Annotated in this window: 193 protein-coding genes and 1 pseudogene (1 of these 194 only partly in view); 97 read left to right on the top strand and 97 right to left on the bottom strand. The window is 70.2% G+C overall.

Annotated features, from left to right (window positions below):
* The 4 genes in view from ACH34W_RS10120 to ACH34W_RS10105 are tightly spaced (at most 50 nt apart) and all read left to right on the top strand, a layout consistent with a single transcriptional unit that may run on beyond the window.
* Window positions 1-12932: the 3' portion of an amino acid adenylation domain-containing protein gene (locus tag ACH34W_RS10120; RefSeq protein ID WP_395960504.1), read on the top strand. The gene continues 2374 nt to the left of window position 1, outside the view; 12932 of the gene's 15306 nt are visible here — the last part of the coding sequence; the start codon falls outside the window, past its left edge; it ends in the stop codon at window positions 12930-12932.
* Window positions 12929-13141, top strand: coding sequence for an MbtH family protein (locus ACH34W_RS10115; RefSeq protein ID WP_395960503.1), 213 nt, complete (start codon window positions 12929-12931; stop codon window positions 13139-13141). The genes ACH34W_RS10120 and ACH34W_RS10115 overlap by 4 nt, the downstream gene beginning before the upstream one ends.
* Before the next feature lie 50 nt (window positions 13142-13191).
* On the top strand, window positions 13192-13755 hold the full coding sequence (locus ACH34W_RS10110) for an RNA polymerase sigma factor (RefSeq protein WP_395960502.1): 564 nt from the start codon (window positions 13192-13194) through the stop codon (window positions 13753-13755).
* Complete coding sequence (locus ACH34W_RS10105) at window positions 13752-14978, top strand: hypothetical protein (RefSeq protein ID WP_395960501.1); 1227 nt, start codon at window positions 13752-13754, stop codon at window positions 14976-14978. Before ACH34W_RS10110 ends, ACH34W_RS10105 begins: the two co-directional genes overlap by 4 nt.
* An 84-nt stretch (window positions 14979-15062) precedes the next feature.
* Here ACH34W_RS10105 and ACH34W_RS10100 read toward each other — a convergent pair whose 3' ends face one another.
* From ACH34W_RS10100 to ACH34W_RS10080, 5 genes are all read right to left on the bottom strand, one after another.
* Window positions 15063-16874, bottom strand: coding sequence for an ABC transporter ATP-binding protein (locus tag ACH34W_RS10100; RefSeq protein WP_395960500.1), 1812 nt, complete (start codon window positions 16872-16874; stop codon window positions 15063-15065).
* A gap of 10 nt (window positions 16875-16884) precedes the next feature.
* Window positions 16885-18552, bottom strand: coding sequence for an ABC transporter ATP-binding protein (locus ACH34W_RS10095; RefSeq protein WP_395960499.1), 1668 nt, complete (start codon window positions 18550-18552; stop codon window positions 16885-16887).
* Window positions 18553-18560: 8 nt separating this feature from the next.
* A complete protein-coding gene (locus ACH34W_RS10090; RefSeq protein WP_395960498.1) occupies window positions 18561-19286 on the bottom strand; it encodes a hypothetical protein in 726 nt (241 codons plus the stop codon).
* 74 nt (window positions 19287-19360) lie between these two features.
* On the bottom strand, window positions 19361-21232 hold the full coding sequence (locus ACH34W_RS10085) for a potassium transporter TrkA (protein ID WP_395960497.1): 1872 nt from the start codon (window positions 21230-21232) through the stop codon (window positions 19361-19363).
* Between the two features lie 159 nt (window positions 21233-21391).
* A complete protein-coding gene (locus tag ACH34W_RS10080) occupies window positions 21392-21811 on the bottom strand; it encodes a VOC family protein (protein ID WP_395960496.1) in 420 nt (139 codons plus the stop codon).
* Window positions 21812-21933: 122 nt separating this feature from the next.
* On the opposite strand from ACH34W_RS10080, the gene ACH34W_RS10075 reads away from it, so the two are divergent.
* Complete coding sequence (locus ACH34W_RS10075) at window positions 21934-22674, top strand: alpha/beta hydrolase (RefSeq protein WP_395960495.1); 741 nt, start codon at window positions 21934-21936, stop codon at window positions 22672-22674.
* Here ACH34W_RS10075 and ACH34W_RS10070 read toward each other — a convergent pair.
* Window positions 22671-23945, bottom strand: a complete 1275-nt coding sequence (locus ACH34W_RS10070) for an MFS transporter (protein ID WP_395960494.1) — start codon at window positions 23943-23945, stop codon at window positions 22671-22673. The two genes, ACH34W_RS10075 and ACH34W_RS10070, sit on opposite strands and share 4 nt — an antisense overlap.
* A gap of 68 nt (window positions 23946-24013) precedes the next feature.
* On the opposite strand from ACH34W_RS10070, the pseudogene ACH34W_RS10065 reads away from it, so the two are divergent.
* The 3 genes and pseudogenes from ACH34W_RS10065 to ACH34W_RS10055 all read left to right on the top strand — a co-directional run.
* A pseudogene (locus ACH34W_RS10065) lies at window positions 24014-24229 on the top strand (GntR family transcriptional regulator); the annotation flags it as partial.
* A 93-nt stretch (window positions 24230-24322) separates the two neighbouring features.
* The gene (locus ACH34W_RS10060; protein ID WP_395960626.1) at window positions 24323-25444 is read left to right on the top strand and encodes a PLP-dependent aminotransferase family protein; all 1122 of its coding nucleotides are present in this window, start codon (window positions 24323-24325) and stop codon (window positions 25442-25444) included.
* A gap of 114 nt (window positions 25445-25558) precedes the next feature.
* Entirely contained in the window at window positions 25559-26773 is a 1215-nt protein-coding gene (locus tag ACH34W_RS10055) for an MFS transporter (protein ID WP_395960493.1), read from the top strand.
* Between the two features lie 50 nt (window positions 26774-26823).
* Here the strand turns inward: ACH34W_RS10055 and ACH34W_RS10050 are convergent, their stop codons facing one another.
* The 4 genes from ACH34W_RS10050 to ACH34W_RS10035 form a co-directional block, all read right to left on the bottom strand.
* Entirely contained in the window at window positions 26824-27051 is a 228-nt protein-coding gene (locus ACH34W_RS10050) for a helix-turn-helix domain-containing protein (protein ID WP_395960492.1), read from the bottom strand.
* Window positions 27051-27671 carry a DUF2975 domain-containing protein gene (locus tag ACH34W_RS10045; protein ID WP_395960490.1) on the bottom strand — a complete coding sequence of 207 codons (621 nt, stop codon included), beginning with the start codon at window positions 27669-27671 and terminating at the stop codon, window positions 27051-27053. Before ACH34W_RS10045 ends, ACH34W_RS10050 begins: the two co-directional genes overlap by 1 nt.
* Window positions 27672-27776: 105 nt before the next feature.
* Window positions 27777-28370, bottom strand: a complete 594-nt coding sequence (locus ACH34W_RS10040) for a gamma carbonic anhydrase family protein (RefSeq protein ID WP_395960489.1) — start codon at window positions 28368-28370, stop codon at window positions 27777-27779.
* A gap of 4 nt (window positions 28371-28374) precedes the next feature.
* On the bottom strand, window positions 28375-29268 hold the full coding sequence (locus tag ACH34W_RS10035) for a type IV toxin-antitoxin system AbiEi family antitoxin (RefSeq protein WP_395960488.1): 894 nt from the start codon (window positions 29266-29268) through the stop codon (window positions 28375-28377).
* Window positions 29269-29377: 109 nt separating this feature from the next.
* On the opposite strand from ACH34W_RS10035, the gene ACH34W_RS10030 reads away from it, so the two are divergent.
* The 3 genes from ACH34W_RS10030 to ACH34W_RS10020 all read left to right on the top strand — a co-directional run bounded on the left by ACH34W_RS10030 (window position 29378) and on the right by ACH34W_RS10020 (window position 31998).
* Window positions 29378-29947, top strand: a complete 570-nt coding sequence (locus ACH34W_RS10030; protein WP_395960487.1) for a TetR/AcrR family transcriptional regulator — start codon at window positions 29378-29380, stop codon at window positions 29945-29947.
* A complete protein-coding gene (locus ACH34W_RS10025; protein WP_395960486.1) occupies window positions 29944-30753 on the top strand; it encodes an amidohydrolase family protein in 810 nt (269 codons plus the stop codon). Before ACH34W_RS10030 ends, ACH34W_RS10025 begins: the two co-directional genes overlap by 4 nt.
* Window positions 30754-30840: 87 nt before the next feature.
* Window positions 30841-31998, top strand: coding sequence for a hypothetical protein (locus tag ACH34W_RS10020; protein ID WP_395960485.1), 1158 nt, complete (start codon window positions 30841-30843; stop codon window positions 31996-31998).
* Here the strand turns inward: ACH34W_RS10020 and ACH34W_RS10015 are convergent.
* The 3 genes from ACH34W_RS10015 to ACH34W_RS10005 all read right to left on the bottom strand — a co-directional run bounded on the left by ACH34W_RS10015 (window position 31952) and on the right by ACH34W_RS10005 (window position 34951).
* Window positions 31952-33055 (bottom strand): YbhN family protein, encoded by a 1104-nt coding sequence (locus ACH34W_RS10015; protein WP_395960484.1) that lies wholly within the window; start codon window positions 33053-33055, stop codon window positions 31952-31954. The genes ACH34W_RS10020 and ACH34W_RS10015 overlap by 47 nt on opposite strands.
* Window positions 33056-33328: 273 nt before the next feature.
* Entirely contained in the window at window positions 33329-34231 is a 903-nt protein-coding gene (locus ACH34W_RS10010) for an oxygenase MpaB family protein (RefSeq protein ID WP_395960483.1), read from the bottom strand.
* 105 nt (window positions 34232-34336) lie between these two features.
* On the bottom strand, window positions 34337-34951 hold the full coding sequence (locus ACH34W_RS10005) for a TetR family transcriptional regulator (RefSeq protein WP_395960482.1): 615 nt from the start codon (window positions 34949-34951) through the stop codon (window positions 34337-34339).
* Between the two features lie 100 nt (window positions 34952-35051).
* Between ACH34W_RS10005 and ACH34W_RS10000 the strand changes: the two genes are divergently transcribed.
* Window positions 35052-35549 (top strand): pyridoxamine 5'-phosphate oxidase family protein, encoded by a 498-nt coding sequence (locus ACH34W_RS10000; protein ID WP_395960481.1) that lies wholly within the window; start codon window positions 35052-35054, stop codon window positions 35547-35549.
* A gap of 375 nt (window positions 35550-35924) precedes the next feature.
* On the opposite strand, the gene ACH34W_RS09995 is transcribed toward ACH34W_RS10000, so the two are convergent.
* From ACH34W_RS09995 to ACH34W_RS09975, 5 genes are all read right to left on the bottom strand, one after another.
* The gene (locus ACH34W_RS09995; RefSeq protein ID WP_395960480.1) at window positions 35925-37118 is read right to left on the bottom strand and encodes a thiolase C-terminal domain-containing protein; all 1194 of its coding nucleotides are present in this window, start codon (window positions 37116-37118) and stop codon (window positions 35925-35927) included.
* Window positions 37119-37193: 75 nt separating this feature from the next.
* Window positions 37194-38273, bottom strand: a complete 1080-nt coding sequence (locus ACH34W_RS09990; RefSeq protein WP_395960479.1) for a threonine aldolase family protein — start codon at window positions 38271-38273, stop codon at window positions 37194-37196.
* Entirely contained in the window at window positions 38254-38967 is a 714-nt protein-coding gene (locus ACH34W_RS09985; protein ID WP_395960478.1) for an SDR family NAD(P)-dependent oxidoreductase, read from the bottom strand. Before ACH34W_RS09985 ends, ACH34W_RS09990 begins: the two co-directional genes overlap by 20 nt.
* 24 nt (window positions 38968-38991) lie before the next feature.
* Window positions 38992-39570 carry a hypothetical protein gene (locus tag ACH34W_RS09980; protein ID WP_395960477.1) on the bottom strand — a complete coding sequence of 193 codons (579 nt, stop codon included), beginning with the start codon at window positions 39568-39570 and terminating at the stop codon, window positions 38992-38994.
* Window positions 39571-39697: 127 nt separating this feature from the next.
* Window positions 39698-40408 carry a histidine phosphatase family protein gene (locus tag ACH34W_RS09975; RefSeq protein ID WP_395960476.1) on the bottom strand — a complete coding sequence of 237 codons (711 nt, stop codon included), beginning with the start codon at window positions 40406-40408 and terminating at the stop codon, window positions 39698-39700.
* A gap of 77 nt (window positions 40409-40485) precedes the next feature.
* Here ACH34W_RS09975 and ACH34W_RS09970 point away from each other — a divergent pair, with 77 nt between their 5' ends.
* The gene (locus ACH34W_RS09970; protein ID WP_395960475.1) at window positions 40486-40848 is read left to right on the top strand and encodes a hypothetical protein; all 363 of its coding nucleotides are present in this window, start codon (window positions 40486-40488) and stop codon (window positions 40846-40848) included.
* Entirely contained in the window at window positions 40841-41281 is a 441-nt protein-coding gene (locus ACH34W_RS09965; protein WP_395960474.1) for a hypothetical protein, read from the top strand. The genes ACH34W_RS09970 and ACH34W_RS09965 overlap by 8 nt, the downstream gene beginning before the upstream one ends.
* 33 nt (window positions 41282-41314) lie before the next feature.
* Here ACH34W_RS09965 and ACH34W_RS09960 read toward each other — a convergent pair whose 3' ends face one another.
* On the bottom strand, window positions 41315-42079 hold the full coding sequence (locus ACH34W_RS09960) for a nuclease-related domain-containing protein (protein ID WP_395960473.1): 765 nt from the start codon (window positions 42077-42079) through the stop codon (window positions 41315-41317).
* A gap of 224 nt (window positions 42080-42303) precedes the next feature.
* Here ACH34W_RS09960 and hrpB point away from each other — a divergent pair, with 224 nt between their 5' ends.
* Window positions 42304-44820, top strand: coding sequence for an ATP-dependent helicase HrpB (hrpB, locus tag ACH34W_RS09955; protein WP_395960472.1), 2517 nt, complete (start codon window positions 42304-42306; stop codon window positions 44818-44820).
* A gap of 2 nt (window positions 44821-44822) precedes the next feature.
* Here the strand turns inward: hrpB and ACH34W_RS09950 are convergent, their stop codons facing one another.
* Window positions 44823-45599 (bottom strand): TetR/AcrR family transcriptional regulator, encoded by a 777-nt coding sequence (locus ACH34W_RS09950; RefSeq protein ID WP_395960471.1) that lies wholly within the window; start codon window positions 45597-45599, stop codon window positions 44823-44825.
* Window positions 45600-45678: 79 nt separating this feature from the next.
* Between ACH34W_RS09950 and ACH34W_RS09945 the strand changes: the two genes are divergently transcribed.
* The 3 genes from ACH34W_RS09945 to ACH34W_RS09935 all read left to right on the top strand — a co-directional run bounded on the left by ACH34W_RS09945 (window position 45679) and on the right by ACH34W_RS09935 (window position 48229).
* Window positions 45679-46638 carry an ATP-binding cassette domain-containing protein gene (locus tag ACH34W_RS09945; RefSeq protein ID WP_395960470.1) on the top strand — a complete coding sequence of 320 codons (960 nt, stop codon included), beginning with the start codon at window positions 45679-45681 and terminating at the stop codon, window positions 46636-46638.
* Window positions 46635-47465, top strand: a complete 831-nt coding sequence (locus ACH34W_RS09940) for an ABC transporter permease (RefSeq protein ID WP_395960469.1) — start codon at window positions 46635-46637, stop codon at window positions 47463-47465. The genes ACH34W_RS09945 and ACH34W_RS09940 overlap by 4 nt, the downstream gene beginning before the upstream one ends.
* 71 nt (window positions 47466-47536) lie before the next feature.
* On the top strand, window positions 47537-48229 hold the full coding sequence (locus ACH34W_RS09935; RefSeq protein WP_395960468.1) for a hypothetical protein: 693 nt from the start codon (window positions 47537-47539) through the stop codon (window positions 48227-48229).
* Window positions 48230-48278: 49 nt separating this feature from the next.
* Here the strand turns inward: ACH34W_RS09935 and ACH34W_RS09930 are convergent, their stop codons facing one another.
* The 3 genes from ACH34W_RS09930 to ACH34W_RS09920 form a co-directional block, all read right to left on the bottom strand.
* Window positions 48279-48998 carry a zf-HC2 domain-containing protein gene (locus ACH34W_RS09930; RefSeq protein ID WP_395960467.1) on the bottom strand — a complete coding sequence of 240 codons (720 nt, stop codon included), beginning with the start codon at window positions 48996-48998 and terminating at the stop codon, window positions 48279-48281.
* Window positions 48995-49483: a sigma-70 family RNA polymerase sigma factor gene (locus ACH34W_RS09925; RefSeq protein ID WP_395960625.1), complete on the bottom strand. Its 489-nt coding sequence runs from the start codon at window positions 49481-49483 to the stop codon at window positions 48995-48997. Before ACH34W_RS09925 ends, ACH34W_RS09930 begins: the two co-directional genes overlap by 4 nt.
* A gap of 167 nt (window positions 49484-49650) precedes the next feature.
* Window positions 49651-50553, bottom strand: a complete 903-nt coding sequence (locus ACH34W_RS09920; protein WP_395960466.1) for a hypothetical protein — start codon at window positions 50551-50553, stop codon at window positions 49651-49653.
* A 340-nt stretch (window positions 50554-50893) separates the two neighbouring features.
* Here ACH34W_RS09920 and ACH34W_RS09915 point away from each other — a divergent pair, with 340 nt between their 5' ends.
* From ACH34W_RS09915 to ACH34W_RS09905, 3 genes are all read left to right on the top strand, one after another.
* Window positions 50894-51592: a hypothetical protein gene (locus ACH34W_RS09915; RefSeq protein ID WP_395960465.1), complete on the top strand. Its 699-nt coding sequence runs from the start codon at window positions 50894-50896 to the stop codon at window positions 51590-51592.
* 69 nt (window positions 51593-51661) lie between these two features.
* Window positions 51662-52096, top strand: coding sequence for a PPOX class F420-dependent oxidoreductase (locus tag ACH34W_RS09910; protein WP_395960464.1), 435 nt, complete (start codon window positions 51662-51664; stop codon window positions 52094-52096).
* A 133-nt stretch (window positions 52097-52229) separates the two neighbouring features.
* Window positions 52230-52775, top strand: a complete 546-nt coding sequence (locus ACH34W_RS09905) for a hypothetical protein (protein WP_395960463.1) — start codon at window positions 52230-52232, stop codon at window positions 52773-52775.
* A gap of 27 nt (window positions 52776-52802) precedes the next feature.
* Here ACH34W_RS09905 and ACH34W_RS09900 read toward each other — a convergent pair whose 3' ends face one another.
* Window positions 52803-53582 (bottom strand): class I SAM-dependent methyltransferase, encoded by a 780-nt coding sequence (locus tag ACH34W_RS09900; protein WP_395960462.1) that lies wholly within the window; start codon window positions 53580-53582, stop codon window positions 52803-52805.
* A gap of 71 nt (window positions 53583-53653) precedes the next feature.
* On the opposite strand from ACH34W_RS09900, the gene ACH34W_RS09895 reads away from it, so the two are divergent.
* Both ACH34W_RS09895 and ACH34W_RS09890 read left to right on the top strand, forming a co-directional pair.
* Window positions 53654-54205 (top strand): CGNR zinc finger domain-containing protein, encoded by a 552-nt coding sequence (locus ACH34W_RS09895; protein ID WP_395960461.1) that lies wholly within the window; start codon window positions 53654-53656, stop codon window positions 54203-54205.
* 121 nt (window positions 54206-54326) lie between these two features.
* The gene (locus ACH34W_RS09890; protein ID WP_395960460.1) at window positions 54327-56360 is read left to right on the top strand and encodes a CehA/McbA family metallohydrolase; all 2034 of its coding nucleotides are present in this window, start codon (window positions 54327-54329) and stop codon (window positions 56358-56360) included.
* A 35-nt stretch (window positions 56361-56395) separates the two neighbouring features.
* Here ACH34W_RS09890 and ACH34W_RS09885 read toward each other — a convergent pair whose 3' ends face one another.
* The 9 genes from ACH34W_RS09885 to ACH34W_RS09845 form a co-directional block, all read right to left on the bottom strand.
* Window positions 56396-56866, bottom strand: coding sequence for an SRPBCC family protein (locus tag ACH34W_RS09885; protein WP_395960459.1), 471 nt, complete (start codon window positions 56864-56866; stop codon window positions 56396-56398).
* A 101-nt stretch (window positions 56867-56967) separates the two neighbouring features.
* Window positions 56968-59391 carry a GMC oxidoreductase gene (locus ACH34W_RS09880; protein ID WP_395960458.1) on the bottom strand — a complete coding sequence of 808 codons (2424 nt, stop codon included), beginning with the start codon at window positions 59389-59391 and terminating at the stop codon, window positions 56968-56970.
* Window position 59392: 1 nt separating this feature from the next.
* Window positions 59393-60496, bottom strand: a complete 1104-nt coding sequence (locus ACH34W_RS09875; protein WP_395960457.1) for an alpha/beta fold hydrolase — start codon at window positions 60494-60496, stop codon at window positions 59393-59395.
* 138 nt (window positions 60497-60634) lie between these two features.
* On the bottom strand, window positions 60635-62191 hold the full coding sequence (locus ACH34W_RS09870) for a LuxR C-terminal-related transcriptional regulator (RefSeq protein ID WP_395960456.1): 1557 nt from the start codon (window positions 62189-62191) through the stop codon (window positions 60635-60637).
* Between the two features lie 129 nt (window positions 62192-62320).
* Entirely contained in the window at window positions 62321-63625 is a 1305-nt protein-coding gene (locus ACH34W_RS09865) for an ATP-binding protein (RefSeq protein WP_395960455.1), read from the bottom strand.
* A gap of 341 nt (window positions 63626-63966) precedes the next feature.
* Window positions 63967-66942 (bottom strand): helix-turn-helix transcriptional regulator, encoded by a 2976-nt coding sequence (locus ACH34W_RS09860; protein WP_395960454.1) that lies wholly within the window; start codon window positions 66940-66942, stop codon window positions 63967-63969.
* A 93-nt stretch (window positions 66943-67035) separates the two neighbouring features.
* On the bottom strand, window positions 67036-67767 hold the full coding sequence (locus ACH34W_RS09855; protein WP_395960453.1) for a BTAD domain-containing putative transcriptional regulator: 732 nt from the start codon (window positions 67765-67767) through the stop codon (window positions 67036-67038).
* A 242-nt stretch (window positions 67768-68009) separates the two neighbouring features.
* On the bottom strand, window positions 68010-68690 hold the full coding sequence (locus tag ACH34W_RS09850; RefSeq protein ID WP_395960452.1) for a dual specificity protein phosphatase family protein: 681 nt from the start codon (window positions 68688-68690) through the stop codon (window positions 68010-68012).
* Between the two features lie 92 nt (window positions 68691-68782).
* Entirely contained in the window at window positions 68783-69571 is a 789-nt protein-coding gene (locus tag ACH34W_RS09845; protein WP_395960451.1) for an SAM-dependent methyltransferase, read from the bottom strand.
* Between the two features lie 241 nt (window positions 69572-69812).
* On the opposite strand from ACH34W_RS09845, the gene ACH34W_RS09840 reads away from it, so the two are divergent.
* Window positions 69813-70982 (top strand): glycerophosphodiester phosphodiesterase, encoded by a 1170-nt coding sequence (locus tag ACH34W_RS09840; RefSeq protein WP_395960450.1) that lies wholly within the window; start codon window positions 69813-69815, stop codon window positions 70980-70982.
* Between the two features lie 14 nt (window positions 70983-70996).
* Here the strand turns inward: ACH34W_RS09840 and ACH34W_RS09835 are convergent, their stop codons facing one another.
* Window positions 70997-72052, bottom strand: coding sequence for a DUF2293 domain-containing protein (locus tag ACH34W_RS09835; protein ID WP_395960449.1), 1056 nt, complete (start codon window positions 72050-72052; stop codon window positions 70997-70999).
* 120 nt (window positions 72053-72172) lie between these two features.
* Between ACH34W_RS09835 and ACH34W_RS09830 the strand changes: the two genes are divergently transcribed.
* The 5 genes from ACH34W_RS09830 (at window position 72173) to ACH34W_RS09810 (ending at window position 77856) form a co-directional block, all read left to right on the top strand.
* The gene (locus ACH34W_RS09830) at window positions 72173-72352 is read left to right on the top strand and encodes a hypothetical protein (RefSeq protein WP_395960448.1); all 180 of its coding nucleotides are present in this window, start codon (window positions 72173-72175) and stop codon (window positions 72350-72352) included.
* A 105-nt stretch (window positions 72353-72457) separates the two neighbouring features.
* Window positions 72458-73477 carry a LacI family DNA-binding transcriptional regulator gene (locus ACH34W_RS09825; RefSeq protein WP_395960447.1) on the top strand — a complete coding sequence of 340 codons (1020 nt, stop codon included), beginning with the start codon at window positions 72458-72460 and terminating at the stop codon, window positions 73475-73477.
* Window positions 73474-75030 (top strand): sugar ABC transporter ATP-binding protein, encoded by a 1557-nt coding sequence (locus ACH34W_RS09820; protein ID WP_395960446.1) that lies wholly within the window; start codon window positions 73474-73476, stop codon window positions 75028-75030. The genes ACH34W_RS09825 and ACH34W_RS09820 overlap by 4 nt, the downstream gene beginning before the upstream one ends.
* Window positions 75020-76951: a substrate-binding domain-containing protein gene (locus tag ACH34W_RS09815; protein ID WP_395960445.1), complete on the top strand. Its 1932-nt coding sequence runs from the start codon at window positions 75020-75022 to the stop codon at window positions 76949-76951. The genes ACH34W_RS09820 and ACH34W_RS09815 overlap by 11 nt, the downstream gene beginning before the upstream one ends.
* A gap of 20 nt (window positions 76952-76971) precedes the next feature.
* Entirely contained in the window at window positions 76972-77856 is an 885-nt protein-coding gene (locus ACH34W_RS09810; protein ID WP_395960444.1) for a ribokinase, read from the top strand.
* Between the two features lie 84 nt (window positions 77857-77940).
* On the opposite strand, the gene ACH34W_RS09805 is transcribed toward ACH34W_RS09810, so the two are convergent.
* The gene (locus ACH34W_RS09805; protein ID WP_395960443.1) at window positions 77941-78357 is read right to left on the bottom strand and encodes a hypothetical protein; all 417 of its coding nucleotides are present in this window, start codon (window positions 78355-78357) and stop codon (window positions 77941-77943) included.
* A gap of 39 nt (window positions 78358-78396) precedes the next feature.
* Entirely contained in the window at window positions 78397-78975 is a 579-nt protein-coding gene (locus ACH34W_RS09800; RefSeq protein ID WP_395960442.1) for a TetR/AcrR family transcriptional regulator, read from the bottom strand.
* A 78-nt stretch (window positions 78976-79053) separates the two neighbouring features.
* Between ACH34W_RS09800 and ACH34W_RS09795 the strand changes: the two genes are divergently transcribed.
* The gene (locus ACH34W_RS09795; protein ID WP_395960441.1) at window positions 79054-79470 is read left to right on the top strand and encodes a VOC family protein; all 417 of its coding nucleotides are present in this window, start codon (window positions 79054-79056) and stop codon (window positions 79468-79470) included.
* A gap of 7 nt (window positions 79471-79477) precedes the next feature.
* Here the strand turns inward: ACH34W_RS09795 and ACH34W_RS09790 are convergent, their stop codons facing one another.
* The 4 genes from ACH34W_RS09790 to ACH34W_RS09775 form a co-directional block, all read right to left on the bottom strand.
* Window positions 79478-80248, bottom strand: coding sequence for a PIG-L deacetylase family protein (locus tag ACH34W_RS09790; RefSeq protein ID WP_395960440.1), 771 nt, complete (start codon window positions 80246-80248; stop codon window positions 79478-79480).
* The gene (locus tag ACH34W_RS09785; RefSeq protein ID WP_395960439.1) at window positions 80235-80744 is read right to left on the bottom strand and encodes a DedA family protein; all 510 of its coding nucleotides are present in this window, start codon (window positions 80742-80744) and stop codon (window positions 80235-80237) included. Before ACH34W_RS09785 ends, ACH34W_RS09790 begins: the two co-directional genes overlap by 14 nt.
* 135 nt (window positions 80745-80879) lie before the next feature.
* The gene (locus tag ACH34W_RS09780; protein ID WP_395960438.1) at window positions 80880-82049 is read right to left on the bottom strand and encodes an RNA-guided endonuclease InsQ/TnpB family protein; all 1170 of its coding nucleotides are present in this window, start codon (window positions 82047-82049) and stop codon (window positions 80880-80882) included.
* Window positions 82050-82285: 236 nt separating this feature from the next.
* Entirely contained in the window at window positions 82286-83431 is a 1146-nt protein-coding gene (locus tag ACH34W_RS09775; protein ID WP_395960437.1) for an epoxide hydrolase family protein, read from the bottom strand.
* A 62-nt stretch (window positions 83432-83493) separates the two neighbouring features.
* Here ACH34W_RS09775 and ACH34W_RS09770 point away from each other — a divergent pair, with 62 nt between their 5' ends.
* Complete coding sequence (locus tag ACH34W_RS09770) at window positions 83494-84462, top strand: helix-turn-helix transcriptional regulator (RefSeq protein WP_395960436.1); 969 nt, start codon at window positions 83494-83496, stop codon at window positions 84460-84462.
* A gap of 17 nt (window positions 84463-84479) precedes the next feature.
* Here the strand turns inward: ACH34W_RS09770 and ACH34W_RS09765 are convergent, their stop codons facing one another.
* Window positions 84480-84896 carry a PH domain-containing protein gene (locus ACH34W_RS09765; protein WP_395960435.1) on the bottom strand — a complete coding sequence of 139 codons (417 nt, stop codon included), beginning with the start codon at window positions 84894-84896 and terminating at the stop codon, window positions 84480-84482.
* Window positions 84897-84982: 86 nt separating this feature from the next.
* Between ACH34W_RS09765 and ACH34W_RS09760 the strand changes: the two genes are divergently transcribed.
* Complete coding sequence (locus ACH34W_RS09760; protein ID WP_395960434.1) at window positions 84983-85912, top strand: Ppx/GppA family phosphatase; 930 nt, start codon at window positions 84983-84985, stop codon at window positions 85910-85912.
* Here ACH34W_RS09760 and ACH34W_RS09755 read toward each other — a convergent pair.
* A complete protein-coding gene (locus ACH34W_RS09755) occupies window positions 85902-87314 on the bottom strand; it encodes a polysaccharide deacetylase family protein (RefSeq protein ID WP_395960433.1) in 1413 nt (470 codons plus the stop codon). The two genes, ACH34W_RS09760 and ACH34W_RS09755, sit on opposite strands and share 11 nt — an antisense overlap.
* Before the next feature lie 287 nt (window positions 87315-87601).
* On the opposite strand from ACH34W_RS09755, the gene ACH34W_RS09750 reads away from it, so the two are divergent.
* Complete coding sequence (locus ACH34W_RS09750) at window positions 87602-90319, top strand: protein kinase (protein ID WP_395960432.1); 2718 nt, start codon at window positions 87602-87604, stop codon at window positions 90317-90319.
* A 137-nt stretch (window positions 90320-90456) separates the two neighbouring features.
* On the opposite strand, the gene ACH34W_RS09745 is transcribed toward ACH34W_RS09750, so the two are convergent.
* The 5 genes from ACH34W_RS09745 to ACH34W_RS09725 form a co-directional block, all read right to left on the bottom strand.
* Window positions 90457-92610, bottom strand: coding sequence for an MMPL family transporter (locus ACH34W_RS09745; RefSeq protein WP_395960431.1), 2154 nt, complete (start codon window positions 92608-92610; stop codon window positions 90457-90459).
* Window positions 92611-92765: 155 nt separating this feature from the next.
* Window positions 92766-96359, bottom strand: coding sequence for an error-prone DNA polymerase (locus ACH34W_RS09740; protein ID WP_395960430.1), 3594 nt, complete (start codon window positions 96357-96359; stop codon window positions 92766-92768).
* Window positions 96360-96370: 11 nt separating this feature from the next.
* Window positions 96371-97933, bottom strand: coding sequence for a DNA polymerase Y family protein (locus ACH34W_RS09735; RefSeq protein WP_395960429.1), 1563 nt, complete (start codon window positions 97931-97933; stop codon window positions 96371-96373).
* Window positions 97930-98772, bottom strand: coding sequence for a hypothetical protein (locus ACH34W_RS09730; RefSeq protein WP_395960428.1), 843 nt, complete (start codon window positions 98770-98772; stop codon window positions 97930-97932). Before ACH34W_RS09730 ends, ACH34W_RS09735 begins: the two co-directional genes overlap by 4 nt.
* 303 nt (window positions 98773-99075) lie before the next feature.
* On the bottom strand, window positions 99076-99633 hold the full coding sequence (locus ACH34W_RS09725; protein ID WP_395960427.1) for a hypothetical protein: 558 nt from the start codon (window positions 99631-99633) through the stop codon (window positions 99076-99078).
* Between the two features lie 297 nt (window positions 99634-99930).
* Between ACH34W_RS09725 and mtnA the strand changes: the two genes are divergently transcribed.
* A complete protein-coding gene (gene mtnA / locus ACH34W_RS09720; RefSeq protein WP_395960426.1) occupies window positions 99931-100953 on the top strand; it encodes an S-methyl-5-thioribose-1-phosphate isomerase in 1023 nt (340 codons plus the stop codon).
* Window positions 100954-101031: 78 nt separating this feature from the next.
* The gene (locus tag ACH34W_RS09715) at window positions 101032-102021 is read left to right on the top strand and encodes an NAD-dependent epimerase/dehydratase family protein (protein WP_395960425.1); all 990 of its coding nucleotides are present in this window, start codon (window positions 101032-101034) and stop codon (window positions 102019-102021) included.
* Window positions 102022-102029: 8 nt separating this feature from the next.
* Here ACH34W_RS09715 and ACH34W_RS09710 read toward each other — a convergent pair whose 3' ends face one another.
* On the bottom strand, window positions 102030-103085 hold the full coding sequence (locus ACH34W_RS09710) for a glycosyltransferase family 2 protein (RefSeq protein WP_395960424.1): 1056 nt from the start codon (window positions 103083-103085) through the stop codon (window positions 102030-102032).
* A gap of 260 nt (window positions 103086-103345) precedes the next feature.
* On the opposite strand from ACH34W_RS09710, the gene ACH34W_RS09705 reads away from it, so the two are divergent.
* Complete coding sequence (locus tag ACH34W_RS09705; RefSeq protein WP_395960423.1) at window positions 103346-105922, top strand: AAA family ATPase; 2577 nt, start codon at window positions 103346-103348, stop codon at window positions 105920-105922.
* On the opposite strand, the gene ACH34W_RS09700 is transcribed toward ACH34W_RS09705, so the two are convergent.
* Entirely contained in the window at window positions 105910-106467 is a 558-nt protein-coding gene (locus ACH34W_RS09700; protein WP_395960422.1) for a TetR/AcrR family transcriptional regulator, read from the bottom strand. The genes ACH34W_RS09705 and ACH34W_RS09700 overlap by 13 nt on opposite strands.
* A 42-nt stretch (window positions 106468-106509) precedes the next feature.
* Between ACH34W_RS09700 and ACH34W_RS09695 the strand changes: the two genes are divergently transcribed.
* Window positions 106510-107892, top strand: coding sequence for an MFS transporter (locus ACH34W_RS09695; RefSeq protein ID WP_395960421.1), 1383 nt, complete (start codon window positions 106510-106512; stop codon window positions 107890-107892).
* Between the two features lie 39 nt (window positions 107893-107931).
* On the opposite strand, the gene ACH34W_RS09690 is transcribed toward ACH34W_RS09695, so the two are convergent.
* Window positions 107932-109455, bottom strand: coding sequence for an ABC transporter substrate-binding protein (locus ACH34W_RS09690; RefSeq protein ID WP_395960420.1), 1524 nt, complete (start codon window positions 109453-109455; stop codon window positions 107932-107934).
* A 287-nt stretch (window positions 109456-109742) separates the two neighbouring features.
* Between ACH34W_RS09690 and ACH34W_RS09685 the strand changes: the two genes are divergently transcribed.
* Entirely contained in the window at window positions 109743-111191 is a 1449-nt protein-coding gene (locus ACH34W_RS09685; protein WP_395960419.1) for an LVIVD repeat-containing protein, read from the top strand.
* 177 nt (window positions 111192-111368) lie between these two features.
* On the top strand, window positions 111369-112448 hold the full coding sequence (locus ACH34W_RS09680) for a M14 family zinc carboxypeptidase (protein ID WP_395960418.1): 1080 nt from the start codon (window positions 111369-111371) through the stop codon (window positions 112446-112448).
* 152 nt (window positions 112449-112600) lie between these two features.
* On the opposite strand, the gene ACH34W_RS09675 is transcribed toward ACH34W_RS09680, so the two are convergent.
* Entirely contained in the window at window positions 112601-113158 is a 558-nt protein-coding gene (locus tag ACH34W_RS09675; protein ID WP_395960417.1) for a CGNR zinc finger domain-containing protein, read from the bottom strand.
* A 355-nt stretch (window positions 113159-113513) separates the two neighbouring features.
* On the opposite strand from ACH34W_RS09675, the gene ACH34W_RS09670 reads away from it, so the two are divergent.
* On the top strand, window positions 113514-115028 hold the full coding sequence (locus ACH34W_RS09670; RefSeq protein WP_395960416.1) for an Nramp family divalent metal transporter: 1515 nt from the start codon (window positions 113514-113516) through the stop codon (window positions 115026-115028).
* A 9-nt stretch (window positions 115029-115037) separates the two neighbouring features.
* On the opposite strand, the gene ACH34W_RS09665 is transcribed toward ACH34W_RS09670, so the two are convergent.
* Window positions 115038-116498, bottom strand: coding sequence for a glutamine synthetase (locus tag ACH34W_RS09665; protein WP_395960415.1), 1461 nt, complete (start codon window positions 116496-116498; stop codon window positions 115038-115040).
* Between the two features lie 169 nt (window positions 116499-116667).
* On the opposite strand from ACH34W_RS09665, the gene ACH34W_RS09660 reads away from it, so the two are divergent.
* From ACH34W_RS09660 to ACH34W_RS09605, 12 genes are all read left to right on the top strand, one after another.
* The gene (locus tag ACH34W_RS09660) at window positions 116668-117837 is read left to right on the top strand and encodes an amidohydrolase family protein (protein ID WP_395960414.1); all 1170 of its coding nucleotides are present in this window, start codon (window positions 116668-116670) and stop codon (window positions 117835-117837) included.
* A 24-nt stretch (window positions 117838-117861) separates the two neighbouring features.
* Window positions 117862-118860, top strand: a complete 999-nt coding sequence (locus ACH34W_RS09655; RefSeq protein WP_395960413.1) for a pirin family protein — start codon at window positions 117862-117864, stop codon at window positions 118858-118860.
* Complete coding sequence (locus ACH34W_RS09650) at window positions 118850-120247, top strand: FAD-dependent oxidoreductase (RefSeq protein ID WP_395960412.1); 1398 nt, start codon at window positions 118850-118852, stop codon at window positions 120245-120247. The genes ACH34W_RS09655 and ACH34W_RS09650 overlap by 11 nt, the downstream gene beginning before the upstream one ends.
* A gap of 101 nt (window positions 120248-120348) precedes the next feature.
* Window positions 120349-121032 carry a PadR family transcriptional regulator gene (locus ACH34W_RS09645; protein ID WP_395960411.1) on the top strand — a complete coding sequence of 228 codons (684 nt, stop codon included), beginning with the start codon at window positions 120349-120351 and terminating at the stop codon, window positions 121030-121032.
* A gap of 179 nt (window positions 121033-121211) precedes the next feature.
* Complete coding sequence (locus ACH34W_RS09640) at window positions 121212-122210, top strand: ATP-binding cassette domain-containing protein (RefSeq protein ID WP_395960410.1); 999 nt, start codon at window positions 121212-121214, stop codon at window positions 122208-122210.
* 11 nt (window positions 122211-122221) lie between these two features.
* Window positions 122222-122998, top strand: a complete 777-nt coding sequence (locus tag ACH34W_RS09635) for an ABC transporter permease (protein ID WP_395960409.1) — start codon at window positions 122222-122224, stop codon at window positions 122996-122998.
* A gap of 158 nt (window positions 122999-123156) precedes the next feature.
* Complete coding sequence (locus tag ACH34W_RS09630) at window positions 123157-126528, top strand: DUF4132 domain-containing protein (protein WP_395960408.1); 3372 nt, start codon at window positions 123157-123159, stop codon at window positions 126526-126528.
* Window position 126529: 1 nt separating this feature from the next.
* Entirely contained in the window at window positions 126530-129841 is a 3312-nt protein-coding gene (locus tag ACH34W_RS09625; RefSeq protein WP_395960407.1) for a DUF4132 domain-containing protein, read from the top strand.
* Complete coding sequence (locus ACH34W_RS09620; protein WP_395960406.1) at window positions 129838-130941, top strand: AAA family ATPase; 1104 nt, start codon at window positions 129838-129840, stop codon at window positions 130939-130941. Before ACH34W_RS09625 ends, ACH34W_RS09620 begins: the two co-directional genes overlap by 4 nt.
* Entirely contained in the window at window positions 130941-133211 is a 2271-nt protein-coding gene (locus ACH34W_RS09615; protein ID WP_395960405.1) for a DUF5682 family protein, read from the top strand. The genes ACH34W_RS09620 and ACH34W_RS09615 overlap by 1 nt, the downstream gene beginning before the upstream one ends.
* Entirely contained in the window at window positions 133208-134383 is a 1176-nt protein-coding gene (locus ACH34W_RS09610; RefSeq protein WP_395960404.1) for a VWA domain-containing protein, read from the top strand. The genes ACH34W_RS09615 and ACH34W_RS09610 overlap by 4 nt, the downstream gene beginning before the upstream one ends.
* Entirely contained in the window at window positions 134380-136677 is a 2298-nt protein-coding gene (locus ACH34W_RS09605; RefSeq protein ID WP_395960403.1) for a hypothetical protein, read from the top strand. Before ACH34W_RS09610 ends, ACH34W_RS09605 begins: the two co-directional genes overlap by 4 nt.
* A 78-nt stretch (window positions 136678-136755) precedes the next feature.
* Here the strand turns inward: ACH34W_RS09605 and ACH34W_RS09600 are convergent, their stop codons facing one another.
* Together ACH34W_RS09600 and ACH34W_RS09595 are read right to left on the bottom strand one after the other, a co-directional pair.
* Window positions 136756-137679 carry a HEAT repeat domain-containing protein gene (locus tag ACH34W_RS09600; RefSeq protein WP_395960402.1) on the bottom strand — a complete coding sequence of 308 codons (924 nt, stop codon included), beginning with the start codon at window positions 137677-137679 and terminating at the stop codon, window positions 136756-136758.
* 94 nt (window positions 137680-137773) lie between these two features.
* Window positions 137774-138805: a LacI family DNA-binding transcriptional regulator gene (locus tag ACH34W_RS09595; RefSeq protein WP_395960401.1), complete on the bottom strand. Its 1032-nt coding sequence runs from the start codon at window positions 138803-138805 to the stop codon at window positions 137774-137776.
* Between the two features lie 167 nt (window positions 138806-138972).
* On the opposite strand from ACH34W_RS09595, the gene ACH34W_RS09590 reads away from it, so the two are divergent.
* The 9 genes from ACH34W_RS09590 (at window position 138973) to ACH34W_RS09550 (ending at window position 147282) form a co-directional block, all read left to right on the top strand.
* Window positions 138973-139833 (top strand): ABC transporter permease, encoded by an 861-nt coding sequence (locus ACH34W_RS09590; protein WP_395960400.1) that lies wholly within the window; start codon window positions 138973-138975, stop codon window positions 139831-139833.
* A 79-nt stretch (window positions 139834-139912) separates the two neighbouring features.
* Window positions 139913-140935, top strand: a complete 1023-nt coding sequence (locus tag ACH34W_RS09585; protein ID WP_395960399.1) for an ABC transporter substrate-binding protein — start codon at window positions 139913-139915, stop codon at window positions 140933-140935.
* 9 nt (window positions 140936-140944) lie between these two features.
* On the top strand, window positions 140945-141775 hold the full coding sequence (locus ACH34W_RS09580) for an ABC transporter ATP-binding protein (RefSeq protein WP_395960398.1): 831 nt from the start codon (window positions 140945-140947) through the stop codon (window positions 141773-141775).
* A 71-nt stretch (window positions 141776-141846) separates the two neighbouring features.
* Window positions 141847-143001 (top strand): Gfo/Idh/MocA family protein, encoded by a 1155-nt coding sequence (locus ACH34W_RS09575; protein ID WP_395960397.1) that lies wholly within the window; start codon window positions 141847-141849, stop codon window positions 142999-143001.
* 102 nt (window positions 143002-143103) lie between these two features.
* Complete coding sequence (locus tag ACH34W_RS09570) at window positions 143104-145221, top strand: PQQ-dependent sugar dehydrogenase (protein WP_395960396.1); 2118 nt, start codon at window positions 143104-143106, stop codon at window positions 145219-145221.
* Window positions 145218-146150 (top strand): LamG-like jellyroll fold domain-containing protein, encoded by a 933-nt coding sequence (locus ACH34W_RS09565; RefSeq protein WP_395960395.1) that lies wholly within the window; start codon window positions 145218-145220, stop codon window positions 146148-146150. Before ACH34W_RS09570 ends, ACH34W_RS09565 begins: the two co-directional genes overlap by 4 nt.
* Before the next feature lie 51 nt (window positions 146151-146201).
* On the top strand, window positions 146202-146591 hold the full coding sequence (locus ACH34W_RS09560; RefSeq protein ID WP_395960394.1) for a DUF6325 family protein: 390 nt from the start codon (window positions 146202-146204) through the stop codon (window positions 146589-146591).
* Window positions 146588-146773 (top strand): SHOCT domain-containing protein, encoded by a 186-nt coding sequence (locus ACH34W_RS09555; protein WP_395960393.1) that lies wholly within the window; start codon window positions 146588-146590, stop codon window positions 146771-146773. Before ACH34W_RS09560 ends, ACH34W_RS09555 begins: the two co-directional genes overlap by 4 nt.
* Window positions 146774-146808: 35 nt before the next feature.
* The gene (locus ACH34W_RS09550) at window positions 146809-147282 is read left to right on the top strand and encodes a macro domain-containing protein (RefSeq protein ID WP_395960392.1); all 474 of its coding nucleotides are present in this window, start codon (window positions 146809-146811) and stop codon (window positions 147280-147282) included.
* Here the strand turns inward: ACH34W_RS09550 and ACH34W_RS09545 are convergent.
* Both ACH34W_RS09545 and ACH34W_RS09540 read right to left on the bottom strand, forming a co-directional pair.
* Window positions 147270-147620: a hypothetical protein gene (locus ACH34W_RS09545; RefSeq protein ID WP_395960391.1), complete on the bottom strand. Its 351-nt coding sequence runs from the start codon at window positions 147618-147620 to the stop codon at window positions 147270-147272. The genes ACH34W_RS09550 and ACH34W_RS09545 overlap by 13 nt on opposite strands.
* Before the next feature lies 1 nt (window position 147621).
* Window positions 147622-148185 carry a hypothetical protein gene (locus tag ACH34W_RS09540; RefSeq protein ID WP_395960390.1) on the bottom strand — a complete coding sequence of 188 codons (564 nt, stop codon included), beginning with the start codon at window positions 148183-148185 and terminating at the stop codon, window positions 147622-147624.
* A 155-nt stretch (window positions 148186-148340) separates the two neighbouring features.
* Between ACH34W_RS09540 and ACH34W_RS09535 the strand changes: the two genes are divergently transcribed.
* From ACH34W_RS09535 to ACH34W_RS09525, 3 genes are read left to right on the top strand one after another with little or no spacing between them, the layout of a single operon-like run.
* On the top strand, window positions 148341-149516 hold the full coding sequence (locus ACH34W_RS09535; RefSeq protein WP_395960389.1) for a hypothetical protein: 1176 nt from the start codon (window positions 148341-148343) through the stop codon (window positions 149514-149516).
* Window positions 149513-151009, top strand: coding sequence for a substrate-binding domain-containing protein (locus tag ACH34W_RS09530; RefSeq protein WP_395960388.1), 1497 nt, complete (start codon window positions 149513-149515; stop codon window positions 151007-151009). Before ACH34W_RS09535 ends, ACH34W_RS09530 begins: the two co-directional genes overlap by 4 nt.
* Entirely contained in the window at window positions 150996-151775 is a 780-nt protein-coding gene (locus ACH34W_RS09525; RefSeq protein WP_395960387.1) for a hypothetical protein, read from the top strand. Before ACH34W_RS09530 ends, ACH34W_RS09525 begins: the two co-directional genes overlap by 14 nt.
* Window positions 151776-151777: 2 nt before the next feature.
* Here ACH34W_RS09525 and ACH34W_RS09520 read toward each other — a convergent pair whose 3' ends face one another.
* From ACH34W_RS09520 to ACH34W_RS09510, 3 genes are all read right to left on the bottom strand, one after another.
* Window positions 151778-152719 (bottom strand): MBL fold metallo-hydrolase, encoded by a 942-nt coding sequence (locus ACH34W_RS09520; RefSeq protein ID WP_395960386.1) that lies wholly within the window; start codon window positions 152717-152719, stop codon window positions 151778-151780.
* A 61-nt stretch (window positions 152720-152780) separates the two neighbouring features.
* Window positions 152781-153914, bottom strand: a complete 1134-nt coding sequence (locus ACH34W_RS09515) for a winged helix DNA-binding domain-containing protein (RefSeq protein WP_395960385.1) — start codon at window positions 153912-153914, stop codon at window positions 152781-152783.
* Between the two features lie 21 nt (window positions 153915-153935).
* Entirely contained in the window at window positions 153936-154814 is an 879-nt protein-coding gene (locus ACH34W_RS09510; RefSeq protein WP_395960384.1) for an alpha/beta fold hydrolase, read from the bottom strand.
* A 116-nt stretch (window positions 154815-154930) separates the two neighbouring features.
* Here ACH34W_RS09510 and ACH34W_RS09505 point away from each other — a divergent pair, with 116 nt between their 5' ends.
* Entirely contained in the window at window positions 154931-158089 is a 3159-nt protein-coding gene (locus ACH34W_RS09505; protein WP_395960383.1) for a BTAD domain-containing putative transcriptional regulator, read from the top strand.
* A 79-nt stretch (window positions 158090-158168) separates the two neighbouring features.
* Window positions 158169-160148, top strand: coding sequence for a hypothetical protein (locus tag ACH34W_RS09500; RefSeq protein WP_395960382.1), 1980 nt, complete (start codon window positions 158169-158171; stop codon window positions 160146-160148).
* A gap of 50 nt (window positions 160149-160198) precedes the next feature.
* Here the strand turns inward: ACH34W_RS09500 and ACH34W_RS09495 are convergent, their stop codons facing one another.
* Window positions 160199-160591 carry a nuclear transport factor 2 family protein gene (locus ACH34W_RS09495; protein ID WP_395960381.1) on the bottom strand — a complete coding sequence of 131 codons (393 nt, stop codon included), beginning with the start codon at window positions 160589-160591 and terminating at the stop codon, window positions 160199-160201.
* A gap of 86 nt (window positions 160592-160677) precedes the next feature.
* The gene (locus tag ACH34W_RS09490) at window positions 160678-161628 is read right to left on the bottom strand and encodes a LysR family transcriptional regulator (RefSeq protein ID WP_395960380.1); all 951 of its coding nucleotides are present in this window, start codon (window positions 161626-161628) and stop codon (window positions 160678-160680) included.
* Window positions 161629-161763: 135 nt separating this feature from the next.
* Here ACH34W_RS09490 and ACH34W_RS09485 point away from each other — a divergent pair, with 135 nt between their 5' ends.
* Genes ACH34W_RS09485 through ACH34W_RS09470 form a run of 4 tightly spaced genes read left to right on the top strand, consistent with a single transcriptional unit; the run spans window position 161764 to window position 164911 of the window.
* Window positions 161764-162459, top strand: coding sequence for a type 1 glutamine amidotransferase domain-containing protein (locus ACH34W_RS09485; protein WP_395960379.1), 696 nt, complete (start codon window positions 161764-161766; stop codon window positions 162457-162459).
* A 3-nt stretch (window positions 162460-162462) separates the two neighbouring features.
* On the top strand, window positions 162463-163011 hold the full coding sequence (locus tag ACH34W_RS09480; RefSeq protein WP_395960378.1) for a TetR/AcrR family transcriptional regulator: 549 nt from the start codon (window positions 162463-162465) through the stop codon (window positions 163009-163011).
* A 44-nt stretch (window positions 163012-163055) separates the two neighbouring features.
* On the top strand, window positions 163056-164060 hold the full coding sequence (locus tag ACH34W_RS09475; protein ID WP_395960377.1) for an NADP-dependent oxidoreductase: 1005 nt from the start codon (window positions 163056-163058) through the stop codon (window positions 164058-164060).
* A gap of 23 nt (window positions 164061-164083) precedes the next feature.
* On the top strand, window positions 164084-164911 hold the full coding sequence (locus ACH34W_RS09470; protein WP_395960376.1) for an aldo/keto reductase: 828 nt from the start codon (window positions 164084-164086) through the stop codon (window positions 164909-164911).
* A gap of 4 nt (window positions 164912-164915) precedes the next feature.
* Here ACH34W_RS09470 and ACH34W_RS09465 read toward each other — a convergent pair whose 3' ends face one another.
* The 8 genes from ACH34W_RS09465 to ACH34W_RS09430 all read right to left on the bottom strand — a co-directional run bounded on the left by ACH34W_RS09465 (window position 164916) and on the right by ACH34W_RS09430 (window position 174829).
* Window positions 164916-167069 carry a glycoside hydrolase family 15 protein gene (locus ACH34W_RS09465; protein ID WP_395960375.1) on the bottom strand — a complete coding sequence of 718 codons (2154 nt, stop codon included), beginning with the start codon at window positions 167067-167069 and terminating at the stop codon, window positions 164916-164918.
* A 125-nt stretch (window positions 167070-167194) separates the two neighbouring features.
* Window positions 167195-169015: a choline/carnitine O-acyltransferase gene (locus tag ACH34W_RS09460; protein WP_395960374.1), complete on the bottom strand. Its 1821-nt coding sequence runs from the start codon at window positions 169013-169015 to the stop codon at window positions 167195-167197.
* Window positions 169012-169833, bottom strand: a complete 822-nt coding sequence (locus ACH34W_RS09455) for a class I SAM-dependent methyltransferase (RefSeq protein ID WP_395960373.1) — start codon at window positions 169831-169833, stop codon at window positions 169012-169014. The genes ACH34W_RS09460 and ACH34W_RS09455 overlap by 4 nt, the downstream gene beginning before the upstream one ends.
* Window positions 169834-169843: 10 nt before the next feature.
* Window positions 169844-170689 (bottom strand): arpA protein, encoded by an 846-nt coding sequence (locus ACH34W_RS09450; protein ID WP_395960372.1) that lies wholly within the window; start codon window positions 170687-170689, stop codon window positions 169844-169846.
* A 175-nt stretch (window positions 170690-170864) separates the two neighbouring features.
* Window positions 170865-171446, bottom strand: coding sequence for an SAM-dependent methyltransferase (locus ACH34W_RS09445; RefSeq protein WP_395960371.1), 582 nt, complete (start codon window positions 171444-171446; stop codon window positions 170865-170867).
* 27 nt (window positions 171447-171473) lie between these two features.
* Window positions 171474-172133 (bottom strand): ATP-dependent Clp protease proteolytic subunit, encoded by a 660-nt coding sequence (locus ACH34W_RS09440; protein WP_395960370.1) that lies wholly within the window; start codon window positions 172131-172133, stop codon window positions 171474-171476.
* 270 nt (window positions 172134-172403) lie between these two features.
* Complete coding sequence (gene glpK, locus ACH34W_RS09435) at window positions 172404-173921, bottom strand: glycerol kinase GlpK (RefSeq protein ID WP_395960369.1); 1518 nt, start codon at window positions 173919-173921, stop codon at window positions 172404-172406.
* A 71-nt stretch (window positions 173922-173992) separates the two neighbouring features.
* Complete coding sequence (locus ACH34W_RS09430) at window positions 173993-174829, bottom strand: MIP/aquaporin family protein (RefSeq protein ID WP_395960368.1); 837 nt, start codon at window positions 174827-174829, stop codon at window positions 173993-173995.
* A gap of 284 nt (window positions 174830-175113) precedes the next feature.
* On the opposite strand from ACH34W_RS09430, the gene ACH34W_RS09425 reads away from it, so the two are divergent.
* Together ACH34W_RS09425 and glpK (ACH34W_RS09420) are read left to right on the top strand one after the other, a co-directional pair.
* Window positions 175114-175884: an IclR family transcriptional regulator gene (locus tag ACH34W_RS09425; RefSeq protein ID WP_395960367.1), complete on the top strand. Its 771-nt coding sequence runs from the start codon at window positions 175114-175116 to the stop codon at window positions 175882-175884.
* Window positions 175885-175916: 32 nt separating this feature from the next.
* Entirely contained in the window at window positions 175917-177428 is a 1512-nt protein-coding gene (gene glpK / locus ACH34W_RS09420) for a glycerol kinase GlpK (RefSeq protein WP_395960366.1), read from the top strand.
* A 121-nt stretch (window positions 177429-177549) separates the two neighbouring features.
* Here glpK (ACH34W_RS09420) and ACH34W_RS09415 read toward each other — a convergent pair whose 3' ends face one another.
* Window positions 177550-179202, bottom strand: a complete 1653-nt coding sequence (locus ACH34W_RS09415; RefSeq protein ID WP_395960624.1) for a glycerol-3-phosphate dehydrogenase/oxidase — start codon at window positions 179200-179202, stop codon at window positions 177550-177552.
* A gap of 155 nt (window positions 179203-179357) precedes the next feature.
* Between ACH34W_RS09415 and ACH34W_RS09410 the strand changes: the two genes are divergently transcribed.
* Complete coding sequence (locus ACH34W_RS09410) at window positions 179358-180125, top strand: IclR family transcriptional regulator (protein ID WP_395960365.1); 768 nt, start codon at window positions 179358-179360, stop codon at window positions 180123-180125.
* Window positions 180126-180220: 95 nt separating this feature from the next.
* Here ACH34W_RS09410 and ACH34W_RS09405 read toward each other — a convergent pair whose 3' ends face one another.
* Entirely contained in the window at window positions 180221-180625 is a 405-nt protein-coding gene (locus ACH34W_RS09405; RefSeq protein WP_395960364.1) for an STAS domain-containing protein, read from the bottom strand.
* Window positions 180626-180826: 201 nt separating this feature from the next.
* Here ACH34W_RS09405 and ACH34W_RS09400 point away from each other — a divergent pair, with 201 nt between their 5' ends.
* The 4 genes from ACH34W_RS09400 (at window position 180827) to ACH34W_RS09385 (ending at window position 185010) form a co-directional block, all read left to right on the top strand.
* Window positions 180827-182113: a lipase family protein gene (locus ACH34W_RS09400; RefSeq protein WP_395960363.1), complete on the top strand. Its 1287-nt coding sequence runs from the start codon at window positions 180827-180829 to the stop codon at window positions 182111-182113.
* Window positions 182114-182210: 97 nt separating this feature from the next.
* Window positions 182211-183794, top strand: coding sequence for a serine/threonine-protein kinase (locus tag ACH34W_RS09395; protein WP_395960362.1), 1584 nt, complete (start codon window positions 182211-182213; stop codon window positions 183792-183794).
* 123 nt (window positions 183795-183917) lie between these two features.
* Complete coding sequence (locus ACH34W_RS09390; RefSeq protein ID WP_395960361.1) at window positions 183918-184394, top strand: hypothetical protein; 477 nt, start codon at window positions 183918-183920, stop codon at window positions 184392-184394.
* A 205-nt stretch (window positions 184395-184599) separates the two neighbouring features.
* Window positions 184600-185010 (top strand): hypothetical protein, encoded by a 411-nt coding sequence (locus ACH34W_RS09385; protein ID WP_395960360.1) that lies wholly within the window; start codon window positions 184600-184602, stop codon window positions 185008-185010.
* A 318-nt stretch (window positions 185011-185328) separates the two neighbouring features.
* On the opposite strand, the gene ACH34W_RS09380 is transcribed toward ACH34W_RS09385, so the two are convergent.
* Both ACH34W_RS09380 and ACH34W_RS09375 read right to left on the bottom strand, forming a co-directional pair.
* Window positions 185329-185571 carry a DUF6411 family protein gene (locus ACH34W_RS09380; RefSeq protein ID WP_395960359.1) on the bottom strand — a complete coding sequence of 81 codons (243 nt, stop codon included), beginning with the start codon at window positions 185569-185571 and terminating at the stop codon, window positions 185329-185331.
* A gap of 69 nt (window positions 185572-185640) precedes the next feature.
* Window positions 185641-186681, bottom strand: coding sequence for an LLM class F420-dependent oxidoreductase (locus ACH34W_RS09375; protein WP_395960358.1), 1041 nt, complete (start codon window positions 186679-186681; stop codon window positions 185641-185643).
* A gap of 124 nt (window positions 186682-186805) precedes the next feature.
* Here ACH34W_RS09375 and ACH34W_RS09370 point away from each other — a divergent pair, with 124 nt between their 5' ends.
* From ACH34W_RS09370 to ACH34W_RS09335, 8 genes are all read left to right on the top strand, one after another.
* Window positions 186806-187612, top strand: a complete 807-nt coding sequence (locus ACH34W_RS09370; protein ID WP_395960357.1) for an ABC transporter ATP-binding protein — start codon at window positions 186806-186808, stop codon at window positions 187610-187612.
* The gene (locus tag ACH34W_RS09365) at window positions 187609-188451 is read left to right on the top strand and encodes an ABC transporter ATP-binding protein (protein WP_395960356.1); all 843 of its coding nucleotides are present in this window, start codon (window positions 187609-187611) and stop codon (window positions 188449-188451) included. The genes ACH34W_RS09370 and ACH34W_RS09365 overlap by 4 nt, the downstream gene beginning before the upstream one ends.
* A complete protein-coding gene (locus ACH34W_RS09360; protein WP_395960355.1) occupies window positions 188448-189338 on the top strand; it encodes a branched-chain amino acid ABC transporter permease in 891 nt (296 codons plus the stop codon). Before ACH34W_RS09365 ends, ACH34W_RS09360 begins: the two co-directional genes overlap by 4 nt.
* Window positions 189331-190479, top strand: coding sequence for a branched-chain amino acid ABC transporter permease (locus ACH34W_RS09355; protein ID WP_395960354.1), 1149 nt, complete (start codon window positions 189331-189333; stop codon window positions 190477-190479). The genes ACH34W_RS09360 and ACH34W_RS09355 overlap by 8 nt, the downstream gene beginning before the upstream one ends.
* Before the next feature lie 61 nt (window positions 190480-190540).
* Window positions 190541-191776 (top strand): ABC transporter substrate-binding protein, encoded by a 1236-nt coding sequence (locus ACH34W_RS09350; protein ID WP_395960353.1) that lies wholly within the window; start codon window positions 190541-190543, stop codon window positions 191774-191776.
* A gap of 48 nt (window positions 191777-191824) precedes the next feature.
* Window positions 191825-192487: a TetR/AcrR family transcriptional regulator gene (locus ACH34W_RS09345; protein WP_395960352.1), complete on the top strand. Its 663-nt coding sequence runs from the start codon at window positions 191825-191827 to the stop codon at window positions 192485-192487.
* Window positions 192488-192562: 75 nt separating this feature from the next.
* Window positions 192563-193711, top strand: coding sequence for an acyl-CoA dehydrogenase family protein (locus ACH34W_RS09340; RefSeq protein WP_395960351.1), 1149 nt, complete (start codon window positions 192563-192565; stop codon window positions 193709-193711).
* Between the two features lie 11 nt (window positions 193712-193722).
* Window positions 193723-194484, top strand: coding sequence for a crotonase/enoyl-CoA hydratase family protein (locus tag ACH34W_RS09335; RefSeq protein WP_395960350.1), 762 nt, complete (start codon window positions 193723-193725; stop codon window positions 194482-194484).
* Window positions 194485-194516: 32 nt separating this feature from the next.
* On the opposite strand, the gene ACH34W_RS09330 is transcribed toward ACH34W_RS09335, so the two are convergent.
* From ACH34W_RS09330 to ACH34W_RS09285, 10 genes are all read right to left on the bottom strand, one after another.
* Window positions 194517-194975 (bottom strand): MaoC family dehydratase, encoded by a 459-nt coding sequence (locus tag ACH34W_RS09330; RefSeq protein ID WP_395960349.1) that lies wholly within the window; start codon window positions 194973-194975, stop codon window positions 194517-194519.
* A complete protein-coding gene (locus tag ACH34W_RS09325; RefSeq protein WP_395960348.1) occupies window positions 194972-196183 on the bottom strand; it encodes an acetyl-CoA C-acetyltransferase in 1212 nt (403 codons plus the stop codon). The genes ACH34W_RS09330 and ACH34W_RS09325 overlap by 4 nt, the downstream gene beginning before the upstream one ends.
* Window positions 196176-197027, bottom strand: a complete 852-nt coding sequence (locus tag ACH34W_RS09320; RefSeq protein ID WP_395960347.1) for a MaoC family dehydratase N-terminal domain-containing protein — start codon at window positions 197025-197027, stop codon at window positions 196176-196178. The genes ACH34W_RS09325 and ACH34W_RS09320 overlap by 8 nt, the downstream gene beginning before the upstream one ends.
* 92 nt (window positions 197028-197119) lie before the next feature.
* Window positions 197120-197860, bottom strand: coding sequence for a 3-oxoacyl-ACP reductase FabG (fabG, locus tag ACH34W_RS09315; RefSeq protein ID WP_395960346.1), 741 nt, complete (start codon window positions 197858-197860; stop codon window positions 197120-197122).
* Window positions 197861-197880: 20 nt separating this feature from the next.
* Window positions 197881-199035 carry an acyl-CoA dehydrogenase family protein gene (locus tag ACH34W_RS09310; RefSeq protein WP_395960345.1) on the bottom strand — a complete coding sequence of 385 codons (1155 nt, stop codon included), beginning with the start codon at window positions 199033-199035 and terminating at the stop codon, window positions 197881-197883.
* 58 nt (window positions 199036-199093) lie between these two features.
* Window positions 199094-200374, bottom strand: coding sequence for a CoA transferase (locus ACH34W_RS09305; protein WP_395960344.1), 1281 nt, complete (start codon window positions 200372-200374; stop codon window positions 199094-199096).
* Entirely contained in the window at window positions 200371-201519 is a 1149-nt protein-coding gene (locus ACH34W_RS09300) for an acyl-CoA dehydrogenase family protein (RefSeq protein ID WP_395960343.1), read from the bottom strand. Before ACH34W_RS09300 ends, ACH34W_RS09305 begins: the two co-directional genes overlap by 4 nt.
* Before the next feature lie 11 nt (window positions 201520-201530).
* Window positions 201531-203270 carry a class I adenylate-forming enzyme family protein gene (locus ACH34W_RS09295; protein WP_395960342.1) on the bottom strand — a complete coding sequence of 580 codons (1740 nt, stop codon included), beginning with the start codon at window positions 203268-203270 and terminating at the stop codon, window positions 201531-201533.
* Window positions 203267-204442 carry a CaiB/BaiF CoA transferase family protein gene (locus ACH34W_RS09290; RefSeq protein ID WP_395960341.1) on the bottom strand — a complete coding sequence of 392 codons (1176 nt, stop codon included), beginning with the start codon at window positions 204440-204442 and terminating at the stop codon, window positions 203267-203269. The genes ACH34W_RS09295 and ACH34W_RS09290 overlap by 4 nt, the downstream gene beginning before the upstream one ends.
* Window positions 204439-205230 (bottom strand): crotonase/enoyl-CoA hydratase family protein, encoded by a 792-nt coding sequence (locus ACH34W_RS09285; protein ID WP_395960340.1) that lies wholly within the window; start codon window positions 205228-205230, stop codon window positions 204439-204441. Before ACH34W_RS09285 ends, ACH34W_RS09290 begins: the two co-directional genes overlap by 4 nt.
* A 125-nt stretch (window positions 205231-205355) precedes the next feature.
* Between ACH34W_RS09285 and ACH34W_RS09280 the strand changes: the two genes are divergently transcribed.
* Window positions 205356-206246, top strand: a complete 891-nt coding sequence (locus ACH34W_RS09280; protein WP_395960339.1) for a LysR family transcriptional regulator — start codon at window positions 205356-205358, stop codon at window positions 206244-206246.
* A gap of 138 nt (window positions 206247-206384) precedes the next feature.
* Window positions 206385-208010, top strand: coding sequence for a long-chain-fatty-acid--CoA ligase (locus tag ACH34W_RS09275; protein WP_395960338.1), 1626 nt, complete (start codon window positions 206385-206387; stop codon window positions 208008-208010).
* Window positions 208011-208046: 36 nt separating this feature from the next.
* Here ACH34W_RS09275 and ACH34W_RS09270 read toward each other — a convergent pair whose 3' ends face one another.
* From ACH34W_RS09270 to ACH34W_RS09260, 3 genes are all read right to left on the bottom strand, one after another.
* Window positions 208047-208934 (bottom strand): LysR family transcriptional regulator, encoded by an 888-nt coding sequence (locus ACH34W_RS09270; protein WP_395960337.1) that lies wholly within the window; start codon window positions 208932-208934, stop codon window positions 208047-208049.
* Between the two features lie 74 nt (window positions 208935-209008).
* The gene (locus tag ACH34W_RS09265; RefSeq protein ID WP_395960336.1) at window positions 209009-209773 is read right to left on the bottom strand and encodes an SDR family NAD(P)-dependent oxidoreductase; all 765 of its coding nucleotides are present in this window, start codon (window positions 209771-209773) and stop codon (window positions 209009-209011) included.
* A 14-nt stretch (window positions 209774-209787) separates the two neighbouring features.
* Window positions 209788-210918 carry a thiolase family protein gene (locus ACH34W_RS09260; RefSeq protein WP_395960335.1) on the bottom strand — a complete coding sequence of 377 codons (1131 nt, stop codon included), beginning with the start codon at window positions 210916-210918 and terminating at the stop codon, window positions 209788-209790.
* A 181-nt stretch (window positions 210919-211099) separates the two neighbouring features.
* On the opposite strand from ACH34W_RS09260, the gene ACH34W_RS09255 reads away from it, so the two are divergent.
* On the top strand, window positions 211100-212137 hold the full coding sequence (locus tag ACH34W_RS09255) for a helix-turn-helix domain-containing protein (protein WP_395960334.1): 1038 nt from the start codon (window positions 211100-211102) through the stop codon (window positions 212135-212137).
* A 12-nt stretch (window positions 212138-212149) separates the two neighbouring features.
* Here ACH34W_RS09255 and ACH34W_RS09250 read toward each other — a convergent pair whose 3' ends face one another.
* The 3 genes from ACH34W_RS09250 to ACH34W_RS09240 form a co-directional block, all read right to left on the bottom strand.
* Window positions 212150-212611, bottom strand: a complete 462-nt coding sequence (locus tag ACH34W_RS09250; protein ID WP_395960333.1) for a hypothetical protein — start codon at window positions 212609-212611, stop codon at window positions 212150-212152.
* Between the two features lie 126 nt (window positions 212612-212737).
* Window positions 212738-214153, bottom strand: a complete 1416-nt coding sequence (locus tag ACH34W_RS09245) for an MFS transporter (RefSeq protein ID WP_395960332.1) — start codon at window positions 214151-214153, stop codon at window positions 212738-212740.
* Window positions 214154-214164: 11 nt separating this feature from the next.
* On the bottom strand, window positions 214165-214656 hold the full coding sequence (locus tag ACH34W_RS09240; RefSeq protein WP_395960331.1) for a nuclear transport factor 2 family protein: 492 nt from the start codon (window positions 214654-214656) through the stop codon (window positions 214165-214167).
* A gap of 289 nt (window positions 214657-214945) precedes the next feature.
* On the opposite strand from ACH34W_RS09240, the gene ACH34W_RS09235 reads away from it, so the two are divergent.
* A complete protein-coding gene (locus ACH34W_RS09235) occupies window positions 214946-215584 on the top strand; it encodes a cutinase family protein (protein WP_395960330.1) in 639 nt (212 codons plus the stop codon).
* A gap of 51 nt (window positions 215585-215635) precedes the next feature.
* Here the strand turns inward: ACH34W_RS09235 and ACH34W_RS09230 are convergent, their stop codons facing one another.
* The 3 genes from ACH34W_RS09230 to ACH34W_RS09220 all read right to left on the bottom strand — a co-directional run bounded on the left by ACH34W_RS09230 (window position 215636) and on the right by ACH34W_RS09220 (window position 218709).
* The gene (locus ACH34W_RS09230) at window positions 215636-216376 is read right to left on the bottom strand and encodes a BTAD domain-containing putative transcriptional regulator (RefSeq protein WP_395960329.1); all 741 of its coding nucleotides are present in this window, start codon (window positions 216374-216376) and stop codon (window positions 215636-215638) included.
* Window positions 216377-216578: 202 nt separating this feature from the next.
* Window positions 216579-218141, bottom strand: coding sequence for an alpha/beta hydrolase (locus tag ACH34W_RS09225; RefSeq protein WP_395960328.1), 1563 nt, complete (start codon window positions 218139-218141; stop codon window positions 216579-216581).
* A gap of 175 nt (window positions 218142-218316) precedes the next feature.
* Entirely contained in the window at window positions 218317-218709 is a 393-nt protein-coding gene (locus ACH34W_RS09220; protein ID WP_395960327.1) for a hypothetical protein, read from the bottom strand.
* Window positions 218710-218977: 268 nt separating this feature from the next.
* On the opposite strand from ACH34W_RS09220, the gene ACH34W_RS09215 reads away from it, so the two are divergent.
* Entirely contained in the window at window positions 218978-219292 is a 315-nt protein-coding gene (locus tag ACH34W_RS09215; RefSeq protein WP_395960326.1) for a peptidase inhibitor family I36 protein, read from the top strand.
* 130 nt (window positions 219293-219422) lie between these two features.
* Here the strand turns inward: ACH34W_RS09215 and ACH34W_RS09210 are convergent, their stop codons facing one another.
* Complete coding sequence (locus ACH34W_RS09210; protein ID WP_395960325.1) at window positions 219423-220652, bottom strand: RNA polymerase sigma factor; 1230 nt, start codon at window positions 220650-220652, stop codon at window positions 219423-219425.
* Window positions 220649-220984, bottom strand: a complete 336-nt coding sequence (locus ACH34W_RS09205; protein WP_395960324.1) for a YciI family protein — start codon at window positions 220982-220984, stop codon at window positions 220649-220651. The genes ACH34W_RS09210 and ACH34W_RS09205 overlap by 4 nt, the downstream gene beginning before the upstream one ends.
* Window positions 220985-221208: 224 nt before the next feature.
* On the opposite strand from ACH34W_RS09205, the gene ACH34W_RS09200 reads away from it, so the two are divergent.
* The 3 genes from ACH34W_RS09200 (at window position 221209) to ACH34W_RS09190 (ending at window position 223936) form a co-directional block, all read left to right on the top strand.
* Complete coding sequence (locus tag ACH34W_RS09200) at window positions 221209-222156, top strand: ABC transporter ATP-binding protein (RefSeq protein WP_395960323.1); 948 nt, start codon at window positions 221209-221211, stop codon at window positions 222154-222156.
* Window positions 222153-222974: an ABC transporter permease subunit gene (locus tag ACH34W_RS09195; protein WP_395960322.1), complete on the top strand. Its 822-nt coding sequence runs from the start codon at window positions 222153-222155 to the stop codon at window positions 222972-222974. Before ACH34W_RS09200 ends, ACH34W_RS09195 begins: the two co-directional genes overlap by 4 nt.
* Window positions 222975-223090: 116 nt before the next feature.
* Window positions 223091-223936 carry a hypothetical protein gene (locus ACH34W_RS09190; RefSeq protein ID WP_395960321.1) on the top strand — a complete coding sequence of 282 codons (846 nt, stop codon included), beginning with the start codon at window positions 223091-223093 and terminating at the stop codon, window positions 223934-223936.
* Between the two features lie 8 nt (window positions 223937-223944).
* Here the strand turns inward: ACH34W_RS09190 and ACH34W_RS09185 are convergent, their stop codons facing one another.
* Both ACH34W_RS09185 and ACH34W_RS09180 read right to left on the bottom strand, forming a co-directional pair.
* On the bottom strand, window positions 223945-224769 hold the full coding sequence (locus tag ACH34W_RS09185; RefSeq protein WP_395960320.1) for a class I SAM-dependent methyltransferase: 825 nt from the start codon (window positions 224767-224769) through the stop codon (window positions 223945-223947).
* 53 nt (window positions 224770-224822) lie between these two features.
* Window positions 224823-225005 (bottom strand): hypothetical protein, encoded by a 183-nt coding sequence (locus ACH34W_RS09180; protein WP_395960319.1) that lies wholly within the window; start codon window positions 225003-225005, stop codon window positions 224823-224825.
* Between ACH34W_RS09180 and ACH34W_RS09175 the strand changes: the two genes are divergently transcribed.
* From ACH34W_RS09175 to ACH34W_RS09160, 4 genes are all read left to right on the top strand, one after another.
* Window positions 224997-225230, top strand: coding sequence for a class II fructose-bisphosphate aldolase (locus ACH34W_RS09175; protein ID WP_395960623.1), 234 nt, complete (start codon window positions 224997-224999; stop codon window positions 225228-225230). The genes ACH34W_RS09180 and ACH34W_RS09175 overlap by 9 nt on opposite strands.
* Before the next feature lie 136 nt (window positions 225231-225366).
* The gene (locus ACH34W_RS09170) at window positions 225367-225939 is read left to right on the top strand and encodes a hypothetical protein (protein WP_395960318.1); all 573 of its coding nucleotides are present in this window, start codon (window positions 225367-225369) and stop codon (window positions 225937-225939) included.
* A complete protein-coding gene (locus ACH34W_RS09165; protein WP_395960317.1) occupies window positions 225936-226493 on the top strand; it encodes a hypothetical protein in 558 nt (185 codons plus the stop codon). Before ACH34W_RS09170 ends, ACH34W_RS09165 begins: the two co-directional genes overlap by 4 nt.
* Window positions 226494-226625: 132 nt before the next feature.
* On the top strand, window positions 226626-227690 hold the full coding sequence (locus tag ACH34W_RS09160; protein WP_395960316.1) for a class I SAM-dependent methyltransferase: 1065 nt from the start codon (window positions 226626-226628) through the stop codon (window positions 227688-227690).
* Here ACH34W_RS09160 and ACH34W_RS09155 read toward each other — a convergent pair.
* On the bottom strand, window positions 227658-230654 hold the full coding sequence (locus tag ACH34W_RS09155; RefSeq protein WP_395960315.1) for an AfsR/SARP family transcriptional regulator: 2997 nt from the start codon (window positions 230652-230654) through the stop codon (window positions 227658-227660). The genes ACH34W_RS09160 and ACH34W_RS09155 overlap by 33 nt on opposite strands.
* Window positions 230655-230686: the final 32 nt, after the last annotated feature.

Raw genomic sequence — 230686 nt, 5'->3', positions numbered from 1 at the left:
CCGTCCCGCCCGGCGTCGCGGGTGAGCTGTACGTTGCCGGTCGCGGACTGGCCCGCGGCTATCTCGGCAGGCCCGGCCTGACCTCCGAACGGTTCGTCGCCGACCCGTTCGGCGGCCCCGGCGACCGCATGTACCGCACCGGCGACCGCGCACGCTGGCGCGCCGACGGGAACATCGACTTCCTCGGCCGCGGCGACGGCCAGATCAAGATCCGTGGCTTCCGCATCGAGCCGGGTGAGATCGAGAGCGCCCTCATGGGACACGACGCCGTGGCCCAGGCCGCCGTCGTCGCCCGCGAGGACCACCGCGGAGCCAAGCGCCTCGTCGCCTACGTGACCAGCGCCGACGCGACTGATGGCGGGCTTGACGTCGCGGAGTTGCGGAGCTTCGCGGCCGCCGAACTGCCCGACTACATGGTGCCCGGCACGATCGTCGTGCTGCCCGGGACGCTGCCGCTGACACCCAATGGCAAGCTCGACAAGGACGCCCTGCCGGAGCCGGAGTGGACGGCGAGCGCGGGTGACGCCCCGCCGGAGACGCCCGCCGAGCACACCCTCGCCGCGCTGTTCGCCGAGGTGCTGGGCCTGCCCGCCGTCGGTGTGCATGACAGTTTCTTCGAGCTGGGCGGTGACAGTATTGTCGCCATTCAGCTGGTCAACCGGGCGCGCCGGGCCGGGCTCGCCATCACCCCGCGTGACGTCTTCCGCCTGCGCACGGTCTCCGGCCTCGCCGCCGTCGCCTCCGAGGCCGGTCACGCCGTGGCTGAACGGCCACACGACCCCGGCGTCGGTATCGTCCAGCCGACGCCGATCATCCAGTGGCTGCGCAAGCTGGATGGGCCCATCGACGCGTTCTACCAGTCCGTGGTGGTGCGGGTCCCGAACGACCTCGACGCCGACGCGCTCACCGCGACCCTGCAGGCGGTCATCGACCACCACGGCATGCTGCGCGCCCGGCTCGACCGGACCGGCTGGACACTGGAGGTCCCGCCGCCCGGCGCCGTCCAGGCCGCGGACCTCATCGAACGTGTGGAGGGCGGTGCCGACCTCACCGCGCACCGCGAGTACGCCGCCGCACGCCTGGCACCGGAGCAGGGCGTCATGCTCCAAGCCGTGTGGTCGCCCGAGGACGGGCGGCTGCTCCTGGTGGGCCACCATCTCGTCGTGGACGGCGTCTCCTGGCGCGTCCTGCTCTCCGACCTGGAGCAGGCGGCGGCGGGTGAGGAGCTTGCGCCGGTCGCCACCTCGTTCGCCGAATGGTCCAGGCTGCTGGCCGCCGACACCCGCATGGCCGACCCGAGCACGTGGCGCGACGTGGTGGACGGGCCCGTCGCCCCGCTGGGTGCCCGCCCGCTCGACCGGCAGACCGATGTCGCGGCCACCGAACGTTCCCTGACGGTGACGTTGCCCGCCGATGTGACGGCGCAGTTCCTCACCGGCGTGCCCGCCGCCTACCACGGCTCGGTCGACGACGTGCTGCTCACCGCGCTCGCCGTCGCCGTCGCCGTGGCCGCATGGCGCACCGAGCACCAGGGGCGCACCGAGCACCAAGGACCAACTGAGCACCAGGATCTGCTGGTGCACCTCGAACGGCACGGTCGCGAGCAGGACGAGGTCGCGGGAGACGCCGACCTGTCGCGGACGGTGGGCTGGTTCACCAGTTTCCTCCCGGCACGGCTGGCGCCAGGGACCGTCGACTGGGCCGACTTCACAGCGGGCGGTCCGTCCGTCGGCCGCACCCTCAAACGAGTCAAGGAGCAGCTCCGCGCCGCTCCCGCGTCCAGCCTGGGCTATGCCGCGGACGCCTCCACAGCACAGGTTCTCTTCAACTACCTGGGACGTTTCCGTGCGGGCGGCGACGGCGACTGGCAGCTCGCGGGCGACACCGAGCCTCTCTCGGCCGGCCGGGACCCGGGCATGCCGCTGGGCCACCCGCTCGAAGTGAACGCGATCGTCCGCGACGACGCCGCGACCGGGCCGGAGCTCAGTGCGACGTGGTCATGGCCCGATGGCGTGTTCGGGTTCTCCGATGTCGCCGATCTGGCCGGGGCCTGGCTCGACGCGCTGCGCGGCCTGGTCGCCCACCTGAGCTGCCTGAACGCGGGAGGGCACACGCCATCCGACTTCCCGCTCGTGGCGATCGCCCAGGACGAGATCGACGAACTGGAGCTTGCTGTCGGCGACCTGGCGGACGTCCTGCCGATCACGCCGCTCCAGGAAGGCCTGCTCTTCCACGCGCTCTTCGACGAGGACGCGGACGACGTCTACACCGTTCAGCAGATCATCGAGCTGGCGGGCGACGTGGATCCGGCGGCGCTGCGCCGCGCCGTTCAGGGGTTGCTGGACCGGCATGCGCCGTTGCGGGCCGGGTTCCTGCAGTTGGCGAACGGACAGATCGTGCAGTTCATCCCCGGTTCGTCGACCGTGCCGTGGCGCGAGGTCGACGGGGCCGACGGGGCCGACGTTGAGGCCATCGCGGCCGAGGAGTTCGCCCACCGCTTCGATCTCTCGGCACCGCCGCTGCTACGCGCCGCGTTCGTCCGGGGCGAGGCTGCGGACGGGCCGCACACGCTCATCCTCACCCTGCACCACCTGACCTCCGACGGCTGGTCCGTGCCGATCATGTTGCGCGACCTGGTGTCGGGGGAGGCGCAGGCGGCCAGGGCACCGGAAAACAGGGCTCCCTCGTACCGCGACTACTTCGCGTGGCTCGCGGGTCGTGATCGGGAGGCGGCGCGTACGGCCTGGCGCGAGGCGCTGGGCGGGCTGGACGAGCCGACTCTGCTCGCCGGAGCCCGGCGCGAGGACGCGGCGCCCGGCCCGATGGGACAGGTGCGCACCTCACTGGACGCGGCGGCCACCAACGGCCTCTCCGCATGGGCGCGGGCGCGGGGCCTGACGCTGAGCACCGTCGTGCAGGGTGCCTGGGGGCTCCTGCTCGGCCGCCTCACCGGGAGCCGCGACGTCGTCTTCGGGTCGACCGTGTCGGGCCGCCAGGCCGAGGTCGACGGCATCGAGTCGATGGTCGGGCTGCTGGTCAACACGCTGCCGGTGCGGGTGACGTGGAGGCCGGACGAGCCGCTCGCGAGTCTGTTCGCGCGGCTGCAGGACCGGCAGACCGAGCTTCTCGACCACCAGCACCTCGGGCTGGCCGAGATCCAGCGGCTAGCCGGACATCCCGAAGCCCTTTTCGACACGCTCGTGGCGGTCGAGAACTACCCGATGAGCGACGAGCTGCGTGCGCCGGGCGCCGCGTTCTCGATCTCGGACGTGGACATCCGCGACGCCTCGCACTACCCGCTCTCGCTGACCGTCGTGCCCGGGGAACGCCTGGAGCTCAGGCTTGTCCACGACACCGCGCGCCTTACCCCGGAGACGGTCCGGCGGCTGTCCGACGGCCTCACACGGTTGCTGGAATCGGTCCTCGCCGACGCGGAGCGTCCAGTGGGGCGGCTTGATCTGCTGTCCGCCGCCGAACGTGCGGAGGCGCGGCTCGTCGGCGAGGCCCGGGAGATTCCGGCGGGGACGCTCGCGTCCGCCATCGCGGCACAGACCACCCGCACGCCCGACGCCACCGCCGTGATCTTCGACGCCGAGGAGATCTCGTACGCGGAACTGGACCGGCGTGCGGAGCGGCTCGCACGTCGTCTGGCGGCGCGGGGTGCCGGGCCGGGCGAGTACGTCGCGGTCGCGATCCCGCGTTCGGTCGAGCTGATGGTCGCGCTGCTGGGCGTCCTGAAGTCGGGCGCCGCGTACGTGCCGCTCGACGTCGACTACCCGGCCGACCGGCTGGCGTTCATGCTCGCCGACTCCGGTGCCCGCATGGTCGTGACCCGGAACGGCGAGCTTTCCGGGATCAGCGGGGTGGAGTTCGTTGCCGTCGGGGAGGCCGATGACGAGCACGACGATGAACACGACGCCGAACCGCGCCCGGCTCGTCCCGGCGATCCCGCGTACCTGATCTACACCTCGGGCTCCACTGGGCGTCCGAAGGGCGTCGTGGTCAGCCACCGCGCCATCGTCGGGCACCTTGCGTGGGCGCAGGGCGAGCTGGGGATGGGCGCCGAGGACCGCATGCTCCAGCAGGCGTCGGCGAGCTTCGACGCCTCGGTGTGGCAGCTCTTCTGGCCGCTCTGCTCAGGCGGGGCGACCGTCCTGGCCGAGCCCGGCGGGCACGTCGACCCTGTCTACCTCGCCGGTCTCATCCAGGAACGTCGCGTCACGGTCGTGAACTTCGTGCCCTCGATGATCCAGGCGATCCTGGGCGCCGATGAGCTCACCGCCGATCCGGCGTGGGCCGCGAGCCTGCGGAAGGTCATCAGCGCCGCCGAGCCCCTCAGCACCGGAATGGCGCGCCGCTGGCTGGAGCTGACCGGTACGCCCGTCGACAACTGTTACGGGCCGACCGAGGCGACCATCCAGGTCACGTGGGCGGACGGGTCCATCGCCCCCGAGGGCGAGGCCGTGCCGATCGGCGGGCCGGTCTGGAACACCCGCCTGTACGTCCTCGACACCTGTCTGCGCCACGTGCCCGAGGGCATGCCCGGCGAGCTCTACATCGCGGGTGATCAGCTCGCCGTCGGCTATCACGCCCGGTCCGGGCTGACCGCCGAGCGCTTCGTGGCCGACCCGTACGGGCCGGCGGGCTCGCGCATGTACCGCACGGGCGACCTGGTCCGCCGGCGTGCGGACGGCGCCCTGGTCTACGCCGGCCGGACCGACCACCAGATCAAGATCCGCGGCAATCGGGTCGAGCTGGGCGAGGTCGAGGCGCAGCTCAGCCGTGAGGTTGGGGTCGCGAGGGCGGTCGCCATAGTTCGCGGCGAGGGCACCGCCATGCGGTTGATCGCGTACGCCGTCGCCGCTCCAGGAGCCACACTCGACGGGACCGACCTGCAATCCAGCCTGGCCGCCGCGCTCCCGGCGCCGATGGTGCCGAGCGCGGTCGTCGTGCTGGACGAGCTGCCGCTGACGCCCAACGGCAAGATCGATCGCGAGGCCCTGCCCGTTCCGGAGGCCGCACCGCGTGAGGTGCGGGCCGCGCGGAACGACACCGAACGGCTGCTCTGCGAGATCTTCGGCTCAGTGCTCGGCACCGAGGTCGGTGTCGATGACGACTTCTTCGTCCTCGGTGGCGACAGCATCGCCTCGATCACCGTGTCGAGCCGCGCCCGCAAGGCCGGGCTGCAGCTTAGCCCCCGCGACGTTTTCGCTCATCGCACACCCGCCGCGCTGGCCGTCGCCGTGGCCGACGGCCCGGCCTCGGAGGGGTTCGACGACGCGGAGCTGGTCGAGCTCACGGATGAGGAGCTCGAACGGGTGCGCGCGACCAGCCCCGTCCCGGTCGAGGACGTCTGGCCGCTCTCCCCTTTGCAAGAGGGCATCTACTTCCACGCCACCTACGACACCGACGCGATCGACGTCTACACCTCGCAGGACGTCTTCTCGTTCGACGAGCGCCTCGACGCGGGCCGGCTCAGGGCGGCTTGCGCGGCGCTGCTGGCACGCAACCCGAGCCTGCGGGTCGGTTTCACAGGGGAGGGCCTGCCGCGGCCGGTGCAGTTCGTCGGGGCCGACGTGCCGCCGCCGCTGCGTGAGGTCGACCTGTCGTCGTTGTCCGTCGCGGAGCAGGAAGAGAAGGTGGCCGCGCTGCTGGCCGCCGACCGGACCGAGCGGTTCGACCTGGCGAGCCCGCCGGCGATGCGGCTCCTGCTCATCCGGCTCGGCGGCGGCCGTGACCGGCTGGTGCTCACCCACCACCTGATCCTGTGGGACGGCTGGTCGGCGTGGTTGGTCCTGGAGCAGCTGTTCGCCCTGTACGCGCAGGCCGGCGACGACAGCGGCATGCCGCGTCCCGGCAACTACCGCGACTACCTCGGCTGGCTGGCAGGCCAGGACGCGGACGCGGCCCTCGGGGCCTGGAGCGACGCCCTGGCCGGGCTCGACGAGCCGACGCTGGTGCGGCCCGCCGACGACGGCCTGCAGCCCGTGATCCCGCGCAACCTCGACATCGAGCTCCCGGCCGAGCTGGGCGACCGGCTGCGCGGCACCGCCCGGGAGCAGGGCCTGACGCTCAACACCATGCTCAACGCCGCTTGGGGGCTCGTGCTGGCCGCCGCCGTCGGCCGTGACGACGTGGTCTTCGGCACTGCGGTCGCCGGGCGCCCGGTGGCGGTGCCCGAGGTCGAGAACATCATCGGGATGTTCCTCAACACGGTGCCGGTCCGGATCACGCTGAAGCCGCGCGAGTCCGTGCTCGGCATGCTGCGCCGCGTTCAGGACGAGCGAGTGGCGCTGATGCCGTACGAACATCTCGGGCTCGGTGACCTGCAGCGTGAGACCGGGCACCGGCGGCTGTTCGACACGTTGTTCGTGCTGCGCGACGCCGGTGGCGAGGAGCGGATGCTGGAGTTCACGCGCCGCAACGGCATCGTGGACGTGGCCAACGCCGACGCGACGCACTACCCGGTCACCCTCATCGTGACGCAGGGCAGGCGCCTGCGCGTGACCCTGTCCTACCGTCCCGACGCGTTCGAGGACCATGAGGCGAGCGCGCTGCTCGACCGCTTCACCATGCTGCTCGACCAGCTGTCGGCCGGTCTCGCGGACCAGGTCGGCGGACTCGACATGCTGCTGCCCGCGGAGCGGCGGAGTCTCGGGGAGGAATGGGACGCGTCGCAGCGGCCCTTGCCGTCCGTGACCGTGGCCGAGCTGCTGTCCGAACGCGCGGCACGTATCCCGGAGGAGACCGCGCTCGTCTTCGGGGCGGAGAGGCTGACCTACGGCGAACTCGACGCGCGCATCAACCGCATGGCGCGGCTGCTGCTGGCGCGCGGTGCGGCGCCGGAACGCGTGGTGGCGCTGGCCCTGCCGCGTTCGGTCGAGATGGTCGTCGCGCTGTTCGCGGTCCTCCAGACGGGAGCGGCCTACCTGCCGCTGGACCTGGAGTACCCGGCCGAACGGCTGGAGTTCATGCTGGGCGACACCGCGCCCGCGTGCGTCCTCACGACCACGTCCGTCGCGGCGACGTTGCCGGACGTGGACGTTGACCGGATCCTGGTCGACGACGACGCGACCGTTGCCGAGCTGGCCGGACTGCCGGGCGGGGCGCTGGACGACGCGGAACGGCCCGCGTTCGCCCGTGACCTGCCGCACCGGCTGGAGCACCCGGCGTACGTTATCTACACCTCAGGCTCGACCGGGCGTCCCAAGGGCGTCGTCACGCCTTACCGAGGCCTGACGAACATGCAGTTCAACCACCGCGAGGCCATCTTCGAGCCGACGATCGCGGCCGTGGGCGGGCGGCGGTTGCGGATCGCGCACACGGTGTCGTTCGCGTTCGACATGTCGTGGGAAGAGCTGCTGTGGCTGATCGAGGGCCACGAGGTCCACGTCTCCGACGAGAACCTGCGGCGTGACGCCGAGGAGCTGGTGGCCTACTGCGACCGAGAGTTGATCGACGTCGTCAACGTGACGCCCACGTACGCCCACCACCTCATCGACGAGGGCCTGCTGGACGGCCACCGGCCGCCGCTGGTGCTCCTCGGCGGCGAGGCGGTGTCGGAGACCGTGTGGTCCACGCTGCGCGAGACGCCGGGGACCTTCGGCTACAACCTGTACGGGCCGACCGAGTACACGATCAACACCCTCGGTGCCTCCACGGACGACAGCGCGACCTCCACCGTCGGGCGCCCGATCTGGAACACCCGCGCGTACATCCTGGACGCCGCGCTGCGCCCGGTGCCGCCCGGCACCCCCGGCGAGCTCTACATCAGCGGCGTGGGGCTGGCCCGTGGCTACCACCTGCGTCCGGGGCTGACCGCCGCGAGCTTCGTCGCCGACCCGTTCAGCGACAAGCCCGGTGCGCGGATGTACCGGACGGGTGACCTGGTGCGGCGGCGGCCCGACGGCAACCTGGACTTCCTCGGGCGGACCGACGACCAGGTGAAGATCCGGGGTTACCGCGTCGAGCTGGGCGAGATCGGCGCCGCGCTGGAGGACCACCCGCTGGTCGCCCACGCGGCCGTCATCGCCGACGGCTCCGGACCCGGCGGCGTCAAGCGGCTCGTCGGCTATGTCGTCCCGGCGGGTCCGGTCGACGCGCAGGATGAGCTGGTCACGGTGCTGCGCGAGGCACTGAAGGCGCGGTTGCCGGGCTACATGGTCCCGGCTGTGCTGATGCTCGTGGACCGGCTGCCGATCACCGTGAACGGCAAGCTCGACGTGCGGGCCCTGCCCAAGCCCGAGGTGAGCAGCGGAGCCGACAGCCGTCCGCCGCGGACACCGCGCGAGCAGGTGCTGTGCGAGATCTTCGCTGAGCTGCTCGGGGTTGAGCGGGTCGGCATCGACGATGACTTCTTCGACCTGGGCGGGCACTCGCTGCTGGCGACGCGGCTGGTCAGCCGTGCGCGGGCGGCGCTCGGCGCCGAGCTTGCGATCCGTGATCTCTTCGAGGCGCCGACGGTCGCCGAGCTGGCGGAACGGGCGGCCGCCTCGACTGCGGGGCGCCGTCCCGAGCTGGTCGCCGTGCCGGAACGGCCCGCCGAGCCACCGCTGTCGTTCGCGCAGCAGCGGCTATGGCTGATCGAGCAATTGTCGGGGGCGGTGGGGCGTAGCCATGGGGGCGAAACGCAGCATTCGTCCGCCGCTTACAACTTCCCGCTGGTCATGCGGCTGCGCGGCGCGCTGGACGTGGACGCTCTGCGCGACGGGCTGGGCGATGTGATGGCGCGGCACGAGGCACTGCGCACGCTGATCGTTGAGCGTGAAGGCCGTCCGTTCCAGCAGGTGCTGCCTGTCGAGGACGCGCGGCCGGAGTTCGCGGTGCTGGAGTCGGCCGAGGGGCAGCTCGACGCGGTGCTAGCGATGGCGCTGGGCCGGCCGTTCGACCTGGCCGTGGAGCCTCCTCTGCGCGCGACGGTCGTCCGGCTCGCGCCCGACGAGCACGTGGTGGCGTTGCTGCTGCACCACATCACGACCGACGAATGGTCGGACGGGCCGTTCCTGCGCGATCTGTCCACCGCGTATGCCGCTCGCACAGCGGGAGCGGCGCCCGAGTGGGAGCCGCTGCCGGTGCAGTATGTGGACTACACGCTCTGGCAGCGCGAGCTGCTGGAGACGGACGGCCTGGCCGAGCGGCAGTTGGCGTACTGGCGGGAGAACCTGCGCGGTGCGCCCGAGCAGCTCGAACTGCCCACCGACCGGCCCCACCCGGCCCGGCCGACCATGTCGGGCGGCGAGCTGACCATCGAGCTCGACCCGGCGGCCTGCGACGGGCTGCGGCGGATCGCCCAGCGGAGCGGCGCGAGCATGTTCATGGTGTGCCACGCGGCCGTCGCCGCGTTGCTGCACCGGCTCGGCGCCGGTGACGACCTCCCGCTCGGCGCGCCGATCTCCGGGCGGACGGACGAGGCGCTGGACGAGCTGGTCGGCTTCTTCGTCAACACCCTCGTGCTGCGGACGGACGTCTCGGGCGACCCGACGTTCGCCGAGCTGGTGGACCGGGTGCGCGAGACCGACCTGGCGGCCTTCTCCCACCAGGATGTGCCGTTCGAGGCCGTCGTGGAGGAGGTCAATCCGGTGCGGTCACCCGACCGCAACCCGCTCTTCCAGGTCATGGTCGGATACCGCAACCGTGCCGGCGACGACGTCGCGCTGCCGGGGCTGACGGCGGTGCCGCAAACCGTGGAGGCGCGGACGGCGAAGTTCGATCTCGTCTTCAGCTTCGCCGAGGACGTCGCGAGCGGCCGGATCGGCTGCGTGCTGGAGTTCCGTTCCGACATCTTCGACCGGTCGTCGGTCGCCGTCCTCGGGGAGCGCCTGTCACGGCTCGTCGAGACCGTGGCCGCCGAGCCGGAGCTGACGGTGGGCCGGATCGACGTGCTCACCGACGAGGAACGCGAGCAGGTCCTTGCCGGCTTCAACCAGACCAACCGGGTCGTGGAGGAGCTGACCATCCCCGGCCTCTTCGGGCGGCTCGTGACCGAACAGCCGGAAGCGATGGCCGTCGTGGACGGCCCGCGTTCGGTGACCTATGCCGAGCTGGACGCGCTGTCGGATCGCATGGCGGTCCTGCTGGCGCGCCATGGCGTCCGCGCTGAGGGCGTCGTCGGCGTGGCCGTCCCGCGTTCCGTGGAGATGGTCGCCGTCATGCTCGGGATCAACAAGCTGGGCGCCGCGTTCCTGCCGATGGACCTCGCCCACCCCGGCGACCGTCTCGCCTACATGCTCGACGACGCTCGGGCCGCCGTCGTGGTCGTCACCGAGCAGGTCGCGGGCAAGGTCCCGGAGGTCGAGGGCGTCGAGGTGGTGTCCCTCGACTCCCCGGAGACCGCCGGCGAGCTCGCCGGTCTCGCCGGTCTCGCGCCGGGCGCCGTATTCGCACCGATCGCCCTCGACCAGGCCGCCTACGTCATCTACACGTCGGGCTCGACCGGCCGCCCCAAGGGCGTCGTCGTCCCCCACGAAGGCATCGGCAGCCTGGTCGCCACGGCCGTGGACCGGATGGGGCTGAGGCCGGACAGCCGGGTGCTGCAGTTCGCGTCGATCGGCTTCGACGTCACGATCTTCGAGCTGTCGATGGCGCTGTGCCACGGCGGCACCCTTGTGCTGGTGCCCGACGAAGCGCGGGTGCCGGGCCGTGAGCTGACCGACTTCATGAACGAGCAGCAGATCACGCACGCGATCCTGCCGCCCTCCCTGGTGGCCGCGCTGCCGCCCGGCTGCGACATCCCTGAGGGCGCCACCGTCCTCGTCGGCACCGAGACCGTGCCGCCGGACGTCATCGCCCGATGGGCTGGTCACCTGCGCCTCCTTGCCGCGTACGGCCTGACCGAGGCCACGGTCAACTCGACGTTGTGGCTCGCCGAACAGGGCTGGGCGGGCGCCGTCCCGATCGGTGTGCCAGATCCCAACACGCGCGTCTACGTCCTGGACGAACGGCTCCAGCCGGTCCCGCCCGGCGTCGTCGGCGAGCTCTACGTCGCCGGTCGTGGCCTGGCTCGCGGTTATCTGGGCCGTCCCGGCTTGTCGTCCGAACGTTTCGTGGCCTGCCCGTTCGGCCCGCCCGGCACGCGGATGTACCGGACCGGCGACCGGGCCCGCTGGCGGGCCGACGGGAACGTGGACTTCCTCGGCCGCGCCGACGACCAGGTGAAGATCCGCGGCTACCGCATCGAACCCGGCGAGATCGCAGGCGCCATGACCCGGCACCCCGGCGTCACGCAGGCGGCCGTCGTGGCGGACCGCAGCGGCCGGGAGACCCGGCTGGTCGGATACGCCGTCGGGCAGGCCGGCCCGGCGGAGATCCGCGCCCATGTGGCGGCCCTTCTGCCGGACTACATGGTCCCCGCCGCCGTCGTCGTGCTCGACGGTCCGCTGCCGCTCACCCCGAACGGCAAGCTCGACCGCCGTGCCCTCCCGGCCCCCGACTGGACGGCCCGTGTCGGGACCGCGCGTGCCGTCACCGGCCGCGAGAAGGCCCTCGCCGGGCTCTTCGCCGAGATCCTCGAACTCCCCGAAGTGGGCATCCACGACAACTTCTTCGAGCTTGGCGGCCACTCCATGTCCGCCATGCGCCTGCTGGGTCGCGTCCGTACCGTTCTGGACGCCGACTTGGCTCTCCGTGACGTCTTCGACGCCCCGACGGTGGCCGATCTCGCCGACCGCCTGGACGCGACGACCGCCCGCGCCGGCACGGACACGACGGCTGCCCGGCCCCGCCTGGCCCCGGTCGAACGACCGTCCGTCCTGCCCGCCGCTCCATCCCAGGAATGGCAGTGGACGCGCCACAGCACCGGGACGTTGTACGACATGGCCTTCGCACTCCGTTCACCCGACGGGCTCGACGTGGCCGCCCTTGCAGCGGCCTTGGACGACCTCGCTGCTCGCCATGAGCCTCTCCGCACGGCCTTCGCTGAGCGCGACGGCCGCCTCGTTCAGCACGACGCGGGCTTCACCCTCGAACGCCTCCAGGTCGCCGACGTGGAAGCCGGAATCCGCACCCTCGCGGCAGAACGAGCCGATCTGACCCGCCCGCCCCTCCGTGCCCGCCTGCTCACCGACGCCACCGGTGCCCAGGCGCTGCTCCTGACCATGCACTACATCGGCGTGGACGAGTGGTCCGTAGTGCCGCTGGCCAATGATCTGGCCATCGCCTACACGGCTCGCTGCGAAGGCAAGGCCCCTGCGTGGCAATCACTCCCGGTCTCCTACGCCGACTACACCGTCTGGGCTCACTCACTCCCGGCCGAACGGCAGATCGCCTACTGGCGTGAGCATCTCTCTGATGCGCCACGGGAGCTGACTCTCCCGTACGACCTGCCCAACACCCGGGAGTCCCAAGGCGAATACGTTCACATCGTCCTTGACCCGGACCTGCACGAGGCGATCGACAACCTCGCCGCGCAGACTGGGACGAGCATGTTCATGGTGCTCCAGGCCGCCCTCGCGACACTCCTCACCCGCAACGGCGCCGGCACCGACCTTCCCATCGCGTCGTTCGTCGCGGGCCGCACCGAGGAAGCCCTGACCGACCTGATCGGCTGCTTCTTCAACACGGTGATCCTCCGCACGGACACCAGCGGGGATCCGGCGTTCCGGGAGCTCCTGGCCCGCATCCGGGAGACCAACCTGAACGCCCTGGACCGCCAGGACGTCCCGTTCGACCGCGTCGCGAAGGCACTCAGCCTGCCCGCGCCGCAGGTGATGCTCATCCACCACGAGAAGGCCCGGATGGCCCACATCGACGGGATCGTCCTCGAGCACGTCCCGACCGGAGCCCGCAACGCCCACCTCACGGTGAGCTTCTTCGAACCCCAGGGGGACGGCCCGGTCGACTGCTACCTGGAGTACGACAGCGCCCTGTTCGAACGCGCGACCGTCCAGCGCCTGGCCGGCGAACTACGCACCATCCTCACCAAGGAGACCCGATGAGCACCAACCCCTTCGAAGACGCCGAAGGCCGCTACTACGTCCTCGTCAACCACGAGGGCCAGCACTCCCTCTGGCCCACGTTCGCCGAGATCCCCAACGGCTGGACGGTCGCGTTCGGTGAGGACTCCCGCGACGCCTGCCTGGCCTATGTCGAGGAGAACTGGACCGACCTCCGGCCCACGAGTCTCATCGAGGCCATGAACGCCTGAAACCATGAACGCCTGAAACCTCTGCGGCGGGGCGAGCAACAATCTGGGCCATGGCGCGTCTTTATGGCATGGATCAAGAGGGCTTGACCGTGATCGACCCGCCTGGCGCCGAGCCGGAGCCCGAGTCCGGGCCCGCGCCGGTGGGCGCGCTGTTCGCCGAACACCGGCTCAAGCTGTTCCGGCTCGCGGTGCTGCTGGTCGGAGACGAGAACACCGCCGAGGACGTCGTGCAGGACGCGTTCCTGGGGCTGCACCGCCGATGGGGGACGCTGGACGGTGAGGAGAAGGCGCTCGCGTACGCCCGGGCGTCCGTCGTGAACGCCTGCCGGTCGGTCATCCGGCGCCGCGTGGTGGCGCGGCGGTTCGGTGTGCACCATGAGCCGCCGATGTGGTCGGCGGAGTCAGAGGTGCTCGTCGGCGAGGACCGCCGCCGCGTCATGGAGGCCGTGCAGCGGCTGCCACGCAGGCGGCGCGAGGTGCTCGTCATGCGCTACTACCTCGACCTGAGCGATGCGGAGATCGCCGCCGCCCTGGGCGTCAGCCAGGTCACCGTCCGTACGACCGCCGCCCGGGGTCTCAAGGCCCTGGCCCGCCTCCTGGGGAACGACGAATGACCAAGACCGAAGAGCAGCTGCGCGACGCCCTGCACGGCATCGCGGCCGTCACCCGTACCCCTGAGATCCAGGTCGCCGAGTCGCGGTCACCGCGGGCCGTGTCCTGGCTGATCCCCGCCGCCGTGGCCGTCGGCGTCCTGCTGGTCATGGCGATCGGCGTGGTCAGCGCGTCGTTCGTCAGTTCGCCGGAACGAGCGGCTGCGCCGCCGAGCACGCCGGGACGGTTCTTCGTGGCCGGTGCCGCGTACGGGCAGGGGGCGGACGGCAACGGCGTGACCGTGCGCGACGCCGCCACAGGTGCGATCACCGCCACCGTTCCGCCGCCGAAGGGCGTTGTGGAATGGATCGCCATCACCGCCACCAACGACGAGACACTCTTCTACCTCGCGGGGGCGAAGCCCGGGCCGGACGGGGGGAGGCTCTATCGTCTGAGTCTCACCTCAGCGGGACGCCTTCGAGGTCTGGATCCGGTCAAGGGCGGCAAGAACGACGGACTCATCCGTTACATCGCGGCCAGCCCGGATGGACGCCGCATTGCGTACCCGGTGGATGCCCCGCTCAAGAGCAGGGCACCGATCGACCCGAAGACCCCCGTGCTGCCGGTCGACCCACGGAAGAATGCGCCAGGCCACAAGTGGGGCTCTCCTCTGCCACTCAAGAGAAGCGGCCGGACGTGGGGCTTGCAAGGACCCGTTGAGATCGTGGTGGTGGACGTCGTCACAGGGCGCCGGGAGGTCTTCAAGTCGAAGGAGACGGGCCTGCCGGAGTCGCTGAGCTGGTCCGCGGACGGGCGTCGTCTCGCGTACTCCATCGGAGGTTCGCGCGGAATGGACGGCGTCTGGGTCCTGGACACCGGCACGGGAGGCGACCTGCTCAAGGCGTCCCGCCGCGTGCCGGTCCGCGGTGAGCTGACCTCGCCGGTCCTCAGCTCCGACGGCAGGAAGCTGTACGTGATCGCGGCGCAGGGCAAGGACCCGTCGTGGACGCGCGTCATTGAAGTGGACGTCGCGACAGGGCGCCAGTCGCGCGTGCTCTTCGAGCAGAAGTACGCGGACAACCCCAGGAACGCCACCTGGATGTTCACCCAGCTCGACCGCGACGCGACCGGCCGCTATCTGATGGCCGTCACCGACCGCTACGCCCACCGCATCGATCTCTCCAACGGGCAGACCTCGCGTATCCCGTTCCCCGGCGGCGCCGAACCGTACTCGTTCGCCTGGTAGCTAGCGGCGTACCAGGGGCTTCCGCTGCGCATGCCATTGCGGCGGAAGCCCCTTGGTGTCCTCGTGGGTGACTGTGCCTTGCGTTCAGGAGCGGCTGTTGTCGGACCAGGCCTCCCAGAGGGCGGCGTAACGGCCGTTGGCGTGGACGAGGTCGGAGTGCGTGCCGGTCTCGACGACGCGGCCCTTGTCGAGCACCACGATGCGGTCGGCTTCGGCGGCCTGGGTGAGGCGGTGGGCGACGATGAGGGCGGTGCGGCCCTCGATCGCGGCTGCGGCGGCGGCCTCCAGGGTGCGGGCTCCGGCGCTGCCTGCCTCGGCGGTGGCCTCGTCCAGGACGACGACCGGGGGATCGGCAAGAACGAGCCGGGCCAGGGCTAGTTGCTGTGCTTGCGCGGTGGTCAGGCGGTGCCCGCTCTCTCCCACGACGGTGTCGAGGCCGTCGGGCAGCGCCTCGGCCCAGGACAGGGCCCCTACCTGGTCGAGCGCGGTGAGGAGATCGTCGTCCTCCGCGTCCGGGCGGGCCAGGCGGAGGTCATCGGCGAGGGTACCGGCGAAGACGTGCACCTCTTGGGTGACCAGGGCCACGGTACGGCCGGTCGTGGCGGGACCGGCGTCGCCGATGCTGATCGTGCCGCGATCGGGGTGGTGGATGCCCGCGATGAGCTTGGCGAGAGTCGTCTTTCCGGCGCCGCTCGCGCCGACCAGTGCGACGCGTTCCTTGGCCGCGATGTCCAGGTTGATGCCGCGCAGCACCGGGTGGCCAGGGCGGTAGGCGTACTCGACCCCGGAGATCTGGACGGACGCGTCGTCTGGGCGGGCGGTCTGTCCTGTCTGAGCCGGTGCCATGTCGGCGACGCCCACGAGCCGGGCGAGCCCGGCGGTCGCCGCTTGGGCGTCGTCGACGAGCCCGAGCGCGATGTTGATCGGGGTGAAGAGGCTGTGGAAGTAGAGCGCGGCGGCACTGGCCGTTCCGATGCTGACGCTGCCGTTCCGGACCAGGAAGAAGCCGGCCACCAGGACGGCGGACAATCCCACGAACTCGGCGAGGTTGAGGCGCGAATAGAACCGCGTCACCAGCCGGATGCCGCGCAGCGCCAGGTCGACGGCCTTGTTGGAGGAGGTGGCGACCTGCTTCACGTGTTCGTCGGCGAGCCGGAACGCGCGGACGGTGGACGCCCCGCCGATGGTGCCCAGCAGTTGTTGTTGCTGGCCGCCGACGGCGACGCGCTGCGCCGCATAGAGCGGGACCGCTCGCTGTACGTACCACCGCACCGTCCACGCCTGGATGGGGACCGCGAGCAGCGCCACGAGCAGGAACCGCCAGTCGAGGATCGCCAGCGCCACCAGGGTGAGGCCGAGCGTCAGCACGGAACGTGCGAGAGCGGGCAACGCGTCCCGGAACACATTGGTGATCACGGAGACGTCGTTGGTGACGCGGGACGTGAGGTCGCCCGACCCGGCCCGTTCGACGCGTTCGAGCGGAAGCCCCAGGGCGCGCTCGACGAAGAGTTCGCGCAGCGTCGCCAGCATGCCTTCGCCGACCCGGGCCACGAGGATGACGCCGAACGAGGTCGCGACGCCCTGGACGGCCGCGATGAGCGCCAGCCAGGTGACCGGCGTCGTGATCGCGCTCGCCGGACGCCCGTCGGCGACCAGGTCGATGATGTGCCCGAGTACCGGAGCCGTGAGGAGCCCGATCCCGGTCGCGGCGGCCAGCACGAGGAAACCCGCCCATGCTGCGCGCCGATGGGGGCGCGCGAGCTCTCGCAACGCCGAACGGGTCCGCGGGCCGGTCGCCGTCGGCAGCAACTCGCGTTCGTGCGGATCGCCGGCGCTCACGTCGGCCTGCGGGCCGGTGGCGTGGGGGAGCGCCGGGGCCGTGTCGTCGTTCGTCATGCGCTCTCCTTCAGGCCAGAACCGTGGCGCGGTACGCGTCGTCGCCGTGCACGAGGTCGGCGTGGGTGCCCTCGGTGACGACGGTGCCGTCCGCGACGTGCACCACGCGGTCGGCAGCGGCGAGGAGCGCGGGGCTGGTGGCCACGATGATCGTCGTACGTCCCGCGCGGGCCTCCCGGATCCCCGCTGCGATGCGTGCCTCGGTGACCGCGTCCACGGCCGTGGTCGGGTCGTGCAGGACCAGCACGGGCGGGACCGCGGCGAGCGCGCGGGCCAGGGCCACACGCTGGCGCTGCCCGCCGGAGAGTGAACGGCCGCGTTCGGTGAGCGTCGTCCCGGAACCCTCGGGGAGGCTGTCCGCGACCTCGTCGGCCGACGCGGCGGACATCGCCGGGACGATCCCGTCCGGGGCGGCCGCAGCCCCGACGTTGTCCAGGAGCGTTCCCTCGAAGAGATCGGCGTCGTGCTCGGCGACCAGCACGGCGGTACGGATCGCGGCGGGGTCGAGCTCGGAGAAGGGCAAACCGTCGAGCGCGATCACCCCCTCGTCAGGGTCAGCGGCACGGCCGAGCACTCGGAGCAGCGCCGTGGCGGCGGTGGGCTCGGCCACGATGCCGAGCATCTCGCCGGGCGCGACGTCCAGGCTCAGGTCGTTCAACGCGCCGTGAGAGACGTTCCTCAACCGGACTTCACCGCGGACCTGAGCCGGCAGGTCACCCGTTCCGTCGGCGACTGCCGGGGGAGTGGCGAGGACGGCGGCGATGCGCGCGGCGGAGGCACGGCCCTGGGCGAGCTCGCCGTTCGCCCACGCGAGGATCGACAGCGGGGTCAGCAGGAACTGAGCGAGGCCGACCGCGGCGACCAGCTGCCCGACCGTGATGTCGCCCGAGGCGGCGAGCCGGCCGCCGACGAGGGCGACGACGGCGATGAAGATGCCGGTCAGGGCGAGCATCCCGCCGTCATGCCAGGCCTGGGCTCGCGCCGCCCGCAAGGTCGCGGCGAGCGAATCGCGGCTCGTTCTGCGGTAACGGCTCACGGCCGTGGCCTCCGCTCCGAGTCCCTTGAGAACGCGGAGCCCTGAGATCAGGTCAGCGGCGACGCCGGAAGCGTGCGCGGCGCGTTCCTGCTCGGTACCGCTGCGGCGTTCAAGCGGCCTGCCCAGCAGGTGAGCCAGCAGCAACAGCGGAGGAATGCCCAGCAGGACGACCAACCCCAACGGCACCGAGACCCACAGCAGCGCGACCCCACCCGCGATGAGCCCGGCCAGTGCCGCGACACCCGCGGTCAACGCGATGTGGACCGCCCCGACCCGCTTGGCGTCGCCGCTGGCGATGTTGACCAGCTCTCCCGGCAGCCGTCCTTTCTCAGCGCCACCCCGGGGATGCAGGACGCGTTCGGTGAGCTCGATCCTCAGGCCGTGCGCGGCCTGCTCCGACGCCCGTTCGGCGGCCCGGAAGCTGAACCGGTAGCTGAACGACAACACGGCGAACACCACGGCGAGCACCCCGACCCAGCGAAGCAGGGCGCCACCGTTCCCGGTGGAGACCGCCTTGTCGATCACCACGCCGATCACCACGGGCACCAGCGCCTCGCCCACCTGGTGCCCGGCGGCCAGCAACGACCCGCCCGCCGCATGCCGCCACTGACCGGTGATCGCGCGCTTCAGCACGTCGGACACTCTGGCTCCTATTCGCAGGTGTTCACACAGCAGGTGGGGCAGGGGTCGCTCCCCGGCAGCGTCACCCACAGGCAACATGTTCGCCGTCGCAGCGAGGGCATCTCCACCAGTCCGGCCACCGGCCCGCCGATAGCGGCCAAGAGGCCCTCCGCCGCATCGGGCCCCATCCCGAGCATCTCGAACGGCTCGACGAGCGCTTCCGCGACGGACCCCCACAGCCCCCGCCGCCCGGTCCGCGTCAGGTCATGAAGCGCCTCGATGACGGGCGCGTGGAGGCCTTCGATCAGGATGTCCCGGATGACCGGGCCGAGGCCGCCCGGCTCTCCGGAGGCGACCCGCGCCTCGTTCAGCCCTACGAGCATGAACGGCTCGCCCTCCAGCGGCAGCACCGCGGTGCTCTCGGCGGTCATCAGGGGAACGTGTCCGCCCAGAGCCCAGCCCACGACGACGGGCAGGGTCGTCCAGTAGGAGAACTGCTTCCACCACAAGGCCGCCGCGACGTGCGGCGGAGCCGACCACCGTTCCGCGGCCTGCTCGACCATCGCCGCCAAAGTCGTATGGTCCTCTGTCAGCTCACCGACCGAGGACCATCCGTCTCCGGCCCGGAGCCCTGGCGCCAGGCCAAGCGTGATCCCGGCGGCCTCGGCACCGCGGAGCGTCTCCAGAAGCGGCTGCAACGCCACCTCGGCATCTGGCCCAGCGCTGACCGCCGCCCCGGACAACGTAGCCTCCACCGCACCTCCGACCCATAAATAAGGCAAGCCTAACCTAAAGCCCAAGTCAAAGATCCAGTCCCGTCCGTGCGGGATCAGTCTTTGGCGATGACGACGACGTGGTCCTCGGTGCCGAGCTCCAAGGGTGCTCTTTTGTCGGGGTTGAGAACGACGCCGTAGTCGGGGGGCTGGTGGAAGCGTTCTTGCAACCGGTAGCCGATCGCGGTCTCGCCGCGGCGGCGGGCGGCCTCGATCACGGTGGCGAAGTTCGCGCTGACTCCCGGATGCAGATAGTCGGGGGCGGGCTTGAGGTAGATCTCCGAGCCCGCCGGGTCGAGGAGATCGGCGAAGACGTCGTACAGGTGGCGGTTCTCACTGAGCTGCGTGAGCATCAGGCTGATCAGCTTGTCGCTGACCACGAAGTCGTCGGCCTTGGTGACCTGGGCGATCTCACGGTTGGCGTCGTCGTGGATCTCACTGACGATGGAGTAGGGATCGCCGAGGCTCTCTTCGAGATCCCGCAGGTGCAGCAGAGTGACCAGGGTGCGGGCGTCGGCGTGCTGGTCTTCGTAGCCCGCGTCGCCCAGGACGATGATGTGCTGGTAGGAACCCACGTCGAGGGCCTCGAGCTGGTTGCGGTCGGTGGGGTCGCAGCGTGTGAACGCGACGGTCAGGTTGGTGAGGGTGCCGAGGGTCTCGCGGGGATCGTCGCGCTGTGCGGCGATCGTCATGCAGGAGCCGGGCTCGGTGAACTCGTCCAGCAGAGTGATGACCTCCGGGGCGCGGTGGTTCCAGCCGATCAGCAAGGTGCGGCCGCGCGGGGTCGGATGGGAGGTCGCGGTGGCGATGGCCCGTTCAAAGATCTCCGGCCGGTCGCCGAGCTTGATGAGCAGGTCGTCCTCGGCGAGCAGGACGATCTCGTCGTCCGCGTGGATCACGCTGTCGGGGGAGGGGTTGACCAGGACCGCCCCGTCCGCGCGCCGCACCCCGACGGGAATGCCGAGCTCGTACGCGCCCAGCGCCTCGCCATAGGTGGTCCCGGCCAGGGTGGGCTCGGGCCGCATGTAGAACTCGTGGCCCCGGTAGTTGAGCAGGTCGGTGTAGACCTGCGACAGCCCGGACTGGCGGTGCGACTGGACGATGAGCTGGATGGCGATGTCGTCGGCGTCGATGACCTGCGCCTCCGGCCCTCCGGCGAGCCGGGCGGCCGGGAGGTTGGCCGAGTCGTGCACGGCCGCCACCACATGGGGCCGCGCGCCGTCCCAGGCCCGTCCGCCCAGCGAGAGCAGCACCTTGATCACGTGGTTGTCGGCGTCCTCGACCGGCGGTGAGAGCACCACGATGGAACGGGCCGTATCGGGGCTGACCAGGTCGAGGTCGGCGACCTTGAGGGGATTGCCGTGCCGGCAGACGACCCGGGTGCGGCTCGTGTCACCCACCCGCGCCCGGATCGCATCCTCCATGTCGACCTTGTCGAGGTCGGCGAGGATCGCTATGCAGGACCGGCGTTTGCTCTGGTTGGCCTCCGCCAGCTCCGCGATGACGGTGAAGACCTGCTCGGACCAGCCGAGCACCACGGTGTGATCGTGCTCGATGATCCGTGACCGGCCCTTGCGCAGCTCGTCGATCTTGTTCTCGAGCCCGGTGGTGAGCACGCCGATCAGTGCGCTGACGATGAAGATCCCACCGACCGTTGAGACCAGCATGAGCGCCAGGAACGGAGCCGTGCCCGTGTCATCGCCCATCGTCCCGGGGTCGAGCGTGCGCAACAGGCTGCGCCACACGACCCCGGGCCAGTGCCCGTTGTCGCGCGAGTCCTTGGGAGCGACGACCACGGCGAGCGAGGCCACCACCAGGATGAGCACGCCGGACGCGAGCCCGAGCCAGCCGATCAGCGCGGGGGTGCCCTTCGACATGGTGTTGTCGAACCAATACCGAAGCCGCTCGCGCCTGCCGATCCGAGCCAAGCGCCCTCCCGTGCCGCATGGCCGCCACCCCCGCCGACCCCCATCACCCGGAGTGATCTTATGGCAGACCGCCACGACCTCTGCCAAATCCAGAGATGTCGCGGTCGTCGCTGAGGAAGCCCAAGGACCGGCCCGGCGACGCTCAAGGCAATGGGTGGGCTAGATCTCGGCGACCGGTGAAGTGATCATCCAGCGGTGGCCGAACGGGTCGTTGATGACGCCGTTGCGGCCGTACGGGTGGTCCTGGACGGGCCGGGTGAGCTCGGCGCCCAGTGCGACGGCGCGGGAGACGACCTGGTCGACGTCCGGGACCGTCAGGTAGAGCGACTGGCTGGGGCCGCCGCGGGCCTTCGGGCCCAGCAGGCCTTCCTCGGGCCACTCGTCCGCCAGCATGAGGACCGAGTCGCCGATGGACAGCTCGGCGTGGCCGATCCGGCCGTCGTCCATGATGATCGGCTCGTCCCGCCGGTGCGCGTCGAACGCCCGGACGTACCAGTCCAGCGCCCGCCGGCCGTCGTCGACGCAGATGTAGGGCGTCAGCGAACGCAGCCGCGCCTCGGGCTTCATGTTCGTGCTCATGGTGTCTCCCCTCGGGCCTTTACCCTCTACATCGGTTTGCGGCAGGGTTTTCCGACGGGTGAAGACCAAGATTTTTGACCCCGTTCACGGATACTGCCTTTTTTATGACCGATCATTGATGAGTGCGAGCTCCGGAACAGACCACCCTTTTCACCAGCGACGCCGTCCGCATCGACGCTGGACATTTCCCTGGCGAGGGCGGGTTGTGTTTCGTTCTGGCGCATGGCTTCACGTGCTCCTGGCGGCAGCCCAGGCTGCTCCGGATCGCCAATGTGCTGAACCTGCGAGGCGGCGTCATCGGGCTGGACTTCCGCGGCCATGGCCGGTCCGGCGGCCGTTCCACGGTGGGTGATCGTGAGGTGCTCGACATCGAGGCGGCGGTCGCCGCGGCGCGGCGGCGGGGATACGAGCGCGTCGTGGTGGCGGGCTTCTCCATGGGGGCCGCGGTCGCGGTACGGCACGCGGGGCTGTACGGGGGCATCGAGGGTGTGGTCTCGGTCAGCTCGCCCGCTCGCTGGTACTACCGCGGCACGGTGCCGATGCGCCGCGTTCACTGGGCGATCGAACGGCGGGCCGGGCGTCTGGCGGTACGGCTCGCCCGGGGCACCCGCGTGGCCGCGAACGGCTGGAACCCGGTTCCCGAGGCTCCGCACGAGGTCGCCGGACGCATCGCCCCGGTGCCGCTCCTGATCGTTCATGGTGACGCCGACGCGTTCCTCCCTCTGGAGCACGCCCATCAGTTGTACGACGCGGCACGGGACCCTCGGGAGCTCTGGATCGAACCCGCCTTCGGCCACGCCGAGGTAGCGGTCACCCGGGACCTCATCGAACGCATCGCCGACTGGGGCGCCGCCCGCGGTTAGCCTCGCTCCGCCCCAACCGACCTACTCCGCCCTACCGATGTGGCTTCGGCGGCGAAGGCTGGGCGGGTGCGTTCGGCCCAGCGGACGGCTGGGGTCATGGCGAGGCCGGCGGTCAGGAAGATGATGCCGAGGACGAGCCAGCCGGGGGCGCCCCAGCCCATGATCAAGGTGGTGAGGAGGATGGGGCCCAGCATGCGGGCCAGGGGGATGCCCATGCCGAAGAAGCCCTGGTACTGGCCTTGCTGCCGGGCGGGGGCGAGGCCGAAGCTGATCTCCCAGGCGCCGGAGGCGAGGAACATCTCGCCGGCCACCTGGAGAACGATTCCGGCCAGCAGGATGAGGGTGGCCGGCCACGCCGACGAGCCGTACGCGGAGAGGGCGAAGACCGCGCAGCACGCCAGCATGATCAGGCCGGCCAGCCGGACGAACCTCGTGGCGCTCGGCAGGCCGGTCACGCCGCGGGCCACACGGACCTGGAAGAGCACGACGCAGACCGTGTTGATCACGAGCATGGCGGAGACCAGCCAGCGCGGCGCGTCAGTGCGTTCGACCACCCAGAGCGGCATGACGAGGCTGATCATCGGCATGTAGAGCAACATCACCGTGTTGATCAGTGTGAGCGCGGCGTACGGGCGGTCGCGGAGAACGGCGAGCTTGGGCTCTCCACTCTCGGCGGGCGGCGCGGGCGGTACGGAGGGCAGCCGGGTGAGGACGGCCCCCGTGACCAGGAAGGCCACGGCGTCCACGGTGAAGATGGCCAGGTAGGCGCCCTCGGTGTCGAACTGCAGCGCGAGACCCCCGAGGGCGGCGCCGATCGCGAGGCCCGCGTTCGCCGTTGACTGCATGAACGCGCGGGCCTCCGTGCGGCGGCCCGGCTCCACGAGGCCGGCGAGCAGCGCCTGGCGGGCGGCGCCGAGGCCGCTCTGGAAGCTCGCGTACAGGCAGGCGACCAGGACGAAGGGCACGAACGCCCGCACGGTGAGGAAGGTTCCTACCGAGCCGGCGGTGGCGAGGGCGAGCAGGATCGCGGTGCCGCGCGGGCCGCGGCGGTCGGCCAGGGCGCCGAGGGGGACGCCGGCGAACGAGCCGACGGCCCAGGCGATGGTCAGGCCAAGGCCGATCTGGCTCGGCGACATTCCGACGACGCGGATGAAGAACAGCGCGGAGCAGACGAGGAACGCACCGTCGCCGAGCGAGCCGGCCAGCTGTGCGGTCGCGAGAACTCGCGGTGCCCCGGCTGGGGGCACGAACCTGCTGGTGATCGCGTGCATGTCTTGACGATGACAGAACCACTTGGCTCCTTGTAAGTTCCAATCATTGCGAAACTGATTGGGCCAAATTGGATCTTCATATCGGCCTTGAGGGGCGGGGTGACCTGGCCGCCCGCATCTACCGGCAGATCCTGGACGCGATCCTCGACGGCCGGTTGCGCGCCGGTGAACGACTGCCGCCCACGCGCGAGCTGGCCACCCGCTTGGACGTCTCCCGCAACACCGTTGCCGCGGCGTACGACAGGTTGACGGCCGAAGGGTTCCTTGAAGGCCGGTCCGGTGCTGGCACGTTCGTCCTGAACGAGCCGCTCCGCCGGCGTCGCACGCGCAGGAGTACGAGCGGGCTTGGTGTACGACCAAGGAGCCGCTGGGAATCCATGAGTCCCGTGCCCAACGACCGGAGTGAGTTCACGTTCGACTTCCGTGTGGGCATGCCTGATGCGACGTTGTTTCCGCTGGAGACTTGGCGGCGGCTGGTGTCCCGGGAGCTACGGCCTACGTCTCTGCGTTCGGCTGGGTATGGCGAGCCTGCGGGCCACCCTGCTTTGCGTGAAGCGATCGCGCGCTATACAGGGCTGTCGCGTGGTGTACGGGCCGAAGCTGAGGACGTCATCGTCACTCAAGGCGCCCAGCAGGCACTCGACCTCATCGGACGCGTCCTCATCGAGCCGGGCGATTGTGTCGCTGTGGAGGAGCCCGGCTATCCACCCGCAAGGTTCCTCTTCGAATCGCTAGGCGCACGCGTCGTCGGCGTACGGGTTGATGAGGAAGGGCTGGACATCTCTGCGATCCCCAAGGCGGCACGTCTCGTCTATGTGACGCCGTCTCATCAGTTTCCGCTGGGCACCCCGATGTCTCTGGCGCGCCGTACCGCCCTGCTCGCGTGGGCCGAACGCAACGGTGACGCGGTGATTATCGAGGACGATTACGACAGCGAGTTCCGTTTTTCCGACCGCCCGCTGGAACCCTTGCAAGGCCTCGATCGAACAGGCCGCGTCGTCTACGTGGGCTCGTTCTCCAAAACACTGCTGCCCCTGCTCCGGGTGGGTTTCATGGTGGCACCCGCGTCTCTCCAGCGCGCGCTTTGCACGGCCAAGCAACTGTCCGACTGGCATGGCGAACCCACCACACAGGCCGCATTGGCCCGTCTGATCGATGAAGGGCTGCTGGCGCGCCACATCCGTAAGGCCACCCGTACGTACGCGTCACGCCACGAACGGATCCTGACGACCCTCCACGACGACTTCTCCGAATGGTTGACACCCGTCCCCTCAGCAGCAGGTCTGCACCTCTGCGCGCGCCTCAGGCCAGAACGGGATATCGACCTCCAACGGCGGCTCGCAAGCGCGCGCAAGGCAGACGTAGCAGTGGAGTCACTCGCCAACTACTGTGCCGCCGCTCCCGTTCAAGAAGGGCTCGTCATCGGCTACGGAGCCATCCCTACCGACCGCGTCGAAGAAGGTCTGCGCCGCCTCTTCGCTCATATCAGCCGCCCTTAGATTTCTGCCTGGGCTTGCACAAGCACATCCCCGGGGCTGCCCGCCAGCGTGTCGGCGCTGACCTGCCACCAGCCCGTTTGTTTCGCCTCGGCGCGAAACAATAACGCTCCCGCCGTGAAGATCGTCAGACTCGGGACCATGCGCAGCTATCGCGAACTCTTCCGCACGCCGGAGTTCACGCCGCTCTTCACGACGGTGTCCGTCCAGATCGCCGCCATGACGGTCACCGGGCTGGCCCTGGGCACCCTCGTCTACGCCGCGACGGGCTCGCCCCTCCTATCAGCACTCAGTATGTTCGGCTCCTCCTTCGCCCAAGTCGTGGGCGCGGCCATGCTCCTCTCAGCGGCCGACCGGCTGCCTCCGCGTGCGGCCATGACGGGCCTGGCGCTGGTCTCATGCCTGAGCACGGCCGCCCTCGCGATCCCTGGAATGCCCGTTTGGGCGTTGTTCGCGATCGTCTTGGCCCAGGGAGTGATCGGGTCAGTCGGGGGCGGGGTGCGCTACGGCCTGCTCAGCGAGGTCCTCCCCGAGGACGGCTATCTGCTTGGACGCTCAGCCCTCAACATGTCCGTCGGAATCATGCAGATCTGCGGTTTCGCTACGGGCGGTGTCCTCGTGGCGTTCCTGTCCCCACGGGGAACCCTGCTCGCGGGTGCGGCGCTCCACCTCCTCGCCGCCGCGTTCGCCGGCTTCGGCCTCACCTCCCGCCCGCCCCGCGCCGCCGGGCGCCCATCGATCGCGCAGACGTGGCGGACGAACGTGCTCCTCTGGTCCTCCGTTCCGCGCCGGTACGTCTACTTGGCCAACTGGCTGCCGAACGGCCTGATCGTCGGCTGCGAGGCCCTCTTCATCCCGTACGCCCCTCACAACGCGGGACTCCTTCTCTCGGTGGCCGCGGTAGGCATGCTCATCGGCGACGTGATGACCGGCCGCTTCGTCTCCCGGAAATGGCGGGTGCGCCTGGGCCCCTACCTTCTCCTACTCCTCGGTGCCCCCTACCTGGTCTTCGCCCTGCACCCGCCCCTGCCGCTCGCGACCGCCGCCGTGGTCCTCGCCTCGATCGGCTTCTCCGCCAGCCTCCTCATCCAGGAACGCCTCATGGCCCTCACCCCGGACGACATGCACGGCCAAGCCCTGGGCCTGGACAACTCCGGCATGATCGCCATGCAAGGCATAGGCGCCGTCCTGGCCGGGACCGTAGCCCAGCAAACCTCGCCCGCGACCGCGATCGCCCTGATGGCAGCTCTCTCGCTAGCGGTGACCCTGGCCTTGACCCCCGGCCTCCGTCCCCCAGCCTCCAAGCCGACCCCCGAACAAGCCCCCGCCTAACCCGCCCCGCCGACCGCACCGGCTCGCTTTGGCGGTCGCGGATGGCGTGTTCAGCCGTCGTTGTCCAGGCTCAGGAGGTCGCCGGGCTGGCATTCCAGGGCTTGGCAAAGGGCGGTGAGGGTGGAGAAGCGGATGGCCTTGGCGCGGCCGTTCTTGAGGATCGACAGGTTCACCACTGTCACGCCGACGCGTTCGGCCAGTTCGGTGAGCGTCATGTCGCGCTCGGCCAGCAGGCGGGCCAGGTTGACCTGGATGCGGTGGGCGTCGTCCGGCGGCATCAGACCAGCCCCTCGGTGTCCTCGCGCAGCCGGGTGCCGAGCCGGAACGCTTCGGCCAGAGCGGCGACGAGGAGGGCGGCCATCACAGGTACGGGTGAGATCTGGAACGAGGTCGGGATCCGGTCCTGGAGGGACGTCCCAGAGACAAGCATGCTGCTGGTGATCGCTTCCAGCCAGTTGCCGAACACGCCGCCCACGAGGATCAACAGCGCTATCCCGTGGAGGCGGCGCGGGTTGCCGGACGCGAACGGATCGCCCTGGCGCAGCGTGCGGGTGAGCAGGAACAGCAAGGAGATCCCGAGCATGATCATGGCGGCGCCGATGAGTGTCGGGAGTTCGAGCAGTGCCCGCTGGTAGACGTCGGGGTGGGCGATGGTCAGCTGCGCCTGGTCGGAGGTGGAGAGCTTGATCCCGTCGGCGGCCGCGATGTCGGCCGCCGTGGTTCCACTGAGGGACACGCTGCGGCTGGTGGCCGGGTCGAGCAGTCCGGCCACGGCGAGCAACGGGCCGATCAGGCCGAAGACGGCTTGGACGACGAACGCCAGGCCGAGCAGGCCTTCCAGCACTGCGCCGTCGGCACGGCTCCATCGGGTGAGGTGGGCGATCGGGGGGAGTCGCATGGTCCCGTCCTTATCGTTTGTCGATACTATCGATAGTCGATATTAACGAAAAACGATATGCCACTGTCAAGGGTCATCCACTGTCCGGTTGCCGCCGACCTGACGTCAGTCGAGAGGGCGATCGGTTTTGTGGGTGCCGTAGAAGGCTGCTTGGCGGGACATGATGTCGCGCATCGGCGTGCCTCGGGGGACTCCGTAGACGGTGCCCGGGAAATCGAGGTCGCGCTGGACCGCCCATAGTTCTTCGTGGCGGTCGGGGGAGAAGAGCTGGGCCGGGTCGCCCGCGGCGATCCAGCCGATGGGGACGACCGACTCTGGGGCTAGGCGGGAGTTGACGTGCAGGACGCTGTTGATCCGCAACTCCGACCGGGCACCCGCGACGGCGCCGGGGAAGATCGAGACGCCGGTCGCCACGAAGACCTCGTCCTCGATGGTCGCGCCGTTGACGTGCGCGTGCGGGCCGATGAGGACGGAATCGCCGAGGAGTGCCGGGTTCTTGGCGCGACCGCGCACGAGTGCGTTCTCCATGACGACCACGTCGGCGCCCGTGCGGATCTCGCCGTTCTCGGCAGTGAGCACCGCGCCGTGCAGGACACGGGCGTTGTCGCCGAGGACGACGGCGCCGCAGAGGGTGGCGGACGGGGCCACGTACGCCGACTCCGGGACGACCGGACGGCGGCCGCGATGCTCCAGCAGCATGTGATCAGCGTACGTGCCTCCCGATGGGACGACTCAGACGGAACAGGCGGGTCGCGATGGTGTCCATGGTCTCGCCGGACGGGCTCCAGCTGCGCTTGAGCATCGCGGTCAACAGGGCCTCGAGGTAGGCGGCAGGGCGGCCCAGGAAGTCGCGGGAGACGGGGATGATCTCCCAGCCCATCTCGTCCCGCAACCAGTGGCGGCGACGTTCGTCATGGTCACGGGCGGCGGCGGCGCCGGAGTGGTGGCGCTCGCCGTCGTATTCCAGCCCGACCCGGAGATCCTCATATCCGAGGTCGACGTAGACCCATGCGCCGTGCGGGCCCATCACGGGGATCTGCGTGCGAGGGCGCGGGAAGCCGGCGTCGATGACGATGACCCGTGTCCAGCTCTCGCCGGGGGACGCCGCGCCACGGTCGGCGGCGTCGAGTGCGGCGCTCAGCCGTTTCGAGCGCCGATAGCCGGACGGCACCGCCATCTCTGCCAGTGATGCAGGATCGACGCCGTCACGTAAGAACTGGTCGAGCGCCGCGACCGCCTCGCGCCGGGGAAGCCAGCGGGCGCAGTCGAGCGCCGTGCGCGCCGGTGTCGTCACACGGACACCCGACTCCACGGTGACGTGCTCCGGCCGCAGTCTCGTCTCGAACGACTCGCAGCCGGGATGATCGATCTCCGAGCCCGGCGGCACGAGTAACTCGACCTTCCAGCCCGCCTGGCTTGTGCCGGGCGGTAAGACGTCGAGCCCCCAGATCCACGCGGCCGTACGTCTGCCGATGACCATCTGTGGCGGCAGCAGACGACTCATCAATTCGGCACGAGCCGACAGGGAGATCGCGGATGGCATCCCGTCCGGCAGGATGAGTCCGCCGTCGGCGCGCCGCCAGGTCAGGTCGTTCATGCCGCTGATGCTGCCCCTGGCCCAGGGCCGGGCGGTAGGGGTCACGCAAACTGTGGATAACTCCTGCGGGCTTGCAGAACAATATTCTGGTGGCACAGAATAATGTTCTGTGACTGAGATCGGCCGGGACAAGGTGCTGCGCGCGGCGCTCGAGCTGTTCGGGCGGGACGGGGTGGCGGGGACGACGCTGAGCCGTCTCCGGCAGGCCAGCGGCGTGAGCGTTGGAAGCTTCTATCACCACTTCGCAGGCAAGGAAGAGGTGGTCGAGGCGCTCTTCGTCGAGTGCATCGCGCTCTACCAATCCGCCTTCATCGCGGAGCTGCGCCGGCATGAGGATCCCCGCGCTGGTGTGGCAGCGGTGGTCGCGTTCCACATCCGCTGGTGCATGGAGCACCCCGACCGGGCACGTTTTCTCTTCACCGAACGTCGGCCGGGCCGGGGCGAGTTGGCCGAACACAATCGTGCTTTCTTCGGTGAGGTCCTCGCTTGGTGGCGCACCCACGTTCATCACGGTGCACTGCCTGAGTTGGACCTGGGGACCGCGTTCGTGTTGTGGCTAGGCCCTGCGCAGGAACTGTGCCGCCTGTGGCTGAACGGAGAGATCCCCGCCCCCGGGGACGACCAGATCGCGCGGCTGGGGCGGGCGGCCTGGCGTTCACTGGAAAGGGAGCAACGATGATCGTTGACGCGTGGATGCAGCATGGGACGGTCCGGTTCCTGCAACACGAGATGCTCGACTCGCTGTGGCGGTGGACTGGCCAGAAGCCGCCCGCCGAGGAGGTGCCGGTCGAGGTGACGGTCGCCGCGATGGACGGCGGGGGAGTGGACATCGGCCTGATCAGCGCGTGGTACGGGCCGGAGGGCGACCTGGTGAGCAACGACGAGGTCGCCTCGTTCGTCGCCTCCGCGCCGGAACGGCTTGCAGGGGTCGCGTCCGTCGACCTGCGCAAGCCGATGGAGGCCGTACGGGAGCTGCGCCGCTGCGTGAACGAGCTCGGCTTCAAGGGGCTGCGGGTCGTTCCGTGGCTGTGGGAGCTGCCGCCGACCGACCGGCGTTACTACCCGCTGTACGCGGAGTGCGTCGAGCTGGACATCCCGTTCTGTACGCAGGTCGGGCACACCGGTCCGCTCCGTCCAAGCGAGACCGGGCGACCCATCCCGTACATCGACCAGGTCGCGCTTGACTTCCCCGAGCTGGTCATCGTCGGGGGCCACATCGGCTACCCGTGGACCGAGGAGATGGTCGCGGTCTGCCGTAAGCACCGGAACGTCTACATCGACACGTCCGCGTACACGGTGAAGCGCTACCCGCCTGAGCTGGTCCGGTACATGACCGAGGACCGCCACCACAAGGTCATGTTCGGCACCAACTACCCGATGATCACGCCGGACCGGGCTTTGCGCGGGCTGGACGATCTCGGCTTGGACGACGCCGCCCGCGAGGCCTTCCTGTCCGGCAACGCCCGGAACGTCTTCCGGCTCTAAGTGATCTACAATGTAAAGGTGCGGGCTTTGTCCGGGTTCACCCCTAGGCTGGGCCGTCACGACGAACTTTCCGTCGAGGGGTCCTCCATGAAGTGGTTCCGGAAGCGCCGGCCTGACGCCGATGCCGCTCCACCTCCGAACGCCGCGTCACCACCCACCGCGTCACCACCCACCGGTGCACCACCGCCGGACGCCCAGGCCACCCCGTTCGACGCGACACTCCCACCCGAACCGTTCGGCGGAGGCGGGGGTCCGGGTGGCGGATTTGGAGGGCCGCCTTCGGCCGACGTGGTGGGGGCGTTCGAAGGTGCGCCCGACGCGTTGGAGGCCGGGGCCATATTGGGGGCGGAACCCGGCGATCGGTTGGATCGATCCATTGCCGGAGATCCGCTCCTGGCCCTGCTTGTCACCGTGGTCGAGCACCACGGGTACGAGTGCAGGGTCCTCAACGACGACCAGGTCGAGATCTCGCGGGAGGGCCGCGGCGGCCCGCTGCAGATGTGGCTGACCAATCTGCGCCAGTGGGTCGCGCGGGAGCCACAGGGGGAATGGTCGGCGATCGTCAGCGACTTCGTGAGCAGCCTGATCGCGACCACCGAGGTCGACGAGGAGGACGCGCTCGACCTGGAGGACTACGGGCTCATCCGGCCGCTGCTCCGGACCCGGTTGTACGCGGACGACTTCCAGGTGGGGCCAGGAGAGATCGTGCGGCGCCTGGTCGCCCCCGGCCTCATCGAGATCCTGGTGATCGACCGGCCGACCTCGCTCATGCTCGTCCGTGCCGACATGGCCTCGGCTTGGCCGGTGTCGACGGACGAGGCGTTCCGTGCCGCGTACGACAACGTGCGGCTGGACGGCCCGCTGGAGATCGAGTCGGAGCTCTTCGACGGAGTGCGGCTCTCCACCCTGCACGGGGAGACCGCCTACGTGACCGCGCACGCGGTGTGGGTGGGCGACTATCCGGTCACCGGCCCCGAAGGCGTGCTGGTCACGGTGCCCGTCCAGGGCGTCATCCATGCCGCGCCGATCCGTGGCATGGACGTCCTCAACGCCATGGACCTGCTGATCAAGATCGCCTGGTCGGGCTATCAGGAGGGACCGCGTTCCGTCAGCCCGAACGTCTACTGGTGGCAGGAGGACACGCCGCTCCTGCTGGCCGGCGCGGTCGAGCCGGGCGAGGACTCGCTGAGCGTGAAGATCACACCCGAGTTCCAGGACCTCCTGGAACGGCTGGCGCAGGACTGACCTGGTCGCTGCGCAAGGTGCGGCATGTGATGAGGCCAATGGGGACCGGCGCCCAGAACGTGATGGCGCGAAAGAGCAGGACCGCTTGCAGGGCGGGTCCGGCGGCGATGCCAAGGGCGGCCAGCGCCGCGACCAATGCGGCTTCGGTGGAGCCCACGCCTCCCGGGGCCGGCAGAGCGGCGCTCGCGGCGGCTCCCACAAGGTAGGCGGCCACCAGCGCGACGGTGTCGCCTGGCCCGGCCGCTCCGGGCACGGCCAGCACACTGAGGGCGAAGGCCAATCCCATGACGAACGTGGTCGCCGCTGAGGCTCCGACGGTCACGGCCAGGTCGCCAGGACGACGGCACAGGTCAGTGAGCCCGCCCAGCGTTCGTCCAACAGCGGCTGAACGCGCGACTCGCCGGCTCAAGAGCAGCGCGACGGGCAGGACGACCCCGATCGCGGCGAACACCGGCCACGGCGGCAACATCCCGACGACATGGGCCGCGTGGGCGCCCATCGCGCCCAGCACCCGCCCGTCGCCTCCGTCGATGCCCAGCACGGCACCCATCAGCAGCAGGTCGGCCGGAATGCCGACGACCTGCATGACCGCGACCGCGACGGCGGCGCGCGACAGCGGGATGCCGCGGCAGACGAGATAGCGCGTGTTGACGGCCACGGCGCCCAGGCCGCCCGGTGTGATCCGGTTGGCGGCCGCGGCGGTGAACTGGGCCAGCGTTGTCGTGTACAGCGGCAGGCGATGCCCGGCGGCGCCGCGCAACGTCACTGCGGCGAGCACGTAGTGCAGCACCGACAGGAACGCCAGGACAGGCACGAACTCCCAATGGATGTTACGGAACGCCATAGCGACCGAGACGAGGGGAGCGGTGCCGTTCAGCGTCACCATCACGGCGATGGTCGCGGTTACCAGGATCGTGGTTAGGGCGAAGGGGGACCGGTACGTTCGGCGGAATGCAGAACGGAGGGTCCGGCGGAGGGCAGGGGCGGCGGCGTCTCCGCTGGGCATCGGAAGCCCGGCGAGCGCCGCGCGTTCAGCGCCGGCGGCGATAGTCTCCACACCTTATTTGTCGGCTTTTCGGTTGAAGGTTATGCGACCGGGTGATTCATCCCAGACGAACGTTGGGCGGAGTCGGCGGGATCATGACCCCGTCCACAGCCGCCCTCAGCAGTGCGTTCACTGTATGTGGACGGTGCAAATGGAGCGGACGGCCAGTCTGAAGACACCTCTACTGATGCTGTACGTCGGGAACATCGGGTCGAGTTCAGCCGCGAGCCGGAAGCCCGTCAGGCAGCGGGCCAGAATCCCGTCAGGCCGCGAGCCGGAAGCTCGTCAGGCAGCGGGCCGGTAGCGGTGCTCGCGGGTCTGCGATCCGATGTAGCGAAGGGTGCTGCGGAGCGTCCAGTGGTTGAGACGCGTGGGCATCATCCGGTACCCCTGCCGGTTGGCCAAGGCGATCGCGGCGAAGCGGACCTGGTCGGTGGCACTCCACGGGATGTCGAAGCGTTCGCGCACGATGGAGGGCATGCAGCCGAACGTGACCAGCCGCATCGGCTTCTCCGCGACGAGCTTGCTCGCCCTGTCGAGTACGGCGCCGCGTGCGGGCACCAGAGAGACGGTGTCGGAGCCGTGCTTGGCGATGTCCAATGCGCGGGCGGCCGCTGGCGTTAGCTCCAGATCCTTGGCGCAGATGCGCCAGAACTTCGACTGGAACGCCGCGTAGTCAGCAGGTACTGGGCGCATGCTGACCCCATACCGCGCATACCAAGTGACGGTTTCGGCGTAGAGAAGCTCGTGGTCCTCGGCGGTCAGCCGTTCCGGATGGAAGAGCTCTGCCGCCTTGAAGATTTCCCAGGTGAACGTGGCGTGCGCCCACCAGAACGTCTCCGGCTCCAGCGCGTGGTAGAGGCGCGCCTGCTCGTCCGTACCGCCGATGCCGCGGTGCAGGTCCCGGATGCCGAGGCCGCGCGTCCCGGCGTCCGGAGCGAGGATCGTCGCCCAGATCTGCGGCACCGAACGGTAGATGCGGTCGAACGGCGCGTCGAAGAACGCCGAGTGCTCGGCGACACCGGCACCGATCCCCGGATGCATGAGCTGCATCAGACCGGCGGCCGCGCCGGGCATCAGCGAGCGCAGATCGCTGGCGTACCGCCAGAGGAGCGAGCCCGGCCCGATCGGCGCGGTAGCGACCGCGGTGGTGGTCGAGGCGGCCGGGCGGGCGGCGGGAGCAGGCATCACACCTCCAGTAATCCATCACTTATCAGCGTAGAGATCGTGAGACGAAAGTCAATATCTGTCTCATGTCTTGATCGTCGGCGGTGTGCCGCCAGGCCGCGGTGGTCAAGGGCCGTGTGCGCGCTCCGGGGGTCCGATGGACACCGAACGCAGGTTCCGGTGGATGAGGTCGGACAAGGACCCGCCTTGACGGATCCAGTCGTCGAGGGCGATGCGGACCGCGCCCATGGTGAGGGCGGCGATCATGCGGGGCCGCGGATCGTCCTCGGCCGGGTCCGGGATGCGTTCCGCGGCAAGGGCGGCGATGGCCCGCTCGTATCGGTGGTAGGTGCGCAGCGTCCAGGCCGTCAGGGTCGTCGAGGTACGGGTGAGCTCGGCGAGTTCGCGGATCTGGTCATAGTGGACCGGAAGCGCGTCGACCAGTTCGGTGAACGCGGCAATGATCGCCTCCATCGGGCCCATGCGCGCCGGCTGGCGAGCGATGGTCGCCGTGATGACCTCCAGCCACGGGCCGGCGATGCCGTCGGCGACGGCGTTCTCCTTCGCCTGGTAGTAGCGGAAGAACGTGGCGCGCCCGACCTCGGCGTCGGCGGCGATCTGGTCCACGGTGGTGCCGGTGAGCCCCTGCGCGGCAGCGAGCCTGGCGGCTGAGGCCGCGATCCGGGCGGTGGTCGCGCGCCTCTTGCGGTTCGCAAGACCGTCCGCTTCACTATGAGACATAGTCTCATTTTGGACGCAGCCCAACTCGGGGACAAGATGGCAGATCACGCTGCACCTGCCGTCGCCCCCGCGTCCAGTCCGAGGAGTCCGAGGGAGAGCCATGGGCGTGAACCAGCGCCGCGAGATCGTCATGTCCGACGAGGAGGTCACGCGCCTGTTGGAACAGCAACGGGTGGCGACGCTGGCCACGATCAACTCCTCTGGCCGACCGCATCTGGTCGCCATGTGGTACGCCGTGATCGACGGCGTGGTGTGGTTCGAGACCAAGGCCAAGTCACAGAAGGCCGCTAACCTGCGCCGCGACCCCCGAGTGACCGTCATGGTCGAAGGCGGCCACACCTACGACGCGTTGCGCGGCGTCGCTCTGGACGGCGACGCCACGATCGTTGACGACCCCGACGCGCTCTGGGCGGTCGGCGTCAACATCTGGGAGCGCTATAACGGCCCCTACAGCGAAGAAGTGCGACCACTGGTCGAACTGATGCTGAAGAAGCGGGTCGCCGTAAGGGTCGACGTCGAACGCGTCCGCTCCTGGGACCACCGCAAGCTCGGCCTGGACCCGCTGCCGCTCGGCGGCACCACCGCCGCCTTCCTTTGATCGGCAACAAGCCCATTTCCAACAGCCGAGTCGGCTAGGCGGTCGGCTCTGCGAGGGCGGACGGGGTCCGGTCGTGGGTCCTCGCAAGAAACTTACTGAAGATCACCGTTCCGGCGGGAACCACAGGCGAGGTCCGCGTCCCCACCAGTGGCCGCCCGGACCGACACCGCCTCGGGGCGCCTTCCTGCGTCTCGAGAACGGCTACGCCGTCTACTCAGTCCCCTCAGGCCAGTTCACCTTCACCGCACCATTGCCGCGATGACTCCGAGCTCTTAAGGGCGGTCACACGTCATCACCTGGAGGCTGGAGGCCGACCACCGGTCGTCGAACAAGTTCGGTGACCGGCGGGCCGGCGGTGGGCGATGGGGCGCGGGGTCAGCTGGTGGGCTTGGTGTAGACGGCGACGGCGCATGCGCTGCCGAGGCCGATGTTGTGCTGGAGGGCGACCTTGGCGTCGGCCACCTGGCGTTTGTCGGCCTTGCCGCGCAGCTGCCAGGTCAGCTCGGCGCACTGCGCGATGCCGGTCGCGCCGAGCGGATGGCCCTTGGAGATGAGCCCGCCGGACGGGTTGACGACCCACTTGCCGCCGTACGTGGTGGCCTGGTCGTCGACCAGCTTGTGGCCCTCGCCGACGGAGGCCATGCCCAGCGCCTCGTACGTGATCAGCTCGTTGGCGCTGAAGCAGTCGTGGAGCTCGATGACGTCGACGTCGTCGATCCCGATCCCCGCCTCGTCCATCGCCTTGCTCGCGGCGCGCTGCGAGCATCCGAACCCGACCACCTGGATCGAGGAGTGGTCGGCGAAGCTGTCGGCGGTGTCGGAGGCGATGTGGTGGCCGGCGATCTCGACCGCCTGGTCCCACAGGTCGTTCTCGTCCACGAACCGCTCGCTCACCACGATCGCGGCCGCCGCGCCGTCGGAGGTGGGGGAGCACTGCAGCTTGGTCAGCGGCTCGAAGATCATCGGAGCGTTCATGACGTCGTCGAGGGAGTACTCGTCCTGGAACTGGGCGTACGGGTTGTTGACCGAGTGCTTGTGGTTCTTCCAGCCGATCCAGGCGTAGTGCTCAGCGGACGAGCCGTACTTCTCCATGTGCTCGCGCCCGGCGTTGCCGAACATCTGCGGCATCGGGGCCTTGTCCATCTCCCACGGGCGGCCCGCCACCATCGAGTTGAGGTGGTGGTCGATGATGGTCACCTTCGACTTGCCGACGCCCGCGCCGAGCGAGCCCTTCTGCATCTTCTCCATGCCGAGGGCGAGCACGCAGTCGGCCAGCCCGCCGCGCACCGACTGCCGGGCGAGGAAGAGGGCGCTCGAACCGGTGGCGCACGCGTTGGCGACGGTCATCACCGGGATGCCCGTCATGCCCGTCTCGTACAGGGCGCGCTGGCCCATCGCGCCGTACATCGAACCGGCGTAGGCCTGCTCGATCTGGTCGTAGGCGACGCCCGCGTCCTCCAGGGCCTTGCCGACGGCCTCCTTGGCCATGTCGGGGTATTCCCAGTCGCGGGAGCCCGGCTTTTCGAACTTGGTCATGCCCACGCCGACGACGAAGGTGCGGTTGGCCATCAGGCTTGCCTCCTGTAACCGAATCCAGTTCGACACCCACGATAGCCGGGCGACCAAGCAAGTGTTCGGTCAGGGTCAGGCGGCCAGCTCTTCGGCGAGGGCGGCTGCGAAGGCCTTGACGTCGCCCTCAGTGGTGTCGAACGAGCAGACCCAGCGAACCTCGCCCGTTCGCGCGTCCCAGGTGTAGAAGGGGAAACGTTTCTGCAGGCGCGCGGTCACGTCCTTGGGCAGGATCGCGAACACCGCGTTCGCCTCGGCCGGCCGTACGATCCGTACTCCCGGCAGATCACGGACGGCGGCCTCCAGCACCCGGGCCATGGCGTTTGCCTGCGAGGCGTTGCGCAGCCACAGGTCGCCGTCGAGAAGCGCGACGAGCTGGGCCGACACGAACCGCATCTTGGACGCCAGCTGCATCCCCGCCTTGCGCAGGTAGAGCGTGCCGCGCACGGCGTCGGGGTTCAGGACGACGATCGCCTCGCCGAGCATGAGCCCGTTCTTGGTGCCGCCGAACGAGAGCACGTCCACCCCCGCGGCGGTCGTGATGGCCCGCATCGGCACGCCGAGCGCCGCGGCCGCGTTCGAGATGCGGGCACCGTCCATGTGCACGAACAGGCCACGCTCGTGCGCCGCGGCGGACACGGCGGCGATCTCCTCCACCGTGTAGACAGTGCCGAGCTCGGTGCTCTGGGTGATGGACACGACCTTGGGCTGAGCGTGCTGGGGATCGCCGAAGCCCGTCGCGTACCGGTCGACCAGCTCCGGCGTCAGCTTGCCGTCGGGAGCCGGCACCGGGATCAGCTTGAGCCCCGCCACCTTCTCCGGCGCGCCGCCCTCGTCGGTGTTGATGTGGGCGGAGTCGGCGCAGATCACCGCGCTCCAGCGGTCCGACATCGCCTGCAGCCCGACCACGTTGGCGCCCGTCCCGTTGAACATGGGGAACGACTCGGTGCGTTCACCGAAATGCCGCTTGAACACCTCGCGCAGCCGGGCGGTCACCACGTCGTCGCCGTAGGCGGTCTGGTGGCCTTCATTGGCGGCGGCGATGGCGGCCAGGACCTCGGGGTGAATCCCCGCGCGATTGTCACTGGCGAACGTGCGGATGGCCGGTTGGGCGGGTTCAGGAATGGGAGCGGATTCAGGAGTGGGAGAGGTCAAGGCGTCTTCCGTTCAGCTGATCGGCGGGCCGGTTCCAGAGGTCCGCGATGGCCTGCGCCAGGTCGTCGACGTGGGTGAAGCCGGGGAAGGAGGCGTCCGGATTCTCCTTCAGCATCCCATCCGTCAGCAGGGCCTTGACCACCAGGATGGTCGCGGCCGCGGTTCCGGTGAACGCGTCGGCCTGCGCCAGGATCCACGCCTCGGCCGCGGCTTTGGCGGTGGAGTAGGCGGCCATGTCCTGGGCGGGGTGCTGCGCGGCGTGCTGCGACACGATCGCGACCCGGCCGTCCGGGCTGCGTGACAGGTGCTCGTGGAAGGCGAGCGTGGTGTGCTGCAGGGTGCGGACGAGCAGATCGTGGAGGAACGCCCAGTCGGCCAGGTCGGTCTCGGCGAAGGGCGTGCCGCCGCGCCAGCCGCCCACCAGGTGGACCAGGCCGTCCACCCGGCCGTGCTCGGCGGCGACGGCGCCCGCCCAGGCCCGGGTCCCCTCGGCGTCGAGGAGGTCCACGACGACCGGCGAGATCCGTTCGTCGTCCCACTCCTGCGGTACGCGGTCGGCGGCGACGACCCGTGCCCCGCTCGCGGCCAGCGCGCGTACGACGGCATGTCCCGCCGGCCCGCCGGACCCCGCCACCACGATCACTCGCTCCGCGGCCGGGTCACCGAAAGTCTCTGCGCTGGAAGGTGATGTCATGCCCCCATCTTCCACCGGGCGCGATCAGAGGATGCGCTCGCCCATGGAGTCGGCGACCGGCTCGTGACCGGCGGCGGTCATGGGCTCGTTCGCGCGGCCGCCGACCCGGGTGCGCAGGGCGTCCACGTCGTCGCCCAGCCTGGCCATGTTGCCCTGGAGCTCGCGCCACAGGCCGTTTCGCTGCTCCATCCGAGCCAGCCGGCTGCGCAGGTCGGCGACCCGTTGCTCGACGTGCTCCAGGCGGGTGCTGTGGCCGGCGGTGTCCCTGCCGGCGCGCACGAGCGTGGTCGCGACCACCGTGAGATCGCGCTCGGCGTCGTCCATCCGCTCGTCGATGCGCGGCAGCAGCCGGTCGTTCAGCTGGACGACGAGGGAGTCGAGCTCGGTGCGCAGGCCGCGCAGCTCGGCGTCCTGTCTCGTGAGGGTCTCCTCCAGGAGCCGGATGCGTTCACCGTATGCTCGGAGCCGCGCCAGCTCGGCCGTTCGTTCCCGGGTGTCCTGGCCGAGCCTGGCGAGGAGGCCGGCGCTTAGGCTTGCGCCCTCGCGCAGCTGGCGCTCCGCCTCGGCGGCGACGCGGCGGACGAGACCCGAAAACACGGTCATGATGCTCCTCTGGAGTGGGGGATCTTGACGCGGGGGTACGCCTCCTAAACTGTAGGCGAACTAGGCGAAAACAGTGCAGATCATTCACGTGTTCATAGGGTGAACTACGTCGCGTACCGGGCGGCTTCTAGGAGCTGGGCGCGTCGACCGGGACGAGATGGTCGCAGGCGTTGTACGAGTCGCGGCGCAGCCGGCCGCCCTCGTCCCGCCAGCGGGTGAGCGAGCAGTTGGCGACGGGCTCCTTCTCGATCTCCATGATCTGCTGCTCGGACAGCCGTTCCACCAGGTACCGGGTCATGACGACGATCGCGTCGTGCGCCACGACCAAGGGGCGCCCGCCGGGCTGGTCCTGGCCGAGATCGCGGTAGAAGCTGCGGAGCCGCAGCGCCAGGTCGGCCCACGACTCGCCGCCCGGCGCCCGGTAGTAGAACTTGCCGAGGCGCCGCATCCGCAGGGCCTCCTCGGGGAACCGCAGGCCTATGCCGCGTGGGGTCAGCCCTTCCAGGACGCCCTGCTCGCGGTCGCGGAGGCGCTCGTCGGCTTCGCAGGGAATCTCGTACGGGGCCTGTGCGAGGGCGATGCGGGCCGTGTCGAGCGTGCGGAGGTAGGGGGAGACGACCGCCACCGTGGGCCGTTCGTCCTCGGGGAGGCCGGCCAGCCAGCGGCCCAGGAGGACCGCCTGCTCTCTCCCGGCGTCCGTCAGGGGGATGTCGGCGTCGCGGTCGCGAAGCCCCAGCTCTTCCGCATCGGTGCCCTGCACCGCCCGGTAGGCCAGGTTGCCGGTGCTTTCTCCGTGCCGGGTCACGTTGAGCCATTCGAGCGTGTCCACGGGCCTCATGGTCCCACGTCGTGCCCGATCGGCGCCGGAACTATCGGGGTTCCAGCGAGCTCTACAGGGCGTAGTACTCTCTCCCCGTGACGAACTGGCTGGCCACCACGATCATCGTGGTCTCGTTGCTCGGGGCCGCCTACAGCCTGGTGGCGACCCTGCGTGACCGGGCGATGGACTGGGGCCACCTCATCGCGCTCGGCGTCGTCGAGGTGCTGCTCGTGCTCCAGGCCGTGCTGGGTTTCCTGAAGCTCGCCGATGACGAGGGGCCGCGGGACTCGGCCACGTTCATCGGCTACATGCTGGGCATCCTGCTCATCCCGGCCGCGGGCGCGGGGTGGGGCGTGCTGGAGCGCTCCCGCTGGGGCCCCGCCGTCATCGTCGCCGCCTGCCTGTCGGTGGCCGCGATGATCGCCCGTATGGACCAGATCTGGACCGGCAATGTCTGACGCGCAAGACCCAGGGGCTGCCACTCGAAGTGGGCCGGGGCGGTTGCTGGTGGCCGTCTACGCGATCTTCGCGCTGGCGGCGGGGGCGCGGGCGGGGGTGCAGATCGCGACCAAGTTCTCCGAGGCGCCGCTGGCCTACACGCTGTCGGCCGCCGCCGCGCTCATCTACATCCTGGCCACCGTGGCGCTCGGGCTCGGCGGCCGTACGTCCCGGCGCGTCGCGTTCGCCGCGCTGTCGATCGAGCTGGCCGGCGTGCTGATCGTCGGCACGCTGAGCCTGGCCGACGCCGACGCCTTTCCCGACGCCACGGTCTGGTCCGGCTTCGGCCGCGGTTATGCCTTCATCCCGCTCGTCCTGCCGGTCGTCGGCCTCTACTGGCTGCGCCGGACCCGTCCGGCGGGCGCCGGCTCCGCGCCCGCCGGAACGAGCTGATCCGGAACGGCCCGCGCCGGCCCGTTCCCCGGATCAGGCCGCGGGCGACATGGTCCGGCCGCCGATGGGCAGTGTGTGGACCGCGGCCTGGGCGATGAGCTCCACCTCGGAGGCCGAGAAGTCGGCGTCCGGGTTCCGCTTGGCCCAGCGCAGCAACCTCAGCGGCGGGGCGAACACGATGCCGTCGGCCGTGAACGGGGGCCGGGTCAGCCGTCCGCCGTGCACTGCGAGCAGCGGCGTCACCGACACGCGCAGGCCCGTCCGGTCCGACAGCGTGCGGGAGGCGCTCGCCGCGGCGCCGTTGAGCCGCTTGACCAGCTCCGACTGCGTACGGCCGTCGATGAAGACCTTGCCGCCGTGCTGGGTGATCTCGGCCTCGGGGTGCCAGGCCTCGTTGTGGATCAGCCACACCCCGCCGGGGCCCACGAGCAACTGGTCGACGGTGCCGTAGCCGGGCACGGTGCGGGCGTGCAGTACCCGGTGGCCGCGGTGTTCGAGCGTGTAGCGCAGCAGCCGGTTCATCCGCTGGTCGCCGCGCAGCCCCAGGCGCCAGACGCGGGAGGCGTTGTAGCCGCGCCAATGGAAGAAGGCATCGGCGGCCGCCACCAGCAGTGCCATCGCAAGGCCCACAACGCCGTTGACCAGCAGCCCGCAGAGTATCAGTGTGGCGCCGGCCAGAATTGCGCGGGTCCGCAGTCTTCCTTTGCGGCCACGCTGCCAGAGATCTTCGTAGACGGCTTGCGGCGATCCGCCGGTGAACGCCGTCCTGTCTCTGAGATAGATAGAGCTGCCGATCATCCCGAACCTCCATGGCACCTGCGGCTACGTCCCTGGTTAAGAGGCATACCCGGTCATTGGCAGGAAGGGCTACCCGGGTTAGGAAAGTCGAGCGGAAAGGAAACGGAAAGGGTGAGTATTATTGCAGATCAGGCCATTATAGAAATGCGCGATGCAACTATCACCGCAAGGTCCGGGACCACTTTCGGTTCCGTGGCATTTGTCTGATGCGGGAGACTGGGCCGATGCGCACCGTCCGCCGGGAGGCCCTTTCCGAGCTGCCCGTCCGCCATGCCGTCCCCGCCCTCCGCTCGGCGCTGTCCGGCCGGGGCGTGGCCGTGCTGGCGGCGCCGCCGGGGACGGGCAAGACGACGCTCGTCCCCCTGGCCCTGGCCGGGCTGCTCGACATGTCGAGCAGCATGGACGCGCCGCGCGACGGCGACCAGGTGATCGTCGTCGAGCCGCGCCGGCTGGCGGCGCGGGCGGCGGCCCGCCGGATGGCCTGGCTGCTGGGGGAGCGGGTCGGGGAACGGGTCGGCTTCACGGTCCGCGGCGAGCACCGGCACGGCTCGCGGGTGCAGGTGGTGACGACCGGTGTCCTGCTCCAGCGGCTCCAGCACGACCCCGAGCTCGCGGACGTGTCCGCGGTCATCCTGGACGAGTGTCATGAACGGCACCTCGACGCCGACACCACGCTCGCGTTCCTGCTCGACGTCCGTGCCGCGCTCCGCCCGGACCTGCACCTCGTGGCGGCCTCCGCGACCGCCGACACCGCGCCGTGGTCACGTCTCCTCGGCGGAGACGACGGCCCGGCGCCCGTCGTCGAGACCGAGGCGGCGCTCCATCCGGTCGAGGTCGTGTGGGCGCCGCCGGAACGGCCGTTGCCGCCCCCGCACGGGATGCGGGTCGATCCCGCCCTGCTCGCGCATGTCGCGGCCTTGGTGCGCCGTGCGCTGGCCGAACGCGACGGCGACGTGCTCTGCTTCCTCCCCGGAGTGGGAGAGATCGCCAGGGTCGCCGGGATGTTGTCGGGCACCCCGGCCGACGTGCTCCAGGTCCACGGCCAGGCACCGCCCGCAGTGCAGGACGCGGTGCTCGCGCCCGGGGAGCGGCGACGGGTCGTGCTCGCGACCTCGGTCGCCGAATCGAGCCTCACCGTGCCGGGTGTGCGGGTCGTCGTCGACTCCGGGCTGGCACGCGAGCCCCGTACCGACCACGCCCGCGGTCTGGGTGCGCTGACCACGGTCCGCGCGTCACGTGCCGCGGCGGAGCAGCGCGCCGGGCGGGCGGGCCGTGAGGCTCCCGGCGCGGTCTACCGGTGCTGGAGCGAGGCCGAACACGAGCGGCTTCCCGGACGGCCCCGGCCCGAGATCGAGCTGGCCGACCTCGCCTCGTTCGCCCTGCAGATCGCCTGCTGGGGAGATCCCGACGCCCGCAACCTGGCCTTGCTGGATCCGCCGCCTGAGGCGGCGCTGCAGGCCGCACGCTCGACCCTGACCGCGATCGGCGCCGTCGAGGGCGGCCGGGCCACCGAACGCGGCCGGCGGCTGGCGCGCGCCGGGGTCCATCCCCGGCTCGCCCGCGCTCTGCTGGACGGCGCGCAGCAGGTCGGCCGCCGGACCGCCGCAGAGATCGTGGCGCTGCTCTCCGAACCACCCCGCAGCGTGGGCGACGACCTCACCGCGACCTGGCGCTCGCTCCGCCGCGACGGTCCGGACGCCGCCCGCTGGCGGGACGAGGTCCGCCGCCTGGAACAGGCCCTCCCGGCAGACTCAGCTCCCATTTCCCGCCCCACCGACGACGTGGCCGCCGGGACGGTCGTCGCCCTGGCGTTCCCCGAACGGGTGGCCCGGGCGCGCCCCGGCGGGGCTTACCTCATGGCGTCGGGCACCGGCGCGGCCCTGCTGTCCGACGGCTCGGCGCTCGCCTCGGCCCGCGCGACATGGCTCGCGATCGCCGTCGCCGACCGTCCGGCCGGGGCGCCGTCCGCGCGCGTCCGCCAGGCGGTCGTGATCGACGAGGACGTCGCGCGGCTCGCCGCGGCATCCCTGCTGCACATGGCGGACGAGATCGCCTGGCGGGACGGCGACGTGATCGCCCGCCGGGTCGAACGGCTCGGCGCGATCGAGCTGAGCGCCCGCCCCCTGACCACCCCCGATCCGGGCCTCCTCCGCAAGGCTCTCGCCCAAGGCCTGCGCGAAGCCGGGCTCTCCCTCCTCACGTGGACGCCCGCCGCAACGGCTCTGCGCGAACGACTCGCGTTCTGCCACCGCGCACTCGGCGATCCGTGGCCCGCAGTGGACGACACGGCGCTGCTCGACCACGCCCTGGACTGGATGCCCGCCGGCGCCCGCCGCCGCGCCGACCTCGCCAAGATCGACGTCACGGCGGCGCTGCGACGTCTGCTGCCCTGGGAGTGCGCTGCGCGGCTGGACGAGATGGCGCCCGAACGGATCGAGGTGCCGTCCGGCTCCCGGGTCCGCGTCGACTACTCGGGTGAACGCCCGGTCCTGGCCGTCAAACTCCAGGAGCTCTTCGGCTGGACCGCCGCCCCCGCCCTGGCCGGCGGCCGGGTGCCCCTGCTCGTGCACCTCCTGTCGCCGGCCGGCCGCCCTGCCGCGGTCACCGCCGATCTGGCCTCGTTCTGGAAGGAGGGCTACAAGGCCGTCCGTGCCGAGCTCCGCGGGCGCTACCCCCGCCACCCGTGGCCGGAGGATCCAACCCAGGCCCCACCCACCCGCCGCCTCAACCCCCGCCGCTGAACCTAGTTGGACGGGGCTTGGGTTTGACTGCGGGTGGTTATCAGGGCGGATATGCCGTCGAGGATTCGGTCTAGGCCGAACTCGAAGGCGTGCTCGGGGCCTACGGCGCCGCCATAGGCCTGGGAGGCGGCGGTGCCGACGCGGGAGCCCAGGGGGTAGGCGTCGGGTTCCAGGACCTCCTCGAGTACCGGGCCGGTCGCCTCCCACCACTCTTCGTCGGTCATGCCGGTGCGGCGTTCGGCTTGGGCGGCGTTCACGGATCCTCGCGCTGAGCTCTGGGCGTGGCCGGTGACCAGGGAGATCACCGAGTCCATCTCCACGTCGGTCAGGCCGAGGCCGTCCACGACGCGGAGCTCGTACTCGTACTTGCCGATCAGATTGGGGCCCATCGGCGGGCGGCTGGTGGAGATCTGCAAGAGCCACGGGTGGCGGTGGTAGAGGTCCCAGTTCTGGCGGGCGATGTGCGCCAGCTTGGGCCGCCAGCCGCCGGGCACGTCGTCGGGCGGGACGAGCTCACCGAGGGCGCGGTCCATCATCACGTCGATCAGCTCGGCCTTGGACGGCACGTACGTGTAGAGGGACATGGTGGCGACGCCCAGTTCCTCGGCGATGCGCCGCATCGACAGGGCCTCCAGGTCAGCGGCGTCGGCCAGCTCGATCGCGGCGGTGATGATCCGGTCCACGGTCAGCTTGGGTTTCGGGCCGCGCCGGGGACGCTCCTGCACACCCCAAAGCAACTCCAGGCTGCGCTTCGGATCTCCGGTGCCGCTGTACTCCATGGCCCACATCCTCTCGCAGATGAAACTTTGTACGGCGTACGCTATATTACTTTGTACGACGTACAGAGTTGGAGGAGAGATGGGCTCTGCAGAGTTCGCGGTCGTGGCCGAGGGGTTGCGGAAGAGATACGGCGACACCCAGGCTCTCGACGGGGTCGACATCACCGTGCCGGCCGGGACCGTGCACGGCGTGCTCGGCCCGAACGGCGCAGGCAAGACCACGCTCGTCCGCATTCTCACGACGCTGACCCGGCCCGACTCCGGGCGTGCCGAGGTCGCGGGTCACGATGTCGTGCGGGCGTCGGCGAACGTGCGGTCGCGCATTGGGCTGGTCGGCCAGCACGCCGCGGTGGACGAGGTGCTCGGCGGGCGGCAGAACCTCGTGATGTTCGGGCGGCTCTACCACCTCGACACGCGCACGGCGCGGCGGCGGGCCGACGAGCTGCTGGAGCGGTTCCGGCTCACCGACGCCGCGGCCAAGCCGGCCGGCACGTACTCCGGCGGCATGCGGCGCCGGCTCGACCTGGCGGCGAGCATGATCCTGGCGCCGCCGGTGCTCTTCCTGGACGAGCCCACGACGGGCCTCGACCCGCGCAGCCGGATCGAGGTGTGGGACGCCGTCCGCGCGCTGGTCGCCGGCGGCACGACCGTGCTGCTCACCACCCAGTACCTGGAGGAGGCCGACCAGCTCGCCGGTGACATCTCGGTCGTCGACCACGGGCGGATCATCGCGTCCGGCACCCCGGGCGAGCTGAAGTCCCGGCTCGGCGGCGACCGGCTCGACGTCGTCGTGCGCGACCCCGCCGATCTGCCCGCCGCCGCCGAGATCATCGGCCGGGTGGGCGGACGGGGTGCCGACGTGCACGCCGACACCCGGCGCATCGACGCGCCCGTCACCGATCGGGTCGCCGCGCTCACGAAGACCGTCCAGGCGCTGGCCGACGCGGGGATCGCGGTCGAGGACATCGGGCTGCGGCGGCCCACGCTCGACGAGGTCTTCCTGCACCTCACCAAGGACGAACTGGAGGTACCGGCATGACACTCGCCATTCCCGAGCCCCCGCGCGGCATCGCCGGGCGCTTCCGGTGGGCGCTCACCGACGCCTGGACGATCACCATGCGGGCGTTCGCACACTGGGCCCGGCGGCTGGACGAGCTGCTCATCGGGCTGCTGTTCCCGGTGATGATGGTCCTGATCATGGGCTATCTGTTCGGCGGGCAGATGAACGTGCCGGGCGGCGGGAACTACCGGGAGTTCATCATGCCCGGCATGTTCGCCATGACCATGGTCTTCGGCGTGGAGGCGACGTTCGCCGCGATCGCGAACGACGCGGCCAAGGGCGTCACCGACCGGTTCCGTTCCATGCCGATGGCGTCGTCGGCGGTGGTCGTCGGCCGCTGTACCGCCGACATGATCAACTCGGTGGTCTCGCTGGTGGTGATGGTGGGCTGCGGGCTGCTCATCGGCTGGCAGTGGCACGAGGGTGTCGGCAAGGCGGCAGCCGCGGTCGGGCTGTTGCTCCTGCTCCGCTTCTCCCTGCTCTGGATGGGGGCCTTCCTGGGACTGGTCGCCAAGGGGCCGGAGTCGATCATGGCGGTGCAGATCCTGGTCTGGCCGATCAGCTTCCTGTCGAGCGCATTGATCGCGCCCAGCACGATGCCGAAGTGGCTCGGGGTGATCGCGGAGTGGAACCCGATGTCGGCCACGGCCACCGCGACGCGGGACCTGTTCGGCAATCCGGGGCTGACGAGCACCGGCTCCTGGGCCGGCGAGCACAGCCTCCTGCTGGCGGTGCTCTGGCCGCTGGTGATCATCGCGATCTTCCTGCCGCTGTCCGTCCGCCGCTACCGTCGCCTGGCCCGCTGAGCGGCAGACAGGCAGACAGGCAGGGCCGCCTGGTCCGCTGAGGCTGCTTACCGGTCAGTATCCTGGAGCGCGTGACTGCCAAGAGCCCCCGGCTGATGTTGCCCGGACTGCGTGAGGTGTACGAGGCGTACGTCCGGGCGGCGGACGAGCTGCCCGCGCTGCCGGGCGCGCTCCAGGCCGAGGTGTGGACGTCCGCCCAGCTCGGGGCCCTGGAGGCCGCCGCCCCCGACGTGCGGGGGCGGCGGGCCGCCCTGGCGGACCTGATGATGAGCCTGCGGGCCGCCGGCACGCCCGGGGCCTACGCCTTCCTGCGGGTGCTGGAGGCGATCGGCCCGGTCGAGGGGCGCCGGGCCGCAGGCAAGGCCGCCGACGGGGTTCGCAACCTCGCCGAGCCGGCCTGGCTGAGCGCCCTCGGCAGGGTGACGCCGAGCCAGGTGTGGCTGATCCAGGAGGGGCCGCTCGACGGCGACCGCCTGATCTGCGAGTTCCGGTACGAGGGCGGTGGAGATCTCCACGCCCTGGCCGTCCGGCTGGCGCACGGGGACGTGCCGAGTGAGATCGTCATCGTCGGGGACGTCCCCGCGCTGATGACGGCCGCGCGCCAGGCGATGCAGGCCGAGCTCTGCGTCGTCCAGCCGTACGACCCCAAGGCCGTCGGAGGGCGGCTCCGCGCCGCCCTCCTCACCGCCGACGGGCTCCCGCAGGACTGCTACCCCGCGCTGGCCATCGCCCGCCACCGGGCCGCCGCACTCCCCGGCGGCTGAGCCCTCACACCCTCAGCCCTCACGCCCTTGCCCCTTGCGCCCTCACGTCTTACGTCGGGATCGTCAGCAGCGTGCGCTGGCCGCGGATGGTCCGTACCTCGAAGCGGGAGATCTCGTTCGGCTTGAGCGCCGTCCCTCCCTGCGCGGTCAGCGGGGCCGGGGACTTGGGCAGGCCGTATCCCTTGGCTGGGACGGCCCATCCCATGACCGTGTGGGCCTGGCCCTTCCGGTCGATCGCCACCAGCTCGCACTCCAGGGGGCCGCGCACCTTGCTCAGCTCAAGCCCGATCTCGCTGCCCCAGAGCTTGGGCTGCATGGCCACCGTGCCCGAGACACCCGTGCCCGGGTCGTTCGCGGAGACACGATGCCCGTTCTGGAGAAGAGCCTGGGTGCCGCCATCGGGCTGAGCCGGCGGTGACTCCTCAGAACGCGAGATCGTGATGCCCGTGCCGAACGCGCCTGCCAGGAGAACGACTCCGGCCGCCGCGCTGAGCATCGCCCGCGAGAACCGGCGGTTCCGCTCCCGGCGCGCACGGCGCTGCAACAGGTCCGACACCACGGAGGGATCGGGCTCCGCGGGGAAGGCGCGGACAGGGTCCTCGATCGGCGCGATGCCGTCGAGAGTCGCGGCCACGCTGCGCAGCACGCCCAGTTCCTCGTGGCACGGCATGCAGATGGACAGATGGGCCTCGAACGCGCGCCGGTCGGGCTCCTCCAGGAGACCGAGGGCGTACGCGCCGACGTCGATGTGCTGAGTGTCGGCGGTCATGGCGTGACGCCCCTTTCCTCCAAAGCGACCCGCAGAGCCCGGAGCGCGTAGTAGACCCGTGACTTGACCGTGCCCACGGGGATGCCCAGTTGCCGGGCGGCCTCATTCACCGTGCGATCCCGGAAGAACGTCTCGTTGAGGATCTCGCGGTGGGCGGGCGACAGGGACAGCAGGGCCTCGGAGACGACCACTGAGCGCAGGAGATCCTCCATCCCGTCAGGGGCCCGCAGGTTCTCCAACGGGCCTTCGCCGGCCTCCTGGGGCCGGGCGTTCTTGCGACGTTGATCATCGATGACGATGCGCCGGGCCACCGTCGCCAGCCACGGCAGAAGCGAGGCGGCACCGGAGTCGAGCTGGCCGGCGCTGCGCCAGGCGCGGATCATCGTTTCCTGGACGACGTCCTCGGCCCAGTGGCGGTCGCCGCCGGTGAGCCGGAGCACGAACGAGAGCAACGGGCGGCCGTACACGCGGTAGAGCTCGGTCACGATCACCTGGTCGTCCACGGTGTCAGGTGGGCGCGAGCCGCGGAACCAGCTCCACGGGCCGGTGGCGACGTTCGCTGCCGGTGCGGCGGTGGGGGATCGGTGAGCCATCGGGGTCTCCGGCTGTGGGGGGTACGGGGGATGCTCGGTGGGGCGATGGGGCGCCGCGCTTAGCCGTCCGGCGGTGATCCGCCTCCAATTCCGCCTCCGGCCACGCTCTCGCCTCCGTTCCCGACCCCGTTGCCGCCTCCGTTGTCGGTCCCGGTCCCGGTTCCGTTGCCAGTCCCATTGCCGGTATTAGTCCCGTTGCCGGTTCCAGTTCCGTTGCCAGTCCCGGTTCCGGTCCCGTTGCCAGTTCCGTTGCCGTTCCCGACCCCGTTGCCGTTCCCGACCCCGTTGCCGTTCCCGACCCCGTTGCCGTTCCCGGTCCCGCCTCCGTTGTTGGTCCCGGTTCCGTTCCCGGTTCCGTTGCCAGTCCCGGTCCCGCCTCCGTAGGCGCCTCCGGTTCCGTCTCCGGCACCAGCCTCCGGCGGTCCGCCTGCGGACGCCTGAGTTTTGGCGCCATTGGGCTTGCTCACCCACCAGACGCCGTTCTGTCCCTGGCCGCGGGCCTCACCCGGCGCGGTGTCCATCGCGTACAGGTACATCGGCCAGCCGCCGACGGTGAGCTGCATGGTCCCGTCCGGGCGCTGGATCTGGCCGACGAGCGCCCGGTTCACGCCAGTGATCTTCATGCCGGGGACCCAGCGCGCCGGCGGCCAGCTCTGCGAGCACGCGCCGATGCAGTTCGAGCGCGGCGGGTTGGCGCTGTCCTGGTCGTACCGGTAGAGCGTCCGGCCGCCGCCGTTCATGATGATGCGGCCCAGCTGAAGATGGGTCATCGCGCGCAGGCTGCGCTCTGAGGTCGCCGCCTGGGGCACCGCGCCGATCGGCGCGTTGTTCGTCGGCACACGTTGGGAAGAGATGCCACCCGAGGCGGAGGCGCCGAAGCCAAAGGATCCGCCGCATGCGGCGAGGGTGAAACTCGCCGCCGTCGCGCCGCCCGCCAGGGCGACCCGTCGCCGCACCTCCATGGTGCTCCTCCGTGTGAGCCGGGTGTCACGTCGGAAAGCAGTACGGAGGTGTGCAGCAGTGAGGTTCAACGCCTCGGCAAGGTTGTTGAAACAGGAGCAACAAGTCGCCCATACGCCCCTACTTCGCCATCGCCTCCCTTACTGGTTTGTCACATGTTCCTTACTTGCGGGTCCATGGAACGTGTTCAGTCCGTCCAAGATGCGTTTCGTCGGCATCACACGAGACGGAGGAGGAGCGTCCAGTCGCCGGAGTGGTTCTCCGCCACGGCAACACTCACTCCCCAGTGGGGCGAATGAGGGCAATAGGCCCGATTTGCTCGGAGGACCGGAAGGCGATGGAGTGAACAACAACGGGCACCTGGTCTACCGGCTGCTGCTGGCGGTGGACATCCAGGGGTACAGCAAGCGGGACACCCGCGAGCAGCTGCTCGCGCAGCAGCACCTGTCCGACGCGCTCGACAGCGCCGCGGCGGGAGTGGGACTCGATCGCGCCCGGTGGGACAAGCAGGTCGGAGGCGACGGGGAGCTGGCCACGCTTCCCGAGGGCGTCGACCCCGCGCCGGTGGCCGGTGACTTCGTGATCCGGCTGGCCGCCGCGCTGCACGGGATCAACCACGACCCGGAGGCGGGGGCGCCGCTGCGCGTCCGGCTCTCGCTGCACCATGGCACGCTGACCGCAGGGCCCTTCGGCCCGGCGGGCGACGCGCCGATCGTCGTGCAGCGGCTCCTGGACGCCGGTCCGCTGCGCCGGCTGCTGGTGGACGAACCCGGCCGCGACCTGGCCTACGTCGTCTCCGACTCGCTCTACGAGGACGTCGTGCAGACCGGGTTCTGCGCCCTGCCGCCGGCGGGCTTCCAGGCGATCAAGGTCAAGGCCAAGGGCTCCGCGTTCCGCGGCCACATCTTCACGGGGCAGGTCGCGAGCGAAGGAGGGGCGGGCGGGCCGGGCGACCGGCCCTCCGCCCGGCTCTCCGCCGGCCGGACGGGCGCGCGCGTCTACGACTTCCCCGCGCTCGTTCCGCACCAGCAGCACGCCTGACCGGGGAAGCAGGAGGGATCTCCGTGGGTTGAGTCCTGGCAGAGACGACCACTGCGGGAGGCGGTTCGGATGGCGGACGATGCGGCACTCAGGACGTTGCTGAGCGAGCGGAACCTGGGCGTGCTGGTCACGCTCAAGAAGGACGGGCGGCCCCAGCTGTCCAACATCAACTATCACTACGACGAGTCGAAGGACCTGATCCGGATCTCGATCACCGCTGGCCGGGCCAAGACGCGCAACCTGCGCCGCGACCCGCGCGCCAGCCTGCACGCCACCACCCCCGACGGCTGGGCGTACGTCGTCGCCGAGGGCACCGCCGAGCTGTCCGAGGTCGCACGGGACCCGCACGACGCCGCCGTCGAGGAGCTCATCGACGTCTACCGCGACGTCCGGGGCGAGGAACACCCCGACTGGGACGACTACCGCCGCGCGATGGTCGCCGACCAGCGCCTCGTCCTCCGCCTGCACGTCGAGCGCCTCTACGGCTATGCCCCCGCCTCCTGACTCGCGGGCGTCCTGGTCTGCGGGTACGCCCGGGAGAGTAGGGGAGTGATCTTCCGCTACGTCGTCTGAAGCAGCGTGGATGCCTCCGGCCGGGCGACGCCTCGCCTGGTGTCGCACCGGCACTGTCGTCGTCATGACGACCACGACCCGTACGCAGACCTCCGTCAAGTCCCCGGCCCAGGGCAAGAACACCGGGCGGTGGCGTATGTCGCCGCGTGCCCGGAAGGCGAACCTGCTCCTGCATCTGATCGTTTCGATCACCTGGCTGGGGCTGGACATCGGGCTGCTCGCGCTGACGATCACCGGCCTGGCCACCGAGGACCCGCAGACCCTCCGGGCCGCCTACATCTCCATGCGGCTGTTCGGCGACCTGCTGCTCATTCCGGCGGGGCTGCTGACGCTCGTCACGGGCGTCGTCTTGGCGCTGGGCACCCATTGGGGGCTCACCCGTCATTACTGGGTGCTCGTCAAGGTCGTGCTGACGCTGACCGCGTTCACCCTCACGATCTTCGCGCTCCGGCCGGGGCTGCACGAGGCGGCCGAGGCCGCCATCGCCACGCCCCTCGACGACACCGGCCCGGACATGCTCTATGCGCCGATCGTGTCGCTGGCGATGTACGTGACGATGGCGGTCCTGTCGGTCTTCAAGCCCTGGTCGCGGACCCCGTGGGCCCGGTGACTACGGGCGCCGACTTCGAGACGCTCCCTAGCGGACGGCGCAGAGCAGGCGGTCGTCGCCGCGCTGCCAGAGGGTGCCGACCTCGGTGAAGCCGGACTCGCGCAGCGCGTTCACGTGGGTGGACAGCAGCCCCGACTCCGAGCCGGCGTGGTCGGCGCCCAAGGCGTCCCCGGTGATGAACGAGGCGAGCGCCGGGTCGGCCGCGGCGGCCTCCCACCAGTCCCGCCAGCCCTCGGGACGGCCGGTGGTGAAGCGGCGCGCGATCTCGCGTTCCCGAAGCGAACGGTCCAGGCCGGCGATGGCCGGAGCCTTGTCCTCGACGTAGAGGTGGTCGCCGTTGAGGAAGAGGCCGCCGGGCCGGAGCAGCCTGGCCAGTTCGCCGTAGGTGACCCGCAGTTCGGGGCCGGAGATCCAGTGCAGGGCGGTGGTGCTCACCGCCGCGTCGATCTGCCTGTCCAGGCGCAGGGCCGCCGACCAGCCCGGGGTGCGGAGATCGAGATTGGTGAAGCGCAGCCGGTCGCGGCCGGTGTGCGCGGCCTCGCCCAGGGCCAGGAGGAGGCGGTCGGTGTCGATCGCGACGACGGTGGCCCGGGGAAGCCGGTCGAGCAGCCGGGCCGACAGCGAGCCCGGGCCGCATCCGAGGTCGAGGATCAGCGGGTCGGGTCGTCCCGCGCCCGCCTCGACGGCGTCGATCAGCGCGGTGAACCGCTCCTCGCGGCCCGGCAGATACCCCTCCTGCTGGCGGTCCCAGCGGGTGATCCAGCGGTCGGCGACATCGGGGGTCAGCTCGGTGGTCGGCATGGACATGGCGTCCTCCTGTCACTGCCTTATAAGCTTTGAACAGTTACACCGTAGAACGAGAGTGGGTAACTGGTCAAGTGGACTTCAACAGTCACACCGATGGCGTGGTGGCGGACGCCGTGGCGCTCGTGAACGCGCTCACCGAGGGGGAGCGGCGCGGCCGGCCCCATGTTCCCGATGACCGTGTCGCCGCCGCGAGGGGAGCGGTGAAGTGGAGCACGCCGACCCCGGCCGAGGCCGACGCGCTGGTCGAGGCCGCCCAGGAGTTGCGCGCCGTCTTCGAGTCGTTCGCCGCCGGCGACGTCGACGGGGCCGCGGACCAGGTCAACCGCCTGCTCGAGCGCTACAACGCCCGGCCGCACCTGGCCAGGCACGACGGAGAGCCATGGCACGTGCACTTCCACGCCAGCGGTGACGCCCTCGCGGCGCAGGTCGCGGCGCCGTGCGCCACCGGTCTCGCGGTGGTCATCGACAGCGGCCACCATGACCGCCTCGGTGTCTGCACCGCACCGCACTGCGACCGTGTCTACGTGGACGTATCGCGCAACGGCACCCGCCGGTTCTGCTCGACCGCGTGCCAGAACCGCGTCAAGACCGCCGCGTTCCGCGCACGGGCCGCCGGATCTTAGACGCGGAAGAAGGATCCCTCTACTGGGTATCACAGAGCGACTCCTGCGGGTCGCCGGTGCGTTCCCCTCCGGACCGTTTCGTGTCACGCTGACCGCGTTCTCGACGAACGGGAGACACGGCATGTGTGATGACCCGACCCTGCCGCCCGAGGTGAAGCGGGCGCTGGAGGACTACCGGGAACTGCTCGCCCGGCACGGGCCGACCTGGGGCGAGGACCCCATCGGGTACGTCAAGCAGATCGACGTGGACGCGTTCATGCTGGACGAGAGCCTGTTCTGGCTGACCTGCGTACAGCGTGTCTCCGAGCTCCACCCCGGCGTGACCGAGGAGGAACTCTACGCCCACATCGCCGACCTGGACTTCCAGCGGATCATCCGCGACACCCTCGGCGGCCAGGTGCTCGACAACCTCGCGGCGCTGCGCGTCACCCCTGAGGGGATACGTCTGGACGCCCGCGCGCAGGCGGTGCTGGACGGTGGCCCGGTCCACACGCACCTGCTCATCGACTCCTCACGGAAGGAGGCGGTGACCGTGCACGTGGACGACCACTCGTACGAGATCGAACCCGGCGGAGCCCGGGTGGTCCCGGTGACCAGCGGCAGCGCGGTCTCCGTCGACGGCGCGGCCGTGGCGCTCGGCGCCCTCACCCGGCCCGCCACCCCGGCCAGGCTCCGGCTCCGCGCGGGATTCCCCTGCCGCTGGACGGTCGTCGGGGAGAACGGCCAGGGCTGGTACCCCGAGGGCGCCGAGCCCAACCGGGACGCCAACCGCATGCCCTACTTCCACGGCGACGATCTGACCGTGGACGTTCCGGCAGAGCCGCTGACCGTGCGCGTCACGCGCGGCATGGAGTACGAGATCGTGGAACGGGCCGTCACGCCGGATGCCGCCGCGGGGGAGACCCTCGTCGAACTCACCCCACGACGGCTCCACAACGCCGCGGCGCGCGGGTGGTACGGCGGCGACATGCACGTTCACATGAACTGGGCAGGCGACACGGTCGGCACACCCGCCCAGGCCGCCGCCCTCCAGCACGGCGAGGACCTGCACGTCCTCAACCTCGTCGCGGGCAACGTCGCCTCCGAGCGCGTCTACGACCGCGAGGCGCTGGAACACTGGGCGGGCCGCGACCTGCCGTGGTCCGACGCCACCCATGTGGCCAGGATGGGTGTCGAATACCGGAACGACCTGCTCGGGCACCTCTACGCGTTCGGTGTCCCCGTTCCGCCCGAGCGCTATCACACCGGCTTCCTCGGCACCGTCGACTGGCCGCCCAACAGCGCCGCCTGCCAGGAGCTCCGGGAACGCGGCGCCATCATGGGCTACAGCCATCCGTTCCACGTCCCGATCAGGGATGACGACCCGCCGCGCGCCGCCCTGAGCGCCGGGCGCAACTGCTCGGCCCGCGAGGCCGTCGCCGACGCCGCGCTCGGCCTCATCGACAGCCTCGACGTGCTCAACCACTCCTCGATCGAGACGACCGCGGTCGTCTACCGGCATCTGATCGGCGCCGGCAACACCCTTGCCGTCACGGCGGGCACGGACGCGATGTTCTCGTTCAACCGCCGCGGCAGCCAGTCGAGCCCGCCCGGCTGGGAACGTGTCTACGCCCGCGTCGACGGGCCCCTGACCGCCGAGTCGTTCGCGGAGGCCGTCAGGCGCGGCCGCACGTTCGCCACCACCGGCCCCTTCGTGGAGCTCGACGTGGCAGGGCACGGGCCGGGGGAAACCCTCGACCTCGAACTGGGCACGCGCGTAACGATCACCGTGCGGACGATCGGCCCGGAGGTCACCGGCATCCAGCTGCGCACAGCCGAGGGGATCCTGGCCGAGGGCCCGCCGAACGAGCTCACGGCCGAGCTCGTCGTGGACGTGCCCACGTACGTCGTCGCGGTCGTCACCGGCCCCCGCAACCCGCGTTCGTTCCACTACTCCGGCTCGTACGCGCACACCAGCCCGGTCTACCTCGACGTCGGGGGCGCCCATGTGGCCCGCGAGCACGATGTCCGCTGGTGCCTGGACTACCTGGACGCCCTCGAAGAGAGGATCCGCTCGTACGGCCGCCTGGACACCGAGGAACAGCTGGCCGACCACATCGAGCTGCTCGACGCCGCCCGCGCCGTCTACCGGTCGCGCCTCACGCCGCCGGCCTGAGGCTCACGCTGCCCGACAGGCTCACGCCGCCCGACTCAGGCTCCTGCCGCCGGAGTGGCCAGCCGGTGGGCCGGGCACGCGGTGTCGCACCGTCCGGCGTGCCCGGTCAGCCACCGGGTGAACGCGACGAGCATGAGCCAGAGGCCGACGCGCACCAGCGGGCCAGTGCCCGGGATCAACCGGTCGAACGTGGCCTGCCAGCGGATGAGGGTCACCGACCCCTTGCGCTCCAGCCGCACGTCAGAGCGGTAGTTCCGGACCGGCAGGCCCGCGAGCGCGATGTAGGCGAAGTGTGTGAACGGCTCGTAGACCACGGTCTGTTCACGCGCCGGCGGGACTCTCTTGACGCAGCCGACCCCGTACGGCGTCTCGTCACCCTCGCGTTCCTGCCGGGCGCGGGTCGGGAAGTGCCCCCACTCGCCCCATGCCTCAGGCACGGCCAGGTGCTTGAAGATCTCCTCCGGCGTCGCGGCCGTGGTGGCGGTGGCTTCGATCTCGTACGACATCAGATCTCCGAAACGGGTCTCCGAAAAGCAGGTCTCCGAAAAGGGGTGCAGGACAAGGGCACCCCGCAGTTCCCTTGTCCTGCACCGTTCATGGGGCCCCGTCAGGTGAGGTCGGGGCCGTAGACCTCCCAGAGTTCGCCGGCGAAGAACCGGCCGAACCTGATCAGCGAACCCGGGCCGCCGGAGCCCGAGGTCCGGAACGTGGTGAGCTGGCGGGCGAAGTCGGCGAGCTGGATGTGCAGCACGCCCGCCCCCGCGATCACGGCGCCGGCGTCCCCGTCCTCGTCGACGTGGCCCTCCAGCACCCTGACGTACAGGGTGGAGGTGTCGGGCCAGATCCGCGTCGGCGGTCCGTGCAGCACGTTCTTCTCCCCGGCGAGGGTGCGGGGCCGGCCTTGCCCGTCGGTGAAGTACAGCCGGTACTTCATCAGACGACGGTCCTCCGCGTCCGCGGACGTGAAGAGGTTGAACCAGCCCCGCTGGACAGGACGCCGGCCCCCGCAGCCAGCGGCGTCAATCCATCCTTCGGCCCGGGCGGTGTGCTCGGGCTCGGCCAGGAAACGAGTCACGTCCTCGGCGGTGATGGTGAGGCGGAACGACATGCGCTCCCGGCCCTCGCCCAGCTCGCCGGCCCGCGGCTCGGTCGCTCCGAAGGTGATGAACCCCTTCATCTCCTCGGTGAACGACAACGACGTACGGTCGGACTCAGTCTCGGCGGACCCCCGTGTCCCCGCGACCTCCCCCGACTCCGACCCGTACGCCGAGTCGTTCTCCACCCCGTATGGCGAGCCGGTCCCCGCAGCCGGCTCGGCCCCCGTCACAGGGTGATCCGCCGCCGCGGAGCCACGCTCCGCGGACATCTTCTCGAGCATCCGCGTGCTCATGCGGTCCGCGAGGGCCGCGATGGTCAGCGAGGGATTCGGGCCCACCGAGCCCGGCATCGCCGCCCCGTCGGCGATGTACAGACCCGGGAACCCGAACACCTCACCGAAGGCGTCGCAGACGCCCTGGTCCGGAGTGTCGCCCATCGGCGCGCCGCCCAGCGGGTGCACGGTGATGACCCGCTCGCGGAACCACATGGGGTTGTCGGAGTAGTCGGCACCCAGCACGTCGGCGATGCCCTGCATCGTCTTGCGCAGCCGCTCGAAGTGCGCCGTGCTCGTCTCGGTGGTCCACACCGCGTTGAGCCGGCCGTCCTTGAGCTCCAGCCTGCCGTCGGGGGTGTCGCGGCCCATGCCGAGCAGCGGCAGCGAGCTGATCGACAACGCCCCGTCGCCGATCAGGTCCGACAGCTCCTTGGACAGGTTGGTGTCCGGCGCGTCCTTGAAGAACTCCCGGAACCGGCCCCACAGGAACTTGATCGCGCGGTCGATCTGGTCCTTGACGTCGAGCGACTGGACGATGAAGTCGGCGAACGCCGGGTAACCGCCGTCCTCGATGTAGGCGCCCCGGCCCGCGCCGGGCACGCCGTCCAGCTCGTCGGGCAGGCGGATCGCGCTGGTGATGACCGGCCCCCGGCTGGCGTCCAGCGCCCGGACGCGGTTGCGGTCCTTGGCCTTGAGCAGGAACGTCAGCAGGTCGCCGTTGCCGCTGAAGCGGGTGCCGAGCGCCTTGCTGAGCCCCGGGAACGACTGCCGCGACTTGAGCAGCAGGAGGGTCGTGCCGTAGGTGCCTCCGGCCAGGATCAGCCGGTCGCACGTGATCGTCTGGATCTTCCGCTTGCGCAGCCGGTCGTTCGGGTCGTAGTGGCGGAAGTCGACCTCGTAGCCGCCGCCGGGACGCGGCCGGATGGCCTTGACGTCGTGCGAGTCGCGCAGGTCGGCGCCGTGGTGCTTGGCCGCCGACAGGTAGGTGTGGTCGAGGCTGTTCTTGGAGCCGTCGTTGCAGCCGATGTTGCACTCGCCGCAGAGCCGGCAGGTCCGCCGCTGCCGCAGGCCGTGCAGGTTGCCGTAACCGGCGTCCACGATCGGCAGGCTGACGCCCGGCGCGGCGCCCGGCTCCGGCGCGAAGCTGACAGCCAGCGGCGGCAGGTCGCAGCGCAGCCCGAGTTCGGCGGCCGCGTCCTGCATCGCGTGTGTCTTGGGCGTGTTGTCATAGGGGGCGCGTTTCAGCGGGTATTCGGTGCCGCCCAGCATCTTCTCGACCACGTCGTAGTGCGGGTCGAGATCGTCGCGGGTCACCGGCCACCGCTCGTAGCCGCCGCCCGGCAGTGTCTCCTCGTTGACGAACCAGTGCTCGTCCTTGCGGAGCAGCACGTTGGCGTAGATCAGCGAGCCGCCGCCGAGGCCGCTGGAGACGATCGAGTCGCACCCCTTGAAGCGCCACACGTCGAACATCCCGTGCAGGCCGGCGTCCGGGTCCCAGAAGGCCCGCCCCATCTCGGCGGGGGACCGCGGGAAGTCGCCCGGCGCGTACCGCTGGCCGCGCTCCATGACCACGACCTGCCGGCCGGCCGCCGCGAGCCGGAACGCGGCGACGGAACCGCCGAATCCCGATCCGACGACGAGAGTGTCAACGTGTTCCATGTCAGCCTGCCTTCCGCTTCAGGAAGTCGAGAACCTGAGGGAACACCTCAGTGGCGGAGTCCGCGCCCATGAACGGCTCCTGATGCCCGTATCCGGGGAGGACCGCCAGCTCGTGCACGCCGGGGGCGACGGCCTCCAGCTCACGGTGGCATTCGATGTTCGAGTCGCCGAACACGTGGTTGCGGTCACCGGTCAGCAGCAGCAGGGGCGTGTCGACCTGGACATCGCGCGACAGCACGCCCGCCAGGTAGTCGTCGGGCAGGGCCGCGTGGCGCTGGTCGCGGGGGTCGTACTTCACCGCGCGGCCGGCCTTGGCCATCTTGTTCATGTGGCGGTAGTAGTGCACGCCGCAGGCCCCGAACAGGTCGGGCAGGCGGGCGTGCGTGACCGGCGACAGCTTGTCGTGGCTGAAGATCGACTTGCCCCCGCCCCACATGAAGGCGAGCATGTGGCAGGCGCGCTCGTCGCATTCCCGGTGGAACGGCGACACCAGCCTGGAGAGCATCCAGCCGCGCGTCAGCAGCGGGCTGTCGCCGTAGCGCGGGTCGATGAACGACGGGCCGAGCACGTACTCCATGAGCGCCGGGCCCCAGCGGAGCTTGACCCGCGACCAGGCCGGCGTTCGGACGGTCAGCGCGACGCTGTTGCACGTCAGGCTGGCGATGTCGGTGACGGCCCCGCTGAACAGGCTCATCGCGAACGACACCGAACCCAGGCAGTGCGCGATGACGTGCACCCGCCGGTCGCCGATGTGCCGGCGCATCTCGGCCAGGGCGGCCGGGTGGTCGTTGAGGGCGATGTCGTCGAGGGTGTAGCGGTGCGTCTCGGTGTCGTACGGGTACCGGCCGCTCATCCGGAAGTCGACCGCCCACACGTCGCCGAAGCCCGAGTCGTGCAGGACGTTCACCAGGTTGGTGTGCTCCGGCATGATGTACATGTCGCTCGACGTCGTGAGGCCGTGGATCAGCAGGACCACGTCGTCACTGTCCGACCGCTTGAACCGGGTGAGGTTGAGCCCCAGCCCGTCGCCGGTCGAGAACGGGTGCATGGACACCTCGGCATCCTTCACGCCCTCGAGCGTGAACCGTGCGATGCGCTGTTCCATGGCTTTGACCCCTCCGTCTTCGTGACGCCCCAACCTTGCCAAACACGTACGAGATCACGGCATCGTGGAATACCCGTACTTACGATGGCCCGGGTTCCGTTCTCCCCGTGTCGGACCTACGTGGGATAAGAGTCGAAATCAGCTCTGACGGTTCATCGCGGTCGCGACTCCGACCCGTGAACTCACTCCGACCTTGGAGAACACCCGGGAAAGATGGGTCTCCACGGTGCGCACGCTGAGGTAGAGCCGCTCTGCGATCTGCTGGTTGCTGCAGCCCTCGACTACGAGAGTGGCGATTTCGTACTCGCGCGGCGACAGGCCGAAGGGGAGCTCCTCCTTGCCGCCGCTGCCGCCGCCCCGGCGGCCGACCGGCACGCGCACCCCGAGCCTGCGCTGCTCACGCACGGTCTGGGCGTGCATGGCCTCCATGCCGCACGACTCGAAGATCTCCGCCGCCGCGCGCAGCCGCTCGCGGCCGGGTGCGCGCAGCCCGGCGGCGCCGTAGGCCAGTCCGGCGGTGAGCTCGGCGCGAGCGGCGTCGGGCAGTCGGCCGGCCTTGCGCAGCAGCTCGGCCGCCTCGACGGCGAATGTGGCGGCCTGGGCAGGCTCGGTGGCGCGCGAGGCGTGTGCGCGGGCCAGCCGCGCCAGCCCGATGTCGCCGCCGAACTCGGGGAGCGCCAGGGCCTCGGCGATGTCGGCCCACTTGCCCGCCTCGTCCGGCTGGTTCTGGGCCGACCCGACCCAGGCGAGGGTCTCGGCGCAGATGACCAGCGTGCTGAGGTCGAGCCCGTTGGTGCCGTCCCCGCACGCCTCGATCAGGGCCTCGGAGCCCTCCTTCAGCCGGCTGGCATGAATGATCGCGAACGCGCGGGCGACATGGGTCATGCGGGCCCACCACTCGCTGGAGCCGGTGTCGTTGGCCACCGCCTCGTCGGCGAACCGCAGCGCCTGGTCGTGGTCGCCGCGCGCGCTGGCGATCAGGCTCTGCTGGGTCAGGCCGTAGGCGGTCACCTCGGCGGCGCGCAGCAGCCGGCCGACCGCGGAGGCCTCGTCGGCGCTGGCCGAGGCCTCCTTGAACCGGCCCTGCAGGGCATATACGCGGGCCCGCGCGGCGAGCATGTAGCCCAGGATGTAGCTCTGGCCGGTGGCGCGGGAGATGGCCACGAGCCGGTCGACATGCCGGAGCGCGTCCTCGTACCGGCCGAGGAAGATCTCGGCCCAGACCAGCCAGAGCACGCAGTCGAGGCAGTCGGCGAAGTCGTTGTCGGACGCCGCGGAGAACAGATGGTCGGCGGTCTCGGTGTACCGGATCGCGTCGGCCATGCGGCCCCCGACGTAGGCGGCCATCGGCCGCATCGACGCGACCCCCGCCCGCAGACCGGGTCCCCACTCCGGCAGGCTCTCGGGGATCATGTCGAGGACGGCCTGCGCCCCGCGGATGTCGGCGCGCTGCACGCGGTCGGCCACCAGCCGGATCCGCAGCAGCACGGCCTCGGGGGTCTGCCGGTCGGTGATGCCTCGCAGCTCGTCCAGCACCAGCGCGCGCGCCTCGTGAACGCGGCCGAGCTGGCGTTCCATCCGCGCGCATAGGTGGACGGCTGCGGCGCGGCGTACCGAGTCGTCGGCGGGCAGCAACCGCAACAGCCGATGGGCGGTATCGCACGCCTCCTTGGCCTGGCCGCTGAACGTCTGCACCTGGGCGAGCTCCAGGAGCAGCTCCAGCCGGTCGGGCTGCGACGGATCGGCCTGGGCGTCGTGGAGGCCGGCGGTGGACTGCGGATCGGCGTCGCTCTCGTCCGGCGTCAGCCGGAACGCGGCCTCCAGTCAGTGCGCCGCGGTCGCCGGGGCCTGCGGCGCGACGAACCGGGCGGCCTCGGTCAGCGTGCTGATGGCCGACCGGTCGCCGAACCGTGCCGAACGGACGACATGGTGGGCCCGCACGGCGGCAGGCGCGCCGATCTCGGCCAGATGCGCGGCGACCCGCTCGTGGGCCGCCAGCCGCCAGCCGGCCGCCGTGGAGGCGTACGCGACGTGCCGGACCAGCGGATGCCGGAACCGGAACCGGCCGATCGTGGTGGGCCGGACGACGTCATGGCCGGTCAGCACGTCGAGCGCCGCGAGTGCCTCCGCCTGGTCCATCTCGGCGGCGACGGCCGCCAGCCCCGGCTCGAACTCGTCGGCCGCGACGGCGGCGGCGCGGGCGAGCCGCAGGGCCGCAGGCGGCAGCGCGCTCAGCTCGACCTGCAACGCCGTCCGCACGGTCGAGGGCACGTCGGTGAGCTCGGCGACGCCCATCTCCCAGCTCTGCCGTTCGGCGTCCTCCTCGATGAGCCCGGGCTCGTGGCCGCGGTCCATCCGGGCCAGCGCCTCCAGGTAGAACGGGTTGCCGCCGCTGGCCTTGTAAAGGGCCTCGCAGCGCGCCTCGCTCACCTGCGGGCCGAGGAACTCCTCCACCTCGGACCGCGTAAGGGACTCGACGGGGACGTGCGTGCCTTGGGAGGCGGCCGCGTCGACCAGGGCCGCAAGCCGGGGCGAGGCCTGCGCCGGGCGGTAGGCCACCGCGAGCAGGACCCTGGCGCGCGGCGGGTGGCGGACGATGTGGTCGAGCAGCTCGATCGTGGCCTCGTCTGCCCAGTGCAGGTCGTCCAGGATCAGGACCAGCCCGTTCGTGGCGGCGAGCTGTTCGAGCAGATGCCGCACCGTCCGATGCAGCTGGTAGCGGGCCACCCTGGAGCCGTGCTCACTCGCCGTGGGCGGTGCCGCCGCGACGTCGGCGAGCGAGGGGAAGACCGTGCCGAGCATCTGGAGCGTCGCGGGATTGAGATCGGGCCGTTCCTCCTCCAGGAGGTCGTCGATGGCGTCGACCACCGCGCCGAACGGCATCTCCTCCTCGAACTCGGCCGCGCGCCCCGACAGCCAGCTGAGCTTGCGCGTTTCCGCCGCCGTGGAAAGCTCGTGCAGCAGCCGCGTCTTGCCCGCGCCCGGCTCACCGACCAGGGCGACGAAGTGGAAGTCGCCCGCGGCGGTGATGTCGAGCGCGTCCTCCAGTACGCGGAGGGCGTCCTGCCGCCCGACCAGCGGCACACTGGCAGGCAGCAACCCCGCAGGCTGGTCCGTACGACCCTCCATGTCCACACCCCAACAGCGACAGGCGGTCGATACGCCATCTTGGTCCCCGCCAGCGATTCCGGAGAAATCGCGGGGGATACTTTACCGATCCGTTAGCCCGATGGGGCATCCGGCGGGGCGGTCAACAGTCCTCGGTGCTCCGTCTCACCGGTGCAGGCCACCCCTCAGCGTGACCGACCTTCACCTTGCAATAACTTCCGTCAGCTTGCAATAATTCCAAGTGCTATCAACCGTCGTGTTGGTCGCCGTGTCAACAGGAGATGGCGAACCGTACCGTCTTCGTCACCTGTCTCTCGCCTGTCCCGTTCCACGAACGGGCCTGTCCAGACGAACGTCCCTGGTCAAGGCTCCCGTCCAGCGAGGGCGGTGACCACGCCGACACGGGAGGAGACGCCGAGCTTGGCGAAGATGTGCGACATGTGCGTCTCGACGGTACGGATGCTGATGAAGAGCTTCTCCGCGATCTCCTGGTTGGAGTCACCGGCGACGACGAGCGCCGCCACGTCGAGCTCCCGCGGCGACAGTCCGTGGTCGTTGCCGGAACGGTCGCCCACAGCCGGTACGTAGACGCCCAGGCGGCGCTGCTCACGGACGGTCTGCGCCTGCATCCCCGCCATGGAGCACTCTTCGAAGATCTCCCGTGCGGCCTGCAAGCGCCCACGAGCCGCATCGCGCCGGCCTGCCTCGCTGTAGGCCAGCCCGGCGGTCAGCTCGGCCTGCCCTGCTTCCGGTCTCCGGTCGGAGGCCTTGAGCAGTTCCGCCGCCTCCGCCGCCAGATCAGCTGCCGCGCTGGGGACACTGAGACGGAGCGCGTGCGCGCGGCCAAGCCGCGCGAGCCCGAGCTCGCCGTCCAGATCGGGATGGGCGATCGCCTCGGCGAGACCGGCCCATCGATGGGCCTCCTCGGCTCGTTCCAGCGTGGCTTGGGCGTAGACCATCCGCTCGGCGCAGGCGACCTGGGTGCCAGGGTCGAGCCGGGAAGCGGTCCCGTCGTCCCAGAGGGCGCGGATCGCCTCCGCGCCGTCGGACAACCGGCCGGCCGCGACGAGCGCCACCGCGCGGGCATAGACGGCCATGCTGCCCCACCACTCCCTCCCTCCGGGATCGCTGGCGACGGCCTCCTCGCCGAGGCGGACCGCCCGTTCGTGGTCGCCCGCGCAGCTCGCCTGGAGGCACTGCTGCGTGATGGCGAAAGTGAGGCCCTCCCTGGACTGGAGCAGGCGAGCCACCTCCACGGCCTCCTCGGAGACGGCCGCCGCCTCCGCCAGCCGCCCCCGCAGGATGGACACTCGTGCCTGCCCGGCAAGGATGTAGCCGAGGATGTAGCTCTGTCCTGTGGCGCGCGAAATGGCGCAGCTTCGATTCAGATGCCGCAGGGCATCGTCGTACCTTCCCATCAGGATCTCGGTCCAGCAGAACCAGCCGAACGCGTCCATGAACTCGGTGAGGTGCTGGTCCGGTGCCTCGTCGAAGAGGGCGCACGCGGTGTCGAGCAGGCGGAGCGCCTCACCGATCCGCCCGGCGCCGTAGAGGGGCAACGGCCGCATGGCGGCGACGGCCAGAGTCAGGCCCCGGGTCCAGCCGGGCGCGTTGTCGGGGACCCGGTCGAGGCTGGCCTGAGCGCCCTCGACGTCCACGGTTTGCAGCAGGTTCGCCGCGTCGCGAAGGCGCAGCGCGGCGGCCCCGGGGTCGGCCGGATCCGGGATCCGGTCGAGCTCCTGGCGGACGAAGGCGCGAGCGTGTTCGTACCTGCCGAGTTGCCGCAACATGACGCCGTACAGCTGGATGGCCTTGGCACGACGTGCGTGGTCGCCGGGCGGCAGGAGCTTGAGCAGTGCGACAGCGGTCTCGGCGGCCTCCTTCGCCTGCCCGCCGACGGACTGGACATTGAGCAGTTCGAAGAGAAGCTCAGCACGTGTGGGCATTTGCGATGGGTCGCCGCTTCCGGGCTGTCCCTCGCCGCCGGTGGGCCGCCGTTCGTCCTCTTCCGGCATCAGGGCGAGAGCGGCCTCGAGCCAGTGCGCTGCCGCGCCGGGAGAGTGCGTGGAGGCTGTGCGAGCCGCGTTGACGAGCGTGGTGATGGCGGCCTGGTCGCCACGGCGCGCGGAGTGCTCCACATGCCGGGCACGTACCACCGCGGGGGCGCCGAGCCCGCCGAGGTACGCGGCGACACGGGCATGGACGGCGAGCTTCCATCCGGCGCCCGCCGACTCGTACGCGGCCTGCCGGACGAGCGGATGGCGGAAACGGAAGCGCGCGGGCGCGGCGGGCCGCACGATGTCGTGGGCGGCCAGCTCGTCCATGGCGGCGAGGGTGGTGGCCTGGGACTCGTCCGCGGCGGCAGCGGCCAGTTCGGCGTCGAACTCGTCCGCCGCCACCGCCGCCGCGCGGGCCACTGTCAGCGTCGCCGGGGTCAGACCGGCGAACTCGGCCTGCAGCGCCGCGCGGACGGTCAGGGGCAGTTCCGCGGTCTCCTCGATTTGGCGCACCGGATGACGGGCCTCGTCGAATTCGGCCATCTGGGCCAGTGCTTCCAGATAGAAGGGGTTGCCGTGGCTGGCGAGGAAAAGCGCACGGCACCGGGAAGGGCTCACCCGGTGGGCCAGAAGCTCCACCGTCTCGGCTTCGGTAAGCGGCCGGACCGGAATCTTGCGGCCGTTCGTTCCTTCCGAGAGTGACACCAGGCGGGCCGGAGCCTGCTGGGGCCGGTAAGCCATCGTGATGAGAAGCGGGGAGCCGGGAGGATGCCGGACGAGGTAGTCGAGCATGTCGACGGAAGAGGTGTCGGCCCAGTGCACGTCGTCCAGGATCAGGACCAGGCCGTCCGGTGCCGCGAGCACCTCCAGCAGTTCTCGCATGGCCTTGTGCAGGTGATGCCGGGCGAGGCCGGAGAGGTCCGGTACGGACGCGGTCTCGGGGCCGGCGGCGATGCCAGCGGCGATGCCAGCGGCGATGCCGGTGCCGGTGCTGGACAACGAGGGGAACACAGGGGCGAGCAGCCGGCGCGTTCCCTGAGCCAGCCCTGGGACCCCCTCCTCCACCCGGTCGTCGAGGGCGTCGATCACGAGGCCGAACGGAATCTCCTGTTCGAACTGGGTCGCCCGTCCTTTCAGGGTGACCAGCCTCCGCGTCTCCGCTGACCGTTCGAGTTCTCTCAGAAGGGTGGTCTTTCCCGCCCCGGGTTCGCCGATGAGCGACAGATGCCGGAATCCGCTCTCGTGCGCCGCGTCCAGGGTCAAGTCGAATGCCTCGAGCACATCGCGGCGTCCGACCAGCGGAGTGGACCGGGATATCGATGAACTCGCGTGTGGCGCCATATGACGTCTTCCCGTCCCCGATGCGTGGAAAAGCTCGTGCCGTGACGGCCTCGAATCTTCTCACGGCAGGGGACGGAATGTCTGGCTTGTTTTTCAGCGTGTGCGAAGTTCCCGTTCGAGAGAGATCAAGTCACGGAAAGCGGCGCTCGGATCGGTCTGCAGTTCCCGCCGCACAAGTCGCGTGTATTCCAGATAGACCCGGCGTGCGCTGACCGTGTCACCAAGCGTGAGGTAGGCGGAGGCGAGAATCAGACGCGGGCTTTCGGCGAACGTGTCCACCTGGGAGGCCGTGAGCGCCACCTCGATCGCCTTGACGGGGTCGCCGGCCTGCAGGAGCGCTTCGGCTATCTTCTCCAACGCCAGCGACCTGAGGCGGTCCCAGCGGTCCTGTTCATGGGCGATCTCCTCGTCCTCGACGCCGCGCAGCAGTTCGGAGCCGAGCAGCTTCAGTACCAGCGGATCGGCGTCGGCGGGCGGGCTGATCTCGCTGAGAACGTTGTGAGCGAGGGACTTGGCCGCGCAGTAGTCGACCGAGACGTCCCGGGCCAGGCTGAGCCGATCGGCGTCGACCTTGAGCAGGGCGCTCCCGGTCTTGCCGCGGATCCGCCACAGCGCCTGGCTCAGCCGCCGGGCCGCCTGGAGGGGCTCGGTGTCGGGCCAGAGGCTCGCCGCTATCACCTTCCGGGTGACCTCCCCGCGAAGGGCGAGATGGATCAGGACTCGTCCCGGCACGGGGGAGAAGGTGACATGCGAGTCACCCATGAAGCAGCCGAATTCCGGCAGCAGGCTCACGACGGCCTGCATTGGTGACGTTTGATCGTTCAATGGTCTCTCCCGCGACTCTGGTGTCCGAACCGGTGTGCGCGGGATCAAAGATGTCCGTAGAGCGCGGAACGCCACATCGTGGCGGACCCTGATATCTCACTGACCCTTGAAACTGGGAGTCATGTGATGGCAGCGTCGCAGGTAGCGGCGCTTTCGCATGCTGGAGAGAACGGGGGTGAGTGCGGCGTTCGATGCCGGCCGGATTATGGGTGAACAAATCACCCTTTTTCGGATGGGCGCCTTCAGAAGCCGAGGCGGGCCCAGGAACGGCGGGGGGAATCGGCGATCCGGCTGAGGGCCACCACCGCCGCAGGGGGACGCGCGACGCGGTCGCCGTTCAGTCCACGCATGAAGGCGACCTGCTCAAGGGTGGGCGGGCCCACCGCCAGGCTGCGCAACGTCGCGTCCGCCGCGTTCGCCTGACCGGTGGAGACGAGGTAGGCGGCCGACATCGTGCCGGTCCGGCCGACGCCCGCACCGCAGTGGACGAAGACCGTGCCTTGGGCGCCCTCGACCACCGTCAGGAACCGTTCGACCTGGTCGGGCGTCGGAGCCTGGCCGTCGCGCATGGGCAGACGCACGACCGTCAGCCCTGCGTCCGCCGGAAGCCGGCGGGCTGCCGGAGACAGCTCCTCGGCGCGCAGGTCCACGACCGTGTGCACTCCGAGGGTGGCGAGGCGGCGGTAGCCGTCGCCGGTGGGGGCGGCGCCGCGCCACAGGTGCCCGTCGACGTGCGCGAAATTGTGGATCCCGGGAACGCTGACCGGAGGGCGATGTGCGCGTTCGGTGGAACGTGCGGAGGTGCTCATCGCGAGGATGGTGAGGCTGACGACCATCCACGCGAGCGCGTATCCCGTCATGCCGGCGAGCAGAAACCAGCAGAGGACGCGCGGTCTCGGCACGCGCGGGCGTGGGATCGGCACGAAACCGACAATAACCCCGGCTGGGCGGTGCCTCGGCTGATATGCGTCTCAGCGCATGACGCCGACCGTGTCAGCGCATGACGCCGACCGTCTCAGCGCATCACTCCGACGCCGACGAGGCGGGCGAACGTCTCGGCGGTCTCGATGTTGTCGTCGGGCCGCCACTTCGCCGGATGGGTGAGGCCGGGTTCCAGGAGTTCGAAACCCTCGAACATGCGGGTGAGCTCGTCGCGGTCGCGCACCGTGAACCCCGTGCTGACTCGCCGGTAGACCTCGTGCGCGCGATCGATGATCTTCGGGTAGGAGTCCTTCTCCAGGTGGGAGATGGCCAGGTGGCTGCCGGGGACGAGACGGCTGCGGAACGCGGCGAGGATGCCGTACGGATCCTCCTCGTCGGACACGAAGTGCAGCACCGCCACGGCGAGCAGACCCACGGGCTGGTCGAAGTCGATGAGCCGGTGGACGACCGGGTCGTCGAGGATCTTCTCGGGCTTGCGGATGTCGGCCTGCACGAAGCCGACGCCGTCCTCCCCGGCGAGCAGCGCCTGCCCGTGCGCGGTGACCACGGGGTCGTAGTCGACATAGACGACCCGCGCGGCGGGATCGACCCGCTGGGCCACTTCGTGCACGTTCTCCTGCGTGGGCAGCCCGGAGCCGAGGTCGATGAACTGCCGGACGCCGGCCGTGGCGGCGGTGCGCACGGCGCGGCCCAGGAAGGCCCGGTTGAGATGCGCGTCGTGACGGATCCAGCCGTGCGTGATCTTGATGATCTGCTCGGCGGCGTCGCGGTCGGCGGCGAAGTTGTTCTTGCCGCCGAGCCAGTAGTCGTACATCCGCGCGGCGTTCGGCACCGTGGCGTCAAAGCCCTGTGGTCCGCTCACTTCTCACCGCCCCGTCGTCGTCGCTCCGTCATTGTGCCCCTTTTGCGGGGAATTGTGGCAGGAATGATCAGCGCTCGTGTGCGCCGGGGCGGCGCCCCCGTTCATCGAAATGACGATCAAGGTTGGCCGGGCCGTCATCGGCCAGGCCCTGGCCCGGGTACCCCGCGCTGGATACGTTCCGGGCTGCGGTGAGCCGCCCGGCGATGGTCGCCTGGGGGAACACCGCGGGAGAGGAGCCGAGATGGTCGCCGGTACAGCCCTGAGGGGGAAGGTCCGCGCCAAGGCCGCCCTGCTGGCGGCGGGCGCGGTGTTGTTGCCGATGCTCGCGGTCGTGGGGTCCGCGGAGGCGGCCCCGGCGGGGAACACCGCGGGGAACGCCGCAGGGAACGCCGCCGCGGCGCGTGGGCCGCTCGTCCTCGGCCACCGGGGTGCATCCGGCTACCGGCCCGAGCACACCCTCGCCTCGTACGAGCTCGCAGTGCGGATGGGCGCCGACTACATCGAGCCCGACCTGGTGCCGACCAAGGACGGCCAGCTCGTGGCCCGCCACGAGAACGAGATCAGCGGCACGACCGACGTCGCGAAGCGCCCCGAGTTCGCGGGCCGCAAGACCACCAAGACGATCGACGGGGCGAAGGTCACCGGGTGGTTCACCGAGGACTTCACGCTCGCTGAGCTCAAGACGTTGCGCGCGGCGGAGCGGCTGCCCGCCATCCGGCAGGAGAACACCCTCTACGACGGCCGCTACCAGGTGCCGACGCTGCAGGAGGTCATCGACCTCGCCAAGCGCCTGAGCCGCAAGGCCGACCGCCGGGTGGGCATCTTCCCCGAGACCAAGCACCCGACGTACTTCCGCACGATCGGGCTGCCGCTCGAACCCGTGGTCATCCGGACGTTGAAGCGCAACGGCCTTGACCACCGCGACGGCCGTGCCATCGTCCAGTCGTTCGAGCCGACCAGCCTGCAGATTCTGACGAAGTCGCTGCGCGTCCCCGCGCTCCAGGCCATCTCGGCGGCGGGTGCTCCGTACGACACCATCGCCAACGGCAAGGGACCGACCTACGCGCAGATGATCACGCCCGCCGGGCTCAAGCAGGTCCGCACGTACGCCGACTGGATCGGGCCGGAGAAGAACCTCGTCATCCCGCGTAAGGCGGACGGCTCTCTCGGCACGGCGTCGTCCCTGGTCAAGGACGCGCACGCGGCCAGGCTGAAGGTCGCCCCGTACACCTTCCGCAATGAGAACGACTTCTTGCCGACCGACCTGCGGAACGGCACCGTGCGGAGCGACTACGGCCAGGCGCTCAAGGAGTACGACCTCTTCTACCGCACGGGCATCGACGCCCTGTTCAGCGACAACCCCGACACCGCCATCGTCGCCCGCACCGAATTCCTCGGCTCCCGCGACTGAACGCGACTAAAAGCTCAGCGCCGCCATCCGTCCAAGACCGCGTCCACGGTCGCGCGGATGGCGGCGCGGGCATCGCCGCGCGGGACTCCCGACATCAGCTGGTCGTCGTAGTCGGTGTCCAGGTGGCGTACGGAGGCGACGACGGCGAGCGTGACCGCGTTCTCGTCCAGGGCCCGGCCCGCCGCGGAACGTCCGACCCGGCCGCTGCCCCGGACCGCCGCGTGCCCGGCGATCTCTTCCGCGCGTTCGGGTGGGCAGCCGGGGAAGAGCCGCAGGATCTCGGCGGCCATCTGACGCTGGAAGGTCACGTCCAGCCGTTCGCGCCGCTCCCGGTCGCGGTCGCGGCGGCGCGCCCGCGCGTCCTCGTCGGCCAGGCACTGCTCCTCGGCGCGTTCCAGCGCGGCCTCCTCGATGAGGATGCCGCGCCGTTCGTAGCGTTTGCGCCGCCGGTTGAACTGCATGACCAGGGCCGACAGCCCGCTCTCCTTCTTGGCGCGGCGGCTCAGCGCGGCGTCGCCTGCGGGGAGGAAGACGAGGTGGTCCATGTCGGCACAGGTGAGGCAGTGCGGTTCGGAGTCCTCCATGACGAGGAACTCGCCGGTGCCGTGGCAGCCGGCGCAGGTCCACTCCTTGAGGGGCAGGATCGCGACCAGGTCCGGGGCCTTGTTGTCCTTGGCGGCGAGCCTCTCACGCTGGGCGGGGGAGAGGCCCGGCGAGATCCAGTGCGTCCGGTAGGCACGTTCGGCCTCCTCGTCGCCGGACGCGGTGAAGCGCAGGGGGCGGCGGTCCCTGGTCGCCGCGATGTACGCCGCCTCGCTCGGTTCCAGGCCGCCTCGCTCGGCCCAGGTGCGCAGGGCCTGGAGCGCGGTCGAGATCTTGTCCGGGCGTACGGAGAGTGCCGCTTCCAAGTGATCGAGCCTGCCCTGGCGCCACTCGTCCACACGCGGCCGCGGCAGCCACCCGATGCTCAGGAAGACCTCGACCGGCGCCACTGACTTGGACTGTTTGAGGAGTCCCTCGGCGGCGTCCGTCACTCGTCGCGCAAGCCGTGATTCATGGACCTCGCTCACGTTCGCCCACGCTACTGGGCGGGGGCGGCGCGGGGAGGAGATGTCACGCAACGTAACTTCGATCTCATGGAGGGTGATCGGGGGGAGTCGCGCTCCTGGGCGGGTCCGAGGGGCTTACGTGTGACCGGTGTACGTCTCGTGGGTGCGCACCGGGTGTGGGCCGACTTCGCGGGAATTCCGGCCGAGGTGACGAGCGCGTTCCTGGTGACCGATGAGGGCGGGCTCGTGGGGTCCGGCTATTACGCGTCGGTCGAGTCACTGGGGGAGGTCGTCGACCTCTCGACGCTCTCGCCGTGCTGAGGCTGCCGGACAAACTCGTACTTGCGGGATGAACCGGATGCGTGTAATCGTTTACACGAACGTCGAATGTAATCGTTTACACGAGCATTCCCGGAGGTGGGAGACATGGCGAGCGTCAAGGACGTCGCCCGGCTGGCGGGTGTCTCCGTCGCCACGGTCTCCCGCGTCCTCAACGACAGCGCGCCCGTCACACCCGAGACGCGGGAGCGGGTCCTGGCGGCGGTGGCGGAGCTCGGCTACCGGCCGAACGCCGTGGCCCGGTCGCTGCGCACCGACGCCACCCGGACGATCGGCCTGATCATCGGGGACATCCTCAACCCGTTCTTCACCGAACTGGCCCGGGCGGTGGAGGACGAGGCCCGCAGGCTCGGCTACTCGGTCGTGATAGGCAACGCCGACGAACGCCCCGAGCGCCAGGACCACTACGTGCGCACGTTGCTGGAGCAGCGCGTGGACGGGCTGCTGCTCTGCCCGACCGCCGAGATCACCCCGCTCGTGCAGGACGCGGTGCGGGACGGCAAGCCGCTGCTCTTCCTCGACCGGACGCTGCCGGGGCTGGACGTGCCCACGGTGCGCGCGGACGGGGCGGCGGCCATCGGGGAGCTGGTCGGCCATCTGCGGCGGCTCGGGCACCGGCGGATCGCGTTCATCTCGGGCCCGGCGTTCCTGTCCACCGGACGCGAGCGCACGGCCGCGTTCGTCGCCGCGATGCAGGACCACGGGCTGCCCGTACGGGACGAATACCTGGAGGCGGGCGACTTCCAGGCGGCGAGCGGCCGGGCCAGCGCGGCGCGGCTGCTCGACCTGCCCGAGCCGCCCGCGGTCATCTTCGCCGGCGACAACCTCATGGCCCTCGGGGCCCTCGACGAGATCCGGGCGCGGGGGCTCACGATCCCGGGCGAGGTCGCGCTGGCCTCCTACGACGACCTCCCGTGGTTCACCCACGTCGATCCGCCGATCACGGCCATCGACCAGCCCGTCCAGGACCTCGGCCGCCGGGCCGTCCGCGGCCTGGTCGAGCGCATCGGCGGCGGCGCGGTGGAGCCGGTGGTGTTGTCGGCACGGCTCGTGGTGCGCCGCTCATGCGGTGAGAACGACTCGATGGAAGGGAGCGGTCCGGCATGACAGAACAATCCGGAACGCCGGGCGAGATCCTGCGGGTGCACGGCCTGCGCAAGGCCTTCCCCGGCGTGGTCGCGCTGGACGGGGTCGACTTCGACCTGCGGCCCGGCGAGGTCCACGTCCTGCTCGGCGAGAACGGTGCAGGGAAGAGCACCCTCATTAAGTCGCTTTCCGGCGCCTACCAACCCGACGGCGGCCGCATCGTGGTGGACGGGAAGGAGACCGGGATCCGTTCGGCGCAGGACGCCCAGGATCTCGGCATCGCGACCATCTACCAGGAGTTCAACCTGGTTCCGGAGCTGACGGTCGCGGAGAACCTGTTCCTCGGCCGCCCGCCGCGCCGCTTCGGCCTCGTCGACAAGCGCGCGATGGCCGAGCACGCCCGCGTGCTGCTCGAACGGGTGGGTGTGGACGCCGACCCGCGGCAGCGGATGGGCGACCTCGGCATCGCCCGCGCGCAGATGGTCGAGATCGCCAAGGCGCTCGGCCAGGAGGCGCGGGTGCTCATCATGGACGAGCCCACCGCTGTCCTCACGACGAGCGAGGTCGACACGCTCTTCGCGATCGTCCACCAGCTGCGCGAGCAGGGCGTGGCGGTCATCTTCATCACTCACCACCTGGAGGAGATCCCGCGGATCGGTGACCGGGTGACGGTGTTGCGCGACGGCAAGTCCGTCGCGGAGGTGCCCGCGGACACCCCGCACGACGAGCTCGTCCGGCTGATGGTCGGGCGCTCGATCGAGCAGCAGTACCCGCGCGAGGCCGCGGACGCCGGGAAACCCCTGCTCCAGGTGCGCGGGCTCACCCGTAAGGGCGCGTTCGCGGACGTCTCGTTCGAGGTCCGGGCGGGTGAGGTGGTGGGGCTCGCCGGACTGGTCGGCGCCGGCCGCACCGAGGTGGCCCGTGCGATCTTCGGTGCGGACCGGTACGACGGCGGCGAGGTCCTCGTCGGCGGCAGGACGCTGCGCCGCGGCGACGTCCACGCGGCGATGGAGGCCGGGATCGGCCTGGTCCCCGAGGACCGCAAGGGTCAGGGCCTCGTGCTGGGCGCCGACGTCCAGGAGAACCTCGGCCTGGTGACGCTCGGCAGGTCCACCCGCGGCGGGTTCGTCGACCGCGCCGGGCAGCACCGGGCGGCCGAGGAGATCGCCGGGAAACTGGGCGTGCGGATGAGCGGGCTGCGCCAGGAGACGCGCACGCTGTCCGGCGGCAACCAGCAGAAGATCGTGATCGGCAAGTGGCTGCTCGCCGACGCGAAGGTGCTGATCCTCGACGAGCCGACCCGCGGCATCGACGTCGGCGCCAAGGTCGAGATCTACCGGCTCGTCAACAGGCTCACCGCCACCGGGCACGCGGTCCTCATGATCTCCAGCGACCTCCCCGAGGTGCTGGGCATGAGCGACCGGGTGCTGGTGATGGCGCGCGGCCGGCTGGCCGGCGAGCTCGCGGCCGGCGAGGCGACACAGGACGCGGTGATGGCGCTGGCCGTCACCGATGGGACGAGTACGCAGGTGAACGGCGGCACGGCCGCAGTGGAGGGAAGCGATGTCCACTGACACGCTGCGCAAGCAGCCTTCTTCGCAGAACGGCGGGTCGAGGCAGACCGCCGCGCGGCTGCTCGGTGAGAACGGGGCGCTGGCGGGGCTGGTCATCCTGGTGGTGGCCCTGGCTCTGCTGTCCGGCGACTTCTTGACCGTCGACAACCTGCTGAACGTCGGGGTCCAGGCGGCCGTGGTCGCCATCCTCGCGTTCGGCGTCACGTTCGTCATCGTCACCGGCGGCATCGACCTGTCGGTCGGCGCGGTGGCCGCGCTGTCCGCCGTCGTGCTCGCCTGGACCGCCACCGACCACGGCGTGCCCTGGCCGATCGCGCTCGTGATCGCCATTGCTGTCGGCGTCGCCGCGGGTCTGGTCAACGGCGCGCTCATCACCTACGGCAAGCTGCCGCCGTTCATCGCCACGCTCGCGATGCTGGGAGTGGCGCGCGGCCTCGCGCTCGTCATCTCCGAGGGCAGCCCGATCGCGCTGCCGGACGCGGTGACCCACCTGGGCGACACGATCGGCTCGTACCTGCCCGTCCCGGTCATCGTCATGGCGGCGATGGGCCTGCTGACCGCGCTCGTCCTGGCCCGCACCTACAGCGGCCGGGCGATGTACGCGATCGGCGGGAACGAGGAGGCCGCACGCCTGTCCGGCATCAAGGTCTCCCGGCAGAAGCTCGTCACCTACGCCCTGTCCGGCGCGTTCGCCGCCATCGCGGGCGTCGTGCTCGCCGCCCGCCTCTCCTCCGCGCAACCGCAGGCGGCCTCCGGCTACGAGCTGGACGCCATCGCGGCCGTGGTCATCGGCGGCGCCAGCCTGTCGGGCGGGAAGGGCAAGGCGTTCGGCACCCTCGTCGGCGCGCTGATCCTCGCGGTGCTGCGCAACGGGCTCAACCTCCTGTCGGTGAACGCGTTCTGGCAGCAGGTCGTGATCGGCGTCGTCATCGCGCTGGCCGTGCTCCTCGACACCTTGCGGCGGCGGGGCACCTCGTTCAGCCCACGCACTTTCTACGCCGGAGGCGGCGTCGTGGTCGCGGCCGTCGCCGCGCTGGCGATCGCCGTCGCGGTCAACGGCACCGGCTCGGGCACGGGAGGCGGCACCAAGATCGGCCTGTCGGTCTCGACGCTCAACAACCCGTTCTTCGTCCAGCTCCGCCAGGGCGCCGAGGCCGAGGCCAAGCGCCAGGGCGTCGACCTCACCGTCAGCGACGCGCAGAACGACGCCTCCCAGCAGGCCAACCAGCTGCAGAACTTCACCACCCAGGGGATGAAGGCGATCATCGTCAACCCCGTCGACTCCGACGCCGCGTCGCCCGCCGTCCAGGCGGCCAACAAGGCGGGCATCCCGGTGATCGCGGCCGACCGCAACGTGAACAACGCCACCGTCGCCCAGCTCGTCGCGTCCGACAACGTCGCCGGAGGCAGGGACGCCGCCAAGACGCTGGCGGAGGCCATGGGCGGCAAGGGCGAGGTCGCGTGGATTCAGGGTCAGGCGGGCACGTCGGCGTCCCGCGAACGAGGCCAGGGTTTCGCGGAGGGCATGAAGGCCTTCCCCAACATCAAGATCGTGGCCAAGCAACCCGCCGACTTCGACCGGACCAAGGGCCTGGACGTCATGACCAACCTCCTGCAGTCCAACCCCGGCATCACCGGTGTCTTCGCGGAGAACGACGAGATGGCCCTCGGCGCGGTCAAGGCGCTGGGCGCCAAGTCAGGCGGCCAGGTCAAGGTCGTCGGTTTCGACGGCACCCCGGACGGCATCAAGGCGGTCCAGGCGGGCACGATGACCGCGTCGGTCGCCCAGCAGCCCCGGCTCCTCGGGCAGATCGCGGTGCAGAGTGCCATCCGGGCGGCGAAGGGTGACAAGATCGAGTCAACGAACGCCGTGCCGGTGAAGGTCGCGACCAAGGCCAACGCGTCCGAGTTCGCGTCCTAGTCCCACCACTAGGAGATCAGGTGACGCACGAAGTAGTCGTCGTGGGGTCGGTCAACGCGGACCTGGTGGTGAGCGTCGACCGGCGGCCCGCCCCGGGAGAGACGGTCCTCGGCTCGGACCTCGCCACCTATCCGGGTGGCAAGGGCGCCAACCAGGCCGTCGCCGCCGCCCGCCTCGGGGCACGGACCGCGATCCTCGCCCGCATCGGGGACGACGGCCACGGCGACCTGCTTCGTGCCGCCCTCGCCGGGGCCGGGGTGGACCTTGGGCATCTCCTGGTCACCCCCGGCCCGAGCGGCGTCGCCCTCATCACCCTCGACCCGGACGGCGACAACAGCATCATCGTCTCGCCCGGCGCCAACGCCCACCTGGAACCCTCCGACGTCGACTCCGAACTCCTCTCCGCCGCCGTCGTCTCGTTCCAGCTGGAGATTCCCCTCCCCACAGTCGAGGCCGCCGCCCGCGCCGCCGCCGCCAACGGCGCCCGGGTAGTCCTCAACCTCTCGCCGGCCACCGCCATCCCCGATGACCTCCTGGCCCTCTGTGACCCTCTGGTGGTGAACGAGCACGAGGCCGCGTTCCTCCTGGACACCAAGGACGACCCGGCCACGATGGCCACGGCGCTCCTCGGGCGCGGCCCGCGTTCCGTCGTCATCACCCTCGGCCCCGGCGGCGCCCTCACGGCCGACGCCACGGGCGTCACCACCGTCCCGTCGCCCAAGGTCGAGGCGGTCGACACCACGGGCGCCGGTGACGCGTTCACCGCCGCCCTCTGCCTCCGCCTCGCCCGCGGCGACACCCTCACCGACGCGGCCCGCTATGCCGTACGCGTGGGCGCCGCCGCCGTACGCAAGCCCGGCGCGCAGAGCTCCTACCCCACCGCCGACGACGACCTCCCCGCCTGACATCGACGACCCGAGCTGTCCCGGTACGCGCGGCCTGCCCCTCTGCGCGCGGCCGTTCGGCTGCACGGGGTCGCTTCGCTACGCCTAGGCCGTTCCGACCGCCGCGATCAGCTCGATGGGGAACTCGCTGTCCTCCTGGCCGACGGCGAGCGCCAGCCAGCGCTCACCCGGCGGCCGCCAGCGCATCATCGTCGACGTGAGCATGGAGAGCTTGGCGACCGGTTCGGGCGCGGGAACCTCCAGATAGGTCATCAGATCCACGACCTCGGGCTCGCCCCAGCGCTGGGTCAGCTCCCCGGCCACCGCTCTGAGGTCCGTGTCGATCAGCTCCTCGGCCGCTTCGACGATCTCCTCGCTGCGGTCGTCCCAGAAGTCCTGGCTGGCGCGCAACACCAGCACGTGGTGCCGTGGTCCGCTGAAGCGTTGCCCGTGCCAGCCCTCCTCCGTGGGAAAGGGCGTCGTCAGCAGCTCGTCGATGCGCGCCAGGTGGTCATCGATCATCGCGGAAGCCTAACGCCGCTCATGTGGTGGCCGTCCAGGTCAGTCCTTGCGAAGGGCGTCCAGCATCTGCGCCAGGGCGGCGCGGGTGTCGTCCAGGTCTCCGGGTGAGCTTGCGAGCCACAGGGCCACCTCGTTCATGGCGCCCGACAGCAGGTGGGCGAGCGGGGCGACGGGCTGGCGGGCGATGAGGTCCGCCTCGATCAGGGTGGCGAGGGCCTCGGCCAGATGGCGGGCCGAGCTTGCCTCGTCCATCGCGCGCCATCCGTTCCAGCCCAGCACGGCCGGGCCGTCGATGAGCATGATCCGCTGAATGTCGGGATCGGTGCTGGCGGTGAGGAACGCCTGGCAACCTGCCGTGAACTGTTCCCACGGATCCTCATGGGCGTCGGCGGTGGCGGCCACGGTCTCGCCGACCTCGCGCTGGACCTCCTCAAGGACAGCCCGGAAGAGCTCGGCCTTGCTCTCGAAGTGGTGGTAGAGCGCCCCCTTGGTGACCCCGGCCGCCCGGACGATCTCCGACAGGCCCACCGCGGCGTAGCCCTTCGCCGCGAACAGCTGCCTGCTCTCGCGCACGAGGGTCCGCCGGGTCTGCTCCCGCTGCTCCGCCCTGCTCGCCATTCGGGCTCCCGTTGACATACCGATGGTAGGTCAATTAGCTTACCGTCACATACCATCGGTACGTGAAAGGGATGTCCCGTGAAGTTGACCAGCTTCTATCCGGTGCTCGGCGCCACTCGCCTGGCCGAGTCCCGCGACTTCTACATCCGGCTGTTCGGGTTCGAGGTGACGTTCGAGGCCGATTGGTACATCAGCCTGCGCCGTGATGGTGAACGGCCATACGAGCTCGCGCTGCTCGACTTCACCCACCCGACGCTGCCCGAGGCCTACCGCAAGCCGGTCCAGGGGCTCCTGCTCAACTTCGAGGTCGAGGATGTGGACGCCGAATGGGAGCGGCTCGTCGTCGGCGAGGGGTTGAAGCCCGAACTCGACATCCGTACCGAGGAGTTCGGGCAACGCCACTTCATCGTCGCCGACCCCGACGGCGTCCTCATCGACGTGATCAAGGAGATCCCGCCCGCCGAGTCGTACGCCGGCAACTACGTGGATCAGTGAGGGTGGATCAGTGACGTTCGACGAACCACTCCCGGCCGAACAGGAGGCCGAAGACCGGGGCCGGGAGTCTCGTCACGACCCTGGCGACGGGGGCCAGACGGCCTGTGCCGTTGAGTTGGGAGCGATGGGAGATCAAGGCCACCTGCTTCCGGCGGGCGAAGCGGCGGACGCTGTAGATGTGCGTGATCTCGGCTCGCGGGCTGTACGCGGAGTCGAGCGCGGCCGGATCGTACCGGACCGGGATGCGCAGGCGGCGGGCCAGGGCGAGCAGGCGGGCGGCGGTGTCGCGGGGCATGGTGGCCTCAAGGACGCGGACCCCGGTGAGCCGGGCGGCGAGCACGCCGACCTCGTGCACCCGGACGTGGTCGGGATGGCCATAGCCGCCGTTGGGGTCGTAGCTGAGCAGGAGATCGGCCTTCTCCTCGCGGATGATCGCGGCTAGGCGTTCGGCGGCTTCGCCGGGATCCGCGCGCACGAAGCGGGGCCGGTCCGGGGGATCGGGATAGAGCACCGGGCCGGTGCCGCTGTCGGCGTATCCCAGGTGGACGACGCGTGCGGCGCCGAGGATCGCGGCGCTGGTGCGGAGCTCGCGCATCCGGGGCGGCTCGTGGGGCGGGCGCGGCCCCATGAGGCCGTCGGCCGCGACCACGATCACCACGCGGTGCCCCTCGGCGGCGGCACGGGCGAGGGTGCCGCCGGTGAGGATCGCTTCGTCGTCGGGATGGGCATGGAAGGCCACGATCACCGCCATCAGATCACCGCCATCAGACGTGGGCACCGTCCTTGTCCGGTGTTTCGGCGGGATGCTCGGCCGCGCGGTGGCGCCGGTAGGCGAGGTAGGCGACGAGGAGGGCGAGCGCCGCGACGCCGGCGGCCGCGGCGATGAGCGGCGACCGGGCCGCGATCTCCAGCCAGCCCCAGATGAGCGCGTAGCCGCCGAGCATGACCATGGAGGTCCACAGGATCGAGCCGAGGACGGTGGCGAGGAGGTAGCGGGGGAGGGGCATGCGCATGCCGCCGGCGCAGATCGGGATCGCGTGGCGGAGCCCGGCGACCCAGTGGGCGGCGAAGACGGCGAGCGCACCCCGGCGCGCGACCAGGGCTTCGACCTTGCGCAGGCGCTCCTCGCCGACGCGTCGGCCCAGGCGGGACGTGTAGATCTTGGCGCCGAGCCCGCGGCCGATCCAGTAGTACGCCTGGCCCCGGACGAAGATGATCAGGATCGCGGCGACGAGCGCCGCCCACAGCGGCAAGCCAAACAGATCTTTCGGCATGTCCCTTGAGCTTAGGTCAACTTCTCGGCTCTGAAGGAACCGAGTTTGGGTTCGGGTCCTGCAAGCCGGGTCGCGCTCCCTGACTGCCCTGGACGAGGGGGCGGTGACGGGTCGCATCCACCAGTTCGGGAGGTGTCAGGTCCGTTGTGGTGCGGGTGTGTTGACGAACACCCACGCCGTTCGTGCGCGTCGTGTGACGTTCACGGCGGCGACGACGTCGGCGGGGCCAGCGAGCCCGCACCGGCGACAGCAGAAATCATCTCTGGTGGAACGGTTCTGCTTGGCGACGTGCCCGCAGCGTGGGCATGTCTGGGAGGTGTAGGCCGGGTCCACGGCCTGGACCGGGACCCCGGCCCGCTGGGCTTTGTAGCGGATGTGTTGTTCGAGTTGGTGGAACGGCCAGGTGGAGAGGGTGGCCCGCTGGTCGCCTCGGTGCCGTACCCGGTCGCGGATCCCGCTCAGGTCTTCGAGCGCGATGCCGCGTCCGGTGCGTTCGGCGACGGACACGATCTCCTTGCTGATCTTGTGGTTGGTGTGGGTGGCGTGTCGGGTTTCCCGGTGCGCGCGTTTGGTAAGGCAACGGGCGGCCGATCGGCTTCCCTGGGTCTTCTTGGCCTGGAGCTCGGCGCGTTTGCGGGCGTGCCAGCGGCGGTAGCGGGCCAGGCGGCGGCCTTGGTGGTTGTCGCCGTCGCTGGTGGTGGCCAGGTTCACGATGCCGCGGTCGACACCGACCCAATCGGCCGGGTCGGTGTTCAGCGGCGCCTCGGGCACCTCGCAGGTCGCTACCAGGAACCACATGCCGTCCCGGTACACCAGGTCGCTCTCGCCTTGCCGATGCTCGGCCAACGTCTTGAGCTGGGTCGGCGACCCGGTGAACGCCACGCCCTTCAACCGGCCCATCGTGGTCCAGATCGACACGGTGCGGGCATCGGTCTGCCAGGACAGGCAGCGGTCGTCGAACGGCTGTGCCGCATCAGGGCGGAAGTGGATCGGTTTGCCTTCGGCCTTGGCCCGGCGCGGCGAACCCTCCGGGCCAAGCCGCCCGGCACCGATGTTCGTGCGCAGGGTGGTGTAGGCGTCGACCACCTTCTTCACCACCCGCACCGTCGGCTGCGCCGACAACCCGAACCCGGCCCTCACCTCCCCGTACGTGATCTTCTGCAGGTCGTTGCGGGAGAACACCTCTCGCTTGAACGCCACAGTGGACACATGGTTGGCCGCGGCGTTGACGGCGTGCAGCGTCGCCTCCAGCGCAGACGCCTGCTCGAGCGTCGGCAGGAGCTTCAGCTGCACGACCAGTTTCATGAGCACGAACATAGCAGCCCGCTACGACAGATTTACTCAGAGTCGCCAAGCGGTGGAAGTCACCTCCACCGGTCACGCATGGCGCCCAAGCCGAGGTCATGGCCATTGCCTTGGTCCTGGCCGTCCCCGGTTCAGCGGCGCAGCGCTACGCACCACCGAGGTCAGGGATGCGATCCCGCCCGGCTCTGACCTGAACGACGGGGCCTTCCACGTTGAAGGTGAGAGGTGGAGCTAGCTCACCGGACCAGGCGGAAGAACACGCGGACATCCTCCACGAGCAGGTCCGGGACCTCCATGGCGGCGAAGTGGCCGCCGCGGTCGAACTCCGACCAGTGCACCACGCGGTGCTCGCGTTCGGCGATGCGGCGGATCCCGACGTCGCCGGGGAACACCGCGACGCCGTGGGGGATCTTGGACTGCCCGACCGGCTGGCCCCAGTCGGTGGCGCCCTCCTTGTAAAGGCGTGCCGACGAGCCCGCGGTGCCGGTCAGCCAGTAGATCGTGACGTCGGTGAGCATCTGGTCGCGGTCGACGGCGTCCTCGGGCAGCTCGTGGGTGGGGTCGGTCCACTCCTGGAACTTCTCCACGATCCAGCCGAGCTGGCCGGTGGGTGAGTCGTGCAGCCCGAACGCAAGCGTCTGCGGACGGGTCGACTGGATCATGGCGTAGCCGGCGCGGTCCTGGTCGGTGTAGAGCCCGTACCGGGCCAGCTCGGCCTGCGTGAGCCCTTCCCTCTCCGCAGGATCAAACGTCGGGAAGCCGAGGCCGCCGTTCACATGAACTCCCACCACGTTGTCCGGAGCGACGCGGCCCAGCTCGGGTGAGACGAGCGAGCCGGTGTCGCCGCCCTGGGCGCCGTACCGCTCGTACCCCAGGCGGCTCATCAGTTCCTCCCAGGCCCGGGCCACGCGCCTGAGGTTCCAGCCGGTCTCGCGGGTGGGCCCGGAGAAGCCGAAGCCGGGCAGCGAGGGCGCCACGACATGGAACGCGTCGGCCGGGTCGCCGCCGTGGGCTCGAGGGTCGGTCAGCGGGCCGATGATCTTCATGAACTCGGCCACCGAGCCGGGCCAGCCGTGCGTGAGGATCAGCGGGAGCGCGTCCGGCTCGGGGGAGCGCACGTGCAGGAAGTGGATGTTCTGCCCGTCGATCTCCGTGGTGAACTGCGGGAACCTGTTGAGCGCCGCCTCGTGCTCACGCCAGTCGTAGCCCGTACGCCAGTACCAGGCCAGCTCCTTCACGTACGACACCGGCGCCCCGTAGGACCAGCCGACCCCAGGGAGCTCGTCGGGCCAGCGGGTGCGCGCCAGGCGGTCGCGCAGGTCGTCCAGCTCGGCCTGGGGGATGTCGATATGGAACGGACGGATTTGGCTCTTGAACGTCATGCCACCGAACCTAGGAATCACTTAGGACAAGTTCAGTCCTAGGCATGGGGCACACTCAAGACATGTTGGAGACGTCGGCACGGCTGCTAAGGCTGCTCTCGCTCTTGCAGACACGCCGGGACTGGTCCGGGACGGAGCTCGCCGAGCGCCTCGGCGTCACCGCGCGGACCGTCCGCCGGGACGTGGACCGGCTCCGCGAGCTCGGCTATCCGGTGCACGCCACGGCCGGGGTGTCCGGCTACCGGCTGGGCGCCGGCACGGACCTGCCGCCTCTGCTCCTCGACGATGACGAGGCTGTCGCGGTCGCCGTCGGCCTGCGTACGGCGGCGGGCGGCTCGGTCTCCGGCATCGAGGAGACCTCCGTACGGGCGCTGGCCAAGCTGGAACAGGTGCTGCCGTCCCGCCTGCGCCATCGTGTCCACGCCCTGCAGTCGATGACCGTTCCGATGACGGACGCCTTGCCCGGCATCGATCCCGCCTTGCTCACGGCGATCGCGGCCGCCTGCCGCGACCACGAGGGCCTGCGTTTCGACTACCGGGCGCACGATGGCGCGGAGAGCGTGCGCGCCGCCGAGCCATACCGGCTCGTCCACTCCGGGCGCCGCTGGTATCTCGTCGGCTGGGACATCGACCGGGCCGACTGGCGGACGTACCGGGTCGACCGAATGCGGCTCCGCACGCCGAACGGCCCGCGCTTCGTCCCCCGGGACCCGCCGGACACGGACATGGCCGCCTTCACCTCCCGCGCGATCTCCAGTGCCCCGTACCGCTACCAGGGTGTCTTCACCCTCCACGCGCCCGCCGCGACCGTGGCCCGGCACATCCCCCCGACCATGGGCACGGTCGAGCCGATCGACGAGCACACCTGCACTCTCCGCTGCGGTGCCCACACCCTCAACGAGCTCGCCGTCTGGGTCGCCTTGGTGGACGTCCCCTTCGAGGTCCACCAACCACCCGAACTCGTCGACCGCATCGGCGCAATCGCCGCCCGCCTCACCGAAGCTGCGCGCTCCGCCCACCCGCCGCACTGATCGTGTGCCTCGGGCGGTCAGTCGCGGGTGTTGAGCCGTAGCAGCTCGGCCTCGACGTCTCGTACGTCCTCACCCAGGTCGAAGGTGCTCAGCAGGTGCAGGTCGTCAGGCGTCTCGATCTCCAGCAGGCGGGTGCGCATGAGGAGGCGCTGGCGCTCGTCCACGCGGATCGCCGTCACGTCGGACCACGGGATGTGCCGCTTGCCCGCGTACCCGTTCACCACGGTCAAGCCGTCGGCGCCGGCCGTCAGACGCACGGGGGCCAGCAGGTCGCGAAGGGCGAGGGCAGCGGCGCCGAGCGCGGCGATCCCGGCGAGGAAGACCAGCTGCGGGTCGTCCATCGACAGGGCGGCCAGCGCCGCCAGCACCAGAGCGGCGGCGCACTTCACCACGATCTGGGGCGGTGGTACGCGCCAGCTGCGCTTTTCGGTCACGGACGTAACGTTATCCGAGGCTTTCCGGCGTGTTGGGCGTGGTGCGGTGGCATTTGACGGTCCGTTGGTTCGATAGCGTCATGCCCATGCGACTGGGAGTGCTTGACGTCGGTTCGAACACGGTGCATCTGCTGGTGGTGGACGCCCACCAGGGTGCGCGCCCGCTGCCGGCGTTCTCCCACAAGGCCGAGCTGAAGCTGGCGGCCCATCTCGAGGACGGCGACCGGCTCTCCGCGGAGGGCGAGGAACTGCTGGGAGCCTTCGTGGACGAGGCACTGCAGATCGCCGAGGACAAGGGGGTGGAGAACGTCGTCGCGTTCGCCACCTCGGCGGTGCGCGACGCCGCCAACGGCGTGGAGGTCCTCGACCGGATCCGGGAACGCTCACAGGTCGACATCAAGGTCCTGTCGGGGCCGGACGAGGCCAAGATGACCTTCCTGGCCGTCCGGCGCTGGTTCGGCTGGTCGTCCGGGCGGCTCCTGGTCGTCGACATCGGCGGCGGCTCGCTGGAGATCGCGGCGGGCATCGACGAGGACCCGGATGTGACGATCTCGCTGCCGCTTGGCGCCGGGCGGCTCACCCGCGACTGGTTCACCTCCGATCCGCCCCCCGCCGACGAGGTGCGCAAGCTCCGCCGCCACGTGCGCGCCGAGATCGCCCGGCATGTCGGGGAGGTCGTGCGGTACGGGGTACCCGACCACGCGGTGGCCACCTCGAAGACGTTCAAGCAGCTCGCCCGCATCACCGGGGCCGCGCCGTCATCGGAGGGCCCGTTCGCCCGGCGGACCCTGCGGCACGAGGCGCTCACCGAGTGGGCGGACCAGCTGGCCAAGATCACCGCAGCGGAACGCGCCGACCTGCCCGGCGTCTCCGAACGGCGCGCGGAGCAGCTTCCCGCCGGTGCGATCGTCGCCGACGCGGCCATGGACCTCTTCGGGCTGACCGAGCTCGAAGTCTGCCCCTGGGCCCTGCGCGAGGGCGTCATCCTGCGCCGGCTCGACATGATCACGACCTGACGGTGCTCCCGGGGGCGATCCTCCGGCCGGCGAGCAGGTCGGAGACGGTCACGAAGGTGTACCCCTCGTCCTGGAGGCGCTGGAGGATCCGCGGGACCGCCTCGACCGAGCTGCGGCGGACGTCGTGCAGCAGGATGATCGCGCCTGGCCGGGCCTTCGACACCGCCCGGTCGGCGATGACCCTGGCGTCGTGGTCGTGCCAGTCCCGGGTGTCCACGTTCCAGAGGATCTGCGGCATCCCGAGCGACCTGGCCACCTCGGCGACGGTGGCGTTGCCGGCGCCGTACGGAGGGCGCAGCAACGTGGGGGCCTTCCCGGTCGCCGCCCGCACGATCTCGTCGGTGCGCTGGATGTCGGAGTTCACCTTCATGGCGGGGAGCCGGCTGAGATCCCGGTGACTCTGCGTGTGGTTGCCGATCTCGTGGCCTTCGGCGGCCTCGCGGCGCAGCAGTTCGGGGTCGGCGTCGGCGTTGGCGCCGACGACGAAGAACGTGGCGCGGGCCTTGCGTGCGGCCAAGATGTCCAGCAGCCGCGCGGTGTACGGGCCGGGGCCGTCCTCGAAGGTGAGGGCGATGCACTTGGCCTTGGTGCAGTCGGTCCGCGGGGGCGCGGGGGGTCGCGTCGAAGGAGCGGAGGGGGCCGTCGTCGCCGCCGATGAGCGGAGGGCGAGCTTCGGCGGGGTGGCCACGGCGGCGTCGTGGGCGCGGCGGCCGAACTCCGACAGCAGCGGGCCGTAGGTGTCGTGGGGGAGCGCCGCCGCGATCCGGCCGGCGGCGCCGGGCGCGACGGAGTAGTCGCTGAACTCCACGACCATGTCGCCCTGCTCGTTGAAGACGATCGAGGTGAACGTGTTCGGATCGGCCCGCACCTGGGAGGGATTGGTCTCGGTGCCCAGCCGGGCGCGGACCGCCTCGGTGAGACGGGCCAGCCCGGACCTGCCGTCGACCAGGGTGGCGGAGGGCCGGACGGCGCGCGCGGCCCCGTCGTACCAGATGGTCTGCCGTGACAGCCCTCCCGACACCCCCAGGAACCGGTCCGAGAGCAGCCGCACGCCCACGATGTCGCCGGACGCGGCCGCGAGCGACCACTGGACGTTGAGTTCGGGAACGTTCCCGCCGGGGAGCGTGCTGCGTTCCCTCGTGTCGGCCTTGAACGGCCGGATCTGGGCGTCCACCGCCTTGGCGAGCGCGTCGGTGAGCGGCTCGGCCCCGGCGATGCTGGGATATCCCGCGAAGAGACGGCGGCGGTCGTCCTGCTCACTCCGTGTCACCGCGGTCAGGCCGGGTACGGAGCCCGGGTTGATCGTGTGAACAGCGGTGACGTCGACAATCGCATGCTGTGGGCGCTGCGCGGATGGTCCGGAGCAACCCGCCAGCAAGGCGAGCACTCCGGCACAGGGCATCGCCAGAGCGTGCAGCCGTCTTCGCGTGAGCACAGCATCCCCCGATGACCTTGTGACCTGGTATGGAGCGATACGACTGGTTGGTCAGCGTATGCTGATGGAAGTGGCGAAACGGCGGATTCGGATCCGCCTCCCCGAGTTTTGCCGCGGACCGGGTCGGCCTTGACGCAACCTTGACCTCTTCGGGCATCTGGCCTGAAGGGCACTCCTCTGCCATCGTGTTGAAACGGGGTGGGGACCGGGTCGCGAACGGGCGGGCGGCCCCCGGGGTGCAAGGGGTTGATCGCATGTCGGACCAACGGTCTCGGCCGGGGGCCGGGTTGAAGGACCTGCGTTCCGGCGACCCGACACGGGTCGGCCCGTACGAGCTCGAGGCCAAGATCGGCGAAGGCGGGATGGGCGCGGTCTACCTGGGCCGTGCACCTGGCGGCCAGCTGGTCGCCGTGAAGGTGGTCCGGCCGGAACTGGCCGAGGACCCCGCGTTCCTGTCGCGGTTCAACGACGAGATGGCCAACGCCGAACGCGTCGCCTCGTTCTGCACTGCCCAGGTCCTCGACCACGGTGAGGACCTCGGCATGGCCTACATGGTCACCGAGTACATCGACGGCCCGTCGTTGCTCCAGCACATCCAGGAGAACGGGCCGCTGACGCCGGGCATGCTGCACGGCGTGTCGGTCGGCGTCGCCGCGGCCCTCGTCGCCATCCACTCGGCCGGGCTGGTCCACCGCGACCTCAAGCCGAGCAACGTGCTGCTGTCGATCTCCGGCCCGCGTGTGATCGACTTTGGCATCGCCCGCGCGCTCAACGCCGCCACGTCCCACACCAAGACCGGCCAGGTCGTCGGAACGCCCGGCTACATCGCGCCGGAGCAGATCCTCACCCAGCAGATCTCGCCCTCGGTCGACATCTTCGCCTGGGGATGCCTCGTCGCGTACGCGGCGAACGGCCGCAACCCGTTCGGCAGCGGCTCGTTCCAGATCATGGTGGGCCGCGCCCTGCACGCCGACCCTGAGCTCGGCGCCCTCACCGACCCGCTGGCCTCGCTCGTGCGGACCGCGCTCAGCAAGGAGCCGGAGCGCCGCCCCTCGGCACGCGGGCTGCTCCTCTCGCTGGTGGGCGGGGCAGGCGGCGAAGCCGAGATCACCACCCATCTGGGCGAGGCCTTCGCCGCCCCGCCTGCTCCGTACGTGCCGCCGGCTCCCGAGCCGTCATCCCCGCCGGTCGCGAGCCCGCCGTCGCCCGTCAACCTGCAGGGCCCGCCGCCTGCGGCGGAGAGCCCGCAATCCGCACCGCCTCAGGTACCTCCGCCATCGCCGCCTGCACCAGCCGGTAGGGAGGCCTGGCAGCAGCCTGCGCCCCCGCAACCACCGGCGGCGGCGCCCCAGCAGCAGCCGCAGGAAGCCCAGCAGGCAGGCCAGGAGGCCCACCAGGGGCCGCAGGAGCCCCAGCACGGACGTCAGGAGCCCCAGCAGGGACGCCAGGAAGCCCAGCAGGGACGCCGGGAGCCCCAGCAGGGGCCTCAGCCCAGCCCTTCGGGTGGAGACGCGGCATCGCCCATGGGCTGGCAGCTACCGGCGGCAGCTGCTGCAGGATCGCCGTCGCAGTCGCCGCCCGCAGAACCGCAGGCCCCGCCGCCTCCCGCCGAGCTTTGGGGGGACGAGGCAGAGTCGCCGCGCCTGGGAGAGGTGCCTCCGGCAGCCAACGGTGCGCTCGCGCCGCCGGAGCCGCGGGGTGGCTGGTCTGACCACACGGATCCCGCAGGGGAGACCGTGACGGATCCGGCGATGCGAAGGCATTCGGCGCTGCCGCCCCCTGGTCCGATGCCCGAAGTCCCGCCGGCCCCGGCCCACGCCCAGGCCCAGGCCCCGCATGCTCCAGCTCGTCAGGCCCCGGGTGAGCATGCCCGGTCGGCCTCGCACGCCGAGTCCGCTCCGCCAACCCCGCCTGTCCGGCATGAGCCTGCCCGGCATGGCGCCGAGCCGCCTACGGAGCCCCCGGTTGTCCGGCCGGTTCCCAGGCCGCCGTCGTCCCGGGGAGAGCGGCCGAAGCGCAGCGGTTTCGTCGTGGCGGGCGCGGCCGCGCTGACCCTCGTCGCGGCCAGCGGAGCCGGTGCCGCTGTCTGGATGTTGCAGTCGGACGACAAGAAGGCCAATAACAACACCGACGGCAACCTGACCGCCGCCGTCGGAGGCGCACCGTTGCCGACCACTCCGATGTTCGTGCGGGTCGACACCCAAAAGGGCTGGCCCAAAGAGTGTTACGCCGACATCGGCCGTTTCACGCCCGTGACGAAGAAGGTCGAGCGGGTCATCACCGGGTCCGCGTGCGACACGCTGCCGGAACGTTCCCCCATCGACGACCGTGTCGCGTTCACCCGCAAGGTCGGCGACAACCACGAGGCGTGGGTGGCGAACGGCGACGGCGGCAACCCGCGGAAGGTGTACTCCGACCTGGCGGGCGGCCGGCTGACCTGGTCGCCGGACGGCACGCGGTTGGCGGGCATGGTCAAGGACGGCGACAAACGCCAGATCGCCATCATCACGATCGCCGATGGGACGGCGGAGCAGCTCACCTCTGACAGCTCCGAGAAGGACGACCCCATGTGGTCGCCCAAGGGCAACACGATCGTGTTCTGGAGCAAGCGCGACGGAGACCAGGCGATCTACACGCTCGACATCGCCAACCCGTCCAACTGGACGAAGGTGACCAAGGAAGGCGTCACGGCCAACGACCCCGAGTGGTCCCCGGACGGGACGAAGATCGCCTACACGCGCGACGCCTACCCGAAGGGCAACATCTGGGTGATAAATGCCGATCGCAGCGACGACCGGCGACTCACCAAGGGCTCGCAGCACGAGATGGACCCGAACTGGTCCCGTGACGGCAAGTGGCTCGCCTACGTGCGCGGCTCGTACAGCGAGCCCCGTATCCGGGCGATCCGGCTCGACGGCACCGGCGACATGGCGATCACCGACGGCACCGACATCGGCCACCCCAACTGGTAGCCGACGCCGGTGCCGGTTGCGGTGCCCGGTGGGGCCGGGGTGGGACGGCGCGCGCCGGAAGCTGTGTGGGACGGCGCGCGCCGTGCTCAACGGGAGACCGTGCTCAGCGAGAGGCCCTGCTCATCGAGAGACAGTGCTCAGCGGGAGACGGGGGCGGTCTCGTCCTCGGCGGTGTCGGTCTCGCGCGGCGGAGTCTCGCGGGCCAGGGCGCTCGGCCACCACATGCGCGCGCCCAGATCCAGGTTGAGCGCGGTGACCAGGACCGACCGCACGATGAACGTGTCGAGCAGCACGCCGAACGCGACGGCGAAGCCCAGCTCGGTGACGAACACCAGGGGTAGCGAGCCGAGCGCGGCGAACGTGCCGGCCAGCACCGCGCCCGCCGAGGTGATGACGCCGCCGGTGGCGGCCAGCCCGATGAGCGCGCCACGGCGCGTGCCGTGCTGCTTGGCCTCCTCGTGGACGCGGGTCATCAGGAAGATGTTGTAGTCCGTCCCGAGGGCCACGAGGAAGACGAACGCCCACAGCGGGAAGGACGGGTCCGACCCCGCGAAGTCGAAGAGATGGTTGAACACCAGCGCGCTCACGCCGAGCGCCGCCGCGAACGACAGCACCACGGTCGCGACCAGGATCAGCGGCGCGACGAGGGCGCGCAGGAGCACCGCGAGGATCCCGAAGATGACCACGAGCACGATCGGGATGACGAGGTTCTGGTCGCGCCGGGACGCGTCGTTGATGTCCAGCGTGATGGCACTGGCGCCGCCGACCTTGGCGTCCGCGCCGGGGGCCCGGTCGACCGCGTCGCGAGCCTGCTTGACGATCGAGAAGCCCTCGTCGGTGTCGGGCGGCGCGTTCAGCGTGCCCTCGAAGTAGACCAGGCCGTCCACGGGTTTCCCGACCGGTTTGACGTCGGTGAGCTTCGGCACGCCGGCCAGCGCCGACTGCACGCCGCTCGCCCCCGGCGCGTTCGCGATCACCTGGATCGGGGCGCCGGTGCCGGCGGGGAAGTGCGCGACGAGGACCTCCTCGCCCGCGACGGAGTCGGGTTTGCCGGCGCTGAACGAGTCCTTCTGCGCCAGGAAGTCGGTCTTGAGCCCGGCCAGCCCGAGCGCCATGGCTCCGAGCACGACCGCGGTGACGATCCAGGTCAGACGCGGATGAGGGGTGAGGAAGGTGCCGACACGGGCCCAGAACCCTCGTTCGGCAGGCTCGTCCGATCCGTAACGCGGCCGGACCGGCCAGAACATCCACCGGCCGAAGATCACCAGGAGCGCGGGCAGCAGCGTGACCATCGCGGCCAGGGCCACCACCACGCCGATCGCCATCACCGGCCCCATGCTCTTGGTCGAGTTGAGCATCGCCATGAGCAGGCACATCATGCTCAGCGCCACGGTCGAGCCGCTGGCGATGATCGCAGGCCCGGCGCGGTGCAACGCGAACGCCATCGCCTCGTGCCGGTCGCTGTGCCGGCGCAGTTCCTCGCGATAACGGGCGATGAGGAGCAGCGCGTAGTCGGTGCCGACGCCGAACACCATCACGGTGAGGATGAACGTGGCCTGCCCGTTCACGGTCAGGCCGGCGTGTTCGGCGAGCAAGTAGACCACCGCCTGTGCCGCCTGCAGCGAGACGGCCACGCAGATCAGCGGCACCAGCCAGAGGATCGGGCTGCGATACGTGATCAGCAGGATGATGACGACGATGGCCGCGGTGATATAGAGCAGGGTCGCGTCGAAGCCGGAGAAGATGTTGCTGAAGTCGCCGCCGTACCCGGCCGGGCCGGTGACGTGCGCTTCGAGCCCGCCACCCCCGGATTGCACGACGTCACGGAAGTCCTTGACCGCCGGTCCCAGAAGCTCCCAGCCGTCTGCGTCGACCTTGACGTTGACCAGCGTCTGGAGCGCCTTTCCGTCCTTCGACGGCTGCGGCCCCTGGATGCTCTGCACGATCTTGCGGGCCGGGGCGTCGCCGGGCGGGTCCCCCGTCATCTGTGCCAGCTTGGCCGCGTCGGCCGTGGCCTTGGCGCGGTCGCCGGCGGTGATCGCGCCGCCGTCCCGGTGGTAGACCACCACGGCGGGGAACGTGTCGCTCGGGACGAACTTCTCCGCCAGTTCGACGACCTGAGTGGACTCGGCGTTGTTGGGCAGCCAGGAGGACGTCTCGTTGCTCTGGGCGTCGGTCAGCTTGGACGCCAGCATCATGGCCGGGACGAAGAGCAGGATCCAGACCACGAGGACGATCCACTTGCTGATCCGTCCGCATGGGATGGACGAGAACCGGTACTCGCCGAACATGGAGGAACCCCCCAGTAGGTGCGCCGCCCGCTCTCCCAGACCTACGTCCGGACCTGTCTCCACGTCAAGACATATCGCGTCATTGAAAGTTTCTCCAAAAGCGACATTCCATGCCACGTCGCAGGTCAGGGCATATGCGACCAGATCCGGACACGTCAGTGGAAGTTGCGCGATTTGACCTTGCCGGGGACGGGAAGCCGCCTCAGCCGCGTCGCCCGGACGCTGGTCACCCCGTCGGCCCTCTCCAGCCGCCCGCTCACCAGCAGCGCCTGGGAGTCGACGGCCAGCCCCCGGTGGCGCTGGAACACCTGCGGCGGGCACGTCACATTGATGATCCCGGTCTCGTCCTCCAGCGTCATGAACACGATGCCGCCCGCCGTCGGAGGCCGCTGGCGGTGGGTGACGAGCCCCGCCACCACCACGTTCGTCTCACCGGGCACCTTCGCCAGGCGTGTGGACGAGAGAGCGCCGAGCTCGTCCAGCGCCTCCCGCACATGCGCCATCGGATGAGTGTGCGACACCCCCGTCGCCCACAGATCCGCCAGCGTCTCCTCGACCGGCGTCATCGGCGGCAACCCAGGTGCGGCCGCGCCAGGCGTGACTCCTTCCAGCTGCCCCGGCCCAATACCCGCCAAGGCCCCCGCCGCCCACAGAGCCTCCCGCCGCCCAACCCCCGCGCCCTCCGCGATCAGGGCGTCCTCCGCGATCCGGTCGCTATCCGTGATCCGGGTTTCCTTTGCAAGCCGGGCGTCCTCCGCGATCCGGGCATCCTTTGCAGGCCGCGCGTCACCTACGGCGTGTGGGGTGTGGACTTGGAGGTTGCTGAAGGCGCCTGCGGTGGCCAGGGACTCCAGGGCCGCTGAGGAGAGCGGGATGCGGCGGACCAGGTCCTCCATGCTCTTGTACGGGCGGCCTGCAGCGATCTTCTCGGCGACGTCGTCACCGAGATTGCGGATTCCAGTGAGGCCCATCCGGATCGCGGGTTGGGGTTTTCCGGGTGCGTGCGGGTGGTCGCTCTTGACCGGGACTGGTTCTTCCAGGGTGGGATGCGCGTCGCTGGCGTTGATGTCCACGGGGCGTGCGACCACGCCGTGGCGGCGGGCGTCGGCGTAGAGGGACTGCGTGCTGTAGAACCCCATCGGCTGGTTGCGGACGAGCGCGGCCGTGAAGGCGGCGGGGTGATGCCGCTTGAGCCAAGAGCTCGCGTACACCAGGTGCGCGAAGCTCTGGGCGTGCGACTCGGGGAAACCGAACCCGGTGAAGCCCAGGATCTTCTCGTAGATGTCCTCGGCGATGTCGGCGGGGATGCCGCGTTCGGCCATGCCCTCCAGGAGCCGGGTGCGCAGCCGTTCCACCCGTTCGGGCGCGCGCTTGGCGCCCATGGCTTGGCGCAACAGGTCAGACTCGGCCGGGGAGAAGCCCGCGCAGTCGACCGCGAGCTGCATCATCTGCTCCTGGAACAGCGGAACGCCCAGGGTGCGGGCGAGTGCGTTCTGCATGAGCGGGTGCGGGCAGTCCGGGCGCTCGGCGTTCTTGCGGCGACGCAGGTACGGATGGACCGAGCCGCCCTGGATGGGGCCGGGCCGGATCAGCGCGACCTCCACGACCAGGTCGTAGAACTCGCGCGGTTTGAGCCGGGGGAGCGTCGCCATCTGCGCCCGCGACTCCACCTGGAACACCCCGACGGTGTCGGCGTCGCACAACATGTCGTACACCAGTGGGTCCTCGGGCGGGATCGAGTGCAGGTCGTAGCGCTCGCCGTGGTGTTCGGCGACCAGGTCGAACGTGTCGTGCAGCGCCGCCAGCATGCCGAGGCCGAGAAGGTCGAACTTCACAAGCCCGGCCGCCGCGCAGTCGTCCTTGTCCCATTGCAGGACGCTGCGGTCGGCCTTCGTGGCCCACTCGATCGGGCATACCTCGCCGACGGGCCGGTCGGCGATCACCATGCCGCCCGAGTGGATGCCCAGGTGCCGGGGGAGCTTCAGCATGCGGGAGGCGAGTTCGGTCACGGCGGTCGGGATCTCGGCCTCGGTGCCGACCGGGTCACGCGGGTCGATGCCCTTCGACCAGGCGTCCTGCTGGCCGGGGGAGAAACCCAGCGCGCGCGCCGAGTCCCGTACCGCCATGCGGGGCCGGTAGCTGATGACGTTGGCGACTTGGGCGGTGCACTTGCGGCCGTACTTGTTGTAGACGTACTGGATGATGTCCTCACGGCGGCGGTGCTCGATGTCGAGGTCGATGTCGGGTGGCCCGTCACGGCCGGGCGACAGGAACCGTTCGAAGAGCAGCCCGTGCCGTACGGCGTCGACACCGGTGATGCCGAGGGCGTAGCAGACCGCCGAGTTGGCAGCCGAGCCCCGTCCCTGGCAGAGGATGTTGCGGTCTTCGCAGGCCTTGACGATGTCGTGGACGATCAGGAAGTAACCCGGGAAGCCGAGGTGCTCGATGACGTCGAGCTCCTTGGCGATCTGCGCGTACGCGCCGGGTGTCTTCTCGCGGTCGGGCGGCCCGTACCGCTTGAGCGCGCCCTCGGCCACCAGCTGCCGCAGCCAGCTCGCCTCGTCGTACCCCTCGGGCACCGGCCAGTCGGGCAGGCGCGGCGCCACGACGTCGAAGTCGAAGATGCACGACCGCGCCAGCTCGACGGTCCGTTCGCGCACGCCGGGGAACCGGGCGAGCCGGGCGGCCATCTCCGCGCCGGTGCGCACGTGCGCGGTGCCGCCCGCGGGCAGCCAGCCGACCATGTCGTCGAGGCTGCGCCGCGCCCGGACCGCCGCGAGGGCCTGGGCGAGCCGGGCGTCCGGGCCGGGCGCCGCGAAGTGCACGTTGTTGGAGGCGACGACGCCGAGGCCGGTACGGGCCGCCAGCTCGAAGAGCACGTCGTTGCGCACGTCGTCGTCGGGCTGGTCATGATCGATGAGCTCGACGAACACGTTGTCGCGGCCGAACATCTCCATCAGCCGTCGCAGCTCTCGTTCGGCGGCTTCCGGGCCGCCCGGCTGTGTTCCACCCCCATGGCCACGCCCCACCGCCCCCGGTGTTCCACCCCCATGGCTACGCCCCACCGCCCCCGAGAGCGCCGCCGCCCCGGAGAGCGCCGCCGGGACCGCGCCCTTGCGGCAACCGGTCAGTACCACCCAGTGCCCGTCATGCGCGCCGGCCAGCTTGTCCACGTCGTACACCGGACGGCCCTTGCGACCGCCCTCCAACTGCGCCGCCGTGATCGCCGAGCAGAGCCGCCCGTAACCGGCGGCGTCACGGGCGAGGATGAGCAGGTGTTCCCCGGCGGGATCGGGTTCGCCGGTCTGCGGGCCGGGCAGGCCGAGGCTGAGCTCCGCGCCGAAGATCGTGCCGACGCCCAGCTCGTTCGCCGCTTGAGCGAACTGCACCACGCCGTACATCCCGTCGTGGTCGGTGATCGCCATCGCCTCCACGCCCAGCCGCGCTGCCTCCTCTGCCAGGGCGGCCGGTTCGCTCGCGCCATCGAGGAAGCTGAACGAGGAATGGCAGTGCAGCTCAGCCCACGGGATCTGGGGCTCGGAGCGGCGGACGGCCGCAGGATCACGGCGCGGTCGAGGGGGTTCCTGCGGCCGGCCATCGGCATTGTCGCCGGACGACCCGTGCGGGCGTTCGGACGACGACGCGTCCGGGCGTTCGGTCGGCGGCCCGTCTGGCCGTTCGGCGTCGGCTTTCCAGGAGAGTCGTTTCTCGAAATCCCGCCAGGAGATCGGAGGGTTATGCCAGCCCATGGGACGTCTCCTCAGTCATAGGTCGCCTCCACAAGCCAACGGCCACCTTCCACAGCCAGCAGGAGCGCGCGGCCGTCGTCGGTCACGATCTGGAAGCGCGCGCGCCGCTGCGAACGGGCGGGGTCCCACCAGCGTTCGTCCACCGGCCACGGCCCGGTCCAGGAGGTCACGGCGACCGCCGGCCGGCCGTCGAACGAGACGCGGGCGGGCGGCGCCGACACCGTGCAGCGCGCCGAGACCATCACCGGCGTGCCCGACGCGTCCGTCACCTCCGCGGCCAGGGACGCGGGTGGAACGGAGGCGGGCGCAGGCGCGGGGATCCGGCCCGGCCAGGGGCCGTCCGGGATGCCGCCGGGGACCAGGTCGCCGACCGGCACCTTCGTGACCTGCTCGCCGGGTCCGCGGCCCCCAGTGAGGACGGGGCGGGTGATCCCGCGATGGCCGAGCAGCGCCTGGATGCGGCCTGCGGCCCGGGCGATCCGGTCGTTCACCGAGCTCTGGCCCCAGAGCGCCTGCTGCCTGCCCTCGTCCGGAACGAGCTGGTCGGGGGTCAGCTCCAGCCACGCGACGCCGCCCCACACCGCCTGCTCGTCACCGTCGAGCTCGATGCCGTCGGCGTCGGTACCCGGAGTGGGCCGTTCCGACCGCCACGCCGAGAGCTGCCACCGCACGCGTTCGGCGATCGCCAGCGTGGACAGGAGCCCGTCGTGCCGCCACAGCCGTTCCAGCACATGACCGTCCGCGAAGCCGACCTCCACGGCGAGCCGGACGCAGGTGAGTCCGCCCGCGCCGAGCCCTTCGTGGAGCTCCCCGGCGAGGCGTTTGGCGGCGAACACCACCTGGTCGGCCTGGGCGGCGGGCGGATCGAACTCGTCCCGTACGGACAGGTCGACGGCCGAGTGCCCGGGCGCCGGCGGCCGTGGCTCCTCGCCCCGCGCGAGCCGCTGGGCCAGCGCGCCGTCCACCCCGAACCGCGCCGCCACATGCCCCGACGGCAGCGCCGCGAACGCGCCCAGCGTGCGGATGCCCAGCCGGGCGAGAAGATCGGCGAGCTCCGGCCGGCCGAGGACCGAGAGCGGATAGGGGGCCAGGAAACCCGCCGCCGTGCCTTGCGGAACGACCGTCCCGCCGTCCTCGGTACGGGCGGCGAGCTCGGCGGCGAACAGGCCGTCCGCGATGCCCGCGCCGCAGTCGAACCCGGCCTCCACGACCGCGTCCTGCGCCATCAGCCGCAGCGACTCCTCGCCGCCGTAGAAGCGCGCCGCGCCCCGGGCCGCGATGGCGCACATCCCGGGGCGGACGACCTCCACCTTGGGGGTCAGAGCCGCCACCGCGTCCACGACCGTTTCGAACAACCGGCCCTCGGCATCGGTGTCGCGCTCGCGTACGACCAGGTCAGGGCAGCGTCGTTGCGCGTCCCGGACCCGCTGCCCGCGCCGTACGCCCGCCGCCCGCGCCGCCGCCGAGCACGCCGCGACCTGTCCCTGAACGACCACGGCCCCGGCCGTGGCCGCGTCTACTCCGACCGCCGTCACCGGCCAGTCCGGGCACCACACCACCAACACCCGGCTCATGCGACGTCCTCACCCGGCGTCTCACGGACGACCTCCAGCACCGTCCGCGCCCCGGCCGCCTGCCATTCGAGTGCATGCCGTTCAGCCGGCTGCCATTCGGGTACCTGCCGTTCGGCCGCGTGCCGTTCGGCCGGACGTAGATCGCCGACCACAACGGGCTCGTACGGCGCCACCTCGCCGTTCGGGCCGGGGAGCCACACCCACGTGCGCCGGCCCGCGCCCGGAGCTCCGCGCCCTTCCGCGACGATCTGCGCCCGCCGCCCGCGCAGCCGCCCGTGACCGTCGCCGAGACCGATCCATTCGGCCTGGTCGACGCGCAGGCGGACCGCGGTGCCCGGCCAGTCGTGGCCGGTGACGGTCAGCACGCAGCCGTGCTTGCGCGCGAGCGCGGACAGCCGTCGTACGGCGGCGGTGCCGGGCCGTTCCGGCGGCCGGACCAGGACGAGATCGACCGCCTCGATCAGCGCGGCAACGACATCCGGCCACCGCCCGTCCGGCTCGTCCACCAGGAGCAGCCGCTCGGGCTCCGCGCCCATCCCGACGGCGGCGGCGACACCGAACTCCGGCATCCCGACCACCGCGCACCACCCTCCCGTCCCGCTCTCGCCGCCGTGCTGGGAGACCCCCGCCACGAGCGCGAGCCCGAGGGAGGCCGATCCCGTCCCCGCCAGCCCCACGACCGAGCCGGGCCGGAGCCCCGGGACGACCGGGCGGAGCGCCGGAAGGACCGGTACGAGGTCGAGCCGGGAGGCGGTTTCGAGCCCGAGGGTCTCGAGCCCGACGGTCTCCAGTCCCGTCGCGTTCGCTAGCGTGGCCCTGGCCCACGCCGCGTCCGCCACGGTTCCTCCTCACGACGTCGCCCCGAACCCTCCTACAGTCGAACACAAGTTCGAATATGTCAAGTTGTTGCAGGTCACAGCCTGGACAAAAGAAGGCGGCGCGGCCTGTCGTGACTCGCTCGATCGGCCTGTGACACAAGGGGGATCCGACGGATGATCCCGCTTTGCGGGCCGCCGACGGCATGTGCGGCGTTCATGTGCGGCGGGCGCCGACGTGGATGGCGTTGACCCTTGGCGTTCTGGCGTTCACCTATGGCGCTGCTCGGCTGCGAGCGCCGAACTCGGCCCACGTCTCGCGTTCGGTCAGGGGTGGTCGCGGATGGGGGCGTTGGCGGGGAGGTCGAAGGTGCGACGGGCTCGCTCGGGGAGACGGTCGCGCTCGAACGGGCCGCCTGAGTTGATGAAGTCGAAGACCCTGCGTTCGCCCGATTCGGTGAACATGCGGCTCACCGTGGGCTGGAATCCGGCTCCGTCCACGGGTTCTTCGACCGACGTGACCGCGCCAGAACGAACCGTGATGCGCATGGGCGAACGGAAGCCGGTGCCGGCCAGGAGCGACGGGCCCGTCCTGGCGAACTCCTGGCAGGACGTGTAGATACCGGCCAGCAGGTCGGGGCCGCGCTGCTCGGTCTCGATCAGTTCGAGGTCGCACAACCACCGGCTGTTCAGCTCGGGCTGGTCGTCGAGCGCGCCGCCGAGGTCGGCCTTGGTCTCGAGGTGGGTCTGGATCAGTGGGACCAGTTCGGCGCGCAGACGTCCGTCGACCGAGGGCGGCTCCGGGTCCGGCCATGCCACGATCCCGGCGGCGGCGCCGACGACGGCGAGCACCGCCCCGACGATGAGCCAAGATCGTCCGCGCATGGCACCACCATAGGGTGGGAGCCCCAGATTTCGCCGTATTCGCGGAAAGCCGGGCATACGCCACGCGCCCGCCCGATGCGGGCAGACGTTCGTACTGGTCCCCGGGTTTCTGGCTCGGTGCGTGGGCGTGGGACGAGGTTGCGGCCGGGCTGCGCGCGGCGGGGCACGAGTCGAGTCGGCGCCGACGAGGGCCGTCGAGTCGGCGTTCGTACGCCGTGGCCGTGGCCGTGGCCGTGGCCCTAGCCCTGGCCCTGGCCATGGCGAACGGCGTCGGGCGGGGCTGCGTATGCTGCGGCCATGGGGAGCGACGTGCGTGCGGTGGAGTGGACGGGCGAGGGGTTGCGGCTCATCGACCAGACCCGGCTCCCCGGCCGGCTGGCGCACCTGGACATCCGCGACGTCGAGGGGTTGGTCGGCGCGATCCAGCGGCTGTCCGTACGGGGTGCGCCGGCGCTCGGCGTGGCGGGCGCGTTCGGCGTGGCCATCGCCATGATGCAGGCCGACCGGGAGGGCTGGGACCAGACGGCCCTGGCAGCGGCAGTCGAACGGGTCCGGCACGCCCGGCCGACGGCGGTCAACCTCGCGGCGGGCGTGGACCGGATGATCCCGTTCATGCCCAAGGGCGTGGAAGCCGTGATCGCCGAGGCGCAGGCCCTGCTGGACGAGGACGTCCGCGGCAACCGGGCCATCGGCGCGTTCGGCGCCGACTGGCTCCAGGAACGAGCCGGCGACCGGCCCCTCCGCGTGATCACTCACTGCAACGCCGGGGCGCTGGCCACCGCCGGCTGGGGGACCGCGGTCGGCATCGTCCGCGAGTTGCACGCCCGCGACCGGCTCGACGTGGTCTACGCCGACGAGACCAGGCCCCTCCTGCAGGGCTCCCGCCTCACCGCCTGGGAACTCGACCAGCTCGGCATCCCCCACTTCGTCCAGGCGGACGGGGCCGCGGCCGGCACCATCCTGCGCGGCCTGGTCGACGTGGCGATCATCGGCGCCGACCGGATCGCCGCGAACGGCGACACCGCCAACAAGGTCGGCTCGGTCGGGCTGGCGCTGGCCTGCGCCGACGTGGGCATCCCCTTCGTGGTCGCGGCCCCCTGGAGCACGATCGACCTCGCGACGGCCTCCGGCGCCGACATCCCCATCGAGGAACGCGCGGCGGACGAGATCCTCAGCTGGGGCGAGGTCCAGACCGCCCCCGCGGGATCCCGCGCGTTCAACCCCGCCTTCGACGTCACGCCCGCCCGTTTGGTGAGCGCGCTCGTGACCGAAACCGGTGTGATGGAGATCTCCGCAGGGGAGACACCAGGTCAGCGCTGACCGTTCCGGCTGCCTGTTCCCGGGTGGCGTGTGGACCGTCAGACTGCGGGCAGATCCCGGTCGACGCGAGGAGACGCCATGGGACTGACGGTTGCGGTGACCGGGCCGACCGGTGAGATCGGCACGGCGGCGGTAGGCGCGCTCGAAGACGACGATCGTGTCGAACGGATCGTCGGGATGGCGCGCAGGCCGTTCGACCCGGCCAGCCGGGGCTGGAAGAAGACCGTCTACCACCAGGGCGACATCCAGGACCGCTCCGCCGTGGACGCCCTGGTGGCCGACGCGGACGTGGTCGTGCACCTCGCGTTCATCATCCTGGGCTCCCACAAGGAGAGCGAACGGGTGAACCTGGCCGGCAGCCGCAACGTCTTCGAGGCGACTCAGGCCGCCGAACGGCCGGCGCGCCTCGTCTACACGTCCTCCGTCGCCGCGTACGGCTACCACGCCGACAATCCGGTGCCGTTGACCGAGGACGTTCCGCCGCGAGGCTCGGATGCGCACTATTACTCCGCGCAGAAGGCCGCATGCGAGAAGCTCCTCGCCGAGACCACCAAGGGCCTGGACGTCTTCGTCCTGCGCCCCTGCATCGTCGCGGGCCCCGAGGCGACCGTTCTCCTCCGCAACATGCCCTGGGAACAGGCCGCGCCTTATGTCCCCGACCCGCTCCGGCGCCTCCTCGGCGCCGTGCCGGGTCTGCGCCCGGTGCTCCCCGATCCCGGCGTACGCTTCCAGCTCGTTCACCATGACGACGTGGCGGCCGCGCTGGCCGCCGCCGTCGCGGGAGACGGCCCGCCTGGCGCGTACAACCTCGCTGCCGACGGCGAGCTCACCATCGGCGACCTGGCCCGCGCCATAGGCGCCTACTCGATCCCCGTCCCGTCCGACCTGGTCACCGTGACCGCCGAACTGGTCAACCTCCTCCCGCTCATGCCCTCCCAGGCCGAATGGATCCACGCCGCCCGGCACCCGATGATCATGGACACCGCCAAGGCCCGGCGCGACCTCGGCTGGACCCCGCGTCACACCGCCCACCAGACCCTCAAGGCCATGGCCCAGGCCCAACGCTGACCCAGGGCTTAGCTTGCTCGGCCTTTCTCGTAGACGGTGAGGGTTTTTGCGAGGCCCAGGGGAACGAGGACCAGCTCGACCAGCAGGCCCTTCCAGGCGTAGTAGGTGTTGACCGCCCTGGTCGGATAGGCGAACGGGACGTTGGCCAGCACGCGTAGGACTGAGAGATGTCGGCGGCGCGCCGCGTACACCAGTGGTGGAGTGAAGAGCAGGAGCTCGGTGCCGAACCACCAGGCCAGGGTCTCGGTGACCGGTAGCCGCCAGACGAAGGTGAGGATCAGCGGGGTCGTCCACCACACCGGGGCGAGGAGGATCTCCAGCACGGCGAGAACGACCCAGAGGGCGAGCATGGGTTTGCGCCTAGCCATCGGGCGCAGGTGGAGGCGCACGTTCTGGAAGAAGCCCGCCATCCAGCGCCAGACCTGCTTGCGGAGGTAGGTGAGGGTCTCGGGGTCGGCCGCCCAGGCCACCGCGTCGGAGACGTAGATCGCCTTGTGGCCGCCGATCTGCCACGACCAGGTGACGTCCATGTCTTCGACGATGGTCCGTTCTGGGAATCCGCCGAACGCGACGAGGGCCTCGCGGCGGAACGCCGAGCAGCAGCCGGAGCAGACCATCGGGCTGGCGGCCCCGGCTTGGATGGGCCGATGGAAATGAAAGCCGAAGAGATACTCGATCGAACGGCCGCGTTCCCAGATCGTGCGGGTGAAACGTGTCTGGACGTTGCCCGCCGCAATCACCACGTTCGGATCGTCGAACGCGGGTTTCAGGCGTTCGACGTAGTCCGGCGCCAGGACCGTATCGGCGTCGACGGCCAACACTAAGTCCGTCTGGCAGTAGGGGAGGGCGTGGTTTTGCGCGCGCGCTTTGCTGCCGAGGTTGCGCTCGGGGCGCAGCACGGTGACGTCGTAAGACTTGGCGACGTCGCCCGTGCGATCGGACGAGCCGTCGTCCACGACGATGATCTCCTCGGCGGGTGCGGTCTGCCTGAGCAGGGACTCCAGCGTTGCGGGGAGCCCCTCCTCCTCGTTGTGCGCGGGAACGATGACGGTCACGGTGGTCATCGCCGCCCCCTCAGCCGCAGGAACGCGCGGCCGCCATTGGTGGCGAGCCAGACCGCGCCGTAAACGAGAGTGCTCAGCCCGAGCCCGGGCATTGCGCCATGCATTTCGTGCCCCTTTCTTCGTGCGGACACGGCAATCGTGGGCCCGGTCCCGGCATGAATTCCAGGCCTCGGCCGATCTGTGGATAACTCCGCCGCCGAGTTATCCACAGGATTCGATTCGCCTGGTTGCTTCTGGATGGACCCGGCATCATGTCATCCATGACCGACTCCCCGAGACCGGCGGTGCTGGAGGCGGTTCTCGAACGCGTGACATACGCCAACGAGGACACCGGCTACACCGTCGCGCGTGTCGCCACCGAGAAGACGGGGCGCGACCTGCTGACCGTCGTCGGCGCGCTGCTCGGCGCCCAGGTGGGGGAGAGCCTGAAGCTCACGGGCCGCTGGCGGTCGCATCCCAAGTACGGGCGGCAGTTCGAGGTCGAGTCCTACACCACCGTCCTGCCCGCCACCGTGCAGGGGATCCGGCGCTACCTCGGGTCAGGGATGATCAAAGGCATCGGTCCCGTCATGGCCGACCGGATGGTGGAGCACTTCGGCCTCGACATCCTGCGGGTCATCGAGGAGGAGCCGGAACGCCTGGTCGAGGTGCGCGGTCTCGGCCGCAAGCGCACCCAGCGGATCGCCGACGCCTGGGAAGAGCAGAAGGCCATCAAGGAGGTCATGGTCTTCCTGCAAGGGATCGGCGTATCGACCTCCCTCGCCGTGCGCATCTACAAGCAATACGGCGACGCCTCGATCAACACGGTGCGCCGCGAGCCCTACAGGCTGGCGGAGGACGTCTGGGGCATCGGATTCAAAACGGCCGACACCATCGCGAAGGCAATGGGCATCCCGCACGACAGCCCCGAGCGCATCAGGGCCGGCCTGCAATACACACTGTCCGAAGCGGCCGACGACGGGCACTGCTTCCTGCCCGAGCCCAACCTCATCACCGACGCCGAGCAGATCCTCACCGTCCCCCGCACACTGATCACCCCCGCCCTCGACACCCTCGCGGCAGAAGGCGGAGTCATCCGCGAGCGCGTCTCCATCCCGCCCAGCGACCGCGCCGGCACCCCTCCGCCCGAACGCGACCTTCCCCGCGTCGAGTCAGAAGACCGCACCGACTCACCTGAGCTCGGCGACGTCATCCCCACACCGGCCGCCAACAGCGCGCCAGTCCAGCACCCAGTCGTGCCTGTGCCCACTCAGCCGAAGAACGACGGCTCAGCGCTGCCCAAGCCCGCCGGGGCCGAGCCGGAGGGGGCGTTGTCTGCCCAGGGCGGCGATGCACCGGAATCATCTGCGGAAGGCGGACCGGCTTCCAGCGCGGCCGAGCGGGTCGATTCCGTGGACAACAGGGGCGAACGGGGCCCGTCTGCGGGCGCCGCGGCCGACGGGGTGCCGTCTGGGGAGACTGGGCGGAGGGAGTCTGGGGAGGTGATGGTGCCGGCGGTCTATCTGGTGCCGTTTTATCGGGCTGAACGGTCCTTGGCTCGGGGAGTGCGGGAGCTGTTGGACGCGCGGGACGACCGGCTTGGGGCGTTCAGCGATGTCGACTGGGATAAGGCGTTCGGCTGGCTCAGGGAGCGGACGGGGGCCGAGTTGGCGGCCGAGCAGGAGGCGGCGGTCAGGCTTGCACTGACTTCCAAGGTGGCCGTGCTCACGGGTGGGCCGGGCTGCGGCAAGAGCTTCACCGTGCGGTCCGTCGTGGAGCTCGCCGCGGCCAAGAAGGCGAAGATCGTGCTGGTGGCGCCTACTGGAAGGGCCGCCAAGAGGCTGGCCGAGCTCACCGGGCATGAGGCGGCGACCATTCATCGGCTGCTGCAGCTCCAGCCTGGCGGGGACGCCAAATACGACCGGGACAAGCCGCTGGACGCTGATCTGGTCGTGGTGGATGAGAGCTCGATGGTCGATCTCATCCTGGCCAACAAGCTGATCAAGGCGATACCGCGGGGAGCTCATCTGCTGCTGGTCGGCGACGTCGACCAGCTGCCGTCGGTCGGTGCCGGTGAAGTGCTCGCCGACCTGCTCAATTCGGAGATCGTGCCGCGTGTCAGGCTCACGAGGATCTTCCGGCAGGCGCAGGAGTCGGGCATTGTGGTGAACGCCCACAGGGTCAACCAGGGTGAGCATCCAAGAGGATTCAAGGATTTCTTCTTTTTCCCGTCTGACGACGCCGAGGAGACCGCGGAGCTCACCGTGGACGTGGTCGCCAACCGGATTCCGCGCAAGTTCGGGCTTGACCCGCAGCGCGACGTTCAGGTGCTCACGCCGATGCATCGCGGACCGGCGGGGGCCGGGTCCCTCAATGCTCTGCTCCAGGAGGCGTTGACGCATGGGGAGGGACCAGAAAAACGTTTCGGCGGGCGGGTGTTCCGCGTCGGTGACAAGGTCACGCAGCTGCGCAACAACTACGACAAGGGCGAGGCGGGTGTCTTCAACGGCACGGTCGGCGTGGTCACGGCCTTGTCAGTTGAGGAGCAGACGCTGACGGTGCGGACGGATGAGGACGAGGACGTCGAGTACGGCTTCGACGAGCTCGATGAGCTGGCCCACGCGTACGCCATCACGATCCACCGGTCGCAGGGCAGCGAATACCCGGCCGTCGTCGTCCCGTTGACGACGGGCGCGTGGATGATGCTGCGCCGCAACCTGCTCTACACCGGCATCACCCGCGCCAAGAGGCTCGTTGTCCTGGTCGGCTCGCGGCGTGCTCTGGCTGTTGCGGTGCGCACGGGGGGTGTCCGCCGTCGTTTCACGGCGCTGTCCCATTGGCTGGGTCACCCGGCGTAGCGTTCGATGGCCGTGATGAAGATCTCCTCAGCCATGTCGAAGACGGCGTTCACGTCGTCCTGGTCACCGGTGAATCGGCCACTCGCCTCGGAGGCGGCCAGGCCCATGCCGACCGTGTCGAGCAGTCTCTGAAGTGGGGCGATCTTGTCTTCGGGAACGCCCGCGTCGCGCAGGATGTGCTGCACCGAATTGCGCGGGCGCCGGGCCTCGGGCGTGACGGTCGGCCGCTGGAACAGCAGCAGGAAGACGTCGGGATGCCGCCGGGCCACCTCGCGGATCGCGGTGCCGAAGACGCGCAGGCGTTCCTGCCACGGGAGCGCCGGGTCGTCCTGCGGGATCTCGCTGACGATGCGTTCCACCAGGCCGTCGAGCAGCCCCTGCTTGTCGCCGACGTAGCGGTAGAGCGCCATCGGAGTCACGCCCAGCTGGTCGGCGACCGCGCGCATGCTGACGGCGCCGAGGCCGCGTTCCTCCGCGAGGGCCAGGGTGGCGTCCAGCACCTCGTCGCGGGTGAGGCCCCGGGTGCCGCGTCCACGTGTCTTCACCGGCCCTAGTCTAGTCGTTAATATACGCTGTATATTAAAACGATGGAACGACGTACCTGGACGCTCGCGGTGGCCACGACGGCCGGGTTTCTGCTGGTGCTCGACCTCATCGGCGTCACCCTGGCGCTTCCCGACATGCGGCGGGATCTGAACGCGGGGCTCGCCGAGGCGCAGTGGGCGATCGACGGATACGCCCTGCCGCTGGCGGCCCTCCTGCTGCTCTCCGGGGCGCTCTCCGACAGGCTCGGCAGGCGGCGGCTCTTCCTGAGCGGGCTGGGTGTCTTCACGCTGGCCTCCGGGGCTTGCGCGTTGGCGCAGTCCGCTCTTGTGCTGGATCTGCTGCGGGCCGTTCAAGGGTGCGGCGCCGCGGTGCTGTACGGGAGTGCGGCGCCTTTGATCGCGGCGGCTTTCCCGGCGGGACGTGCACGCAACCGCGCGCTCGGGGTCTTCGCGGCGGGGTCGGGCGGCGCCCTGGCCTCCGGTCCGGTGATCGGCGGGGCGCTCACCGCCCTGTTCGGCTGGCGCGCGATCTTCGTCTTGACCGCCGTGGTGGGCGTGGTCGCTTTCGCGGTCGCGCTCCGGACCCTGCGGGAGTCGTACGAGCGGATACCGCGGCCACTCGACGTGCGGGGGACCGGTTACCTGACGACTGGGCTCGTCCTGGTGATGTGGGCGCTGATCGAGGGGCACCGCGCCGGCTGGGGCTCGCCGCTCGTCGTCGGCTCGCTGGTGGTCGCGGCGCTCGTGTTCGGGAGGCTCCTCCTCCGGCGGGTGGCCGATCCGATGATCGACCTGTCGCTACTGCGCGACCGCCTGTACGCGGCGAACGCGGCCGGGGCGTTCGTCCTCCATGTGGCCGGTGCCGGGTCGCTCGCCTACTTCTCGATGTACGTGCAGGGACCGATGGGTGCGGAGCCCGCCGTGGCGGGCCTGTGGTTCCTCTCATACAGCCTGCCCGCCCTCGCCACGCCGCTGTTGCTCGCCGGGCGCGCGCACCGGATACCGCCCGCCGTCCTGGTGGCGGCCGGGCCGCTGCTCATCACCGTGTCCAGCCTCCTTGTCGCGGTCACGTATCAGAGTCATAACTGGCCCGCGCTCACCCCGGGCTTCGTCCTCGGCGGCATCGGCGGCGGCATCGGAAATCTCGTCGCAGGCCAGGTCGCGCTCGCCGCAGCGCCAGCCGAACGGGCGGGCATCGCCTCGGGTATCACCAACACGGCCAAGCAGGTCGGCGTCGCCGTGGGTGTGGCGGTGCTAGGGATCCCCTACGACGCCGGTGGCCTGGGGATGGTCATGTTCGTCGCCGCGGGCATCGCCGCGCTCGGCTCGATTCCGGCACTCGCGCTGTGCATGGGGCGTCGGGAGGGGCACGCAGCGAGCGTGGTGAGACCGCCTGCCAAGCGATCTCGCAACGCCTCGTCATGAAAGAGCCCGTCCAGGCCGACGTCCGCGCGGGTCGCCGGGTCAGTCGTTGACCGTCAGGCGGTCCAGGCGGACGCCGGTGAAGGCGTCGGCGGTGACGCCCTGCAGCCGTTCTGACCAGACCAGGTGATCGTGGGCGGTCCATAGCGGCATGGCGGGCATATCGCGCAGCAGCGCCGTCTCCGCCAGCCGCGCCGGTGTCACGGCGTCCTCCGGCGTCGCCGCCCGTTCGGCGTCGCCGATCAGGTCGAGGGCGTAGTCGTCGCCGTAGCCTGTGCGCGCGTCCAGCACCGGAGTCAGCGCCGCGATCGGAGCGGGGTAGGCGGGTGCGGCCTTCAGGACGAACGGCCCGTCCACCTTGCGGTCCGCGAGCGCCTTCTGCAGATCTTCCGTGGGCTTGGGCTGGACGTTGAGTTTCAGCTTCTTTTGCAGCTGCTCCGCCACGGCCTTCACCCAGACGTCGTCGCCCGCGCCCGCCTCGTACCAGATCGGCACCGGCCCGGTAAGGCCGCCCGCGTCCGCGAGGGTGGCGGCGGAGGCGGCCGGGTCGTGGACGCACGGACGGCACTGGCCCTCATCGCGGCGGCCGGGCAGCACTCCCGGCGGCACCAGGGCGTTGGCAGGGCTCGTCTGGTAGCCGAGGGGGCCGTTCGCGACCGCGTTCCGGTCGATCGCCATGGACATCGCTTGGCGGATCGAGGGGTTCGCGAGGCGCTTCTCCCATTGAGGGAACGCCAGGTACGTCATGGCCCGGCCAGGGACGATGAGGTGCCGGCGGCGGAAGTCGGCCTCCATCGACTCGTGCCGGTTCGGCGGCACCGCCGTGGCCAGGTCAAGGTCGCCCGCCTGCACCGCCTTGTACTGCGCCGCCGCGTCGGGCATCGCCTTGACGACGATCGTGCGGCCGCCCTCCCGGTCGAGGACGGTCTCGCGCTGGTCGTGGGCGCGCACACGGTACGGGCCGTTGCCGATCGGCCGCTTCCCGTACGAGGCCCAGTCACGCGAACGGAGCACGCCGTCCGGCATCGGCAGGAACGCGGGGTCGCCCAGCAGCGCGGGGAACCCGTTCATCGGCCGGTCGAGAGTGACCTTGAACGTGAGGTCGTCGACCACCGTGAGCCCGTCGACCCGTTCCTGCTTCACCTTGGCACCCTTGACGTGCGCCACCTCGGTGAAGAGCCGCGCCCCCGACCATCCCTCGCGCAGCACCGCGCTCCAGGCCCCGGTGAACGAGCGGGCGCTGACCGGCGAGCCGTCATGGAACCGGCCCGGCTTGAGCTTGACGGTCCAGACCTTGCGGTCGTCGCTCGTGATGGCCGCGGCGGCGGCGTTCGCGGGGACGCCGGTGCGGGGGTCGTACGCGACCAGCCCGGTCCAGACGGCCCCGGCGATCATGCGTCCCGTCCCGTCCCGGATGTCGCCGGGCACGAGGGTGCCGGCCGGAGCGGCGCCGACCGAGACGCGCGGATCGGCGGGGTCGCTCATCGCCTTCATGGCGACGAACGGGCTCACGAGCATCACCACGGCCCCGGAGAGGAGTGCGGCGGTACGGGTGGCGCTCTTCACGCGGGTGAGCGTACGGCACCGCCGCCGCCGAAGGCCACCTGGTGGCGTGACAGGGGCGTGGGGCGCCCACGGTGCTGAGGCCGTGGGGTGTTTCGCCTCTTTGAAGGCCGTCACAAACCGGCCACATACCGGACCGCGCCGGCGCGAGGGCCCGTCCCACCTGGGACGGGCCCTCCGTCATCTGCTCACATTCACGAGGCGTTTCCTTGTGAGACTTAGCCCCTTGATCACCAGAGCGCTTACCTTCAGACTTGCCTCGGCGAACTCCGCGCGACCTGGAGGCACGAATGTTCCCCCGACCACGAACGAGGCGCGTCTTCTCCGGCAGCGTCGCCGGCGCGGCGGCCGCCGTGCTGCTGGCCGCCGGGACGGCGTGGGCCTGCCCGCCCGACCCCGGAGCCACGCAGACCAAGACGGCCGGCGCGGCGCAGGCGGCCGGGGAGGGGCGCGATCTGGGCTCCCACGCGGGCCACGGGCCCGGAGAGGTGGGCAAGACCTCCACCCAGGTCTCTGACGCCATCAAGGGCGTCGAACGGGTGGGCAACGTGCCGGACGCCAAGGAGGGCACCTCCCTGGTCTTCATGGACTACGGCAAGGGCCGGCACAAGCGCACGATCATGTTCATCAGCGGCCGGTTCGGGCTGAAGGCCTACGACGTCTCCGCCGACCCGCGCAGCCCGAAGCTCGTCGGCTCGTTCGACCTGCCCGGCTTCTGGCAGGGCGAGGACACCGAGGCCGACCACAAGCGGAAGATCATCTACCTCTCGCGTGACCCGCGCGCGTTCGGCGGCACGACCAACACCGGCGAGTCCGGCGTCTACGTCGTCGACGTGTCCAAGCCGGAGAGCCTGAAGCAGATCGCCTACCAGGTGCTCCCTGCGGGCCACACGACCTCCTGCGTCAACGACTGCCAGTACCTCTGGACCGGCGGGCCGGCCAAGGCCGACTCGCAGCCGGCGGACTGGGGCGGCCGCCCCGTCTGGGTGACCGACGTGCGCGACCCGCGCAAGCCGAAGGTCTTCAAGGACCCGATCGACACCGGCCGCAACGACGGCAAGACCGACTACACGCACGACATCCAGGTCGACTCGACGGGCATCGCGTGGGCGTCCGGCCGCGGCGGCGTCCGCGGCTACCACACCTCCGGGTGGCGGTACGACCCGGTGCTGAAGAAGATCCGCAAGGCCGTGCCGTGGAACCCGGTGCCGTACGCGGGCGGCGGGCTCGACGAGGCGACGGTCAACTCGTCGTTCATGCACAACAGCTTCCGGCCGGTCGGCCGCACCGCCGACCAGGGCCCCGACCCGCGCAAGTGGGGCCGCGGCCAGACGATCGTCATCACCGAGGAGACCTTCAACGAAGGTTGCGCCGCCGACGGCCTCCTGGTCATCGCCTCCCTCAAGGGCTCGTACGGCGGGCAGGGCTGGCGTTCGACGCCGGAGAACAAGTTCCGCCTGAAGACCCTCGGCACGTGGGGCGTCGCGGGCAAGGAGGGCAGCCGTCCCGACACCGACGACTGCTCGGCGCACTACTTCGACGTCAAGAACGGCATCCTCGCCCAGGCGTTCTACACCCAGGGCACGCGCTTCCTCGACGTGCGCGACCCCACCAACATCAAGCAGATCGCCTACTACCGGCCGGACGACGCCCGCACCTGGGCGGCGTACTACCACGGTGACTACATCTACGTGGTCGACCACGCCCGCGGCATCGACGTCCTGAAGGCCAATTTCTGACCGTTCCGCCACGATCAGAGCCTGAACGACCGGAAGGGCCGTCCCGATCGTCTGGGGCGGCCCTTCGCAACGACGACCCGATCCGACAGCATCCGGTCGAGATGATCATCGGCCGGCAGGAGAGGCCTCGCCTCGTCCGTCACCGATGCCAGTCACCGATGCCAATGGAGGCAGTTCGTGACCTCGCTCCCGGGCCGTACAGCCCGTCCCCTCGCCAGCCTTGCCGTGTTCGCGCTCACCGCCGGAGTCTTCACCGCCCCGGCCAACGCCGCCCCGGCCCAGGCCGCCGCTCCCGCTGCGCCCCAGCGGGCGGTGGAGCAGAACGGCGGTGTACGGCTTCACACCAATGCCGAGCTGGCCAAGGCCCTAAAGCGGATCGAACGCGCGAGCCACGGCCGAGTCCGCGTCCGCAGCGTCGGCAAGAGCAACGAAGGGCGGCCTCTGTGGTTCGCCACGCTCGGCAACGGGCCCAAACGGCTGATGTTCGTGACGCAGCAGCACGGCGACGAGCCTCTCGGCACCGAGTCCGCCCTTAAGGCCCTCGACACCCTTGGCGTCCGCAACGACCGGGACGCCCGCCGGCTGCGTTCGAAGATCACCCTCGGCGTCATGGTGCGCGCCAACCCCGACGGGCACGAGCGGCAGTGGCGCTACAACTACGACCCGGACGCCAAGCCGGAGTACGGCGAGCCCGGCAAGGGCTACGACATCAACCGCTATCACAACCCGTCGATGCGGCCCGCCGACAACCCGGTGCCCGAGGCGGCCGCCATCCGCCGCACCTTCGACCGGTTCCGCCCGTCGATCATGGTCGACTACCACATGCAGGGCCGGTACGCCTTCCCGCCGCCGGACGGCAGGGAGATCACCACGTCGATCCTGTGGCCGACCAACACCACCGTCCCGGCGGACGCGCTCAAGCGGTCCAAGCAGGTCGGCGTCCGCGTCTACAACGCGTTCTCCCGCGCGGGTGCCGTCGTCTCCCAGTACCCGGGCGGCGACTACGAGGGCATCGCCCGCAACGCCTACGGCATCCTCGGCGGCGCCTCGCTCCTCGTCGAGCTGAGCAACCTGCCGCCCGAGCGCGAGCGTTTCCAGGTCCACACCGCGTACGTCTCGATGGTCGATCTCGCCAAGGCCGCCGCGTACCGGCAACTGGACCGCATCGACCCGGCCGACGCCGACAAGATCCCGCCGCGCGGCCCGGCGCTGCCCGGCTCGAACAGCACGCACGCCGAACACGACCACGAGGCCTGACCACACTCCGCCACCCAGAAGACGCGGCGGCCCGCCCTGCCCGGCGGGCCGCTTCGCTTGTCCCTGCGCGTGCTTTGCTTGTCCCGGCGGGTCGTTTTCGCTTGGCGCGTCCGCAAGCAGTGCGGCCGGCCGTCGTTCGTGGTCTGTCCGGCTTAGGCGGTCTTGTCGTCGATGGTGCGCTTGCGGGCGCGGAAGGCCGCGACGTTGGTGCGGTTGGCGCATGCCTCCGAGCAGAAGCGCCGCCGCCCCGCCTTGGACGTGTCGGCGTAGACGTTGTCGCACCCGTCCGCCGCGCACACTCCCGTACGGCCGAGCCCGTACTGGCAGACCAGCTCCGAGAGCTTCATGAGGGTGGCCGCGCGGAAACGGTCCGGGAGCCGTGACGACGGCGGCGCGTAGTGCATGTGCACACCGTGCGGCTCGTGGTTGGAGATGTGCGGATGCATCGGGATCCGCAACATCAGATCGTTGAGCAGCTCCGCGGCGTCCATGAGCTCCTCGGCCTCGAAGAACGGCCGCAGCGTCCGGCCCCACTCCCGGAACGCCTCGACGTCGCCGGACTCCAGCTGCTGCCAGAAGAACTCGTTGACGCGCAGGATCTCGCGCAGGGCGTCCTCGCTGTCGTCGCCCTCCGTCGTGGTGACCGCGTTCACCAAGGCGACCGCCGCGGCCACGGCCTTGCTCCTGTATCCGGTGATCTGCGTTGCCATCGTCCCCGACTATCGCACACGTGGGCCATCGTAAGTGTTAATGTATGTATGCCTCTTACCCGAGTTTAACCCTTACACCCCGGCGGGTCGACCGGGGAGAAGTGATGGATCACAGTGGACGACTGCCCGCGGTGCGGATGGCCCGAGGACGAGACCTACGAAGTGCTGTCGAGACACCTGACCTCCGACGGCGTCGTCAGCTACACGCGCTGCGTCTGTGGTGAGGTGCAGATGCGATTCCAGCCCTACGACCTAGGTCAGGTCGTCACCGCCGGGGGCTTGTCGCGGTCGTCTCCCTGACGGATCATCCGGTAGACCGATCGATTCGGGGGCAGGTACGCCTGGGAGGCGACCCATGGCCGACCACATCCCCGATGACCCGGAGACCATCGCGACCCGTCCCCTGGGAGTCAGCCGTCCTGACCTGGTGGTCACGGACCTGCCCACGCCCGAGGAGGTGTTCGGCGTACGCCGGATCGGCCCGAAGGAGCTGTTCCGGTACGCGCTCGGCCCGAGCCTGATCGCCCTGGGGATCTCGGTCGGCAGCGGCGAGTGGCTCCTGGGGCCGCAGGCGGTCGGCAAGTACGGCTTCGAGGGCGTCGGCTGGGTCATCGTCGTCTCGGCCGTGCTCCAGACGCTCTACAACATCGAATGCTCCCGCTACGTGGTCGCGACCGGCGAGGCACCCGTCGTCGGCTGGGGGCGCGTCCCGCCCGGCTGGTTCCTGTGGGTGCCGATCTCTGTCTTCGTCGTCATCTTCGCGTTCATCGCCGGCGGCTGGGCCGCCTCCGCCGGGCAGGGGATGTACGCGCTCGTCCACGGCGAGATCCCCGCCAAGGGGGCCGAGGAGCCGCGGCTCTGGGCGATCGCGCTGCTGGTGCTCGTGTTCCTCATCACCGCCGCCGCCCGCCGGATCTCGCGCACGCTGGAGCTGGCCAACTGGCTGATGGTCGGCACGATCCTCGCCGGCCTGCTGCTCATCGATCTGTTCATCGTCCCGTTCAGCGGCTGGTGGGAGGGCATCAAGGGCTTCCTCACCCCGGCGGCGCCGCCCGACGGCATCACGGCGACCGAGATCGGCGGCCTGGCCGGGTTCACCGCGCTCGCGTCCGGGCTCAACTGGTACGTGATGGGCCACTACCGCGACAAGGGCTACGGGATGGGGCACCGCACCGGGTTCATCTCCGGGCTCCGCGGCGAGCGGGTCAAGCTTCTGGACAGCGGCCTGACGTTCCCCGACGACGAGAAGAACGCGGCGCTGTGGAAGCGCTGGTACCGGCTGTTGTGCACAGACATGTGGGGCATCTTCTTCGTCGGCGCGATGCTGGGCATGCTGCTGCCCACGATCTTGATGGCGCGCGCGGTCGAGCTGTCCGGCAATAAGCCGACCCAGGCGAACGTGCCGACCTTCGTGGCCGCCGCCCTCGACGAGGAGTACGGCAGGTGGCTCTTCTACTGTGCGCTGCTGCTGGGCGTGCTGATCCTCTTCTCCACCCAGCTGGGCATCTTCGAGGCGATGGTCCGGGTGACGACGGACGCCGCCCATGCCACGAGTCCCCGGTTGCGGGCGCTCCTGGAGGGCGACCCGCGCCGTTTCTACTACCCGTTCATGCTGGTCCTGCTGGTGATCATCTCGATCATCCTGCATTTCGCGCTGCCGGTGAGCCTGGTGCAGTGGTCGGCGAACATGGTCAACCTGGGTGCCCTGATCTACCCCTTCATGCTCATTTACCTCAACACCAAGCTGCCGCGCGCCGCCCGGCCGAGGTTGTGGCACCACGTGGTCCTGGTGCTCAACTTCCTCTTCTTCGGGTTCTTCTTCGTGAACTTCGTCGCCGACTTCGTGGGCGATCCCTTGATCACGTTCTGACGTCCGGCGTCAGTGCCGCCAGCGTGTGGTCGCGGCGATCTCCTCCGGCGACGCGTCCTCGAACAGGGCGATCTCGCCGCGCCGCACGGTGGCGATCGTGTCGCTGAGCGCCTCGCCGAAGGCCGCTGGGAGCACGGTGTCGTCCTCGAACGCCGCCACCGACTCGGCCAGCGAGGAGGGCAGCTCGCTGATGCCCAGGTCCGCGCGTTCCTTGGCGTCCAGCATGGCCGGGTCCACGTCGACCGGTGCGGGCAGGGTCGCCTCACCGGCGATGCCCGCGCGCCCTGCGGCGAGCAGTCCGGCCAAGGCCAGGTACGGGTTGGCGGAGGCGTCGAAACACTTGACCTCCAGATTGGCCGCCGCCGCCCGTTCCCCCAGTGCCCCGGTGACGAAACGCAGCGCAGCCTCCCGGTTTTCCAGGCCCCAGCACGCGAAGGCACCGGCCCAATGGGACGGTATGAGCCTCAGATAGCTCGCGACTGACGGCGCACCTACGGCGAGCAGGGCGGGCAGGTGGTCCAGGATGCCCGCCGTGAACGCCTCGCCCGCCGCGCTCATGCCGTACGGGCCCTCGCCACCCGACATCATGTTGACCGGACCCTCCGCTTCGTCCTCTCGCCACAGGCTCAGATGAACGTGGCAGCCGTTGCCGACCGACCCGGCGAGCACCTTGGGGGAGAACGAGGCGGCCAACCCGTGCTCGAACGACACCGCGCGGATCGTCTCCCGTACCAGCACGGCGGTGTCGGCCGCGCCGATCGGATCCTCCGCCGCCACCGAGAGCTCCAGCTGCCCCTCGGCGTACTCCGGATGGAGCTGCTCGACGGAGACGCCCGTCGCGGCGAGCGCCTTGAGCAGGTCCCGCAGGTAGCCCGACAGCTCGGAGATGCGCGTCATCCCGTACGCGGGACCGTTGCACGCCGGGGTGAAGTCCTCCCAGTCCGAGCCGTCCTTTCCCCCGCCGTCCCCCTCCCCGTCGTCGCCGTCGGACACCGCCCATTCGATCTCGAACGCGGCGCGCACCGAGCATCCCTGATCAGCCAGCCGGGCGACCTCGCGCCGCAGCGCCGCCCGCGCGTCCACACGATGCTCGGTGCCCTCCTGGGTGAACCGGTCGGCCGGGGCCCACGCCCATCCCGGCAACGCGGCCAGCGGGACGAGGCGATCAAGATCGGGATGGAGGCGCAGGTCGCCCGTGGGCCCGCCCACGTACCGGCCCGAGACGATCGAATCGTCCAGCAGGAAGACGTCGAACACCGGCGACATGCCGACGCCCCACGAGGCCGCATGCCCTAGGCGCGTCACCGGCACCGTCTTGGTACGGGTGATGCCGCTGACATCGACCCAGGTCAGCGCCACCGCGATGACGTCGCTGCGCTCCAGGTCCGCCGCCAGCTCCGCGGCCCGCGCGCCTCGCCTGGCGCGCTCACCCGCGTCCAGGACAGGCTGGGCGTCCGGGCTCGTCTCCATGTGCGCTCCCCGCTGCCGGTGGCGTTGGAATCATGACGCGTTGGAATCCTTCGGTACGGGCATCGTACGGAGACGACCGCTCCGTTTCACGGAGCGACTGTGCCGGTTCACGGAGCGACTGTGCCGGTTCACCGAGCGACTGTCCCGGTTCACGGAGGAAGGAGGCGTGGTGCAGGAACGGCTGGAGGCACTGCGGCTGGTCGACCACCACTGCCACGGGGTGCTCGACCGCGACCTCGAACCCGAGGAGTTCGAGGCCTTGCTCACCGAGTCGGACAAGGCCGGAACCGAGCTGAGCGGGAGCCTGTGGGACACGCAGGTCGGCTTTGCCCTGCGCCGCTGGTGCGCGCCCGTGCTCGGGCTGCCCGCACACGCCACACCCGATGATTACCTGGCCCGCCGTACGGAGCTGGGTGCGGACGAGGTCAACCGGCGCTTCCTTGCGGCGGCTGCGCTCGACGTCCTTTGCGTGGACACCGGCTTCACACCACAGGCCATCCTGGATCCCCCGGCTCTGGGCAAGCTGGCCGGCGCCCGCGCCTACGAGATCGTCCGGCTGGAACGGCTCGCTGAGGACGCGGTCGCGGACGAAGTCAGCGCGGCGGCCTTCGCCGGGGAGGTGCGCTCGCGGCTGAACGCGAAAGCGCAGTCGGAACACGTCGTCGGCTGCAAGTCCATCGCGGCCTACCGGGCGGGCCTGGAACTGGCGGGGGAGCGGCCGACGGCGGCCGAAGTCACCTCGGCGGCCGGGCGGCTGCTGCGCGAGGCCGATCGGGCCATGGCGGGACGCAGCGCACCGCCGCGCGTGTCGGACGAGGTCCTGCATCGTTTCCTGGTGTGGTGCTCGGTCGACGCGGGGCTGCCGGTGCAGTTCCACGTCGGGTATGGGGACGCCGACGCCGATCTCCGGCGCGGGGACCCGCTGCTGCTCACACGCCTGCTGCAGGCGGTGGCGCCGACCGGCGTCCCGGTGATGTTGCTGCACAACTACCCGTTCCACCGGCATGCGGGATACCTCGCGCAGGTCTTCCCGAACGTCTTCGTGGACGCCGGGCTCGCCACCCACAACCTCGGTCACCGGGCACCCGCGCTGATCGCCGAGCTGCTGGAGCTGGCGCCGTTCGGCAAGGTGCTCTACTCCTCCGACGCGTTCGGCCTGGCCGAGCTCTACCACCTGGGCGCGCTGCTGTTCCGGCGCGGGCTCGCCGCGTACCTGGACTCCGGTGTCGAGGACGGCGCGTGGACAGAGGAGGATGCAGTAAGGGTGGGGGAGCTCGTGGCGTCCGGCAACGCCCGCCGCGCGTACCGCCTCCCCGGTGCACAGGACAAGATCGTTTGAGGATTCGATGATGGAGACGGCCGAATGAGCAATCTTGACGTCCGGCCCCCGCTGACCGAGTGCGGCGGCCGTGCGGACGTGGCCGCCGAGCCGGTACGCGAGCTGCTGCAGGGCCGCTCCGTTCAGCTCGGCGAGAGCAGCGAGGTCCGCAGGCTGCTGCCGACGCTGGGCCGCCGCATGGTCGGCGCCTGGTGCTTCGTCGATCATTACGGGCCCGACGACATCGTCGACCAGCCCGGCATGCAGGTTCCGCCGCATCCGCACATCGGGCTCCAGACGGTGAGCTGGCTGCTGGACGGCGAGGTGCTGCACCGCGACAGCCTCGGCAGCCTCCAGACGCTCCGGCCAGGGACGCTCGGCGTGATGACCGCCGGCCACGGCATCGCGCACTCTGAGGAATCACCGGCGGCGCACTCGGCGACCCTGCACGGCGCGCAGCTGTGGGTCGCGCTCCCGGACGGCGCCCGGGCCGCCGAGCCACGCTGGGAGTTCCACGCCGATCTTCCGGTGCTGGAAGACGGTGGCCTGCGCGCCACCGTCTTCATGGGCGAGATGGCGGGCGCCCGATCGGCCGGGACGGCCTTCTCACCGCTCGTCGGCGTCGATCTCACGCTGGCGGCGGGCGGGGACGCGCGGTTGCCGCTGGAGCCCGACTTCGAGTACGCGGTTCTCACGACCTTGGGCGTGGCGAACGTGGACGGCGTGGACCTGGCGCCAGGCTCCCTGCTCTACCTCGGCTGCGGGCGGTCGGACCTCCAGGTGAGCGCGGCGTCGGCGAGCCACATGCTCCTCCTCGGCGGCGAGCCGTTCGAGGAGGAGATCGTCATGTGGTGGAACTTCGTCGCCCGTACCGGCGAGGAGATCGGTGCCGCCCGCACGGACTGGATGAACGCGGGCTCGGTGGAGATCACCCCGTCGGCCGCCGGCTCACGTTTCGGCACCGTGCACGGTTACGCCGGCGACCGGCTGCCCGCGCCCGCCCTCCCGTCCACCCGGCTGAAGCCGCGCGGCCGTGTCCGCTGAGCGCGGGGCGCCGCGCGGGCGCGAGCGGCTCGTCGTCATCGGCGGCGACGCGGCAGGAATGAGCGCGGCCTCCGCGGCCCGGCGCGGCCGCGGCCCGGACGAGCTGGAGATCATGGTCTTCGAGCGCGGCTGCCACACCTCGTACTCCGCGTGCGGCATCCCCTACTTCATCGGCGGCCACGTCGGCGCCGTGGACGACCTGATCGTGCGGACCCCCGCGGAGTTCCGTTCCAAGCAGGACATCGACGTCCGCACCCGGCATGAGGTCACCGAGATCGACCTCGACCGGCGGGCCGTGCGGGTCCGCGATCTCGGCAGCGGCGCCGAGCGCCACGAGGGCTTCGACCAGCTGATGATCGCCACCGGCGCGGTCCCGCGGCGTCCCCGGCTGCCTGGGGCGGATGCCGAGGGCGTCTATGGCGTCCAGGTCCTGGACGACGGGATCGCGATCCGCCGCGCCCTGGACGAGGACCGGCCGCGGCACGCGGTCGTTGTGGGCGGCGGATACATCGGGCTGGAGATGGCCGAGGCGCTCGTGCAGGCCGGGCTGGAGGTCAGCCTCGTCGACAGCGCGCCGCAGCCGATGCGCACCCTGGACCCCGACATGGGCGAGCTTGTCGCGGACGCCCTCCGCAGCGTCGGTGTCAGCCTCTACCTGGGGGAACGCGTCGAGACGTTCGAGACCTCCGGCGACCGCATCCGGGCGGTCGTCACCCAGGAGCGCACGCTCGACGCCGATATCGTGGTCCTCGGCATGGGCGTCCGGCCCAGCTCCGACCTGGCCGAGGCTGCGGGCATCGCGATCGGCCCGACCGGCGGGATCATCACCGACCGCCGGATGAGGACCCGAACCGAGGGCGTGTGGGCTGCCGGTGACTGCGTGGAGACCCGCCATCTGGTGTCGGGGGAGCCGGTGGCGATCGCGCTCGGCACACACGCCAACAAGCAGGGCCGCGTGGCGGGGCTCAACCTCGGCGGCGGCTACGCGACGTTCCCCGGAGTGGTCGGCACGGCCGTGTCGAAGATCTGCCATGTCGAGGTCGCCCGGACCGGGCTGAACGAGGCGGAGGCCGCGGCGGCGGGTTTCGAGTCGCTGAGCGTCGTGGTGGAGTCGACGACGCGGGCCGGCTACTACCCGGGCACCACGCCGATGAAGACCAAGCTCATCGCCGAGAGACGGTCCGGCCGCCTGCTGGGCGCCCAGATCGTGGGTGAGGAGAACGCCGCCAAGCGCATCGACGGCCTGGCCATCGCGCTCTGGAACCAGATGACGGTCGAGGAGATGACCGGTCTCGACCTGGGATACGCGCCGCCTTTCTCGCCCGTCTGGGATCCCGTGCTGATCGCCGCCCGCAAGGCCGCCGACAAGGTCGAAGGGCACCGCTGACAGGAACCCCGGGCTGACAGGAACCCCGGAAAGGGCTTGCCGAGCCTCGCCGTCCCATCGTATATTCGTTAACGAATATACGAGTGCGGATGGATGAACCGATGCCGGGACGACGTACGAGCACGAGCCCGCTGGCGCTGGCCGTGCTGTCCACGCTGATCGAACGGCCGATGCATCCGTACGAGATCGCGCAACGGCTCAAGCACCGGGGCAAGGACCAGAGCATCAAGATCCGCTACGGATCGCTCTACACCGTCGTCCAGAACCTGGCCGACCGCGGGCTCGTCGAGGCCGAGGGGACGGCGCGGGCCGGGCGGCGCCCGGAGCGCACCGTCTACCGCATCACCGCGGACGGGCGGACCGAGATGGTCGAACGCCTGCGGGAGCTGGTCCGCACGCCCGTCAAGGAGTACCCGCTGTTCGAGGCGGCGCTCTCCCTGGTGGTCGCGCTGACCCCGGACGAGGTCGCCGGCCTGCTCGCCGAACGGCTGCGCACCCTGGAGAAGGAGATGACCGCGGCCCGGGCCACGCTGGCCGACCTGATGGTCGGGCAGGGCATGCCGCGGCTCTTCCTGCTGGAGGCCGAGTACGCCCTGGCACTCAAACAGGCCGAGGCCGACTGGGTGCGCTCCATGGTCACCGAGCTGTCCGACGGCTCGTTCGAAGGTCTCGCCGACTGGCGCACCTTCCACGAGACCAACGAGGTCCCCGCCGAGATGCGGGAGGCCGAGTGGTTCAAGGCTGACCAGGCACTGCACAACGAGGAAAGCGAGGACTCCGCCTAACGCGAGGACACAGACCAGGAATCCCCGGCACGGCGCCCTTCTCCGCCAAAGATCCGAGCACCGCGCCGGGGTCGCGACACCATCGGGCCGAAGGCCGAGGTGCGACGTCCCCAGCCTACCTGGGGCGACCTCCGTCGATCGGTCCGCAGACACCCATCGAACGGAGGAGTGGCGCCACCATGCCATCTTCAGCGGCCATCGAGGCCCGGGGCCTCGTCAAGACCTATGCCGTACGCGGCCAGAAGGACGGCGTCCGGGCCCTCGACGGCCTCGACATCACCGTCCCGCGCGGCGCCGTCTTCGGGCTCCTCGGCCCGAACGGCGCAGGCAAGTCCACCACGATCAAGATCCTCACGACGCTCGCCCGTCCCGACGAGGGCACCGCCATCGTCGACGGCATCGACGTGCTCCGCCGTCCCGACCGGGTCCGGCGCACGATCGGCGTCGTCGCGCAGCGTTCCGGGGCCGACCCCGGCGCCACCGGCGGCGAGAACCTCATCCTCCAGGCCCGCCTCTACGGGCTCGGCGCGGACGCGCCGTCACGTGCCAGCGAACTGCTGGCCCGCTTCGGCCTCACCGACGTGGCCGGGCGGCTGGTGAAGACCGTCTCCGGCGGCATGCAGCGCCGCCTGGACGTGGCACTCGGCCTGGTGCACCGGCCCGGTGTGCTCTTCCTCGACGAGCCGACCACCGGACTCGATCCCGAGTCGCGCGCCGCGATGTGGGAAGAGATCGCCCGTCTCGCCGCCGAGGACGGCGTGACCGTCCTCCTGACCACCCACTACCTGGAGGAGGCCGACCGGCTCGCGGGCCGCATCGCCATCGTGGACCACGGCCGCGTCGTCGCCGAGGGGTCCCCGGACGAGCTCAAGGGCGCGTTGCGCGGCGACGTCGTCCACCTGGAACTGGCGTCGGAGACGGACCCGGCGGTCGCCCGCTCCACCCTGCAGGATCTGCCGGGCCTGAGAGACGTCCTGGTCGCCGGGGGCGCGATCAGCGCCCGGAGCGACGACGGCGCCTCGGCCGTTCCCGGCATCCTGGCCGCGCTCCAGACCTCCGGCGCGCCCGCCGCGTCGGTGACCGTCGCCCGCCCGTCTCTCGACGACGTCTACCTGCGCCTCACCGGCCGCCGCTACAGCGAGACCGAAGAGCTCGTCACCGAGGGGGCGGACCGCTGATGGCCTCGTCGATGAGCACCGCACTCACGCACACCTGGTACCTGAGCGGGCGCAGGCTGCACGCCGTCGCCCGGCAACCGTTCTTCATCGTCGGCAACATCTTCCAGCCGGCGATCTGGCTGTTCCTGTTCGGGGAGCTGTTCAAGCGGGTCGTTGAGATCCCGGGCTTCGGCGGCGGCTCGTACCTGGACTATCTGATCCCCGGCGTGGTCGTCATGAACGCGATGAACGCCAACATGTTCGCGGGCATGGGCACGCTGGAGGAGATCGACCGGGGCACGCTCAACCGTTTCCTGGTCTCCCCGGCGAGCCGCGTCGCCCTCATGAACGCGAACGTGGTCGAGCAGGCCGTCACCACCGCGCTCCAGTCGATCATCATCCTGCTCCTCGGCCGCCTGGCCGGGGCCGACCTTCCAGGCGGCCAGGCGGGCTCCGCCACCGTGGTGGCGGCCGCGGTCGTGATCGGCATCGTGTTCGGCTCGTTGTCGAACGCGGCGGGCATGGTGCTGCGGCAGCGTGAAGCCATCATCGGGATCTACATCGTCTTCATGCTGCCGCTGACGTTCCTGTCGTCGGCGTTCATGCCGACCCGGCTCATGCCCGGCTGGCTCCGGCACGTCGCCGCCTGGAACCCCCTCGACTGGGCGGTCCGCGCCGGCCGTTCAGCGCTCAGCACCAACCCCGACTGGGGCGAGGTGACCATCCGCCTGGGGAGCCTGCTGGCGCTGGCGGTGTTCTGTGTGGCCGTCTCGGTCGCCACGTTCCGCTCGTACCAAAAGAGCGTCTAGCAGGACGTTTCCCCACCACGGACCGCCTGGGTGGCAGGAGCCTCTCCAGGTGGTCCCGGGGGAGACCCAGGTCTTCTTCGGCGGGCGCGCACACGAATGATGTCCTGATCGCTCGTCCGCGGGCGGATTGTCGCACGACTCCTCTACGGTGAGTCGTCGTGAACGATCCCCGGCTTCCTGATGAGAACGCTCTGGTCCTTCCCGAGACCTGGCTGAAGAGGCTGCATCCGCGGCGCGGCGGCGCCGGGATCACCAGAATCAAGACCGACCGGCGGGCACCCGAGGGCGTCCGGGAGCGCGTGCGGCAGGCGGACGAGCACCTGGAAAGCGTGCTCGCGCATCCGGCCAGCGAGGCCGCGCTCGTTCAGAAGGCGCGAGGGCACCTTGCGGGCGAGGCCGATCCGACCGGCGCGGCCACCGTGGCGGCGATTCTCCTTGCGCTGCCCGGACGGCAGAACCAGAGGGAAGACGACTGCAACCAGCATGTCGACGCCTGGGTCGTGGAGCACGGGGTGGGCTTCGCGGCGTGCGCGTTCGCGGAGTTGTCCAGGATCGTCCCGGTGTGGAACGGCTGGGATCGTCAGGGCGAAGTCATTGACCTGGAGGTCCGTTACTGGCAACCGGGTGAGCACGTCCAACGGTGGTGGGCCCAGCCCTCGATCGCGCGGCGGATGCGGGCGCTGCTGGCCGCCGCCGAGGAGGGCGAGTACGACGACGCGGTGCGGCGGCTGGCCGCCCACCGGCGCACCGAGCTGCAACGGATCGTCGTCTCGTATCTGGTCCCGACCAGGGCCGACTGGGTGGACGAGTGTTGCGCCGCGCCGCCGGCCGGGGTGCACGAGAGCAGGCTCAGGTGGCTGGTGTGGTGTGCGCTCGGCAAGCCCGAGCAGATAGCGCTGCTCGGGCCGTGGGCGCGGCTGACCTGGGGATCGTACAGTTCGTTGGAGGTCCTGGCGACGCTGGCCGAGGGGGTCGGGCCCGAGGCGCTCACGCCGCTGCTCGTCGAGGCCCTCGATCAGGGGGCGAGCGGGGCCGACAATCTCAAGGCCCATTTTGAGGTGCTCGCCGCGATGCCGACGGACGAGGCGTTCACCGCGCTGGTGTCCCGCATCGAGTGGAGATACGTACAGCCCGTCCTGCTGGACGCGATGAGGCGTTTCCCTGTGCGGGCGCTGCGGCTGCTGGCGCCGGAGGCTTCGGGCACGTCCAAGACGGCGGTCGCGATCGGTGAACTGCTGACCGGGCATCTGCTGGCCCATCCCGAGCTGAGCAGTGTCTTTCCCAGCCTCTCCGACGACGCTCGTGCCGTTGTCGAGCGGCTGATGAAGGACTCCGAACGGATGGCGGAGGCGCCCGTCGCGGCACTGCCGCCGCTGCTCGTCGAGCCGCCGTGGACGCGGCAGGGCGAGGCGAAGAAGCCCGTCGTGGTGACCGGCCTCAGCGCCCCTCCGGAACCGGCTCTGGTGTGGGCGGACGGCGAACGGCAGAAGTGGGCGGACGCGGCCGCGGCGACGCGTTCCGGGTTGCCCAGCAGTGCGGGCTGGGAGGCCGACGTCCAGACGTTCCGCGACGGGAACATGACGAAGTGGCTGGAGCCTCAGCTCTTCGTACACGGCCCTGAGGAACTCGTCCGCCCGCTCCTTCCCGGATGGCAGACGCGCCAGCTCTGGCACGCCGACCGATGGGTGAAGCCGCTGGCGGCCCGGTTCGGGGTGGCGGCCCTTCCTCATGCCCTGGCGGCGGCCGAGATCAATCCGGCGGGCAACGGTGCGCTGCTGCTCCCGTTCCTCGACGTGCGGGCCGCCGGGCTGATGGCGGACTGGCTGGCCCGGCGCAAGTCGGCGCGGCCGATCGCGATGGCCTGGTTCGGGCGGCATGGAGCGGCGGCGGCGCGGCTTCTCGTCCCGGCGGTTCTGGGCAAGGCGGGCAGGGAACGGCGTGCGGCCGAGGGCGCGCTGGTGATGATCGCCGTCAAGGCCGGCAAGAAGGAGGTCGTCAAGGCCGCCGGCGAGTATGGGGGGCAGGCCGCCGCGGCGATCGAGATGTTGCTGGACACCGATCCACTCGACTTCCTTCCGTCGAAGATCCCGTCGGTCGGCGCCTGGGCCGATCCGGTCTTGCTGCCGCAGATCGTGCTGACGAACGGCGCGGGCGCACTGCCGCCGGAGGCGACCAGGCACTTCGTCACGATGCTGGCGATGTCCAAGACCGACGAGGTCTACGCGGGCGTGGCCGCGGTCAAGGAGGCCTGCACTCCCGAGTCGCTGACTGGGTTCTCCTGGGGGCTCTTCCAGCGGTGGCAGGCGTCGGGTGCCCCGTCGCCGGACGGCTGGGCGCTGGCGCAGCTCGGCTGGCTGGGCGACGACGAGATCGTACGCCGCCTGACGCCGCTCATCAGGGCGTGGCCTGGGGAGGGCGGCCACAAGAAAGCCGTTACCGGTCTCGACGCGCTCGCCGAGATCGGCACCGACGTGGCCCTCATGCACCTGCACGGCATCGCCCAGAAGGTGAAGTTCAAGGGCCTGAAGACCAAGGCCCAGGAGAAGATCGAGGAGGTCGCCGCCGGGCTGGAGCTCAGTCCCGAACAGCTCGCCGACCGCCTGGTCCCCGACTTCGGCTTGGACCCCGACGGCGCCATGACGCTCGACTACGGCCCGCGCAGCTTCCGGGTCGGCTTCGACGAGCAGCTCAAGCCGTATGTGACGGACGAGGACGGCAAGCCGCGCAAGGCCCTCCCCAAACCCGGAGCCAAGGACGACCCCGAGCTCGCTCCGGCCGCGTACAAGGCGTTCTCCGCGCTCAAGAAGGACGTCCGCACCGTCGCGGCCGACCAGATCAGCCGGCTGGAGTCGGCCATGGTCACCCGGCGCCGCTGGTCCGCCACCGAGTTCCACGACCTCTTCGCGACCCATCCGCTGCTCTGGCACATCGCCCGGCGCGTGGTCTGGCTGTACGAGGACGGCGGCAAGAACACCGCGTTCCGGCTCGCTGAGGACCGCACGCTCGCCGACGTCGCGGACGACGTCCTGACGCTGCCCGAGTCGGCACGGATCGGCATCGCCCACCCGCTGGACCTCGGCGAGGACGTGGACGCCTGGTCGGAGTCGTTCGCCGACTACGAGATCCTCCAGCCGTTCCTCCAGCTCGGCCGGTCCGTGCACGCGCTGACCGGCGAGGAGCGGGCGAGCGGGCGGCTGACGCGCTTCGAGGGGCGCACCGTCCCGTTCGGCAAGGTCCTCGGGCTGGTGAAGCGCGGCTGGGAACGCGGCGTGCCGCTGGACGCGGGCATCGAACGGTGGATCTCGCGCCAGATCTCCGCCGACCGCCACGTCGTGATCGATCTGGACCCGGGCTTCGCGGTCGGCGTGCTCGACGAGTTCCCCGAGCAGAAGCTGGAGTACGTCTGGATCAGCAATCGGCCCGACGACTACCGCCCCCGCGAGGGCACGCCCCATACGTTCGCCGAGCTCGACCCAGTGACGGCGTCGGAGATCCTCGCCGACCTCGCTTATCTGTCCGAACATCGGTGAGATGTCGGACGCCTTCACTACGGTGATCAACATGGAGATCCCCGCCGCCTGGCGACGCCGTATCCATCCGCGCCGCGGAGGCGTGCCCGCGCCGAAGGTCAAGATCGACAAGGCGGCCGCGGCGGAGTGGTTGCGCGTCGCGGAGGAACGGGGGCGCGCGGTCATCGGATCGACGGTGGATCCTCCCGATCTGCTGCCCGAGGCCGTCGCCGCCGCCATCGCCCTGGGCGCGCTCAAGTCCCAGGAGACCTACCTCACGAAGCGGTGGGACGGGTTCGTGGACGGATGGGTGGTGGAGCACGGGCTCGTCTTCGCCGCCCGCGCGTTCACCGCCGTCTGCATGGCCGGTCCGACGGAGATCGAGAACGAACCCCAGTTCCTGCCCGCTGCGCAGCGGCTCCGCAGGATGGTCGCGGCGGCGGACGACGAGACCTACCAGGCGGTGACGGAGGGGCTGGCCGAGATGCGCGTCAGCCGCGTGGCGTTCCTGCTGTCCGCCTACCTCGTGCCGACCCGCACCGACTGGGTGGACGCGTGCATCGCCGTCGCGCCGCCCGGCTACGCGGCACGGCAGTTGTTGTGGTGCTCGCTCGGGTCCGCCCAGCAGCTGGAGGTGCTCGGCCCCTGGGCGGAGCTGAACTACATGGATTGCTCCCTCGACGTCCTCGCGACGCTGGCCGAGGGCGTCGGCCCGGCGATCGCGCCGCTGCTGGCCAGGGGGCTGGACGACCGCTGGCTGGACGCCGAGCGCACAAAGGCGCTGTTCACGGTGCTGACGGCGATTCCGTCGGACGAGGCGATCGAGCTGCTGATCCTTCGCGCGGAGATTCCGCGCTTCCGTTCCGCCCTGATGGAGATGATGGAACGGTTCCCGGAGAGGGCACTGCGGGTGCTCGCGGGGTCCTCGGAGTCCGTGGCCGGGGAGCTGCTCGTCCTGCACGCGCGGGTGCACCGGGATCTGGTCGCGGGGCTGCCCGACGACCTGCGGGAGATCGCGGAACGGGCGCTGGGCGACGCCGGCCGGAGGCCCGAGATCCCGGTCGGCGACCTGCCTGGCGTGCTGTCCGAGCCGTGGTGGACGAAGGCGCCTGCGGAGGAGAAGCCGGTCGTCATCAAGGGCCTCACGCCGCCGGACGTTCTGGTGGTCGAGTGGGCCGACGGTGAACGGGACGACTGGGCGCGGCGCCAGATCGACCTGCCGACCGACTGGTTGAGGCCATCGGCCGGGCGCGGCGGAATCACCGTCGGGGTCGACCGGTTGCCCAAGACCGCTCCGGAAGTCTGGGAACAGCGGGTCGCCGAGTACCGCTCGCGTGGTCTGAGCGGTGACGAAGAGGTGGCCCTGTTCGCGATGGGGCCGGACGAAATGGTCCGGCCGCTGGTCGGCGACTGGAAACTCAACGACCAGGCCTACTCCTCGGCGGCCTACCGTCCGGAGCGGTGGGCTCCCCGGATCGTCGCGCGGTTCGAGGCCGGCGCGGTGGCGTTCGCGCTCCGCCTCGCGCGTGCCAAGCCCGCCCAGTCCGCTTGGCTTCTCCTGCCGTTCCTGAACGCCGAGATCGCCACGCAGATGGCTGACTGGCTGGTGCGCAGCAAGACCGCCCGCGAGTCCGTGGACGCGTGGTTCGAACGGCATGGCGCGGGTGCGATCGAGCTGCTGATCCCCACGGCGGTCGGCAAGCCCGGCGCGCAGCGGCGTGCCAGCGGATACGCGCTGCACGGGCTCGCGTCCTCGCATGGCGAGGCGGCCGTCCTCGATGCCGCCGGGCAGTACGGTGACCAGGCCGTCGCCACGATCAAGGCTCTCCTCGCGGCCGACCCGCACGAGCTGCTGCCGCCGCGAAAGATCCCCGAGCTCGCCCGCTGGGCCGATCCGGCGAACCTGCCGCAGATCCTGGTGCGGGACGGCTCTGACGGCCCCGGGCGCGCCCTGCCGGCGCAGTCGACCTCCCACCTGCTGAGGGCGCTCGCGTTGTCCGAGCCAGGAGGAGAGGTGGAGGCCGCGATCGAGATGGTCCGCGAGCTGTGCGACCCGGCGTCGCTGGCCGAGTTCGCGTGGGCGGTGTTCGAGCTGTGGCGCGAGCACGGCGAGCCCGTGTCCGACGCGTGGGCGTTGATGGCGCTCGGTTTCCTGGGGGACGACGAGGTCGCGCGGAAGTTGACGCCGACCATTCGTGAGTGGCCCGGGCTGGGCGGTCACCACAAGGCCGTCAAGGGGCTGGACGTACTGGCGCTGATCGGCACCGAGGTGGCGCTGACGCAACTCCACGGCATCGCCCAGAGGGTGAAGTTCAAGGCGCTCAAGGAGCGTGCGGGGGAGAAGATCGAGCAGGTCGCCGAGGGCCTGGGGCTGACCGGGGATCAGCTCGGTGACCGGCTGGTGCCCGGTTTCGGATTGGACGCCGACGGCGGCATGGTGCTCGACTACGGCCCGCGGCGCTTCGTCGTGGGCTTCGACGAGCAGCTCAAGCCGTTCGTGAAGGACGAGGACGGCAAACTCCGCAAGGCACTGCCCAAGCCGGGCGCGAAGGACGATCCGGACCTAGCTCCGGCCACGTACGCGACGTTCGCCCAGCTCAAGAAGGACGTGCGGGCGGTCGCGTCGATCGAGCTGCAGCGGATGGAGCTGGCCATGGCGACCGGCCGCCGGTGGTCGGCGGCCGATTTCCAGACCTATCTCGTCGGGCACCCGCTCACCTGGCACATCGTTCGGCGGCTGGTGTGGCTGGCCGAGGCCGGCGACGGAACGACGACCGGGTTCCGGGTCGCCGAGGACCGCACGTTCGCCGACCTCGACGACGAGGCCTTCGCGCTCCCGAGCGACGCCGAGGTCGCGGTCGCTCATCCGCTCCACCTCGGCGACGCGGTCGCCGCCTGGGAGGAGATGTTCACCGACTACGAGATCGTCCAGCCGTTCCCGCAGTTGCGGCGGCCCGTGCACGCGCTGACCGACGACGAGCGCACGAGCGCCCGGCTGACGCGCTTCGAGGGCCTGAGCGTCCCGTTCGGCGACGTCCTGAGGCTGGTCAAGCGGGGCTGGCGGCGCGGGGAGCCGCAGGACAACGGCACCGAACGTTGGATCTACCGGCCGGTGCCCGGTGACCTGTACGTTCTCGTCAACCTCAACCCCGGGATTCAGGTCGGCGTCGTCGACCTCGATCCGGAACAGAAGCTGGAGTACGTCTGGATCGGCGACCGGCTCTCTGATTACTGGCGGAGCCACGACGACGGCCGGCACACGTTCGCCGAGCTCGACCCGGTGACCGCCGCCGAGATCCTTACCGACCTGATCAGCCTGAACGGGAATCCATGACCGACACTGCCACCACCGAAGAGACACTGCAGAGGCCGCCCGCGGAGGTGCGGTTCGCGGACGAGCTGGCGCGGCTGCGCGCTGACGACGACGCGCCCCGGCCGCCGGGCTGGGCGCTGAGCCTGGAGGCGGCGCGGCGGTTCGTCGTCGGGGACGAGACGCGCGGCATCCGGCGCAAGTTCGTCGGCGACCCGTCGCTGATCGACCGGGCGCTGGTCACGCTGGCGACCAGCCGCGGCCTGATGCTGGTCGGTGAGCCCGGCACCGCCAAGTCGCTGCTCTCCGAGCTGATCGCGGCGGCCGTCAGCGGGGACTCGACGCTGACGATCCAGGGCGGGGCGGCCACCACCGAAGACCAGATCAAGTACTCCTGGAACTACGCCCTGCTGGTGTCGGAGGGCCCGTCGCCCCGGTCGCTGGTGCCCGCGCCGATGCTGAACGGGATGGCCGGGGGCAAGATCGTGCGGTTCGAGGAGATCACGCGCTGCCCGCTCGAAGTCCAGGACTCCCTCCTCTCACTGCTGTCGGAACGGGTGCTGGCCGTGCCGGAGCTGACCGGCGCGGACTCGATGGTCTTCGCCCGCGAGGGCTTCAACGTCATCGCGACCGCCAACACCCGCGACCGCGGCGTCAACGAGATGAGCGCCGCGCTCAAACGGCGCTTCAACTTCGAGACGGTCTTCCCGATCGCCGACTTCGCGACCGAGCTCGGCCTGGTGGAGGCCGAGGCGAGGGCGCTGCTCGAACGGTCCGGGGTGACGGCGCCGCCAAGCCGGGACGTGCTGGAGGTGCTGGTCACCACGTTCCGCGAGCTGCGTTCGGGCGTGACCGCGCGAGGCGAGACGATGGAACGGCTGTCCACGGTCATGAGCACCGCGGAGGCCGTCTCGGTGGCGCACGCCATCGGCGTCCGCGGCTGGTTCCTGCGCGGCGAGCAGGGCACGCCCGCCGACATCGTCGAGTGCCTCGCGGGCACCGCGGCCAAGGACAACGCGGAGGACCTCGCCCGGCTGCGGCGCTATCTGGAGCAGCAGGCGCCGCGGCGGGAGGGCGCGCAGTGGAAGGCCCTGCACGAGGCCCGGCACCTGCTTCCCGGCTGATGACGGTCACCTTCGTCGGCGTACGGCACCACAGCCCGGCCTGCGCCCGGCTCGTCCGCCAGACGATCGAGCGGCTGCGGCCGGCGTATGTGCTGATCGAGGGGCCCGCCGACTTCAGCGAGCGGCTGGACGAGCTGGTGCTCGGCCATGAGCTGCCGGTGGCGATCTTCAGCCACTACCGGGACGGAGAACGGTCGCATCTGTCGTGGACCCCGTTCTGCGACTACTCGCCCGAGTGGGTCGCGCTGACCGCAGGGCGGGCGGCCGGAGCGGACGTGCGGTTCATCGACCTGCCCGCCTGGCATCCGGCCTTCGCCGACCGGCGTAACCGCTACGCCGACGCGGAGCAGCGCTACGCCGAGGTCATGGAACGGCTGTGCCGCCGGTTCGCGGTCGACAACGTGGACGCGCTCTGGGATCACATGGTCGAGGTCGAGCCCGATGACCGGCTCGAAGAACGGCTCGCGACCTACTTCGACCTCATCCGCGGCGAATCCAGTGCGGACCATGATGACAACGCCCGCGAGGCGTACATGGCGCGCTGGATCCGCACCGCCGTCGGCAAGGCAGGCGAACGGCCCGTCGTGGTGGTGACGGGCGGCTTCCACCGCCCGGCCCTTCAAGCCCTGGTGGGCGACGGCAAGCCGGCTGACGGGGACGGCTGGCCGGAGGTGCCGTCGCCCCCGGACGGCGCGTCCGGCGGGAGCTATCTCGTGCCGTACTCGTTCCGGCGCCTCGACTCGTTCACCGGTTACCAATCCGGGATGCCCTCACCCGAGTACTACCAGCGCCTCTGGGAGAGCGGTGCGGAGGGCGCCGCCGAGGGCCTCATCAAGGCGGTCGTGTCGCGGCTCCGCAAACGCAAGCAGACGGTCTCGACGGCCGACCTCATCGCCGCCCGCACCCTCACCGAGGGGCTGGCCAGGCTCCGCGGCCACCGTTCGCCGTCGCGCACGGACCTGCTCGACGGCCTGGTCGCCGCGCTCGTCTCGGACGACCTCGAAGAACCTCTGCCATGGACGTCCCGCGGGCCGCTGTCACGCCGCGCCCACCCGGTGGTGACCGAGATGGTCGCCGCGCTGAGCGGCGGGCGCGTCGGGCGCCTGCATCCCGGGACTCCCGCCCCGCCGCTCGTGCACGACGTCACCGCCGAGCTCGAACGGCTGAGACTCGACCGGAATGGCCCGGTCACCCTGAAACTCACCGATCCTCGTGACCTGGCGCGGAGCCGTGCCCTGCACCGGCTGCGCGTCCTGCGGATCCCCGGTGCCGAACGGAACGAGGGCCCGTCGACCGGCGTGGATCCCGTCCTGCAGGAGCGATGGACGCTCTCCCACGACGACGACACGCGGCTCTCCGCCCTGATCGAGGCCGGGGCGTACGGGGCGACGCTTGCCGACGCCGCGACGGCCGTCCTGGAAGAACGGACGCTCGCGGCGGGCCCGGACGTCGGGCTCCTCGGCGACGTGCTCTTCGACGCCGCGCTCTGCGGCGCCACCGATCTGTCGGACACGATCGGCGAGGCCATCGCGGCGGGCATCACGGGCGCGTCCGACGTGGGGGCGCTGGGCCGGGTGCTCGCCACGGTGCTCGGCCTGTGGCGGCACGACCGGCTGCTCGGCACGGCGCGCAGCCCGCTGTTCGGGACCGTGATCGAAGGCTGCGTCACGCGGCTGCTCTGGCTGGTGGAGGGGGTCCGGGGCGGGCCCGCGCCGGCCGACCTCGACCGGCTCGGCGCTCTGGCCGCGACGCGGGACGCCTTGATCCATGCGACCGAGGCTCTTGGTCTCGACCGGCGGTCCGCGCTCGGCGTCGCCGGCCGCGTCAGCACCAATCCCGGCGCTCCGCCGGATCTGCGCGGCGCCGCGTTCGGGTTCTGCTGGGCGCTGGGTGAGAGGGAGGGTGATCCGGTCCGGGCTGTCCGGGGCGCGGCGGGTCCGCAGACGCTCGGCGACTGGCTGGCCGGGCTCTTCGCCCTGGCACGCGACGAGGTGCTGAGCGAACCCGGCGTGATGGCCATGCTGGACGAACTGGTCGCCGAGCTGGGCGAGACGGACTTCCTGATCGCTCTGCCCGCCCTCCGCCAGGCGTTCGAGTTCTTCCCGCCACGGGAGCGCGAAGCCATCGCCAAGGGACTGCTGGAACGGCGCGGGTCGCGGGCCTCGGGCCGCACACTGCTGCGAACACCGGCCGATCCGATGCTGATCGCCGAGGCCAGGGCGTTGGAGGAGAAGGTGGACCGGTTGCTCGCCGCGGAGGGCCTGACATGACGACCGATCCCGGGCTCGAACGATGGCGGCTCATCCTGGGCGCGCCCGCCGAAAGCCACTGCGGGGGGCTCGCAGGTGGGGCCGCCGAGCAGGGCCAGGCCCTCGACTGGCTCTACGGCCGCGGTGATCCGGAGCTGACCAGGCGCGGGGTGCGCCGCGGCGGCCTGCGCGGCGGAGACGACGGCGCCGGCGACCCCGACGGTTCCAGTCGCGAGGGCGGCACCGGCCCTTCCGTCCTCACCACCGTCGACTGGCTGGACGAGGTGCACCGGCTGTTCCCCAAGGAGACCATCGAACGGCTGGAACGCGACGCCGTCGAACGCTACGAGATCCTCGACGTCGTCACCGACCCGGCGGTGCTGGAACGCATCGAGCCCAACCCGACGTTGCTGCGCGCCGTCCTGCGCACCAAGCACCTGATGAACCCCGAGGTCCTCGCGCTCGCCCGCCGCATCGTCGAGGCCGTGGTCCGCGAGCTGACCGAGAAGCTGGCCACCGAGATCCGGCAGGCGTTCTCCGGGACCCGCTCACGCCGTCCGAGCCGCTTCAAGCAGGCCCGCAACTTCGACTTCCGCCGTACGATCCGCGCCAACCTCGGCAACTACCGGCCGGACGAACGCCGTATCTACATCGAGGAGCCGCACTTCATCTCGCGTACGCGGCGCCACCTGGACCAGTGGCAGCTCATCCTGCTCGTCGACCAGTCCGGGTCCATGGTCGGCTCGGTCATCCACTCCGCCGTGACCGCCGCCTGCCTGTGGAGCCTGCCCGGTCTCAAGACCCACCTCGTCGCGTTCGACACCGACGTGGTCGACCTGACGTCCGACGTCACCGATCCCGTCGAGCTGCTGATGAAAGTGCAGCTGGGCGGCGGCACCGACATCGCGCGGGCGGTCGGCTACGGTGCCACGCTCATCGAGAACCCCCGCCGCACGATCTTCGTGGTGATCAGCGACTTCTACGAGGGCGGCGACGACGGCCGCCTCGTGCGGTCCGTACGGGAGCTCGCGCAGCAGGGCACGCAGGTGCTCGGGCTCGCGGCGCTCGACGAGGATGCCGAGCCCGAGTTCGACCGGACGATGGCCCAGCGGCTCGCCGATGCCGGAGCCCACGTCGGAGCGATGACGCCGGGCCGGCTGGCCGAGTTCGTGGCGGAGAGGATCGGCCGGTGACCCGTTCGGACCTGCTGGCCCTCACCCCCGAATCGCTGGCCGCGCTGGCCAACCGCGGCCTGGTCAAACGCGCCACCAAGGACGTGGACTCGGGCGGTGGCCCGGACCTGGTCGTCGAGGCCGACGGCACCGTGCGCGGCCGCCTGCCCGACGGCACCGAGACCGTCCTCCCGGCGGGCGCCGGACTCGAAGCCGCCTCCTGCACCTGCGCGGCCACCGGCACCTGCCGGCACCGGATCGCCGTCATCCTCACCTACCAACGCGACCACGCCGCCCGATCACAAACCGCGTCACCAGAAGCCGCACCACTGGGAGTCGCGTCGCCGCAAGCCGCGTCGCTGGAAGGTGCGTCACCGGGAGCCGCGTCACCGAGAGCCGCGTCACCGGGAGCTGCGTCGCCTGGAGTTGCGTCACCAGAAGCCGCGTCACCAGAAGCCGCGTCACTGGGAGGTACGTCGCCGCAAGCCGCGCCACCGGGAGCTGCGTCACCGGGAGCTGCGTGGCCACAAGCTGCGTCGCCTGGAGTTGCGTCGCCGCAGGCCGAGTCGCCGGGAGGTGCGTCACCGGAAGCCGCGTCGCCGCAGGCCGCGTCACCGGGAGTTGCCTCACAGGGAGGCGGGTCCCCGGGAGTTGCTTCATCCGGGCCCGGCGGCGAACTCGTGCACTGGTCTCCGGGCACGATCGATGACGACACGCTCGCCCGGGTGCTGGGCGCGCGGGTGCTCACCACGGCCCGGCGCACGTACCGTACGGGCTACACCGCGCGGATCCACCGGCCCGGCGCCGCGGACCCGGTGCCACGCGTCGAGCTGCCGGCCTGCACCGTGCGGTTCCTGGTACCGGGCGAGCTGGGCTACGCCCACACCGATGCCACCGCCACGATGCGCGGTGAGGTCATCGTGCTCGCCGTCTGGGCGTTCCGCGCAGCCGACGAGCGCGGCCTCACCGCCACCGACGTCCGGGTCGACGTGGGGGGCAAGGCCGGAGGTCGTCCGGCGGACCTGTCCGAGACCCTCGAACTGGCCGACGAGCTCCTCCTCGACGGCGCCATGCACACCAGTCCAGTGCTGGGCGGTGCCCTGCGCCGCGCGGGCCAGGACCTCGCCGCCCAGAACCTCTACTGGCCCGCCGCCGCGGTCGGCGATCTCATGGAGCAGCTCACCGCGTACAGCGAACGCCACGCGTCCTACCAGGCCGAACGTCTCGCGGAGCTGATCACTGAGCTGTACGCGCGCCACCGCGCGAGCCAGTCCGGCGCCGCGAGCCCGCGCTCCCAGATCCTGGGCACCGACGAGGTGGCCGACACCCCGCTCCGCCGCGTCCGGCTCACGGCGCTGGGCTGCCGCATCGACGGCACCGACGACGAACGCACGGCCGACGTCTATCTCGCCCAGGCGGGCTCCGGCATCGTCCTGGTGCTGAAACGCCGCTGGAAGGAGACCGTGACCGGACACGCCCTCGGCGGGCGCCGCGTCTCCGGCTCGCCGCTCCGGACGCTCGCCACGGCCAACGTCGTCTCCGAGGCCGCGTCCCGCAGCGCCGGTCGTGTCGTCCGGCTCGGCACCGGCCGCGTCGCCAAGACCACGATCACCCCGCTCGGCGCGTCCTGGGACAACCTCCCCGGCTCGATCCTGGTCCGGGACCTGCGGCAGGCCGACGAGGCGCTGAGCCTGCTCCCGCCTCGCCTCATCCGCGCTCGCGTCGAGGCCGAGCTCGTCCGCGTCGTGGAGATCGCCGAGGTACGCGACCTCGGCTACCACCCCGGCGACCAGCGTCTCGAGGCCACGATCGCGGACGTCTCCGGGGCGACGGCCACCGTGTCGGCCACGTTCAACCCTTACGCCCCGGGCGCGCTGGACCACCTGGCCGCCGCGCTCGGGAGCGGCCCCCGCTATGTCAGCGGCACGCTCCGCCGGTCGCGGGGCGCACTCGTCCTCGACCCGATCGCGGTGCTGAACGCCGACGGCGCCACCGTCCCCGACCTCGCGCCCGGCGAAGGCGAAGGTGATCTGGACGCGCATGCCGGGCCGCGCGCGGACCGGCTGGGCGAGGTGCTCGACGCTGCACTCGCCGCGTGCGCCGACGCCGCCCACCGTGGCCTCCGGCACCTCACGCCCGCCGTCCGCGCACGCCTCGACAGGGCCGCCGCCGACCTCGAACGGACCGGGTTCCGCTCGGCCGCAGCGCTGCTCACCGACCTCAACCGCGCCCTCGGCGCCGGCGATCCCCGGGGCATGATCGACGCCTGGGTCGCCGCTCAGCTCCGCCTCCTCACCACAGCCGAATTCCGCTGATCGTCCCCGGTGTCTTGCCGGAACGGCGGCGGTCCGCGACCCCCGGGCTCAGGGGTCGGAGCGCCGCCCGCGTGACGGTCAGATCTCGAGGACGCCGCGCGGGTGGCCGTGCTCGCGGCCGCACGCGGTGAGAGCGAGCACGCCGTGCCCTTCGACCCGCGTGTGGGGGCCGAGCGCGCCCGGGTCCACCGAGGCCTGCGCGGCGACCGTGCGGGCGTCGCAGACCGCGCCGTCGGGGAGCGCGTGCTCGTGGGGGAGGAGCAGGCCCTCCTCGGCGGGCTCCGGGCGGCCGATCTGGTCGTCGGGATCGAACGCGTCGTAGTAACGCTGGATCTCGCCGTTCGCCGCGACGATCCACGCGGTCCAGCCGTCGCCGCAGCCCGTTCCGTACCAGTGGACGGTGCCGAACCGCAGGCTGAGAGCGGCGGTCCGCGCCAGCATGGTGTCGCGGAGCCTCTCCTCGTAGGCGTCGTCCCCGCCGGGGCCGATGCGGTGGTGGTCGGCGGACGGCGCGCCGAACACCAGGGTCCAGCCGTTGAGCACGGGACTCACATAGACACGTGAGCATCCCTGGTGCTCCGCCCCCGGCAAGCCCCGCTCGTGGTGATCGTGGTTCCACACCCGGCCGCCGAGGCGCATGGTGACCGGCTCGGGAGCGCCGAGGCCGAACGCGTCGAGGACGGCGGCCTGGTCGCCGGTGGGCAGCGCGAACCAGGAGCCGCACAGGTGCATCGGCGCGGGCACCTCGGCGGGAATCTTGAACCGGATCAGCCGGCGGATGACGGCGCGGTCGCGGTTGTCCAGAGCGTCCGGACCGCCGACGGCCAGCAGGGCCGTCAGCGCGTGGCGGCGCGCGCGACCGCGGCCCGTCCGGCGGGCATCGCGGAGGAGTGGCAGGACGACATCGGGGCTGAACGTCCGCAGTGCCCACACCGCACCGCGCCGGACGTCCGCATCAGGGTCCTGCACCAGTTCGACGAGCTCGGGAGCCTCGATTTCCACGCCGGGAACGTAACAGCCGACGCTGACAAAATCCGGCACTCACAAATCTCGGCACTGACGAATCCCGGCACTGACTAGATCCCGGCGGATCTGGTCATAGGGGCGCGGTGCTGGCGCGCAGGACGACCTCGCCGGTGATGCGCTCGACACGGCTGCGGCGGCCGGGCGGCTCGCGGAGGGCGAGCTTGGTGACACGTTCGCCCATCTCGTCGAGGGGGAGCGCGACGGTGGTGAGCGGGGGAGTGAGGTCGCCGACGATCGGTATGTCGTCGAAGCCCGCCAGCGAGATGTCGTCCGGCACGGCCAGCCCGTTCTCGCGGAAGGCGGTGAGCGCGCCGATGGCCATCACGTCGGTGACGGCGAACACGCAGGTCGGGCGTAGTCCGCGGCGCAGCAGTTCGGTGGCGGCGGCGTGGCCGCCGTCGCGGGTGAAGGCCGCCTCGATGACCCGCTCGGTGCCGAGCGGCACGCCCGCTTTGGTGAGGGCGTCACGGAACCCGGCGAGCCGGTCCGACACGGTCGTCAGGGAGAGCGGCCCCGTCAGCACCGCGAAGTCGCGGTGGCCGAGGTCGAGCAGCGCGCGGGCGAGGGCGGCGGCGCCCTCGCGGTTCTCCGGCACCACGGCGTCCACCTTCAGGCTGCGGTGGCGGCTGACCACCGCGACCCGGCCGCCCGCGCGCTGGTACGGGTCGAGCTCGGCGGCCATCGACCGTTCCCAGCCGCGGTCCTCGAAGCCGGAGCCGATCAGCAGGATGGCGCGGGCCCGCTGGGCGCGGAGCATGGCGATGTACTCGACCTCGCGGGCCGGATCGCGGTTGGTGCTGGCGAGCATGACCAGCTGGCCGTGCTCGGCGGCGGCGCGCATCACGCCGCGGGCTATGGCCGCGAAGTAAGGGTCGCTGACGTCGTGGCATATGACGCCGAGGGCCTGCCTGGATGCGCCTGCGAGGGCTTGCGCGTGGGCGTTGGGGGTGTAGGCGAGTTCAGCGGCGGCGGCGAGCACGCGTTCGCGGAGGTCGGCTCGTACCTGGGAGGTGCCGTTGAGCACGCGGGACGCGGTGGCGAGCGACACCTCCGCCTGCCGTGCCACGTCCTGGAGCGTCACATGCGCCCGTTCTCCCGCCACGACGGTCCCTCCCCCGGCCCCTGCTCGCCGCCCGAAACCCGGTCCAACCGCACCTAGCTCGCATATTCGTCTTGGGATGACCCCTTGACCGTGCCAGGAGGCATCCATATCGTACTACAGAAAGCGCTTTCTGAATGCGCTTTCTGGGCCCGCCGATGGAGGTGCTCATGGTGAGTCAAGGCACGGTTTCCGAGGTGCCGGTGGCCGGAGTCGCCGAACGGGTGAAACCCGGTCCGGCCGACCGGCTCCGGGACGGGCTGGAACGGTCATGGCGGCCGGTGGTGCTGCTCGCCGCCTGCCTGGCCGCGTGGTGGGTCATCACCGCGGCCGAGCTGGTCAAGCCCTATCTGGTGCCGTCACCCGGCAAGACGCTCGACGTGTTCACCGAGAAATGGGACTACATCTGGCAGCACACCTGGGTGACGACGTACGAGACGTTGCTCGGCTTCGCGCTCGCGGTGGCGTTCGGGGTGCTCGCCGCGGTCGTCATGGTCTACTCCTCGACGGTGGAGAAGACCCTCTATCCGATCCTGCTCTTCGCACAGGTCATCCCCAAGATCGCGATCGCGCCGCTCTTCGTGGTGTGGCTGGGCTTCGGCATGACGCCCAAGGTCTTCGTCGCGGTCCTGATCTCGTTCTTCCCGGTCGTCATCGCGATGGTCACCGGCCTCAAGGCCGTCGATCCCGAGATGCTCGAACTGTCGGCGACGATGGGCGCCGGCTCGTTCGCCACGTTCCTCAAGATCCGCTTCCCGGCGTCGCTGCCGTATCTGTTCTCGGGGCTGAAGGTCGCGGTGACGCTCGCCGTCACGGGTGCCGTCGTCGGCGAGTTCGTCGGCGCGAACGAGGGCCTGGGCTACGTGATCCTCCAGGCCAACGGCAACCTCGACACCCCCATGTTGTTCGCCGGGCTGCTGGTCATGTCGGCCATCGGCGTCGTGCTGTTCGTCCTCGTCGAACTGGCCGAGGCGCTCCTCATCCCCTGGCACGCCAGCCGCCGCGGCTCGGCCGTCACCACCACCTACTGACCCATCGAGCACTGACCCCGGAGCACACGTACCGACCCCCGCGCACGTACCGACCCCTGAGACCGGAGGTCCGCCCCCCATGAGACTCCGCAGATCAGCCGCCGTCCTCGTCCCACTCCTCCTCCTGGCGACCGCCGCATGCGGCGGGGACGACTCGGGCAAGACCAAGAGCGCGTCCGGCAAGGAACTCGACAAGGTCACGCTGACGCTCAACTGGTACCCCTACGGCGAGCACGCCCCGTTCTACTACGGCAAGAAACAGGCCATCTACGAGAAGCACGGCATCGCCATCGAGATCAAGGCCGGCCAGGGCTCACAAAAGACGGTGCAGGCGACCGGTGCGGGCCAGACAGATTTCGGCTGGGCGGACACACCTGCCCTGATGGCGGGCGTGGGCCAGGGCCTTCCGGTCAAGAGCCTCGGCGTGTTCCTGCAGACGACCCCGGTCTCGGTGCAGTCGTTCACCAGCAAGGCCATCAAGACGCCGGCCGATCTCAAGGGCAAGCGCATCGCCTCCACGGCCGGTGACGCGCCGTCGAAGACGTTCCCGGTGTTCCTGAAGAAGAACGGCCTCACCGAGACCGACGTGCGCATCCAGAACACCGACCCGGCCGGGAAGATGGCCGCGGTGATGTCGGGCCAGGTCGACGCGCTCATCGGCTACGCGAACGACCAGGGCCCGACCATGCAGAGCAAGTCGGGCAAGCCCGTGTCGTACCTGCGCTTCTCCTCGTTCGGGCTGAGCTACTACTCCAACGGCCTCATCGTCGGCGACCGCAAGCTGAAGAGCTCACCCGACCTGGCCAAGCGCATGTTCGCGGCGACCAGCGAGGCCTGGACCGCGGCCGAGAAGGACCCGGCCGGCGCCGTCGCCTCCATGCAGGGCGCCTCCGCCCAGCTGCCGCCGCCCGCCGTGCTCACCGACCAGTTCAAGACGACGGTCACGCTGCTCCACACCGCCGCCACCAAGGGCAAGGCCCCCGGCGTCAACACCGCCGCCGACTGGACGCAGACCATCAACCTCTTCGCCCAGTCCGGCGTGATCGGCAAGGCGGAGGCACCCGAGAAGTACTGGGCCTCGGACATGGCCCCGCAGGGCTGACGGAGGGCTGTGAAGATCACCAGCGAGGACAGGACCGCGGCGGAGGCCGGGCGCGTCGGCGAGGACACCGATGCGGCGGTGCGGATCGAGGACGTCGCGGTCCGGTTCCGGACGAAGAAGCGTGACGTGACGGCACTGCACGAGGTGTCACTGGACGTCGGCATGGGCGAGTTCGTGGCGATCGTCGGCCCGTCGGGCTGCGGCAAGTCGACGTTGCTGAAACTGGTGGCCGGCCTCCTCAAGCCGTCCGGCGGGGGGGTGTGGCTGCGCGGCGAGAAGGTCGCCGGGCCACGGCCTGACATCGGCTACGTGTTCCAGCGTGCCGCGCTGCTCGAATGGCGGACCGCCCGGCGCAACATCCTGCTCCAGGCCGAGATGCGGCGCATGCCCGCCGGGCAGGCGCGGGAACGGGCGGACCGGCTGATCGAGATGACCGGGCTGCGCGGGTTCGAGGACGCGCACCCGCACGAGCTGTCGGGCGGCATGCAGCAGCGGGTGGCCCTGTGCCGTGCGCTGCTGCACGAGCCGCCGGTGCTGCTCATGGACGAGCCGTTCGGCGCGCTGGACGCCCTCACCCGCGAACAGATGAACGTCGAGCTCAACCGCATCTGGCGGGAGACCGGGACGACGGTCCTGCTGGTCACCCACTCGATCGCGGAGGCGGTCTACCTCGCCGACCGGGTCGTGGTCATGACGCCGCGGCCGGGCACCGTCGAGGAGATCATCGACGTCGGCCTGCCCCCAGAACGGGACTACGCCGCCACCATGGCGCGGCCCGAGTTCGCGCGCGCCACCCGGCGCATCCGGGACCTGCTCGGTGCCGGCTCCGCGCACGACTGACGGTTCTTCTCTGGACCGGTCTTCTCTGCGCGGATTTCTCTGCACGGGTTTCTCTGGAGTGAAGGGGATTCATGGGGACGGAACGCAGGTCCGTCGGCGTGGTCATGAACGGCGTGACCGGACGGATGGGGTACCGCCAGCATCTGCTCCGGTCGATTCTGGCCATCCGCGACGAGGGCGGGCTGCCGCTCGCGGACGGGACCGTGCTGTGGCCCGAGCCGATTCTGGTCGGCCGTACCGCAGGCAAGCTCAAGGCCCTCGCCGAACGGCACGGGCTCACCGAGTGGACCACCGACCTGGCCGAGGCGCTGGACCGTTCCGGCGTGGAGGTCTACTTCGACACGCAGATCACCGGCGCCCGGACCGGGGCGATCCAGGCGGCGATCGCCGCGGGCAAGCACGTCTACACCGAGAAGCCGCTGGCCGATGACCTGGCCGGCGCGCTCGAGCTGGCCCGGCTGGCCGACGAGGCCGGGATCAAGCACGGCGTCGTCCAGGACAAGCTGTTCCTGCCCGGCCTCAGGAAGCTGAGGCGGCTGGTGGAGGGCGGCTTCTTCGGGCGGATCCTGTCGGTGCGGGGCGAGTTCGGCTACTGGGTCTTCGAAGGCGACTGGCAGGAGGCGCAGCGGCCGAGCTGGAACTACCGGGCCGAGGACGGCGGCGGCATCATCGCCGACATGTTCTGCCACTGGCGGTACGTGCTGGACGAGATCGTGGCGCCGGTGCGGTCGGTGCAGTGCCTGGGCGCCGTACACATCCCCGAACGGGTGGACGAGGACGGCAAGCCCTACGAGGCCACGGCCGACGACGCGGCGTACGGCATCTTCGAGCTGGACGGCGGCATCATCGCGCAGGTCAACTCCTCGTGGGCGACCCGTGTCTTCCGCGACGAGCTGGTGGAGTTCCAGGTGGACGGAACTGAGGGCAGCGCTGTCGCGGGCCTGCGCCGCTGCCGCGTCCAGCACCGTTCGATGACGCCCAAGCCGGTCTGGAACCCCGACCTGCCCGCCACCGAGGACTTCCGCGGGCAGTGGCAGGAGGTTCCTGACAATGCCGACTTCGGTAACGGGTTCAAGGTGCAATGGGAGGCTTTCCTGCGGCACGTGGCCGAGGACGCCCCGTTCAAGTGGGACTTCCACGCCGGAGCGCGCGGCGTCCAGCTGGCCGAACTGGGGCTTCGCTCCTGGCGTGAGGGCCGTCGGCTGGAGGTCCCGGAGCTGACGTGATCATGAAGCTCCACATCGCCTGAGTCATCGGGGTTCTATCGGGGTTCCCATCGGGGTCTAGTGAGAAAGCGCTTTCAACACTCCCGACCGAGGACGGATGAGATGCGCAAGACAGGGTTGTTCCATCTAGCGATCGCCGTGGCCGTCGCCGCCTCACTGCAGACGGCACCGGCGCACGCGGACTCCATGCAGGCACGTTCGGCGCCTCCGGGCGAGCCGATCCTCGACCCGATCCCGGAGGAGCCGATCACTTCCGGGCTCGGGCTGACCGTCGAAGAATTCGCCCAGTTCCCCAAATCGGACCCGACCCCTCCGCCCACCGACCAGCGGCTGATGCGGGTGGCGCGGATCAACCATCTCGGTGAGATCCCCGACGGCTCGCGGCGGAAGTACGTGCCGGACCTGAACGGCAAGCTGTATCTCGTCGACAAGGGCAAGGCGCCCACGGTCTACCTCGACGTCGGCGCCACGTTCGCCCCGGCGTTCTTCTCGGGCAGGGGCATGGGCCAGGGATTCGGCTTCGTCGCGTTCGACCCGGGCTTCAAGAACAACGGCCGCTTCTACACCGTGCACACCGAGCTGGCCTCGGCCGCGACCAAGCAGCCGGACTTCACACCCCAGCCGAACACGACCTACCACGGCATCGTCACGGAATGGACGGCTGAGAACCCGGCCGCCGGCACGTTCACGGGAACGCGGCGTGAGATCCTCAGGATCGGGTTCGCCGGGCAGATCCACGGCATCCAGCAGATCGACTTCAACCCGACGGCGCGGCCGGGCAGCGCAGAGGCCCGAGTGCTGTACGTGGCTGCCGGCGACGGCGGCGTAGGCGCGCGCACGACCGTCCCGCAGGATCTGTCGGTCCCGCATGGCAAGATCCTGCGCATCGATCCGCGCGGCAACAACAGTGCTAACGGGCGGTATGGCATCCCGGCGGACAACCCCTTCGTCGGCAAGCCCGGCACCCTCGGCGAGATCTACTCCTACGGCATGCGCGACCCGCACCGCTTCAGCTGGGACCCGGGCGGCCGTCATCGAATGTTCCTCGGGCACATCGGCGAGCACGCCATCGAGGCGATCTACGACGTGCGCCCCGGCTCGAACCTCGGCTGGAGCGAGCGCGAGGGCAACTGGGTCTTCGACCGCGCCGCGACCAACCCCTGTCACCGGCTCTACCCGCTGCCGGCCGACGACGCGAAGAACGGCTACACCTACCCGGTCGCCATGTACGACCACAACCCGCCGCCCACCTGGAACTGCACCTCCGACGTGGGCCGGGCGGTCGCGGGCGGCTTCGTCTACCGCGGCAACGAGATCCCGGCGCTGCGCGGCAAGTACATCTTCGACGACCTCGTCGACGGCCGGATCTTCTACACCGAGGAACGCGACATGCGGCTCGGCGCCAAGCCCGCCCCGCTGCACCAGCTCATGATCTACGACGCGACCGGCCGCCGCGTCACCGTGCCCGACCTGTCCGGCCCAGGCTCGATCGGCGATCCCAAGCGTCCCGACCTGCGGATCGGCCGCGACGGCTCCGGCGAGCTCTATCTGATCGCCAAGTCCAACGGGAAGATCTGGAAGGTCACCGGCACGCGGACCTTCGCGGCCTGCCAGGTCGGCCGCACTCCCGTCCGGCATGTCATGGCCGCCAAGAACTGGGCGCCGGTCACCCCGGCGAAGTGGCAGTTCCCCGGTAAGGAGGCAGTCCTCGCCGAAGCCGGCGCCGCCCGCCCGGGACCTCGCCGCCCGTTCGAGTACGCCGTGCTGACGGCCGGTCCCGTGTGGGGCTCGTTCCAGATCGACGCGGAGGTGCGGCTGGACACGCCGGTCTCCGTCTCCAACCGGGACGTGATCCTCGTCTACGGGTACCGCTCCGACCTGGAATTCTCGTACTCCCATCTCTCGTCGGACAACAAGATCTATCCGCACAACGGGATATTCACGGTGAACAACGCCGACCGGCTGCGGCTGGACGACCAGTGGGACCCGGTGCGCTCGGTCGGCGCGGCACCCGCCGTCAGTGACGAGGGCTGGCACAAGGTCCGGCTCCGGCACTGCGCCGCAACGGGCGAGACCGCCGTCTACATGGACGGAGCGAAGAAGCCGCTGATGACCGCCGTGGACACCACGTTCCCGACGGGACGGATCGGCTTCGGCTCGTTCGACAACATCGGCCGTGTCCGCGACCTCAAGATCACCGGAACGCGGGTGGGCCGATGAGAACCAACAAGACGGCGGCGGCCCTCGTGGCCGCCGCGCTGGGTGGGTCGCTCGTGGTGGCCGCTGCAACCCCTGCGGCGGCCCACCCTGACACACTGCGCCGCCACCTGATCGCCTCGTACGACTTCGACCACCCCGTCCCTGGGAATCCGTCCCGCGAGCGGGACCGGGGCAGGTCGAAGACGCCGATCGACCTGGTGAACGGTGGTGCCGCCATGCGCGTGCGCGACCGCGCGTACCGCGGCAGCCGCAACGCACTCCAACTCGGCCAGGTCAACCCGACCACCTCAGGCAACGACGACTGGAAAGCGGGCATCTTCGGCTCTCCCGGAGTGCCCAGCCTCCGCGCGTTCAACGGGGTGAAACAGATCTCGATCACTGGCTGGTTCAAGATGACCGGCCAGAACCCGAGCCCCAACTCCAACTCCGCCGACCCGAACGACCGCTACAACGCCGTTGGTCTCGCCGGCGTGCTCAGCGGCAACTCCTCGGGCCACGACGTGCGGGCCCTCCTGGAAGTCATCAACGTCGCGGGCGAGCTCCGCGTGGTCGCCCTTGGCCGCCGCGTGGACGGTTCGTCCTCCCAGACGTTCGCCGCGAACCAGCCGTGGCAGCAGGTCCTGCCGCAGAACACCTGGGTCGCGCTGGCCGCCACGTTCGACTTCGACACCGGCGCGATGAAGCTCTACAAGAACGGACGCCCCCTCGACGGCTCCTACGTCCTGCCCGGCGACCCCTGGGCCCTCGAGGGGCCGCCCGAACCCGACCTCGCCTCCGCCACCGACCCCCGCGGCATCAAGATCGGCGGAAGCTTCCCGCAGAACGATCGCGAGGGCAATCCCTGCAACTGCCGTATGGACGGCCTGAAGTTCTATGACCGCGCCCTGACCGACCGGGAGGTCTACCTGCAGTACCGCTTGACCCGCTGATTCCCCACACCTTGCCTTTCGCGGGTACATGATCCGTGTGAGGTGGAGCGCATGACCTGGGGACCATTGGAATTCCTCGTGCTGACCTTCCCGGGCCCCGCGCCCGGGAAGGACGCCGCGAACGCCCTGACGCCCCTGCGCCGCTCCGGCGGCGTCGAGGTCGTCGACACCCTTCTCGTGGCCAAGGGCCCGGACGGCACGGTCCGAACGACCGAACTGGCCGACCTCCCCGAGTTCCATGACCTCACCTCCCAACACGACCTGATCGCGGTCCAGGACGCCGAGGAGGTCGCCGCGGGACTCGACCCCGGCACCTGCGCTCTGGCGGTCCTGGTCGAGCACTCCTGGGCCAAGGAGGCCGCAGCCACCATCAAGAGCGTGGGCGGCCGCCTCGCCGCTTCCATCCGCATCCCCGCCGACCACGTCCCGGAAAAGACGTGAAACGCCGCGGAGCGCCACTCCTGCGAGGTGCCCTCATCAACCGCCCGGTCGACGCGCCCCTCCAGACCTCGGTACGCACGGCCTCGGTCACCGACCAGCTCCTCCACCTGTGCCAAATGCTGCAGCAGGGCCTGTTGACCCAAGAGGAGTACGCCGCAGCCAAGGCCGAGCTCCTCACCTAACTGGCCTGTCGGATCTGGGCGCTATGGTCCGTTCTATGGGGGAGATTCGATACCTGCTGGGTGACGCGACGTCACCGCAGGCCAAGGGCGTCAAGGTCATCGCTCACGTGTGCAACGACCTCGGCGGCTGGGGCAAGGGCTTCGTGCTGGCGATCTCACGCCGCTGGCCCGAGCCGGAAGCGGCCTACCGGGCGTGGCATCGTGACCGGGCGCGCAACGACTTCGGCCTTGGCAGCACGCAGCTCGTCCAGGTGACCCCGTACATCTGGGTCGCCAATATGGTGGCCCAGCGAGGCATGAAGCCCAGCAGCAAGGGCCCGCCGATCCGCTATGAGGCACTCGACAAGTGCCTGGCTGCCCTGGCGCCCGAGGTCACGTCTCTCAAAGCCTCCGTCCACATGCCCCGCATTGGCTGCGGCCTGGCCGGAGGCAAATGGGAGCGCGTCGAGCCCCTGATCACGTCCAACCTGACCGCCCAGAACATCGACGTCACCGTCTACGACACCTGAGGCGGTGCGGTCCCTTGGCGGAGGAAGCGCAGGAGGCGGAGGGTCTGGTCGGGGTCGGTGCTGGCCAGGGCTATTCCGTTCGCCATGGTGAGGAGATCCGTGGCCGTGAGATCGGGTCGGACCACGCCGGATCGCTGGGCGCGGGTCAGGAGGGCGGAGGCGGCCGCGTGCATCGACTCGTGCCAGTCTTCGAAGAGCTGGGAGCGCGGGCCGTCCGTGAGGTCGCGCTTGGTAGTGATGTACGAGCGCAGCCAGCCGAAGAGCGCGTCGGCGGGGGAGCGGGCTTCGAGGAGGGCCTCGCCTTCGTCGCAGAGCGCGGCCACCGGGTCCGCTCGCATTTCAGCTGGGTCTTGACCAGGGGAGGACATGGTCCCTGTCCAGGAGGTCGGGGCGTTCGAGCCGGTCGAGCATCACGTGGACGGTCTGGCGCGCGTCGCGGGTCCAGGCGAAGCACTGTTCGGCGGATGTGCACTCGGTGGCTGCGCGGCGGCGGGCGGCTTCGACGATCTCCGCCGCGTCTCTGCTGATGTCCTCGACGTCCCACGGTGTGAGCTGTAGGTCGGTGAGTGAGGAAGGGTCTGCGAGCTTCTTGGGCAGCCACTCCCAGGGAGCCTCTTGGAGGTAGTGGCGTTCGCTGGGCTCTGGGCCGGTGAAATACGGGTGAAAGTGCGCGGCCGCGAAGTTGCCTGGTGGTCCGTCGAGGCGGTCGAAGAGGTCGGCGCGCCAGAGTGGTTGATCGACCAGGACCTTCTGGGCCGCCGACTCAGTGCCGCGCCGTTCCTGCGGGACGAGGCGGCGGAGCTCTAGGCGTGCGCCGTGTTCGAGGTGGCTGTCGTTCAGATCGATCTCGAACCAGTGCCGGACGAGGATCGCCACCTCGTCGTAGACGAACGCGTGTTGCACTGTCTCGCCCCTTTTCCTGTGACCGTTTGTGACCTTACGTCGTTCAGGAACCGGATGGTGAGGTCGGACCTCTAATTGTCGGTGACCGGTATGCATGGATTCGCGTCATATGCGGCCGGTAGCTTGAGCGGGCAGTCACCTCGGCGGGAGGCACCGTGGAACCGACGCTGAACGTCTTGCGGCGACCGGTTCCCTATTTTCTGAAGCGGCGATTCCTGCTCAGGTTCGGTGCTCTTGCGATGGTGCCGCTGGTGGGGCTGGGCGTGCTCGGCTCGCAGGAGAAGTTGCTTCTGCCACTGGAACGTGTGCTGGTGGTCAAGGGCAAGCTGGCGTCCAAGGCCGACTACTTCGAGGACGCTGGGGTCCAGCGGATCCTGATGCGGCACGGGATCCGGGTGCAGATCACCAGGTCCTCGTCGAGAGAGGTCGCGGTCAACTCGCTCGGCGGGTACGACTTCGCCTTTCCTTCGGGGCAGCCGGCGGCCCGGCTCATTCTGGATCAGCGGAACGCGCAGGGCCTGCGCGCCAAGCAGTACCGGCCGTTCGTCAGCCCGATCGTGCTGGCGACCTTCAAGGAGTACGCGGAGACGCTGCGGGGCAGGGGCGTGGCGCGGCATCAGGACGGGGCGGGGGCGCTCTACTACGACCTGGATATGAAGGCGTTTCTCGGTCTCATCAAGAGTGGGCGGCGCTGGAACGATCTGGGCATCAAGCAGCATGGGATGTCGAACGGCAACCTCGTGCTGGCACAGACACCGGATTTGTGCGCGGCGAACTCCGCTGCCACTTATATGGGGCTCATCGCGTTCGTCGAGAACGGCAACAAGGCGGTCGGGAGCGCCGACGAGGCCGTCGCGCTGGCCAAGAGGATCAAGCCGCTGCTGACCGAGCAGGGGCTTCCGACATCGGAGATCTTCAAGACGTACGCGGCTCCCGAGGGACGGCAGATCGCGCCGATCATCGTGGTGTACGAGCACCAGTTCCTGGCGCACCAGCTCCACCGTTCCGACAGCGAGCGGGTGCTCATGTACCCCCAGCCGGGCTTCTTCCCGCTTCCGGAGCTCATCTCGTTCAATGACAAGGGCGACCGGCTCGGCGAGCTCATCGTCAGCGACCCCGAGCTGCGCCAGCGGGCCGTGGAGCTGGGCTACCGGCTGCTCGACAACCCGGGCGCGCCGCCCGGCAAGCAACTCGGGGCGTTTCTGCGTGAACGGCGGATCCCGTCGCCCGCCATGACGGCGCCGGACCTCACGAGGACCGTGCTTCCCACGGTGGCGGATCTCGAGAAGATGCTCGTCCAGGTCGGCTGCGCCGAGAGCAAGCCCTCGTGAGGGCGCTGGCGGCCCTGGCCGGTTGTCTGCTGCTCGCGGGCTGCAGTTTGGGCGACGGTTCGGCCCGTGCCGAGTTGGATGTCCTGGCCGGGTCCGAGCTTGCCGATATGGCGCCGCTGCTCGACGAGCTCGAACGCGACACAGGCGTGAAGCTGCGCATGGACTACAGCGACGACACGCTGGAGCCCGGCCGCTATCACCATGACCTTGCCTGGCTGTCGTCCGACCGCTACTTCCGGCTCAGGATGAAGGCGGGGGTACGAACGGAGCCGCCGCTCAGCAACACGACGATGCTCTCGCCCGTGGTCATCGGGTTGAAGCCGGAGGCGGCGGCGAAGCTGCAAAGGGATCCCTCGTGGGCCGACATCGCCGACGCCGCAGGGCAGGGACGGCTCCGGTTCGCGATGGCGGACCCGAGGACCAACGGCAGCGGCCTTGGGGCTCTCGTCGGAGTGGCGACCGCCGCGCGGGGCGGTGCGCTGCGGCCGGAGGACGTCACCTGCGACCGGCTTCGCGGCTTCTTCACCGGCCACACGCGTGCGGCCCGGAGCTCGTCGAAGCTCATCGAGGAGTACGTGGCGAACCAGGACCAGACTGAGGGCCTCATCGCCCACGAGTCGACGTTGCTCTCCCTCAACGCCACGGGACGGCTCAGGCAGCCCCTCCAGATCGTCTATCCACGGGACGGCATGGTGATGTCGGACTACCCGCTGCTGCTCCTCGATCCCGCCAAGCGCGCCGCGTACGACAAGGTGGTCGGCTGGCTCAAGAGCGACACCGTCCAGCGGAAGATCATGCAGCGGACGTTGCGCCGCCCGCTCGGCCCGGACGTGGCGCGCGACCCGCGGTTGCGCGCCACGGTCGGCAACGCCCTCTTCTTCCCCGACCAGAAGAAGGTGATCGACACGCTGCTGGCCAACTACGACGATCCGGCTGAACGCAAGCCGGACCGGGTGGTGTTCCTGCTCGACTTCTCCCGTTCCATGGCGGGCGCGCGCATCGACGCGGTGAAGTCGGCCTTCGCCGGTCTCGGCGGCGCGGACGGCTCGTCGGTGGGCCGCTTCGTACGCTTCCACAAGTCCGAGGAGGTCACGGTCATCCGCTTCGGCGGCCGGGTGCTGGACAAGAAGACCTTCATCGCCAGCGCTCCCGGCGAGATGGACGCTCTACGTGACTTCATAGCCAAGGACGACTTCGACGGCAGCACCGCGATCTGGTCGGCCCTTGACGGCGCGTACGGCCTGGCCGGGGACACCTCCCGGCGGACCTCGATCGTTCTCATGACCGACGGCCAGAACAACTCCGGCATCACCCTCGACGACTTCCTGCGCCACCGGCGGCCGCGCGCCGTCCCCACGTTCGCCGTCGGCTTCGGTTCCGCGGACCGCGCCGGCCTCCGCCGGGCGGCCACCGCCACGGGCGGCCGGCTCGTCGACGGCGACACACGACCGTCCCTGCTCGAAGCACTCAAGGAGATCCGTGGGTGTCGCTGACAACCTGTGGCGGAGCATCCATCTGCCCTGGATTCTCGTATGGCTCGCCACGTTCGTGTCGCTCTCGGGCCTGGCCGTGTACGCGGCCGTGGCCTACCGCCGCCACCGCCGGTCACGGTCCGCGCAGAGCCAGGGCCTGATCGACATCTGCGTCTACCTCAACGCCCGCTCGGTGATGGGCATCTACCGGACCAGCCAGGCCCGCCCGGCCCTGGTCCGCCAGGTCGTCGAGCGGACGACCAACAGCAGGTCGCGCGAGGCCTGGGGAACTCTCTACGGCCTAGGTGGGGGCGGCGGCAAGGAGGTGAGCGACGAGCGGCTCCTCAGCTACATCGAGGAGAAGGAGCCGATCAGTGTCATCTCCGAGGTCATCAGCCTCCTGGAAGAGCGGGACGGCGTCATCTACGCCGATCTCACCGACGGCACGATCCTGCCCGGCCCCGCCGTGACCAAGGTGCTCGGCGGCCGTCGCCTTGACGCCGCCCGGTCCCTCCGTCTCAGCGAACTGCGCGGACACTACGTCTCCGTGTCAGGCCTCTTCCATCTGTCAGAGCCGGCTGGCGACAAGGTGACGTTCCTGGCCCCGTACGGAGCGACGCCGGACGACACGCCCTCCCCGCACGTCAAGATCACCTGTTCCGCGGGCGGAATGCAGGACCAGGAGGAACGCGTCGAGCGGTTCCACGCCCGCTGCCTCGGCAAGGTGAACGGCTGGGACCCCGAGACCCGCGTCCTCGACATCCACCCGGTGGCGATGTTCCGCTGAGCTCAGGCGCGGCAGGTGAGGGGCTGCCCGCCGTTGAACGTGACCATGTCGTCCAGCGCGGCGGCCAGGTCGATCTGCGCGCCGGGTCCGGCACCGTCGAGCTCGGCGTAGGCGCGGTAGAGGTTGCCGACGATCCGTTCGGAGTCGCTGAGCTCCGCGTACGGGCCAAGGTCGGTCTCGCGTGCCAGCTCCAGCGGTGACAGTCCCGCGGCCTTGCCCTTCTCGGCCGTGGCGAGCACGAACCGCGCGTAGCCGACGCAACGTTCGATCAGATCAGGTCCGCCGACCGGGCCGTGGCCCGGCACGATCGTCTCCGCGCCGAGCGGGGCGATCACCTCGTCGAGCACCTTGATCGCGCCCTTCACCGACCCCTGCATCAGGAACGGCGTTCCCCCGTTGAAGAGCAGGTCGCCGGAGAAGAGCACCCGCCGCTCCGGGACCCACACGATCGAGTCGTTGGTCGTGTGCGCCGCGCCACCCACGTGCCGGACCTCGCACCGCAGGTCGTCGACCCACACCGTGACGCCCTCGGTATAGGTGAGGAACGCGGGCTCGATCTCCACGTCACCCCATTCGACCTTGGTCCAGTACGGCTCGTCGAACGGGCGCCCCCAGGCGATCGCCCCCTCGCGCGTGCCCTCGTGGGCGACGATGGTCGCGCCCTCGAAGAGGTAGTTGCCGAACGTGTGATCGCCGTGGTGGTGCGTGTTGATGAGCGTCCGCACGGGCTGCGGCGTCACCGAGGAGATCGCGGCGAGGTACGCCCGCGTCCGGCGCTCGGTGGAGCACGCGTCCACGCTGACCACGCCCCGCGAGCCGGCCAGGAACCCGGTGTTGTTGATCCACCATGTGCCGTCGGGCTGGATGTAGCCGAAGACGCCGTCGCTGACCTCCTCAAGACGAGGCGGTGCCGGGGTGGAGATGTCGTGCGCGGTGCTGCTCATGGCCAGAGGTCCCTTGCCCGAGATGTTTTGTGCTCGCCAACTTAGACCAGCGGCGGAGGGTTCAGACGCGCTCGTGCACGACCTGGACGTCCTTCATCGCACGGACCTCCCCGATCGCCTCGGCCTCGCGTTCGGCCTCGGCGCGCTCGGTCCGGGTGAGGTCGCGGAATGTGGCGATCGTGAGGGTGAGCCTGGTGCCGGTCGTGCGGGGCCGCCAGATCCCGGCTATCTCGCCTCGGGCGAGCACGGCGCCCGGCGATCCGGCGGGCTTCCATAGCAGCGAGCGGTGGGCCCGTTCAGGCATGAGGAGTTGCTTGTCCCAAGCGCGCAGCAGGACGTCGCTGGGCGGCAGCAGCCGGAGGTGCTCGGGGGTCGGGGCCGTCCGGAGGGCCTCGGCGTCCGCTTCCAGGATCCACGCCTTGCGGCCGTCGACCTTCAGCGGTACGAGCTCGTCGGTGATCTGGTCCCACAACCCGCGGACCGGGCCGGGGCGTGACCCGATCCAGTCGGCCAGACCGGCCGGGGCGGTCGGGCCCAGCCGCCGGACGAAGCGCCGCACGAGCTCGCGCCGCGCCTCGTCCGGGTCGGGCTCGGGCACCGCCTCGCCGATGGGCCGGAAGACGACCCCCTTTGTGGCGGGCTCGATGACGAGGTCCGCGCGGACAGCTGCCAGCCGGAAGAGGAGATCGTGAACGTGGTGGACGCCGCACCCTCCGCACCACGGCGCCAGCACCCGGGGCAGGTGCTTCGTCACCGCTCCCGAAAGGTCCCCCTTCGGCGTCGGACCGGTCACGATCTCCCGCATGTGCCCGGCGATGAGGTCGATGGCGTCGTCGGGCTCCATGCTTGCGGCTTCGAGCTCCTGCCCGTACGCGAGCAGCCTGCCCATCGCGTCGGCGTGGTCGGCGGGACGGAGCCCCGCCGCCAGGAGCCCAAGGTCCTCTTTCCGGTGCAGATGCGCCGCGCCCCGTACTGACCAGAGGTAGACCAGCGGCCCGTCCGGCCACAGCGCCGCCCGCAGCCGGTCTGGATCTTGCACGCCGGTCCGGGCACGCAGGGCCAGGAGTGCGGATCCGGGCGGGGGGTCCTGCAGCCCGATCTCCAGCGCGCCGAGGGCCTCCGGCACCGATTTCCGGGCATCGAGGTCATGCTGCAGAACGCGGTAGGCGAAAACCTGCGACCGGTCGACGTCCATGCCGGTGGTCTACCCGGATGCCTAGCGGGTGAGCAATGACCGCAGCGCCTTGACCACCTGGGCGGGAGCCTCCTCGGGCATGAAGTGGCCGGAGTCCACCGTGATGTGTTCCAGGTCCGGGGCCCAGGCCCGCCAGCGGGCGGCGGCGTCGAAGCCGAGCGCGGCGCCCCAGTCCTGCTGCAGGACCGTGACCGGCATGCGCAGCCGGTTACCTGCCTGGCGGTCGGCCTCGTCGTGCTCGACGTCGGCGAACGCGGAGGCCCGGTAGTCGGCGACGATGGACGGGACCGCCTCCCGGGAGGCCTTCAGGTAGGCGGCGCGCACGTCGGCCGGGATCGCCTCGGGAGCCCTGGTCCAGAGATCCAGGAAGTGGCCGAAGAACGCGTCCGGGCTGGCCCCGATCAGCTGCTCAGGCAGGCCGGGCGGCTGGGCCATCAGGTACAGATGGAAGCCGACCGCGGCCGACGTTCCCCGCATCACGTCCCACATGTCGAGGGTGGGCAGCACGTCGAGCGACGCCAGGTGGGTGATCGCGTCGGGGTGGTCGAGTCCAGCGCGGATGGCGACCAGCGCCCCCCGGTCGTGCCCGGCCAGCGCGAACCGGTCGTGACCGAGCGCCCGGGCGAGCGCGACGATGTCGGCCGCCATGGTGCGCTTGGAGTAGGTCTGGCCGTCGGCCTCGGCGGGCTTATCGCTGTCGCCGTAGCCACGCAGGTCAGGGCAGATGACGGTGTGGTCGGTGGCCAGATCGGCGGCGACGTGCCGCCACATCAGATGCGTCTGCGGGAAGCCGTGCAGCAGGACGATCGGGCTGCCTGAGCCGCCGACGGCGGCGTTGAGCGCCACTCCGTCGGCGACGGGCACGCGCCGGTAGTCGAATCCGCTGATTTCGGTTGCCATGTCGAATCTCCAATCGAGTGATACGGGATGAAGGATTCCTGCGGCCGATCAGCACTGGATCAGCATCGGATCAGCGCTGACTGAGCGGCTGAGGCAGGCGGCGATACCGTGGACGCGTGTCTGAGGTGACCTTCGGGGTGCTGGGGCCGCTGGAGGCGGTGCGAGAGGGCGACCCGGTCGATCTGAAGGGGCCGCGGCACCGGGCCGTGCTGGCCAGGCTGCTGGTGGCGGGAGGCCGGGTCGTTCCGGTGTCCAGGTTGATCGATGATCTCTGGGTAGACCCGCCGGAAGGGGCTCTCGGCGCCGTGCAGACCTTCGTCGCCGCGCTGCGGAGGGCGCTGGAGCCAGAGCGGCCCCCCAGGACGCCCGCCCGGGTGCTGGTGACCCTGGCGCCGGGTTACGCGCTCCGGCCAGGGCCGGGCGCGGTGGACGCGTGGCGCTTCGAGGCCGCTGTGGAAGAGGCTGCGGAGCTACCGGCCGCCGACGCGTTTGAGCGGCTGAACGCCGCGCTGGGGATGTGGCGTGGCCCGGCGTACGCGGAGTTCGCCGAGGAGGGCTGGGCGCGAGGGGAGGCGGTCCGGCTGGACGAGCTGCGTCTCCTCGCCGTGGAGAGACGTGCCGAGGCCGCGCTCGTGCTGGGGCAGGCGGGCGCGTCCATCCCCGATCTGGAACACCACGTCGAGGGTCATCCGTGGCGAGAGGACGGCTGGCGCCTGCTCGCGCTGGCCCTCTACCAGGCAGGGCGGCAGGCAGACGCGCTGGCTGCCCTCCGCCGGGCCAAGAAGCTTCTCAGCACGGAGCTCGGGCTTGATCCGGGTGAGGGCCTCCGGCGGCTGGAGACCGACATCCTGGCTCAAGCACCCCATCTCTTGGCGGAGGGCGAATCCCGCTCCGCTGTGCGGATCAGGCCTGGCACGCCGCCCCCGCCGACCGGGCAGGCGTTCGTCGGGCGTACGTCGGAGCTCGCGGACCTGGAGAGGGCCGCCGACACGGTGATCGCGTCCGGACGGCCCGTTCTGGCGCTCGTGTCCGGCGACGCGGGTGCAGGCAAGACCGCGCTGGCCGAGGCGCTGAGTGCCCGGCTTGCGGCGAGAGACTGGACTGTGGCGTGGGGCGCCAGTCCGGAACTCGATGGAGCGCCCGCCGCCTGGCCGTGGACCCAGATCGCCGCAGGCCTCGTCTCGGCCGGTCACCCACCACTCCCCAGTTTGGAAGCTCAGCCGGGCGATCCCGTAGAGGCGAGGTTCCGCAGGCACCGGGCCATCGGCGCCTACTTGGCGGAGGTGGCGGCTCGCACGCCCGTCCTCCTCGTTCTCGACGACCTGCACTGGGCGGCCGAGGAAACCCTGGCCCTGCTGACCGCGCTGGCCACCGACGCGGGCGCCGGTCCGGTGCTCATCGTCGGTACGTACCGTTCCACCGAGATCTCACCGGCCCTGACCGAGGCCCTCGGCCGCGCGGCCCGCACCGAGCCCGCCCGTGTCTACCTCGGCGGCCTGGCGGAGCGGGAGGTGGCGGAGCTGGCGCGGTCCAGCACGGATCGGGAGGTGGACGCGGACACCGCACGCCTGATCCACCGGCGCAGCGCGGGCAACCCGTTCTTCGTACGCGAGCTCATCCGGCTCCTGGAAACCGAGGGCGGCCTCCACGCCGTGCCGGCCGGTGTCCGCGACGTCATCCGCCAGCGCCTGGCGCGGCTCCCAGAGGGTGCGCGGACGGTCCTCCGGCAGGCGGCGGTGATCGGGCACGATGTAGACCTGAACGTGCTGATCTTGCTGGCCGAAGACGAGGACGGTGTGCTCGACGCGGCGGAAGCCGCCATCGTGACCGGTTTCGTGACCGAGCCCGGTCTCGACAACCTCCGCTTCACCCACGCCCTGGTCCGCGAGGTGCTGTACGAGGACGTCACGCGCGTACGGCGGGCTCGCTGGCACGCGCGGGTCGCCGAGATCCTCGAACGGTCCAGCCCGGATCAGGTGGAAGCGATCGCCCACCACCTCGTCCGCGCGAGTAGCCGAGCCAGCGCCGCCCGCACCGCTCGCTACGCCCGCGCGGCGGCCGAACGAGCCGAACGGCGCGTTGCTCCGCACGAGGCCGCTCGCTGGTGGCGCGAGGCGATCGGCGCCATGGAAGAGGTATCCGGGGCGGACTCCAGGGCGCGCCTGGAAGCCGTCATGGGCCTGGTGAAGGCCCTCGCGGTGACCGGCGACCTCGACGGCGCCCGCCGGCACCGGGCCGAGGCGATCACCGAGGCCGAGAAGCTCGGCGACCCGCTGCTCACCGCCCGGCTGATCGGTGCGTTCGACGTCCCCGCGAACTGGACGACCATCGACGATCCCGTCGGCGCAGCGCACGTCGTCGCCGCGGCGGAACGTGCGCTGGCCGCTCTGCCCGCGCACCACGAGGTGGAACGCGCACGTCTTCTCGGCACGATCGCCCTCGAACTCCGCGCCGACTCCGGCGCACGAGGTGGCGAGGCGGCCCGCGAGGCCGCGGTGATCGCCCGCCGCCTCGGCGACCCGGCCGTACTCGCCTTCGCCCTCAACGCCCTCTACATGCAGTCCTTCGGGCGCGCCGGGCTCGCTCCGGAACGCGCCCACATCGGCGCCGAGCTGGTCGAGCTCTCGGCCCGGCACGGACTGGTGACATCCGAAGTCCTCGGGCACCTGATTCTCGTCCAGTCCCATGCGGCGCTCGGCGACCTGCCCGCCGCGGATGAGCACGCCGCCGCGGCCGACAGGCTCGCCGAACGCTACGAACTCCCGCTCGTCGGCGTCTTCACCGAGTGGTACGCGGCGCTCCGGCTCGCCGTGACGGGCCGTCCGGACGAAGCGGAGCCGGCGTATCGCCGGGCCGCCACCCGCCTCGCAGGCACCGGGATGCGAGGCGTGGAGGACGGCATCCTCCCACTGGCGCTGCTCTCCCTGCGGCTCCAAGCCGGGCGGCCCTTCACCGACCTCGCGGGCATGGACTTCGGCCCGTACGAGCCCTGGGCACGCCCGCTGATCCTGAACGCCGAAGGCAAACACCAGGAAGCGAAGGAAGCGGCGCGGGCAATCCCGGAATCCCCGCACGACCTGCTGTTCGAGGCGCGGACCTGCCTGCACGTCCGGGCCCTGATGGAGCTCGGTGGTGACCGGACGACGCTGGACAAGCTTCATTCCGACCTGCTGCCCGCCGCAGATGAGCTCGCCGGAGCGGGCTCGGGCATGCTCACACTGGGCCCGGTATCGGATTACCTAAACGAGCTCACCGCCCCACTACACATGGAGTGACCTGCGGCGCAACGGCGCCCGCCAAAGTCTGCCTTGCAGGCCAATTGAACGGCTTCTCCCGAGTCTGCATGATCTCGGCATGACACGGCTGCTCGCGGCCATGGCCGCCCCGCTCCTGCTGGTGACACTGCTGGGTGTTCCTCCACTGGCCGCGCACGCCGCCGCGACGACCGGCTCGCCCGGTGGGTGCGATCCGATCGCTCCGGCCGAGTGCCTCTTGCCGTTCCCTAACGACTGGTACACCCGGGCCGACAGCACGAGCGGCACCGGCCGCCGCGTGGCGTTCGGCCGTGACGTCCTCCCGCGACCCATCCTCGGCGGTCCGGTCGATCCCGCTCCCTGGAACCGCGCTGACGGGTTCTCGCCCGGCTCGGCTCTCATCACGCAGATACCCGGCGTCGACCTGACCGAGACGGGCGCCGCGCCGGTCACCGACATCGGGCGGTCGCTGCGCGCCGACGCACCCATCGTGATCCTTGACGCGAAGACCGGCGAGAGATGGCCCCACTGGGCGGAACTCGACGCCAACGCGCCGCAGGCGGACCGCAAGGCGCTGCTGATCCGCCCTGCTCGCAACTTCCTCGACGGGCACCGCTACATCGTGGCGCTGCGTGGCCTCAAGGACTCCACGGGCCGGGCGATCCCGCCGTCCGGCTCGTTCGCGAAGGTCGCCGGGCCGGACCTCCCGGTGAAAGATCCGCTGTACAAACGGCAGCGGCAGCTCAAGCCCGCGCTCTCCCGCCTTGCCGAGGCCGGAATCGACCGGGGCTCACTCACCCTGGCGTGGGACTTCACCGTCGCCAGCACCCGCAGCCTGACAGGTGACATCCACGCCATCCGGGACGACGCGTTCCGGCGGCTCGGGGATCGTGCCCCCGGACTCCTCGTCACCAAGGTCACGGACCTCACGCCCGAGACCGACTCGCGCATCGCCCGTGAGGTCGAGGGTGTCATCGCCGTCCCCAGCTATCTCGACACTCCAGGCGGTCTCCCGGGCTCCAAGTTCCACCGGGACGCGAACGGGAAGCCGAGGCGCCTGCTCGCCAACACCCAGGCAGCGGCCTTCCGGTGCGAGATCCCGCGCCGCGCGTTCACCGAGCCCTCCAGCCCGGCCCTTTACGGGCATGGTCTGCTCGGCAGCCGCAACGAGGTCGGCGGGGGCAACGTCAAGGCGATGGCCGCCGAGCACAACTTCACCTTCTGTGCCACCGACTGGATCGGCATGGCACAGGAGGACGTCCCGAACGTCATCTCCGCGCTCCTGGACCCCAACCGCTTCGCCACCATCCCTGAACGGACGCAGCAGGGCATGCTCAACGCGCTCTTCCTAGGGCGCAGCCTCATTCATACCAAGGGCCTGGTCGCCCACAAGGCGTTCCGCACACCGGACGGCCAGCCGCTCATCGACCCCGGTCACGGGCTCGTGTTCGACGGCAACAGCCAGGGCGGCATCCTCGGCGGCGCGCTCGTCGCGGTCTCCGATGACATCAAGCGCGGCGTCCTCGGCGTGACCGCGATGAACTACAGCCTGCTGCTCAACCGGAGCTCCGACTTCCCCACGTACGGGCGGATCCTGGACGTGTCCCAGCCCGACAAGCTCCGGCAGCAGATTCTCCTAGGGCTGTTCCAGATGCTCTGGGACCGAGGAGAGACCAACGGCTACGCAAACCACCTCACCGACCGGCATCAGGTGCTCATGCACATCGCCTACGGCGACCACCAGGTGGCCAACGTCGCCTCCGACGTGCAGGCAAGAACGATCGGCGCTCGCCTGGTCGAGCCCGCCCTGGCACCGGGACGCAGCCTCGACCGCGTTCCCTACTGGGGCATCGCACCGGCAGGAAGGCTGCCCTACAGCGGCTCGGCAATGGTCGTCTGGGACAGCGGCACGCCTTCGCCGCCCATCACCAACACCCCACCGACAGAGGGTGAGGACCCCCACTCGGACCCGCGCAACATGCCGAACGCGCGACAGCAGAAGGCGGTCTTCCTACGCACAGGTCAGGTCATCGACGTATGCGAAGGAGCGCCCTGCAAGGCGAACCCCAGCCAGCGGTAGGGGACGTCAGGCCAGGCTGGCCGTGCTTGATCAGGTCAGGCCATGCTTGATCAGGCCACACCGGCCTCGCGCTTGATGTCGTCGAACTGTGCCGTCATCGCGTCGGCGAGGGCGTTGGCGGCGGTCAGCGGGCGGACCATCACGCAGAAGCGGTCGATGAGCCCGTTCTCGTCCAGGTGCAGGAAGTCGCACCCGTGCACCTCGCGGCCGTTGACCGTCGCCTTGAAGACCAGGTGGACGTCACGGCCGCCGGGGGCGTGGATCTCGTTGACGTAGTGGAGGCCGTCGAAGACCCGCATGACCCCGCGCAGGATCGCGGCGACCAGATCTCGGCCGACATACGGCTTGAACGCGACGGGGCTCAGGAACTCGACGTCCTCGGCCAGCAGGAGCGGAAGGCCGTCGACATCGCGCTTTTCCACGGCCGCGCGGAACGGGTGCATCGGGCCTCCTAGTCATATTATTGAATAGGTAAGGATGCTAGTCCGAGCGCCCGGAGCTTGTCCAGCTCTCACCACAACGTCCCAGGTCACCACGATCGCCCGGCTTGGAGCAGGTGATCCCGGACCATCGTCACGTGCGGGTTGTCCGCCGCCCCCGCGCGCCAGGCCAGGAAGCTCGTGTTGATCGGCGGATCGGCGGGCTCCAGCAGCGGCACCGCTGCCCCGGAGGCGAGCTCGTCCAGGCACAGGTAGCGGGGGAGCACGGCGAACCCGGCCCCGGCGACGACGGCCGCGAGAACGCCGCGCAGGTCGGGGATCACCACGGCTGCGGGCCCGTTCAGGCGGGTGCCGAACACGTGCCGCCAGTAACGCCGTGCGATCGGCAGGTCCTCGGCGTAGGTGATGAGCGGTACGTCGCACAGCGCCGCAGGCCCCGCGCTCTCCACGCGGCCCGGCCCGACCCGTTCGGCCCAGACGGGTGCGGCGACGAGGACGAACTCCTCATCGGCCAGCGGCGCGGCGCCGAGCGCGCGGCCGCGTGGCCGGACGGTCGACACGGCGAGATCGAACCGGCCCGCGCGCAGGCCCGCGAGCAGGTCGTCGGCCAGCCCGGTGGTGATCCGGAGCCGCAGGCCGTCGCTCACCAGCGGGGCCAGCGACGGCAGCGCCCGCGTGCAGAGCAGCTCCGCCGGCCCCGCCAGATGGACCGGCTCGGCGGGCGTGTCGGCGCTCGCGGTGTCCCCGCCGCCCGCCACCACGGTGAGGGCGTCCAGCGGTCCGGCGATCTGCGCGGCGAGCTGGTCGGCCATCGCGGTCGGGGCGACGCCGCGCGGGAGGCGCTCGAAGAGCTGCCGTCCGAGTTGCCGTTCAAGCGCCCGCATCTGGGCGGTGACGGTCGGCTGGGACAGTCCGAGCAGATGGGCTGCAGCGGTGAACGACCCGGCCCGATGGACGGCGAGGAACGTCCTGAGCTGGTTCAGGTCAAGCGGGCCAGCCGGATGGAGGTCGACCAACTCATCAGAATTCCTATGGGACATGATGAAGAGTTTATTTGTGGACGTATGGAGGCGCCCCTAGGGTCGAAGACATCGCCGATCTGACGATCTGAGCACAGAACGTCAGATCGTCCCTTCCGGGGCGCACGGCCCCGAGAACTCAACGGAGAGCTGACGATGTCTAAGATCCTTTTTGTGGTGACCGGCGCGGACCGCTGGACACTGGCGGACGGCACCGGGCACCCGACCGGCTTCTGGGCCGAGGAGCTCGTGGCGCCCTACCGCGCGTTCAGCCAGGCGGGCCACGAGATCGTCGTGGCGACGCCGGGCGGTGTGATCCCCACCGTCGACCAGGGCAGCCTGGCGGCCGGCGTGAACGGCGGCCAGGACGCGGCCGACGCGCTCGTCGCCGAACTGGAGGCGATCAAGGCCCTCAAGAACCCGATCAAGATCGAGGAGGCCGATCCCGCCGACTACGCCGCGGTCTTCTACCCCGGCGGCCACGGCCCCATGGAGGACCTCGCGGTCAACGCCGAGTCCGGCCGCCTGCTCACCGCCGCACTCGACTCCGGCAAGCCGCTCGGCGTCGTGTGCCACGGGCCCGCCGCGCTGCTCGCCGCCGAGCGCGCCGACGGCACCTCGGCCTTCGCGGGCTACCGGCTGACCGGTTTCACCAATGCCGAGGAGACCCAGGCGGGCTTCGCCGACAAGGCCAAGTGGCTCCTCCAGGACCGGCTCACCGCCCTCGGCGCCGACTTCCAGGCGGGCGAGCCGTGGACGCCCCATGTGGTCGTCGACCGCAACCTCCACACCGGGCAGAACCCCGCCTCGTCCGCGCCGCTCGCCGCCGAGATGCTCAAGGCGCTGGGCTGAGCCGTGGCCCGCGACCGGCTGTCCGAGGTCCTGGACGCCACCTACACCTGCCTGAGGCTGCACGGTGTACGGCGCACGACCATGGATGACATCGCCCGTGAAGCGGGTATCTCCCGGTCAGCGGTCTATCAGTACGTCCGGAGCAAGGACGACGCCTTCCGCAAGCTCGCCGGGCGCCTGCACGACAACGCGCTCGAGCGGGCCCGGGGGGCGGCGTCCGCCGACGCGCCGCCCGCCGACCGGGTGCGCGGGGTGCTCGGCGCCAAGCTCGACCTCGTGGGGCAGCTGAAGGGGGAGTCACCGCACGCCGCGGAGCTGCTGGACCAGAAGATCCGGTTGTTCGCGGACATCTGCGCGCGGTTCGTCGCCGAGCTCAAGTCCCTGCTGGCGGGTGTGTTCGCCGAGGCGGGCGTGATCGGCTCGGTCACCCCGGCGCAGGCCGCCGACATCTGCATAGCCCTCGTCATGGGCCTGGAGGCGCTGCCGGACGGCACCCGCCTCCTCCAGCCCGCGTCGGACGCCTTGATCAGCGGCCTGCTGGCCGACCGGTGAGCCGTCCGGGGCGGTCCGCATCGATCTTTCTTGGAGGTTCCGCCATGCCTGTCACGAGCAGGGAGGTCCATCTGGTCGCCCGGCCCGAAGGGGAGCCCGAGCCGTCGGACTTCGCCCTCGTCGAGACGACCGTGCCGGATCCGGGGCAGGACCAGATCCTCGTACGCAACGAGTGGATCTCGGTCGACCCGTACATGCGCGGCCGGATGAAGGATGTGGAGTCCTACATCCCGCCGTTCGGGCTGAACGAGGTCATGACCGGCGGGGCGGTCGGCACCGTGGTCGATTCCAACCTGGACGGCGTGCCGGCCGGCACGACCGTGCGGCACTTCCTCGGCTGGCGCGAGCACGCGCTGCTGGACCCGGGTTCCTTCGAGATCGTGGACACCTCGGTCGCCCCGGCCCAGGCGTATCTCGGCGTCCTCGGCCTGACCGGCCTGACCGCCTACGCCGGTCTCAAGCGGATCGCGCCGGTGGCCAAGGGCGAGGTGGTCTTCGTCTCCGGCGCGGCCGGAGCGGTCGGCAGCACCGCTGCCCAGCTCGCCAAGAGCCTGGGCGCCGCAAGGGTGATCGGCTCTGCCGGCGGGCCCGTGAAGACCAAGCGGATCGTCGAGGACTTCGGCTACGACGCCGCCGTGGATTACAAGGCGGGTGATATCGAAGGGCAGCTGAGGGCAGCGGCGCCCGATGGCATCGACGTCTACTTCGACAACGTCGGCGGCGAGCACCTGCGCGCGGCGCTGGCCGTTCTCCGGCCCCACGGCCGGGTCGCGATGTCCGGCGCGATCTCCCAGTACAACGCCACCGAGCCCGTACCCGGGCCGGACAACCTCTTCCTGGCCATCGGCAAGCGGCTCACGCTGCGCGGCTTCATCGCGGGCGACCACGTGGACCTGGCTCCCGAGTACGCCCGGCTGGCCTCGGTGCTGCTCCGCGAGGGCAGGCTGCGCAGCGAGGAGACCGTCATCGAAGGAATCGAGAACGCCGTGGAGGCCTTCCTGGGCCTGCTCCGCGGCGTCAACACCGGCAAGATGCTCGTTCGACTCTGACTCGTTCGACTCTGAGAGGCGAAATGCAGAACATCACACTCAACAACGGTGTCGTGATGCCGCAGGTCGGCTTCGGCGTCTGGCAGGTGCCCGACGACGAGGCGTACGCAGCCGTCACCGAGGCGTTCGACGCCGGCTACCGCAGCATCGACACGGCCCGGATCTACGAGAACGAGGAAGGCGTCGGCCGTGCCATCGCCGACTCGGGCCTGCCGCGTGAAGAAATGTTCATCACAACCAAGCTCTGGAACACCGACCACGCCCGCGACGACGCGCTCCGCGCGTTCGACGCGAGCCTGTCCCGCCTCGGCCTGGAGTACGTGGACCTCTATCTGATGCACTGGCCGATGCCGGGCGTGAACAAGTACGTCGAAGCCTGGCAGGCGATGGAGGAGATCTACGCCGACGGCCGCGCCAAGGCGATCGGCGCGTCCAACTTCACCGCCGAGACCCTGACCCGGCTCATTAAGGAGACCGGCACCGTCCCGGCGGTCAACCAGATCGAACTCCATCCGTACCTCGCCCAGGCGGAGATGCGCGTGTTCCACGCCGAGCACGGCATCGCCACCGAGGCCTGGAGCCCGCTCGGCCAGGGCAAGGGCCTGCTCGGCGACCCGGCCCTGACGCCGATCGCCGAGAAGCTCGGCAAGTCCCCGGCCCAGGTGGTGCTGCGCTGGCACCTGCAGAGGGGCAACATCGTGATCCCGAAGTCGGTGACCCCCGCCCGCATCAAGGAGAACATCGACGTGTTCAACTTCGAGCTGGACGCCGCCGACATGAGGCGGATCGACGCCCTGGACAAGGGGAAGCGCTTCGGCCCCGACCCTGCCACGTTCAACTGGATGGGTTGAGCGGCTATCTGAGGTAACGGTCGGCCACCACCGAGGGCGTCTCGACGGGACGTCCGGCGGTGATGGATTGCGCGAGGCGCACGTACTGTCCCTGGGCCCAGGCGAGGGGAGCGGCGGAGCCGGTCGGCTTGCCGAAGATGAACCCGAACTGGTCGGCCCGGTCCCACGCCTGTTCAGGGATGAGATAACCCTGGTCGGCCGAGTCGGCCATGGCCTGGAGATGCGAGGTCGCCGGACGTCCGGCGACGAGCTCGTATTCGCCTCGTTCTCCCGAGAGGAGGGGCCATACGCGGCCGGTCAGACGGCCGTGGTTCGCAGGCCAGCCCGTGCCGTCGTCCTGGCTCTCGCCGTATGAGTCGTGGTTGTAGCGATGCCAGTAGACGGCACCGCCGGGCGTCGTCACCGAGTCCACGCTGTCGAGCTCCGGCAGCGAGGCGGTGACCTTGGGGTGGGACGCCGGGCGGATGCCGAGCCGGACCAGGTCGAGGAATCCGCCGTCGACGATGTCGCGCTCCCACCACGTGCCGTCGTGGAACGTGCGGGCGTGGGTGTCGTTCGGATCGGTGCCGTGCTCGATGCGTTCGTAGTACTGGTGGTCGCCGAAAGACCCGGTGGTGGTGAACGTCCAGCCGTCGAGGTCGTTGCGCCAGGAGTCCGCCGTCGACTCGTACCGGGCGGCCCTCGCGGTGTCGCCGTTGCGGCGCGCGATGTCGGCGGCGCAGACCAGCCCGGCGATCTCGGCGGCGACGGTCGAGGGCGAGATGCCGTCCTGCTCCTCCCAGCGTTCGCCGGGGGTGCGCGGCCCGATCTCGGCGATGTGGTCGGCGGTGAGCTTGATCTTGTTCCAGTCGGCGGCGCCGGTGAGCCCGGTCTGCCAGGCGAGCACGATCGCGAAGGCGTCCTGGTCGAGTTGCTCGCAGCAGCCGAGCTGCTGCGGAGTCGCGCCGCCGGCCCCGCTGACCGGCGAATAGCGCGGGAACGAGCCGGGGCCGTACCAGACGCCGTCACCCTGGGTCCACGCGGTGATCTGCTGCCGGTCCCACAGCCAGCGGGCCATGCGCGTGGCCTGGGCGGCATCTCCGGCTGCCAGCAGCGCGGTCGCCTGCTGGTAGAGGTCGCGGCCCCAGACCCGGTGGTAGCCGTCGTTCAGGGCGTCGCCGTTGACGTAGTCGCCCCACGGAGTGGAGAGCGACGCCACGTTCGCGCCACGGAACGTCTTGTCCTCGGCGGCGTGCAGGCCCATGACGCTCACGTTGTACGTGCGGCGGCGCTTGGTGTCACCCGAGACGCTCGCGGGCACCGGCTTCGCCAGGCCGTCGAGGTAGCCGTGCCAGCCCGTCCGGTATGCGGTCTCCGTGGCGGCGAATCCGGCGTTGAGCGATGCGGTGGCACTGGCCGTGGCGGCGGCACGGTCGGGACCGAACCCCAGCGCGAGGGTGAACGTGCTGTCGCCGCTGACCGGGATCTGCGCGGTCTGGACGATGTTGCCGCCGCTCGTCGCGTCGTACTCCGCGGTGAGCCGCTTGTTGGCCTGCAGGTCGCGATAGCCGTCACTGGCCGTGGCGCTGTAACCCGTCGACCGCCGGGTGAATCCCGCCGAGGATTTCAGCGCCGAGGCGACCGTGCCGCCGAAGACCGGTTGCGGGTCGCTCGCCACCAGGGCGCCGTTCGCGGCGTCCCAGGCTCCGGTGTCGCTGCCGCCGCCACCGGCCAGCGACGGGTTGTAGAGCACGTACAGCTGGTACGAGCCGCCGTCGAGCGACTGGAAGCGGGTCCTGACGAGCAGGGTGGAACGCGCGGGATCGGTCACGTAGGTGCTGGTGATCCGGTAGCGGCCGCTGCGCGCCGTGTTGGTCACCGTGTACTCCAGCGCCTTCTCATCCGGCATCGACACCGTGTGCGTGGTGGCGTCGCGTTCGAGATCGGCGAAGGACGAGCCGTCCGTCACCACGTACTGCATGTCCTGCACGTTGGCGACATCGGCGCGCGGATAGAACACCTCCGACGTGACCCCTTTGGCGACGGTGTACCAGACCTTCGAACCGGCCGCGGTCGCCGTGCCCAGGGCGGACTTGTCGCCGGTGGTCCACGACGAGCCGCCGCCGGGCGCCCCCGGCGCCTCCGGAGCAGCGGCCCACGCGGACGAAGGTGTGAGCATAGGCAAGATCAGAATCAGCGCCATCATCACCCGCATGCTTGGAGCCTCCTACAGCGGGCGGCCCCTTTCCAGAGGGACGGGGGACCCCAGATCGAGGGCGGGGGCCCCGATCGACGTCCCTCGGCTCAGGCGAAGAGTTGCCGGAGCTCGCGCACCGCCTCCCGGAGCTGGTCGGCGAAGGTGTGCATCGCGTCGGCCACCGTCGCCGGGGTGCTCAGGTAAACGTTGAAGCGGTCCGGGAGGAGGACGTAGGCGACCCCGATGCACTGGGGACTGGTCGACCCGAACCCGAAGTACCGGATGTTGGTGGACGGCGCGGAGCTCGTGCTCAGGTAGTCGTCCCGCATCTTGACCCAGCCGGGGGAGGAGAAGAGCTCCAGCGGCTCGGTCACCCCGAGCTCCTTGCCGCGCCGCTTCTGGATCAGCTGCAGCTCCCAGAGGTGTTGCTCGGGCACCTGGCCCGCCTGGGACGCCTTCGCACGTTCGACATGCTTCTCGGCGGCGGCACGGAACGCGGCGCGGCGGGCCTCTGTGCCGGCCTCCGGGTCGTCCATCGCCTCAACGAACCGGACTACCTCGGGTGTCACGACGCGCATCGCCTCGGTCCGCCCACGCCGGTATTGGCGCGTGGCGATCGACTCGTACGTGGCGCCCACGAACCCCTTGGAGCGCTTGTGGGCGAGCTGGTAGGCCATCTGCACGAAGGCGTCCGGCGAGGTGCGCAGCCGTTTGGCGTCATTCGCGCCGAAGTCCTCGAACGCCACCGTGGTGGTGGCGGTGTCGGCGGCGTACTGCGCGAACGACCCGGCTGCGGCGCCTACATCGGCGCGCAGGTCCGCGGTGAGCACGAATTCGATGGAGTCGGTCGCGGGCGCACCCTGCGAACGGGCCTCTGAACGCCGCGCGTGCTCCTCGGCAGGCTCGCCCAGAAGTGTGTCGACGAAGCTCAGGATCGTGGTGCCGTCCAAGCCGCAGTGCTCCACGTTGATGCCCGCCGTACCGTCGGCGAAGACGATGAACGACACCGCCTTGTCGAACCACCGGTTGCCGCTGTCCCCGTGCAGCAGGTGGTCGCACGCGTCGAGATCGTCCCGGGGGGCGAAGTCCTCCAGGCAGACGCAGAACAGCGCCGTCTCGACGTCGTACAGCCTGGCCGCGTTCCCGGGATCGGCGGCGAGCAGCGCCTCCCGGCTCGCCGCCCATTCCGCCCGGGCCTTGGTCGTCAGGTGGCCGACCGGGGTCTCCGCACGGACGTCGTTCTTCATGATCTCGTCGAGGCCGGCGGCGAGTTCGTCGAGCGTGTGGGGCCGTCCGGCCGGGCCGATCACGTCCATGCGGACCATGTGGCCACGGAAGAACACGACGATGTGGCGTGCCTGCGATGGGCCCGGCCACTCATCCGAGTACGGCGCACGCACGGTGTCCTGCACGGCGCCGGGGATCCGGGTCGTGGAGAAGAGGAACTTGTTCTGCTCCATCGTGAGCGCCTGGCCGCGCTGGACGATGGGCGGGATGCGCTCGTCGTCCAGCTGCGCCTTGTAGTTCAGCGCGGCCGCGATGAGCCCGGCGGCCCGTTCGACCTGGCCCTGGCCGGAGTCCTGGAAGAGCTGAACGGAGTCCTGGAAGAGGAAGAAGAAGTTGGCGTTGAGCGCGATGCGGTCGCGGCGGCCGAGATAGCGGTACGGCCAGAACGTGTCGAGCCAGCTGTGCACGCCCTCGCTCGCGTCGTACTCCGCCAGCGCCGCGTGCAGCTTGCGGCCGGGGCCATCCGGGCGCAGGAACGAGGCCAGCGCGTTCTCGGTCTCCGCCAGCTCGTCCGGGGTGAGCAACGGCGCGCACCATTCGATGAGGCGCTTGCCGCTGTCGTCCAGCGAGGGCAGCGGCACCCGGGGCAGGTGATCCTCGTTGCCGAAGGTGCGGGGTGAAGGGCTCTGACTGCTGTTCACTCGATCCTCGATCTGGGCTTGGTGGGACGTGAGATGAAGAGCTCTGCGTAGAACCAGCCGTCTGTCTCCAGACCGCGCGGATCCACGTCGATGGCGGCGAGCCTGTCCAGGACGAGGGACCGCTCTTCGGCCGTCGCGAAGCGCCGCTGCCTGAAGACGCCCTCGTGGCGGACGGTCTCGTATCCGGCGGCGGCAAGGCTTTCGGTCACGGGATCGAAGGGGAACATCCGGAGCACGAAGTGTGCCATCCACGGTTTGCGGTCGCCATGGGCCGCGACGATGCGGGATATGGTCCGCTCGGTGACATAGCCGATGCAGCCGGTCGAGATGACGAGGTCCACTCTGGCGAGCCGTTCCCGCTCGTGCTCGGTGGGGTCGCGTGCCTCAAGGTCCGCGTGGATCGCACTGTCGAGGAAGCCGGCCTGCAGCGCGTATGCGAGGGCCTGTGCGGACGCGTCGAGCCCAAGGAAGAGGGTGCGTTTCAGGCTGTCGCGCGAGCTGACCCATTCGCGGTCACGGGCCAGGAGTTCGTCGAGGTCGGCGTCCTTGGCGTCTCCGTACCGGTCGTACAGCTCCTCCATGGTCGCGTCGCATCGCAGCAGCGCCGCGTTGATGCCGTAGGAGCAGCCGATGTCGAGCACGGTCGGGACCGAGACCTCGTGCACGTCCCGGTATTCCTGGATGAGGTCGGCGAAGAACGGTTTGGCCAGCTCGGGAATGGCATAACCGAGACTGCGCAACGTACCGAAGTAGGCGCGCGGATCGGGCTCGGTATAGATGTGGTCGAGTGAGATCTTCCCGGTGGTATCGACGCGCACAGCAGGCCCCTTAGTCCAAGAGTTGGTCGACCCGTACGGTCCCGGCCTCCAGATGCGCCGGCAGCACGCGTCCGAATAGTTGCCTCGTCCGCGCCACGCTGCCGATGACGCCGGGTCGCTCGCTGTACGCGAAGATCGCGGAGTGGCGGGCCCGCGTGCCCTCGACGGCGCTCACCCGATGCAACGAGTAGCGCCCCTTGAACAACTGTAGATCGCCGGGCCGCAGCGACAGCCGCCGCACCAGCGGCTCGCCGTGCCCCTCCAGAACGCTCCGGACGTCGTCGAAGCTCTCCGAGTCCGCGGATCTGATGTTGGGGCAGTATTCGAAGACGCCGCCCGCCTCCGGCTCCTGGGTGAGCATGCTGACGGTGAACTCGTTGGTGTCGAAATGCCAGGGGTGCTCCTTGCCCGGCTCGAGAACGTTGAGGCAGAGCCCCGCCAGCGGGTCCGCGAGCTCGAAGACGCGTGGCAGGCCGAAGCATCTGGCGACGAACCGCTGAAACAGCTCACTCGAATAGAGCTGCTGAATAACGGAATCGGGCGGAATCCGGTCCCGGGCGACAAAGGCGTTCCCGCGCTCGAACGTCACCCGCCCCGGATGTGCTTCCGGAAGCTCGGAATCGACCGCGATGTTATATACATTGACGGTCTCGACGTCATAGTGCGCCAGCGGGGCGACGGCGGCGCCCTCGCGGCCCAGCGCGCCGCGCACCGAAGGCCGGATGAAATCGGGGAGCACACTGCATCCGGAATCCCGCAGGTCGGACCGGACCCGGTCGACGAGCGGCCCCCATTCGCCGGGCTCCGCCAACGGATAGCGAGCCGTGTCGACCACTCGTTCGACCGATGTGCTCATGAAGACCCTCTCGCCCGGACCTGAGAAAGTCTTAGCACATTGATTAGTGCCAATTCATGGGAGTGTTTACGGTCTTGACTTATCAGCCGTCTTCAGAATTGGTGCCGTGACCTGCGCTTTCGGCCACCCCTCAGACCGGCCGCACAACGGCTCGTTCACCACGATGTGGTCCACATCACGCCCGCCGGGCGAGCATCCGCCGCTTGCCGCCCGGCACCTCCTCCTGCCGTACGACGGTGAAGTCGCCGGGCAACAACGAGGCGGGCTCGCCGGCCTCCAGGCACCACTCCGCCGGCAGCCGCGGCCGCTCGTTCCGGGCGTCCATCGTGAACGCCTCCCAGCCCAGAGCACCTGCGGGCATGACGGCGCCCACCACGCCCTCGAACACCGCCCGGTCCCAGAAGCCCGTGCACAGCACCACCGCGAACGTCGTCTCCGCGCGCCACGTTTCCAGGTCGGCATGCACCAGGGTGAGGAGATCCCGGACGCCTCGCCGCCGCGCCTCGCGATCGAGCAGCTCCAGTGCCACGTCTGAGACGTCCACGGCCGTCACCCGCCGCCCGTCCGCGGCCGCCAGCAGCGCGCTCCCCGATGGCCCGCACGCCAGGTCGAGCACCGGCCCCGCCGGCAACGCCATCGCCAGCGCCGCATCCGCGAGCGGGTGCGGCGCGAACGGCCTGCCCTCGTAGTCGGCGTACTTGGCGTTCCACCGGAGCCGGTCAGGATGACCACCCAGCTCACCCTGCGTTTCACCCATGCCGCGGACCTTACTCCGGCCGGGACGTCACCTGCGGTTGGGGCTGGCCGGCCTCATCGTGCGGTTGGACACGACATCGTCGATGAGCCCGTACTCCTTGGCCTCGTCGGCACTGTAGAACTTGTCCCGTTCGAGGTCGTCGCGGATCTGGCCGACCGGCCTGCCGGTGTGCTTGGCGAGCGACTCCTCCAGCAGCTCCCGCATCCGCAGGATCTCGTTCGCCATGATCTCCAGGTCGCTGGACTGCCCGCGGGTGCCCTCGATGCCGGGCTGGTGCAGCATGATCCGGCAGTTGGGGAGGGCCAGCCGCTTGCCGGGGGTGCCGGCCGCGAGGATCAGCGCCGCCGCCGACGCGGCCTGCCCGAGGCACACGGTCTGGATCTCGGGCCGGATGAAGGTCATGGTGTCGTAGATCCCGGCCATCGAGGTGAACGAGCCGCCGGGGGAGTTGATGTAGATGCTGATGTCGCGGTCGGGGTCCAGCGTCTCCAGCGTGAGCAGCTGGGCGATGACGTCGTTCGCCGATGTGTCGTCCACCGGCACGCCGAGGAAGACGATCCGCTCCTGGAAGAGCTTGTTGAACGGATCCATCTCCTTGATGCCGTAGGAGGTCCGTTCGGTGAATGACGGCAGCACGTACCGTCCCTGGGCCGTGCCGGCGGGCTCGCCGGGCGCGTCCAATGTCATGAGTTCCGAGCACACCTCTGTGGCACGTTCACCGTCCCGTTCGCCGTAGACCCTCACCCTACGGGGCCTGCGGAGCGGATGGACCTCATCGGTGGTGACCGGGGCCGGTGTCGGCGCATTGTCCGCGCGAGATCTCATGTGTGCCCTCCCCGGATCGACGTTATCTCTCGTTCGCGACAACACCAAGGGGTGCGAGCTCGGCGATATGCAGGGTGTGGTGACGGGCGGCCGGGCATGGTGTGGGTTTCCATGCCCGGCCGCCCGTGGCTCTTACGGCACGTCCACCCAGTCCAGGGTGCGGCTGACGGCCTTCTTCCAACCGGCGTAGCCGGTCTCGCGCTGTTCGTCAGTCCACTCGGGCTGCCAGCGCTTGTCCTCGTTCCAGTTCTGCTTGAGCTCGTCGGTGTTCTTCCAGAATCCGACGGCGAGCCCCGCGGCGTAGGCCGCCCCCAGGGCGGTGGTCTCGGCGACGACCGGCTTGGAGACGGGGACGCCGAGGATGTCGGCCTGGAGCTGCATGCACAGCTCGTTGGCCGTGACGCCGCCGTCCACGCGGAGCACGTCCAGGGTGACCCCGGAGTCCTGGCGCATGGCTTCGACGACGTCGCGGGTCTGGTAGCAGATGGACTCGAGGGTGGCGCGGGCGAGGTGGGCGTTGGTGTTGAAGCGGGACAGGCCGACGATGGCGCCGCGCGCGTCACTGCGCCAATACGGCGCGAAGAGGCCGGAGAAGGCAGGGACGAAGTAGACGCCGCCGTTGTCCTCGACCTGGCGGGCGAGGGATTCGCTCTGCGAGGCGCCGGAGATGATGCCGAGCTGGTCGCGCAGCCACTGGACGGCCGACCCGGTGACCGCGATCGAGCCCTCGAGCGCGTAGACGGGCTTGTCCGAGCCGAACTGGTAGCAGACCGTGGTGAGCAGGCCGTTCTTGGAACGCACCGGCTCGGTGCCGGTGTTGAGCAGGAGGAAGTTGCCGGTGCCGTAGGTGTTCTTGGCCTCGCCGGGGGTGAAGCACACCTGGCCGACGGTGGCGGCCTGCTGGTCGCCGAGGATGCCGGAGATCGGCACCTCGCCGCCGAGCGGCCCGTCCGCACGCGTCATCCCGTACGGTTCGGGCGTGGAGGACGGCTTGATCTCCGGCAGCATGGCGCGGGGGATGCCGAAGAACGACAGCAGCTCGTCGTCCCAGTCCAGCGTCTCCAGGTCCATCAGCATGGTGCGGCTGGCGTTGGTCGGGTCGGTGACGTGCACGCCGCCGTCGGTGCCGCCGGTCAGGTTCCACACGATCCAGCTGTCGGTCGTCCCGAAGATCGCGTCACCGGCCTCGGCTGCCTCGGCGACACCCTCGACGTTCTCCAGGATCCACTGGATCTTCCCGCCGGAGAAGTAGGTCGCCGGGGGCAGGCCGGCCTTGCGGCGGATGACGTCGCCGCGGCCGTCCCTGTCGAGTGCGGCGGCGATCCGGTCGGTACGGGTGTCCTGCCAAACGATCGCGTTGTAGTAGGGGCGACCCGTTCGCTTGTTCCAGACAAGGCTGGTCTCGCGCTGGTTGGTGATGCCCAGAGCGGCCAAGTCGGCCGAGGTGAGGTTGGCCTTGTTGAGGGCGGTCTGGATAACGGCGCGAGTGCGTTCCCAGATCTCGGTGGGGTTATGCTCGACCCAGCCGGCCTGCGGCAGGATCTGCTCGTGTTCGAGCTGGTGGCGGGTGATCTCGTTGCCGCCGTGGTCGAAGATCATGAAGCGTGTGCTGGTCGTTCCCTGGTCGATCGCGCCGACGTAGTCCGCCATGCGGGTCACTTTTCCTCTCGAGGTCTGCCGACTGCCTTGGGTGAGGCGGTCTCGGGTCAGGCGGTCTTGGATCAGGCGGTCTTGGCCGCGGGCTCGGCGGGGATGGGCGCCGCCGGCTGCGGCTCAGGCTCGGGCTCGTCGGGGAGGAAGCGGCCGATGAGGACCTGGTAGAGGCCCGCGCCGACGAGGGCTCCGATCAGCGGGCCGATGATGGGCACCCAGAAGTACAGATCGCCGTACTGATCCTTCCAGGCGCCTTCGTATCCGGTGATGAACGAGGCCAGCCGCGGCCCGAAGTCACGCGCCGGGTTGATGGCGTAGCCGGCGTCGGTGCCCCAGGCCATCCCGATCGCGACCACGACCAGGCCGATGACGAACGGGGTGAGGTTGGCGAGGGGCGGGGAGTTGCGGATGTCGGTGAGGACGAGGATGAGGAAGAGCAGGATGGCGGTGCCGATGATCTGGTCGCGCAGCGCGCCCCAGGTGTGCACGGGCAGCGTGCCGTTGCCGGGCAGGGTGGAGAAGACGCCCTGGGTCTTGATGGTGTGGTCGGGGTCGACCTTCGCCAGCACCTCGCTGTAGTTCCAGCGCACGATGAGCGCTGCGACGAACGCGCCCGCGGTCTGCGCCAGTGCGTATGGCAGCACCTTGCGCCACGAGAAGCCCTTGAAGACCGCCAGCGCGAAGGTGACCGCCGGATTGAGATGCGCGCCGCTGAGCCGGCCCGCCACGTACACGCCGAGCGTGACACCCAGTCCCCACGCCCACGCGATGCTGTCGTGATCGCCGATCCCGCCCGCCGCGACCTGCGCCACGACTCCGACTCCGAACAGGATGAGGATCATCGTCCCGGCGAACTCGGCGGCGAGTTCCGCCGCGGTCCCAGGGATTTTCGGTCGCTCCGCCATGCTTCCTCCTCGACGTGACGGCCCGGCCCTGCAAGCCGGGAAATGCTCGATCCGTGAGGTGGGGTGACCTGCCTCACGTTCGCAACGGGACGCTAGGTCCCTCGTTCAGGCCGGTCAAGGAACAGGTGTCGACATTGTCGAACGGGGATCGCGCAAGCGCCGTCCGGGGAGGTCGTGCCGGTGACTCACGTCACAGGTCAACCGACATTTCGGGATTCTGTCTCGCTGATTCCGCATAAATGCCGACATTGTCGAATGCACGTTGACGTGGTTAGGTGGGCGGCATGCCGGGCCCTGTGCAGTCGATCGAGCGGGCGGCAGCCATCCTTCGGCTGCTGGCCCGTGGTTCGGGTCGCCACAGCCTGGGCGAGATCGCGGGTTCGCTGGGACTCGCCCGCGGCACGGCGCACGGCATTCTGCGCACCCTGCAGGGGGTCGGCTTCGTCGAGCAGGACGAGGCCACCGGCAAGTACCAGCTGGGTGCGGCCCTTCTGCATCTGGGCACGAGCTATCTGGACGTCAACGAGCTGCGGTCCCGCGCGATCAACTGGGCGGACGCGCTGGCGGCGCGCAGCGGCGAGGCCGTCCGGATCGGCACGCTGCTGGACGGCCAGGTCCTGGTGGTGCACCACGTGTTCCGCCCGGACGACACCCTGCAGGCGCTCGACGTCGGCACGCTCGTGCCGCTGCACGCGACGGCGCTCGGCAAGGTCCTGCTCGCGTACGACACGACCGTCACGGCGGAGCTTCTGGCGATGCCGGAGCTGACCGCCTACAGCCGGCACACGATCACATCGTCCCGGGTCCTGACCCGTACCCTGAAAGAGATCCGGGAAGGCGGATGGGCGGCCGAGGCCGAGGAGTTCACCGTCGGGGAGGCGGGGGTGGCCGCACCGATTCGCGGCCACGGCGGCCTGGTGGTCGGCGCCATCGGCATCTCGGGGGCGGTGGAGCGGATCTGCGACGTCCGCGGCCGTCCCCAACCCAAACTGGTGACCTTCGTGCGCGACGCCGCGCGGGCGGTCTCCCGAGACCTCGGAGCCTCCCGCTGGTGAGGCCCGCCTACCCTATGTGGGAGTAGGAATCCATGACAGAGCGTTACGTGATGGCCGTCGACCAGGGCACCACCTCGACCCGGTGCATCCTCTTCGATCACAGCGGCCGGCTCGTGTCGGTCACCCAACGTGAGCACAAACAACACTTTCCGCGACCCGGCTGGGTCGAGCACGACGCCATGGAGATCTGGCGCAACGTCGAGCGCATCGCGCCCGAGGCCATCGCGCAGGCCGGCGCCACGCCCAGCCAGGTCGCCGCGATCGGCATCGCCAACCAGCGTGAGACGACGCTGCTGTGGGACAGGCATACCGGCGAGCCGATCGGCCGGGCGATCGTCTGGCAGGACACCCGTACCGACGCCCTGGTCGAGGAGATGGTCAGCGAGCCGTTCGCCGAGGAGATCCACAGGCGGTGCGGCATCCCCGTGGCGACCTACTTCTCCGCCCCGCGCATCCGCTGGCTGCTGGACAACACGCCGGACCTGCGTGAACGTGCTGAACGCGGGGACGTGCTGTTCGGCACGATGGAGAGCTGGCTGATCTGGAACCTCACCGGCGGCCCGGACGGCGGCCGCCACCTCACCGACGTCACCAACGCCAGCCGCACCCTGCTCATGGATCTCGCCACGCTCGAATGGGACGACGAGCTGCTGGCCTACTTCGGCGTCCCGCGGGCCATGCTGCCGGAGATCGGGCCCTCCACGGAGGTCTACGGGACGGCCACCCGGGTCGTGCCCGGCGTCCGGATCGGGGCGGCGCTCGGCGACCAGCAGGCCGCGCTGTTCGGGCAGACGAGCTTCGCGCCCGGCGAGGCCAAGTGCACGTACGGGACGGGCAGCTTCCTGCTGCTCAACACCGGCACCGAACCGGTCCGTTCGACGCACGGCCTGCTCACCACGGTCGGCTACAAGATCGGCGACGAGCCCGCCGTGTACGCGCTGGAGGGCTCCATCGCGATCACCGGCGCCCTGGTCCAGTGGTTCCGGGACGGGCTCGGCCTCATCGCCACCGCCCCGGAGATCGAGACCCTGGCGCGCACGGTCGACGACAACGGCGGCTGTTACATCGTCCCGGCGTTCTCCGGGCTGTTCGCGCCGCACTGGAGAAGCGAGGCCCGCGGCATCATCGTTGGGCTGACCTCGTACATCACCAAGGGTCACCTGGCGCGCGCCGTGCTGGAGGCGACCGGCTGGCAGACCCGCGAGGTCGTCGACGCCATGAACGCCGACTCCGGCATCGCCCTCAAGACGCTCAAGGTCGACGGCGGGATGACCGCCGACAACCTGCTCATGCAGTTCATCGCCGACGTGCTCGACGTCCCGGTCGTACGCCCGATGGCCGCCGAGACGGTCTCGCTCGGCGCCGCTTATGCAGCGGGTTTGGCCGTCGGTTACTGGCCCGACCTGGAGGGGCTTCGCCGCAACTGGCACCGGGCCAGCCAATGGCTGCCCGGCATGGACCCCGAGTACCGGGAGACCGAGTACGACAACTGGCGGCGGGCCGTCGAACGTACCTTCGACTGGATCAGGCCCGCCAAGCACTGAGGCGCCCAAGCAATGAGGCGCCCCAAGCACTGAGGCGCCAACCATGGCCGGTGCCCTTCAGAGGGTGGGGCACCGGCCCGTTTGCGGATGAAACCGTGCTCTAGGCGACTGAAACCGGGCTCTAGGCGACCTTTTCGCCGCCGGCCCGCATGCTCAGCGCTGCCTGGTCGTCAGGCTGCTCCTCGGCGCGGCGCTCGGCCTCCACCTGCTGGACGTAGGCGGCGGCCTCGTCGGTGATCCGTTCCGCGTCCCATCCCAGCACTCCGCCGATCAGGGTCGCGGTCACCTCCGCGGACGCGGTGCCGCGGTCCCGGGACTCGATGGAGACGCGGGTCCGGCGGGCGAGCACGTCCTCGACGGTCCGCGCGCCCTCGTGCGTGGCGGCGTAGACGACCTCCGCTCGCAGGTAGGCGTCGCCGCTGGGAAGCGGCTCGGCGAGCGAGGGGTCGGCGGCGATGAACGCCAGCACCTCGTCGACCAGCGTGCCGTACCGCCGCAGGAGCTGCGCGATCCGGCGGACCGGGAGGCCGGTCTGCCGGGCGAGGGTGTCGCGGCGGTTCCACATCGCCTTGAACCCGTCCGCGCCGACCAGCGGCACGTCCTCCGTCACCGACTCCGGCACGCGTTCGTCGGCGAGCCCGAGCACGGCCTCGTCGACCGCGTCCTTGGCCATCACGCGATAGGTCGTGTACTTGCCTCCCGCGACGACGACGAGCCCGGGCACGGGGGTGCCGACCAGGTGCTCGCGGGACAGCTTGGCGGTCTGGTCGGAGGCCCCCGACAGCAGCGGGCGCAGGCCGGCGAACACGCCCTCGATGTCGTCCTTGGTGAGCGGATCGGCCAGCACCTTGTTGGCGTGCTCCAGCAGGTAGTCGATGTCGGCCGCGGTGGCGGTGGGATGCTCCTTGTCGAGATCCCAGTCGGTGTCGGTGGTGCCGACGATCCAGTGCTGCGCCCACGGGATGATGAACAGGACGCTCTTCTCCGTGCGCAGGATCAGCCCGCTGGACGAGTCGATGCGGTCGCGCGGCACGAGCAGGTGAACGCCCTTGGACGCGCGGACGTGGACGCTGGCGGCCTCCGCCAGTGCCTGGGTCTCGTCGGTCCACACCCCGGTGGCGCTGATGACCTGCCGGGCCCGTACCTCGATCTCCTCGCCCGACTCCTGGTCGGCCACGACGGCGCCGACGACGCGTTCACCGTCGCGCAGGTAGCGCACGACCCGGGCCCGGTTGGCGACCAGGGCGCCGTAGGACGCCGCGGTGCGGATCAGCGACATGGTGTGCCGGGCGTCGTCGACCTGCGCGTCCCAATACTGGACGGCGCCGACGAGGGAGTCGGGGTCGAGACCGGGGGCGACCTTGAGCGCGCCCTTCTTGGACAGGTGGCGGTGGTGCGGCATCCCCCGCGAGTTGCGCCCGGAGGCACTCATCGTGTCGTACAGCAGGACGCCGGCTCCGACGTAGGGGCGCTCCCAGACGCGGTGGGTGAGCGGGTAGAGGAAGGGCACTGGCCGGACGAGATGCGGGGCGAGCCGCTGGACCATGAGGCCGCGCTCCCGGAGCGCCTCGTGCACTAGGGCGAAGTCCAGCATCTCCAGATACCGCAGGCCGCCGTGGATCAGCTTGCTGGCCCGGCTCGACGTGCCCGAGGCCCAGTCACGGGCCTCGACCAGGCCGACGCTCAGCCCGCGGGTCGCGGCGTCCACCGCCGACCCGGCGCCGACCACCCCGCCTCCGACGACCAGGACGTCGAGCTCCTCGCCCGACCCCATCTCACGTAGCGCTCGGGCCCGCAGGGCGGGCGACAGTTCCACCGGCTTCACCGTTCAGCTCCTCGGCTCGGGCACGGGACGTCGTGCTGACGAGTGTGACTCTCTGCTGAATTGAGTATGACAATGTCGAACAAGGTACACGCTACGCTATGGGGATGCCAGGGAGAATCCAATCGGTGGAACGGGCCGCGATGATCTTGCGGCTTCTCGCGTCCGGTCCCCGGCAGCTGGGCGTTGTGGAGCTGGCCGAGGCCATGCAGCTGCCCAAGGCCACCGTCCATGGCATCCTGCAGACGCTGCAGCACGTCGGCTTCGTGGAGCAGGACCGTTCAGGCGGCAAGTACCGCCTCGGCGCCACGCTGCTCCACTTGGGCAACAGCTACCTGGACATCAACGAGCTGCGGACCCGGGCGATCAACTGGGCCGACTCCCTCGCCTCACGCGCGCACGAAAGTGTCCGGATCGGATCGCTGCACGAGGGCCAGGTCCTGATCGTCCACCATGTCTTCCGTCCCGACGACAGCCTGCAGACGCTGGACGTGGGGGAGCTCCTGCCCATCCACGCCACCGCGCTCGGCAAGGTGCTCCTGGCGTTCGACCTGCAGTCCGACGCTTTGCTGGCCGATGTCGACACCAAGAGCTACACCCGCAACACCATCGCTTCCAAGGACGATCTGGTCGCCGATCTGGAAGAGGTCAGGGCCCGTGGCTGGGCCGCCGACATCGAGGAGCTCGTCCAGGGCGAGGTCTCCATCGCCGCGCCGATCCGCGACGACCGTACGGTCGTGGTCGGCGCGATCGGCATCTCCGGGGCGATCGAACGCCTCTGTGACGCGGCCGGGCGGCCCCATGTCGAGCTGGTGGCCGCCGTACGGGACGCGGCACGCGCCGTCTCCCGTGATCTAGGTGCTCGTCGCTGGTAGCAGGCGTTTCGGCGGCACAAGCATTGGTCGTTCGACATTGTCGAACTCAGTTGGCGTTGGCGCTGTTCGTTCAAGCGCAGGTCGCCGGCTGGAGGTCATCCCGTGTCTTCCGGCTTGAAGGCCAGCCGGCTCTGCCCCGTCTCCAGCCAGCTCACGGCGCTGTCGACGTCCGGCTGAACGAACATCTCCTGCTGGAGCCCGGTCATCGCGAAGACGTTCGCGACACGGCCGTGGAGGCCCGTCACCACCAGTGACATCCCGCGCATGCGCGTCTCCCGGATGGCGCGAACGAAGACGCGCAACCCGGCGGAGTCACAGAAGCTCACGGCCGCCATGTCCATGATCAACGCTACCTCGGTCAGGGCCAGCGCCTCGGTCAGCCGCTCGCCCAGGCGCTCATGCGTACCGAAGTCGATCGAACCCTCGACCGTCACCACCGCGTAGACCGAGAGCCGGTCGACCTGCACCGACATGCCGTCGGACGGCTCCGTGTCTGTCACAGCCCGACCCTGTCACACGTCGAGATCGCATGGCTAGTCGCTCCCACCCACCGGATGATCACGGGCGTCACCGCTCCGGCGGTTTGTCAGTTCCGCTCAGTTGGCGGACGCGGGATGTGAAGACGGGTGTCTATGCCGGGAGGTTCCGGCCGGTCAAAGTTCAGGGCGATGAGATCGGATTTCCCGCCCCTGGAGCGCCCGATGCGTGTTGTCCCGTTCTTCCGCCGGAGTGCGTTCGCCCGAGCAATGTTCCCGATGGCCGCCCTGCTCGCGACGGCCGGCATCGCCGTGCCCGCCCCCGCCGCTGCCCACGCCACGCCCGCCGCTGCCCACGCCGCGCCCGCCTCCGCAGACGACCCGCCTCCGGGGTCCGTGCCGCCCGACGAGGATCCGTTCTACGCCGCGCCCGCGAACATCGGCTCCTACCGGGCCGGCCAGGTCGTGGCCAGCCGGAAGATCACGCCGAAGGTCGGCGACCTGGACTCCACGACGGACGTCTGGCAGATCTCCTACCGCAGCAACGACTCGCACCTGGCACCCCAGCTCGTGGTCACCAGCCTGCTCGTGCCGAAGAAGGCATGGACGGGGAACGGGCCGCGGCCCATCGTGTCGGTGCAGGCCGCCGAGGACGCCACCGGCACCCAGTGCGCGCCGTCCTACGGGCTCTCGTCCGGCAGTGTGATCGCCGCATGGTCCGCCGTGTGGTCCACGCAGTTGCTCGACAAGGGCTGGGCGGTCGCCATGCCGGACCACGAAGGGCCCAAGTCGGTGTTCATGGCGGGGCCGCAGGCCGGGCACGCCGTCCTGGACGGGATCCGAGCGGTGAAGAACTTCACCGGTGCGCCCGGGATCGGCAAGTTCAACGCCTGGACGCTCAACGGTTACTCGGGCGGCGCGCAGGCCACGGGATGGGCCGCGCAGATGCAGCCGTCCTACGCCCCGGACGTCAAGCTCAAGGGCGCTGCGATGGGCGGGACCCCGGCCGACCCCGAGGCCGTGGCACGCTTCCTCGACGGCGGGCCGTTCTCCGGTTTCGAGGCGGCCGCCGCGGCCAGCCTCGCCACCGAGTTCCCCGAGATGAACATCGACCCGCTCCTGAACGAGGAGGGACGCAAGGCGATCGCCCAGGCCCGCGGCAAATGCCTGACCGAGATCCTGGGAGCCTTCGCGTTCAAGAAGCTGTCGGATTACAGCACCGTGCCGGATCCGCTGGCCGCCCCGTCCGTCCGGGCCGTGCTGAAGCTCAACACGATGGGCGCCGCCGCCCCCGCCGCCCCGATCTTCAACTACCACGCCAACACCGACGAGATCGTTCCCGTCGCGCAGGCCGACAAGCTCGTCAAGGACTGGTGCGCGAAGGGCGCCAAGGTGCAGACCACCCGCTCGTGGATCGGAGAACACGCCCTGGAGATGGTGTTCAAGAACGGTGAGGTGCTGACGTTCCTCTCCGACCGTTACGCCGGCAAACCCGCCAAGAACACCTGCTGAAGCCGTCAGGAACGGCCGTCCGGCCGGTGTTACGATCACCGTTCAGGCGGGTTTGACGGCAGATCGACCGGGATGCCGTCGTCACCTGGGGGTGTGAATGCGGGACGTGAGTCCCCTGCGCGACGGCGATCCGGACAGGCTGGGGCGTTATCGGCTCGTCGGCAGGCTTGGTGAGGGCGGTCAGGGGGTCGTCTTCCTGGGCCGGGATCCGGAGGACGTCCCGGTCGCGATCAAGGTGGTGCGGTCCGAGCTCGCCGCGAACGCCGTGGCCCGGAGCCGTTTCGCCAAGGAGGTCACCGCGGCCCAGCGGGTCGCCGCGCAGTTCTGCGTCGCCCAGGTGCTCGACGCCGACCTCGCGGCGACCCCGCCGTACGTGGTCACCGAGTTCGTGGACGGGCCGACGCTGGGGCAGTCGATCCGCGACGACGGGCTGCGGACCGGGGCCGCACTGCACCGGCTCGCGGTGGCGACGGCGACCGCGCTCGCCGCGATCCACCAGGCCGGCGTCGCGCACCGCGACTTCAAACCGGCGAACGTGCTGCTCGGCGCCGATGGCCCGCGTGTCATCGACTTCGGCATAGCCCGCGTCATCGACACCGCGGTCACCCAGACCGGCACGATCGTCGGCACGCCCAGCTATATGGCGCCCGAGCAGTTCAGCGGCAAAGCCGGTGCCCCCGCCGACGTTTTCGCCTGGGGCTGTGTGATGGTGTACGCCGCCAGCGGCCACCCGCCGTTCACCGGCGCCGACATGCCCACGCTGATCAACCAGATCCTGCACCACGAACCGGACCTGGGGCAGCTCACCGGGCCGCTTCGTGAGATCGTCCACGCCGGCCTCCGCAAGGATCCCGCCACTCGCCCGACCATGCAGCAGATCGTGATGCGCCTGCTGGGCAAACCCTCCGACTTTCCTCCAGCCCCGCCTCCTCTGCCCGCGGGATTCCTGGCCCCGCCGCTGCCCGTCGGCGAGGCGACCACCATGGAGCCTCCACCACCCCGTCGCGCGCGGCGCGGCCGAGTGGTGGGCGGTATCGCCGCCGCAGTCATCGCGGTCGCGATAGCAGCTGGTGTGCTGGCCTCGCCACTGCTCAAGGACTCCGAAGCAGATCCGGCGAAGTCTCCGTCGGCCTCCACCCCGGCCAGCGGAGCAGCGGCGGGAGGCATCACCCGCACGCCTCGTCTGGGCCTGGAGTTCTGGCAGGGCACCGCGGCACCGATGTCGCTCAGCGCCGCCGCGGGCGAGACCAACCCCATCGTGACCGTCCAGATGAAAGCGGCGCCGTTCCAACTGCGCTTCCCCAAGCAGGCCGTGAAGTCTCTGAAGATCTGCGCCTGGACCGACAGGTCGATCTTCACACCTCGCGAAGGCCTGCCGACCAAAAGCGATCAGTGCCTGGGCGAGGGCCGGGGGATGGCCGACTACGAGTTCGGCAGCGGCAGCCTCATGCTCAACAACGAGGGCTTCAACTACCTCATCGACACCCGCATCCAGTCGCTGTCGGCCGACACCAGCAAGGTCGATTACAGCCAGGTCTACCAGGACCGGGCAGACAAACCCCTCCAGCAGCAGCGCGGGGACCTCTACCTGGCCATCTACGCCCCCAAAGCCACCGACGGCAAGTTCCACATCGTCCGCCCCGCCGAACTGGAATACGTCATCCTCCGCTTCCCTTCATGACCCCGGAGCATGTGCCACCGCCCGCGGTGCTTGCTGGCCGACTGAGGCCCTGACGGGTGTTTTCGCCCCGGTATCTACGTGATCGCCGTTAGGCTCTGCTGCTCGATGAGCCGGAGGGTGAGAATGCAGCGAGGCGGCAATGAAGAGGGATTTCCCGGCGCGGGTGTGTTAGCGGGTCTGTTATTCGCCTTCTTCACGGTCGTCTTGGGAGGCGTGATCTGGTTTGCGGGGCTTGGGCTGCTGGCGGCCATCGGCATTGGCCAGGCCGGCGTCGCGGCGGTCACCGGCTGCGAGAGCTCCCGAGGCGAAAAGACCTGCTACGGCGACTTTCAACCAGACGGTGGGGGCGCCGTGCACCGAGACGTCCGTGTTGACGGACTCGGCCATGACGCCGAGGGGGAGCGGATCGATGCCCGCATGGTCGTCGACGGGCGCGTCGAGGCCATCGGCTCCTACCTGTGGCTGCGCTGGCTCGTCGGCTTCGTCGTCGTCGGATTCTTCTGGCTGGCCTTTGGTCATGCCGTCGTCGTACGGCTCGGGTTGCGTCCACGGCGGTGGTGTAAAAAGCCGAGCTGGTCACGTACGTCGGGCGCCACGTGACAGGTGCCGCGGACGACGGCGTGGGCGGTTGGGGTTCTGCGACGTCCGTTCGGCGCTGGCTCGGCATGGCCTATTAGGAGCCAGGCACTAGCTGCCGCCTGTCAATGGGAGCTGGCTCTCTGTTGCTCCGCGGTGTGTCGATCAGAGGATTGCCGCATCGACGGATGTATCGAGAGAAAGAGGATTCATGGGCAGGTCACTTCCTTTGAACGCACGTCGCGTCCTGCTGCTGGGTGGGCTGGCGCTCACGATGGCTGGAGGGAGCGCACTGCCGGCGGCTGCCGCGGCTGAGACACCGCTTGCGGAGGCCTCGAAGCTCGGGGTGAAGCCTTACAGCGTCAACCTGTCGGGCAAGAAGCTGTCCGGCCCGTGCGTCATCAAGAGCAGATACAACAAGACGGTGTCGATCAAGTACACCCAGAGGGCCCGGAAAACGGGGTCGATCAAGGTCCGTGCGTTCCGCGGCACGAGCGGGCCCGCGCTGGGAGGCTGGGTGACGCTGGAGGTCAAGAACCAGAAGTATGTTCTGGCCCGGAATGTTCGGGTGGGGTCCACCGTGTGCATGAAGTGGAAGCGCTCGACCGCGGGCACCGTGAAGGGCACCGTTCATTTCTGAACGCCCCAGGACGCCGTAGCGCCGTAGCGGGCCGTGGAAGGGGTCGTCAGCGACAGGGGATCCCGGCCACGGTCCAACGGCAACCCGTCCAAGACTCGTACGCCAAATCCGCACAAGGGCATCCCGGCCGCGTTCACCGGATGGACGGCCGGCGTTGCAGTCGCGGCTCGCCAGGTCAGCGGAGTGCGGGCGTGGCGAACTGCGGGTCGACGGCCTCGCTCGAGCGCAGCAACGACCACCAAGCGGTCGCAGCATGGCACGCCGCAACAGCCTGCGCCAAACGCTGCCCTACCTGATCAGCCTCGGCGCCGGTGCACGCTAGAACGGCATCTTCCAGCGGGTGCCGCGTCCGGCCTGGGCGCTGCGGTTGGCCGCACGGCGGGACGAGCGGAACGACTTGGAAAGCCAGCGTCCCAACGCGCCGGGCGCCTTGCCTGCGGCCCGGCCGCCCGTTCCGAGGGCGCGGTTGGTCCCGCGCTGCGGGCCGTGCGACAACCTCGGCACAAGGAAGCCAAGGATCAGCAACAGGACACAGACTCCGACGATCGTCGCCACAACCATGACTACCTCGCCTTCCTCGGAGTTGGGTCTCGATCCGATGTCCCCGAGGGCGCAGGGTCAAAACGTCCGCTAGGGCATGAGGTCTCGTAGTTGCTCGATGGCGGCGAGGCGGTCGGCGGGGTCGTCTGCGAGGGGCTTCACGCTGACCGTGGTGATGCCGCACTCGGCGAGCTCTGCGATCCGCTCGGTCACGTATTCCTTCGGCCCGACCAGTGACGTGGCGCGCAGCAGCTCCTCGGGCACGGCGGCCTCGGCTTCACGCTTGCGGCCCGACAGGTAGAGCTCCTGGATGAGCTCGGCCTCCCGTTCGTAGCCGTACCGGCGGGCGAGGCCGTTGTAGAAGTTCTTGCCCCGGGCGCCCATGCCGCCGATGTAGAGCGCGAGTTGCGGGCGTCCCCGGTCGAGCAGGTGGTGGACGTCGTCGCCGATGGCCAGGTTCATGGTGACCACGATGTCCAGCGGGCCGAGCTCCGGGGCGCGGCGGGCTTGCCCTGCGGCGAGCGACTCACCCCACACCTCGTTCAGCTTGCCGGGGTGAACGAAGATCGGCAGCCAGCCCTCGGCCACCTCTGCGGCGAGCTGCACGTTCTTGGGTCCGATCGCGGCCAGCATGATCGGGATGCGGTCGCGTACGGGGTGGTTGATGAGCTTCAGCGGCTTGCCCAGGCCGGTACCCCGGTCTGCGGGCAACGGGAGCTCGTAGTGCGCGCCCTCGTACACCACCTCTTCGCGACGCCACACGCGGCGGCAGATCTCCACGATCTCGCGGGTCCGGGCGATGGGCGCGTCATACGGCACGCCGTGGAAACCCTCCACCACTTGCGGCCCGGATGCGCCCAGGCCCAGCGTGAAACGGCCGTCCGACACGTAGTCGAGCCCGGCCGCGGTCATCGCGAGGAGTGTGGGGGTGCGGGTGTAGATCGGCAGGATCGCCGAGGCAAGGTGAATCCGGTCAGTCGCTCCGGCGAGGTAGCCGAGCTGGCTCACGGCGTCGAAGGAGTAGGCCTCAGCGACGAAAGCGATCTCGACTCCAGCGGTTTCGAGGTCGCGCAGGCCCGCGGCAGCCTCCTTGAAACCGGCGCTGTAGGCGAGGGTCGTGCCGATCCGCATGGGAAACCTCCAGGTCCAGGACGTTGACGTACGTCACATCGCGCACTTACATTACGCCTACTTAACGAACGATCGATAGAGGAAATCTCACTTAACGAACGATCAACAAGTGTTCGGAGGTCGGATGCTCGATATCGAAGGGCTCGTCGTCCGCTACGGCGCACGCGAGCCGGTACTCCACGGAGTGAGCCTCGAGGTGACCGAGGCGGGTGTGGTGGCGCTGCTCGGCGCCAACGGTGCGGGCAAGACCTCCCTCATGCGGGCCGTCTCCGGCACGTTGCCGCTGCACGGGGGGTCGGTCGCCGCGGGGTCGATCCGGTTCCTGGGACAGGACATCGCCGGCCGCGACCCGGCGGCCGTCGTGGCCGGCGGGCTGGTGCAGACCCCCGAGGGACGGCATGTGTTCGGCGCGCTCACCGTCGACGAGAACCTCGACGCGGGTGCCATCACCGTCCGGTCCCGCGAGGCGCGCGAACGCACCCGCCGCCAGATGTTCGAGCTGTTCCCCCGGCTGGCCGAGCGGCGCCGCCAGCGCGCGGGCACGCTGTCCGGCGGCGAGCAGCAGATGCTGGCCATCGCCCGCGCGCTGATGTCCCAGCCGAAGCTGCTGCTGCTCGACGAGCCCTCGCTCGGCCTGGCGCCGCTCCTGGTGAAGCAGATCGGCGAGACGGTGCGCGAGATCAGCCGCGACGGCGTCCCCGTGCTGCTGGTGGAGCAGAACGCGGCGATGGCGCTGTCGGTCGCCCACCGGGCGTACGTCCTGGAACTGGGCCGCGTCGTGTTGGACGGTCCGGCCGGTGAGCTGGCCCACAGCGACGAGGTCCGCCGGCTCTACCTGGGTGAGGACGTGGCAGAAGACTCCGACGGGCAACCCCGCGCGGGCGTCCGCGAAGACCTGGCCGCGCGCCGCCTGGCCCGGTGGTCGGGATGAGCGCGCCGCGCCTGGTGGTGGACGAGGTGACCTTGGCGTTCAGCGGCCTGCTCGCGCTGGACAAGGTGGCGTTCACCGTCGAGCCGGGCTCGATCCACGCTGTCATCGGACCCAACGGAGCAGGGAAGTCGTCGCTGCTCAACACCCTGTGCGGCATCTATCCCGTGACCGGCGGGCGCATCCTGGTGGACGAGCACGAGGTGACGCGGCTGCGGCCGGACCGGGTCGCTTCGCTGGGAGTCGGCAGGACCTTCCAGAACATCGTCGTCTCGCCGCGGGAGTCCGTGCTGGACAACCTGATGGTCGGGCGGCACGGGCTGACCCGCGCCGGCCTGGTCTCGACCGCGTTGTGGCTCGGCCGCCGCGAACAGCGCCGCCACGAGGCACGGGTCCGGGAGATCGCCGAGTTCGTCGGCCTGTCGGACCTGCTGGACAGCACCGCCGGGCGGCTGCCCTTCGGTGACCTCAAACGGCTGGAGTTCGCCCGGGCGCTGTGCCTGGAGCCGCGCCTGCTGATCCTGGACGAGCCGGTCGCCGGCCTGAACGCCACGGAGAGCTGGGAGCTGGGGCAACTCGTCCTCGCGGCGCGCGCGTCCCTCGACCTCACCGTGGTCTTCGTGGAACACGACATGGGCGTGGTCATGTCGATCGCCGACCGCATCACGGTGCTCGACTTCGGCCGCGTCGTCGCCGAAGGCACGCCCGCCGAAGTGCGCAGCGACCCGACGGTGGTCAGCGCCTACCTCGGTGCACCCGACGAGTCCGAGACCGATGAGCCCGGGACGGACGCCTCCGACACCGCCGAGACCGCCCCTCGGGCAGAGAGGACGTCACCATGACCCGCCTGCTGGAACTGCTCGTCAACGGCGTGTCCCTGGGTCTGCTGTACGCGCTCATCACGCTGGGGTTCGTCATCGTCTTCAAGGCCACCCGGACGGTCAACTTCGCGCACGCGTCGTTCCTGCTGCTCGGCGTCTACGTGGTCGCCTCGACCCAGCCGCGGATCGGGTTCGCCGCGGCGGCGCTGCTCGGGCTCGCCGTAGCCGGACTGCTCGGGCTGGCGACGGAGCGGTTGCTGACGAGCCGCATCGAGATGCACAACCACCACGCGATGGCGATCGCCACCATCGGGTTGAACGTCGTGCTGACCGCCGAGCTGACGCGGCGCCTGGAGGAACGGGTGCTCCCACTGGGCGCACCGTGGGACGGCCACGTGGTCGACCTCGGCCCGCTGACCCTCCCGCTCACCGTCGTCATCACCGTGGTGGCCGTGCCGCTGCTGATCGGCGGCCTCACCGCGCTGCTGACGCTGACCGGCTGGGGCCTCGCGATGCGCGCGTCCATCGCCGACGCCGAGGGCGCGGCGCTGGTGGGCATCCGGCTCCGCCGGGTGTCGGCCACCGCGTGGGTGATGGCCGGGCTGCTGGCGACCACCGCCGGCATCGGCCTGGCGTCGTTCCCCAGTCCCGGCGTCAGCGTGAGCCTGGAGGCGGTCGCGATCACCGCGTTCCCGGCGGCCATCATCGGCGGGTTCGACTCGCTCGGCGGGGCCATCGCGGGCGGGCTCATCGTCGGGGTCGTCCAGGTCATGGTGTCCGGTAACCAGGACTCGCTCGACTTCCTCGGGCTCGGTGTCGGTGACGTCGTGGCCTACCTCGTGATGATCGTCGTCCTGCTGTGGCGACCGTCCGGACTGTTCGGGTCGAAGGAGTTCAGCCGTGTCTGACGACACCATCGCACCTGCCCGCTCTACCGCCGCCGAGACGCCGCCGCCGTCGGGCACGCCGTCCGGTGCACCGTCCTCGGCCCCGTCGCGCCGGGTGCTGGGCGCCGCCGCCATGGTCGCTGCGATCGCCGTGCCGCTGGTGCTGCCGCTGTACGTGGACGCGTTCTGGCTGCGCATCGGCCTGTTCGCCATGGCCGCGGCGGTCGGGGCGCTCGGCCTGACCATCCTGTTCGGCGCGGCCGGGCAGCTGTCACTCGGCCACGCGTTCTTCGTCGCGGTCGGCACCTACGGGTACGGGTTCCTCGCAGGCGATGACCACGGCCAGGTGAAGGGCCTGGGGTTGCCGCCGCTCGTGGCGGCCGTGCTCGCGATCCTGTTCGCCGGGCTGTGCGGCCTGCTGTTCAGCCCGGTCGCCAGCAGGCTGCGCGGTATCTATCTCGGGATCGCCTCGCTCGGCCTGGTCTTCCTCGGCCACCATCTGCTGCTCAACCTGCCGGCGGTGACCGGAGGCTACGACGGGCGCTCGGTCGAGCCGTTCGCGCTGGGAGGGTTCACGTTCTCCGACGTCTCGGACCGCCTCGTGCTCGGCATCCCGTTCGGGGCCGTGGAGAGCCTCTGGTACCTCTTCCTGGCGGTCACCGTGGTGGCGACGCTGGTCGCCCGCAACGTGCTGCGGGGCCGGCCAGGCAGGGCGTTCCGCCTCATGCGCGACAGCGAGGTGGGCGCGGCCGCGATGGGTGTACGCGTCCAGCGCGCCAAGGCGGGCGCGTTCGTCCTGTCCTCGATGTACGCCGGCACCGCAGGCGTGCTGACCGCGCTGGCCTTCCAGCGCGCCGTCCCCGACTACTTCGACTTGCAGCTGTCCATCGACTTCCTCGCCATGATCATCCTCGGCGGCCTCGGCTCGACGTCGGGCGCGCTCGTCGGCGCGACGTTCGTGATCGCGCTGCCGATCGTGTTGTCCCGGTACGCGGACGCGCTGCCGCTCGTCGTCGCACCCGGACAGGAAGGGCTTCAGGCCTCGTTCGCCGCGACGTTCGTGTACGGCGCGCTCGTCGTGGTCGTCATGCTCACCCAGCCCGGCGGGCTGCGCGCGATGGTGCACACCATCCGGGACCGCCGCCGGCCCACCGCCCACTGAACCGCTACTCAACCGTCCCTCAACCGGCCTGAACCCCCCCTCCGTTCACCTGGAGAATCACATGAACCGGTCCCGTCCACGCGTCCTCACGGCGGCCGCCGTCGCGCTCGCCCTGTCCGTCACCGCCTGCTCGCCCAAGGCCGCGAGCTCGAAGTCCGCCCCGGGTGTCAGCGACTCCACCATCAAGCTCGGCATGCTGGTGGACCTGACCGGCCCGTTCGCGACCTCCGGCAAGACCAGCAACACCGGCAGCCAGTTCGCCGTCGAAGAGATCAACGCGGCCGGCGGCGTGTGCGGCCGCAAGATCGAACTGGTCGCGCGCGACCACGGATACGACGTGCAGAAGGCGGTCACCGCCTATGACGAGGTCGCGCCGCAGGTCCTCGGGTTCCTCAACGTCTACGGGTCGGCGATCACCTCCGCGCTGCGGGACAAGATCTCCGCCAACGACGCGCTCGTCGGGCTGACGGCGTTCGCGCCCACGCTGCTCGGCGACCCGCATCTCATCGTGGTCGGCTCCACGTACGACATCCAGTCGATCAACAGCATCGACTGGATGGTGCGCGAGGGCATGCTGAAGCGCGGGGACACGCTCGGGCACATCTACCTGCAGGGCGAGATCGGCGAGAACAGCCTGAAGGGCAGCAAGTACGCGACGCAGAAGCTGGGGCTCAAGCTGGCCAGCCAGCAGATCAAGCCGACCGACGCCGACCTCACCAGCCAGGTGAACGCGATGAAGTCGGCCGGAGCGAAGGCGATCCTGCTGGACTCCACGGCGAAGCAGACCGCGGCGGTGGCCGGTGCCGCCCGGGGCGCCGGGCTGGACGTCCCGATCATGGGCAACGTCGCCACGTTCGCCACGAGCCTGCTGTCGACGGCCGCCGCGCCCTCGCTGCTCAAGAACTACTACCGGGTGTCGGGTATCGGGCTCCTCGGCGCGGACACGCCCGAGGTCAAGAAGCTCGCCGGCAAGTGGAAGGCCAAGTTCGGCGCGGTGCAGCCGGAGTCGGGCGGCGCGGTCGTGCTCTCCTACGTGACGACCCACCTGTTCGCGAAGATCATCGGCGGGACGTGCGACGACCTGACGCGCAAGGGCGTGCTCGCGGCCCGCGCCAAGGTCACCGACTTCAGCATCGCGGGTCTGGGACCGGCGCTCAACCTGTCCGACCCGGCGCAGCCGACCTCGCGGGCGAGCCAGATCCACCGCCCCGACAAGGCCGTCTACGCCGGGATGAAGGTCGTGGAGGACTTCAAGGTGTCCGACCTCGCCAAGCAGTACCAGGTGCAGGCCGGCTAGCCGGGAAGTCCCGCGTAGCCGAACGTTTCATAGACATAGGATGGGGTTATGGCCACAAGCGGCACGGCCGACGCGGCGCCGGATCGGAAACAGCCGGCTCGGAAGCCGCCGGCGGCGGTGACCCGGGGCAACGGACTCGCGGCGATCATGGGTTCGGCTCGCGAGATCTTCGCTGAGCGCGGCTACCACGGCGCGTCGATCCGGGACATCGCCAAGCGTGCGGGGCTGAGCCTCTCGGCCCTCTATTACTACTACGACGGCAAGCAGGAGCTGCTCCACGCCCTGCTGGAGGACGCGCTCGCGGACGTCTTCCAAAGCTGCCAGACGGCGCTGAGCGCGGCCGGGGACGACCCGGCCGCGCGGCTGGGCGCCTTCGTCCGGGCCCTGGTGGAGTACCGCGTGCGGCGCCAGGTCGACAGCCTGCTGGCCCTGCGCGAGATAAGGAATCTGGAGCCGGAGCGGCTGGAACGGTTCGTCGAACGGCGGGACGAGCTGCCGAGGCTGCTGCGAGAGATCATCGAAGACGGTGTGGCGCGCGGTGTCTTCACCACGCCCTACCCCGACGAGGCGCAGCGGGCGGTCCTCGGGATGTGCAACGCGGTCGCCCAGTGGTACCAGCCGTCCGGTGATCTGGGCGTCACCGACCTGGTCGACAGGTACATCCACCTGTCACTCACGCTGGTGCAGGACCTCCCGCCCGCTCGCCCGTAGTACCACACGTCCGGATCTTGACACGGCCGGTTCTTCACCTTTATTTAACGATCGTTCGACAAGATGAGGAGAACGATGCGACGCACCGTCTTCGACGACGACCATGAAGCTTTCCGGGCCACCGTCCGTGACGTCCTCGCCCGCGAGGTGGTCCCGGTCTTCCCCGAGTGGGAGAAGGCGGGCGCGGCGCCCCGCGGCTTCTACCGGCTGCTGGGCAAGCTCGGCATCCTCGGCGTCCGGGTCCCGGAGGAGTACGGGGGTGGCGGCCAGCGCAGCTACAAGTTCAACGCCGTGGTGAACGAGGAGATGGCGCGCGCGAAGCTGGGCCTCGGCACGGTACGGGTGCACACCGACATCGTCCTGCCCTACCTGTTGCGCTACGCCGACGACGAGCAGAAGGGGCGCTGGCTGCCCGGCGTGGCCGACGGCGATCTGATGACCGCGATCGCGATGACCGAGCCGGGCACCGGGTCCGATCTCGCCGGCATCACCACCACCGCGACGCGGGACGGCGACCATTGGATCCTCAACGGGGCCAAGACGTTCATCACGGGCGCCGTGAACGCCGACCTGGTGCTCGTCGTCGCCCGCACGTCGGTGTCGCCGGGCAACCGCCGGGCGGGACTGAGCATCCTCGTCGTCGAGTCGTCGTCGCCCGGGTTCTCGGTGGGCCGCAATCTGGAGAAGATCGGCCTCAAGGCGCAGGACACCGCCGAGCTCGCCTTCGACGACGTCCGCGTCCCGGCGGAGAACCTGCTGGGGGAGGAGGGCCGCGCGTTCGAGTACCTGGGCCACAACCTCGCGCAGGAACGGCTGTCCATCGCGGTGAACGCGCAGGCGGCGGCAGCGGCGGCGGTGGAGCTGACCCTCGAGTACGTGACCGGGCGGAACGTGTTCGGCAAGCCGCTGTCCGGCTTCCAGAACACCAAGTTCGTGCTCGCCGAGTGCGCGGCCGACGTGGAGGCCGGTCAAGCGATGGTCGACCGCGCGCTGGAGGAGCACGACGCCGGCGGGCTGAGCGCCGCCGACGCGGCCAAGGTGAAGCTCTTCTGCACTGAGCTGCAGTCGCGCGTCGTCGACAAGTGCCTGCAACTGCACGGCGGCTACGGATATGTGCTGGAATACCCGATCGCCCGCATGTACGCCGACGCGAGGGTCACCCGCATCTACGGCGGCACCAGCGAGGTCATGAAGAGCATCATCGCCAAGTCCATCGGCCTGTAAGGAGTAAACGAGTGAGCACTGTGCTGACCGAGTTCGCCGACGGTGTCGCGGTCATCACCATCAACCGGCCGGAGGCGCGCAACGCGGTCGACCTGGAGATGACCAAGGCGATCGCCGCCGCGATCGACGAGCTGGAGTCCCGGCCGGATCTGCTGGTCGGGATCCTCACCGGCGCGGGCGGCACCTTCTCCTCCGGCATGGACCTGAAGGCGTTCGCGCGCGGCGAGCGTCCGGCGCTGCCGGGGCGGGGCTTCGCCGGCATCACCGAGCGCCCGCCGAGCAAACCGCTGATCGCCGCGGTCGAGGGATGGGCGGCTGCGGGCGGCTGCGAGCTGGCGCTCGCCGCCGATCTGGTGGTCGCGGCGCGGGACGCCACGTTCAGCCTGCCCGAGGTCAAGCGCGGGCTGATCGCGGTGGGAGGCGGCCTGCTGCGGGTGGCGAAGGCACTGCCGTATCACCTGGCCATGCAGCTGGTGCTCACGGGGGACCCGCTCCCGGCCACGAAGGCGCACGAGTACGGGCTGGTCAACGTGCTCACTGAGCCGGGCGGCGCACTCGGCGAAGCACGGGCGCTGGCCGGCCGGATCGCCGCCAACGCCCCGTTCGCGGTGCGCGCGTCCAAGCAGATCGTCGCGGCGTCGGTGAGTTACACCGACACGGAGGCCTTCGCGGAACAGCGGAAGGTGTGGCTGGAGGTGACGGCGTCCGCCGACGCGATGGAGGGCGCCCGCGCCTTCGCCGAGAAGCGGGCGCCGGTCTGGCAGGACCGCTGACCAGCCGACCAGCCGACCAGCTGGCCCGCTGGTCAGTGGACGACGATGGTGATGGTCTCGGCCACGCAGGCCGGCTTCGCCGCTCCATCGATCTCGATCGTGTAGCGCGTCGTGAGAGCGGTCCCCGCCCCGGTCTGCCGTAGGCCGACGAACGTGGCCTGTGCCCGCAGGCGTGATCCCACGGGCACGGGGGAGGGGAATCGCGCCTTGTTCAGGCCGTAGTTCACGCGCGCCTGGCCCAGATCGAGGCGGACGAGCTGCTGGCCGAACATCGGTATCAGCGACAGGGTCAGGTAGCCGTGCGCGATGGTGCGGCCGAACGGCCCGGCCGCGGCCCGTTCGGCGTCGACGTGGATCCATTGGTGGTCGCCGGTGGCATCGGCGAAGGCGTTGATGCGCTCCTGGTCGACGACCAGCCAGGCGGTAGGCCCGATCGGCTGGTCGAGGGCGCTCTCCAGCTCCGCAAGGGACGCGAAGACGCGCACGGTCATGCCGTCACCCGCTCGAAGACGGCCGCCAGTCCCTGGCCTCCGCCGATGCACATGGTCTCCAGCCCGTACCGGGCCTGCCGCCGGTGCAGCTCCCGGGACAGCGTCGCGAGCATCCGCACACCGGTCGCCCCGACCGGATGCCCGAGCGAAATGCCGGAGCCGTGGACGTTCGTGCGCTCCAGATCCTCGCCGGTGAACTTCCATTCCCGCATGACCGCCAGAGCCTGGGCCGCGAACGCCTCGTTCAGCTCGATGAGGTCCATGTCGTCCAGCGTCAGGCCGACGCGGTCCAGCGCTGCCTCGGTGGCGGGGACCGGGCCGATGCCCATGGTCTCCGGCCCGACTCCCGCCACGGCCCATGACACGAGCCGGACCAGCGGACGCAGCCCGAGTTGCTCGGCGCGTTCGGGTGTGGTGACGAGGCACATGGCGGCCGCGTCGTTCTGGCCGCTGGCGTTGCCGGCCGTGACCGTCGCCTCCGGGTCGGAGCCGAGCAGGATCGGCTTGAGCCTGCGCAACGACTCCATCGAGGCGTCGGCACGCGGGTGCTCATCGGTGTCGATGACGGTCTCGCCGTTCCTGGTCATGACCGGGGTCGGGACGATCTCCTCGGCCAGGATCCCGCCCGTCTGGGCCTTGACCGCCCGCTGGTGTGACAGCAGGGCGAGCTCATCCTGTTCCTCGCGCGGGATCGCGTATTCCCGGCGCAGGTTCTCGGCCGTTTCGAGCATGCCGCCTGGGACCGGATGGCTCCGGCCGCCCGCGGTCTGCCGCGCACGCGTGAGGCTGTCGTGCATCGCGACGCCGTTCCTCGCGCCCCACCGCATGTCCACCGAGTAGAACGTGGCGTTGCTCATGCTCTCGGTTCCGCCCGCGACGACGACGTCATGGGCACCGGTCTGCACCTGCATGGCGGCGTTGATGACGGCTTGCAGGCCCGAGCCGCAACGGCGGTCGAGGTGCAAGCCCGGGACGCTGACGGGGAGCCCGGAGTCGAGCGCGATGACCCGGCCGATCGCGGGTGCCTCGCTGCTGGCGTTGCAGTGACCGAGGACGACGTCCTCGATCGCCTCCGGCGGGATGCCGGTGCGGTCGATCAGTCCCTTGAGGGCCGCCACCCCGAGGTCGACCGCGGTCAGGCTCTTGAGGATCCCGCCATAGCGGCCTATCGGGGTACGGACGGGCTCGCAGATGACCGCTTCACGCATGGCCGGTCGTCCCTTCTTCCTGGCGGGGTTCGAAGTCGATCGTCAAGGTGGTGCTCGGCGTGGCAGCGGGATCCGGGCCGATCAGGCCCAGGGTGAACGCGTCGGGCGCGGCGGCGTCCTCGATCCTTCGCAGCTGTGCGTTCTGGCCGCAGAAGAGAGGTTTGCGGTTCCTGTGCCGGAGGCGGGAGACCCGCGACTTGTGCCCTTCCAGGCGGAGGACCTCCGCGAGTGCGAGCGTCATCAGGGGTCCGTGCACGACCAGGCCGGGATAGCCCTCGATCCGAGTGGCGTAGGGCCAGTCGTAGTGGATCCGATGCGGGTTCGACGTCGCCGCGCTGAATCGCATCAGCAAGGCCGGATCCGTGGCGAAGTCCCAGGACCATTCACCGGACCGCGTGAAGGGCGCGCCAGAAGGAGCCAGACCTGCTGCCTCCTCGGACGGGCTCGCCGAGGGGGAGACGGCTCCGGCGTCCCGGTAGATGATGTCCTGCCGCTCATCGATCGCAAGCAGGCCGTCGTCGTCGTACAGCTTCGTGGCGACGACCACGACGACCAGCTTCCCCGAGCGCCCGGACTTCTCGGTGACCGATTCGACGCGCGCCTCCCGGCGCACCGTGCTGCCCACCGTGAGCGGAGCGTGGAAGGCGACCTCGCCGCCGGCGAACATCCGGCGCGGCAGTTCCACAGGAGGCAGGAACGTTCCGCGTGCCGGGTGGCCGTCCACACCGAGCGTGGACGAGGGCGGCCAGCGTGCCAGGGCGAGCCAGTGCCACAGAGGCGGCAGGACGTCTCCCGGGCCGACAGGGGGCGTCCCGTCGTCGAACAGAGCGGACAGCGTCGCCACGGGATGAGGATCGACTGTCTCAATGGTGGTGAGCGTGTGCGGTTCCCAATGGGGCGAGCTCATCGGCGTCGCTTGAGGCGAGCTCATCGGGGTCACATGAACCGTCCGCCGGTCACTTCCAGCACCGTGCCAGTCATGTACGAGGACAGGCCGGAGGCCAGGAACAGGGCCACGGTGGCGACCTCGTCCGGCTCGCCGGCGCGCCGCATGGGGATCTCGGCCATCTTCTGGTCCCACGCCTTCTGCGGCATCGCCTCGGTCATGGCCGAACGGATCAGGCCCGGCTGGATGACGTTGACCCGGACGCCGTGGTGCGCCAGCTCCTTCGCGGCCGCCTTGGACATGCCGACGATGCCGGCCTTGGCGGCGGAGTAGTTGGTCTGGCCGACCATGCCGACCTTCCCCGACAGGGACGAGATGTTCACGATCGCGCCGCTCTTCTGCTCCCGCATCACCGCCGCCGCGGTGCGGGTGCCGTTCCATGTGCCCTTGAGATGGACGTCGATGACCTGGTCGAACTGGTCCTCGGTCATCGTCCGCATCGTCGCGTCGCGGGTGATCCCGGCGTTGTTGACCATGACGTCCAGCGAGCCGAAGGCCGCCGTCGCCGTGCCGATCAGGGCCTGCACGTCGGAGGCGCTCGTGACGTCGCACCGCGCCGCCCGCGCCACCTCGGGCCCGCCGAGCTCCTTGGCCGCGGCCTCGGCGGCGTCCAGGTTCAGGTCACCGAGGACGACCTTCGCGCCCTCCTTGACGAAGGCCTCCGCGATGGCGAGCCCGATGCCCTGGGCGCCGCCGGTGATGACCGCGGTCTTGCCGGGGAGTAGTGGCATGAATGATCAGCTCTCGTTCGTCATGTGATGGGGTTGCGCGCGATCAGCTGGGCCGCGATGACGTTGCGCTGGATCTCGTTGGTGCCCTCGCCGAGGATCATCAGGGGGGCGTCCCGGAAATAGCGTTCGACGTCGAACTCCTTGGAGTAGCCGTATCCGCCGTGCACGCGCATCGCGTCCAGCGTCACCTCCATGGCGGCCTCGGAGGCGAACAGCTTGGCCATGCCCGCCTCCATGTCGGCACGGCCTCCGCCGTCGAGCACGCGGGCGGCGTCCTCGGTCAGCAGCCGCGCCGCCCGGACCTTGGTCACCATGTCGGCCAGCAGGTTGCCCACCGACTGGTGTTTCCAGATCGGCTTGCCGAACGACTCGCGTTCCTGGGCGTACCGGACCGCGTCGTCGAGCGCGGCCTGGGCCACGCCGACCGCGCGGGACGCCACCTGGATCCTGCCGACCTCAAGCCCGCGCATCATGTGCGCCCAGCCCTGGTTCGGCTCGCCGCTGAGAACGGCGGACGCGGGGACCCTCATCCGGTCGAACACGACCTCGCACGCCTCGACGCCTCGATAGCCGAGCTTGGGCAGGTTCTTGGAGACGTCCATGCCGTCGCCGGGCTCGACGAGGACCACGCTCATGCCCTTGTGCGCGGGCTTGGCGTCCTGGTCGGTCACGCACAGCAGGCCGATCAGTCCCGAGTGCCGGGCGTTGGAGATCCAGGTCTTCGACCCCGTGATCACCAAGTCGTCCCCGTCGGCCACCGCGTGCGTGCGCATCGCCTGCAGGTCGCTGCCGCCGCCCGGCTCGGTGAGCGCCATCGTCGCCCGGATCGTGCCGTCGGCCATCGCCGGCAGATAGCGTTCCCGCTGCTCCGGAGTGCCGAACGTGCGGATCAAATAGGCGATTACCGAGTGCCCGCCGATGGCTCCGGCGAGGCTCATCCAGCCACGGGCGAGCTCCTCGGTCACCCGGGCGAAGCATGCCGCGCTGACGTCCACACCGCCGTACTCGGCAGGTGCCAGCAGGCCGAAGAAGCCGAGTTTCTTCATCTCCTCGATGAACTCGGTGGGGTATTTGTCCTGCGACTCGTAGTCCCGTACCCGCGGCCGTACCCGCGCGTCGACGAACTCGCCCGCCAGCGCGACGATCTCACGCTCGTCCTCGCTCAGCACACTCATGACCGTTCTCCGCTCCGTACCGTTCGCAGGATCCGTACCGTTCGCAGAATCCGCGCGATCAAGGCGATCGTTCCCCGTCCCGCTCGTCGCGCGGCGGGATGACACCGTTCTCTCTCAGCTTCGCAAGGTCCGGTGCGGACAGGCCGAGCTGGTCCCGCAGCACCTCCTCGGTGTGCTGGCCGATCAGGGGCGCCGCTGCCGGGGGCGACTGTTCCCCGTCCAGCACCAGGGGCGATCCGGGGGCCAAGTGCCTGCCGACTCCCGGCTGCCGGAGCTCCGCCATCAGCGGGCTCTCCCGCAGCAGGCGCGCGTCGTCCGCGACGAGATCGCTGAAGCTCTGGTAGGGCGACCACAACACCCGCGTGGTGCGGAGGGCCTCCTGCGCCTCGGCGAGGGTGTGGGACTCGAACCACCCGGCGAGCAGCTCACCGAGCACCTTGCGGTGCCGGTACCGTTCCGCCTCCTCGTCGAAGTCCGCTCCGAGGGCGGCGGACAGCGCGGAGATCACGCCGGTGAGGCCGGTCGCGGCGAAGAGATCCCTGGCATGCCGGGCCGTGAGCGCCACGATCATCAGCCGCTCGCCGTCGGCGGTGGCGAAGTCACGGCCGAACGTGCCGTAGACGTGGTTGCCGTCGCGTTCCCGTGACGCGCCGTTCAGCTGCGCCTCGGCGAGGTATCCGAGGTTTCCGGCCGCTGCCAGGGCGACGTCCTCCAGAGCCACCCGGAGGCTCTGCCCCTCGCCGGTCAGCAGCCGGTGCCGCTCGGCGGCCAGCAGTCCGATCGCGAGGTAGAGCCCGGCGGCGAGGTCCCAGGTGGGCACCGGGCTGTTCACCGGCCGCGTTGTGTCCTCCGGGCCCGTCAGCAGGGGGAATCCGGTTGCCGCCTGGACGGTGTAGTCCACTGCGGTCGCACCGTTCCGGCGCCCGGTGAGCAGCACATGGATGACGTCGGGGCGGCGTGCGCTCAAGGTCTCGAATGTCAGCTCCGAATACCGCTCCGAGTTGCTGACAACGATCCCGCCGTGGTCGCCGCCGCTGACGATCAGATCGCCGACGAGCCGGCGTCCCTCCGCGGCGGACAGGTCCACCTCGATGGCACGCTTGCCCTTGTTGAGTCCCGTCCAGTACAGGCTGGTCCCGCTCTCGGCCAGCGGCCACCGGGTGCGGTCGGCGCCACCGCCGACCGGCTCGACGCGGATCACGTCCGCGCCGAGCTGGGCCAGCGTCATCCCACTCAACGGCGACGCCACATAGCTCGAGATCTCGATGATCCGCATACCGCGCAGCGGCTGCGAGCGCCGGGTGGCTGTGTCGGCCGGGCACACCACCCGGCGGGTCATCGGTTCGCCTCCCTGAGCAGCTGCTTGGCGATGATGACCTTCTGCACCTCGCTTGTGCCCTCGTACACCCGGAACAGGCGGGCGTCGCGGTAGAACCGTTCGACCGGAACCGACCGCATGTATCCCATGCCGCCGTGGATCTGGACGGCGCGGTCGGCCACCCGTCCGACCATCTCCGAGCAGAAGAGCTTCGCGCAGGACGGCGCCATGCGGCGGTCGCTGCCGTCGTCGAACGCCCGCGCCGCCTCCAGCACCATCGCCCGCCCCGCGAGCGTCTCGGTCTGCGAGTCGGCGAGCATGGCCTGTACCTGCTGGAATTCCGCGATGGGACGGCCGCCCTGCCGGCTCGCTGCGGCGTGGCCGACGCTCTCCTCAACGAGCCGCTGGGCGAGCCCGACGCAGATCGCCGCGATGTGCAGCCTGCCGCGGGCCAGGGAGCGCATGGCCGCCGCGAAGCCCTCGCCCTCGACCCCGCCGATCAGGTCGGACTCGGGCACGAAGACGTCGTCGAGGAAGACCTCGGCGGTGTGCGCGCCGCGCTGCCCCATCTTCTCGTCGTTGGGCCCGACGGTGAGCCCCTCGGCGCCGGCGCCGACCGCGAAGACGGAGATGCCCTTGGTGCCCTCGGTTCCGGCGCCCGTCCTTGCGAAGACCATGAACAGGTCGGCACGATCGGCGTTGGTGATGAAGCGTTTCTGGCCGGTGAGCCTGTAGCCGCCCTCGACCTTGGACGCTCGGGTGCGCATTCCGCTCGGATCCGACCCAGCCTCGGCCTCGGTCAGGGCGAACGAGGCGATCGTGCGGCCGGCGGCCAGGTCGGGCAGGTAGCGCCGCTTCTGCTCGTCGGTGCCGAAGTTCACCAGCACCTGGCCTGCGATGCCGTTGTTGGTCCCGAGCATCGAGCGGAACGCCGGTGCGGTGTAGCCGAGCTCCATCGCGAGCTGCACGTCCTCGCTCATCGAGAACCCGAGGCCGCCGTGCTCCTCGGGCAGCGCGTAGCCGAAGAGCCCCATGTCGGCCGCCTTGGCGCGGATGGCCTCGGGGATCTCGTCGGTCTGCTCGATGACGTCTTCGGCGGGCACGACCTCCTTGCGCACGAAGGTGCGCACGGAGGCGAGCACCGTCTGGAACGCTTCGGTCTCCACTGGCTGTCTCCTCAAAGGGTCACAGAGTCGTTAGTGGTCACAGGGTCGTTGGCCGGTTGCGGGCCGTCTTGCGCGATCGCCCGCAGCTCGGTCTTGAGGATCTTCCCGGCGGGGGAGGTGGGCAGCGCGTCGACGACCTGGACCGCGCGGATCTTCTTGTACGGGAGGACACGTTCGGCCACGAACGCCATGATCTCGCCGGGGTCGACGTCCGCGCCGGGCCGGGGGACGACGAAGGCGACCGGCTCCTGCCCGACGCGTGGCACGGACCGGGCGACGACTGCGGCCGTCGCCACCTGCGGATGGCTGTGCAGGACGTCTTCGAGTTCGCGCGGATAGACGTTGTAGCCCTTGTAGATGAGCATGTCCTTGGCGCGGTCGGCGATGAAGACGAAGCCCTCCTCGTCGATGCGGCCGATGTCTCCGGTACGGAGCCAGCCGCCGGCGAACTGCTCGGCGGTCGCGTCCGGCTGGTTCAGGTAGCCCGCCGTGACCTGCGGACCGCGCACCCAGAGCTCACCGGTCTCGTTCGGCCCGAGCGCCGCCGCGCCGCCGTTGACCGGCCGGACCTGCACGGAGGTGTCGAAGATCGGCAGGCCGACGCTGCCGGCTTTGCGTCTGGCACTGCGCAGCAGCGGCGCGGCCGTCACCAGGCACGTCGCCTCGGTGAGCCCGTACCCCTCGCTGATCACCGCGTTGGGAAAGGCGGTGCCGAGAGCCTGGAGGGTGGCGGGGTCGATGGGTGCGGCTCCAGAGGAGATCACCTCGACCGAGGACAGGTCGCGGCCGTTCCGTCCGGGACTGTCCAGCAGCGCGTGCCACATGGTGGGGCTGCCGGTGACGTAGGTGGCGCGGTGGTGCTCGATCTCCTCCAGCAGGCGGTCGGGGGAGAAGCGCCCGCTGAGCACGATGGTCGCCCCGCACAGCAGCAGGAAGTTGACGTGGATGAGTGCATGCGCGTGGAACAGGGGCGACACCATCACGGTGACGGCGCTGCCAGGACGTACTCCGGCGTCGTCCAGTCCCGGGATCGGGCTGAGCCGGAGGCCGCTGTCCTTGGTGGTGGTGACCAGGTGGGCGGCGCGCCAGGCCGTCATCTGGATGACATTGGCCACCATGTTGCGGTGCAGGACCCGTACACCCTTCGAGACTCCGGTGGTGCCGCCCGTGTAGGCGATATGGGCCACGTCGTCAGCGGTGACGGTGATCTGCGGAACGGCGGCGGACCGGCCCGCGACGAAGTCGGCGAGGTCCACCACCGCGGCGTCGCCAGCGCGACTCGGCTCATCCGCTGCGGATGGAGCACAGGCGCTCAGTGGGACGAGCACGATCGTTCGCAGGGGCGACTCTGCGCTGGCTTCCAGTAGCGTCGGGACGTGGGCGGGATGGCTGACCGCCAGCACGGCGCCGGTGTCGAGGAGCTGGGTGTGGAGGGCGGGCGCGGGCTGCAGCGGGTTGGCCAGAGACACGGTCGCCCCGGCGAGTAGCGCCCCGTAGTAGCCCACCAGGAACCACATGTTGTTGGGCATGTGCAGGAGGACCACGTCGCCATTGCGGACGCCGGAGTCGCGCACGGCATTTGCGAACGTTACGACGTGCTCGCGCAACTGGGCGAAGGTGAGCTGCTCGGCTCCGTCGACGATGGCCGTGCGATCGCCGTACAGCCCGGCCGCGGCGGTGAACATCTCGCCCACCGTCAGCTCGGGATAGTCGAGCGAGGCGGGCAGTCCCTCGGGCCAGTACGTGTTCAACCCATCACCACGCCTTCCTTCAGCAGGTCCGCGATCTCCTTGGCAGTGTGACCTACCTCGGAAAGGATCGCGTGTGTGTCCTGACCTGGGACAGGTGCGGGGGTCGGCCGTTCGGACGGGGTGCCGGCGAACCGGGGCGCGGGTCCGGGATGGATCGCGCCGCCGGAGTCGGTGAAGAAGCTCTCCCGGCTGGCATTGTGGGGATGCGCGACGACCTCGTCCATGGTCAGCACGGGGGAGGCGCAGGCGTCGACCCCGGCGAACCGCTCGACCCACTCGTCCCGGGACGCCTCCTTGAACGCCGTCGTGAAGGCCTCCCGCATCGCCGGCCAGGTGGCGGGGTCCCGCTGGGCGGCGAGGTCCACCGCGTGGGCGACACCGAGGACGTCCACGAGATTGGCGAAGAACTGGCTTTCGATGGCGCCCACGGCCATGTAGCGTCCGTCCGCGCACTCGTAGGAGTCGTAGAACGGGGCGCCGCCGTCGAGCACGTTCTCGCCCCGGTTGACGGTCCACACGCCCTGCGCCAGCCGGCCGTAGATCATCGACATCAGCAGGCCGGAGCCCTCCACCATCGCCGCGTCCACGACCTGGCCGCGTCCCGACGTCCGCGCGTTCAGCATCGCGGCGAGCACGCCGACGGCGAGGAGCATGCCGCCGCCCCCGAAGTCGCCGACCAGGTTGAGCGGCGGGGTGGGCGGCTGGCCGGGCCGCCCGATCGCGGCGAGGGCGCCGGACAGGGCGATGTAGTTGATGTCGTGGCCGGCCTGCATCGCCAGCGGCCCGTCCTGGCCGTAGCCGGTCATGCGGCCGAACACCAGCCGGGGATTGCGCTCGGCGAGCGTCTCGGGATCGAAGCCGAGCCGTTCGGCCACGCCGGGGCGGAAGCCCTCGAGGACCGCGTCCGCCCCGTCGATCAGGGACTGGACGACCGCGACGCCACGCGGATGCTTCAGATCGACGATCAACGATCGGCGGCCGCGGTCGAGCACCGGGTTCGGGCGCGCGTCCCGTTCGGCGGGCCGCTGGATGCGGATCACCTCCGCTCCCAGGTCGGCCAGCATCATGGCGGCGAAGGGAACGGGCCCGATGCCGCCGAGCTCGATGATCCTCATCCCGGTCAGGGGACCGGAGCCCTTGGGCCCGCCGCTCGTGCTGGTGTCGCCGCTCATCGGCCCTGCCAGTTCGGCAGGCGCTTCTCGGCGAACGCGCGGGCGCCTTCCTTGGCGTCGGCCGAGGCGAAGACGGGCTCGGTGATCCGGCGCTGGCGGGCGAATCTCTCCGTCTCCGGCCACTGCCCGTGTTCCTTGATCACCCGCTTGCTGGCGAGGATGGCGAGCGGGCCGTTCGCCGCGATGCGACCGGCGAGGGCGAGTGCCTCCGCCAGCGCGCCGCCCTCGTCGGTGAGCCGGTTGACCAGGCCGATCTCATAGGCCCGCGCGGCGGTGATCATGTCGCCGGTCAGGGCCAGCTCCATCGCGATCTGCTCGGGGACGCGGTGCGGCAGGCGCAGCAGCCCGCCGCCGGTGGCGACCAGTCCCCGCTTGACCTCCGGGATGCCGAACTTAGCCGTCCGTGCCGCGACGACGAGATCACACGCGAGGACGATCTCACAGCCTCCCGCCAGCGCGTAGCCCTCGACCGCCGCGATCAGCGGCTTCCTCGGCGGAGCCTCGGTCAGCCCGGCGAATCCCCTGCCCTCGATGCTCGGACGCTCACCGCGCAGGAACGCCTTCAGATCCATCCCCGCGCAGAACGAGCCCCCCGCACCGGTCAGGACGCCCACGGAAAGATCGTCCCGGCGGTCGAGCTCGTCGAGTGCGGCGGCGATGCCCTCGGACACCGCCCTGGTCACGGCGTTCTTCGCGTGCGGGCGGTTGATGGTGATCACCGCGGTGCGCGCCTCGTGACGCACCAGCACCTCATCGGCGACGGCGGTCGTGCTGGTCTCAGCTGGCATGCTCCGACTGCATCACCCCCGGACCGGCACGCACAAAGACCAGGGTGTGTATGGATCTATTGGCCGTACCTATGAGCCGAGGTCAGCGGGATCAGGTCATTCTGGTGGCAGCGTATCGTTCGACCATGGATCTGCGGCTCGTCGCGTACTTCGTAGCGGTCATCGACCACGGCGGCATCACCAAGGCCGCGAAGGCGCTGTACATCGCCCAGCCCTCGCTGTCCCAGGCGATCCGCAGCCTGGAACGCCAGCTCGGCACCGAGCTGTTCGACCGGTCGGGCCGCGGGCTCACCCTGACCGCCGACGGCAGGTCGTTCGCCGGCCCGGCCCGGCAGATCCTCGCCGACGTCGAGAACGCCAAGGACAAGGTGCACGCCGTCCGGGACCTGATCACCGGACGGCTGGAGCTCGCGGTCCTGTCGACCCTGTCCGCCGATCCCTTGCCGGAGCTGGCCAGCAGGCTCCACGCGCGGCACCCGGGCGTCCTGGTGACCGTCCTCGATCCCGGCAGCTCGTCCAACGTCGTGAACCAGGTCCGCCAGGGGCGGGCCGAGCTGGGCCTGACGGACTTCCCGGTGAAGAGCGACATGTTGCAGACCCGCGAACTCTGGGAGCAGGAGATCGCTCTCGTCCTCCCGCCTGACCTGGCCGCAGCGCTCCCGGATCCGGTTCCGCTCGAAGCGGTCGCCGAGCTCCCCTTGGTGCTGGAGTCCTCGGCCACCGGCGGCCGGACCGCCATCGACGAGGCACTGGGCGAGGCCATCGACTACGTGGCCGTCGAGTGCGCACACAGGCAGGCGATCTGGGAACTGGTCATGCACGGCGCAGGAGCCACGTTCCTGCCCCGGCGGATCGCCGAGACCGAGCTCCGCAATGTGGTGGTGCGGTCCACATCTCCGCAGGTCAACCGTACGGTGCGGCTGGTTTTCCGGCCTGGTCCGTTGTCCCCGGCCGCCACGGCGTTCCTGGACGTCGCGGCGGAGATCCAGCGGCAGAGATCTTCAGGCGATCCATAGGCAACCCCTGGGCTTGGCGGGGACGCATAGGTTCGGCCTATCGGATGATGCGGCGTTCGATCTTTGCGCTGCACCCCGGCTGGATGATCGACTGCTGACCAGCGTGCCTCGGTCCGGACACGAACGGAGAACCCCGACATGAACTCTGCGCTGGCGGCGTCCGCGCGCATGACGATCAGCGACCAGCTCGCCCGGCACGCCCGCTCCGTCCCGGGCGCCGTGGCGCTGCGCATGGACGGCGCCGAACGCACCTACCGCCAGCTGGACGCCCGGGTCGACCGGCTCGCGAATGCCTTCCGGGCACGCGGTGTCGACGAGGGCGACCGCGTCATGGTGATGACGTTCAACAGGCTCGAAATGGTGGAGACCTTCTTCGCCTGCGCCAGGCTGGGTGCCATCTGCGTACCGATCAACTTCAGGCTGCACGCCCACGAGGTGGCGTACCAGCTGTCCGACAGCGGAGCCGTGCTCGCCGTCGTCGACGCTGCGCTGACCGAGACCTTCACGCTGGCATGGAAAGACGCCCCCACGGTGCGCCACTGCCTCGTGGTCGGGACGGGCGATGAGCCGATCGCGGACATGGAACGCATGGACCGCTACGAGGATGCGCTGCGCGAGGCACCCGAAAGCCTGCCCGAGGTGGCGGTCGACCTCTACGCCCCGGCGTTCATCATGTACACGTCCGGCACGACGGGACGGCCCAAGGGTGCGGTGCTCACGCACTACAACCTCCTCATCCAGACCATGAGCAGGTTCGCCCACTTCGCCCCGCCGGTCGACTGCCGGGTGTGGCTGATCAACACCCCGCTCTTCCACATCGGCGGCCTGGCTGCCCTGCTGTCCAGCATCATGGTCGGAGGCCGGACGGTGATCGCCAAGTCAGGCCGCTTCGACCCCGTCGAGACGGTCGACCTGCTGGAACGCGAGCGTGTCGGCTACTGCTTTCTCGTCCCGGCCCAATGGCAGGCGGTCTGCGACGTCCCGGACGTCAAGGACCGGGACTGGTCCGCCTTGCGGATCATCTCGTGGGGAGCCTCACCCGCGACGAAGGCCTTGCTGCACACGATGCTCGAGACGTTCCCGGGCGCCAAGCTGCTGAGCGTCTTCGGGCAGACGGAGTCCAGCGCGGTGGCGACCGTGCTCCTCGGCGAGGACGCCCTGCGCAAGATCGGATCGGTGGGGACCCCGCTGCTCAACGTCGAGGTCCGCATCGTGGACGAGCACATGAACGACGTTCCGCAGGGGGAGGTCGGTGAGATCGTCTATCGCGGACCGTCGATCATGACCGGCTACTGGAACAGGCCCGCCGAGACCGAGGCGGCCTTCGCCGGCGGCTGGTTCCACTCCGGTGACCTCGTCCGGCAGGACGAGGACGGCTACATCTACGTCGTCGACCGCTTGAAGGACATGATCATCTCCGGTGGCGAGAACATCTACTCCGCCGAGGTGGAGGAGGCCCTCGCCGCCCATCCCAAGGTGGCCGAGGTCGCCGTGGTGGGCATGCCGGACGAACGGTGGGGCGAGACGCCGCTGGCGATCGTGGTCCCGGCTCCCGCGTCCGGCTCGCCGACGCTCGAAGAGCTCGACCAGTGGTGCCGGTCCCGGCTGGCGGCGTACAAGGTGCCGCGCCACCTCGCCGTCGTCTCCGAGCTGCCGCGCAACGCGAGCGGGAAGGTGCGCAAGCACGAGCTGCGGGACCGTGCCCGCTCGCTGGCGCCGGAGCCGGAGGCGGAGCTGGCGTCGGAGCCACACCCGAGCGGCTGATGGACGTGCGGCGTCCTCACGGGCAGCCGTTCTCCCTCACGGGCAGCCGTTCGCCCGCGCCAGATCGACGAAGGCGCGGCCTGCAGGAGACAGCGCGGCGGAGTCGTAGACCAAGCCATAGGCCCGGCTGATCCGTGGTTCGAGGGACCGCACCACGGCCCCGCGGGCCGCGGCGGCCTCGGCCATCGACCGTTCGAGGAACGTTGCACCCACCCCGGCGAGGACGAAGGGCAGCCGGGCCTCGCGGTGCTCCACCACGACGGACGGGCGGATGGCACGGCCCGCAGCGGCGACCGCCTCCTCGATCTCGCCGACCGCCAGGGAACTGCCCTGAGGCACGGTCACGTGCGAGATGTCCGGCAGCTCGGCGAGCGGCAGCGGGTCATCCGGAGGCGCCGCCGATCCGGGCGGGAGGACGAGCCAGTACTCCTGCACGCCGAGCTCGCAGACGTCCAGGCCGGCATGGTCCGTCGCTGGCAGGTGGCAGACCACGATCTCGCAGTGCCCCTCCTTGATCAGGGAGGCCGCCATCGCCTCGTCGCGGAGGTCTCCGATCCTGATGGCGGCCTTCGGGAACTCCCTCCGGAAGGCGCCGACCAGGCGTGCCACCGGATCCGCCGACAACGCGGACATGGCGAAGATGTCCAGCCGCCCCCGCGGCCGCCCCGCCGCGTCGACGAGCGAGCCCTCCGCGGCGACGACGTCGCGCAGGATGCGGCGTGCGGGGCCGACAAGGCTGTGCCCGGCCGAGGTGAGCACCATGCCCCGGCCGATGCGGTGGAACAGCTGCACGCCGAGCTCGCGTTCGAGGCCCTGGACGGCCTGCGAGATGGTGGGCTGGGCGACGTCGAGCACGGCCGCCGCGGCGTTGATGCCGTTGTGGTCGACGACCGCGAGGAAGTACTTGATCTGGTGCAGGTCCACGGGGCCGACTGTATCCCCGGCGCCACGTTCGGCCGAGGTCCGGGCGGGCCGCCGGGGAGCCCGGTCGCGGGAGGTCAGCGCGGCGCCATGCGGATCGCGCCATCGAGACGGATGGTCTCGCCGTTGAGATAGCCGTTCTCCAGGATCTGGCATGCCAGCTGCCCGAACTCGTCCGCGTGGCCGAGCCGGGCAGGGTTGGGAACGCTGGCTTCCAGCGCCGTCCGCACGTCATCCCGCAGGCGGGCCAGAAGGGGAGTGTCCATCACCCCGGGCGCGATCGTGCATACCCGGATCGACCTGCTGGCCAGGTCCCGGGCCGCCGTCAAGGTCATCCCCACGATGCCCGCCTTCGCGGCGGTGTACGGGATCTGCCCGATCTGGCCCTCGTACGCGGCCACCGAGGCGGTCAGGACGATGGCGCCGCGTTCGCCGCCGACCTCCTCGTGGCGGGCCATGCGCGCCGCGCCGAGGCGCAGGGCGTTGAACGAGCCGATCAGATTGAGCTTGATCACCCATTCGAAGTCCTCGACGGAGCCGGGGACGCCGTCCTTGTCGAGCACCCGCAGCCTGCGGCCGGCACCCGCGCAGTGCACGAGCCCCCGCAGGTCCCCGAACGCGTCGGCCGCGTCGAGCGCCGCCGCGAACTCGTCGGCATCGGTGACGTCCGCCGCGGCGAACCGCGCCGCCTCACCAAGCGCCTTCGCCACGTCGGCACCGCCCGAGGTGGGCAGATCGATCAGGGTGACCTTGCCGCCTGCCTCGACCACCCGGCGTGCCGTCGCCAGCCCGAGGCCGGAGGCGCCGCCGCTGACGGCGACCGACAATCCTTCCAGACGCATGCGCGTGGATCCCTTCAGAGCAGTTCGAGGACGGTGGCGTTGGCCATACCGCCTGCTTCACACATGGTCTGGAGGCCGTACCGCAGACCCTGGTCCTTCATGTGGTGCACGAGCCGTGTCATCAGGACGGCACCGGAGCCGCCCAACGGGTGCCCCACGGCGATCGCCCCGCCCAGGGGATTGAGCCGTTCATCGGCGGCTCCGGTCTCCGCCTGCCAGGCCAGGGGCACCGGCGCGAAGGCCTCGTTCACCTCGAACGCGCCGATGTCGTCGATGCGCAGCCCGGACTTCTTCAGCACCTTGGCCGTGGCCTCGATCGGCGCGGTCAGCATGATGACCGGATCGTCACCGGCCAGCGCGACCGTGTGCACGCGGGCGATCGGCCGCAGCCCACGGGCCCGGGCGATGTCGCTGGACGTGATGAGGAGGGCTCCCGCTCCATCGGAGATCTGCGAGGCGTTGCCCGCGGTGATCACACCGTCGTCGCGGAACGGGGTCTTCAACCCGCCCAAGGTCTCCACCGAGGACCCGCGCCGAATGCCCTCGTCTGCCGTTAGCGCCCCCACCGGGGCGAGCTGCCCATCGAGCGCACCGGAGTCGACGGCCGCGGCGGCCCTGGCATGCGACCGGGCCGAGTACTCGTCGAGCTGCCGCCTGGAGAAGCCCCACCGCTCGGCGACCATCTCGGCCCCGATGCCCTGGTTGAAGCCGGACACGCCGTAGCGTTCCAGCACCTCGTCGGGGTACGGCTGGCCGTCCCGCCCGGCCGACCCCATGGGCACCCGGCTCATCGACTCGACACCACCGGCAATCACGAAGTCGTAGTGCCCGGCGATGACCCCCGCGGCCCCGAAGTGGACCGCCTGCTGGCTGGAGCCGCACCGCCGGTCGACCGACGTGCTGGGCACCGACTCAGGCCACCCCGCCGCCAGCACGGCGACCCGGCCGATGTTGCCCGACTGGTCGCCGACCTGGCTGACACACCCCCACACCACATCATCGATCTCGGCCGGCTCCACCCCGGCACGTTCGACGAGCGCCTTCAGAACGTGCGCCGAAAGGTTCGCGGGATGAACGTCCGCCAAAGCTCCGTTGCGTTTCCCGACGGGTGTACGAACCGCGCCGACGATGACCGCGTCCCTCACGATTCTCCTTAGACAGGCCTGCCAAAGCCATTCGAACCAATCACATGCCGACGCCCCAGCACCAAGTCGTGGTTGCGATCAGAGACATCGCCCAGACCTATGCGTCTCCTCGCCCCGGGCGGCGATGTCGTAGGCCGCTGGTATGTTTCGGTCCCGCGGATCGACCTGATGGGGGTTGCTCGTGGAGGTGAGCACGGACGGCGTACCGGCCGGGGAACGATTCGGTTACTGGCATGAGGTGAGTGCGCGAACGTGGGTGCCTTATGAGCTGCGCTGTCCGCCACCGCTGAAAAAGAACTTCAAGGCCCGGCTGAGTTTTCGCGAGCTCGGCTCGGTGCAGGTGACGCTGATGACGACCACGCCGTACGAGATTCACCGCACCGACAAGCTCATCCGGCAGTCTGATCCAGGGATGTGGAAGCTGGGCGTCGCCGTGCGTGGCGCAGGCACCGCAACGCAAGACGATCGGCATACCGAGTTCGCGGTCGGCGACCTGGTGCTCTACGACACGTCGCGACCGTACTCCGCCGCGCTTGCAACCGATATCGGGACGGGCCAGTTGCTGGTCCTGCAATTCGCGCGCTCCCAGCTGCCGCTACCGCACCAGGCCCTGCGGCGGCTGACCGCGGCGCGTATCCCGGGCAGCCACGGTATCGGAGCGCTGACCTCGCAGTTCCTGCTGCAACTGGCTCGGCACATCGACGAATACAGCGCCGCCGACGCGGGCAGGCTGTCCACCCTTGCGCTGGACGTGCTGGCCGCAGCGATAGCCCACGAGCTGGACACCGCCAGCTCGGTGCCGGCGCAGACACAGCATCGGGTGCTGCTGGCAAGGATCGACGCTTTCGTAGAGCAGAACCTCGGAGATCCGCGATTGACACCGAGTTCGATCGCGGCGGCGCACAATATTTCGCTGCGGTATCTGCACAAACTCTTCCACGAGCAAGACCGTACGGTCGCCGGCTGGATCCGCGAACGCCGACTGGAGCGATGCCGCCACGACTTGGCCGACCCGCTGCTCGCAACCCGCCCCATCGGAGCCGTCGCGGCGCGGTGGGGCTTCACCAATCCCGCACACTTCAGCCAGTCTTTTCGCAGCGCCTACAACCTTTCTCCACGGCAGTTCAGGGAACTCCATGCGAGCAGCCTCGCCCCTTCAGGGCCGGAAGGAACCGCATCCCTCACCTCCGCGGCGCGCAGCGCCGCGCCAGCTGAATAGGAGACGGTCGCATCACGGACGAGCTGTGCTGGCAAGGGCCTCTTCGTACTGCCGACGTGAGAAGACGAATGGCCCAAGAGTCGCTGACAGGTCCCAGTCCCTGTGGTTGTTGCGAAAGCCCGACCACCGGCCCTGCGTGCCTGTGACCTCGATCCTGGCCAGCAGCGCCCAGCACTCCGCAATGCCGCACGTGCATCCGAGCAGCATGGTCTCGTCGTCTTCCTGGTTGTAGGCGACCTCCACGGGTTCGCCCAGATAGTGCCGGGTTGGCCAGCCGGTGAAGCGCCCCAGGAAATCGCTGTACTCGCCTGCGAGCAGGGGAGCCGGTTCGGGCGCGAACTCCTCGGCCCGTTCGAGCTGCTCGTATCGCGCGTACGGAAGCTCCGCCTCGCGGACGAGGTCGAGCAGCAGGACGCCGTCGATGAGGACCTTGACCACCTCGTGGCCCGCCAGCCGAAACTCGATCTCCTGCACTCGGTCTCCTCGTCGACGTCCGCCGGTCACGCCGCATGCATGGCTTCGCCAAGCATGTGTACGGCATCGACGGACAAGCGTCCATCGCGTTTTGACGTGCTCTCTCGCGACCATGCCGGACGTGAGTCAGATTCGCAGCCTGTAGGGGAGGACAGCGATCACTAGGGCGCCGAACACTGCGACGGCGGCGCCCGCGAGGTAGGCGGCGTGGTAGCCGTCGAGCACGCCGGCCGGGCTTGCGGTGGTTCCGGCGGCCTGGGAGACCGTCACCAGAGCTGCGACGCCGAGGCTGCCGCCGAGCTGCTGCGCCGTGACGTTCAGTGCGCCCGCGACGCCGTGCCGTTCTTGAGCGACATCGGTGAGTGATGCCGTTGTGAGCGCGGCGAACGCCAGGCCCTGGCCCACGCTCATGACGACGATTCCGGGGAGGATGTGGGTCAGGTAGGCGCCCTCGACTGGAGTACGCGTCCAAAGGCCACCGACGCCCACGGCGATGAGCAGGAGCCCGCTGACGATCAGCGGACGCTGTCCGGCCCGTGTCAGGACGCGGCCGGCGACGTTGGCGGAGACCATGACGATGAGCCCCATCGGCACGATCGCCAGGCCGGACTCCAGCGGCGAGTACCCCAGCATCCCCTGCATGTAGAGAGGCGCGAAGAACAGGAGGCCGAGCACGGGCGTGAAGAAGGTCACCGCAGCCAGCGTCGCCGCCCGCAGCGGCGCGGACCGGAAGATCGTCCACGGCAGCAGCGGATCGGAGGCGCGCTGTTCCCAGAGGGCGAATCCGCCGAGCAGCACGATGGCGGCGGCGAGCGGAGCCCAGGTCCGTGTGTCATTCCACCCGTTAGTGGAGGCGTTTCCGACGCCGTAGACCGCCGACACCAGGCCGAGGGTGGCGAGGACGGCGCCCTGCAGATCCATGCTTTGTTTGAGCGATGTGCCGCGTGGAAGCACGCTGCGCACCATCAGCAGAACGCCGAGGGAGGTCGCCGTGAGCACGGCGAAGACCGACCGCCACCCGAAGGCGTCGGTCAGGACTCCGCCCAGCACGAGGCCGCCGCTGAAGCTCGAAGCTCCGACAGAGGTGTAAACGGCCAGGGCGCGGTTGCGGAGGGGGCCTTCGGGAAACAGCTGGGTCACCAAGGCGAGCGAAGCGGGTCCGGACAGGGCGGCTCCGAGGCCCTGCCCAGCCCGGGCGACGACGAGCAGTTCGGCGCTTGGAGCCACCGCGGCGGCGGCTGCGCAGGCGGTGAAGATCGCCATGCCGATGGCGAAGACGAACCGTCGGCCCAGCACGTCCGCGGCCCTGCCACCGAAGAGCAGGAACCCGGCGAAGGTGGCCGCGTACAGGGTGATCGTCCATTGCAGCAGGGAGTCGTCCATGGCGAACCGCTGTCCGATCACCGGCAGAGCGGAGTTCACGACGGCGACGCTGCCGGTGTCGATGGCGAGACCCGCCGCCAGGACGACCAGGGCCAGCCAAGTGCGCCGGGTGACGGCGTCGGGCGGCCCTTCCTGGCGGCGGGCAAGGTTCGTGGTCACGTGCACGCCTATCAGTGGTAGCGGCCGATGACATCACGGATGAGGCCGTCGCGGATCACGTAGGCGTACGAGAAGCTCTCGCTGCCGCCGTGCCCGGTCGAGAAGTCGTAGTCCACCACGTAACGTTCCGCCGTCCAGCGCTGCCCGGTGACCTTGTAGCGACCGCCGGCCCGCAGCACCTCCGGGACGAGGAAGTCATTCATGATCGCCTTACGCGACGGGTAGATGCGGCCGACGCTGTCGAACCTGGCGTTCTCAGCGAACGTGGCTGCGACACCCGCTTCGTCCCCGGCGTTGGCCGCCGTGACGAAGCGCTGCGCGACCCGTTCGGCACCTGCTGTGTCGGCCGGCCGGGTGCCCTTCTCCGACGTTGACGGACTCGCACCTGAGCTGGTGGGGGCGCGCGACGGGCCGGGGTCGCCGGTGGACGCCTCCGTGCCCGAGCAGCCGGACGCCACGGTCAGCGTCATCACCGCCAGGCCGATCCCTCGACGCAATCGCATGGCTGCACTCCTGTCGCATAGATCAAGGTGTTGGGGGAGAGGGTCGCCCCTCTTGATCAAGGAGAGCGCGTATCCGCCGGCTGAGTCCAAGACCTTCGGCCATGCAATGAACGCATAGCCCGTTCGGCGTTGGGATTGACGTGCGCCGATCCGGTTGTCAGCCGCCTGATAGGGCCCCGTGCCCGTCTTTGTCGCGCCCACGGATGGCGTGGCCGCCGGGCCTGACTACCTTGACGCTTCCCACGGCTGAACGTTCCGTCGGCCGTCCAGGGAAGTGAGGTATCCCCCCATGCCTGTCGCCCGTACCAAGCGTACGTTCGGCATCGTGCTGGCCGCGCTGGCCGCGCTGGCCGCGTCCGCCGGCCTTGTCTCGACTACCGGCCAGGCGTCCGCCCACGCCGCCGCGTGCACGGACATCGACTTCGTGGTCGCCCGCGGCACCTTCGAGCCGGGCACGCTCGGCGTCATCGTCGGCGACCCCGTCAACTCCGCGCTGAAGTCCACGCTCACCGGCAAGACCGTCAGCGCCTATCCCGTGAACTATCCCGCCAACCTCGACGCCGATTCGCCCACCAAGGGCAACACCGACATGGTCAACCACGTCACCAGCCAAGCCGCCGCCTGCCCAGGCCAGCGTTTCGTGCTGGCTGGCTACTCGCAGGGCGCCGCGGTCCTCAACCGCTCGATCGGCATCGGCACGGGCAGCGTCGCCACCATCCCCGCGTCGCTGCAGTCGAGGGTCGCGGCAGTCCTGTTCTTCGGCAATCCCTTGCGCGGGCAGGGGACGAGCGGTCCGTACGGCAGCAAAATCAAGGACTTCTGCCAGGACGGAGACCCCGTCTGCAACAACGGCAACAGTTTCCTGGCGCACCTGCTCTACTTCCGCAACGCCCAAGAAGCCGCCGACTACGTCAAGAGCAAAGTCTGACGACTGAGCTGGTCCGTCCGATTTACCAGGGCGGGCCAGCTCTGTACGCGTTCAGGGTGTCTGCGCGTGAAGCAGGGAGGCGTGGATACGACGCAGTTCTGCCGAGGGCTCGATGCCCAGCTCGTCGGCTAGGCGGCGGCGCAGCCGTTCATAACTGGCCAGCGCCTCGGCCGGTCTGCCGCAGCGGCCGAGCGCGACGAGCAGACGCGCCCACAACGATTCGCGGAACGGATGGTGTGAGGTGAGGCGCATCAGTTCCGCGATCAGCTCACGGTGACGTCCCTCAGCCAGGTCCAGGTCGATCCGCCGCTCGATCGCGCCGAGGTACGACTCGAGCAGGTATGCCGACTCCACAGTGCGCAGCCAGTCCGAATCGATGCTCTCGAACGGCGGGCCTCGCCACAGCGCGAGTGCCTCCGCGACCAGGAGCCGTTCCCCGGCTGCGTCCCGTGTGCGCGCCGCTTCGGCCAGCAGCCGGCGAAACCGCAGCACATCGACCCGGTCGGGCTCGACATCCAGCCGGTAGCCTTCGGGCATCGTGGAGACTGCGTGCGAGCCCAGCGCACGGCGGAGCCGGGTGACCAGGGTCTGAACGCTGCGCCTGCCATTGACCGGCAACTCCTCGCCCCACAAGGCCGACGCCAGCCTTTGCACCGGCACGGTGTCGCTCGCCGAGACGGCCAGCAGGGCCAGTAATGTCCGTACGCGGCCGCCGGCTAGGCGAACCGCCGCCCCGTCCTGGCGCACCTCCAGCGGGCCCAGCAGGGCAACGGTGATTCCTCGATTGTTCACGCGCTCACACTCAGCCACCGGTACGCCCTGTGGCGTCCATCCGGCGGCGACATGAGCAGTACACCGCTCGACGCAAACGCGGCCATTGGACCTGATGTGTGGGGAGTACCTCAGGCGTTCGCGGGTGCCATTTTCCAGTGTCAGGCCCGCCATGGCGACACCATGGCGGGCCTGCTTTACGTCAGCTCCGATATCGAGGAATTCACCGAAGCGGTTGGTTTGCGCACGTGAGGCCGTTGGCCGGAAGGGCGCCGGTGTGCAGATAGGCGCTGACATGGTCGTCGACGCAGGAGTTGCCGTAGCGGCTGTAGACGCCGTGAACGTTGGCTCCGCGAAGGGTGAGCAGACGGGAGCCGGTCATGAGCCGTCGCAGAGCCGCACCGTTCGAGTAGGTCGTGCGCGGGTCGCCGGTGGCGGCGACGATCAATGCGGGGACGTGGTTGGCGATGTCGGTCGGTCGTTCGCGCGGGGTGTGCGGCCAGAAGGCACACGGGGTGATGTTGTTGGCGAGCGGTCCGGTCACGGGGTGGCGGCTGCGGCTTTGCTGAACGTCGCGCCAGTAACGTTCGGGGTCCCGCAGGGCGGCGACGTCGCCGCACAGGATCGCGGCCTGGGCGCTGCCGGTGGACGACTTGGCCCCGGTCAGCATCGTGGCCAGGGAGTCGGCGAACTTCGGCGTCGGCTGGGCCGGCCGCCCGGTGGAGGCGGCGGCGTTGAGGACCTTCACGGTGTCGGCGAGGACCGTTCGAGCCGCGTCGCGGTCATCGACAAGACGCGTCCAGACGAGACCTGCGACATGGGAATCGTCGATCCGGTAGGGACGGTCGCTCTGTTGCGGATTGTGGATTTCCAGCGGCTGCTTGGCGGAGGCGCGGATGATGCGGCGTACGGTCCTCAGTACCCGTCCTGTGGTGTGGCCCAGATTGAACGTGTCGTGCCGTCGGGCCGCCCAGGCCGCCCAATCCCGCAGCGCGTGGTCATTGGCATCCTCGGTGCCTTTGAGCAGTTGGGGACTGTAGCGGCGCGGATCGATCGGGCCATCCAGGACCAGGCGGTCGGTGCGTCCGGGGAACATCTGGGCGTAGACCGCGCCGAGATAGGTGCCGTAGGAGTAGCCCAGGTAGGAGATTCTGCGTTCGCCTAGCGCGGCGCGGATGACGTCCATGTCGCGTGCAGTGTTGCGAGTGGTGACGAACGGCAGCACGTCGGCGTGCCGCTGCCGGCAGCGCTCGGCCAGGCTCCGCTGCAAGGCGACCACCCGGTCGAACGCCGCGCGGCTTTCCCCGGCCGAACGAATCCAGGTGCCCGTCGGCCATCCGCAGTCCAGCGGGGTGCTGGGTCCGACGAACCGCGGCGCCATCCCGATCAGGTCGTACCTTCCGCCCGCGTCCTTCATCGCCTCGCGGAACTGCGGCGGGCGGTCCAGCGTCTGGCCGCCCGGCCCGCCGTTGTTGAGCACCATCGCGCCGATCCGGCGGGCTGTGTCGCTGGCCTTGAGCCGGGAGATCGCCACGGTGATCGTACGGCCGTCCGAGTCGGAGTAGTCCAGCGGCACGGTCACGTTGGCGCATTCAAGTGCCCCGCCTGCCGAGTCGCCTGTTCCCGGGTGACATTGCGTCCAGTGGATCTGTTGCCGGTGGTAACGGTCGAGATCTGTGCCAGGACTGTGTCCTGCGGTCTCGGTGGCGTTTGCGGGCGACGGTGCCACGACCAGTCCCGCCATGGCGGTCAGACCTGCGGCCATCGCCTTTTGGAAAAGGGGCATGAATACTCCTGCCTGATGCGCGATCAACGTCTGGACTCCCGTGCCGAATGCGACCCATGGATGCCATATCGATCACGCTAGGCAGATACTGCGCCCGCCCCACTCCAGGACGCCCCCGAATCTCGAGTGGGGGTGGCACCAGCCACCCCCACTCTCCTTCGCCGCTGGAGCCGTATCAGACGCCGATGCCACACGGGCGAGAGAAGCCTGCCCGGACCAGCACCTGCCGCGGTTGGCGGAACCCGTCCGGGACGAGCCCACGTCCAGCACACAGGACCGTGGTCGCGCCCGTGCGGTTGACAAGGGCGACCTGGCAGTCCGCCGGCGGACGGTTGTCGAACGCGCTGATCATGGTCAACCCCGGCGGATACACGGCCACCGATGAGCAGCCCGCGTAGCTGACCGAGCTGGTCGGCCCAGTGAAGTTCGGGTTCTGGTAGAAGACCACCCGGCCGGCCTGTGCGGTGCCGGACGTCGCGCCCACGGCCGTTCCCGTGAACGCCACCCCTCCGGCGACCGCCAAACCGGTGAGGGACAGCCCGGTGAGCAATTTCCCGACTCCGTGCATTGGCATTCCTTCCCTTTGGCCCCGTTTCGGGGTCGGAGACGAGCGAAAGTCCAGCAGCCGGCAGCTTCAGATCGCTTTCAAATCGGCTTCATGAGAGAGGCGAGTTCGCCCGTATCTCGAAATCAAGGCGCTTCCCCGGGCCAGGCGGGTCCTGGCCGACGCCTAGCACCACAGCACCGTTCGACTGGACACAACCGAAAGGGACACTCTCCTGATCAAGTTTTTCAAGACCCTGGCCATCGGCCTGCCTCTCGTCGCGGCGACACTGGTGGCGGCCCCGGGCACCGCCAGCGCCGCCCCGAACGAGTGCCCCAGAGACAATTTCTGCGCCTGGATCAACGACGAATTCTCGGGCGCCATGAGGGCCTGGACCGGGAACTCCTCGAACTGGGGAACGATGGGCGACAACGCCGAGTCCATGTACAACCGCCGCGCGAGCAGCTCCACCCGTGTCGACAACGTCAGGACCTACCTCGATGTCAACTACGGGCGCTTCGGCGTCTGCGTCAACCCCGGAGAGACCTTCGACCTCGGGATGAACGACAACGACTACAGCTCGCACGAGTGGGTCCACACCTGCTGATAGACCGTCCAACTCACCGGAGCGGGCGGCCCCCTCGGCCCGCGTAGGTCCTCAGGACAGCCGCCTGCTCGTGCCTCCCTCCGGAACACGAGCAGGCGGTCATGCCGGTAGGCCAATTGACACGGGCCTTTCAGCCTCGATCGGCTCGGTCGAGGAGCGCGCGGCGTTCGGGTTCGCTGTGGGCCAGGGCGGCGGCCTGCCGGAACAGGGCGGCAGCACGCTCATGGTCACCCTGGCGGGCGGTGAGATCGGCTTGCACAGCCAAGGCATGGGGATGGTCGTCGAGCGCACCGTTGGCGCGGGCCTGGTCGAGCAGCGACAGGCCCGCAGAGGGTCCGTGTGCGTAGCCGTGCGCCACGGCGCGATTCAGTTGGACGACCGGTGTCGGTTGCACCCGGGCCAGATCGTCATAGCGCTGCGCGATCGTTTGCCAGTCGGTGGCGTCGGCGGATGCGGCGGTGGCATGGCAGGCTGCGATGTGGGCCTGCAGCGCGTACGGGCCGTTCTGCTCGATCCTGGACAGCAGGTCAAGGGCCTCGGCGATCGCGGCGTGGTCCCAGCGGGACCGGTCCTGCCTGTCCAGGGAGAGCAGGTTGCCCTCGGCGTCCTGGCGTGCGTCGCGGCGGGAATGCTGGAACAAGAAAAGAGCCAGCACGCCAGACACCTCATCCTGTTCTGGCATGAGTTGCCTGAGCAGCCGTGCCAGGCGGATCGCCTCCTCGGCGAACGCGGGCCGTCCGTCGGCGTTGTAGCCGCGAGTGAACAGCAGATACAGCACGGCCAGGACGCCGGGGAGCCGCTCGGCAAGAGCCGGGCCACTGGGCACCCGGTACGGGATGCCCGCGTCAGCGATCTTCGACTTGGCCCGGGTCAGCCGGCGGGTCATCGTCGACTCGCTGACCAGGAAGACGCGGGCGATGTCGGCGGCCGGCACACCGCAGATCGTCCGCAGGGTCAGCGCCACGCGCGCCTCAAGGGTGAGTGCGGGATGACAGCACGTGAAGATGAGCCGCAGCCGGTCGTCCACGACCTCCTCCTGTACGGCCTGTGCCCCCGCGGGTCCCGGATCGGTGAGCGAGAGCACCGCCAGCTCGCGGAGTTTGCGGCGTTCCACCGACGCGCGCCGCAACACGTCGATCGCACGGTTGCGGGCCACCGTCATGAGCCAGCCGCCCGGGTTGGCGGGCACGCCCTGTTCCGGCCACCGCTGCAAGGCCAGTGTCAACGCCTCCTGAGCGCAGTCCTCAGCCAGCGTCCACTCGCCGGTGACGCGGATCAGCGCCGCGACGATGCGAGGGTGGGCGTCCGAGCATGCGGCTGCGACGGCCGAGGCCGCCGCAGCCGGTGGCCTGTCGGTCACCGCTCGAGTTCGGCGAACGGACGAAGCTCCAACCGTCCCTCCCGGGCCATGGGGTGAGCGCGAGCGACCTCGATCGCCTCATCCAGGTCGGCGCATTCGAGCAGGTCGAAGCCCACGATCACCTCATGGGTCTCAGCAAATGGACCGTCGCTGAGCAGCAACTCCCCCTTACGGACGCGGACAGTGGTGGCCGCGGACTCCGGAGCCAGCGGACTGCCCTGCAGACGCCGACCGCGCGCATCGTTCTCCGACACCCATACGTCGATGTCAGGCCGGTTCTCCTGATCCGGGTCAGGCTCGGGGTCAGTGCAGACGAACATCATGTACTTCATCTTTGCGCTCCTCGGTATGGCGTGATCGCACCCTAGTAACGAACGGCTGCCGCGCTTCCGGACACAACCGGTACTGGAAAACCCCACAAATTTCCTCCCCCGCGCGTCGCTCGCCTGTACTGCAGTTGGAGTACACAGGGTGTCTCTCGCTGGGCGACGCGCCTGCCGCCTTCCCACCGCGACGCTTCAACCAAGGAGCAACGAATGCGCTGCGGGAGGCGAACGTGATTGAGGTGGACAACCTCAGTAAGAGGTATGGGGACAAGCTCGCGGTGGACTCGCTGAGCTTCACCGTGAAGCCGGGAGTCGTCACGGGTTTCCTCGGCCCAAACGGGGCGGGGAAGTCGACCACGATGCGGATGATCATTGGGTTGGACCGGCCGTCGTCGGGGCACGTGCGGGTCAACGGCCGCCCGTACGCGCGGCACACCGCTCCGTTGCAGGAGGTCGGGGCGTTGCTGGAGGCCAAGGCGGTGCACCCGGGACGCTCGGCCTACAACCACCTGCTGGCGCTGGCGGCCAGTAACGGCATCGGCAAGCAGCGGGTGGACGAGGTCATCGACATGGTCGGCCTCGCGGAGGTGGCGCGTAAGCGGGCGGGCGGATTCTCGCTCGGAATGGGGCAGCGGCTGGGCATCGCCTCGGCGCTGCTGGGCGATCCCCAGACGGTGATGCTGGACGAACCGGTCAACGGCCTGGATCCCGAAGGGGTGCTGTGGATCCGCAACCTGCTGAAGAACCTGGCGGAGGACGGCCGCACCGTCTTCGTCTCCTCCCATCTGATGAGCGAGATGGCATTGATCGCCGAGGATCTCATCGTGATCGGCCGGGGGCGGCTGTTGTCGGCGGGGCCGATCTCCGACTTCATCGGGCGGGCGTCCAGCCGCAGTGTGCGGGTGCGTTCCCCGCACGCCGCTCATCTGCGTGGCTTGCTGATGGGGGACGGCGTCACGGTCACCGGCGGTGAGGCGGGTCTGCTGGAGGTCACCGGGCTGGAGGCGGCCGAGATCGGTGAACGCGCCGCCGGCGCCGGCCTGGTGCTGCACGAGCTGGCGGTGAGGGAGGCGTCGCTGGAGGAGGCGTTCATGGAGCTGACCCGCGACGCCGTCGAATACCAGGCGACCACGTCCGTCTCCGCGTCACTGGTCACCACCGAAAGGAGCGGTCGATGAGCACCGCACTCGCCCACGTTCGCCAAGCGGACGATCTGCGGGTCACCACACCGCGCGTCGTCCACATGGAGTGGATCAAATTCCGCTCGTTGCGCTCCACGATGTACACCCTCGCCGTCGCCGTGGTCCTGCTGGTCGGCTTCGGGGTACTGCTGACCAGCCTGCAGGGGACCGGGACCGGTCCCGACGAAGGCGGTGACCTGGCCGCGACCGACCCGACCTCGCTCAGCCTCAGCGGGACGATGCTGGCGGCCTTGGCCATCGCGGTGCTGGGGGTGCTGATGACCGCCGGCGAGTACGCGACCGGAACGATCCGCGCCACCTTCTCCGCGGTGCCGGCCCGGCTGCCGGTGCTGTGGGGCAAGGCGGTCGCCTTCGCCGCGGCGGCCTTCCTGCCCATGCTCGCCGCAACACTGGTGGCCTTCCTGGCCGGTCAGGCGATCCTGTCCGCCCGCGGCTTTCCCAGTGCCGCGCTGTCGGACCCGGGAGTGCTGCGGGCGGTCGCCGGCGCGGCGGTCTACCTGACCGGTGCCGGGCTGATAGGCCTGGCGGTGGGCGCCCTGCTGCGCAACACGGCAGCGTCGATCACGACCGTGGTGGGTGCGCTGTTCGTGGTGCCGGGCCTGATCCAGCTGCTGCCCGACAGCTGGAGCGGCAACATCTCTCCGTACCTGCCCTCCAACGCCGCAGGGTCGTTCATGGCGGTGCGGCCGTCCTCCGACTCCTTGTCGACCTGGCCCGGGCTTGCGGTGTTCGCCGCCTATATCGCCATCCTGCTGGCCGGTGCGGCCGTGGCCCTCAAGCGTCGCGATGCGTGAGGCCGACCCCCGCCGGATCGGAACCGAGGCCCGTCCTGCGACCATCACGGATGGCCCCAGTGCCTGGCGTCGGCGGGGATATCACGGGGCGAAATGGCAAATGAAAGGGGTTTCGCGTGTACGAGGTGCTGCCGTTCGAAGGGCTGGCTGAGGCGCGGCTGGGGGAGGAGCGGGCTGTGCTTCAGCGGCGGCTGGGTGAGCGTCGCGCGTTCCGCAAGGGGCACGCTCAGGTCGGGCTGGCCGACCAGTATGAGGAGCGCGGGCTGATTCTGCACCACGACGACCAGGAGCGGCTGTTCTATATCGAAGTCAGCGACGTTCCCCTCTATTACCGGGATGTGCAGTTGCTGGACCGGCCGTACGAGAGCGTCCGGGACGATCTGGCGGGGCTGGGCTGCCGGATCGTCGAAGACGACGAAGGGTGTGAGCTGCCCGACGACGGCTTCAACCTGTGGTGCGCGGACACAGAGGTCACCATGGTTGGCCTCTTCCCCAAGGACCGGCGCGGCAGCGTAGGTGACTTCGTGGAGGGCGAGTCACGCGTTGGAACGCTCAGCGCGCACCACATCACGCCAGGCGTGGGCACCGGACCGGTGCGGCTGGGCATGCGGCGGGATGAGCTCCGCAGCATGCTCGGCACATGCCTGGAAGCCGTTCCCGAGTACGGGGCGGCGGGTGAGGATTCCTACATTGAGCACGGGCTGACGCTGGAGTTCGCCGCCGACGATGTCCTGACGGGGATTGTCATCGCTTCCCTTGCCCGAACGGTCATCTGTGAGGGGGTTCAGATGCTCGGGCGGTCGTACTCCGAGGTCGTCGACGAGCTGGCGGCGGCGGGCGTGACCGTCGAGCGGGGCGAGCTGGTCGGACGCGCCCCAGGGTTCACGCTGCAGTGCCCCAGCGAGGCCTGGATCGTGTCAGCCATCCGGGTCGGCCCGATGCATCAAGACCGCCGCCCATGACCCCCACGTCACAGGTGGGCTGACGCTGATGCCCTGGGGCGTGCAACGCCGCGTACCGCCCAGGCTTTGGCGGTCAGCGGGACGGATCCGTCCGGGCTGCGGGGGAGACGTGCGTGGAGAAGGTCGCGCAATGCACCGCGCCGCTCTTCAGCCAGCGACATGACGTACGCGGGAGCCGGGCCCTGACCGCCTAGGAACGGGTTCCAGTAGTCGTCGAAGTCGGCGAACACGGTCGGTACCTCGATGGCCTGTACCGTCACCTCGTCCATTCCGGCGTCGGTCCATAGTCGGCCTAGCGGTTCTGGGCGGCACAGCGGGAAGCGGCGGCCCTCGTCCAACGCAGCTGCAGCAGGGGCGAGGGTGACCGCGGCGTCCCAGAAGTAGCGCAGCATGGCCATGCCCACGGCGTAGTCCCACACATAGGCGGCGGTCAGGCCGCCCGTTGCGGTGACTCGGGTGAGCTCTGCCGCGGCACGGCGAGGGTCAGGAACGAAGTTGAGCGCCAGGCCGCTGACGACCACGTCGAAATGCCGGTCGGGGAAGGGCAGCGACTGGGCGTCTGCGACGTGGAAGGTGGACCGCGTGTCGTTGATCCGGTGGCTGGCATGCGCCAGGAAGGCTGCGGAGGTGTCCACGCCGGTGATCTGAGCGGGCTCCGCCACGGCCAAGGCGGTCGATGCCAGCGCACCGGTACCGCATCCGACATCCAGCCATCGCTGGCCGGCTGGCACGTTCAGCCACTGCAGGAAACCGTCCGCGATGCAGCGGCTCCAGCGGCCGATGTACGCCTCGTAGGCATCGCCGACAGCCCACATTTCGTGCTCAGGTCCCATATGACGACCCTACGACGACCGCTGCAGCCCACCAGGTCCGATGAAGTCCGGGGCTAGGCGGCTTGTTGTTGAAGGCGCCACCACGGCAGCGTACGGCTGCGGTGCAGTTCCCATAGCAGCCAGCTGATCGAGATGATGCTCAGGACGATGTAGGCGTAGAGGCCGCCGATTCCGTCCCAGCAAGCGGCCTCATCGAACGACTCCACGCACAGGTGCCCGTCCCCTTGGTGCTGCACGGGTCCAGCGGAGTCACCGACGCCGACCTGACCCGGGCCGTGGACGCCGGAATGACCAAAATCAATATCGCCACACGGCTCAACGACACGTTCACCAAGGCCGTACGCGCACATCTCACCAACCATCCCGACACCGCAGACACGCGGAAATATCTGGACCCGGCGCGCGAGGCCGTCTCCGCAGAAGTGGCCCACCTGCTCACCGTCCTCAGAAGCGTCGGCTGACAGCGAGAACGCGGCCGGCCGTCGGTGGCCGGTGGCCTGGCAAGCCCGCCGCCAATGTCGTAGTTGCCTGGTGGGGCGGCATAATGCCGTTCTTGTGAAAATCAGAGCGTGGCCATGGGGGCGAATCGGCTCCGCGGTGGCGGCTGGGCTGGCCGGGCTGGTGCTCGGTGGCGGTGTCGCTTGGGGGATGGTCAACGATCAGACCGAGAAGGAAGCCCCGGCCCGGGCCGTTCCCCCGCTGTGCAATCTGCCGGATCGGGACTCGCTGAATCGCCTTCTGCCCGATGCGAGGATCAGCTATGCCACGCTCCCTGATCTTGGCCAGTCGGGGTGGAGCATCGTGTCGTGCCGGTTCGTGGCACCGGATCGCTCGGGTCCGGCGATCACCCTGCGGCTGCGGCGTTACGGTGAGCGGAGGGTGGACGAGGATAAGAGCAAGGGCACCAGGTACGTGACGTACTCGGGTGCGCGCGAGGCGAGGGCGGCCTTCGACAAAGAGCGGAGTGAGGGCTCCGCGTCGTGCGGAAACGGCTCTGCAGCGGGAGGGCAGGCGGTCCTCTGCTCGTGGAACTCCGGGGGACGCCTGGGCTACAGGGTGGTCGGGAACCGGGACGATCTCGTCCTATGGCTCTCCGGCGAAAATCTCCCGCCCGGCAGGGAACGCGAGATCGAACGCCTCTCCGGGGCGATCCTGGCGGCCGTCCGATGACCCGGCGGCACTCGCTCCGGGAGGTCGCACGTCAGCCCTATGGGCCCGCCCTGCTCGCGTTCATCTTCAGCCTCGTCATCGGCATGGTGGGTATCCTTGTCGCCACCTTCTTCGGCTTCCTGCCGTACGGCCGCCCTTTCAAGCTGGATAATCCCTGCGACGCTCTCACAAGCCTCGGCCCGGTCACCGATGGGCGGCCCACTCTCGGGCGCGGCGGGCGCGCGAAGGCCTCCTGCCGGACCACGTACACCTCCTCCGCCACCCGCTTCACCACTCTTGAGATCGACGTCGCGAAGAAACCCGGGGACGTCGCTCGCGGCGAGCACGACCGCTCCTGTGCCGCGCTGGCCGGTATGGGCGTCGTGGAAAACCCCGAGGGGCTGGGGGACGAAGCGTGCGCGGTGATCGTGGACGGGCGCCTGCGTTCCGCCGTCGTGCTCGTCCGGCGCGGGAACATCGCGGTCACGCTCACCTACTCCACCGAGACCAGGAAGGCCGGCGAGGTACGGCGCTTGGCGTTCCAGGCCGCCCAAGCCGTCGCGGCGTCCGCTTGACGTCCGTTCACCGGTTGCCGTTGTGCGGGTGGCTCTGACCCCTACGTCAAAGGCCATGTGAGCGCCGTGTGAGCCGGAGGTGAGGGGTCGCCTGGAGAGTGCGGGGTACCTGAAGAAACACGGGGAGGACCGATGACGGCAGAAAAGATCACCGAGCGGCTGCTGGCGGACGCGGTGACGGCGATGGAGACGCTCAGCATCGCCCTGGGCGTTCGCCTGGGGCTGTACCAGGTGCTGGCAGGCGGGGCCGCCGACGCTCGTGCCCTGGCCAAGGCCACCGGCGTTCACCCGCGTTATGCGCGGGAGTGGCTCGAACAGCAAGGCGCAAGCGGCCTGCTCACCGTGGCCACCGATGATGAGGACCCGTACGCGCGTGCTTTCGCGTTGCCCGAGGACGCCGCCGAGGCGCTGCTGGACGGCGACAGCCCGTTCTTCATCGGGACGCTTCCGGGCTTCGTGGCGTCCGTCGCCGAGGTGTTGCCGCAGGTGGCGGAGGCGTTCGGCTCCGGTGGCGGCGTTCCGTACGCCGCCTACGGTGAGGGCGCGCGGCACGGGATCGGCGGGCTCAACCGGCCCGCCTTCCGCACCGGGGTGGCGGACTGGATCGCGGCGATGCCGGACATCGCGGCCCGGCTGAACGGCGGCCCGGCCAGAGTGCTGGACCTGGGCTGCGGTAGCGGCTGGTCGTCCATCGCGCTGGCCGAGGCATTCCCTGCTGTCAGCGTGCACGGCATCGACCTGGACGAGCCGTCGATCGCGGAGGCGTCCGGGCACGCCGCCGAGCAGGGCCTGGACGAACGGGTGACGTTCGCGCTCGGGGACGCGGCCAAGCTCGGCGTAGGCGGAGGCTATGACCTGGTCTGCGTGTTCGAGGCGCTGCACGACATGGCCGACCCGGTGGCGGTGTTGCGGTCGGCACGGGAGCTGCTGGCCCCCGGCGGAGCCGTCCTGATCGGCGACGAGAAGGTGGCCGAGCACTTCACTGCCCCGGGCGACCTGCTGGAACGGATGAACTACGCGTTCAGCGTCCTGCACTGCCTGCCCGCCACGCGAGCCGAGGGCACGGCGGTGGAGGCAGGCACCGTACTGCGACCCGGCATCGTGCGGGCCTACGCTGACGAGGCGGGCTACACGGGTTGCACCGAGCTGTCCATCGACCACGACCTATGGCGCTTCTACCGGCTCGACCTCGCCTGATGTGGTCGTCCCCTGGAAGTACGGCGGTCCTCCGGCGGCCTCGTCGATCGCGGTGAGGGCGATCCCGGCGAGGTCGTCGAGTGATCGCCTGGCCCCTCGTTCCCCGGCCCGGCGGACGGCGTCGGCACCGAGCCGTTCGCGGGCCAGGGCGAGTGCCTTGATCAGCTGGGCGGCCTCGGGGGCGTCGCCAGGGAAGCGCACGGGGGCGGTGGCCAGCGCGCCGTCCAGCTCGCACGCCGCCTCGTCCAGCCCCGTCCAGACCAGCAATGGGATCAGGTTGCGCAGGGTGACCCACTGCTGGGTCTGGTTGCCGACCCGCCGCCAGTGCTCGATCGCGTTCCGGTATGCGGGCAGGGCGGTGGCGGGATCGGGGTCCACTCTCCCCCGGAGAGTCACCACGGAAACGGTGGCGACGCCATCGATGAACAGCGCGCCCAGAGCGGTTGCCGATCGGCGCGACTCCTCCAGCAACTCCAGCGCACGGGCCGGATCGCTGTGCAGACGCGCTTCCCCGGCGTAGTACAGGGCCAGCGCCCGCAGCACCGGCTCGCCGCTCTTGTCGGCCAGTGCACGGCACTCGTCCACGGTCCGCAGGGCGGTCACCAGATCACCCTGGTAGGCCAGGGCTATCGCCTTGCTGCCCAGGGCGTCGCAGATCACGCCGAGGTCGGCGGCGTCGCCTGGGTCGGCAAGCCGCACGGCTTGGTCGTAGTGGTCGATGCTCTCGGTGAACCGCCCCTCCAGCAGCGCGATATCGCCGAGAACCGCCAGCGCGCCCGCCGAGGCCGAGGAGCCGGGCGACGCGGCGGCCAGGGCGCGCTGGGCCAGTTCGGTGGCACGGGCGAAGTCGCCGCGCGCCCAGGCGCCGGAGGCCGCCGACGCCAGTGCGGCGGGCCGCAGCGGATGGCCCGCGGCGCCGGGCAACTCCGCCGCCGTCGCGGCCCATTCCTGGAATTCGAAGCGCATGTGGAACAGCGCGTATGGCGCGAGCGCCGCCGCCAACCCGACTGCCAGGTCCGCGTCGTGCGCGCAGGACCAGCGGAGCGCGGCGCGCAGCTCGTCGACCGGCAGGGGCCCGTACGGGTGTCGCCGGGCGACGGCGGTCTGATGCCTGGCATGTGCGGCTGGGAGGCTCACGTCCTCGCCGTGGCGGGCCAGCAGCTCGGCGCTGTACGCGCGGACGGTGTCCAGCAGCCGGTACCGGTCCCCATCCGGACCCGCCACCATCGACTTGTCGGCCAGCCCGGCGAGCGCCGCGGCGATCCGGTCGGCCGGCAGCAGGCCGTCGGTGCACACCGTCTCGGCGTCGGCCAGCCCGAACCGGCCGCTGAAGACCGCCAGCCTCCGCAGCAGCACCTGTTCGGGCGGTTCCAGCAGGGCGAACGACCAGTCGAGGACCGCCCGCAGGCTGCGGTGCCGGGGTTCGCTGGTCCGCCAGCCACCGCTGAGCACGTCCAGCGCGGGACGGTCGGTGACCGTGGCGAGGCCGAGCCCGCGGGCCCGGGCCGCGGCCAGCTCGATCGCCAGCGGCAGCCCGTCCAGCCGCCTGCACAGCTCGGTGGCAAGCGGCACGTCGCCGGGTGCCAGATCTGGCCCGCCGCACGCGCGTAGCCGTTCGGCGAACAACGCCACCGCTTGGGCCGGCTCGCGCAGCGGAGGCACGGTCACGACCTGTTCCCCCGGCACGGCCAGTAGCTCACGGCTGGTCGCAAGGACCGACACCTTCGGGCAGTGCTGGGCGATCCGCTCGACCAACGCCGCCACGGCCGGCAGCACGTGTTCGCAGTTGTCTGCCACCAGCAGGGTGCGAGAGGAGCGCAGAGCCTCGACCAGTGCCTGCTCGACCCCGCCGCTGATGGGCTCGGGCAGTCCCAGCGCGTCGGCGAAGACATGCGGCACGTCCGCCGGGTCGCGCACGGCGGCCAGATCGATCCAGCTCGCCGCCCGCGATGCAGCGACTTCGCGGGCCAGACGGGTCTTTCCCACTCCGCCGGGGCCGACCAGCGTGACGATGCGGACGCTGTCCAGCAGATCGGTGAGGCGAGCCAGCTCGGCCGCCCGGCCCACCAGCGCGGTCAGCGGCCGGCCCGGCAGCGCGGTCAGCGGTCGGCCCGGCAGCGCGGTCAGCGGCCGGCCCGGCACCGGTTCACTTCGTGGTGTACCAGTTCGCGGTGCTTCGTCGGGTGGTGCTTCATCCCGCAGCGGCCCGTTCTGCGGTGCCTGTACGGGCAGCTGGTGGCACAGGATCTGAGTATGCAGCCGGTCAAGCTCAGGGGAAGGCTCCAAACCCAGCTCCTCACGGAACCTGGTGCTCAGCGAGCGATAGACCTCCAGCGCCTCAGCCTGCCGTCCGGCCAGGTAGAGGGCCTGCATCAAGAGTCCGTGCGGCCTCTCGCGCAGCGGATGCGCGGCCGTGAGCTCGCCTAGCTCTCCCAGTGCCTGGCCGCGCCGGCCCAGCATGAGCCACGCCTCGCACCGGCTCTCCTGGGCGGCCAGCCGTAGCTCGCTCAGCCGTACGGAAGCGCCTTGCGCGAAACCGTCGGCGAACTCGGCGTACGCCGCTCCACGCCACCGTCCAAGGGCCGTCTCGAGCTTCTCCGCCGCGGCACCGGGATCCTCGGCCAGCAGCGCACCGGCCTCGCGTACCTCCCGCTCGAACCGGGTGGCGTCGACCGAGCCGGGGTCCACGGCCAGCAGGTATCCGGGCGACCTGGTCACCAACACGTCGCCGCCGATCCTTTGGCGCAGCCGCGAGACGTTGGTGTGCAGCGCGTGCCGGGCCCGTTCCGGTGAGTCGCCGTCCCAGAGCGCGATCGCGAGCTCCCCGACGCCGACGACGTGTCCGGCCGAGAGCAGCAACCGGGTCAGGAGCGCGCGCTGCAACCTGCTGGGCATCACCAGCCGCTCGCCGCCGCGCCGTACCTCCAGCGCGCCGAGCACACAGAACTCCAACGTGCCGCTCACGATGTGTCCAGCAACCTGACGGCGGCTGGCGC

The sequence above is a fragment of the Actinomadura sp. 6N118 genome (assembly GCF_044326415.1).
Classification (GTDB): Bacteria; Actinomycetota; Actinomycetes; order Streptosporangiales; family Streptosporangiaceae; genus Spirillospora.
Note: the sequence above shows the minus strand (reverse complement) of the source record. Positions and strands in the feature narration are given on the sequence as shown.

What these genes read in the sequence shown, in the direction of transcription:
- ACH34W_RS09635 (WP_395960409.1), top strand. Translation starts at nt 122,222, where the DNA reads ATGAGCACCGCACTCACGCACACCTGGTACCTGAGCGGGCGCAGGCTG.
- ACH34W_RS09715 (WP_395960425.1), top strand. Translation starts at nt 101,032, where the DNA reads ATGGGACTGACGGTTGCGGTGACCGGGCCGACCGGTGAGATCGGCACG.
- ACH34W_RS10045 (WP_395960490.1), bottom strand. Translation starts at nt 27,671, where the DNA reads ATGCGACTCCCCCCGATCGCCCACCTCACCCGATGGAGCCGTGCCGAC.
- ACH34W_RS09920 (WP_395960466.1), bottom strand. Translation starts at nt 50,553, where the DNA reads ATGGAGGTGCGGCGACGGGTCGCCCTGGCGGGCGGCGCGACGGCGGCG.
- ACH34W_RS09390 (WP_395960361.1), top strand. Translation starts at nt 183,918, where the DNA reads ATGCAGCGAGGCGGCAATGAAGAGGGATTTCCCGGCGCGGGTGTGTTA.
- ACH34W_RS09820 (WP_395960446.1), top strand. Translation starts at nt 73,474, where the DNA reads ATGACAGAACAATCCGGAACGCCGGGCGAGATCCTGCGGGTGCACGGC.
- ACH34W_RS09800 (WP_395960442.1), bottom strand. Translation starts at nt 78,975, where the DNA reads ATGGCGAGCAGGGCGGAGCAGCGGGAGCAGACCCGGCGGACCCTCGTG.
- ACH34W_RS09485 (WP_395960379.1), top strand. Translation starts at nt 161,764, where the DNA reads ATGTCTAAGATCCTTTTTGTGGTGACCGGCGCGGACCGCTGGACACTG.
- ACH34W_RS09235 (WP_395960330.1), top strand. Translation starts at nt 214,946, where the DNA reads ATGCCTGTCGCCCGTACCAAGCGTACGTTCGGCATCGTGCTGGCCGCG.
- ACH34W_RS09905 (WP_395960463.1), top strand. Translation starts at nt 52,230, where the DNA reads ATGACGACCACGACCCGTACGCAGACCTCCGTCAAGTCCCCGGCCCAG.
- ACH34W_RS10050 (WP_395960492.1), bottom strand. Translation starts at nt 27,051, where the DNA reads ATGCCGCCGGACGACGCCCACCGCATCCAGGTCAACCTGGCCCGCCTG.
- ACH34W_RS09740 (WP_395960430.1), bottom strand. Translation starts at nt 96,359, where the DNA reads ATGGGCTGGCATAACCCTCCGATCTCCTGGCGGGATTTCGAGAAACGA.
- ACH34W_RS09665 (WP_395960415.1), bottom strand. Translation starts at nt 116,498, where the DNA reads ATGGAGACGAGCCCGGACGCCCAGCCTGTCCTGGACGCGGGTGAGCGC.
- ACH34W_RS10070 (WP_395960494.1), bottom strand. Translation starts at nt 23,945, where the DNA reads ATGCACGCGATCACCAGCAGGTTCGTGCCCCCAGCCGGGGCACCGCGA.
- ACH34W_RS10060 (WP_395960626.1), top strand. Translation starts at nt 24,323, where the DNA reads ATGAGTCCCGTGCCCAACGACCGGAGTGAGTTCACGTTCGACTTCCGT.
- ACH34W_RS09735 (WP_395960429.1), bottom strand. Translation starts at nt 97,933, where the DNA reads ATGAGCCGGGTGTTGGTGGTGTGGTGCCCGGACTGGCCGGTGACGGCG.
- ACH34W_RS09995 (WP_395960480.1), bottom strand. Translation starts at nt 37,118, where the DNA reads ATGGCCAACCGCACCTTCGTCGTCGGCGTGGGCATGACCAAGTTCGAA.
- ACH34W_RS10035 (WP_395960488.1), bottom strand. Translation starts at nt 29,268, where the DNA reads ATGAACGACCTGACCTGGCGGCGCGCCGACGGCGGACTCATCCTGCCG.
- ACH34W_RS09585 (WP_395960399.1), top strand. Translation starts at nt 139,913, where the DNA reads ATGAGACTCCGCAGATCAGCCGCCGTCCTCGTCCCACTCCTCCTCCTG.
- ACH34W_RS09695 (WP_395960421.1), top strand. Translation starts at nt 106,510, where the DNA reads ATGGAACGACGTACCTGGACGCTCGCGGTGGCCACGACGGCCGGGTTT.
- hrpB (WP_395960472.1), top strand. Translation starts at nt 42,304, where the DNA reads ATGCGCACCGTCCGCCGGGAGGCCCTTTCCGAGCTGCCCGTCCGCCAT.
- ACH34W_RS09615 (WP_395960405.1), top strand. Translation starts at nt 130,941, where the DNA reads ATGACGGTCACCTTCGTCGGCGTACGGCACCACAGCCCGGCCTGCGCC.
- ACH34W_RS09445 (WP_395960371.1), bottom strand. Translation starts at nt 171,446, where the DNA reads ATGGGTGAAACGCAGGGTGAGCTGGGTGGTCATCCTGACCGGCTCCGG.
- ACH34W_RS09510 (WP_395960384.1), bottom strand. Translation starts at nt 154,814, where the DNA reads ATGGCAACCGAAATCAGCGGATTCGACTACCGGCGCGTGCCCGTCGCC.
- ACH34W_RS09395 (WP_395960362.1), top strand. Translation starts at nt 182,211, where the DNA reads ATGCGGGACGTGAGTCCCCTGCGCGACGGCGATCCGGACAGGCTGGGG.
- ACH34W_RS09185 (WP_395960320.1), bottom strand. Translation starts at nt 224,769, where the DNA reads ATGGGACCTGAGCACGAAATGTGGGCTGTCGGCGATGCCTACGAGGCG.
- ACH34W_RS09705 (WP_395960423.1), top strand. Translation starts at nt 103,346, where the DNA reads ATGACCGACTCCCCGAGACCGGCGGTGCTGGAGGCGGTTCTCGAACGC.
- ACH34W_RS10025 (WP_395960486.1), top strand. Translation starts at nt 29,944, where the DNA reads ATGATCGTTGACGCGTGGATGCAGCATGGGACGGTCCGGTTCCTGCAA.
- ACH34W_RS09625 (WP_395960407.1), top strand. Translation starts at nt 126,530, where the DNA reads ATGTCGGACGCCTTCACTACGGTGATCAACATGGAGATCCCCGCCGCC.
- ACH34W_RS09500 (WP_395960382.1), top strand. Translation starts at nt 158,169, where the DNA reads ATGACACGGCTGCTCGCGGCCATGGCCGCCCCGCTCCTGCTGGTGACA.
- ACH34W_RS09565 (WP_395960395.1), top strand. Translation starts at nt 145,218, where the DNA reads ATGAGAACCAACAAGACGGCGGCGGCCCTCGTGGCCGCCGCGCTGGGT.
- ACH34W_RS09780 (WP_395960438.1), bottom strand. Translation starts at nt 82,049, where the DNA reads ATGAAACTGGTCGTGCAGCTGAAGCTCCTGCCGACGCTCGAGCAGGCG.
- ACH34W_RS09305 (WP_395960344.1), bottom strand. Translation starts at nt 200,374, where the DNA reads ATGACCCGCCGGGTGGTGTGCCCGGCCGACACAGCCACCCGGCGCTCG.
- ACH34W_RS09360 (WP_395960355.1), top strand. Translation starts at nt 188,448, where the DNA reads ATGACCCGCCTGCTGGAACTGCTCGTCAACGGCGTGTCCCTGGGTCTG.
- ACH34W_RS10100 (WP_395960500.1), bottom strand. Translation starts at nt 16,874, where the DNA reads ATGACGAACGACGACACGGCCCCGGCGCTCCCCCACGCCACCGGCCCG.
- ACH34W_RS09345 (WP_395960352.1), top strand. Translation starts at nt 191,825, where the DNA reads ATGGCCACAAGCGGCACGGCCGACGCGGCGCCGGATCGGAAACAGCCG.
- ACH34W_RS09985 (WP_395960478.1), bottom strand. Translation starts at nt 38,967, where the DNA reads ATGACATCACCTTCCAGCGCAGAGACTTTCGGTGACCCGGCCGCGGAG.
- ACH34W_RS09785 (WP_395960439.1), bottom strand. Translation starts at nt 80,744, where the DNA reads ATGCCGAAAGATCTGTTTGGCTTGCCGCTGTGGGCGGCGCTCGTCGCC.
- glpK (WP_395960369.1), bottom strand. Translation starts at nt 173,921, where the DNA reads ATGGCGGACTACGTCGGCGCGATCGACCAGGGAACGACCAGCACACGC.
- ACH34W_RS09900 (WP_395960462.1), bottom strand. Translation starts at nt 53,582, where the DNA reads ATGTCCATGCCGACCACCGAGCTGACCCCCGATGTCGCCGACCGCTGG.
- ACH34W_RS09685 (WP_395960419.1), top strand. Translation starts at nt 109,743, where the DNA reads ATGTTCCCCCGACCACGAACGAGGCGCGTCTTCTCCGGCAGCGTCGCC.
- ACH34W_RS09775 (WP_395960437.1), bottom strand. Translation starts at nt 83,431, where the DNA reads ATGACGTTCAAGAGCCAAATCCGTCCGTTCCATATCGACATCCCCCAG.
- ACH34W_RS09890 (WP_395960460.1), top strand. Translation starts at nt 54,327, where the DNA reads ATGTGTGATGACCCGACCCTGCCGCCCGAGGTGAAGCGGGCGCTGGAG.
- ACH34W_RS09675 (WP_395960417.1), bottom strand. Translation starts at nt 113,158, where the DNA reads ATGGCAACGCAGATCACCGGATACAGGAGCAAGGCCGTGGCCGCGGCG.
- ACH34W_RS09465 (WP_395960375.1), bottom strand. Translation starts at nt 167,069, where the DNA reads ATGCTCACACCTTCGTCCGCGTGGGCCGCTGCTCCGGAGGCGCCGGGG.
- ACH34W_RS09940 (WP_395960469.1), top strand. Translation starts at nt 46,635, where the DNA reads ATGACACTCGCCATTCCCGAGCCCCCGCGCGGCATCGCCGGGCGCTTC.
- ACH34W_RS09520 (WP_395960386.1), bottom strand. Translation starts at nt 152,719, where the DNA reads ATGAGCAGCACCGCGCACGACATCTCCACCCCGGCACCGCCTCGTCTT.
- ACH34W_RS10000 (WP_395960481.1), top strand. Translation starts at nt 35,052, where the DNA reads ATGGGCGTGAACCAGCGCCGCGAGATCGTCATGTCCGACGAGGAGGTC.
- ACH34W_RS09425 (WP_395960367.1), top strand. Translation starts at nt 175,114, where the DNA reads ATGCCGGGCCCTGTGCAGTCGATCGAGCGGGCGGCAGCCATCCTTCGG.
- ACH34W_RS09885 (WP_395960459.1), bottom strand. Translation starts at nt 56,866, where the DNA reads ATGTCGTACGAGATCGAAGCCACCGCCACCACGGCCGCGACGCCGGAG.
- ACH34W_RS09265 (WP_395960336.1), bottom strand. Translation starts at nt 209,773, where the DNA reads ATGCGTCTGGAAGGATTGTCGGTCGCCGTCAGCGGCGGCGCCTCCGGC.
- ACH34W_RS09825 (WP_395960447.1), top strand. Translation starts at nt 72,458, where the DNA reads ATGGCGAGCGTCAAGGACGTCGCCCGGCTGGCGGGTGTCTCCGTCGCC.
- ACH34W_RS09725 (WP_395960427.1), bottom strand. Translation starts at nt 99,633, where the DNA reads ATGCGCGGACGATCTTGGCTCATCGTCGGGGCGGTGCTCGCCGTCGTC.
- ACH34W_RS09755 (WP_395960433.1), bottom strand. Translation starts at nt 87,314, where the DNA reads ATGCCCTGTGCCGGAGTGCTCGCCTTGCTGGCGGGTTGCTCCGGACCA.
- ACH34W_RS09470 (WP_395960376.1), top strand. Translation starts at nt 164,084, where the DNA reads ATGCAGAACATCACACTCAACAACGGTGTCGTGATGCCGCAGGTCGGC.
- ACH34W_RS09860 (WP_395960454.1), bottom strand. Translation starts at nt 66,942, where the DNA reads ATGGCGCCACACGCGAGTTCATCGATATCCCGGTCCACTCCGCTGGTC.
- ACH34W_RS10040 (WP_395960489.1), bottom strand. Translation starts at nt 28,370, where the DNA reads ATGCTGCTGGAGCATCGCGGCCGCCGTCCGGTCGTCCCGGAGTCGGCG.
- ACH34W_RS09960 (WP_395960473.1), bottom strand. Translation starts at nt 42,079, where the DNA reads ATGATCGGCAGCTCTATCTATCTCAGAGACAGGACGGCGTTCACCGGC.
- ACH34W_RS09610 (WP_395960404.1), top strand. Translation starts at nt 133,208, where the DNA reads ATGACGACCGATCCCGGGCTCGAACGATGGCGGCTCATCCTGGGCGCG.
- ACH34W_RS09275 (WP_395960338.1), top strand. Translation starts at nt 206,385, where the DNA reads ATGAACTCTGCGCTGGCGGCGTCCGCGCGCATGACGATCAGCGACCAG.
- ACH34W_RS09365 (WP_395960356.1), top strand. Translation starts at nt 187,609, where the DNA reads ATGAGCGCGCCGCGCCTGGTGGTGGACGAGGTGACCTTGGCGTTCAGC.
- ACH34W_RS09350 (WP_395960353.1), top strand. Translation starts at nt 190,541, where the DNA reads ATGAACCGGTCCCGTCCACGCGTCCTCACGGCGGCCGCCGTCGCGCTC.
- ACH34W_RS09930 (WP_395960467.1), bottom strand. Translation starts at nt 48,998, where the DNA reads ATGACCGCCGACACTCAGCACATCGACGTCGGCGCGTACGCCCTCGGT.
- ACH34W_RS09620 (WP_395960406.1), top strand. Translation starts at nt 129,838, where the DNA reads ATGACCGACACTGCCACCACCGAAGAGACACTGCAGAGGCCGCCCGCG.
- ACH34W_RS09805 (WP_395960443.1), bottom strand. Translation starts at nt 78,357, where the DNA reads ATGATCGATGACCACCTGGCGCGCATCGACGAGCTGCTGACGACGCCC.
- ACH34W_RS09560 (WP_395960394.1), top strand. Translation starts at nt 146,202, where the DNA reads ATGACCTGGGGACCATTGGAATTCCTCGTGCTGACCTTCCCGGGCCCC.
- ACH34W_RS09515 (WP_395960385.1), bottom strand. Translation starts at nt 153,914, where the DNA reads ATGGACGTCGACCGGTCGCAGGTTTTCGCCTACCGCGTTCTGCAGCAT.
- ACH34W_RS09865 (WP_395960455.1), bottom strand. Translation starts at nt 63,625, where the DNA reads ATGGAGGGTCGTACGGACCAGCCTGCGGGGTTGCTGCCTGCCAGTGTG.
- ACH34W_RS09240 (WP_395960331.1), bottom strand. Translation starts at nt 214,656, where the DNA reads ATGCGATTGCGTCGAGGGATCGGCCTGGCGGTGATGACGCTGACCGTG.
- ACH34W_RS10080 (WP_395960496.1), bottom strand. Translation starts at nt 21,811, where the DNA reads ATGAGCACGAACATGAAGCCCGAGGCGCGGCTGCGTTCGCTGACGCCC.
- ACH34W_RS09310 (WP_395960345.1), bottom strand. Translation starts at nt 199,035, where the DNA reads ATGAGTGTGCTGAGCGAGGACGAGCGTGAGATCGTCGCGCTGGCGGGC.
- ACH34W_RS09640 (WP_395960410.1), top strand. Translation starts at nt 121,212, where the DNA reads ATGCCATCTTCAGCGGCCATCGAGGCCCGGGGCCTCGTCAAGACCTAT.
- ACH34W_RS09370 (WP_395960357.1), top strand. Translation starts at nt 186,806, where the DNA reads ATGCTCGATATCGAAGGGCTCGTCGTCCGCTACGGCGCACGCGAGCCG.
- ACH34W_RS09375 (WP_395960358.1), bottom strand. Translation starts at nt 186,681, where the DNA reads ATGCGGATCGGCACGACCCTCGCCTACAGCGCCGGTTTCAAGGAGGCT.
- ACH34W_RS09950 (WP_395960471.1), bottom strand. Translation starts at nt 45,599, where the DNA reads ATGGAGTACAGCGGCACCGGAGATCCGAAGCGCAGCCTGGAGTTGCTT.
- ACH34W_RS09440 (WP_395960370.1), bottom strand. Translation starts at nt 172,133, where the DNA reads ATGACATTGGACGCGCCCGGCGAGCCCGCCGGCACGGCCCAGGGACGG.
- ACH34W_RS09975 (WP_395960476.1), bottom strand. Translation starts at nt 40,408, where the DNA reads ATGAGGCCCGTGGACACGCTCGAATGGCTCAACGTGACCCGGCACGGA.
- ACH34W_RS09380 (WP_395960359.1), bottom strand. Translation starts at nt 185,571, where the DNA reads ATGGTTGTGGCGACGATCGTCGGAGTCTGTGTCCTGTTGCTGATCCTT.
- ACH34W_RS09340 (WP_395960351.1), top strand. Translation starts at nt 192,563, where the DNA reads ATGCGACGCACCGTCTTCGACGACGACCATGAAGCTTTCCGGGCCACC.
- ACH34W_RS09575 (WP_395960397.1), top strand. Translation starts at nt 141,847, where the DNA reads ATGGGGACGGAACGCAGGTCCGTCGGCGTGGTCATGAACGGCGTGACC.
- fabG (WP_395960346.1), bottom strand. Translation starts at nt 197,860, where the DNA reads ATGCCACTACTCCCCGGCAAGACCGCGGTCATCACCGGCGGCGCCCAG.
- glpK (WP_395960366.1), top strand. Translation starts at nt 175,917, where the DNA reads ATGACAGAGCGTTACGTGATGGCCGTCGACCAGGGCACCACCTCGACC.
- ACH34W_RS10115 (WP_395960503.1), top strand. Translation starts at nt 12,929, where the DNA reads ATGAGCACCAACCCCTTCGAAGACGCCGAAGGCCGCTACTACGTCCTC.
- ACH34W_RS09410 (WP_395960365.1), top strand. Translation starts at nt 179,358, where the DNA reads ATGCCAGGGAGAATCCAATCGGTGGAACGGGCCGCGATGATCTTGCGG.
- ACH34W_RS09840 (WP_395960450.1), top strand. Translation starts at nt 69,813, where the DNA reads ATGGTCGCCGGTACAGCCCTGAGGGGGAAGGTCCGCGCCAAGGCCGCC.
- ACH34W_RS09495 (WP_395960381.1), bottom strand. Translation starts at nt 160,591, where the DNA reads ATGCACCCGTTCCGCGCGGCCGTGGAAAAGCGCGATGTCGACGGCCTT.
- ACH34W_RS09280 (WP_395960339.1), top strand. Translation starts at nt 205,356, where the DNA reads ATGGATCTGCGGCTCGTCGCGTACTTCGTAGCGGTCATCGACCACGGC.
- ACH34W_RS09945 (WP_395960470.1), top strand. Translation starts at nt 45,679, where the DNA reads ATGGGCTCTGCAGAGTTCGCGGTCGTGGCCGAGGGGTTGCGGAAGAGA.
- ACH34W_RS09160 (WP_395960316.1), top strand. Translation starts at nt 226,626, where the DNA reads ATGACGGCAGAAAAGATCACCGAGCGGCTGCTGGCGGACGCGGTGACG.
- ACH34W_RS09475 (WP_395960377.1), top strand. Translation starts at nt 163,056, where the DNA reads ATGCCTGTCACGAGCAGGGAGGTCCATCTGGTCGCCCGGCCCGAAGGG.
- ACH34W_RS10105 (WP_395960501.1), top strand. Translation starts at nt 13,752, where the DNA reads ATGACCAAGACCGAAGAGCAGCTGCGCGACGCCCTGCACGGCATCGCG.
- ACH34W_RS09670 (WP_395960416.1), top strand. Translation starts at nt 113,514, where the DNA reads ATGGCCGACCACATCCCCGATGACCCGGAGACCATCGCGACCCGTCCC.
- ACH34W_RS09760 (WP_395960434.1), top strand. Translation starts at nt 84,983, where the DNA reads ATGCGACTGGGAGTGCTTGACGTCGGTTCGAACACGGTGCATCTGCTG.
- ACH34W_RS09770 (WP_395960436.1), top strand. Translation starts at nt 83,494, where the DNA reads ATGTTGGAGACGTCGGCACGGCTGCTAAGGCTGCTCTCGCTCTTGCAG.
- ACH34W_RS09165 (WP_395960317.1), top strand. Translation starts at nt 225,936, where the DNA reads ATGACCCGGCGGCACTCGCTCCGGGAGGTCGCACGTCAGCCCTATGGG.
- ACH34W_RS09570 (WP_395960396.1), top strand. Translation starts at nt 143,104, where the DNA reads ATGCGCAAGACAGGGTTGTTCCATCTAGCGATCGCCGTGGCCGTCGCC.
- ACH34W_RS09750 (WP_395960432.1), top strand. Translation starts at nt 87,602, where the DNA reads ATGTCGGACCAACGGTCTCGGCCGGGGGCCGGGTTGAAGGACCTGCGT.
- ACH34W_RS09490 (WP_395960380.1), bottom strand. Translation starts at nt 161,628, where the DNA reads ATGTCCCATAGGAATTCTGATGAGTTGGTCGACCTCCATCCGGCTGGC.
- ACH34W_RS09325 (WP_395960348.1), bottom strand. Translation starts at nt 196,183, where the DNA reads ATGCGTGAAGCGGTCATCTGCGAGCCCGTCCGTACCCCGATAGGCCGC.
- ACH34W_RS09545 (WP_395960391.1), bottom strand. Translation starts at nt 147,620, where the DNA reads ATGCGAGCGGACCCGGTGGCCGCGCTCTGCGACGAAGGCGAGGCCCTC.
- ACH34W_RS09400 (WP_395960363.1), top strand. Translation starts at nt 180,827, where the DNA reads ATGCGTGTTGTCCCGTTCTTCCGCCGGAGTGCGTTCGCCCGAGCAATG.
- ACH34W_RS09330 (WP_395960349.1), bottom strand. Translation starts at nt 194,975, where the DNA reads ATGACCGTGCGCGTCTTCGCGTCCCTTGCGGAGCTGGAGAGCGCCCTC.
- ACH34W_RS09815 (WP_395960445.1), top strand. Translation starts at nt 75,020, where the DNA reads ATGTCCACTGACACGCTGCGCAAGCAGCCTTCTTCGCAGAACGGCGGG.
- ACH34W_RS10005 (WP_395960482.1), bottom strand. Translation starts at nt 34,951, where the DNA reads ATGTCTCATAGTGAAGCGGACGGTCTTGCGAACCGCAAGAGGCGCGCG.
- ACH34W_RS09710 (WP_395960424.1), bottom strand. Translation starts at nt 103,085, where the DNA reads ATGACCACCGTGACCGTCATCGTTCCCGCGCACAACGAGGAGGAGGGG.
- ACH34W_RS09550 (WP_395960392.1), top strand. Translation starts at nt 146,809, where the DNA reads ATGGGGGAGATTCGATACCTGCTGGGTGACGCGACGTCACCGCAGGCC.
- ACH34W_RS09880 (WP_395960458.1), bottom strand. Translation starts at nt 59,391, where the DNA reads ATGGAACACGTTGACACTCTCGTCGTCGGATCGGGATTCGGCGGTTCC.
- ACH34W_RS09745 (WP_395960431.1), bottom strand. Translation starts at nt 92,610, where the DNA reads ATGTTCGGCGAGTACCGGTTCTCGTCCATCCCATGCGGACGGATCAGC.
- ACH34W_RS09450 (WP_395960372.1), bottom strand. Translation starts at nt 170,689, where the DNA reads ATGAGCACATCGGTCGAACGAGTGGTCGACACGGCTCGCTATCCGTTG.
- ACH34W_RS09645 (WP_395960411.1), top strand. Translation starts at nt 120,349, where the DNA reads ATGCCGGGACGACGTACGAGCACGAGCCCGCTGGCGCTGGCCGTGCTG.
- ACH34W_RS09910 (WP_395960464.1), top strand. Translation starts at nt 51,662, where the DNA reads ATGGCGGACGATGCGGCACTCAGGACGTTGCTGAGCGAGCGGAACCTG.
- ACH34W_RS10110 (WP_395960502.1), top strand. Translation starts at nt 13,192, where the DNA reads ATGGCGCGTCTTTATGGCATGGATCAAGAGGGCTTGACCGTGATCGAC.
- ACH34W_RS09290 (WP_395960341.1), bottom strand. Translation starts at nt 204,442, where the DNA reads ATGAGCGGCGACACCAGCACGAGCGGCGGGCCCAAGGGCTCCGGTCCC.
- ACH34W_RS09195 (WP_395960322.1), top strand. Translation starts at nt 222,153, where the DNA reads ATGAGCACCGCACTCGCCCACGTTCGCCAAGCGGACGATCTGCGGGTC.
- ACH34W_RS09220 (WP_395960327.1), bottom strand. Translation starts at nt 218,709, where the DNA reads ATGCACGGAGTCGGGAAATTGCTCACCGGGCTGTCCCTCACCGGTTTG.
- ACH34W_RS09875 (WP_395960457.1), bottom strand. Translation starts at nt 60,496, where the DNA reads ATGGAACAGCGCATCGCACGGTTCACGCTCGAGGGCGTGAAGGATGCC.
- ACH34W_RS09285 (WP_395960340.1), bottom strand. Translation starts at nt 205,230, where the DNA reads ATGCCAGCTGAGACCAGCACGACCGCCGTCGCCGATGAGGTGCTGGTG.
- ACH34W_RS10010 (WP_395960483.1), bottom strand. Translation starts at nt 34,231, where the DNA reads ATGCCTGCTCCCGCCGCCCGCCCGGCCGCCTCGACCACCACCGCGGTC.
- ACH34W_RS09980 (WP_395960477.1), bottom strand. Translation starts at nt 39,570, where the DNA reads ATGACCGTGTTTTCGGGTCTCGTCCGCCGCGTCGCCGCCGAGGCGGAG.
- ACH34W_RS09225 (WP_395960328.1), bottom strand. Translation starts at nt 218,141, where the DNA reads ATGCCCCTTTTCCAAAAGGCGATGGCCGCAGGTCTGACCGCCATGGCG.
- ACH34W_RS09965 (WP_395960474.1), top strand. Translation starts at nt 40,841, where the DNA reads ATGTCTGACGCGCAAGACCCAGGGGCTGCCACTCGAAGTGGGCCGGGG.
- mtnA (WP_395960426.1), top strand. Translation starts at nt 99,931, where the DNA reads ATGGGGAGCGACGTGCGTGCGGTGGAGTGGACGGGCGAGGGGTTGCGG.
- ACH34W_RS09590 (WP_395960400.1), top strand. Translation starts at nt 138,973, where the DNA reads ATGGTGAGTCAAGGCACGGTTTCCGAGGTGCCGGTGGCCGGAGTCGCC.
- ACH34W_RS09205 (WP_395960324.1), bottom strand. Translation starts at nt 220,984, where the DNA reads ATGAAGTACATGATGTTCGTCTGCACTGACCCCGAGCCTGACCCGGAT.
- ACH34W_RS09430 (WP_395960368.1), bottom strand. Translation starts at nt 174,829, where the DNA reads ATGGCGGAGCGACCGAAAATCCCTGGGACCGCGGCGGAACTCGCCGCC.
- ACH34W_RS09415 (WP_395960624.1), bottom strand. Translation starts at nt 179,202, where the DNA reads ATGGGGTCGGGCGAGGAGCTCGACGTCCTGGTCGTCGGAGGCGGGGTG.
- ACH34W_RS09655 (WP_395960413.1), top strand. Translation starts at nt 117,862, where the DNA reads ATGAGCAATCTTGACGTCCGGCCCCCGCTGACCGAGTGCGGCGGCCGT.
- ACH34W_RS10020 (WP_395960485.1), top strand. Translation starts at nt 30,841, where the DNA reads ATGAAGTGGTTCCGGAAGCGCCGGCCTGACGCCGATGCCGCTCCACCT.